The organism is Klebsiella planticola, assembly GCF_000783935.2.
In the GTDB taxonomy this organism is placed as follows: domain Bacteria; phylum Pseudomonadota; class Gammaproteobacteria; order Enterobacterales; family Enterobacteriaceae; genus Klebsiella; species Klebsiella planticola.
In genome coordinates, this window is the sequence record NZ_CP026047.1 from 3,451,015 (window position 1) to 3,681,700 (window position 230,686).

At 54.7% G+C, this 230,686-nt stretch carries 195 protein-coding genes, 2 tRNA genes and 3 pseudogenes (2 of these 200 running past the window's edge); 116 read left to right on the forward strand and 84 right to left on the reverse strand.

What is annotated here, in order from left to right:
* The 4 genes from MC50_RS16680 to MC50_RS16695 all read left to right on the forward strand — a co-directional run.
* Positions 1 to 912: the 3' portion of an anion transporter gene (locus MC50_RS16680; RefSeq protein ID WP_032688704.1), read on the forward strand. 201 nt of this gene lie to the left of the window's left edge; 912 of the gene's 1,113 nt are visible here — the last part of the coding sequence; the start codon falls outside the window, past its left edge; its stop codon occupies positions 910 to 912.
* A 107-nt stretch (positions 913 to 1,019) separates the two neighbouring features.
* The gene (locus MC50_RS16685) at positions 1,020 to 2,060 is read left to right on the forward strand and encodes an aldo/keto reductase (RefSeq protein WP_032688703.1); all 1,041 of its coding nucleotides are present in this window, start codon (positions 1,020 to 1,022) and stop codon (positions 2,058 to 2,060) included.
* Between the two features lie 156 nt (positions 2,061 to 2,216).
* On the forward strand, positions 2,217 to 3,593 hold the full coding sequence (locus MC50_RS16690) for a glycoside hydrolase family 1 protein (RefSeq protein WP_032688701.1): 1,377 nt from the start codon (positions 2,217 to 2,219) through the stop codon (positions 3,591 to 3,593).
* Between the two features lie 95 nt (positions 3,594 to 3,688).
* Positions 3,689 to 4,405, forward strand: coding sequence for a GntR family transcriptional regulator (locus MC50_RS16695; protein ID WP_032700526.1), 717 nt, complete (start codon positions 3,689 to 3,691; stop codon positions 4,403 to 4,405).
* Positions 4,406 to 4,454: 49 nt separating this feature from the next.
* Here MC50_RS16695 and ldtB read toward each other — a convergent pair whose 3' ends face one another.
* Entirely contained in the window at positions 4,455 to 5,378 is a 924-nt protein-coding gene (ldtB, locus tag MC50_RS16700) for a L,D-transpeptidase (RefSeq protein WP_160873486.1), read from the reverse strand.
* 191 nt (positions 5,379 to 5,569) lie between these two features.
* Entirely contained in the window at positions 5,570 to 6,352 is a 783-nt protein-coding gene (locus MC50_RS16705; protein WP_047664436.1) for a tyrosine-protein phosphatase, read from the reverse strand.
* A gap of 178 nt (positions 6,353 to 6,530) precedes the next feature.
* Here MC50_RS16705 and MC50_RS16710 point away from each other — a divergent pair, with 178 nt between their 5' ends.
* Positions 6,531 to 8,126: an ABC-F family ATPase gene (locus MC50_RS16710; protein ID WP_004859854.1), complete on the forward strand. Its 1,596-nt coding sequence runs from the start codon at positions 6,531 to 6,533 to the stop codon at positions 8,124 to 8,126.
* Between the two features lie 407 nt (positions 8,127 to 8,533).
* Here MC50_RS16710 and MC50_RS16715 read toward each other — a convergent pair whose 3' ends face one another.
* The 3 genes from MC50_RS16715 to MC50_RS16725 form a co-directional block, all read right to left on the reverse strand.
* A complete protein-coding gene (locus tag MC50_RS16715) occupies positions 8,534 to 8,782 on the reverse strand; it encodes a hypothetical protein (protein ID WP_032697677.1) in 249 nt (82 codons plus the stop codon).
* A 144-nt stretch (positions 8,783 to 8,926) separates the two neighbouring features.
* On the reverse strand, positions 8,927 to 11,293 hold the full coding sequence (locus tag MC50_RS16720; RefSeq protein ID WP_047664438.1) for a glycoside hydrolase family 31 protein: 2,367 nt from the start codon (positions 11,291 to 11,293) through the stop codon (positions 8,927 to 8,929).
* Between the two features lie 14 nt (positions 11,294 to 11,307).
* A complete protein-coding gene (locus tag MC50_RS16725; RefSeq protein WP_047664441.1) occupies positions 11,308 to 12,609 on the reverse strand; it encodes an MFS transporter in 1,302 nt (433 codons plus the stop codon).
* Positions 12,610 to 12,909: 300 nt separating this feature from the next.
* On the opposite strand from MC50_RS16725, the gene MC50_RS16730 reads away from it, so the two are divergent.
* On the forward strand, positions 12,910 to 13,983 hold the full coding sequence (locus MC50_RS16730) for a LacI family DNA-binding transcriptional regulator (protein WP_032688696.1): 1,074 nt from the start codon (positions 12,910 to 12,912) through the stop codon (positions 13,981 to 13,983).
* On the opposite strand, the gene MC50_RS16735 is transcribed toward MC50_RS16730, so the two are convergent.
* From MC50_RS16735 to moeA, 6 genes are all read right to left on the reverse strand, one after another.
* Entirely contained in the window at positions 13,980 to 15,245 is a 1,266-nt protein-coding gene (locus MC50_RS16735; protein WP_032700523.1) for a DUF1479 domain-containing protein, read from the reverse strand. The two genes, MC50_RS16730 and MC50_RS16735, sit on opposite strands and share 4 nt — an antisense overlap.
* A gap of 146 nt (positions 15,246 to 15,391) precedes the next feature.
* Positions 15,392 to 16,207 (reverse strand): Cof-type HAD-IIB family hydrolase, encoded by an 816-nt coding sequence (locus tag MC50_RS16740; RefSeq protein WP_032688694.1) that lies wholly within the window; start codon positions 16,205 to 16,207, stop codon positions 15,392 to 15,394.
* Positions 16,208 to 16,947: 740 nt separating this feature from the next.
* Positions 16,948 to 19,380, reverse strand: coding sequence for a formate C-acetyltransferase/glycerol dehydratase family glycyl radical enzyme (locus tag MC50_RS16745; RefSeq protein WP_032688693.1), 2,433 nt, complete (start codon positions 19,378 to 19,380; stop codon positions 16,948 to 16,950).
* Between the two features lie 4 nt (positions 19,381 to 19,384).
* Positions 19,385 to 20,284 carry a glycyl-radical enzyme activating protein gene (locus MC50_RS16750; RefSeq protein ID WP_032688692.1) on the reverse strand — a complete coding sequence of 300 codons (900 nt, stop codon included), beginning with the start codon at positions 20,282 to 20,284 and terminating at the stop codon, positions 19,385 to 19,387.
* Positions 20,285 to 20,437: 153 nt separating this feature from the next.
* Positions 20,438 to 21,193: a molybdopterin-synthase adenylyltransferase MoeB gene (gene moeB, locus MC50_RS16755; RefSeq protein WP_032688691.1), complete on the reverse strand. Its 756-nt coding sequence runs from the start codon at positions 21,191 to 21,193 to the stop codon at positions 20,438 to 20,440.
* Positions 21,193 to 22,428 (reverse strand): molybdopterin molybdotransferase MoeA, encoded by a 1,236-nt coding sequence (moeA, locus tag MC50_RS16760; RefSeq protein ID WP_032688690.1) that lies wholly within the window; start codon positions 22,426 to 22,428, stop codon positions 21,193 to 21,195. The genes moeB and moeA overlap by 1 nt, the downstream gene beginning before the upstream one ends.
* A gap of 279 nt (positions 22,429 to 22,707) precedes the next feature.
* Here moeA and iaaA point away from each other — a divergent pair.
* The 5 genes and pseudogenes from iaaA (at position 22,708) to gsiD (ending at position 29,021) form a co-directional block, all read left to right on the forward strand.
* Positions 22,708 to 23,692, forward strand: a pseudogene (gene iaaA, locus MC50_RS16765) (beta-aspartyl-peptidase).
* A complete protein-coding gene (gene gsiA / locus MC50_RS16770; RefSeq protein ID WP_032688688.1) occupies positions 23,661 to 25,517 on the forward strand; it encodes a glutathione ABC transporter ATP-binding protein GsiA in 1,857 nt (618 codons plus the stop codon). The pseudogene iaaA and the gene gsiA overlap by 32 nt, the downstream one beginning before the upstream one ends.
* Positions 25,518 to 25,554: 37 nt before the next feature.
* Positions 25,555 to 27,096, forward strand: a complete 1,542-nt coding sequence (gsiB, locus tag MC50_RS16775; RefSeq protein WP_047664446.1) for a glutathione ABC transporter substrate-binding protein GsiB — start codon at positions 25,555 to 25,557, stop codon at positions 27,094 to 27,096.
* A 91-nt stretch (positions 27,097 to 27,187) separates the two neighbouring features.
* Positions 27,188 to 28,108, forward strand: coding sequence for a glutathione ABC transporter permease GsiC (gene gsiC / locus MC50_RS16780; protein ID WP_015584828.1), 921 nt, complete (start codon positions 27,188 to 27,190; stop codon positions 28,106 to 28,108).
* 1 nt (position 28,109) lies between these two features.
* Positions 28,110 to 29,021, forward strand: a complete 912-nt coding sequence (gsiD, locus tag MC50_RS16785) for a glutathione ABC transporter permease GsiD (RefSeq protein WP_032688684.1) — start codon at positions 28,110 to 28,112, stop codon at positions 29,019 to 29,021.
* Between the two features lie 111 nt (positions 29,022 to 29,132).
* Here gsiD and rimO read toward each other — a convergent pair whose 3' ends face one another.
* Complete coding sequence (gene rimO / locus MC50_RS16790) at positions 29,133 to 30,440, reverse strand: 30S ribosomal protein S12 methylthiotransferase RimO (protein ID WP_047664447.1); 1,308 nt, start codon at positions 30,438 to 30,440, stop codon at positions 29,133 to 29,135.
* 43 nt (positions 30,441 to 30,483) lie between these two features.
* Here rimO and MC50_RS16795 point away from each other — a divergent pair, with 43 nt between their 5' ends.
* The 5 genes from MC50_RS16795 to MC50_RS16810 all read left to right on the forward strand — a co-directional run bounded on the left by MC50_RS16795 (position 30,484) and on the right by MC50_RS16810 (position 36,348).
* A complete protein-coding gene (locus MC50_RS16795; protein ID WP_072025002.1) occupies positions 30,484 to 32,373 on the forward strand; it encodes a recombinase family protein in 1,890 nt (629 codons plus the stop codon).
* 344 nt (positions 32,374 to 32,717) lie between these two features.
* Positions 32,718 to 33,092 (forward strand): hypothetical protein, encoded by a 375-nt coding sequence (locus MC50_RS16800; protein ID WP_047664448.1) that lies wholly within the window; start codon positions 32,718 to 32,720, stop codon positions 33,090 to 33,092.
* Between the two features lie 31 nt (positions 33,093 to 33,123).
* Positions 33,124 to 34,680, forward strand: a complete 1,557-nt coding sequence (locus MC50_RS16805) for a type III restriction endonuclease subunit R (protein ID WP_223306615.1) — start codon at positions 33,124 to 33,126, stop codon at positions 34,678 to 34,680.
* 728 nt (positions 34,681 to 35,408) lie between these two features.
* On the forward strand, positions 35,409 to 35,969 hold the full coding sequence (locus MC50_RS28515) for a hypothetical protein (RefSeq protein WP_127913546.1): 561 nt from the start codon (positions 35,409 to 35,411) through the stop codon (positions 35,967 to 35,969).
* Positions 35,970 to 35,991: 22 nt separating this feature from the next.
* The gene (locus MC50_RS16810; protein ID WP_047664449.1) at positions 35,992 to 36,348 is read left to right on the forward strand and encodes a hypothetical protein; all 357 of its coding nucleotides are present in this window, start codon (positions 35,992 to 35,994) and stop codon (positions 36,346 to 36,348) included.
* A gap of 398 nt (positions 36,349 to 36,746) precedes the next feature.
* Here the strand turns inward: MC50_RS16810 and MC50_RS16815 are convergent, their stop codons facing one another.
* The 3 genes from MC50_RS16815 to MC50_RS16825 are packed head-to-tail and all read right to left on the reverse strand — an operon-like array spanning position 36,747 to position 40,155.
* Positions 36,747 to 38,498: an AAA family ATPase gene (locus tag MC50_RS16815; protein WP_047664450.1), complete on the reverse strand. Its 1,752-nt coding sequence runs from the start codon at positions 38,496 to 38,498 to the stop codon at positions 36,747 to 36,749.
* Positions 38,495 to 38,974: a hypothetical protein gene (locus MC50_RS16820; protein WP_047664452.1), complete on the reverse strand. Its 480-nt coding sequence runs from the start codon at positions 38,972 to 38,974 to the stop codon at positions 38,495 to 38,497. The genes MC50_RS16815 and MC50_RS16820 overlap by 4 nt, the downstream gene beginning before the upstream one ends.
* On the reverse strand, positions 38,971 to 40,155 hold the full coding sequence (locus tag MC50_RS16825; protein ID WP_047664453.1) for a dsDNA nuclease domain-containing protein: 1,185 nt from the start codon (positions 40,153 to 40,155) through the stop codon (positions 38,971 to 38,973). Before MC50_RS16825 ends, MC50_RS16820 begins: the two co-directional genes overlap by 4 nt.
* Positions 40,156 to 40,542: 387 nt before the next feature.
* Here MC50_RS16825 and MC50_RS16830 point away from each other — a divergent pair, with 387 nt between their 5' ends.
* On the forward strand, positions 40,543 to 41,118 hold the full coding sequence (locus MC50_RS16830; protein ID WP_047664456.1) for a recombinase family protein: 576 nt from the start codon (positions 40,543 to 40,545) through the stop codon (positions 41,116 to 41,118).
* 730 nt (positions 41,119 to 41,848) lie between these two features.
* On the opposite strand, the gene MC50_RS16835 is transcribed toward MC50_RS16830, so the two are convergent.
* Positions 41,849 to 42,772: a phospholipase D-like domain-containing protein gene (locus MC50_RS16835; RefSeq protein WP_052135786.1), complete on the reverse strand. Its 924-nt coding sequence runs from the start codon at positions 42,770 to 42,772 to the stop codon at positions 41,849 to 41,851.
* A gap of 221 nt (positions 42,773 to 42,993) precedes the next feature.
* Between MC50_RS16835 and MC50_RS16840 the strand changes: the two genes are divergently transcribed.
* Complete coding sequence (locus MC50_RS16840; protein ID WP_047664458.1) at positions 42,994 to 43,260, forward strand: hypothetical protein; 267 nt, start codon at positions 42,994 to 42,996, stop codon at positions 43,258 to 43,260.
* 11 nt (positions 43,261 to 43,271) lie between these two features.
* Here the strand turns inward: MC50_RS16840 and MC50_RS28520 are convergent, their stop codons facing one another.
* The gene (locus MC50_RS28520) at positions 43,272 to 43,748 is read right to left on the reverse strand and encodes an APC family permease (RefSeq protein WP_127913545.1); all 477 of its coding nucleotides are present in this window, start codon (positions 43,746 to 43,748) and stop codon (positions 43,272 to 43,274) included.
* 897 nt (positions 43,749 to 44,645) lie between these two features.
* Positions 44,646 to 45,884 (reverse strand): oligosaccharide MFS transporter, encoded by a 1,239-nt coding sequence (locus MC50_RS16850; RefSeq protein ID WP_162180119.1) that lies wholly within the window; start codon positions 45,882 to 45,884, stop codon positions 44,646 to 44,648.
* A 399-nt stretch (positions 45,885 to 46,283) separates the two neighbouring features.
* Here MC50_RS16850 and bssR point away from each other — a divergent pair, with 399 nt between their 5' ends.
* Positions 46,284 to 46,667: a biofilm formation regulator BssR gene (gene bssR / locus MC50_RS16855; protein ID WP_047665492.1), complete on the forward strand. Its 384-nt coding sequence runs from the start codon at positions 46,284 to 46,286 to the stop codon at positions 46,665 to 46,667.
* A gap of 140 nt (positions 46,668 to 46,807) precedes the next feature.
* Entirely contained in the window at positions 46,808 to 47,896 is a 1,089-nt protein-coding gene (locus tag MC50_RS16860) for a PQQ-dependent sugar dehydrogenase (protein ID WP_406628497.1), read from the forward strand.
* Positions 47,897 to 47,898: 2 nt separating this feature from the next.
* On the opposite strand, the gene MC50_RS16865 is transcribed toward MC50_RS16860, so the two are convergent.
* Positions 47,899 to 48,525: a glutathione S-transferase family protein gene (locus tag MC50_RS16865; RefSeq protein WP_032697669.1), complete on the reverse strand. Its 627-nt coding sequence runs from the start codon at positions 48,523 to 48,525 to the stop codon at positions 47,899 to 47,901.
* A gap of 256 nt (positions 48,526 to 48,781) precedes the next feature.
* Here MC50_RS16865 and dacC point away from each other — a divergent pair, with 256 nt between their 5' ends.
* Complete coding sequence (gene dacC / locus MC50_RS16870; RefSeq protein WP_015584824.1) at positions 48,782 to 49,984, forward strand: serine-type D-Ala-D-Ala carboxypeptidase; 1,203 nt, start codon at positions 48,782 to 48,784, stop codon at positions 49,982 to 49,984.
* Between the two features lie 28 nt (positions 49,985 to 50,012).
* Here dacC and deoR read toward each other — a convergent pair whose 3' ends face one another.
* Both deoR and ybjG read right to left on the reverse strand, forming a co-directional pair.
* A complete protein-coding gene (gene deoR, locus MC50_RS16875; RefSeq protein WP_032688678.1) occupies positions 50,013 to 50,771 on the reverse strand; it encodes a DNA-binding transcriptional repressor DeoR in 759 nt (252 codons plus the stop codon).
* Positions 50,772 to 50,841: 70 nt separating this feature from the next.
* Entirely contained in the window at positions 50,842 to 51,435 is a 594-nt protein-coding gene (gene ybjG, locus MC50_RS16880) for an undecaprenyl-diphosphate phosphatase (RefSeq protein ID WP_032688677.1), read from the reverse strand.
* A 325-nt stretch (positions 51,436 to 51,760) separates the two neighbouring features.
* Between ybjG and MC50_RS16885 the strand changes: the two genes are divergently transcribed.
* A complete protein-coding gene (locus MC50_RS16885) occupies positions 51,761 to 52,999 on the forward strand; it encodes an MFS transporter (RefSeq protein WP_032697667.1) in 1,239 nt (412 codons plus the stop codon).
* A gap of 47 nt (positions 53,000 to 53,046) precedes the next feature.
* On the opposite strand, the gene MC50_RS16890 is transcribed toward MC50_RS16885, so the two are convergent.
* Both MC50_RS16890 and MC50_RS16895 read right to left on the reverse strand, forming a co-directional pair.
* Positions 53,047 to 53,859 (reverse strand): Cof-type HAD-IIB family hydrolase, encoded by an 813-nt coding sequence (locus MC50_RS16890; RefSeq protein WP_032700498.1) that lies wholly within the window; start codon positions 53,857 to 53,859, stop codon positions 53,047 to 53,049.
* Positions 53,859 to 55,061, reverse strand: coding sequence for an MFS transporter (locus MC50_RS16895; RefSeq protein ID WP_032688673.1), 1,203 nt, complete (start codon positions 55,059 to 55,061; stop codon positions 53,859 to 53,861). The genes MC50_RS16890 and MC50_RS16895 overlap by 1 nt, the downstream gene beginning before the upstream one ends.
* Before the next feature lie 158 nt (positions 55,062 to 55,219).
* On the opposite strand from MC50_RS16895, the gene MC50_RS16900 reads away from it, so the two are divergent.
* Complete coding sequence (locus MC50_RS16900; RefSeq protein WP_032697664.1) at positions 55,220 to 55,768, forward strand: TetR/AcrR family transcriptional regulator; 549 nt, start codon at positions 55,220 to 55,222, stop codon at positions 55,766 to 55,768.
* 43 nt (positions 55,769 to 55,811) lie between these two features.
* On the opposite strand, the gene MC50_RS16905 is transcribed toward MC50_RS16900, so the two are convergent.
* The 3 genes from MC50_RS16905 to MC50_RS16915 form a co-directional block, all read right to left on the reverse strand.
* Positions 55,812 to 56,612 (reverse strand): SDR family NAD(P)-dependent oxidoreductase, encoded by an 801-nt coding sequence (locus tag MC50_RS16905; RefSeq protein WP_032700497.1) that lies wholly within the window; start codon positions 56,610 to 56,612, stop codon positions 55,812 to 55,814.
* 79 nt (positions 56,613 to 56,691) lie between these two features.
* The gene (locus tag MC50_RS16910; RefSeq protein ID WP_032700496.1) at positions 56,692 to 57,507 is read right to left on the reverse strand and encodes a DUF6216 family protein; all 816 of its coding nucleotides are present in this window, start codon (positions 57,505 to 57,507) and stop codon (positions 56,692 to 56,694) included.
* A 461-nt stretch (positions 57,508 to 57,968) separates the two neighbouring features.
* Positions 57,969 to 59,654 (reverse strand): aspartate:alanine antiporter, encoded by a 1,686-nt coding sequence (locus MC50_RS16915; protein ID WP_004859941.1) that lies wholly within the window; start codon positions 59,652 to 59,654, stop codon positions 57,969 to 57,971.
* A gap of 268 nt (positions 59,655 to 59,922) precedes the next feature.
* On the opposite strand from MC50_RS16915, the gene MC50_RS16920 reads away from it, so the two are divergent.
* Positions 59,923 to 60,306 (forward strand): inner membrane protein YbjM, encoded by a 384-nt coding sequence (locus tag MC50_RS16920; RefSeq protein WP_032688671.1) that lies wholly within the window; start codon positions 59,923 to 59,925, stop codon positions 60,304 to 60,306.
* 6 nt (positions 60,307 to 60,312) lie between these two features.
* On the opposite strand, the gene MC50_RS16925 is transcribed toward MC50_RS16920, so the two are convergent.
* Positions 60,313 to 60,576: a GrxA family glutaredoxin gene (locus MC50_RS16925; RefSeq protein WP_004859945.1), complete on the reverse strand. Its 264-nt coding sequence runs from the start codon at positions 60,574 to 60,576 to the stop codon at positions 60,313 to 60,315.
* Positions 60,577 to 60,785: 209 nt separating this feature from the next.
* Between MC50_RS16925 and MC50_RS16930 the strand changes: the two genes are divergently transcribed.
* The 12 genes from MC50_RS16930 (at position 60,786) to MC50_RS16985 (ending at position 71,942) form a co-directional block, all read left to right on the forward strand.
* Positions 60,786 to 61,073, forward strand: coding sequence for a YbjC family protein (locus MC50_RS16930; RefSeq protein WP_032688670.1), 288 nt, complete (start codon positions 60,786 to 60,788; stop codon positions 61,071 to 61,073).
* Positions 61,057 to 61,779 (forward strand): oxygen-insensitive NADPH nitroreductase, encoded by a 723-nt coding sequence (gene nfsA, locus MC50_RS16935; RefSeq protein WP_047664462.1) that lies wholly within the window; start codon positions 61,057 to 61,059, stop codon positions 61,777 to 61,779. The genes MC50_RS16930 and nfsA overlap by 17 nt, the downstream gene beginning before the upstream one ends.
* Before the next feature lie 113 nt (positions 61,780 to 61,892).
* Complete coding sequence (rimK, locus tag MC50_RS16940) at positions 61,893 to 62,795, forward strand: 30S ribosomal protein S6--L-glutamate ligase (protein WP_004859950.1); 903 nt, start codon at positions 61,893 to 61,895, stop codon at positions 62,793 to 62,795.
* An 88-nt stretch (positions 62,796 to 62,883) separates the two neighbouring features.
* Positions 62,884 to 63,363 (forward strand): type III secretion system chaperone family protein, encoded by a 480-nt coding sequence (locus MC50_RS16945; RefSeq protein WP_004859952.1) that lies wholly within the window; start codon positions 62,884 to 62,886, stop codon positions 63,361 to 63,363.
* 348 nt (positions 63,364 to 63,711) lie between these two features.
* Positions 63,712 to 64,824, forward strand: a complete 1,113-nt coding sequence (gene potF, locus MC50_RS16950; protein ID WP_004859954.1) for a spermidine/putrescine ABC transporter substrate-binding protein PotF — start codon at positions 63,712 to 63,714, stop codon at positions 64,822 to 64,824.
* A 186-nt stretch (positions 64,825 to 65,010) separates the two neighbouring features.
* The gene (gene potG, locus MC50_RS16955) at positions 65,011 to 66,144 is read left to right on the forward strand and encodes a putrescine ABC transporter ATP-binding subunit PotG (RefSeq protein WP_032688668.1); all 1,134 of its coding nucleotides are present in this window, start codon (positions 65,011 to 65,013) and stop codon (positions 66,142 to 66,144) included.
* Positions 66,145 to 66,154: 10 nt separating this feature from the next.
* Positions 66,155 to 67,108, forward strand: coding sequence for a putrescine ABC transporter permease PotH (gene potH / locus MC50_RS16960; protein WP_032688667.1), 954 nt, complete (start codon positions 66,155 to 66,157; stop codon positions 67,106 to 67,108).
* Positions 67,105 to 67,950, forward strand: coding sequence for a putrescine ABC transporter permease PotI (potI, locus tag MC50_RS16965; protein ID WP_004859959.1), 846 nt, complete (start codon positions 67,105 to 67,107; stop codon positions 67,948 to 67,950). Before potH ends, potI begins: the two co-directional genes overlap by 4 nt.
* A 75-nt stretch (positions 67,951 to 68,025) precedes the next feature.
* Positions 68,026 to 68,499 carry a YbjO family protein gene (locus MC50_RS16970; RefSeq protein WP_032688666.1) on the forward strand — a complete coding sequence of 158 codons (474 nt, stop codon included), beginning with the start codon at positions 68,026 to 68,028 and terminating at the stop codon, positions 68,497 to 68,499.
* 42 nt (positions 68,500 to 68,541) lie between these two features.
* Positions 68,542 to 69,672, forward strand: coding sequence for a 23S rRNA (uracil(747)-C(5))-methyltransferase RlmC (rlmC, locus tag MC50_RS16975; protein ID WP_047664465.1), 1,131 nt, complete (start codon positions 68,542 to 68,544; stop codon positions 69,670 to 69,672).
* Positions 69,673 to 69,750: 78 nt separating this feature from the next.
* On the forward strand, positions 69,751 to 70,467 hold the full coding sequence (locus tag MC50_RS16980; RefSeq protein ID WP_047664467.1) for a response regulator transcription factor: 717 nt from the start codon (positions 69,751 to 69,753) through the stop codon (positions 70,465 to 70,467).
* Positions 70,464 to 71,942: a sensor histidine kinase gene (locus MC50_RS16985; RefSeq protein WP_047664470.1), complete on the forward strand. Its 1,479-nt coding sequence runs from the start codon at positions 70,464 to 70,466 to the stop codon at positions 71,940 to 71,942. Before MC50_RS16980 ends, MC50_RS16985 begins: the two co-directional genes overlap by 4 nt.
* 80 nt (positions 71,943 to 72,022) lie before the next feature.
* Here MC50_RS16985 and artJ read toward each other — a convergent pair whose 3' ends face one another.
* Both artJ and MC50_RS16995 read right to left on the reverse strand, forming a co-directional pair.
* Positions 72,023 to 72,754 carry an arginine ABC transporter substrate-binding protein ArtJ gene (gene artJ / locus MC50_RS16990; RefSeq protein ID WP_032688661.1) on the reverse strand — a complete coding sequence of 244 codons (732 nt, stop codon included), beginning with the start codon at positions 72,752 to 72,754 and terminating at the stop codon, positions 72,023 to 72,025.
* Positions 72,755 to 72,857: 103 nt separating this feature from the next.
* Complete coding sequence (locus MC50_RS16995; protein ID WP_047664473.1) at positions 72,858 to 73,859, reverse strand: KpsF/GutQ family sugar-phosphate isomerase; 1,002 nt, start codon at positions 73,857 to 73,859, stop codon at positions 72,858 to 72,860.
* A 171-nt stretch (positions 73,860 to 74,030) separates the two neighbouring features.
* Between MC50_RS16995 and MC50_RS17000 the strand changes: the two genes are divergently transcribed.
* Genes MC50_RS17000 through MC50_RS17015 form a run of 4 tightly spaced genes read left to right on the forward strand, consistent with a single transcriptional unit; the run spans position 74,031 to position 78,643 of the window.
* The gene (locus MC50_RS17000) at positions 74,031 to 74,750 is read left to right on the forward strand and encodes a DeoR/GlpR family DNA-binding transcription regulator (RefSeq protein WP_047664475.1); all 720 of its coding nucleotides are present in this window, start codon (positions 74,031 to 74,033) and stop codon (positions 74,748 to 74,750) included.
* A 29-nt stretch (positions 74,751 to 74,779) separates the two neighbouring features.
* Entirely contained in the window at positions 74,780 to 76,084 is a 1,305-nt protein-coding gene (locus MC50_RS17005) for a four-carbon acid sugar kinase family protein (protein ID WP_032688659.1), read from the forward strand.
* Positions 76,085 to 76,102: 18 nt separating this feature from the next.
* Positions 76,103 to 77,098 carry a 4-hydroxythreonine-4-phosphate dehydrogenase PdxA gene (pdxA, locus tag MC50_RS17010; RefSeq protein ID WP_047664478.1) on the forward strand — a complete coding sequence of 332 codons (996 nt, stop codon included), beginning with the start codon at positions 76,103 to 76,105 and terminating at the stop codon, positions 77,096 to 77,098.
* 48 nt (positions 77,099 to 77,146) lie between these two features.
* Positions 77,147 to 78,643 carry a GntP family permease gene (locus MC50_RS17015; RefSeq protein ID WP_080748446.1) on the forward strand — a complete coding sequence of 499 codons (1,497 nt, stop codon included), beginning with the start codon at positions 77,147 to 77,149 and terminating at the stop codon, positions 78,641 to 78,643.
* A gap of 39 nt (positions 78,644 to 78,682) precedes the next feature.
* Here MC50_RS17015 and artM read toward each other — a convergent pair whose 3' ends face one another.
* The 5 genes from artM to MC50_RS17040 all read right to left on the reverse strand — a co-directional run bounded on the left by artM (position 78,683) and on the right by MC50_RS17040 (position 82,295).
* The gene (artM, locus tag MC50_RS17020; RefSeq protein ID WP_032688655.1) at positions 78,683 to 79,351 is read right to left on the reverse strand and encodes an arginine ABC transporter permease ArtM; all 669 of its coding nucleotides are present in this window, start codon (positions 79,349 to 79,351) and stop codon (positions 78,683 to 78,685) included.
* Entirely contained in the window at positions 79,351 to 80,067 is a 717-nt protein-coding gene (gene artQ, locus MC50_RS17025; protein WP_032688654.1) for an arginine ABC transporter permease ArtQ, read from the reverse strand. The genes artM and artQ overlap by 1 nt, the downstream gene beginning before the upstream one ends.
* Positions 80,068 to 80,073: 6 nt before the next feature.
* The gene (gene artI, locus MC50_RS17030) at positions 80,074 to 80,805 is read right to left on the reverse strand and encodes an arginine ABC transporter substrate-binding protein ArtI (RefSeq protein ID WP_032688653.1); all 732 of its coding nucleotides are present in this window, start codon (positions 80,803 to 80,805) and stop codon (positions 80,074 to 80,076) included.
* A 19-nt stretch (positions 80,806 to 80,824) separates the two neighbouring features.
* On the reverse strand, positions 80,825 to 81,553 hold the full coding sequence (gene artP, locus MC50_RS17035; protein WP_004859977.1) for an arginine ABC transporter ATP-binding protein ArtP: 729 nt from the start codon (positions 81,551 to 81,553) through the stop codon (positions 80,825 to 80,827).
* Positions 81,554 to 81,776: 223 nt separating this feature from the next.
* A complete protein-coding gene (locus tag MC50_RS17040) occupies positions 81,777 to 82,295 on the reverse strand; it encodes a lipoprotein (protein ID WP_032688652.1) in 519 nt (172 codons plus the stop codon).
* A gap of 505 nt (positions 82,296 to 82,800) precedes the next feature.
* On the opposite strand from MC50_RS17040, the gene MC50_RS28670 reads away from it, so the two are divergent.
* A complete protein-coding gene (locus tag MC50_RS28670; protein ID WP_052135787.1) occupies positions 82,801 to 83,262 on the forward strand; it encodes a hypothetical protein in 462 nt (153 codons plus the stop codon).
* A 451-nt stretch (positions 83,263 to 83,713) separates the two neighbouring features.
* On the opposite strand, the gene yahO is transcribed toward MC50_RS28670, so the two are convergent.
* Positions 83,714 to 83,986 (reverse strand): DUF1471 family periplasmic protein YahO, encoded by a 273-nt coding sequence (gene yahO, locus MC50_RS17050; protein WP_032688756.1) that lies wholly within the window; start codon positions 83,984 to 83,986, stop codon positions 83,714 to 83,716.
* 403 nt (positions 83,987 to 84,389) lie between these two features.
* Between yahO and MC50_RS17055 the strand changes: the two genes are divergently transcribed.
* Positions 84,390 to 85,217, forward strand: a complete 828-nt coding sequence (locus MC50_RS17055; RefSeq protein ID WP_046852926.1) for an N-acetylmuramoyl-L-alanine amidase — start codon at positions 84,390 to 84,392, stop codon at positions 85,215 to 85,217.
* A 7-nt stretch (positions 85,218 to 85,224) separates the two neighbouring features.
* On the opposite strand, the gene MC50_RS17060 is transcribed toward MC50_RS17055, so the two are convergent.
* The 4 genes from MC50_RS17060 to poxB all read right to left on the reverse strand — a co-directional run bounded on the left by MC50_RS17060 (position 85,225) and on the right by poxB (position 90,648).
* Complete coding sequence (locus MC50_RS17060; RefSeq protein WP_032695647.1) at positions 85,225 to 86,238, reverse strand: NAD-dependent epimerase/dehydratase family protein; 1,014 nt, start codon at positions 86,236 to 86,238, stop codon at positions 85,225 to 85,227.
* Between the two features lie 96 nt (positions 86,239 to 86,334).
* Positions 86,335 to 87,768, reverse strand: coding sequence for a DUF2867 domain-containing protein (locus tag MC50_RS17065; protein ID WP_047664481.1), 1,434 nt, complete (start codon positions 87,766 to 87,768; stop codon positions 86,335 to 86,337).
* 10 nt (positions 87,769 to 87,778) lie between these two features.
* A complete protein-coding gene (gene ltaE, locus MC50_RS17070; protein WP_047664483.1) occupies positions 87,779 to 88,780 on the reverse strand; it encodes a low-specificity L-threonine aldolase in 1,002 nt (333 codons plus the stop codon).
* Positions 88,781 to 88,929: 149 nt separating this feature from the next.
* Positions 88,930 to 90,648, reverse strand: a complete 1,719-nt coding sequence (gene poxB, locus MC50_RS17075; RefSeq protein ID WP_032688647.1) for a ubiquinone-dependent pyruvate dehydrogenase — start codon at positions 90,646 to 90,648, stop codon at positions 88,930 to 88,932.
* Between the two features lie 152 nt (positions 90,649 to 90,800).
* On the opposite strand from poxB, the gene MC50_RS17080 reads away from it, so the two are divergent.
* Positions 90,801 to 91,235 (forward strand): DoxX family protein, encoded by a 435-nt coding sequence (locus MC50_RS17080; RefSeq protein WP_032695650.1) that lies wholly within the window; start codon positions 90,801 to 90,803, stop codon positions 91,233 to 91,235.
* Between the two features lie 152 nt (positions 91,236 to 91,387).
* On the opposite strand, the gene hcr is transcribed toward MC50_RS17080, so the two are convergent.
* The 4 genes from hcr to aqpZ form a co-directional block, all read right to left on the reverse strand.
* The gene (gene hcr / locus MC50_RS17085; protein WP_047664486.1) at positions 91,388 to 92,356 is read right to left on the reverse strand and encodes an NADH oxidoreductase; all 969 of its coding nucleotides are present in this window, start codon (positions 92,354 to 92,356) and stop codon (positions 91,388 to 91,390) included.
* A gap of 11 nt (positions 92,357 to 92,367) precedes the next feature.
* On the reverse strand, positions 92,368 to 94,020 hold the full coding sequence (gene hcp, locus MC50_RS17090; protein ID WP_047665498.1) for a hydroxylamine reductase: 1,653 nt from the start codon (positions 94,018 to 94,020) through the stop codon (positions 92,368 to 92,370).
* 222 nt (positions 94,021 to 94,242) lie between these two features.
* A complete protein-coding gene (locus MC50_RS17095) occupies positions 94,243 to 95,142 on the reverse strand; it encodes a lysine exporter LysO family protein (RefSeq protein ID WP_032688644.1) in 900 nt (299 codons plus the stop codon).
* Between the two features lie 127 nt (positions 95,143 to 95,269).
* Entirely contained in the window at positions 95,270 to 95,965 is a 696-nt protein-coding gene (gene aqpZ, locus MC50_RS17100) for an aquaporin Z (RefSeq protein WP_047664489.1), read from the reverse strand.
* A gap of 394 nt (positions 95,966 to 96,359) precedes the next feature.
* Between aqpZ and MC50_RS17105 the strand changes: the two genes are divergently transcribed.
* The 3 genes from MC50_RS17105 to macB all read left to right on the forward strand — a co-directional run bounded on the left by MC50_RS17105 (position 96,360) and on the right by macB (position 101,178).
* Entirely contained in the window at positions 96,360 to 98,018 is a 1,659-nt protein-coding gene (locus MC50_RS17105; RefSeq protein ID WP_032688641.1) for an ATP-dependent endonuclease, read from the forward strand.
* A gap of 101 nt (positions 98,019 to 98,119) precedes the next feature.
* A complete protein-coding gene (gene macA / locus MC50_RS17110; protein ID WP_032688640.1) occupies positions 98,120 to 99,235 on the forward strand; it encodes a macrolide transporter subunit MacA in 1,116 nt (371 codons plus the stop codon).
* A complete protein-coding gene (gene macB, locus MC50_RS17115; protein ID WP_032700453.1) occupies positions 99,232 to 101,178 on the forward strand; it encodes a macrolide ABC transporter ATP-binding protein/permease MacB in 1,947 nt (648 codons plus the stop codon). The genes macA and macB overlap by 4 nt, the downstream gene beginning before the upstream one ends.
* Positions 101,179 to 101,246: 68 nt before the next feature.
* On the opposite strand, the gene cspD is transcribed toward macB, so the two are convergent.
* Positions 101,247 to 101,468: a cold shock-like protein CspD gene (cspD, locus tag MC50_RS17120; RefSeq protein WP_004860015.1), complete on the reverse strand. Its 222-nt coding sequence runs from the start codon at positions 101,466 to 101,468 to the stop codon at positions 101,247 to 101,249.
* A gap of 325 nt (positions 101,469 to 101,793) precedes the next feature.
* On the opposite strand from cspD, the gene clpS reads away from it, so the two are divergent.
* A complete protein-coding gene (clpS, locus tag MC50_RS17125) occupies positions 101,794 to 102,111 on the forward strand; it encodes an ATP-dependent Clp protease adapter ClpS (RefSeq protein WP_004860017.1) in 318 nt (105 codons plus the stop codon).
* 30 nt (positions 102,112 to 102,141) lie between these two features.
* Positions 102,142 to 104,421, forward strand: coding sequence for an ATP-dependent Clp protease ATP-binding subunit ClpA (clpA, locus tag MC50_RS17130; RefSeq protein WP_032688638.1), 2,280 nt, complete (start codon positions 102,142 to 102,144; stop codon positions 104,419 to 104,421).
* A 130-nt stretch (positions 104,422 to 104,551) separates the two neighbouring features.
* On the opposite strand, the gene infA is transcribed toward clpA, so the two are convergent.
* The 5 genes from infA to trxB form a co-directional block, all read right to left on the reverse strand.
* Entirely contained in the window at positions 104,552 to 104,770 is a 219-nt protein-coding gene (infA, locus tag MC50_RS17135) for a translation initiation factor IF-1 (protein WP_002211347.1), read from the reverse strand.
* A 384-nt stretch (positions 104,771 to 105,154) separates the two neighbouring features.
* A complete protein-coding gene (gene aat, locus MC50_RS17140) occupies positions 105,155 to 105,859 on the reverse strand; it encodes a leucyl/phenylalanyl-tRNA--protein transferase (RefSeq protein ID WP_032700452.1) in 705 nt (234 codons plus the stop codon).
* A gap of 159 nt (positions 105,860 to 106,018) precedes the next feature.
* On the reverse strand, positions 106,019 to 107,740 hold the full coding sequence (gene cydC / locus MC50_RS17145; RefSeq protein WP_032700451.1) for a heme ABC transporter ATP-binding protein/permease CydC: 1,722 nt from the start codon (positions 107,738 to 107,740) through the stop codon (positions 106,019 to 106,021).
* Positions 107,741 to 109,507, reverse strand: coding sequence for a heme ABC transporter permease/ATP-binding protein CydD (cydD, locus tag MC50_RS17150; protein WP_047664493.1), 1,767 nt, complete (start codon positions 109,505 to 109,507; stop codon positions 107,741 to 107,743). It abuts the gene before it with no gap.
* A 114-nt stretch (positions 109,508 to 109,621) separates the two neighbouring features.
* A complete protein-coding gene (gene trxB, locus MC50_RS17155) occupies positions 109,622 to 110,590 on the reverse strand; it encodes a thioredoxin-disulfide reductase (protein WP_004860029.1) in 969 nt (322 codons plus the stop codon).
* 535 nt (positions 110,591 to 111,125) lie between these two features.
* On the opposite strand from trxB, the gene lrp reads away from it, so the two are divergent.
* From lrp to MC50_RS17200, 9 genes are all read left to right on the forward strand, one after another.
* Entirely contained in the window at positions 111,126 to 111,620 is a 495-nt protein-coding gene (gene lrp, locus MC50_RS17160; protein ID WP_000228469.1) for a leucine-responsive transcriptional regulator Lrp, read from the forward strand.
* Between the two features lie 135 nt (positions 111,621 to 111,755).
* Positions 111,756 to 115,826: a DNA translocase FtsK gene (ftsK, locus tag MC50_RS17165; RefSeq protein WP_047664496.1), complete on the forward strand. Its 4,071-nt coding sequence runs from the start codon at positions 111,756 to 111,758 to the stop codon at positions 115,824 to 115,826.
* A 123-nt stretch (positions 115,827 to 115,949) separates the two neighbouring features.
* Positions 115,950 to 116,561, forward strand: a complete 612-nt coding sequence (gene lolA / locus MC50_RS17170; RefSeq protein ID WP_004860037.1) for an outer membrane lipoprotein chaperone LolA — start codon at positions 115,950 to 115,952, stop codon at positions 116,559 to 116,561.
* Positions 116,562 to 116,569: 8 nt separating this feature from the next.
* A complete protein-coding gene (rarA, locus tag MC50_RS17175; RefSeq protein ID WP_015584803.1) occupies positions 116,570 to 117,913 on the forward strand; it encodes a replication-associated recombination protein RarA in 1,344 nt (447 codons plus the stop codon).
* A 91-nt stretch (positions 117,914 to 118,004) separates the two neighbouring features.
* Positions 118,005 to 119,297: a serine--tRNA ligase gene (serS, locus tag MC50_RS17180; RefSeq protein ID WP_032688604.1), complete on the forward strand. Its 1,293-nt coding sequence runs from the start codon at positions 118,005 to 118,007 to the stop codon at positions 119,295 to 119,297.
* Between the two features lie 201 nt (positions 119,298 to 119,498).
* Positions 119,499 to 121,937 (forward strand): dimethylsulfoxide reductase subunit A, encoded by a 2,439-nt coding sequence (gene dmsA, locus MC50_RS17185; RefSeq protein ID WP_032688603.1) that lies wholly within the window; start codon positions 119,499 to 119,501, stop codon positions 121,935 to 121,937.
* 10 nt (positions 121,938 to 121,947) lie between these two features.
* Positions 121,948 to 122,565, forward strand: a complete 618-nt coding sequence (locus MC50_RS17190) for a DMSO/selenate family reductase complex B subunit (protein ID WP_015584801.1) — start codon at positions 121,948 to 121,950, stop codon at positions 122,563 to 122,565.
* Position 122,566: 1 nt separating this feature from the next.
* The gene (locus tag MC50_RS17195; RefSeq protein ID WP_047664500.1) at positions 122,567 to 123,430 is read left to right on the forward strand and encodes a dimethyl sulfoxide reductase anchor subunit family protein; all 864 of its coding nucleotides are present in this window, start codon (positions 122,567 to 122,569) and stop codon (positions 123,428 to 123,430) included.
* 271 nt (positions 123,431 to 123,701) lie between these two features.
* Complete coding sequence (locus tag MC50_RS17200) at positions 123,702 to 124,850, forward strand: MFS transporter (protein ID WP_047664502.1); 1,149 nt, start codon at positions 123,702 to 123,704, stop codon at positions 124,848 to 124,850.
* A gap of 112 nt (positions 124,851 to 124,962) precedes the next feature.
* Here MC50_RS17200 and pflA read toward each other — a convergent pair whose 3' ends face one another.
* From pflA to ycaO, 4 genes are all read right to left on the reverse strand, one after another.
* Positions 124,963 to 125,703, reverse strand: coding sequence for a pyruvate formate lyase 1-activating protein (gene pflA, locus MC50_RS17205; protein WP_032688600.1), 741 nt, complete (start codon positions 125,701 to 125,703; stop codon positions 124,963 to 124,965).
* Positions 125,704 to 125,904: 201 nt separating this feature from the next.
* Positions 125,905 to 128,187 (reverse strand): formate C-acetyltransferase, encoded by a 2,283-nt coding sequence (gene pflB, locus MC50_RS17210; RefSeq protein ID WP_047664505.1) that lies wholly within the window; start codon positions 128,185 to 128,187, stop codon positions 125,905 to 125,907.
* Positions 128,188 to 128,238: 51 nt separating this feature from the next.
* Positions 128,239 to 129,096, reverse strand: a complete 858-nt coding sequence (gene focA, locus MC50_RS17215; RefSeq protein ID WP_047664507.1) for a formate transporter FocA — start codon at positions 129,094 to 129,096, stop codon at positions 128,239 to 128,241.
* Between the two features lie 384 nt (positions 129,097 to 129,480).
* On the reverse strand, positions 129,481 to 131,241 hold the full coding sequence (ycaO, locus tag MC50_RS17220; RefSeq protein ID WP_004860065.1) for a 30S ribosomal protein S12 methylthiotransferase accessory factor YcaO: 1,761 nt from the start codon (positions 131,239 to 131,241) through the stop codon (positions 129,481 to 129,483).
* Positions 131,242 to 131,356: 115 nt separating this feature from the next.
* Here ycaO and MC50_RS17225 point away from each other — a divergent pair, with 115 nt between their 5' ends.
* The 13 genes from MC50_RS17225 to MC50_RS17285 all read left to right on the forward strand — a co-directional run bounded on the left by MC50_RS17225 (position 131,357) and on the right by MC50_RS17285 (position 146,402).
* Entirely contained in the window at positions 131,357 to 132,049 is a 693-nt protein-coding gene (locus tag MC50_RS17225) for a DUF421 domain-containing protein (RefSeq protein WP_032695659.1), read from the forward strand.
* Between the two features lie 187 nt (positions 132,050 to 132,236).
* A complete protein-coding gene (gene serC / locus MC50_RS17230; RefSeq protein WP_032695660.1) occupies positions 132,237 to 133,325 on the forward strand; it encodes a 3-phosphoserine/phosphohydroxythreonine transaminase in 1,089 nt (362 codons plus the stop codon).
* A 72-nt stretch (positions 133,326 to 133,397) separates the two neighbouring features.
* Positions 133,398 to 134,681 carry a 3-phosphoshikimate 1-carboxyvinyltransferase gene (aroA, locus tag MC50_RS17235; protein ID WP_032688595.1) on the forward strand — a complete coding sequence of 428 codons (1,284 nt, stop codon included), beginning with the start codon at positions 133,398 to 133,400 and terminating at the stop codon, positions 134,679 to 134,681.
* A gap of 204 nt (positions 134,682 to 134,885) precedes the next feature.
* The gene (gene cmk / locus MC50_RS17240; protein WP_032688594.1) at positions 134,886 to 135,569 is read left to right on the forward strand and encodes a (d)CMP kinase; all 684 of its coding nucleotides are present in this window, start codon (positions 134,886 to 134,888) and stop codon (positions 135,567 to 135,569) included.
* A 136-nt stretch (positions 135,570 to 135,705) separates the two neighbouring features.
* Entirely contained in the window at positions 135,706 to 137,379 is a 1,674-nt protein-coding gene (gene rpsA / locus MC50_RS17245) for a 30S ribosomal protein S1 (protein ID WP_004860074.1), read from the forward strand.
* 151 nt (positions 137,380 to 137,530) lie between these two features.
* Positions 137,531 to 137,818, forward strand: coding sequence for an integration host factor subunit beta (gene ihfB / locus MC50_RS17250; protein WP_004100704.1), 288 nt, complete (start codon positions 137,531 to 137,533; stop codon positions 137,816 to 137,818).
* Positions 137,819 to 138,027: 209 nt separating this feature from the next.
* Positions 138,028 to 140,292, forward strand: coding sequence for a ComEC family protein (locus tag MC50_RS17255; protein WP_047664511.1), 2,265 nt, complete (start codon positions 138,028 to 138,030; stop codon positions 140,290 to 140,292).
* A gap of 36 nt (positions 140,293 to 140,328) precedes the next feature.
* Entirely contained in the window at positions 140,329 to 142,077 is a 1,749-nt protein-coding gene (gene msbA / locus MC50_RS17260; protein WP_032688592.1) for a lipid A ABC transporter ATP-binding protein/permease MsbA, read from the forward strand.
* Positions 142,074 to 143,054 carry a tetraacyldisaccharide 4'-kinase gene (gene lpxK, locus MC50_RS17265; RefSeq protein WP_032688590.1) on the forward strand — a complete coding sequence of 327 codons (981 nt, stop codon included), beginning with the start codon at positions 142,074 to 142,076 and terminating at the stop codon, positions 143,052 to 143,054. The genes msbA and lpxK overlap by 4 nt, the downstream gene beginning before the upstream one ends.
* 55 nt (positions 143,055 to 143,109) lie before the next feature.
* A complete protein-coding gene (locus MC50_RS17270; RefSeq protein WP_032695664.1) occupies positions 143,110 to 144,339 on the forward strand; it encodes a winged helix-turn-helix domain-containing protein in 1,230 nt (409 codons plus the stop codon).
* A 101-nt stretch (positions 144,340 to 144,440) separates the two neighbouring features.
* Positions 144,441 to 144,623, forward strand: a complete 183-nt coding sequence (locus MC50_RS17275) for a Trm112 family protein (protein ID WP_004860086.1) — start codon at positions 144,441 to 144,443, stop codon at positions 144,621 to 144,623.
* On the forward strand, positions 144,620 to 145,366 hold the full coding sequence (gene kdsB / locus MC50_RS17280; RefSeq protein WP_032688588.1) for a 3-deoxy-manno-octulosonate cytidylyltransferase: 747 nt from the start codon (positions 144,620 to 144,622) through the stop codon (positions 145,364 to 145,366). The genes MC50_RS17275 and kdsB overlap by 4 nt, the downstream gene beginning before the upstream one ends.
* A gap of 142 nt (positions 145,367 to 145,508) precedes the next feature.
* Positions 145,509 to 146,402, forward strand: a complete 894-nt coding sequence (locus MC50_RS17285) for a YcbJ family phosphotransferase (RefSeq protein ID WP_047664514.1) — start codon at positions 145,509 to 145,511, stop codon at positions 146,400 to 146,402.
* Here the strand turns inward: MC50_RS17285 and elyC are convergent.
* Positions 146,379 to 147,158 (reverse strand): envelope biogenesis factor ElyC, encoded by a 780-nt coding sequence (gene elyC / locus MC50_RS17290; protein ID WP_032688586.1) that lies wholly within the window; start codon positions 147,156 to 147,158, stop codon positions 146,379 to 146,381. The genes MC50_RS17285 and elyC overlap by 24 nt on opposite strands.
* 121 nt (positions 147,159 to 147,279) lie before the next feature.
* Here elyC and cmoM point away from each other — a divergent pair, with 121 nt between their 5' ends.
* The 7 genes from cmoM (at position 147,280) to MC50_RS17330 (ending at position 157,886) form a co-directional block, all read left to right on the forward strand.
* Positions 147,280 to 148,059 carry a tRNA uridine 5-oxyacetic acid(34) methyltransferase CmoM gene (gene cmoM, locus MC50_RS17295; protein ID WP_032695666.1) on the forward strand — a complete coding sequence of 260 codons (780 nt, stop codon included), beginning with the start codon at positions 147,280 to 147,282 and terminating at the stop codon, positions 148,057 to 148,059.
* 3 nt (positions 148,060 to 148,062) lie between these two features.
* Entirely contained in the window at positions 148,063 to 149,385 is a 1,323-nt protein-coding gene (gene mukF / locus MC50_RS17300) for a chromosome partition protein MukF (RefSeq protein WP_032688584.1), read from the forward strand.
* Positions 149,366 to 150,070, forward strand: a complete 705-nt coding sequence (gene mukE, locus MC50_RS17305; RefSeq protein ID WP_047664517.1) for a chromosome partition protein MukE — start codon at positions 149,366 to 149,368, stop codon at positions 150,068 to 150,070. The genes mukF and mukE overlap by 20 nt, the downstream gene beginning before the upstream one ends.
* On the forward strand, positions 150,070 to 154,518 hold the full coding sequence (mukB, locus tag MC50_RS17310; RefSeq protein ID WP_047664519.1) for a chromosome partition protein MukB: 4,449 nt from the start codon (positions 150,070 to 150,072) through the stop codon (positions 154,516 to 154,518). Before mukE ends, mukB begins: the two co-directional genes overlap by 1 nt.
* A 184-nt stretch (positions 154,519 to 154,702) precedes the next feature.
* Positions 154,703 to 156,493, forward strand: coding sequence for a L,D-transpeptidase (gene ldtD, locus MC50_RS17315; RefSeq protein WP_047664521.1), 1,791 nt, complete (start codon positions 154,703 to 154,705; stop codon positions 156,491 to 156,493).
* 180 nt (positions 156,494 to 156,673) lie between these two features.
* On the forward strand, positions 156,674 to 157,225 hold the full coding sequence (locus tag MC50_RS17325) for a DUF882 domain-containing protein (protein ID WP_015584788.1): 552 nt from the start codon (positions 156,674 to 156,676) through the stop codon (positions 157,223 to 157,225).
* A 13-nt stretch (positions 157,226 to 157,238) separates the two neighbouring features.
* Positions 157,239 to 157,886, forward strand: coding sequence for an MBL fold metallo-hydrolase (locus MC50_RS17330; RefSeq protein WP_032688580.1), 648 nt, complete (start codon positions 157,239 to 157,241; stop codon positions 157,884 to 157,886).
* Positions 157,887 to 157,945: 59 nt separating this feature from the next.
* On the opposite strand, the gene aspC is transcribed toward MC50_RS17330, so the two are convergent.
* The 4 genes from aspC to pncB form a co-directional block, all read right to left on the reverse strand.
* Positions 157,946 to 159,136 (reverse strand): aspartate transaminase, encoded by a 1,191-nt coding sequence (aspC, locus tag MC50_RS17335; protein ID WP_032695670.1) that lies wholly within the window; start codon positions 159,134 to 159,136, stop codon positions 157,946 to 157,948.
* 183 nt (positions 159,137 to 159,319) lie between these two features.
* Complete coding sequence (locus tag MC50_RS17340; RefSeq protein ID WP_032688579.1) at positions 159,320 to 160,402, reverse strand: porin; 1,083 nt, start codon at positions 160,400 to 160,402, stop codon at positions 159,320 to 159,322.
* 592 nt (positions 160,403 to 160,994) lie between these two features.
* Positions 160,995 to 162,395 (reverse strand): asparagine--tRNA ligase, encoded by a 1,401-nt coding sequence (gene asnS, locus MC50_RS17345; RefSeq protein ID WP_004860113.1) that lies wholly within the window; start codon positions 162,393 to 162,395, stop codon positions 160,995 to 160,997.
* A 177-nt stretch (positions 162,396 to 162,572) separates the two neighbouring features.
* Entirely contained in the window at positions 162,573 to 163,775 is a 1,203-nt protein-coding gene (pncB, locus tag MC50_RS17350; RefSeq protein WP_047664523.1) for a nicotinate phosphoribosyltransferase, read from the reverse strand.
* Between the two features lie 330 nt (positions 163,776 to 164,105).
* On the opposite strand from pncB, the gene pepN reads away from it, so the two are divergent.
* A complete protein-coding gene (pepN, locus tag MC50_RS17355) occupies positions 164,106 to 166,721 on the forward strand; it encodes an aminopeptidase N (RefSeq protein WP_047664527.1) in 2,616 nt (871 codons plus the stop codon).
* 110 nt (positions 166,722 to 166,831) lie between these two features.
* Here the strand turns inward: pepN and ssuB are convergent, their stop codons facing one another.
* From ssuB to ssuE, 5 genes are read right to left on the reverse strand one after another with little or no spacing between them, the layout of a single operon-like run.
* Positions 166,832 to 167,605: an aliphatic sulfonates ABC transporter ATP-binding protein gene (gene ssuB, locus MC50_RS17360; protein ID WP_032688507.1), complete on the reverse strand. Its 774-nt coding sequence runs from the start codon at positions 167,603 to 167,605 to the stop codon at positions 166,832 to 166,834.
* On the reverse strand, positions 167,602 to 168,393 hold the full coding sequence (gene ssuC / locus MC50_RS17365) for an aliphatic sulfonate ABC transporter permease SsuC (RefSeq protein WP_004860122.1): 792 nt from the start codon (positions 168,391 to 168,393) through the stop codon (positions 167,602 to 167,604). Before ssuC ends, ssuB begins: the two co-directional genes overlap by 4 nt.
* 10 nt (positions 168,394 to 168,403) lie before the next feature.
* Complete coding sequence (gene ssuD / locus MC50_RS17370; RefSeq protein ID WP_032688506.1) at positions 168,404 to 169,549, reverse strand: FMNH2-dependent alkanesulfonate monooxygenase; 1,146 nt, start codon at positions 169,547 to 169,549, stop codon at positions 168,404 to 168,406.
* The gene (locus MC50_RS17375; protein WP_032688505.1) at positions 169,546 to 170,508 is read right to left on the reverse strand and encodes a sulfonate ABC transporter substrate-binding protein; all 963 of its coding nucleotides are present in this window, start codon (positions 170,506 to 170,508) and stop codon (positions 169,546 to 169,548) included. Before MC50_RS17375 ends, ssuD begins: the two co-directional genes overlap by 4 nt.
* On the reverse strand, positions 170,501 to 171,076 hold the full coding sequence (ssuE, locus tag MC50_RS17380; protein WP_004860128.1) for an NADPH-dependent FMN reductase: 576 nt from the start codon (positions 171,074 to 171,076) through the stop codon (positions 170,501 to 170,503). The genes MC50_RS17375 and ssuE overlap by 8 nt, the downstream gene beginning before the upstream one ends.
* A 250-nt stretch (positions 171,077 to 171,326) precedes the next feature.
* Between ssuE and pyrD the strand changes: the two genes are divergently transcribed.
* Positions 171,327 to 172,337: a quinone-dependent dihydroorotate dehydrogenase gene (gene pyrD / locus MC50_RS17385; protein WP_004860131.1), complete on the forward strand. Its 1,011-nt coding sequence runs from the start codon at positions 171,327 to 171,329 to the stop codon at positions 172,335 to 172,337.
* A gap of 167 nt (positions 172,338 to 172,504) precedes the next feature.
* Positions 172,505 to 173,047, forward strand: coding sequence for a cell division protein ZapC (gene zapC, locus MC50_RS17390; protein ID WP_004860132.1), 543 nt, complete (start codon positions 172,505 to 172,507; stop codon positions 173,045 to 173,047).
* Between the two features lie 6 nt (positions 173,048 to 173,053).
* Here zapC and MC50_RS17395 read toward each other — a convergent pair whose 3' ends face one another.
* A complete protein-coding gene (locus tag MC50_RS17395) occupies positions 173,054 to 174,163 on the reverse strand; it encodes a YcbX family protein (RefSeq protein WP_032688504.1) in 1,110 nt (369 codons plus the stop codon).
* A 98-nt stretch (positions 174,164 to 174,261) separates the two neighbouring features.
* Here MC50_RS17395 and rlmKL point away from each other — a divergent pair, with 98 nt between their 5' ends.
* The 6 genes from rlmKL (at position 174,262) to rmf (ending at position 182,180) form a co-directional block, all read left to right on the forward strand.
* Complete coding sequence (rlmKL, locus tag MC50_RS17400) at positions 174,262 to 176,367, forward strand: bifunctional 23S rRNA (guanine(2069)-N(7))-methyltransferase RlmK/23S rRNA (guanine(2445)-N(2))-methyltransferase RlmL (protein ID WP_032688503.1); 2,106 nt, start codon at positions 174,262 to 174,264, stop codon at positions 176,365 to 176,367.
* Positions 176,368 to 176,379: 12 nt separating this feature from the next.
* Positions 176,380 to 178,287, forward strand: a complete 1,908-nt coding sequence (locus tag MC50_RS17405; RefSeq protein WP_032688502.1) for an ABC transporter ATP-binding protein — start codon at positions 176,380 to 176,382, stop codon at positions 178,285 to 178,287.
* 14 nt (positions 178,288 to 178,301) lie between these two features.
* Positions 178,302 to 179,570 carry a membrane integrity-associated transporter subunit PqiA gene (gene pqiA, locus MC50_RS17410; RefSeq protein WP_032688501.1) on the forward strand — a complete coding sequence of 423 codons (1,269 nt, stop codon included), beginning with the start codon at positions 178,302 to 178,304 and terminating at the stop codon, positions 179,568 to 179,570.
* Positions 179,560 to 181,197, forward strand: a complete 1,638-nt coding sequence (pqiB, locus tag MC50_RS17415) for an intermembrane transport protein PqiB (RefSeq protein ID WP_032688500.1) — start codon at positions 179,560 to 179,562, stop codon at positions 181,195 to 181,197. The genes pqiA and pqiB overlap by 11 nt, the downstream gene beginning before the upstream one ends.
* Complete coding sequence (pqiC, locus tag MC50_RS17420; RefSeq protein WP_047664555.1) at positions 181,197 to 181,757, forward strand: membrane integrity-associated transporter subunit PqiC; 561 nt, start codon at positions 181,197 to 181,199, stop codon at positions 181,755 to 181,757. The genes pqiB and pqiC overlap by 1 nt, the downstream gene beginning before the upstream one ends.
* Positions 181,758 to 182,012: 255 nt before the next feature.
* Entirely contained in the window at positions 182,013 to 182,180 is a 168-nt protein-coding gene (rmf, locus tag MC50_RS17430; protein WP_004871568.1) for a ribosome modulation factor, read from the forward strand.
* Between the two features lie 66 nt (positions 182,181 to 182,246).
* Here rmf and fabA read toward each other — a convergent pair whose 3' ends face one another.
* Positions 182,247 to 182,765, reverse strand: coding sequence for a bifunctional 3-hydroxydecanoyl-ACP dehydratase/trans-2-decenoyl-ACP isomerase (fabA, locus tag MC50_RS17435; RefSeq protein WP_004860150.1), 519 nt, complete (start codon positions 182,763 to 182,765; stop codon positions 182,247 to 182,249).
* A 69-nt stretch (positions 182,766 to 182,834) separates the two neighbouring features.
* The gene (locus MC50_RS17440; protein ID WP_032688497.1) at positions 182,835 to 184,592 is read right to left on the reverse strand and encodes an AAA family ATPase; all 1,758 of its coding nucleotides are present in this window, start codon (positions 184,590 to 184,592) and stop codon (positions 182,835 to 182,837) included.
* Between the two features lie 185 nt (positions 184,593 to 184,777).
* Between MC50_RS17440 and matP the strand changes: the two genes are divergently transcribed.
* A complete protein-coding gene (gene matP, locus MC50_RS17445) occupies positions 184,778 to 185,230 on the forward strand; it encodes a macrodomain Ter protein MatP (RefSeq protein WP_004860155.1) in 453 nt (150 codons plus the stop codon).
* Positions 185,231 to 185,335: 105 nt separating this feature from the next.
* Here matP and ompA read toward each other — a convergent pair whose 3' ends face one another.
* Together ompA and sulA are read right to left on the reverse strand one after the other, a co-directional pair.
* Positions 185,336 to 186,406 (reverse strand): porin OmpA, encoded by a 1,071-nt coding sequence (ompA, locus tag MC50_RS17450; protein WP_032688496.1) that lies wholly within the window; start codon positions 186,404 to 186,406, stop codon positions 185,336 to 185,338.
* A 352-nt stretch (positions 186,407 to 186,758) separates the two neighbouring features.
* Positions 186,759 to 187,268 (reverse strand): SOS-induced cell division inhibitor SulA, encoded by a 510-nt coding sequence (gene sulA, locus MC50_RS17455; protein WP_032688495.1) that lies wholly within the window; start codon positions 187,266 to 187,268, stop codon positions 186,759 to 186,761.
* 460 nt (positions 187,269 to 187,728) lie between these two features.
* Here sulA and MC50_RS17460 point away from each other — a divergent pair, with 460 nt between their 5' ends.
* On the forward strand, positions 187,729 to 188,352 hold the full coding sequence (locus tag MC50_RS17460; protein ID WP_032688494.1) for a TfoX/Sxy family DNA transformation protein: 624 nt from the start codon (positions 187,729 to 187,731) through the stop codon (positions 188,350 to 188,352).
* Here MC50_RS17460 and yccS read toward each other — a convergent pair.
* Together yccS and MC50_RS17470 are read right to left on the reverse strand one after the other, a co-directional pair.
* Positions 188,340 to 190,478, reverse strand: a complete 2,139-nt coding sequence (yccS, locus tag MC50_RS17465; RefSeq protein ID WP_047664558.1) for a YccS family putative transporter — start codon at positions 190,476 to 190,478, stop codon at positions 188,340 to 188,342. The genes MC50_RS17460 and yccS overlap by 13 nt on opposite strands.
* A 17-nt stretch (positions 190,479 to 190,495) precedes the next feature.
* Complete coding sequence (locus MC50_RS17470; protein ID WP_004860167.1) at positions 190,496 to 190,942, reverse strand: YccF domain-containing protein; 447 nt, start codon at positions 190,940 to 190,942, stop codon at positions 190,496 to 190,498.
* Between the two features lie 122 nt (positions 190,943 to 191,064).
* Between MC50_RS17470 and helD the strand changes: the two genes are divergently transcribed.
* The gene (helD, locus tag MC50_RS17475; RefSeq protein ID WP_047664560.1) at positions 191,065 to 193,119 is read left to right on the forward strand and encodes a DNA helicase IV; all 2,055 of its coding nucleotides are present in this window, start codon (positions 191,065 to 191,067) and stop codon (positions 193,117 to 193,119) included.
* 28 nt (positions 193,120 to 193,147) lie between these two features.
* Here the strand turns inward: helD and mgsA are convergent, their stop codons facing one another.
* A complete protein-coding gene (gene mgsA / locus MC50_RS17480) occupies positions 193,148 to 193,606 on the reverse strand; it encodes a methylglyoxal synthase (RefSeq protein ID WP_032688625.1) in 459 nt (152 codons plus the stop codon).
* 153 nt (positions 193,607 to 193,759) lie between these two features.
* Here mgsA and MC50_RS17485 point away from each other — a divergent pair, with 153 nt between their 5' ends.
* Complete coding sequence (locus MC50_RS17485; protein WP_032688491.1) at positions 193,760 to 194,173, forward strand: CoA-binding protein; 414 nt, start codon at positions 193,760 to 193,762, stop codon at positions 194,171 to 194,173.
* Positions 194,174 to 194,207: 34 nt separating this feature from the next.
* On the opposite strand, the gene hspQ is transcribed toward MC50_RS17485, so the two are convergent.
* Positions 194,208 to 194,525: a heat shock protein HspQ gene (gene hspQ / locus MC50_RS17490; RefSeq protein ID WP_004860177.1), complete on the reverse strand. Its 318-nt coding sequence runs from the start codon at positions 194,523 to 194,525 to the stop codon at positions 194,208 to 194,210.
* 59 nt (positions 194,526 to 194,584) lie between these two features.
* Complete coding sequence (gene rlmI, locus MC50_RS17495; protein WP_032688490.1) at positions 194,585 to 195,787, reverse strand: 23S rRNA (cytosine(1962)-C(5))-methyltransferase RlmI; 1,203 nt, start codon at positions 195,785 to 195,787, stop codon at positions 194,585 to 194,587.
* 189 nt (positions 195,788 to 195,976) lie between these two features.
* Between rlmI and MC50_RS17500 the strand changes: the two genes are divergently transcribed.
* Genes MC50_RS17500 through yccX form a run of 3 tightly spaced genes read left to right on the forward strand, consistent with a single transcriptional unit; the run spans position 195,977 to position 197,673 of the window.
* On the forward strand, positions 195,977 to 196,531 hold the full coding sequence (locus MC50_RS17500) for a kinase inhibitor (RefSeq protein WP_032695678.1): 555 nt from the start codon (positions 195,977 to 195,979) through the stop codon (positions 196,529 to 196,531).
* A gap of 20 nt (positions 196,532 to 196,551) precedes the next feature.
* A complete protein-coding gene (locus MC50_RS17505) occupies positions 196,552 to 197,340 on the forward strand; it encodes a helix-turn-helix domain-containing protein (protein ID WP_032700359.1) in 789 nt (262 codons plus the stop codon).
* Between the two features lie 51 nt (positions 197,341 to 197,391).
* Positions 197,392 to 197,673: an acylphosphatase gene (yccX, locus tag MC50_RS17510; protein ID WP_032695680.1), complete on the forward strand. Its 282-nt coding sequence runs from the start codon at positions 197,392 to 197,394 to the stop codon at positions 197,671 to 197,673.
* On the opposite strand, the gene tusE is transcribed toward yccX, so the two are convergent.
* Entirely contained in the window at positions 197,670 to 197,999 is a 330-nt protein-coding gene (gene tusE, locus MC50_RS17515; RefSeq protein ID WP_004860187.1) for a sulfurtransferase TusE, read from the reverse strand. The genes yccX and tusE overlap by 4 nt on opposite strands.
* Positions 198,000 to 198,087: 88 nt before the next feature.
* Complete coding sequence (yccA, locus tag MC50_RS17520) at positions 198,088 to 198,747, reverse strand: FtsH protease modulator YccA (protein WP_004860189.1); 660 nt, start codon at positions 198,745 to 198,747, stop codon at positions 198,088 to 198,090.
* Positions 198,748 to 199,014: 267 nt separating this feature from the next.
* On the opposite strand from yccA, the gene MC50_RS17525 reads away from it, so the two are divergent.
* A complete protein-coding gene (locus MC50_RS17525; protein ID WP_047664564.1) occupies positions 199,015 to 200,643 on the forward strand; it encodes an ABC transporter substrate-binding protein in 1,629 nt (542 codons plus the stop codon).
* Positions 200,644 to 200,787: 144 nt separating this feature from the next.
* Positions 200,788 to 200,875, forward strand: a tRNA-Ser gene (locus tag MC50_RS17530).
* Between the two features lie 49 nt (positions 200,876 to 200,924).
* On the opposite strand, the gene MC50_RS28860 is transcribed toward MC50_RS17530, so the two are convergent.
* Positions 200,925 to 202,103, reverse strand: a complete 1,179-nt coding sequence (locus MC50_RS28860) for a hypothetical protein (protein ID WP_223306616.1) — start codon at positions 202,101 to 202,103, stop codon at positions 200,925 to 200,927.
* 146 nt (positions 202,104 to 202,249) lie between these two features.
* On the opposite strand from MC50_RS28860, the gene MC50_RS17540 reads away from it, so the two are divergent.
* From MC50_RS17540 to MC50_RS17555, 4 genes are all read left to right on the forward strand, one after another.
* Positions 202,250 to 202,337 (forward strand) — tRNA-Ser (locus MC50_RS17540).
* 595 nt (positions 202,338 to 202,932) lie between these two features.
* The gene (locus MC50_RS17545; RefSeq protein WP_032695682.1) at positions 202,933 to 203,547 is read left to right on the forward strand and encodes a TetR/AcrR family transcriptional regulator; all 615 of its coding nucleotides are present in this window, start codon (positions 202,933 to 202,935) and stop codon (positions 203,545 to 203,547) included.
* 75 nt (positions 203,548 to 203,622) lie between these two features.
* Positions 203,623 to 204,732 (forward strand): efflux RND transporter periplasmic adaptor subunit, encoded by a 1,110-nt coding sequence (locus MC50_RS17550; protein ID WP_032695684.1) that lies wholly within the window; start codon positions 203,623 to 203,625, stop codon positions 204,730 to 204,732.
* Positions 204,729 to 207,815, forward strand: coding sequence for an efflux RND transporter permease subunit (locus MC50_RS17555; protein WP_032700357.1), 3,087 nt, complete (start codon positions 204,729 to 204,731; stop codon positions 207,813 to 207,815). Before MC50_RS17550 ends, MC50_RS17555 begins: the two co-directional genes overlap by 4 nt.
* A gap of 223 nt (positions 207,816 to 208,038) precedes the next feature.
* Here MC50_RS17555 and MC50_RS28530 read toward each other — a convergent pair whose 3' ends face one another.
* Positions 208,039 to 208,356: a hypothetical protein gene (locus MC50_RS28530; RefSeq protein WP_127913565.1), complete on the reverse strand. Its 318-nt coding sequence runs from the start codon at positions 208,354 to 208,356 to the stop codon at positions 208,039 to 208,041.
* 236 nt (positions 208,357 to 208,592) lie between these two features.
* On the opposite strand from MC50_RS28530, the pseudogene MC50_RS28865 reads away from it, so the two are divergent.
* The 4 genes and pseudogenes from MC50_RS28865 to MC50_RS17570 all read left to right on the forward strand — a co-directional run.
* A pseudogene (locus MC50_RS28865) lies at positions 208,593 to 208,706 on the forward strand (helix-turn-helix transcriptional regulator); the annotation flags it as partial.
* Positions 208,707 to 209,528: 822 nt separating this feature from the next.
* The gene (locus MC50_RS28875; protein WP_370297583.1) at positions 209,529 to 209,666 is read left to right on the forward strand and encodes a helix-turn-helix domain-containing protein; all 138 of its coding nucleotides are present in this window, start codon (positions 209,529 to 209,531) and stop codon (positions 209,664 to 209,666) included.
* Positions 209,667 to 210,083: 417 nt separating this feature from the next.
* Entirely contained in the window at positions 210,084 to 210,662 is a 579-nt protein-coding gene (locus MC50_RS17565) for a hypothetical protein (protein WP_047664567.1), read from the forward strand.
* Between the two features lie 44 nt (positions 210,663 to 210,706).
* Positions 210,707 to 211,777: a hypothetical protein gene (locus tag MC50_RS17570; RefSeq protein ID WP_223306617.1), complete on the forward strand. Its 1,071-nt coding sequence runs from the start codon at positions 210,707 to 210,709 to the stop codon at positions 211,775 to 211,777.
* 255 nt (positions 211,778 to 212,032) lie between these two features.
* Here MC50_RS17570 and MC50_RS17575 read toward each other — a convergent pair.
* A pseudogene (locus MC50_RS17575) lies at positions 212,033 to 212,473 on the reverse strand (GNAT family N-acetyltransferase).
* 468 nt (positions 212,474 to 212,941) lie between these two features.
* Between MC50_RS17575 and MC50_RS17580 the strand changes: the two are divergent.
* From MC50_RS17580 to MC50_RS17610, 7 genes are all read left to right on the forward strand, one after another.
* A complete protein-coding gene (locus tag MC50_RS17580; RefSeq protein ID WP_032688471.1) occupies positions 212,942 to 213,958 on the forward strand; it encodes an iron ABC transporter substrate-binding protein in 1,017 nt (338 codons plus the stop codon).
* Between the two features lie 24 nt (positions 213,959 to 213,982).
* The gene (locus MC50_RS17585) at positions 213,983 to 215,557 is read left to right on the forward strand and encodes an ABC transporter permease (protein ID WP_032688470.1); all 1,575 of its coding nucleotides are present in this window, start codon (positions 213,983 to 213,985) and stop codon (positions 215,555 to 215,557) included.
* Positions 215,558 to 216,580 (forward strand): ABC transporter ATP-binding protein, encoded by a 1,023-nt coding sequence (locus MC50_RS17590; protein ID WP_032695690.1) that lies wholly within the window; start codon positions 215,558 to 215,560, stop codon positions 216,578 to 216,580. It abuts the gene before it with no gap.
* A 360-nt stretch (positions 216,581 to 216,940) separates the two neighbouring features.
* Positions 216,941 to 217,996, forward strand: coding sequence for a DarT ssDNA thymidine ADP-ribosyltransferase family protein (locus tag MC50_RS17595; protein ID WP_032695691.1), 1,056 nt, complete (start codon positions 216,941 to 216,943; stop codon positions 217,994 to 217,996).
* Between the two features lie 4 nt (positions 217,997 to 218,000).
* Entirely contained in the window at positions 218,001 to 218,726 is a 726-nt protein-coding gene (locus tag MC50_RS17600) for a DarT1-associated NADAR antitoxin family protein (RefSeq protein ID WP_032688468.1), read from the forward strand.
* Positions 218,727 to 218,742: 16 nt separating this feature from the next.
* The gene (locus MC50_RS17605; RefSeq protein WP_032688467.1) at positions 218,743 to 218,985 is read left to right on the forward strand and encodes a hypothetical protein; all 243 of its coding nucleotides are present in this window, start codon (positions 218,743 to 218,745) and stop codon (positions 218,983 to 218,985) included.
* Positions 218,982 to 219,302 carry a hypothetical protein gene (locus tag MC50_RS17610; protein WP_032688466.1) on the forward strand — a complete coding sequence of 107 codons (321 nt, stop codon included), beginning with the start codon at positions 218,982 to 218,984 and terminating at the stop codon, positions 219,300 to 219,302. Before MC50_RS17605 ends, MC50_RS17610 begins: the two co-directional genes overlap by 4 nt.
* Positions 219,303 to 219,478: 176 nt before the next feature.
* Here MC50_RS17610 and MC50_RS17615 read toward each other — a convergent pair whose 3' ends face one another.
* From MC50_RS17615 to hpxD, 3 genes are all read right to left on the reverse strand, one after another.
* Positions 219,479 to 219,820 carry a hypothetical protein gene (locus MC50_RS17615; protein WP_032688465.1) on the reverse strand — a complete coding sequence of 114 codons (342 nt, stop codon included), beginning with the start codon at positions 219,818 to 219,820 and terminating at the stop codon, positions 219,479 to 219,481.
* Between the two features lie 222 nt (positions 219,821 to 220,042).
* The gene (locus tag MC50_RS17620) at positions 220,043 to 221,017 is read right to left on the reverse strand and encodes a PDR/VanB family oxidoreductase (RefSeq protein ID WP_047664573.1); all 975 of its coding nucleotides are present in this window, start codon (positions 221,015 to 221,017) and stop codon (positions 220,043 to 220,045) included.
* A gap of 13 nt (positions 221,018 to 221,030) precedes the next feature.
* On the reverse strand, positions 221,031 to 222,068 hold the full coding sequence (gene hpxD / locus MC50_RS17625; RefSeq protein WP_047664576.1) for a molybdenum cofactor-independent xanthine hydroxylase subunit HpxD: 1,038 nt from the start codon (positions 222,066 to 222,068) through the stop codon (positions 221,031 to 221,033).
* A gap of 126 nt (positions 222,069 to 222,194) precedes the next feature.
* Between hpxD and hpxR the strand changes: the two genes are divergently transcribed.
* A complete protein-coding gene (hpxR, locus tag MC50_RS17630; RefSeq protein WP_032688461.1) occupies positions 222,195 to 223,112 on the forward strand; it encodes a LysR family hpxDE operon transcriptional regulator HpxR in 918 nt (305 codons plus the stop codon).
* On the opposite strand, the gene hpxO is transcribed toward hpxR, so the two are convergent.
* On the reverse strand, positions 223,109 to 224,263 hold the full coding sequence (gene hpxO, locus MC50_RS17635; protein ID WP_032700349.1) for an FAD-dependent urate hydroxylase HpxO: 1,155 nt from the start codon (positions 224,261 to 224,263) through the stop codon (positions 223,109 to 223,111). The genes hpxR and hpxO overlap by 4 nt on opposite strands.
* A gap of 499 nt (positions 224,264 to 224,762) precedes the next feature.
* On the opposite strand from hpxO, the gene uraD reads away from it, so the two are divergent.
* Both uraD and uraH read left to right on the forward strand, forming a co-directional pair.
* Positions 224,763 to 225,263, forward strand: coding sequence for a 2-oxo-4-hydroxy-4-carboxy-5-ureidoimidazoline decarboxylase (uraD, locus tag MC50_RS17640; protein WP_046852837.1), 501 nt, complete (start codon positions 224,763 to 224,765; stop codon positions 225,261 to 225,263).
* On the forward strand, positions 225,260 to 225,586 hold the full coding sequence (gene uraH, locus MC50_RS17645) for a hydroxyisourate hydrolase (protein WP_046852836.1): 327 nt from the start codon (positions 225,260 to 225,262) through the stop codon (positions 225,584 to 225,586). The genes uraD and uraH overlap by 4 nt, the downstream gene beginning before the upstream one ends.
* Before the next feature lie 33 nt (positions 225,587 to 225,619).
* Here uraH and guaD read toward each other — a convergent pair whose 3' ends face one another.
* Both guaD and MC50_RS17655 read right to left on the reverse strand, forming a co-directional pair.
* Entirely contained in the window at positions 225,620 to 226,936 is a 1,317-nt protein-coding gene (gene guaD / locus MC50_RS17650) for a guanine deaminase (RefSeq protein ID WP_032688457.1), read from the reverse strand.
* Positions 226,937 to 227,043: 107 nt separating this feature from the next.
* A complete protein-coding gene (locus MC50_RS17655) occupies positions 227,044 to 228,537 on the reverse strand; it encodes an NCS1 family nucleobase:cation symporter-1 (RefSeq protein WP_032688456.1) in 1,494 nt (497 codons plus the stop codon).
* A 145-nt stretch (positions 228,538 to 228,682) separates the two neighbouring features.
* Here MC50_RS17655 and MC50_RS17660 point away from each other — a divergent pair, with 145 nt between their 5' ends.
* The 3 genes in view from MC50_RS17660 to puuE are tightly spaced (at most 10 nt apart) and all read left to right on the forward strand, a layout consistent with a single transcriptional unit that may run on beyond the window.
* Entirely contained in the window at positions 228,683 to 229,399 is a 717-nt protein-coding gene (locus MC50_RS17660) for a GntR family transcriptional regulator (protein WP_032688455.1), read from the forward strand.
* Positions 229,399 to 230,148: an allantoin racemase gene (gene hpxA, locus MC50_RS17665; protein ID WP_047664579.1), complete on the forward strand. Its 750-nt coding sequence runs from the start codon at positions 229,399 to 229,401 to the stop codon at positions 230,146 to 230,148. The genes MC50_RS17660 and hpxA overlap by 1 nt, the downstream gene beginning before the upstream one ends.
* 10 nt (positions 230,149 to 230,158) lie before the next feature.
* Positions 230,159 to 230,686: the 5' portion of an allantoinase PuuE gene (puuE, locus tag MC50_RS17670; RefSeq protein WP_032688451.1), read on the forward strand. 405 nt of this gene lie beyond the right edge of the window; the window shows 528 of its 933 coding nt (coding positions 1-528); its start codon is at positions 230,159 to 230,161; its stop codon lies beyond the right edge, outside the window.

Genomic DNA, 230,686 nt, shown 5'->3' on the forward strand with positions numbered 1-230,686 from the left:
GGCCGCAAAATGGCGCGTCGGTTTGCCACCGAGCGTCAGCTGGCCATTTTTATGGTCCTTGCGGCGGCGCTGCTCTCGACGTTTCTGACCAATGATGTGGCGCTGTTTATCGTCGTACCGCTCACGCTGACGTTGAAAAAATGGTGCGCGATACCGGTTAACCGGCTGATTATTTTCGAGGCGCTGGCGGTCAACGCCGGATCCTTGTTAACACCTATCGGTAATCCTCAAAATATCCTGCTGTGGGGGCGATCCGGCCTCAGCTTCCTTGGGTTTATCGGGCAAATGCTGCCGCTGGCGGCGGCGATGATGTTGACGCTGCTGGTACTGTGCTGGTGCTGTTTCTCCGCCACCCGTCTGCACTTTCAAAGCGCGGACCGGGCGCCATCGTGGCAGCCGAAGCTGGTGTGGGGCTGTCTGGCGTTTTATCTGATCTTCCTGACGGCTTTGGAAATGAAGCTTGAACTGTGGGGGCTGGGGCTGATTATTCTCGGCTTTCTGCTGCTGGCGCGGGCGGTGATTATCCATGTGGACTGGTCGCTGCTGCTGGTGTTTATGGTGATGTTTATTGACGTTCATCTGTTGACGCAACTTCCCGCGCTGCATCAGGTTTTAAGCGGGGTGGGCCAGCTTTCTGCCGGCGGCTTGTGGCTGTCGACGATTGGCCTGTCGCAGTTCATCAGTAACGTACCGGCCACCATTCTACTGCTCAACTATGTTCCTCCTTCGACGCTGCTGGCCTGGGCGGTCAACGTCGGCGGCTTTGGCCTGCTTCCCGGCTCGCTGGCTAATTTAATTGCCCTGCGTATGGCATCAGATCGCCGCATCTGGTGGCGCTTCCATCTTTACTCTCTGCCGCTGCTGCTGTGGGCGGCGCTGGTCGGCTACGCCTTGCTGCTATTCATCGCCTGATTTTCAGAGGATTGGGCAAGAAACAGACAGAATCACCCCATTCGCCGGTTCCGTCGCGGGCGTATAACGTTAACGCTGAGGTTTAATATCCTGATGAGGAGAGTCCAATGCGTTATCAAAAACTCGGAAACACCGGTCTGTTTGTCTCCCGACTGTGCCTGGGCACCATGACCTTTGGCGGCGAAGGCGGCATGTGGGGCAAAATTGGTCAGTTGCGCCAGGCTGAGGCCGAACAGCTGGTGGGCAGTGCGCTGGATGCTGGCATTAACTTTATCGACACCGCAGATGTCTATTCTGAAGGCCGTTCGGAAATGTTAACCGGCCAGGCGCTAAAAAACCTGAAGGTTCCGCGCGAGAACGTGGTGGTGGCTACCAAAGTCTTTGGCGAAACCGGTACGGCCGGCGTCAATTCCCGCGGCAGTTCGCGTTTTCATATCATGGAGAGCGTCAAAGAGAGTCTGCGACGGCTGCAGCTCGATCACATCGATCTTTATCAGCTCCACGGTTTCGATCCGGCAACGCCCATCGAGGAGACGCTCTACGCGCTGGATAATCTGGTGCAGCAGGGACATGTTCGCTACATCGGTGTGTCAAACTGGGCGGCCTGGCAAATCGTGAAAGCGCTGGGGATTTCCGCGCGTCTGGGGCTGTCGCGCTTCGCTTCCCTACAGGCTTACTACACGATCGCCGGGCGCGATCTGGAGCGTGAGCTGATTCCGATGATGCAGAGTGAAGGGGTCGGTTTGATGGTCTGGAGTCCGCTGGCCGGCGGTCTGCTGAGCGGGAAATACGATCGTGAGGGTCAGACTGCCGAGGGCGGACGCCGGCAGGCGTTTGATTTCCCGCCGGTAAATAAAGATCGCGCTTTCGACTGCATCGATGTCATGCGCGTCATTGCGGAGGCCAAAGGTGTTTCGGTCGCGCAGATTGCTCTTGCCTGGCTGCTGCATCAGTCTGCGGTCAGCAGCGTGATTATCGGCGCCAAACGTCCCGAGCAGCTGGCGGACAACCTCGCCGCCGTCGATATTCAACTGAGCGAGGTGGAGCTGGCCCAGCTGGATGCCGTCAGCGCACTGCCACGCGAATACCCCGGCTGGATGCTGGAGCGTCAGGGCGAATATCGCCGCGATCAGCTCGCACAGCAATAAATACAGGTCGCTCTGTCTGGCCGGATCGGTGCCCCAGATCCGGCTTTTTTTATTTGCAGCGCTCACAAAAAACGATCCTTTGTTTTGCCTGGGCGATGAATATCGTTTATATGACTAGTCATGAAATTTAAATGACTAGTCATATAGGGGCGTGAGATGAACAATAGACTACCGGCGGACTTTTTGTGGGGTAATTCGGTCTCCAGCATGCAAACGGAAGGGGCCTGGAATGAAGGGGGAAAGGGGATGTCGGTGTACGACATTCGCGAGCCTGCGGAATTCGCCTCCGACTGGAAAGTCGCCACGGACTCTTACCATCGTTACCGGGAAGATTTCGATCTGATGCAGGATCTGGGGATGAACTGCTATCGCTTCCAGATTGCCTGGAGTCGGGTGTGTCCGCTGGGCGACGGCGAATTTAATGAAGAGGGGATCGCCTTCTACCACCAGTTTATTGATGAACTGATCGCCCGCGGTATTGAGCCGATGATCTGCCTGTATCATTTCGATATGCCGCTTTCACTGGCGGAACGCTATAACGGTTTCACCGACCGTCGTGTGATGGAGGCCTTTATTCGTTACGGCCAGAAGATGATCGCCTGCTACGGCGATAAGGTGAAGTACTGGCTGACCTTCAACGAGCAGAATCTCTACCATATGCCGGAGGCGTTCCTCATTACGGGCTATCTGCGCGGTGAGAAAACCCTGCGCGAGCTGTACCAGATCCAGCACCACGTGATGATGGCCCATGTTCACCTGACCGACTATCTGCATCGGGAGAAACCGCACTGCCTGATGGGCGGCATGCTGGCGCACGCGCTGGTCTATCCGGCGACCTGTAAGCCGCGCGATATTCTCTGCGCCCAGCAGCTTGATGAGTTCTTTAACCAGAATCTGCTCCGCGCCTTTGCCGGTGAAGGCTACAGCCCGGAAGTCATGCACTTCGTGGCGCGGGAAGGTTTTAGCGAGATCTATCGGCAAGAGGATCTGGCGCTGATGGCGACGGTAAAAGTCGACTATCTGGCCTTCAGCTACTATGCCAGCCGGACTCTGGACAGCGATCCCGTTCCTCCCGGTACGCCGGTGAACAACTATATGCTGTTCGGTGATAAACCGAATAGCTGGCTGAAAGCGACGGAATGGAACTGGCAGATTGACCCGCTCGGTTTCCGCATGATCATCACGCGCTACTACAACGACTGGCGTTTGCCGGTATTCCCGATTGAAAACGGCATTGGCGTCATTGAGTCATGGGATGGTGAGACGCCGGTGGCCGATGATTACCGTATTGCCTATCATCGCGATCATATCAACGCCATGAAAGAGGCGATATTTGAAGATGGTGCGCAGGTGATGGGCTACCTCGGCTGGGGACTGATTGATATCCTCAGTTCTCAGGGCGATATGCGTAAGCGCTACGGCGTGGTGTATGTGAATCGCGAAAACCACGATCTGAAAGACCTTAAGCGCGTGCCGAAGAAAAGCTACGCCTGGTTAAAGCAGGCTATTCGCAGCAATGGCGCACAGATGTAGCGGAGCGAGCGGCGGGCGTTTGGTGTATTCTTAGGCCCGCCAGCACTGGTGCAACAGAGTACATCCAGAGACAACCATCATAAAAAGGACGGGGAATGACGGCGAAGTATCTTTCGATCGCGCGGGAAATAAAAAAACGCATTATCAGCCAGCAGTACCCCGCCAGCGCCCCGTTACCCGACCAGTTTGCGCTGGCGGCGGAATTTAACACCAGCAGGATGACCATCCAGCAGGCGATGCGCCAGCTTATTGTCGAGGGGCTTATCTATACCCGCAAAGGGCAGGGTACCTTCGTGCGTAAGAACTTTCTGCAGCTCTCGCAGTGGGAACTGCCGGGTAGCGATTACTTCGGCGCCACCAAAACCTGGGAGCATCTGGGGGAAGTGACCAGTCAGGTTATCCGCTTTGAACTGCGCTTTGCCACGGAAAAAGAGCAAACCTCGCTGCTTATCGACGCCGATGCCCCAGTCTATGATTTTGTCCGCCTGCGGGTGCTCAATGGCGAACCGGTCTCGCTGGATATGACGGTGATGCCCGTGGCGCTGGTGCCGGGGCTGAATAAAACGCATCTGGAAAGTTCGGTGTTTCGCTACGTGCAGGAGACGCTGGGGCTGAAGCTGATGGGCTCGTATCGCGTGGTGCGGGCGATGAAGCCGGATGCGCTGGACCAGCTGCACCTCAACTGCGGCGAGAGTGACCCGGTGCTGGAAGTCGAGCAGGTTATCTATCTGGAAGACGGGACGCCGCTGGAGTATGCCCGCTGCCACTATCGCTACGATCATGGCGGCATTATTCTGGTCAATAACGGATAAAAAAAGGCGGGCACCGGGCCCGCCTTTTTCATACTGTTACGTCAGAAGATTAGTTCAGACGAACCGGCATACCGGAACGGTTCTGGACAGCCTGCTCGACCACGGTCTGATCGACGTCGGACTGGCTGGTGACCGCCTGGACTTCTTTGGTCAGCGTAATCGGCACGATTTCACCGCCCTGGAACTGGGCTTCGGTGGTGGACAGCGGGTTATGTACTTCGACATAACGGCTACCGTCCGGCTCGGTGGTGGCTTTCACCGGCTCATCGATAAACTCGACGCGGGTGCCGACCGGCACATTCTCAAACAGGAATTTGATGTCTTCGTTACGCAGACGGACGCAGCCGTGGCTGACGCGCAGTCCGATACCGAAGTTAGCGTTGGTGCCGTGGATCGCGTACAGACGACCAATATACAGCGCATACAGACCCATCGGGTTGTCAGGACCCGCCGGTACGACGGCCGGCAGCGGGTTACCCGCTGCGATATATTCCGCGTGCATTTTCGCCGTCGGCGTCCAGGTCGGACCCGCTTTCTTACGTTCTACCTTAGTGACCCATTTGATCGGCGTATCTTTGCCCAGCTGGCCGATACCAATTGGCAGCACGATAACGGTGTTGGTGCCTTTCGGGTAGTAGTAAAGACGCATTTCCGCGCTATTGATAACGATACCTTCATGCACGGTGTCCGGCAGAATCAGCTGCTGCGGGATATTCAGCACGGTGCCGCTCTTCGGCAGATAGGTATCCACGCCCGGGTTGGCTTCCAGCATGTTGGACAACCCCATCTGGTATTTAGCTGCGAAATATTCCAGCGGTTGCTTGTTGTTATCAGGAACCGTAATCACCTGGTTCTGACCAATCAGTCGGCTACCGTCGGTCGGCAGCGGATAAGTGACAGCGGATGCAGTGTTGCAAAAGCCGACGAGGGCGAAGGCTGCCGCTAAGAGTGTCGATATTTTCATATTCTTCATGTCGTGTGCAGTGGCAAAGCCACAAAGGCCTTTGTCAGATGATTCAGCTAATAGATGGGAGCGCATTATATGTGCATTCCATCCAACAGGGAAATCAGATGTGTACGAAATCACACTTTTTTGCCAGTTGTTTCAAGTGTAGTTCGCCGTTTTTCATTTCTGCGGTAAATCGTGGCAGGAAAAAACGGCATTTACCCCTCGAGAAAGCGTGAGCGCAGCGCTTCACGCACGTCGGGCGTCAGCTGATATTCCTGTTCCAGCCATCCATCCACGCTGGTATAGCGCTCGTGAATTGCCGATAGCGCCGCCGCGAGGTACGACTCATGTACCGTCAGGATTTCTGCCAGATTCTGCCGTCCGCGGGGGGTCAGTTGATCGCCGAGCAGGCCAAGGAGCCCGCTTTCGACCTGGTTCAGCGTACCGTGGGTGAGGAGATACTCCTCCATCACCGTCGGCGTGTCGCAGCCAAGGGCGAACAGCGTCAGCGCGCAGCCCACGCCGGTACGATCTTTACCCACCGCACAGTGCTGCAACAGCGCACCGTCAGCAGGCTGTATCAACCAGCCGGCAAGCTGGCGATAGGCGGCGTTGTTAAAGGGTAACTGACGATAAAGCTGCAGCATAAATTTCTCGCCGTTCATGGCATTGAGCGTCGCGGCGTTAAGTTCCGTGACTTTGGCATCGACCTCTGGCGTCAGAGGATTGGCGGGCGCATTGAGATAACGCATCCGTCCATTCAACCTGTCGGGGCTGCGCTGGACCTCGTGCGGATCGCGGTAATCAATGACCCGGGTCACCGGCAGATTATCCAGGCGGCTCAGATCCTCGTCGGTCATCTGGTGTAACGAGCCGGAGCGCAGGAGTTTCCCCTGGCGCACGCGGCGGCCGTCGGCGGTGTGCAGGCCGCCGAGGTCACGAAAGTTGATGCCGCCCTGAAGCGATAAGAATGCCGGATGGCGGGAGTAGGTGGTCATAGGTTCCTTCCAGATTAAGGGAAAAAATCATGTATCGGTTAAATGAATCGCGCAATATGAGAGAGACCGTACCACAGGCGCTGCCTGCGATTTTATTGCAAACCGTGAAAAGTGATGGCTTTGCTGGCATAATGCCCGATGTATCACACTTCTCATTCTCTTTTTTCAGGATAACCCCGTGCTAGTATCCAGCAACGTCACCATGCAGTTTGGCAGTAAGCCGCTGTTCGAAAACATCTCCGTCAAATTTGGCGGCGGCAACCGTTACGGCCTGATTGGCGCCAACGGTAGCGGTAAATCCACCTTTATGAAGATCCTCGGCGGCGATCTTGAGCCGACGTTGGGTAACGTCTCTCTCGATCCGAACGAACGTATCGGTAAACTGCGTCAGGATCAGTTCGCCTTTGAAGAATTCACCGTGCTGGATACGGTCATTATGGGCCACGGCGAGCTGTGGGAAGTAAAACAGGAGCGCGATCGCATCTATTCCCTGGCGGAAATGAGCGAAGAAGACGGCTACAAAGTGGCCGACCTGGAAGTCACTTACGGTGAAATGGACGGCTATTCTGCCGAAGCGCGCGCCGGTGAACTGCTGCTCGGCGTCGGGATCCCGGTTGAACAGCATTACGGCCCGATGAGCGAAGTGGCGCCAGGCTGGAAGCTGCGTGTACTGCTGGCGCAGGCGCTGTTTTCGAACCCGGATATCCTGCTGCTCGATGAACCGACGAACAACCTGGACATCGACACCATTCGCTGGCTGGAGCAGGTGCTGAACGAACGTGACAGCACCATGATTATCATTTCGCACGACCGTCATTTCCTGAACATGGTCTGCACCCATATGGCCGATCTCGACTACGGCGAACTGCGCGTTTATGCCGGCAACTACGACGAGTATATGACCGCTGCGACCCAGGCTCGCGAACGCCTGCTGGCCGACAACGCCAAGAAAAAGGCGCAAATTGCCGACCTGCAATCCTTCGTCAGCCGCTTTAGCGCCAACGCCTCAAAATCTCGCCAGGCGACCTCCCGCGCCCGCCAGATTGACAAAATTAAGCTGGATGAAGTGAAAGCGTCCAGCCGTCAGAACCCGTTCATCCGTTTTGAACAGGATAAGAAGCTGTTCCGTAATGCGCTGGAAGTGGAAGCGCTGGCGAAAGGTTTTGACAATGGTCCGTTGTTCAAAGGGGTCAATCTTCTGCTGGAAGTCGGTGAGAAGCTCGCCGTGCTCGGGACCAACGGCGTGGGTAAATCCACGTTGCTGAAAACCCTGGTTGGTGAACTGGAACCGACCAGCGGCAGCGTGAAATGGTCTGAAAACGCGCAGATTGGCTACTACGCGCAGGATCACGAATACGAGTTTGAAAACGATCTGACCGTCTTCGACTGGATGAGCCAGTGGAAGCAGGACGGTGATGACGAGCAGGCGGTGCGCAGCATCCTCGGTCGTCTGCTGTTCAGCCAGGACGATATTAAAAAGCCGGCTAAAGTGCTGTCCGGTGGTGAAAAAGGTCGCATGCTGTTCGGTAAGCTGATGATGCAAAAGCCGAACATCCTGGTCATGGACGAACCGACTAACCACCTGGATATGGAATCGATCGAATCGCTGAACATGGCGCTGGAGATGTATCAGGGGACCCTGATCTTCGTTTCTCACGACCGCGAGTTCGTCAGCTCGCTGGCAACCCGCGTGATCGAAATTACGCCGGAGCGCGTGATCGACTTCAGCGGTAACTACGAAGATTACCTGCGTAGCAAAGGTATCGATAACTAAGTGCCTGCGATCCCGGCGCGCCTGCGTGCCGGGATAACCTTGTTCAGAGCAGCCCTGCTCTGAAGCTCTCTGCTACCATCCGCCATGCATTCAGCCCCCTTAATTTACTCATCTTTCCTGCACAATACTGTGAATAAATAGCCGCTGAATTATCTGTTGCAGGAGGGGGCCATGAGCGCGTTTTCGCTGAGTGATTGCGTGGCTGAACCCCGTCTTCTCTGAATCTGAACGGGGTAGCGTGCAATGATTATTGTTCTGACTTTACTGAGCCTGGTGCTGTACTGCGTGCTGATTGGTTTTCTGATCGCTGCGGTTTGAGGGAGCGCGGCCGCCCGACGGCACGGCCTGATGAGCCGGGCAGCTATGCGACAGCTGCCGCCCGGCACGAACCGAAGAGGCAGGGCAACTTAGTGGTGATGCGCGGCGGCGGCAGGGGCCGGGAAACCGCGGTAGGTTGGCGCGGCGCTGGTAAATGTCCCTGGGCTATAGGCCTGGGCGATCGCCGCATCGTTTTCATCAGCGGCAAAGCGGCTGATGGCCGTGGTTTTGGCCGCGGCGGAGGGCAGCGGCATTTCAGGAGAGGGTTTTTCCTGAAATGCCAGGGCGCTGGTGGAACATAACGTCAGCCAAACAATAAGAGCGCTCAGTACTTTCATCGTCAGAGGTCCGGATCCGGGGAAGGGGCACTCTTACGGTATAACCGGCGCATCGAAAACGCCACGCGTTCTTACCGTTGTAGCGTAGTTAGTTACAACTGGACATCAATTCGCTGCCCCTCCCGCCAGGGAAGGGCACCGGGACTACCTCAGACGCCATTCACCGGCTTCTTTACCATTGATCCGCAGCTTGCGCTTTTCACCGGCGGGTAAAGTCACTTTCAGCGTATCCCAGGCCGGGCAATAACGGCCGCGAGGGGTCAGTTGCAGGCTGATGGTGCTGGCGTCACAGACCATCTCCCACGTCAGCCACAGCGCATCATCCTCTTTATAGCCCCAGCTTTCGCCATCGTCCTCAAACAGCAGACCCTGCGACGACCCCACGCCTTTCAGCGGGAACAGCTTCAGCTCGCGCCGATCGTCTTTTGTCGCGCTGACATGGGTGATGCGTTCGCTGAGCGGCAGGCCGGCTCCGGCGCGGACCAGCAGCGGCAGATGTTCCAGCGGCGCATCTCGCGTTATCCACTGGCCAGCGGAGAACCACTCCCCGCTATAAAAATCGTACCAGCCGGAGCCGTTTTCCGGCAACCACACCCGGCGCTGACGCTGGTCTGGTTCGACGACGCTGGCGACCAGCAGATCGCGCCCCAGCAGGAAATCATCGCACTCTTCAAAGGTTTGCGGATCGTGTTCATGATCGAGGAACGTTGGTCGCAGCATCGGCTCATCGTCGGCGTGGGCCTGCCACAGGAGCGTATACAGATAGGGCAGCAGGCGATAGCGCAGTTCTATCGCGCTGCGAATCGCCGGGGTCACGCCCGGATACATCCACGCCTCGTTGACCGTCTGGTCATCGTTCCATGAATGGATGGTAAAGCGCGGGTGCATCACGCCATTCTGCACCCAACGTACGAACAGCTCGGCATCCGGTTTATCACCGGAAAAACCGCCGACGTCGTGGCCCACGTTATATAAGCCGGATAAACTCATCCCCAGCCCCATGCGGGTGTTATAGCGCAGGGTCTCCCAGCTGGTGCGGTTGTCGCCGCTCCAGGTCTGGACATAGCGCTGCATTCCGGCACAGCCGGAACGGGAGATCAGATACGGTCGCTGTTGTGGCGCGAAACGCTGCTGGGCTTCCATTGAGGCGCGCATCATCAGCAGCGGCATCACCGGGCGAATATGCTTGATGGCGATGCTCTGGCCAAAGCCGTGACAGCGGGCTTCGCCATCCCAGACTTCAAATTCGTTATTATCATTCCAGGTGGAATCGATGCCCATCTCCAGCAGTTGGTGGGTAACGCCGTCCTGCCACCAGGCGACGGTGTGGGGATTTGTGAAGTCAAGGTGCGACCCTTCGTCATCCCAGAAGCTGGAGCGTTCCGGCGCGTCGGTCTCCGAGTCGCGAATGAATAACCCTTTTTCCGCCACTTCGCTATAGCGCGGATGGTCCTGCAACAGACAGGGTTTAATATTGGCCGCCAGCTTAATGCCGGCGTCATGGAAGCGCTGAGTCATCACTTTTGGCTGCGGCACCTTGTCGTAGTTCCAGTTAAACACGTAGCGCTTACCGTTGATCGAGGTATAGCCGGAAGAGAGCTGGAAAGAGTCGCAGGGAATCGCATGCGCTTCACACAGACGGATAAAGTTCATCAGCTGATTTTGCGCATCCGGCGCGTCGGTGTAATGCATGGTGGAGCCGCTGTAGCCGAGACTCCATTTCGGCCCGAACAGCGTTTTACCGGTCAGGCGAACAAATGCTTTGGTGACATCCAGCGCCCGTCGGCCGGTGAACAGGTAGTAATCGATATCGCCCGCTTCCGCCTGCCAGCGGCGATAGGCGGTGTGGTAGTTATCAATTTCATTGCCCAGATCCAGCCAGCAGCTGCTCAGATTATCGTAGAACAGGCCATAGCTGATGTCGCTACGCTGGGTAAGGGTAAAGGGGATATGCTTGTACAGCGGGTCGGTACTGACGGCGTTATAGCCCATCGCGTCGAGATTACGCATTTCATAGCGTTTACCGTTGCGCTGAAGATCGCCGGCCTTCTCGCCAAGGCCATAAAATCGTTCGTCCTTGCGGCGGCTCAGATAGTGCGCCGCGCCGTCGCCGTGGGCGTTGAGCAGATAGGCGCTGGTGGGGCGGTCATTGACCAGCGGGAGCCATTCGCCGTCGTCATGACGATAGCTCCACTCCAGCCACAGCGGTTGGTGGACGGTGACACGCAGCTGCCCGGTGGCGACCGTCAGGCTCTCAGCATGTTGTTCAAGCGTCCACGCGGGCAGGCTAAAGCCGCTCAGATCCTCACGAGGGCGGCCTTCCCACGGCACGTCCTGCTGCGGTGCAATGCTCCAGGTACGGTCCAGCGCCAGCTGACCTTTGCGCTTAAGCAGGACGCGGAACAGGTTCTCTTCCAGTACATACAGGCACAGCGTGTGCTGCCCGTCGATAGTTAACTCAACGTGATGAGCCAAGCGTTGGTGCAATGTCCAGTGTTTCAGCGTTTTCATCTTTGTATCCACTCTCAGGCGCGTTTGGCGCGACGTTCAGCAATAAATGCCACCAGGAAGATGGCGCCAATCAGGTCAAAGAACCCCATGGCGATAAACAGCGGGTTGAAGCCAATTTTGTCGGCGGTCACCCCGATTAATAGCGAGAACAGGAAGCTGGCAATCCAGGCTGCGGAACCGCGCATCCCGTTGACCGTTGCCATCTGGCCTTTATCAAACGACTCCACCACCAGCGCGCTCAGCATGCAGGAGATGATCTGGTGGCCGAAGCCGCCGATGGAGATCAGCACGATGGTGATATAGGGGTCGCGGGTGATGGCAACGAGGGCCAGCGAAATCATCAAAAAGGCGCCGGTCACCGAACTGGCGACGACGGCGTTAACCCGGGTATAGCCGAACCAGCGGGTATACAGTCTGGTCAGATAGCCGCTGACGACGCTGCCGAGGTCGGCGGCAAGAAACGGCAGCCAGGCGAACATGGCAATTTGTTTCAGATCCATGCCGTGCTCTTTAGCGAGGTACAGCGGGACCCAAAAGCTCAGCACCGCCCAGGCCGGTTCAGCCATGAACGCCGGAATCGCGATACCGTAAAAGCGCTTGTTTTTCGAGACGGTTTTTAAGGCGGTGAAGAACGGCAGCTTAACGGCCGCCGGCTCGTTGTCCTGGCGAATGAACGCCAGCTCGCTTTTGTCGAGGTTCGGGTGTTTTTCAGGGTTGTGATAAAGCGCCCACCACAGCACGACCCACAGCAACGCCAGCACGCCGGTGAACATAAACGCGCCCTGCCAGCCGAAAGAGGCGTGGGCGAAGTAGATAATCGGCGGCGCCAGCATCGCGCCAATCGAGAAGCCGACGCCGGCCCAACCGGCGGCGATTGGACGTTCCGATTTCGGGAACCATTCACCGATGGTTTTGGCGTTTGCCGGCGTGGCGGCGGCTTCCGCACCGCCCATGAAGAAGCGCAGGATGGCCAGGTGCAGCCAGCTACCGGCACCGGCGTGAGCGATACAGGCAATGGCCCACAGCGTGGCGCAAATCATAAAGCCGAGCTTCAGGCCGATGACGTCGATAAGCCAGCCGCACAGCGGCTGGAAAAGGGTGTAGGCCAACTGAAAAGCGCCGACAATCCACGAATACTGTTCGGTGGTAATGCCGAGCGAGACCTTCAGCTCCGGGGCGATAATCCCCAGAGAGTTACGTGTGATGTAGTTGACGGTGACGCCGAGTAAAAAAAGGACCAGCATCCACCAGCGTAAATTCTTTATCACCCGCCGGGATTTGCTGGCGGCGATATCGTTGTTGAGGCCTTGACTCATAGAACTCTCCACAAGATTTTTAATGTAGGGTAATGACCGGCTCGCACCACGAGTTGTCATACCGGTTCCTGTAATGGTTTGAATAATATTGTTTTATTTGTTCTTATATCCGGGTAACTAGTATGGAAGTTATCGGACCAATTCAGGTTAGGCGAGAAAAACGGCGGGCAGTAGCGTTATTTATGAAAGTTTTTTCATAAGATGACGAAATGCTCACTGAAGAGGCAAACATTTACTTGATAATCTGGCTTTGTCGGTGATGAAAATTCTTTCATTTTGAAGGTGGAGCTGGATCACAAAATGGACAAAAAGCTCAAAATAGCCGAGATCGCCAGCCGGACGGGGATGTCGGCGAGCACGGTTTCCAGAGTGCTGGCAGGAAAAGCGAACACCAGTGAGAAGGCCCGGCGGGCCGTGCTGACGTGTGCGCGCGACATGGGGGTGCTGGAGGGCATCGCCGCCGGGCGTATGCTGCTCAACAGCCTGGTCGTCTTTGCGCCGCAGCGGGCGTTTGATGAGCGTTCTGATATCTATTACTACCGGGTTATTCAAAGTATCCACCATGCGCTGGCCGCTCATGAGGTGCGCCTGCGAACCTGCGCGCTGGAAGAGAATGACAGCGATGCCAATCAGTTCCTGGCCCGCATGAACGAACCGGAAACCGAAGCGGCGATCCTGCTGGGAATTGACGATCCGCATATTCACGATCTGGCGGTAGATCTGGCGAAACCCTGCGTGCTGATCAACTGCCGCGACGAAGCGATGCGCCTCTCCTCCATTGCGCCGGATCACCGGCTGATTGGCCAGTTTGCCGCGCAGTATCTGTTTGATATGGGGCATCGGGCGGTGCTGAATGTGATGTGCCTGCGGCGTTACACGATGGACCTGCGGCTGGCCGGTATCAAAGAGGCCTGGCGGATGCGCAACCTGCATTTTACCGATGGGCGTGATCTGCTTACGGTCGCCAGCTTTAGCGCCAGGGACAGCGAAGAGCGGGTGGGCGAATGGCTTGACGCGCGGGCGGGTAAATCGCTGCCAACGGCATTTTTGGTCGGCGGAGATTTTATGGTCGCCGGGACGGTGAGCGCGCTGCAAAAGCGCGGGCTGCGGGTGCCGCAGGATATTTCGGTGATGAGTATCGACGGTTTCAACCTCGCCGCCATTCAGGATGTGCCGCTGACCGCTGTCCACGTCCCGCGCGACGAGCTGGGCACGGAAGCGGTACATCTGCTTCAGCAGCGGTTGATTCGCCCGGATGCGCCGCGCGGCTCGCTGCTGCTGCACGGTACGCTGGTGGTACGGGATTCGGTAAGGCGGATCCGTTCCGGTAACCGCCTTACCACGGTTGTGCAGGCAGGGCTCTACGACGACTAGACGGCGATACCCAGCGCCCGTTTACCATGAATATTGAGATCGTCCAGGGTAAAGCGCTCCTGCCAGTCGGCCTCATAGTCTTCACGGGGGAAGTCCCCCGGCGAAGCGCCGTTTTCCAACGCCAGCTTGACCTTCTGCGCGTAGGCGAGGTTTTTCTCGCACATTGGCGCAGCGGGAATGTACATCACATTGCCCCAGCCCTGCTGGTTTTCCACCGGCGCCACCGAATGAATCACATCGCAGTGCCACCACACCGAATCGCCGGCATTGAGCGCCGGGATTGAACTGAGCGCTTTGATCAGCAGCGGATGCCATTTCTCGGAAACCGGCAGCACTTTCCCCGGCGCCACGCCGCACAGCTCATCGTCCGGCACATCGTCCAGCAGCGGGCGCAGCAGGATATACGCCATCGCCTCCGGAATCGGCACCACGTGCAGCAGCCCCTGATCGGGAATCATATCCGAGAGCGCGGTCCAGCCCTGGAAAGTACGGAAGACCGAGCACTTGGTCGTGTTGTCGACGGTGTACTCTTCGACTTCGGTACGGTGCGCGGCATTCCACGGGTCATAGGCATCAATATTGCCGTTGAAGACGTTGGCGAAGACGCGCTGATAGGCCGGCAGCAGCCAGCGCTCCAGCGCGCCGGAATCGGTATGCGCTCCCAACCCTTTCGAGGTGGTTCCCGGCGGGCGACGGCGGATGCGATCCGGATAGATAACGCTCACGTCCGGGTCGAACCACTGCTTGCCGTCATGGTTAAAGGTCCACAGGCGGTTGAGGAAGGACTGCACGGCCGCCATCTCATCGCTCTGACGCGCCTGCATCTGCGCCTGTGACCAGTAAATCGGGTAAATCTCCGGGCGCGAAGCGTCAAGTGAGCCGAAGAAGGTGTCGCCAGGGCCTTTGTAGACATCGTCGAAATGGTTACGGTCGAGATATTCAAGCATCGCGTTATCCCAGGCCAGCGCCCGTTCGCGCGAGAAGTGACCTTTGATTACCGCGCAGCCGCGGCGCTTAATGGCCTCGCGCTGGGCCTCGCTGACTTTCCCTTGCGCGATATCGTTGAACGGGATCACCGGCCAGACATCCTCGCCGCGGGCTTTCAGCGCCTCAATCTCTTCCAGGCGAGCGGTAATCTTTGCAGTGAGGCGATCGAATACCGCCTGCACATCGCCGATTTGTGCACGCAGATGCTGTTTCATTTGGCGGATCGCCGCTTTGTGGTCGGCGGGTAATGTTTCGTGGGTGTAGATAGCAGCCATGGTGACCTCACTCAGCTTTTAGCTTTCATTCGAAAGTATTAAATCTTACAAACGTTAATTTAAGTTAAATTTAAGTTAATGCAAGTTTAAAACTTAGAGGAGGCGCACAAAATGGAAAAACCGGGGCAGGGCGCCCCGGTCAGCGGTCAGCAGGAGAAGGGCGGCGTCTTATCGAGAACGGCCTGAATGACCTTCAGCGCGCCGTGATGGTTGTTGTCGTCAGTCGTGTAATCGGCGATAGCTTTGATGCTTTCGGCGGCGTTACCCATGGCGAAGGCGTATTTCACCAGCTTCAGCATTTCTGCATCGTTGCCGCTGTCGCCGATGGCGACGCACTCCTGCGGCGAGAGCTGCCAGCGTTTGAGCAGGCGGCTGATGCCGTTCGCTTTATGCAGGCCGGGAATGATTAAATCAACGAAGCCGAAACCGCTGGTCACCGGCTTCATGATGCCATCGAGTGAAACGTGCAGTTTATCGATAAGCTGCGGGATATCGCTATCCGGCAGATTTAGCGAGAATTTGAACAGGGTGTCGTTAATGTTCTGATAATCGCTGATTCGCTGCAGGCGATGATAGTGTTTTGCCATCAGGGCGACGAAAGCGTCGGGTGCGTTGTCGCTGACGTAGGCGCTCTCCAGGCCACAGGCGACGAAGTTCAGCTGGCTGTCTTTCAGCAGCTCGCCAATCACCACCTGGGATTCATGACGGGTCAGCTCGCCGTGGAACAGCTGTTGGCCGTGTTCGTACACCAGCGCACCGTTCTCGGCGACAAAAGAGATCTGCTCGCGAATTTCCGGGAAAAAAGAGATCAGCTGATAGTACTGGTTGCCGCTGGCGACAACAAATTCAATACCCTGCTGCTGAAGTTGCGCGAACTGCGCGAGAAAACGCGGGCGATCGTACTGCTTGGCGTCATTGAGAAAAGTTCCGTCCATATCGGTGACGATAACTTTAACGGTCATAACAAATGCTCCTGGCTAACTTCGACCAGTAACATTCTAATTACAATGTGACCTGAAGCACAAATTTATTTCGAATGAAAGTTTGCGTTCCCTTATGTGCAGGAGAAAATCCCCGGGTGGCGGCGTAAACGCCTTACCCGGGCTACCGTCACACAGCGAGCTGTGAGCCCGTAGCCCGGCTAAGCGCAGCGCCAGCCGGGGGTTTTACTTACAGCGTATGCCCGGTACGGGCGATGCTCTCGTCCCCGGGTGGCGGCGTAAACGCCTTACCCGGGCTACCGTCACACAGAGAGCTGTGAACCCGTAGCCCGGCTAAGCGCAGCGTCAGCCGGGGGTTTTACTTACAGCGTATGCCCGGTACGGGTGATGCTCTCGTCCCCGGGTGGCGGCGTAAACGCCTTACCCGGGCTAGCGTCACACAGCGAGCTGTGAGCCCGTAGCCCGGCTAAGCGCAGCGCCAGCCGGGGGGGTTACTTGCGGCGTATGCCCGGTACGGGCGATGCTCTCGTCCCCGGGTCGCGGCGTAAACGCCTTACCCGGGATACCGTCACACAGCGAGCTGTGAACCCGTAGCCCGGCTAAGCGCAGCGCCAGCCGGGGGGGTTACTTGCGGCGTATGCCCGGTACGGGCGATGCTCTCATCCCCGGGTGGCGGCGTAAACGCCTTACCCGGGCTACCGTCACACAGCGAGCGGTGAATCCGTAGCCCGGCTAAGCGCAGCGCCAGCCGGGGGTTTTACTTACAGCGTATGCTCGGTACGGGCGATGATATCGTCCTGGGCATCCGGCGACAGGGCGGTAAAGAACGCCGAGTATCCCGCCACGCGGACCACTAAATCACGATACTGGTCAGGGTGCTTTTTCGCTTCCAGCAGCGTCTCCCGCGACACGATGTTGTACTGGATATGCCAGCCTTTATGCACTTCGAAGAAGGTACGCAGTAGCACCATCAGTTTCTGTTTATCGGACTCGTTCTCCAGCGTCGCCGGGTTGAGCTTCTGGTTAAGCAGCACCCCCCCGAGAATCGAACCGGTCGGCAGTTTGCCGACGGAGCTGATGACCGCCGTCGGCCCCAGATGGTCAGTCCCGGAAGCCGGGCTGGCGCCTTCCGCCAGCGGCGAATGCGCCTTACGTCCGTCCGGCGTGGCCATCGTCTGGGCGCCAAACGGCACGTTAGCAGAGATGGACGACGTGCCGGCGTAGTAGTTGCCGCCGATTGGACCGCGGCCATAGCGCGGGTTGTGGTACTGCTTCAGCTCATCGATATAGGTCTGGTACGCGCGCGCCAGCAGGGTATCCACGCTGTCATCATCATTACCGTACTTCGGCGCGCCGTTGATTAAGCGCTGACGCAGCTGCTCGTGGGTCAGGCCAGCAAAGTCTTCCGCTAGCGCTTTTGCCAGCTGCTGCTGACCGATTGCCCCCTGCTCAAACACCAGCTTTTTCACGGCGACCAGGCTGTTGCCGAGGTTGGCAATACCGACCTGCAGTCCGGAAACCCAATCGTATTTGGCGCCGCCTTGTTTGATGCTCTTCGCCCGCTCGATGCAATCATCCACCAGCGCCGAGCACAGAATGTCGTGGACGTTCTCTTCCAGCATGGTATCGACGACGTACTCAATCTCTATCGATTTGCGCGTGTAGTAGCGAATCTGGGTATCCCAGTCTTCCAGCACCTGCTCGAAGCGGGTGAAATTGCCTTTCGACAGCGCATGTTCTTGCGGCAGGAACACCTGACCGCTGGTAGCATCGCGACCGCCTTCCAGGGCGGCGAGCATCACGCGGGCGAAGTTGATAAAGCTCATCCCGGTGCAGCGATAGCCCCACTTGCCGCCGACGGCGGTTTCGATGCAGCCGATGGCCGCGTAGTCGTAGGCATCCTGTGGTTCGATGCCGAGTTTGATGAATTCCGGAATAACGATTTCGTCGTTATTGAACGCCGGCATCCCGAAGCCGCAGCGAATGACCTGTACGCAGGCGTCAAGGAAGTCATTACTCATGCCGGCGTGGTAGCGCACGCTGAGGTTCGGCTGGGTGGAGCGCAGACGGCCGCAGGATTCGAGAATCGCATAGGAGAGCGGGTTCACCGCATCCTGCGCGTGGCCGTCGACCAGGTTCTGGCCGCCGATGGTCACGTTCTGGTACAGCGGGCTGCCCGCGGAGGCTTTCGAGTGCGAGCCGGAGCGGATTTTGTTCACTTCCAGCAGCTTCAGCCAGCAGCTGTGCAGCAGCTCAATCGCTTGTTCGCGCGCCAGCGATTGCTGCAGCTCGACGTCGCGACGGTAGTAGGGATAGAGGTACTGATCCATACGCCCGAAGGAAACCGAGTGGCCGTTGGATTCAATTTGCAAAATCAACTGGATGAAGTAGCACAGCTGCAGCGCCTGCCAGAACGTTTTTGGCGGTTCATGGGCGATGAGGTCGCAGTTTTCGGCGATGGCCAGCAGTTCGTCGCGGCGCGTTTCGCGTGTCTCGGCGGCAGCCATGGTACGGGCCAGTTCGGCAAAGCGTTGGCAGTGTGCGCTCACCGCTTCCAGCACGATATCAATGGCTTTCAGGAACTGCTCGCCGTGCAAATCTTCCAGCACCGTAAGGTTGATGCGTGAACGGCGCTCGGCCACTTTGGCGCGCATGCCGTCGAGCCCTTTTTCCAGCAGCAGCGGATAGTTGACCGCAAGGTGGGCGTCGCCGGAGGTCATATTGCCTTCCGCTTTAATAATGCCGGTGGCCAGCAGCGCTTTTTGTTCATCGGTAAACATCCCGTAGCAGCGATCCTGAACGGTCTGTCCACGCCACCACGGGCAGATCTCGTGCAGCACCCGCTTGTTCTCTTCGCTGACGGCGAAACCGGCCCCCGGACGATCGGCCAGATCATCGATCTCTTTTTCAATCCAGCTGACGGTATATTCCGGGAAGATCGGCGCGGCGCGGACTTCGCTTGCCTGGTTGCCGACGATCAGCTCGTCGTGTTTGATCCAGATAGTCCGCTCCGCCAGGTGATGGGCCAGCGCCAGCGCGCGACGTACCGGGATCGGCTTATCCAGATGCTGCTGATAAGCTGCGGTATAATGCTGCGCGCGCTCGGTGCATACCGGCGGCTTAACGATATGTACCAGCGCCATTTTATGCGCCTGAATGCGAGCGCTCAGCGTATCCAGTTTCAGGGTAGTCATGAGTTTATCCTCGTAAAGTAGCCGTTAAACCTTTGCTCTGAGCATAGTGCTGCGCGAAGGCGAGCAGCTCGGGTGCAGCAAGCGGTTTGTCCGGAGCGGTATAGGGCTGACTGAGTAACTGATATTTGTTCATTCCCAGCGTGTGGTACGGCAGGAAGTGAATCTCCTCGACCTTCAGACGGTCGGCGGCAAAATCGGTGATGGCGGTAATGGCGGCTTCATCGGCATTAAATCCCTGAATCAGCGGGACGCGGATGATGATTTTTTTGCCGGCCTGCGCAACGCGTTGCAGGTTATCCAGCACCCGGCGGGCGCTGCCATCCGTCCACTGGTTGAAAATCGCTTCGTTCACATGCTTAAGATCGGCGAGAAACAGATCTACCCACGGCAGCGAAGGCGCCACGTATTTCCACGGCACGTGCAGACAGGTTTCGACGGCGGTGTGAATACCGGCTTCATGACAGGCCTGAAACAGCTGCTGCGCCAGCTCAGGATTCATAAACGGCTCACCGCCTGAGAGGGTAACCCCGCCGCCGCTGCGCTCGTAGAACGGTTTATCGCGCAGTACCGTCGCCATAATCTCCTCCACGGGCTGCTCTTCGCCGCAGACGGTGAGTGCGGTGGTCGGGCAGCATTCGCGCAGCCGCGCATAGTGGTCATCGGTGAGCTTTTCACGATGGATAATCAGGCCATCCAGCTTGCGGGTTATCACCTCCGGCGCCGCCTGCTGACACAGATCGCAGCCGTCGAGACACAGCCGGGCGTCATACAGCAGATCCGCCGTGCGGGAGCGACTTTCCGGATTCTGACACCAGCGGCAACCCAGTGAGCAGCCTTTAAGGAATACGACGGTGCGAATCCCCGGGCCGTCGTGGGTTGAATAGCGCTGAATGTTGAAGATCATGTTGAGCCCTCTTTTTGCATATGAAGATTAAATTACTTTCGAATGAAGGTTGCCTTGATGCAAATCAACAAGCAGAACGGATACGCCCGGGGAGAGGAGGGAAAGGTGTAGCGGGTCACAGATTAGCCGGCGACGGTCGCCGCCGGTGGGGGGTTAGCGGCTGGCGCACACCTCGCACTGCGGATTACGCGGCAGCTTCATTTCACGAAACTGACAGGTCATCGCGTCGTACATGACGATTTTGCCTGCCGCCGGCGCGCCGTAGCGGCTGAGTACTTTAATCGCTTCCATCGCCTGTAACGCGCCGATGACACCCACCAGCGGCGCCATCACGCCCGCCTCCACGCAGGTGAGGGCGTTGTCGCCGAACAGACGGCTCAGACAGCGATAGCATGGCTCACCCTCCTGCCAGGTAAAAACGCTGATCTGGCCTTCCATGCGAATTGCCGCACCGGAAACCAGCGGCGTTTTATGCCGGAAACAGCCCGCGTTAAGCTGGTTGCGGATTGCGACGTTATCGGTGCAGTCGAGCACCAGATCGTGGGCGGCGATCTGCGCCCACAAGGCCTGCTCTTCCAGCAAAGCATTCAGCGTCGCGAGCTGCACGTGCGGGTTGATACGCGCCAGCGCGTCGCGCGCGGAGTCGACCTTCGGTTGGCCGAGGGTCGCATCGCTGTGCAGCGTCTGACGCTGCAGATTGGAGAGCGACACGGTGTCAAAATCCAGCAGCGTGAGCTGACCGACGCCCGCCGCCGCCAGATACTGCGCAGCCGCGCAGCCGAGCCCACCCAGGCCAACCACCAGCACCCGCGAGGCTTTCAGCTGCTCCTGACCATCAAAGTCGAAACCGCGCAGGATGATTTGCCGGTTGTAGCGCAGCATCTCCTCATCGCTGAGTTCAACCGCCATTACAGCCCCCCGAACAGATGGTTAAAGGGCTCGACTTCAACCCATTCACCCGCTTCAACGGCGCCGCGTTCACGTTCGAGGACGATAAAACAGTTGCCGAGACTGAACGAACTGAAGATGTGCGACCCCTGATGACCGGTCGATTCAACCACCAGCTCACCGTCCGGATTGCGTCGCAGCACGCCGCGCTGGAAGTCGAGACGGCCCGGTGATTTCTTCAGCCGCGTCGCGGCGCGAACGCGCAGGCGCATCGGCTGCGCCTGGCCGCCGTTGCCCCCCAGTTTTGCCAGCAGCGGCTGCACCAGCTGATAGAAGGTGAGGGTGGCGGAAACCGGATTACCCGGCAGGCCGCAGAACCAGCTGTTAGTCAGTTTTCCGAAGGCAAAAGGTTTGCCCGGCTTGATGGCCAGCTTCCAGAAGCCGATTTCGCCCAGCTCTTCGAGTATCTCTTTGGTGTAGTCCGCTTCCCCGACGGAGACGCCGCCGGAGCTGATGACCACGTCGGCCTGCCGGTCGGCCTCGATAAACGCCTCGCGCAGTCGATCCGGATCGTCAGGAATAATGCCAAGGTTAATCACCTCGCAGCCCAGTTGCTCAAGCATCAGGTGAACGGCGAGGCGGTTGGTATCGTAAATTTGCCCGTCGCCCAGCGGCTGGCCCGGCAGCTGCAGTTCATCCCCGGTCGAGAAGACCGCGACGCGCACTTTGCGCACCACTGCCACCTGGGCAATCCCCAGCGAGGCGAGCACCGGTAGTTCGGCGACGGTCAGCGGGGTGCCTGCCGGAAAGACGACGGCGCCATCGGCGATATCTTCCCCACGGCGGCGAATGTTCTGCCCGGCGTTGACCGGCGCGACGAAGCGGATGCCCTCTGCGGTCTGCTCGGTCTCTTCCTGCATCACTACCGCGTCGCAGCCTGGCGGAACTGGCGCTCCGGTCATGATGCGAATACAGCTTCCCGCAGGCCAGGCATCGTGGAACGGCTGTCCGGCGAACGCTTTACCCGCAACCGGCAGCGCCGCGCCGTCGGCGAGGTCGGCCAGACGTACGGCATAACCGTCCATCGCCGAGTTATCAAAACCCGGGACGTCCAGCGGTGAAATGAGATCATGGGCGGTTACGCGCGAAAAGGCCTGCAACAGCGGGACGGTTTCCACCGCGCTGAGCGGTGTAATTCGATTGAGCATCTGAGTCAGGGCTGTGTCGAGCGGCATCAGTCCGGCGGTAAAATCCATGAGGTTCTCCTGCGGGCAAAACATCGAAAACACCTATTATGACAGAAAAGCGCTGACGGCTATATGCCTCCACGGTACAGGGTTTACACCGCACTCCGCGCTTTCTATATTCAAAAATTGTATAGGACAGTCAGCACGATAATGATATTTATACATAAAATCATCCTGAATACATCGAAGCCGCAGGGCAATACACCTGGAAAAGAGCGGGTTATCCGTCGCCAGTCAGGAGCGGTTTGCAGGATGTATCAAGACACTTTATCGGTAAAGGATCGCTGAATGGGCAAGGCGGTGATAGCAATTCATGGCGGGGCGGGGGCGATTACGCGCTCTGCCCTGACGCCGGAACGTGAACGACAGTACGTGGCGGCGCTTTCGGCGATCGTCGATAGCGGGCAAAAAATGCTGGCGGCAGGCGCCAGCGCGCTGGATACGGTGACGGAAGCGGTGCGACTGCTCGAGGAGTGCCCGCTGTTTAACGCGGGGATCGGATCGGTCTTTACCCGCGATGCAACCCATGAACTGGATGCCTGCGTCATGGACGGCAACCGGCTGCAGGCCGGGGCGGTTGCCGGGGTCAAACATGTACGTAATCCGGTATTGGCCGCGCGCCTGGTGCTGGAACAAAGCCCACACGTGCTGCTGATCGGCGAGGGGGCCGAAGCGTTTGTCGTCTCCCATGGTATGGAACGGGTCGAGAACCATCTGTTTTCGACCACTGAACGTTTACTTCAGCTCCAACAGGCCCAGGCCGACAATGAGATTGTGCTCGATCATCGCGCCGCGCCGCTCGATGAGCGCCATAAGATGGGGACCGTCGGGGCGGTGGCGCTGGATTTGGCCGGTAATCTGGCGGCGGCGACCTCGACCGGCGGCATGACCAATAAGCTCCCCGGGCGCGTCGGCGACAGCCCGTTACCGGGGGCCGGCTGCTATGCCAATAACGCCAGCGTCGCGGTCTCCTGCACCGGAACCGGCGAAGTGTTTATGCGCACGCTCGCGGCCTACGATATTGCGGCGTTGATGGAGTATGGCAATCTCAGCCTGTATGAGGCCTGTGAGCGGGTGGTGATGGAAAAACTGCCGGCGCTCGGCGGCAGCGGCGGCCTGATCGCCATTGACAGAGAAGGCAACGTGGTTCTGCCGTTTAACAGCGAAGGCATGTATCGGGCCTGGTGTTACGCCGGGGATACGCCGACGATTGGTATTTATCGGGAATAAGGGGAAGCAGGTTGCCGCAGAGTCAAGAAATCGACGCCGATGATGTTCTGGTGGTACGCGATCTGAACGTGGCGTTTCGCCAGGAGCAGGAGACGTTTTCCGCGGTGCGGCAGCTGTCGTTTACCCTGCGACGGGGCGAAACGTTAGCCATCGTCGGTGAATCGGGTTCGGGAAAATCCGTGACCGCGCTGGCGCTGATGCGCCTGCTCGATCGGGCGGTAAGCGAGGTCAGCAGCGAAGCGCTGTGGCTGCGCCGCCGCAACCGTCAGGTGGTCTCCCTGAGTGAACAGTCAGCAGCGGGGATGCGCAGCGTACGCGGGGCGGACATGGCGATGATTTTCCAGGAGCCGATGACCTCGCTAAACCCGGTGTTTACTATCGGAGAGCAGATTGCCGAATCTATTCGTTTGCACCAGGGGCTGGGGCATGATGCGGCGCTGCGCGAAGCGAAGAAAATGCTCGATCAGGTCAGGATCCCCGAGGCGGAAACGATGCTTTCGCGCTATCCCCATCAGCTCTCCGGCGGGATGCGTCAGCGGGTAATGATCGCGATGGCGCTGTCCTGCCGTCCTGCGGTGCTGATTGCCGATGAGCCCACCACGGCGCTGGATGTGACGATTCAGGCTCAGATTCTTCAGCTCATTGCCGTGCTGCAAAAAGAGATGGCGATGGGGGTGATTTTTATTACTCACGATATGGGGGTGGTCGCCGATATCGCCGATCGGGTACTGGTGATGTACCGCGGAGAAGCGGTGGAAAGCGGCACGGTGGAGGAGATCTTCCGTGCGCCGCAGCATCCCTATACCCGGGCGCTGCTGGCCGCGGTTCCGCGGCTCGGGTCGATGCGCGGCAGCGATCTGCCGCGCCATTTTCCGTTACCAGAGCAAGCTGTCCCCGATGAGGAGGAACAGAAGACCGTCATCGCCGGTGAGCCGATTCTTAAAGTGCGTGACCTGGTGGCGCGCTTCCCGCTGCGCAGCGGCATTCTGAATCGCGTCACCCGTGAAGTCCATGCGGTGGAGAAGGTGAGCTTCGATCTGTGGCCAGGGGAGACGCTCTCTTTGGTCGGCGAATCCGGTTGCGGGAAGTCAACGACCGGCCGGGCCTTGCTCCGGCTGGTGGCGACGCAGGGCGGAACCATCGTTTTTAACGGCGAGCGGATTGATACGCTGGCAAACAGCAAACTCCAGGCGCTGCGCCGCGATATTCAGTTTATTTTCCAGGATCCGTTTGCGTCGCTCGACCCGCGACAAACCGTGGGCTATTCGATTATGGAGCCGCTGCGCGTACACGGCATGCCGGAGGGCGATGCCGCCCGCGCGCGCGTCGCCTGGCTGCTGGAGAGGGTCGGTTTGCAACCGGAGCATGCCTGGCGCTATCCGCACGAGTTTTCCGGCGGCCAGCGCCAGCGTATTTGTATCGCCCGCGCGCTGGCGCTCAATCCGAAAGTGGTGATTGCCGACGAGGCCGTGTCAGCGCTGGATGTTTCAATCCGCGCGCAGATTATTAATCTGCTGCTCGATTTACAGCGCGAAATGGGCATCGCATTCCTGTTTATTTCACACGATATGGCGGTGGTTGAACGCATCAGCCATCGCGTGGCGGTGATGTATCGTGGGCGAATTGTCGAGATAGGCCCGCGGCGCGCCGTGTTTGAAAACCCGCAGCACCCTTATACCCGCAAATTGATGGCCGCCGTACCGGTTGCCGACCCGACGCATCGTCATCCGCAGCGCGTACTGCTCTCTGACGAACTGCCGGGCAATATCTATAAGCGGGGCGCCGAGGTTAGCAGCATGCCGTTACAACAGGTGGGGCCGGGCCATTTTGTCGCCAGGGAACCCGTCGCCGACGTGCTGGGAAGATAACAACGACACCAACAATACAGCCTTTCAGGAGAACAACATGACACAACGTGTATTACGCAAAGGGTTGCTGGCGCTGGTCGTCACGTCAGCGCTGGCGGCAAGCCCGGCTTTTGCCGCGAAAGATGTGGTCGTGGCGGTCGGTTCTAACTTTACGACCCTCGACCCGTATGATGCCAATGACACCCTGTCCCAGGCCGTCGCCAAATCGTTCTATCAAGGGCTGTTTGGCCTGGATAAAGAGATGAAGCTGCAAAACGTGCTGGCGGAGAGCTATACCATTTCGCCGGACGGACTGGTTTACACCATCAAACTCCATTCCGGGGTGAAGTTCCAGGACGGCAGCGACTTTAACGCCGAGGCGGTGAAGGTCAACCTCGACCGCGCCAGCAATCCTGATAATCATCTCAAGCGCTACAACCTGTATAAAAATATCGCCAGTACCGAAGCGCTCGATCCGACGACGGTCAAAATTACTCTGAAGCAGCCGTTCTCCGCGTTCATCAATATCCTGGCCCACCCGGCCACGGCGATGATCTCTCCGGCGGCGCTGAAAAAGTACGGCAAAGAGATTGGCTTCCATCCTGTGGGAACCGGGCCGTATAAGCTGGACACCTGGAATCAAACCGATTTCGTGAAGGTGACGAAGTTTGCCGGTTACTGGCAGCCGGGTCTACCGAAGCTGGACTCGATCACCTGGCGTCCGGTGGTGGATAACAACACTCGTGCGGCGATGCTGCAAACCGGAGAAGCGCAGTTCGCTTTCCCCATCCCGTATGAGCAGGCGCCGCTGCTGGAGAAAAACAGCAAGCTGGAGCTGGTGGCCAGCCCGTCTATCATGCAGCGTTACATCAGCATGAACGTGACGCAAAAACCGTTCGATAACCCGAAAGTACGTGAAGCGATCAACTACGCGATCAACCGCCAGGCGCTGGTCAAAGTGGCGTTCGCTGGCTATGCGACACCGGCCACCGGCGTCGTACCGCCGTCTATTGCCTATGCCGAAAGCTTTAAACCGTGGCCGTATGACCCGGCGAAAGCCCGCGAGCTGCTGAAAGAGGCCGGTTTCCCTAACGGTTTCAGCACCACGCTGTGGTCGTCGCATAACCACAGTACCGCGCAGAAAGTGCTGCAGTTCACCCAGCAGCAGCTGGCGCAGGTGGGGATTAAGGCCCAGCTGACGGCCATGGATGCCGGGCAGCGTGCGGCGGAAGTCGAGGGTAAAGGACAGAAAGAGAGCGGGGTGCGGATGTTCTACACCGGCTGGTCGGCTTCAACCGGCGAAGCTGACTGGGCGCTGTCACCGCTGTTTGCTTCGCAAAACTGGCCGCCGACCCTGTTCAACACCGCGTTTTATGGTAATCCGCAGGTGGATAAAGATCTGACGGATGCGCTGAAAACCACCGACGTGAAGGAAAAAACGCGGCTCTATAAAGAGGCGCAGGAGACTATCTGGAAAGAGTCCCCGTGGGTGCCGCTGGTGGTGGAAAAACTGGTCTCGGCGCACAGCAAAAATCTGACCGGTTTCTATATCCAGCCGGATACCGGGTTCAGCTTCGACCAGGCGGATTTAACCCAGTGATGGAGGATACTCTGCTCCTCTCCCGCAGCGGGAGAGGAAGATGGCGCGAGCGGCTCCGCTTTTCATTCGCGCCTCCGGGCGAGGGGGGACGATGCTCAATTATGTGATTAAGCGTCTGCTGGGGCTGATTCCCACGCTGCTGATTGTGGCCGTGCTGGTGTTCCTGTTCGTGCATATGTTGCCTGGCGATCCGGCGCGGCTGATTGCCGGGCCAGAGGCCGATGCGCAGGTGGTGGCGATGGTGCGCCAGCAACTGGGGCTCGACCAGCCGCTGCATGTGCAGTTCTGGCACTATATCACCAGCGTATTGCAGGGCGATTTCGGCACCTCGATGGCGTCGCGCCGTCCGGTCAGCAGCGAAATAGCCAGCCGCTTTATGCCGACGTTGTGGCTGACCCTCGCCAGCATGAGCTGGGCGGTGATCTTCGGCATGGCGGCGGGCATTGTGGCGGCCGTGTGGCGCAATCGCTGGCCTGACCGCCTGGGGATGGCGCTGGCGGTGACCGGTATTTCGTTTCCGGCTTTCGCGCTCGGTATGCTGCTGATGCAGGTCTTCTCGGTGGAACTGGGCTGGCTGCCGACGGTGGGTGCCGACAGCTGGCGGCACTATATTTTGCCCTCCCTGACGCTGGGGGCCGCCGTTGCCGCGGTGATGGCTCGTTTTACCCGCGCCTCATTTGTTGATGTTCTGCACGAAGATTATATGCGCACGGCGCGCGCCAAAGGGGTCAGTGAGACCCGGGTGGTGCTGAAACACGGTCTGCGCAACGCCATGATCCCGGTGGTGACCATGATGGGACTGCAGTTCGGTTTTTTGCTCGGTGGGTCGATCGTGGTCGAGAAGGTCTTTAACTGGCCAGGTCTTGGACGGCTGCTGGTGGATTCGGTGGAGATGCGCGACTATCCGGTTATTCAGGCGGAAGTCCTCCTCTTTTCGCTGGAATTTATTCTTATCAATTTAGTGGTGGATGTTCTGTACGCCGCCATTAACCCGGCTATCAGGTACAAGTAAGGTGCGATTGCTCAACTGGAGAAGAGAGGCGGTTATTAACGCCATGCCGGGAGTTAAGCCCGGACAAATACGCACGCCGTGGCGTGAGTTCTGGCGGCGATTTCGTCGTCAGCCGGTGGCGATGGGCGCCGGTGTATTTGTCCTGCTGCTGATTGCAGTTGCTCTCGCGGCACCGTGGATAGCGCCGTTCGATGCGGAAAACTATTTTGATTATGACCGGCTCAACGACGGCCCGTCGATGATGCACTGGTTTGGGGTGGATTCGCTCGGGCGCGATATTTTTAGCCGGGTGTTGGTGGGAGCGCAGATTTCGCTGGCCGCCGGCGTGCTGGCGGTGCTGATCGGCGCGGCGATCGGTACCGTGCTCGGTCTGCTGGCCGGGTATTATGAAGGCTGGTGGGATCGCATCATTATGCGCATCTGCGATGTGCTGTTCGCCTTCCCGGGGATCCTGCTGGCGATTGCCGTGGTGGCGGTGATGGGCAGCGGCATGTCGAATGTGATCATTGCGGTGGCGATCTTTTCGATCCCGGCGTTTGCCCGCCTGGTGCGCGGTAACACCCTGGTGCTCAAGCAGCAGACCTTTATTGAATCGGCGCGCAGCATCGGCGCCAGCGATATGACGATCCTGTTCAGTCATATTTTGCCCGGTACGGTATCGTCGATCGTGGTCTATTTCACCATGCGTATCGGGGTGTCGATTATCTCCGCCGCCAGTCTCTCTTTCCTGGGGCTCGGGGCGCAGCCGCCGACTCCGGAATGGGGAGCAATGCTCAATGAAGCGCGGGCGGATATGGTGATGGCCCCGCACGTGGCGCTGTTCCCGGCGATTGCGATTTTCCTGACGGTGCTGGCGTTTAACCTGCTGGGAGACGGTCTGCGTGATGCGCTGGATCCGAAGCTAAAGGGATAACGTGCTATTCCCCGGTGGCGCTGTCGCTTACCGGGGCTACGGATTAGTGCGGTTTTGTCGCCCGGACTGGTGCGTTAGCGCCGCCGTCCGGGATACGATCAGAGGGTGGAATTAAACCCGGCTGCCCCACAGATCGTATTCGTCGGCGTGTTCGACTTTCACACGGACTACGTCGCCAGGTTTGACCTTCGTTTCGCCGTTCAGGTAGACCGCACCGTCGATTTCCGGAGCATCGGCCATACTGCGGCCAATGGCGCCTTCTTCGTCCACTTCATCGATCAGCACCGTGATCTCGCGGCCGACCTTCTCCTGCAGGCGTTCGGCGGAGATCTGCTGCTGCAGCTGCATAAAGCGGTTCCAGCGCTCTTCTTTCACCTCTTCAGGCACCTGATCCGCCAGCTCGTTAGCGGTCGCCCCTTCGACCGGGCTGTACTTAAAGCAGCCAACGCGGTCAAGGCGAGCCTCTTTCAGGAAGTCGAGCAGCATCTGGAAATCTTCTTCCGTTTCGCCCGGGAAGCCAACGATAAAGGTTGAACGCAGGGTCAGGTCAGGGCAGATTTCACGCCACTGCTTAATGCGCGCCAGCTGACGGTCGGCAGAACCCGGGCGTTTCATCAGTTTCAGAATGCGCGGGCTGGCATGCTGCAGCGGGATATCCAGATACGGCAGAATTTTACCTTCCGCCATCAGTGGAATGACGTCATCGACGTGCGGGTACGGGTAGACGTAGTGCAGACGGACCCAGATACCCAGTTTAGCCAGCTCTTCGCACAGGCTGACCATGCTGGTTTTAACCGGCGCGCCGTCGTGGAAGCCGGTACGGTGCTTCACATCGACACCGTAGGCGGAGGTATCCTGAGAGATGACCAGCAGCTCTTTGACGCCGGCATCGGCCAGGCGTTTGGCCTCGGACAGCACTTCACCAATTGGACGGCTGACGAGATCGCCACGCATCGACGGGATAATGCAGAAGGTGCAGCGATGGTTACAGCCTTCGGAAATTTTCAGGTAGGCGTAATGACGCGGCGTGAGCTTCACGCCCTGTTCCGGCACCAGGCTCAGGAACGGGTTGTGTTTAGGCTTCGGCGTATAGTGGTGGACATGCTGCAGAACCTGTTCATAGCTGTGCGGCCCGGTTATCTCCAGTACTTTCGGATGCACTTCGCGAATCTGGTCTTCTTTCGCGCCCAGGCAGCCGGTCACAATTACTTTGCCATTTTCTTTTAACGCTTCGCCAATGGCTTCCAGAGACTCCTGAACGGCGCTGTCGATAAAGCCGCAGGTGTTGACGATAACCATATCGGCATTGTCGTAGGTGGGGACCACGTCATAACCTTCGGTACGCAGTTCGGTCAGGATGCGTTCTGAGTCCACGAGGTTTTTCGGGCACCCTAATGATATAAATCCAATCTTAGACATTTTTTTGTACAATCAGTTGCTCACAATGCCGGGGATTATATAGATGCCGCAACTTTATAGCTATATCAGGTGGTCAAGTGATCGCCAGGATAAAGGTACAACTAGAAACAGGCAGGTAGCGGCAGCGAAAGCCTATGCCGAGGAAGCTGGCCTTGAAATGGTTGAAATTTTAGAGCCTGGCGTAAGTGCTTTTCGCGGAAAGAACAGGGCGGGGAAGTTGGGCGACTTCATAGACGCCGTTAAAAACAATGCTATACCTTCTGACTCCTGGCTTTACTGCGAGAACCTTGACCGCCTTTCACGTGATCAGGTAGATGAAGCACTGCGTTTATTCCTTGAGTTGATAGGTTTAGGGTTAACGATTGTCACAGGAATGGATCGGAAGGTTTATAACAGTAAATCCATCAAGCAAAACCCTATTGATCTGATGATTTCTATTCTGATGTTCATCCGTGGCAATGAAGAGTCAGAAACGAAATCTAACAGGACTGTAGGCAATGTTGTTGCTTTGGTCGAACGTCATAAAGAAGGATTGCCAGTAAACATTAAGTCCGTTGGCCGCCATCCGTTTTGGATAGATGATTCTGGTTCGCAATATGAAGCTGTCAAAAAACATCCTGTTTACTGGAGCATCGCACGTGAAGCTATAGAAATGTTTTTGGCAGGTGATGGCATATACACAGTAAAGCGACATCTAGATGATAAGTATCCAAATGGTTTGAAGGGTAAGGAGTGGGATTATCAGGTATTAAAGAAAATGCGTGATAACCATGCCTTGATTGGGGAAAGAACTATCAATGTCGCTGGTGCAACTTACAAATTGGATAACTACTACCCGTGGTTATGTAAAGATGAAGCAGAGTTTTTAACCCTGGCTGAACGTAAGCAGCAAAACAACTACAAGGCTAAGAAAGACAAAACAGAAGAAATCAAGTTGTTGTCAGGGCTACAGGTGTTGCGGTGTAGTAAGTGTGGTGGGACTATGCATTCATTTATGAATCATGGTAGTGCTCGCTACATTTGTACGAATGGGGTTCACTTACAAAAAAACTGTTCTGGCTGGTCTATATCAGCACAATTGGTTGAACACTGTACCATGATTTCACTACTGATAGGTTACATGGACAAGAGTCGCAAGGATGGTATTGACACTACTGCTATAGAAGAAGAAATCAGTAGAAAAGCAACATTGATAACTGATCTGGAATCACGCATATCAAACATGGCGAAAGCAATAGCTATTGCTCCTGAGGTAAGTGAGTTAGCAGTTCAACTAAATGCGTTTGATTTAGAACGTAAAAAGGCTGTTCTGGAAGTTGATAAATTGAAAGAACGCTTACATTCATTGAAAGGTAAAGGATCTTTAGAAGTAGATATTACTGATTTCCTGATGCTTATTCAGTGGTCGGTGTTTACAAATATGGAGGATGCTGACAGAAACAAAATAAGGAAAATTATTAGCTCGATTATCGAAAGTATTATTATTGACAAGACGGATGGATGTATAACTATAAAGATAAAGTGTCATAATAAAGATGAATGGCTAGTGTTTGGTGGAGTCAACAGAAAACCTTTTTGGGCTTTTACTATCGAGTATTCCACTAATGATTCAAAAGACATTGAAGGTGAAGACTCTTCAAATTTTGTTAGTAATCCGCTATTTCAGAAGGCAGTAGAGCAACTGGATAGTATCAAACAGAGTTATCTAAATCTTTTCGAGACTGCCAACACTATGTTAGGAGTCGTTGGTTATAGTGATATTCGAGGGGCATCATTCTGGCCTAATACTGGACAGTATGAACGTGCGAATGTTGAGTATGAGGGGATAACTTATAGCATTGCGATGAATGGTCGAGTTTCGAAGGCAATAACCACAGCATTGGAAGCGACAGGATTGTCGCGTAAAGCCTTCATAGAGCGTTATAAGGTATGAAGCCAAAGAGCTTGTAGTGTTGCAGGCTCATCAAAGGATGCTTTTTTAAGTCGGCAATGGCCGCATCAAAACTGAGAACTCTCGAAATTTTTAATAAATGTACTACTAAGAAAGTACAAAGATACTAGTGAAACCATCGAAGAATGTATCAGTTAGAAAGTACAAAGATAGTGCCTAAATGATATGTGATTTTTTGACTTGAATAGTAATGAGATTGTCAAGAAAAAGTTGCAACTATTTCTTGATTGGGGCAATTTTGCCCGTTAACATATAGCCAATCGAACATAAACAGCAGCCGCAGGAGGTTAATCATGAGATGACTTTTAATTTAGAGGAGTAACGAAATGTCAAAGAAAAACAGTAAGATACCTTCCGTGATTGTCAATGAAATCAATCATCTATTCAATGATTTAGCTGCTTTTGGCGTTATAGTTCAACGTAAGCAAAGTAGTACAAAAGCCTACATCCAGGTTTTGGATGAATATCAGGGGAATGAGAGGATTCACACCATTTACCTAAAGGACGATAAAATACGTTATCGTGGCCTAAATTTAGAAAGCGGCAATATAACAGAAGTCGATATAGAAGATAACGAAGTAAAATTTGCGATGTATTCAACATTAATTATGAAACTTCCTGTAGCTTTTGAGGCGATGAAGCAGCTTCTTTCACTTGTTGATAAGCATGATCTTGTAGTTGTCGCAACTCCTAAATACTAATAACTAAAACGACGAAAGGCCAGACACTGGAATGGCTGACCTTTCTAAATTAATCAATATGGAGCGTGTACAAATGATTAATTCCACACCTATTTATAATAAATTTAAGTACGTATCTGCTGAGTGTGGTTCAGGTAAAACATATCAATTATGTGAGAATATCAATAAAGTACTTAAGACGAAAGGCATTACTGAAAAGTTTATTATCGTACAAAATACACAGAAACTCGCTACAAAAACAGCTAAAAAACTTAACAACTGCAAATTACTGATTAGCGATTTAATGCCTAGGAGTAAAAATGTCATTAATACAGTACTGGAATTTTTAAAATCACCTACCGAGCGAGTGCTAATAATTAGCGACAAAACTTTTTTTAGAATTCCCATTGAGTTACTACAGGGGTGGCAAATATGGCTTGATGATGTGACTAATTTCCATTCATTCAAAAACGTTAATGATGATAATCAGAGAATCAAAGATATGATTTATCATGAACTGATGCAGGAGCATGAGATTGTCGACGAGGAAAAGGAACGATATTTAACAGCTAAAAAGAAAGCAGTAAAAGGGGATTTAATGAACAAAATCGCCCAAGAGCTTTCTGTTATAGCTGAGAATGATATTTTCATCATGAACAACGATTACTTTGTCGATCCAGAGAAAGTGCAATTGAGCATTCTTGGATGGAAAGATCTCAGTAAGTATCTCGGATTACCTGTTACTTTCATGGGGGCGAACTTCGAGAATTCATTGATTTATAAGGCAAATCAAGGGATGTTTGAAGAAATCAGTCTGGATAATCTGCGACAACGAAAAGTACCTTTAACTGAACGCCTCAAAGTATACTATTTCTCAGAAAATATCAAGTTATCAAAGACATGGAAGGAAAGGAATCCCGACCAACTCCAGCGTGTTTATGATTACCTCTCTGAAGTACTCGACGGTCAGAAGTACTACTGGACGAACAACAATACCGATAAACAGAAGCTGCATGAGGCTTACAGAATCAGCCCTGATGCGAGGGGGCATAACGACTACAAAGATCGACATACATGCGTCTGGTTAGCCTGTATGCGTTCTGACGACACAGAAGCGAAGCTGTGTGAGTTGCTATTAAAGATTACAGGTGAAGATATCCATCAGGCTAGAGAATACGAGAGCCTTCATCAGTTCGCTTTGAGAGGGATATCACGTGATTTCGACAATGATGCAACACAGATTGTCTATGTGTTCGATAAATGGCAGGCTGAATCATTGAGTACAAATATTGAACATATTCCTGAAGTACTAGAAAACGTTGAACCAGGTGTACCGGGAAGGCCAAAGGGAGCCACAAACGCTAAGAGATTGCCTGCATTGAGTGATACAAAATCAAAGCGTTTCAGTCGCTGGAAAAAGGATAATCCGAGGCTTGAGTTAGAGGCATTCAAAGCGTTTCTTGCAAGTACTGTCAACTCGGATCTCAGTCCTGACGATATTACGGCTATGTGGGGCAGATACCAGAAAGCAGTACAAAAAAGAGACACAAACTCAGTCCGATACACCGACATACAAAGCAACAGTATGTCCAAAAATAATCCCTTATAATATATACTTAAGGGAAAAACGGACAACAATCAAAGAGCGAAAGCGAATTAACTATCTGAAAGCAGGAGCGGCGAAGCAAGCGAACTGTTTCGGATAGTTAGTGAGAGTACTCACGCAGTGAGTACTTGATGGCAATCCCATTGTTTATATAGATAAAATGATTAAACAGCACCCGCTTTGCGTGTACTGTTCGCTGGATTCGGTTCTACTACTGCGTTCCCTTCGGTCACTGGCAGAGCGAACCTAATCGCGTTTTTTGTTCTGTCAGTAAGTACATAATTTGCTGTTATTTCAGTACTTATTATACAAAAATTCATTTTGTACTTCGTGGGGTATCTGCTGTTTCAGTTGCTGGAAAAAGCCCTGTCAGTACTGCTCAGAGCGAAGCGAACCCGATCCGATTAATCCCCCTCCATGATGGTGTTTCGGACAAAACGCACAGAAAGCCCCGGAACGAAATTTTAACTAAATGCAGATACTCCCAATCCATAAGCAATCAAACAGCCTTAGCGGCTTTCTGAGGGCGTTTAAATGTCAAGCCCAAGTACTTCAGATGCTTTCGAAGTACTGACCAACGTCTGATCGTTTTTACCTATTGATTTGCCTGCGATTAATAGATTTTGATAGTTTTTATCGATCGAAAACTGATTTATTGATCGTTTTTATCGATCGATTTGTTGTGAAGTGATATTCTGATTACCTTTGATACACAACCTTTGAGGGATTTTATGGCCGGGCTTGTTGTTTTCATCATTTGTGTGATCCTTGCAGTACTTACTTTCAGGAAAGTTTCAAACTATTCCAGAAATAAAGGTCGGGGAAAGTTCCGTACTTTAACTACGTCGTTAGGTATGAGTTTTATTGTCTTTGTCGTTTCGATAGGCATCGGTTCTGGGGTTGTTTCACAAGATAAAAGTACTGATGCGAAGGCTTCAACGTCTGCCAGTACTGAAAAGGCCAAAACCAGTGTTTATAAATGTGATAAGTTCGATGCAATAACACAAACTCGACAAGGAACCAAACGCGATTCTGGTTACTATTCAGATAAAGGAATTTCAATTTATTATACTATCTCCGATAAAGAACTAATCAGTCGAATGCCAATCCCCGGCGATAAAGATAGTGTGTATACTGCTAAATTCAACAAGATTGCAGCAGATGGTTCAAGGAAGTACGGAAATTCGTCAAGTAATTATTTTGTATCTGTACTTAATGATAATACTATAAAAGTAATTGATGTTGAATTTAACCATAATGCAACCATTACACAAATTTGTTCTAAACAATGATTATATTCAAGGGGAAGAACAGATGAAAAGAGCATTATCAGTACTGTTGTCGATAGTTCCATTAACCACAATTGCGGCTGCTATTCCTGACGGTAAAACTGAAAAACCGTTCGTAATTGATGGGGAAGTTATTTGTTTGAAAGAAATTCAGAAGCAAATCACCCCTTATCTCAAATCTTTTGAAGAAGAAAGCGGGGTTAAGTACAAGTACAATGTTAAATCTGGTTTATTGTATAAGGATACTGTAGGACTTCGACTACAGATCAACCGTGTGGATTCTGGGCTAGATGTGCGTATAGCAGAGCTGGACTACTACTGGCTGCATGAACGTGGAAGCATATGCCAACCAGTGTACATGGTACTTGATCGTTCTCAATAACTGCCTGTACAGGTATAAGGTCGCATCCGCGACCTTATACACTAGAAATACGACTGTGCCAAAGGTACTTGTCTTTAGAGTAAGAAATATTCCATACTCTGACAAAACATTTTTTAAGGATAAAAGTGAAGGGATTGTTTACTGAGATAAAAGCGAATGCTGTTTTTTTCTCTATGATTTAAATATTGAAAAGTCTAGGCATAAAAAATTGATTGTCGTTTTTTTCGAAAAGCATAACAATTTTTTTCACGAAGTATGTATTTTTCGTAATATAATTAATAACGTAGGGGAAGAATGTTTTTGCTTGATACTATATTGTGATTGGTGTTTTGAATTATGCATGATTTTGGATGTAAAACAGCCCATGCTTATAAGAATAAACATGGGCAAAATATTAACTAATATCTCATTAAAAACATGTTATGCTGCTCTCCAGGATATTTAGGAGTTAATAAGACATCATCTGCATCACCTTCATATTTGTATTCAGTTGATGAAAAAATAAACTGGAAGTTGTATCTCTTAGAAAGAGTTTTCAAATTCATGATAAAATTGTCGATGTCTTCATAATGTATTTCATGTTGCTTTGGTGTATCAAATATCGCAAACATGAAGGACTTACAATCCAGTTCAAGCATACTTTCTATCAATGCTGTTCTATATGCAAGTATAGCTCTAACTTTAGTACTTCCTTTTAATTGTTCCAATGTTTCATAGCCCATGATAGGGCTGAAGTCATTTTCAAATGTAACATTGAAATCAATATTTGGAGTTTTTAAAACCTTCAACCAGTTGATGAATTTATCTCTAAGAGTCGTTTTTATTTTTGCCAGTCTCGGTATTGATTGCCTATTTTTCTCGAGTCCAGCTAATTCATCTAAAGCATATTCACGCTTATTAAGCATTTCAATATATTTGTCTTCTAATATTGTTATTTTATTTAACTCATTTTTTTCTAATTGCAACTTAAATAGCATGGATGATATTTCGGAAATCGCATCAATTACTGATGATATGTCTTCCTCTTCAATGATGTTATTTCTCATAGTACTAAGATCTTCAATGGTCTTACTGGTGTATATGATTTCTTGTTCTATCTTGTCATGGCGATCACTATCTAAATTTAAACTTCTTTCAATGTCTTTAATTTGATCTTTTAGATATAACAGATGTTTTGCGTAGCTTTCAGAGCTGCGGGAGAACATTTTGCAATCAAGAGATGGGCAAATTTCCTCGAAAGAACGGAATATTCTCTTGGCTTCTTCATTAAGGTTTAGAGTTTCTATTTCAGTATTGATCTCCTTCATTATCTGTAACAATGAAGACTCTCTCCTTTCCATGAAGTTTAGTTTGGATTTCAGATCATTTAAATTTTCTTTTTGTTTTTTTATTACCGCCTCTATGCTAAACAGAGAATCATTTTTTAATGATTTACTATTTTTTAATTCAGAAAGTTCATTTTTTAAATTATCAATAGAGCTATCAATTGCCTCAATATTTTTATCTTTGTGAGTTTCTTTAGCTATTTCAATATTTCTCCTTTGTACTGCTAATGAGTTATCAAGATATTTTATCTCTTCTGTAATATTAATTGTTTTCTTTTTAGCGTCAAAAGAGTGTTTTTCAGGCAACGAAAATACGATTCTGAGCATTTCAGAAAATTGATCTCTTATGAAGTTACCTGGTGAATAATAAAATTTTGAGTAACCTAAATCTTGATCAAGATAGAATATAGGAAGAATAGTCGATAAATAGGGGTAAGACTGTTTATTCTGCGTTGTAAGAAGCGATGGATAACTGAGTGATAACAATTCAAAGATATGTTTTGAATAATCAGCTTGGTTGTAAAATCTTAATGTCTCTTCATTTTGTTCTAAGGTTAAAATGAAGTCGGTATTTTCAAAGTCCCTTGTAGCACGAAAAGTATTATTAGCTATAGTGAACGTAAGAGTGGCAGATTTACATAGTTTATAAATATCATCCCTAAATTTGCACGGGTATCCTAGGCAATAAGAGATTGATTGTAATAATGGTGTTTTTCCACACCCATTGGGGCCATAAAATTCAGTTATGTTTGTCCCAAAGATTAGCTCTTCGGATTCAAGGCCGACTATATCTCTACCTTTAATTTTTATACTTATCAGCTTCATAATAATTCACCGTCCAATTTTGAATCAACACAGTAATTTCTATATGACCTTTCTATTAATGCGAGATTATAAGATAAATCGCTTTCATATAAAAATGCTTTATCGATAACTTTCTTCCCTAACTTGGTAATATTTAACTTTTTACTACTCTCATCTAATATAACTAGTTGTACAGATTCAAGAAATTGTAATGCAGTAACTGTACGTATTCTAAGATTAGCTGACCAACCTAATAGTTGTGATGATCCTTTAAACCCCAGCATCACATCTTCTAAAAGAATACCTATTAAGCTACCGACTTCGCTAGCACGAGGTTTAACACGATTTTTAGATAAAAGAAGTATAATCAGAGCTATTAAAGGCAATTGAAATAGAGCTTCATTGTTTAGTCCTGTGCTCTCTTGCTTATCAATGTATTTTATATCAATTCTAATCTCTTTATGGGATATAGTGTCAAAAAATTCATCATAGTTCATTTTGAACGCTCTACTAATCTGGAAAAAAGACTTCCTATTAAAGTCTCTTTATCTAAAGAATGAAGTAAGTTATGCTTATGTAATGAATCATATAATTCATCTATGAATGTTCTCAAGTTTGAAATAAATAAACTTCCATGCATGAAGGTTAGTTTATCCAAAGTTGAATTAATTTCTCTTTCAAGTGTGATGTAATCTAATTCAGATATAATGTGTCTGTTATTCCTTAGCCACTGATCCCATTTGATCTTACATCTGGTAAAAAAATCCACTTCGATGTCGCTAGCTCCTGCTTTTCTCAGTAATCGTTCAATTACTGATGCTGATTTTAAAGCATGTTCATCACCATTCTCTAAGAAATCATAATAAGCACGTTTAGAGATGCTTAAAACTTCTAGAAGGTCATTAATATCAACTCCTGCGAGTTTTTCTATATTTTCTTTTGAACAGTCATTGATTTTTACACTAGACTTAGAATTTACAAGAGCTAAGAGGGAAAAAAGTATTTCTTTAGCTTCACTATGCGATAGCTCTATTTCGCTAAATTTAAAAATCTTCTCTTTTGCAAGTATCTCAAATGTTTCATGTTTGCTCTTTATATATTCTACATCAGTTTCGAATCTTAATTTCTTAAGCTTGAGTTTTATTGCGTCAATTCCTAACTCTTTTTGTTTATTCTGAATTGAGATAAAGCAGTTATTAAATGAGTCAATAATTAGCTTGCAATGTGTGTTTGAAAAAGTTTCAGATGATATGTCATTAATAATGTTCTCTATATCTTCGTCAACATGCGTATTTGTAAGGAAAACAACCTCTTTGCAGGAATCTTCAAAATTAGTCGTGTGCTGCAATAATTTCCCAACAAAACTATCTCTGATCATTTCATTGGTTTGAGGGTTTTTTACACTTTTCCTTTTTAAGATTCCAAAAACATCTCGAAGTTTCCATATTTCACGAAGCTTCTCCTTGGTTTTGACTTGCACAAATGTGTAATGAATATCATTAGCGACAACTTTTTCAATCACAAAATCATCGTGAAATTCGCAAAAAACACGTTTAACGTCTTTGCCCTCTAAGATTGACAAACATGCGATACTCGCCGCTCTAATCTGAGCATTATACCGTTCTAAGGTATCTCTTCCTGCTTGTTCTCTTGGTTTTACTTCATGTAACTCGGCCATAACATTCCACATTGTCTTAAAGAAACATAGAGATAATGTAAATGCAGTCACCTTTTTTGAAAACAAGAAAGGCTTTAAAAGTGAACATTTGTATCATAACTAAGCACTGTTTTTTTATCCAGTATTTTGTTGGCTTTTTGACTTAAAAGCGAGGAGTCGTGCTGAGCAACATCCCAACACTCCTTAGTCAGTATGGCTATAGAGCTCTTCAAGAGGAAAGTTAAGCAGGATAGTAATGGCTGGATTCATTTAATCTCAATAAGGTAGTCCCTAGCGATACCCTGTTTCATTGCCTCGGTTAGTATCATTTACCCGTTGTTTGTACTTAAAAGATACTGTATCATTGAGTTAATTCAAATGATACTTAAAGGTAGTGAGGGCAGGAAAATGATTTTTGGTTACGCGAGAGTCTCGACAAAGGATCAAAATCTTGAGCGTCAGTTGGCAGCACTGGAACCTGTTTGCGATAAAATCATTTCTGAGAAAGAATCAGCTAAGTCCACCAGCGAAAGACCTGAACTATTGAATCTGCTTTCACACCTCCGTGAAGGTGATGTTCTCATTACTCATTCAATTGATCGCCTTGCTCGTAATACTCGTGATTTACTTGAAATGATCGATAACCTCGTTGAACGTGGGATCACTGTTAAGTTTCTTGCAAACTCAATGAGCTTCAACAACTCCCCACAATCCCGCCTAATCCTAACAATGATGGGAGCCGTTGCAGAATTTGAGCGAAGCATGATCGCATCACGCCGCAACGAAGGGATTGCTCTTGCCAAAGAAGCCCGGAAGTACAAGGGCAAGCAAAAGAACAAGGAACTTCATAGCAAAATTATCGATATGTTACAGGCTGGGAAAAACACTCCCGACGAGATCGCGAAGTTGTGTGATTGCGGTCGGGCTACAGTGTTCCGCGTGAAGAAAGAAATGCTTGCCAGTACTGTCAGTATAGGAGACTGATATAGCGGAAGAGAGGTTAAAACACATACTTTCCGACCGGAACTCGTTGAATCCTTTCGATATCAATATGTTGTTTTATAGCGAGTTTTAAATTAAAACAGAATTATACTCATGGCAATATTAAGAAATTTAAGAAAATGACAAAAAAATTACTATTCCATCTGAAAGAAGTTTGTATCCTAATCCTGTTATTCATTTCACGAATGATAATGATATCCTATTGAATATTATTAAAAAAGAGTTTTTACTTAAGAACTACTCCGTGGATGCAATTGGTGCTTTTTTCACTTCCGAAATGCTATCATGGGATTTAATCATTAATGCAGGATGTACAGGACGTTGCATTGAACTTTGTGCGGGAATTGGGCTGCTATCATTCGAACAGTACCAAATTACGACCAGAACAAATTACATGTGTAGAACTGAATCCCGAATACGTCATGATTGTGTAAGGGGTACTTCCAGACACTGAATGGATCTTTGGTGATGCTCTCCAATACTCCACCAATGAACGATACGATGTCGTCTATGCACATACCACCATTCGGTAATATCAATACCTCAGAGGCCATTACAGGTCGTTATAGGGTAGGGAATTTGAGTATAAGGTGATTGAACATGCAAGTACCATTGGGCCAATTACTACAAGTTCTATTGATTATGGCTGATGGAAACTTAAAAAGCCCCAACTGGGGCTTTTTAATTAACCTATATAATGAACTCTATGATACTACAAGTAAATTTCATGCCATAAGTTTTCAAAATCACCTTCAGCATCAAAAGAAGATGGCAGAACTTTTTTGAGTCGCATATCGATCCAATTTAAATAGATCTCACGCTCAGGTGGTTCACCATATTCAATATGTTCATCTGAGTTAGATATTATCGCTGTACCAATTGCATGTACTGGCGTTTGGAAAGAATCGAATAATGTTTGAAGTTTTTCTATTTGCAATCTCTCCATATTATACATATCAACTTCACGCTCTTTAACATCCATAGTGTAATGAAGAGAATCATCAATTTCCATTATTGTGAAAAAGTGTGGAATGTCAATTTCACCTAACCTTCCATATGTAGTATTAGATAGATCTATTTCCCATAATTGCAAGGTTGCAGTTTCTAAAATCCCACGAGGGGTACTATATGTACCTAAAACAAATTTAGATGTTCTTTGAGTCACACGAATAGAACGGAAATTGCGTAGAGATAATGATCCCATATATTCAAGATCTGCGAATTCATGTTTGAATTGTCTTGCTATATTGAAATCGTTTTTTAATATAACAATGTTTTCATAATGGAATGCGGCACGCTTAGACCAGTTATAGCTACCAGTTATAACTGTAGCGTCATCTATAATGCAAAACTTATGGTGCATAAAAAAACGTGAAATTGGATTCTTAATTACTATAATATGCTCTAAAAACTCTTCCGATAATTCATTTAAATGCCTGTTATTGAAGATATCATCATTACATAAAATTTTAACGCTAACACCACTACGACTTTTTTGGAGGAGTAAATCCTCAAATGACTTTAAGTTAATCCATGCTACACAGATCCTTATACTTTCCTTGGCTGAGTGTAACTCTTTTCTAATTTGATATTCTATATCCTTAAAGTAACACTTGTTCTCTATTTTGTAATACATGATTCCCTCCTTTTAAAAGTCGAACATATAATAAATAGTAATAAATAGCAACTTGAAAATTCGTGAGATAAAAATGACCAAACTCTATCAGTGGATCCGTGAGAATGTTATGGACGCACTACGCAACATAGACGTTAAAAAAAAGAGATAAAAATCGGCTTGAAAATATCATAGAAGAAACTGCATTAACTGAAATTGAACTAGCAGAGGAAGAAGAAACTGTGATCAGTACTGAATGCGATGAGATAGTGCTCACTGTATATATTCAGCAAACAAAACATCAATGTGTTCTATTTAAAATAGAATCTATCTTGGATTTTTTCGCAATGACTAATACTAAAGAACTATGCGATAGTAATAAAATGAAAGATAAAAACTATATGATTTGGGTAAAATTGTTTTTGAATAACTATATTGGAATCGTCGTGATCCAAGTACCTATGGGGCAACCGCTACAGATACTTTTGATTATGGTTGGTGGAGGCTAATAGAAAGACCCTTATGGGGCTTTTTTTATTGTTGTAATTATTGTAATTGTTTCATTATTTTCGTTAAATATCGAATGGCTTTCTTTTTCTATTCTTCTTACTTTAGATTTTGTTCCATGCTTATGCTTCAAGTAAGCAGATGCAATCATTCCTAATACAAGTAAAATTAAAGTTCCAATAATAGTCACTTGTTCTCGTAGCTCTAAACTACTTTCATCTACTTTACATACTAATGATATAATTGATGTGATTGCTACAGCAACGCTGAATACTAATAATAAATCTACAGGTGGCTTATTGGGCCTTTCAAAAGATGTGATATTTCTAATAAAATCAAAACCAGAAAGAATTGTAAGTATTAAAGCTATTACTGTTAGTGATATGTTTACATTGAATTGGTTTGCCGCAAAAAAGTAAAGTAAAGCAAAAATAATTGATAATAATAAAGTTGCAATGAATGGAAGGTTTTTTAAAGGAGACTTTTTCATAAATACCCCAAAATTTTTAAAAGGGGTATTTTATTGCAAGAGTTACAAAAAATGAATCTACGAATCATAATAGGGTGATGGAGTTAGTGCATTCTGATAAGCAGTCAACACGGGATGATAAGGAATTTTTTTTCAAAAATTACAAAGTTGATGGTATCGGAAGACTCACCTACTACCAGTACTTAAGGAACAAACCCACTCACATCACGTGTGTTGAGCTAAATCCAGAGTATGTACTTATAGGGAGAGGGGATTACCAGAGGCAGAATGGATTACAGGTGATGCACTTCAGTACACTCAAGACAGTTTCTATCGTGTTGCATATGGTAATACACCATCAGCAAGATCAACACATCACAGGGGTATACAGGTCGTTATTCGGGGTCAGAATTTGAGTACAAGGTGATAGATCACGCGGGTAAGTCTGCATCTATGTGGGTCTGGGTTGTACCCCAAAGTTCAGCGGGATTTGTGTACTCAGGTGCTCAGTACTACGACCGTAGAGAAACGCAAAAGTACGTTAAGTTTCACAACCAGGCCGGGTACACACTTCAACCCGGTGTTGGTATTGATACATCGATCTATAGGGATGATTGGGACTGAACAAAGGTCATCTGTGAGTATGTGATTGTCTATTATGACTGTACAACTTTATTAATTAGTGTGTTCTGATTCTGTTTTAGGACGGAGTTCATTAGTTTATTTCTTGATTCTTCGGGCAGCCCAGAGAGACAAAGCCGATCTTCGGCTGATGCGTTACATTGCTCATAGTTTAAAAAGTGTTCGATTATTGGAATGGTCAGGGCAGGAATTTTACAGATCTTTATGAAAAAGAGTATAGCCACGGTGTGACAGATGATGAAAAAGCCCGGGAGATCCTCCCGGGCGGCTGGTTCGTTATGGCTGCGCGACGCCTCCTGCCGGTGCCGCGCCAGGTGCGGTGGGTTCTCGCTTATCGCGTAGGGTGAAAATCGATATCAGGGTGAAGAGTCCGGCGATGCCGCCGAGAATATAATAAGTATGCGCGAAACCGATGGTGTCATACAGGTAGCCGGCCAGCGGCGAGTAAATCGCAGTGGCGATGGAGGCTACAAACAGCACCAGCAAATAGACCGTTGATGACAACTTATGGTCGAAGTTGGCGGCGATGAATTTAAATACTGAAACCAGGATGAGTGGTTTTTCCAGCGCGTGCATCATTTTCACCGCGCCAATCCACACCGGACCAAGCGGGATGGCGGAACCCACGATGCGTACCGACATAATCAATCCGGCAATAATCAGCGCCCACTTGGCCCCGGTACGGTTAACAAACCACGGCATCAGGCACAGAAAGAGCGTTTCACCGCAGACCTGGATGGAGGCCAGAATTCCGTACCAGCGGTTGCCTTCTTCCGGAGTAGGGAACTGCAATGAGAAGTACTGCGCAAACTGCTGATCGTAGGTGTCATAAATCTGCGTAACGAATAAGGTAAAGATCAGCAGCATCCAGAACTGCCCGTTTTTCGCCAGCTCCAGCGCATGGGAGACCTTCAGCGCGCTGGTTTTTTCCATCTCGGCTTCGGTGAGTTCAATTTTAGTCAGCATGAAGCAGAAGGCGGCAATCACAATGGCAATACTGGCCAGCCAGAAGGCAAGATTGGGGTTGCTGTCGATGTATTTTCCCACAATCCACGCGGCGGCGGCCCAACCTAACGAGCCCCACATCCGCACCCGACCATACTCAAAGTGATAGCGACGCGAAATTTTGTCGATATACGAATCGATCACTCCGCAGCCGGAGTTAAAAATCATCCCCAGGTAGATACCGCCCAACAAGGCACCCAGCCAGAAGCTGTGGACCAGCAGCGGGGCATAGAGATAAATAAAGAACGGACCGACCGGCAGCAGCATGGCCAGCAGGATCCAGATAAGCCGTTTTTTCAGACCAAATTTATCGGCAATGAAGCCAAAAAAGGGCTGCATCAACAGCGCAATGAAGGCGTTGACGGAGTACAGCAGACCGGTTTTGGTGGCGCTGATGCCGAGATGCTGAGTCGTCCAGATGACAAAGAACGCCATGGTGGATGACCAGGCGAATAGATAGAGGAAATCGAAAAGACTCAACAATATGTAGTTTCTTTTGCCGGGCGTAATCATTTCAGTTCCTTCAGGCGGATCGGAGTTAGTGCTGCGGGCAATGGCCGCAGATTGTGTTTTTATTAAATGTTATACGTATTACATTGATGTCGATGATATGACACCCGCTGGAAATTTTGATCAATTGAAATGATGGTTATTTGTGATCTTAGCGACAAAAAAGAGTTATTTATCGACATTCACACGTTCATGTTGACGGGTTATTTTGTGAGAGCGTATAACATTTTCTTTGGTTTTGTTCATGGGCATGAAAGAGAGGGGCGGTCGCGAGTTTGAACATAAATGTAACATTGTAAATGATGTTAATTAACCAGAAATTATTGACCTCGCGCATCCTTTTGTACGAAAAATAACCATATTCTAATAATGGTAATGGATGACAGAGGAGGAACCATGATGAGCGTTGACAGACTGTATCGTAACCTTCTGAATAAGCTGATTAATGCCAATATTGATCTCGACGCTTATTTGCAGTTACGCAAAGCGAAAGGCTATATGTCAGTCAGCGAAAATGAGCATCTGCGTGATAACTTGTTCGAACTGTGTGGTGAAATGCGTGAGTACGGGCTGCAGTTGCAGCACGTTCTTGCACAGGAAGAAAAGGACGCTCTCCGTCTTGCAGGTGGAGCCATCGCGTCTGCGGCGGTTTGCCTGATGAGCGGGCATCATGATTGCCCGTCGTATATTGCGGTTAACGTAGAGACGCTAGAACGCTGTCTGGCAGAGCTGACGATGAATATTCATAAACTGAATAAACAGGCGTCAGTGACCCACGTCTGAATTCAGGGGGAGGCGAGCTCCCCCTGCTTAATGTTATGTAAAAATCCCCTCCTGATGTTCCCCGCTGGCTACCCTTAGCGCATTGCCGAAAGTATTGCCGATGAAAGGAGAATGCTATGCGCCAGGTTGCCATTTCGCTAATGCTCGCCACCCTGCTGTTTCCCGCCGTGACCCTCGCCGGGAAGGTGCGCGTTGAGGTATTACAAAATCAGCTTGCCCATCCGTGGGCGCTGGCCTTTCTGCCCAATGACCAGGGAATCCTGATTACCCTGCGTTCGGGCGAACTGAAGCGCTGGCGGCAGGGGGAAGGTCTTTCGGCCGTGATAACCGGCGTCCCGCCGGTCTGGGCCAGCGGCCAGGGAGGATTGCTTGACGTGGCGCTGGCGCCGGATTTCGCCCACTCCCGCCGGGTCTGGCTGAGTTTTGCTGAAGTCGGCGATGACGGCAAAGCCGGTACCGCCGTAGGTTATGGCCGCCTGAGCGACAACCTTCAGCAGCTGGAACATTTTCAGGTTGTCTTCCGCCAACAGCCGAAGCTCTCCACCGGCAACCATTTCGGCGGGCGCCTGGTTTTTGATGGCAAAGGATATTTATTCATCGGCCTGGGCGAAAATAACCAACGTCCCACGGCGCAGGATCTGGATAAACTGCAGGGAAAAGTGGTGCGTCTGACCCAGGACGGCAAAGTGCCTGCCGATAATCCTTTTGTTCATCGCGCGGGGGCGAGGCCGGAGATCTGGTCTTATGGCATCCGCAATCCGCAGGGAATGGCGATGAATCCGTGGACCGATACGCTGTGGCTCAACGAACACGGGCCGCGCGGCGGCGACGAGATCAATATTCCGCAGAAGGGCAAGAACTACGGCTGGCCGCTGGCGACCCATGGCGTCAACTACAGCGGTCTGGCGATTCCCGAAGCGCAGGGCACGGCGGTCGCCGGAACTGAAGCGCCGCTTTTCGTCTGGAAGCGGTCTCCGGCGGTAAGCGGGATGGCTTTCTACGCAGCGCCGACCTTCCCGCAGTGGCAGCACAAGCTGTTTATCGGGGCGCTGAAGGACCAGTCGCTGATTGTTCTGAAGGTGGATGGCGATAAGGTGAGCGAAGAGGCGCGCATTCTGGGCGATCGCGGCAAGCGGATCCGCGATGTGCGCGTCGGACCCGACGGCTATCTGTATGTGTTAACCGACGAGTCCAACGGTGAACTGCTGAAGGTCAGTCCGGCCGACTAGCATCAGGTGACCGGAATCATCACCACATCGCGCCACGCCTGGCGTTGGTTAAGCTGCTGGTACCAACGCTGCAGGTGCGGGCGCGGCTGCCAGTTGTCAACAATCGTCATCAGGTTATAAACGAACGGTGCTACGGCGATGTCGCCAAGGCCAAAGGCCTCTCCGGATAGCCAGGGAGAGGTTGCCAGCTCATCATCAAGAATCGCCAAAAGCGCTTCACAGGCGGCAATACCGGCGGCGATGGACGCCGGGTCGCGCTTATCCGCCGGCGTTCTGACCAGCCCCATTAATACCGGACGGTGGGCGGGAGACAGCGAACCGTTTGCCCAGTCCATCCATTTATCGCTCTGCGCGCGTTTGCGCGGCGAAGTGACCCATAAACGATCCTGGCCATACTCGGCGGCCAGATAGCGAATAATGGCATTCGATTCCCAAAGGACGAGATCACTGGCATCATCTTTCAACAGCGGCACCAGACCATTCGGGTTCATCGCCAGATACTCCGGGTCATGATTTAAGCCAAACTCCAGCCCTGCCATAATATGCTGATAGGGAAGACCCAGCTCCGCCAGCACCCAGCGTACTTTCTTCACATTCGTCGAGTTATTTCTGCCCCATAGCGTAATCATATTGGTTCCTGCCTGTTATTGAGCCGCCGTTGCAGCATGGTGAGCAATCATGTTGGAATAAAGATAATATTTAGGCAATCATGATCAAAAAAATTGCTCTGTTTTCAGCAGGGGGCGAGGTTATTGCGTAAACTTTAAAAACTTTACCAACTCGCTGTTTCTTTAAGGTCATTTGTACGCTTTACTCACCGGCTGCTGTTGCGCCGATAGAGTGCTGCGGCATATTTTGTTTGGAAAGGATACTTGGGTGGCTCTTATGACGCATGACGCTTTTTCCCTTCGCGGCCTCGTGGCAGGCTGCGCTCTTCTCGTTCTTGTGGCACCTGCGGTGCAGGCTGCGGAACAACTCCCCGATGCCCCATCGATCGATGCCCGAGCCTGGATCCTGATGGATTACGCCAGCGGTAAAGTGCTGAGCGAGGGCAACGCCGATGAAAAACTTGACCCGGCAAGTCTGACCAAGATCATGACCAGCTATGTCGTCGGGCAGGCGCTGAAGGCGGGCAAGATTAAGTCCACCGATATGGTCACCGTCGGTCGCGATGCCTGGGCTACCGGTAACCCGGCGCTGCGCGGGTCATCGGTGATGTTCCTTAAACCGGGGATGCAGGTTTCGGTCGAAGACCTGAATAAAGGCGTGATTATCCAGTCCGGCAACGATGCCAGTATCGCGATCGCCGACTACGTGGCGGGGAGCCAGGATGCATTCGTCAGCCTGATGAACGGCTATGCGCAAAAAATGGGGCTGACCAATACCACCTTTATGACCGTGCACGGCCTGGATGCGCCAGGCCAGTTTAGTACCGCGCGTGACATGGCGCTGCTGACCAAAGCGATGATTCATGACGTCCCTGAAGAGTACGCCATTCATAAAGAGAAAGAGTTCACCTTCAATAAGATTCGTCAGCCGAACCGTAACCGCCTGCTGTGGAGCTCAAACCTGAACGCAGATGGCGTCAAAACAGGGACCACCGCCGGCGCTGGCTACAACCTGGTCTCCTCGGCTACCCAGGGAGACATGCGTCTGATTGCCGTGGTGCTCGGTACCAAGACCGACCGTATTCGTTTTAATGAATCCGAAAAGCTGCTGACCTGGGGCTTCCGTTTCTATGAGACCGTGACGCCGATTAAGCCGGATGCCACCTTTATCACCCAGCGCGTCTGGTTTGGCGACAGCAACGAAGCCAAACTCGGGGCCGGCGAAGCCGGTTCGATTACCCTGCCGCGCGGGCAGCTGAAAAACCTGAAAGCCAGCTATACCCTGACGGATACGCAGCTGACCGCGCCGCTTAGCAAAGGACAGGTGGTCGGCACCATCGACTTTAAGCTCAATGATAAAACCATCGAGCAGCGCCCGCTTATCGTCATGGAAGCGGTCAATGAAGGCGGTTTCTTTAGCCGGATGATGGACTTCGTGCTGATGAAACTGCACGGCTGGTTCGGTAGCTGGTTCTCGTAACCGACAGGCCGCGCCCTGCGGGGCGCGGTCAGTAGAGCAGTGAAATCTGCTTTTCTTTCGCCAGCGCAAGCAGATCCTCATCCGGACAGACATCGCTGGCAATCACATCAAAACGCGATAAATCGCCCATCCGCGCCGGTCTGACTTTGCCAAATTTACTGTGATCGACAACCAGCACGTGATAGCGCGCGCTGCTCATCGCCCAGTGTTTAACCGGCAGCTCCTCGAGGTTATAGCAGGTGGCGCCCTGCGCACAGTCGATGCCGGCCGCTGAATAAAAGGCGATGTCCGGGCACAGATGGCTGAGCGTATCCTGCAGACTGAGCGGTTTAAAAATGGCATTACTGGCATGGAACTCGCCGCCGCAGAGAATGGCCCGACACTGGGGTTTTTCCTGCAGCGCCAGAAAGGTGTTCAGCGAATAACAGACGCCGGTAAAGGGCAGGGCGTTATCGATCGCGTCAATGATCCAGGGCGTGGTTGTCCCACAGTCGAAAAAAGCCATCTGATGGGCTTCAAGCAGCGCGGCAGCGTGACGAGCGGCACGGCGTTTTTCATCCACCAGACGGGTTTTCTGGTCGCTGAGCAGGTAATGGGTTGCGCTGCGCGGTTCGAGAACGATATAACCGCCTAACAACACCACCGGGCCATTATGGCCGTTCAGGTCGCGACGAATGGTCATTTCTGATACGCCAAGGAGCGCGGCGGCCTCTTTTAAATGAAGCTTATCGCTGCGCTTGAGCGCCTGAATGAGCTGGCTGATACGTTCATCACGACGTGTTTCCATATTCCCTCTACGCTGAAATCGCCCTGCATTGGCAGGGCGTCAGTGGGCAATTTTACCTGCCGGAAGAGGGTTAGTCACGCACCCAGCCTTTGCGAATCGGCAGGGAAAAGCAAACCCGATACAGCTGCTGCAGGTATCGATACAGCGGTTGACCGCCGGCCTGCCACAGTAATCCGGCGGCCAGGCAGCCGCACATCCCTGTCAGCAGGCCGCCCAGCATATCCAGCGGCCAGTGAACGCCAAGATAGACCCGGGACCAGGCGATCGCCACGGCAGTTGCCAGCAGCGCGATCCCGGACCACAGGCGATGCCAGAACAAGAAAGCCAGCGCAAAGGTAAAGCTGATGGTGCCGTGATTGCTGGGGAAGGAGTTATTCGGCGCGTGATGCAGGAACTGATAGCCGATGCCTGCGGCAAACGGCCGCTCATGGGGGAAGAGCAGGCCAAAAATCCATGACAGACTCAGGCTAATCGCCAGCGCCAGGAGTACTTTAAACACCAGCTGCCGCTGGTTTGGTCCCCAGAGCCACAGCGCCGCGGCCAGCAGAGGCACAATCAGAATCACGTCTTTGGCAATGAATGTCGCCAGTGCGATGACCCATGAGGGCGAGGCGGGGGTGGCGTTGATGAAGGCAAACAGCGCGTCGTTGATATTTTCCAGCATAGATTCAGGCTCTTGGTATCCGATAGCAATCAGCCGCCCACCTTAAAAAACGGTGGCGATAAGGTAAAGCAGTATTGTCTTAATTATCAGCTTGTTAAGAAGCCGTAGCGCGGCATGTGGTGGTGAATATGCCGCAGAGGATGAGTATATCGCCTGTAACCTAATTGAAATATAAACGAAATATAGACAGATTTAATTAAAATGGCGGCGATATCCGCCGGCTGAGGGCGGATTGCGCTATTTTTAATTGTCACTCACAATTCACTATCTCCTCCGCAAGACTTTCATTAAACTTTGCGCGATTTTTGTTTAACTAAGAGATTGCATGCAGAACTATTCGCTTTCAGGCAAACGCCTCGGACGGCAGGCGCTTCTTTTCCCGCTCTGCCTGGTGTTATACGAATTTTCCACTTATATCGGCAACGACATGATCCAGCCGGGAATGCTCTCGGTGGTGGAAGAGTTTCAGGTCGGTAATGAATGGGTACCGACCTCGATGACCGCCTATCTCGCCGGCGGTATGTTTTTGCAGTGGCTGCTGGGGCCGCTGTCGGATCGTATCGGCCGTCGACCGGTGATGCTCACCGGGGTGGTGTGGTTTATCGTCACCTGTCTGGCCACGCTGCTGGCGCAGACGATTGAGCAGTTCACGCTGCTGCGCTTTTTGCAGGGGATTAGTCTGTGCTTCATCGGCGCGGTGGGATATGCCGCCATTCAGGAGTCGTTTGAGGAGGCGATGTGCATCAAAATCACCGCCCTGATGGCGAACGTTGCGCTGATTGCCCCGCTGCTGGGGCCGCTGGTGGGGGCGGCCTGGGTCCACATCCTGCCGTGGGAAATGATGTTCGTGCTGTTTGCCGTGCTGGCCGCTATTGCCTTTGTGGGCCTGCAGCGCGCGATGCCGGAAACCGCGACGCGGATGGGCGAGAAGCTGTCGATGAAAGAGCTGGGCCGCGATTACGGCCTGGTGCTGAAGAATCTGCGCTTCGTCGCCGGCGCGCTGGCGACCGGTTTTGTCAGCCTGCCGCTGCTGGCGTGGATTGCCCAGTCGCCGGTGATTATCATCAGTGGCGAAAAGGCCACCAGCTATGAGTATGGCCTGCTGCAGGTGCCGATTTTCGGCGCGCTGATTGCCGGTAACCTGGTGCTGGCGCGACTGACCTCGCGGCGGACGGTGCGCTCGCTGATTATTCTCGGCGGCTGGCCGATTATGTTCGGGCTGCTGCTCTCTGCGGTGGCGACGGTGGTATCGACCCATGCTTATTTGTGGATGACCGCCGGGCTGAGCGTCTACGCCTTCGGGATTGGTCTGGCGAACGCCGGGTTAGTCCGCCTGACGCTGTTTGCCAGTGACATGAGTAAAGGCACGGTTTCGGCCGCGATGGGGATGCTGCAGATGCTGATATTTACCGTCGGCATAGAGGTCAGTAAGCATGCCTATGAGCTGGGTGGTAGCGGGGTATTCAGCCTGTTTAACTTGCTCAGCGGCGTGATGTGGCTGGCGATGATTGTCTATTTCCTCAAAGACAAGAGCGTCGGCAATTCCAACGACCCGCAGGCTTAGCGGCGAAGCGTTCCGGGTGGGGCACGGCTGCCGCACCCGGACAACGATCAGGCGAACGGCGCTTCGCGATTCAGCACTTTGTCGATGATGTGCAGCACACCTTCTTCATTGTTATGCGGCGCATCGAAGCCGGCGACGGCTTTCACCGGTGCTGCCGCGTTGGCCATCGCAAAGCCAAATCCGGCATGTTGCAGCATTTCAATATCGTTTCCGCTGTCGCCAAAAGCGACGACTTCATGATTATCAATGCCCCAGCGCTGTTGCAAAATACGCAGACCGTTGGCTTTGTGCACGCCGGGAATAATCAGATCGATGCTGCCGTAGCCGGTTGCCACGGCGGTCACCATATCGCCCAACGCCGCGTGTAGCTGCGGCTGGATTTGTGGAATCAGCTGGTCAGGCACGTTGAGGCCGAATTTCAGTATCACGTCATCGATATGGTTGAAGTCATCCACCAACTGCAGGCGATGGTAATATTTCGCGGCGACCGTCTTTAACTCATCGTTATAGCTATTCAGGGTATACGCGCTGCGTTTACCGCAGGCGATAATTTCAATATCGGACAGCGTCTGCAGATAGTCGATGACGGTGTGGAAATGATCTTTTGGCAACTGACAGTTAAAAACGTCATCGCCGGCGCTGACCACCCAGCCGCCGTTTTCAGCAACAAAGGCTATCTCGTGGGCGATGTCCGGGAAAAATGAAATCAGCTGGTAATACTGGTTGCCGCTGGCGACGACAAAGCGAATATTCTGTTCGCGCATACGCTGATACTGGTTCAGGAAACGCGGGCGATTGTAGGTTTTGGCATCGCTTAAAAAGGTGCCATCCATGTCTACCGCAATCAGTTTGATGCTCATTAACTGTTCTCCATGACAGGTTCATTGTGTGGTTTTGCCACCGCTCTGGCGACCAACGCCGCTACCATGACCAGACCCAGCACCACCATCATGGCGCTGCGCAGGCCGAAGTGTTCGCCAAGGAAGCCCAGCAGCGGCGGCCCGACCAGGAAGGCAAGATAGCCGGTTATCGCCACCACGCTGACGCGCTTCGGCGCATCGGGGCCGGTGTCGCTGGCGGCGGAAATGGTCAGCGGGAAACCGAGCGATGCGCCAAGGCCCCACAGCAGTACCGAGACGCCTGCCACCCACGGGTTGTCGACGAAGATGATCAGGCCGATGCCCAGCGCGCCCATAAGGGCGCTGGCGCGTACTACCGTGACCCGGCTGTAGCGATCGATAAACCAGCCGCCGGTAAAGCGACCGATTGTCATCCCGAGGGTGAAGCCGGCGTAAATCAAGGAGCCAGAGGTGGGGCTGAAGCCGTGACCGTCCACCATCAGCAGCGGCAGCCAGTCGTTGGCAGACCCTTCAGCAAAGGCCATCGCCAGCACCACGACGCCAATCAGCAACAGCTGAACATCACGCCATACCGGCAGACCTTTTTCTTCATGATGCGCGCTTTCTGCCGCATTTTTTCCGGTCCCGTCCGGGATGGCGCGAATCGCAATGGCAATCGGGGCAATCGCCACCAGCGCAGCCAGCAGAATATGCGGTGCGGCGGGCAGACCAAAACCGGTCACCGCCATCCCCACGCCGGCGCCGAACAGCGTACCGAAGCTGTAAAATCCATGCATCATCGGCAGGACGGTTTTATTCATTTCGCGCTCGACGGCGGCGCCTTCGACGTTAATAGCCACCTCCGCCGAACCGAAGCTAGCGCCGAAAATGGCCAGCCCGATGGCAAACAGGACCGCCGAGGTGAGCCACAGCGCCACGCTGAGCACTATCATGCCGACCACGGCGCACGACATGGTGGTGCGAATCACCTTGCGGGTGCCAAACCGTTTGACCAGCCACGCCGAGCAGAGAATCCCGCTCATCGAACCAATCGACAGGCCAAATAAAACGATGCCCATTTCCGCCGTTGACAGCGTCAGCAGGTCACGGATCGCCGGAGTACGGGTAGCCCATGAGGCCATCAGCAATCCAGGGATAAAGAAGAACATGAAGAGGGCCCAGAGTCGGAGCTGTAAGGCCCGGCGGGAGGTTTGCGCTGTCATCCGTAAACGCCTGTGAATGAGAAGATGGAGACAACAGTAGCAAGACTGTGTACATTTGTACATATTCTTCAGAATGCGTATTCGGACAAGAACCGGGCGCCTGGGAGCGCGACATTGCTGCCGATAGCATGCGCATGACAGCGACTAAGAGGAAAGATATGGCCCGTCGACCGAACGATCCGCAGCGCCGGGAGCGCATTTTACAGGCCACGCTGGATACCATTGCCACCCACGGGATTCACGCGGTCACCCATCGTAAAATTGCCAGCTGCGCGGAGGTTCCGCTAGGCTCGCTGACCTACTATTTCAGCGGTATTGAAGCGTTGATAGAAGAGGCGTTTCGCATTTTTACCCGCGATATGTCCGTACAGTACCAGCAGTTTTTTACCTCGGTCAGCAGCCGTGAAGAGGCCTGCGATGCGATTGCCGAGCTGATCTTCAGCGCCCAGGTGACGACCGCGCGAAATATGGAGTTGATGTATCAGCTGTATGCGTTTTGCAGCAGCCAGCCGGCGCTGAAGGCGGTGATGCAGCACTGGATGCGGCGCAGTCAGCAAACGCTGGAGCAGTGGTTTGAGCCGGCTACGGCTCGCGGGCTGGATGCGTTTATCGAGGGAATGACCCTGCATTTTGTCACCGATAGCGCGCCGCTCTCAAAGCAGGCTATCCGCCTGATGGTCGGACGCCTGGCCGGAGAGGGGGAGTAGCCCGCTAAAGCGCTGCGCGCAGAGATATTGCCCTGCCTGAGGATTATCCGCCGGTCGTGGCGCCGGCCGTCATATTAACCACCGTTGCCGTCATGGCGTCGGCACGATCGGATGCCAGAAAGGTGATGACATCGGCCACCTGCGTCAGCGTCGGCAAGCGTTTGAGCATAGTGCTGTGTGCTGCGCCGCCAACCCACTGTTCGACCGTTAATCCCATCGCCTGCGCTTTTGCAGCAAAGACTTCCGCAGTGTAAGAGCCGGCCTCCACCGCGCCGGTAATGGCGTGCGAGCGTACGCCGAGGACGCGGATATTCTTCGGCCCCAGTTCGCTGGCGAGCGCTTTGATAAAAGCTTCGCTACCCGCACAGCCGACGATATGGCCCAGGTGGCCCGGCATGGCCATTGTTGCCGCCGGAGCAACGACGGTGATAATGGCGCCCGGGCGAGCGCCGCCCATATAGGGGGTAACGGCTTTCGCCAGGTTGAACTGGGCCGCCAGGAACGGGGTGATGCCCTGCATAAACTCGGCGAGGGATAGCGTCGTGATTTCCTTGCCCTGATTATGGACGAAGCCGGTGGCATTGACGACGATGTCGAGCCCGTCGCTCTGCTGCGTCAGCTGCGCTATCCGATCGGCGGTCGATCGTTCGTCGAGGAGATCAACGATAAAGGTTTCGGCCCTGCCGCCCGCCGCCCGAATTTCGCCCGCCACCCGATCCAGCTTCTGCCGATCACGCGCGCCGAGGTAGACTCGCGCCCCCTCGCGCGCCATAGCATGCGCCACGGCGGAGCCTATCGCACCGCTGCCGCCGAAGATGGCGGCAACTTTATCTTTTACCAGCATCGCCTTTCCCTCTCACCGGACTGAACTCGTCAAAGTATGCGCAATAACCGGGAGGATGCCAATGCGACGGAGAATGCCGTTACCGCCGGGGCCTGCGAGCGTCCCTCTCCGCCAGCTCCTGATAGATGGCGTAAATACCTGTCGGTGCGAAGTTGCCCTGGACGCAATGAATCGCTTTTTGTTGTTCAAGCAAAATAAAGCGCCTGACTTTATTGGTGTAGTGAATCATTAACCAGAATCCCGACATCAGCCATAGCAGCATAAATTCAATAATAAAAATGAATGAGTAAGTGATCATTATTTCTTTATTGAAGTTTTTTATTGATTCTTCTAAATACTCCTTGCCTTCGGCTGTTGTCAGCAAGCGGCAAAGATCATGACGGTATTCGCGGTCCAGGACGCTGGCGGTGTTTTTCGGCGGGGCTGTATTGGCTTGACAGTCGTTTGCTGAGACGGTCCATCGAGGTGCCGCCAGCACCGTGGCCTCCGTTGCGGTTGTTTTAGAAACATAAAAGCGATCGCCTGACTTTTTCCAAATCAACAGTGCCGTGTCTGGCGGGGCGGTAATCGTTTGTATAAGCGGTGGGACAAAATACCACAAAGACCATCCAAAAATAGCTGAGAACAAGAGGGTGATTAATTTCTCGGGCCTGCCTGTCGAGGGCAGTTTTTTCAATGGGATGGAGATGGCAAAGAAGTTCAAAATGAAGGGGGGCACCCCTGCATTCTTTAACACGATGCTGTGGCCTTTTTTATATTTGAAAATCCCATTGACTGCTTTTCGCACTGGCTGGAACAGAAAGGCGAGAACGGTCAGGGCAGCGACAGTCGTGCTCAGCGGTGCGCCGGAGAACTCAGAAACAAACATCGTAAAGTCAGAGGGGAAAGCGGGCATCAACATCTCCTGTGGTAAACATTCCTTATTGGTATGATTTGACCTGTGGGGCAAGCGGGAGGAGTCGCGAACGGATCGCCCTGTTCCTGGCTGATGACGCGTGCAACTCTGGCGCTTCACCCGGCGTACCAGTGTACATCACCTGGTGGTTAAGGGGAGGGCAACGCATTCGTGAGGACTGGTACAGCAGAAATGGTGGGGTGAGGAGCACGGTCCCGGGAGGATGTCCGGCTGATGTGGCGGTGGTCGCCGTGCTATCGCCAATGGCAGCACCCGGCGGTTGTCACTGAATAATTTTAAAGATGATAAAATTCAGGCAACAAAAAACCCATCAACCTTGAACCAAAATGGCGGGGTTGATGGGCTCCACAAAATGGGGACATCAAAGAAAAGCAGTGGCACTACTTATGACTGATGCCCAAGAGAAAAGTTCTGCCTCTATCCATTTTTTTCTTAAATATTTACTGTAGCCCTGGCCAGATGATGACAATCAGCGTCCCTGCCAGGGTCAGCAGCACATTGGCAATCGCATAGGTGCCCGCGTAGCCCAGCGCCGGAATGTTGCTGCGCGCGGTGTCGCTGATAATTTCCATCGCCGGAGCGCAGGTGCGCGCCCCCATCATGGCGCCAAACAACATCGCGCGGTTCATACGCAGTACATAGGCGCCAAACAAGAAGCAAATTACCACCGGCACCAGGCTGACGATAAGACCCGCCGCCAGCATCTGGCCACCGATGGCGCCCAGGCCGTGACCAATCCCGGCGCCGGCGCTCAGACCGACCCCGGCCATAAAGACCATCAGGCCGAACTCTTTCACCATATTCAGCGCGCCCTGCGGAATATAGCCGAAGGTCGGGTGGTTGGCGCGCAGGAAACCGAGCATAATCCCGGCAAACAGCAGCCCCGCCGCGTTACCGATGCCAAAGCTGAAAGAGCTGAACTGGAAGGTGATCATGCCGATCATCAGCCCGACGATAAAGAAGGCGCAGAAGGCAAGCAGGTCGGTCACCTGGCTGTGAATGGAGATAAAGCCGATGCGGTCGGCAACGGTTTTGACGCGTCGCGCATCGCCGCTGACCTGTAACACATCGCCTTTGTTGAGCACCACGTTATCGTCGATCGGCATTTCAATCTGGCTGCGGATGACGCGGTTTAAGAAGCAGCCGTGATCGGTCAGCTTCAGCTGCGCCAGACGGCGGCCTACGGCGTTGTGGTTTTTCACCACGATCTCTTCGGTGACGATGCGCATATCCAGCAGATCGCGGTCGAAGACCTCTTTGCCGTTACGGAAGCTGGGATCAAGGCGGGCATGGGCGTCCGGGTAACCCACCAGCGCGATATCATCGCCCATCTGCAGGACGGCATCGCCATCCGGGTTCGCCAGAATACCGTTACGGCGAATACGCTCAATGTAGCAGCCGGTTTGCCGGTAAATCCCCAGCTCGCGCAGATTTTTACCGTCAGCCCAGGCGACCAGCTCCGGGCCGACGCGATAGGCCCGGATCACCGGCAGGTAGACTTTACGTTTGGAGTCGGTATCGAGCCCGCGTTCACGCGCAATCTGCTGGGCGCTGGTTTGCAGATCCTGATGCTGCAGCTTCGGCATATAGCGCGCGCCGACGATCAGACTGACGAGACCAATCAGATAGGTCAGGGCGTAGCCCAGACTCAGGTGGTCGAGGGAGAGCGCCAGCCGATCGCTGGGCAGGCCAAAGTGCCGTAGCGTATCCCCCGCACCGACCAGCACCGGCGTTGATGTCATCGCACCTGCGAGCATCCCGGCGGTCAGACCGATGTCCCAGCCGAACAGTTTTCCCAGCCCCATCGCCAGCAACATCGCGCTGCCGACCATCACCAGGGCGAGCATCAGATAGTTTTTTCCGTCGCGGAAAAAAATAGAAAAAAAGTTGGGACCCGCTTCCACGCCAACGCAAAAAATAAACAGCATAAAGCCCAGATTTAGCGCATCAGTGTTAATACTGAAATGCTGCTGACCTAATAATAATGAAACCACTAAAACGCCAATAGAATTACCAAGTTGTACTGACCCGAGACGAAGTTTCCCGAGACAAAGCCCCAGGGCAAGTACAACGAATAATAACAGGATGTAATTCCCGTTTAACAAATCTGCGACGTTTATATTCACGAAAGCCAACTTCTCATTTACTAGTAAGTTGTTGAAGGAAATGGTTATTTGGTCTAAGGTTGGTCCAGTGTTCGCGTTGTCCCGAACCCTGTTCTGGCATCCCGTTATAACCAGTAAAAACAGAGCCGGTAGTTTAATCCTTCCTGGATGCTGCGGCTAGTCACAATCGTTTTTACGCCGATGGGGAGCTAAATTGGCATGGATTGCCGGAATGCTTTATCTGACTGGACGAAGTGAAGTGGGTTAGAAGCAGAATCAGGAGGATATTGTGAAATCTGAGCGTGCCTGGGTGGGTATTACCTGTGGGTTCTTTCTGTTTATCGTAGTGTGTTTATTGTTGTTACTGCATATGAAAGGCGTCTTTCGGGCTACCGGTAATCCTGAGGTTGGACTGCTCTACTTTTTGCTGCCCGGTGCGGCCGCCAGCTGCCTCTCTCCGGGGCGACGCGTCATCCAGCCGCTGGTGGGGGCGATTCTGGCGACTCCCGTCTGTCTGCTGATCATGCGGATTTTTTTTGCGGCTCAGCGTACCTTCTGGCAACAACTGGCGTGGCTGTTTAGCGCGGTATTCTGGTGTGCGCTGGGTGCGCTGTGCTTTCTGTTTATCTGCGCCTGGCTGGATACCAGACGCAATCATTCGTCAGAGGAATGAGTCGGCTCAGGCAAACAGACCGAGATTCTCTTTCGCCCAGGCTTCAAAATCGGTGCAGCCGCCGATATGTTTTTGATCGACAAAAATCTGCGGAACGGTCTCAACCGGTTTGCCTACGGTCTTTTCCAGGTCGCTCTTGCTGATGCCTTCGGCGTGAATATCAACGTAGCGGTAGTTGAAGTCATCGCGTTCATTGGTCAGTTTCTCTGCCAGTTCTTTAGCGCGAACACAATACGGGCAACCAGGGCGACCAAAAATAACGGTAAACATACTTTCTCTCCTTAAATCTCAGCCGGATGGCGAATGGCAGCTATGATGACGCGTTATGCCGGCGAGGAAAAGAAGGTTCTGCCTTTTTCTTCGATGGTTTAAGGCTATGTTTGATAAATGTCTTCGTGGTTAAATCATTATACTGTGTCGGCCGCGCGCGATTAGCCTGCGGAGCGCGCGAATAATATTGACTGGAGGAGAGCAGAGCTATGCGATCGCCTGCCGTTTTGCCAAAAAGCGTTCTGCTGGTAGAGATCATCGGGATTGTGCTGTTGACCCTCGCCTGGCTCTCGCTCAATCAGTACCTGCAGCTGCCGGCGCCGTTTTCCAGCCCGACGGCGGCGATGCTGATGATTTTTTCCGGGATCCTGCTGATGCTCCCGGCAGCGATAGCATTAATGTGGCGAATGGCCAGGATCGTCGCGCCACAGCTGACTCACACTCCAAAACCAACTTCTTCACCAGACAGAGAAAAACAAGATGACGCCGACCATTGATCTGCTGCGTAGCCACCGTTCCATCCGCCACTTTACCGATGCGCCGATCGGCGACGAACAGCGCGAAGCTATCATCGCCAGTGCGCAGGGGGCCTCAAGCTCGAGCTTTTTACAATGCAGCTCCATTATTCGCGTCACCGATCCTCAGCTTCGTGCGCAGCTGGTCACGATGAGCGGCGGCCAGCAGCACGTTGCGCGCGCGGCGGAGTTCTGGGTATTTTGCGCCGACTTTAACCGCCTCCTGCAAATCTGTCCGGACGCCCAGCTGGGGCTGGCCGAACAGCTGCTGCTGGGGTCGGTGGATACCGCAATGATGGCGCAAAATGCGCTGGTTGCCGCCGAATCCCTGGGCCTCGGCGGCGTCTATATCGGCGGGATCCGCAATAGTATTGAAGGGGTGACCGAACTGCTGAAGCTGCCGCAGCACGTCCTGCCGCTGTTTGGCTTGTGCCTGGGATGGCCCGCCGATAACCCGGGGGTGAAGCCGCGCATGCCTGCGGCGCTGCTGGTGCATGAAAATGCGTACCAGCCGGTGGATGAGGCGGTGCTGGCACAATATGATGAGCAGATGGCGCAGTACTACCTGTCGCGCGGCAGCAACACCCGCCGTGATACCTGGAGCGACCATATTCGGCGCACTATCATTAAAGAAAGTCGCCCGTTTATTCTCGACTATCTGCATAAGCAGGGGTGGGCAACGCGCTGATTGCGTGTACACTGCTGCCTGCTTTCCGCCCCGCCATTTGGTGCACCGGGCGGTCGTGGCGCAATTAACATATTGCAGGCCCGCCGGAGCGGGCCTTGTTGCAGAGGTGCAGGGTGAAAATTGCTATATTATCCCGGGATGGAACGCTTTATTCATGTCGTCGCCTGCGCGAAGCCGCGCAAAAACGCGGCCACCAGGTGGAAATTCTCGATCCGCTTTCCTGCTATATGAACGTGAGTCCGGTGGCCTCATCGATTCACTATAAGGGACGCCAGCTCCCGCATTTCGATGCCGTGATCCCACGCATTGGTTCCGCAATTACCTATTACGGGACCGCCGCCCTTCGTCAGTTTGAACTGCTCGGCAGCTATCCGCTCAATGAATCGGTGGCGATAACCCGCGCCCGTGACAAGCTGCGCTCGTTGCAGCTGCTGGCGCGGCAGGGGATCGATCTGCCGCTGACCGGTATTGCGCACTCTCCGGACGATACCAGCGACCTGATTGCCATGGTCGGCGGCGCGCCGCTGGTGGTCAAACTGGTGGAAGGGACGCAGGGCATCGGCGTGGTGCTGGCGGAGACCCGCCAGGCGGCAGAGAGCGTGATCGACGCTTTCCGCGGCCTGAACGCGCATATTCTGGTTCAGGAGTATATCGCCGAGGCGAAAGGGCGGGATGTACGCTGCCTGGTCGTGGGTAATGAAGTGGTGGCGGCGATCGAGCGGCGGGCGAAAGAGGGCGATTTCCGCTCTAACCTGCACCGCGGCGGTGTGGCGACGGTGGCCACGATCAGCGATCAGGAACGTGAGATGGCCATCAGGGCGGCGCAAACCCTGGGGCTGGATGTCGCCGGGGTGGATATCCTTCGCGCGACCCGTGGACCGCTGGTCATGGAGGTGAACGCCTCTCCGGGTCTGGAAGGCATTGAAACGACCACCGGAATTGATATTGCCGGGCGTATGATCGCCTGGATTGAGCGTCAGGCCACGCCAGAATTTTGTCTGAAAATGGGCGGATAACCGGCGCGGGCGACACTTTCATGGTATGCGCGGCGTTTTTTGCGTAAGCTATGGCGTCGTTTTTCTACAGTAAGAGGTCACAGGTCATATGGATTCACTGGTCGTTCCGGGTCTGGATACGCTACGTCACTGGCTCGATGAGTTAGGTATCAACTTCTTTGAGTGTGATTCCTGCCAGGCCTTGCATCTGCCGCATATGCAGAATTTCGACGGCATTTTTGATGCGAAGCTCGATCTGGTGGATAACGTCGTGCTCTTTTCCGCCCTGGCTGAAGTGAAGCCTTCGGCGCTGCTCGGACTTTCCGCGGATCTTTCGGCAATTAACGCCAGTTCGTTGACCGTCAAAGCCTTCCTCGATATTCAGGATGACAATCTGCCCAAACTGGTGGTGTGTCAGGCGCTTTCCGTCGGCGTCGGCATTACCGTCGAACAGTTTGGCTGGTTCTTCCGCCAGAGCGAAGAGCAGATTTCTATGGTTATCCTCGAAGCGGCAGCCAACCAGGTGCTCTATAAAGCCGAAGAAGAAGAGTACGTCGCTGAAGATATTCAGCACCATTTTCTTCACTAAACCTGCCGATGAATAGCGCAGCCACTGCCATAGCGGCTGCGTATTACGTGCTTTTATTCTGCATTTAACCTTTCCTTCAAGAATTTTTCACCGCCATTCAGCCGCTTTTGGCTTATCACGTAGACCGTTATTGCATAAAAAATTGATAAAAGGCGTTATTTTACCTGGGCTATAGCCTCTTATTCTGGCTACAGTTATTCTGACGATGCTTCCAGTTGCGGGCAACCATTCCGGGAGAGGTCCTCTCTCCTTTTCTTAGGCAATGAGAAAATATGCATGATTATTGCATGCAGACAAGTGCGTATATTAAGCCCGCTTGTTAACGGGCATTGAGAAGGAAAAAGAGATATGACCGCCTTTGGTAAAAAATGGTTAACAGGTCTGGTTACGGGTGCGTTGATGGCCGTCTCTGCCGGTTCACTCGCCGCTGAACAAAAAACCCTGCATGTTTATAACTGGTCTGATTATATTGCGCCGGATACGGTGGCAAATTTTGAAAAAGAGACCGGTATTAAAGTGGTGTACGACGTTTTTGACTCCAACGAAGTACTGGAAGGCAAATTAATGGCGGGCAGCACCGGCTTTGACCTGGTGGTCCCGTCCGCCAGCTTCCTCGAACGTCAGCTGGCGGCAGGCGTCTTCCAGCCGCTGGACAAAAGCAAGCTGCCAAACTGGAAGAATCTTGACCCGGAAGTCCTCAAGCTGGTCGCCAAACACGACCCGGATAACAAGTACGCGATGCCGTACCTGTGGGCGACCACCGGCATTGGCTATAACGTCGATAAAGTGAAAGCCGTGCTCGGTAAAGATGCGCCGCTGAATAGCTGGGATCTGGTGCTTAAGCCGGAGAACCTTGAAAAACTGAAAAGCTGCGGCGTCTCCTTCCTCGATGCGCCGGAAGAGATTTTTGCCACCGTCCTGAACTATCTGGGCAAAGATCCGAACAGTACAAAAGCCGATGATTACACCGGTCCGGCGACCGACCTGCTGCTGAAACTGCGGCCGAATATCCGCTACTTCCACTCCTCGCAATATATTAACGATCTTGCTAACGGCGATATCTGCGTCGCCATCGGCTGGGCTGGCGATGTCTGGCAGGCGGCGAACCGGGCAAAAGAAGCGAAGAACGGCGTGAACGTCTCCTACTTCATTCCCAAAGAGGGGGCGCTGGCGTTCTTTGATGTCTTCGCGATGCCGGCGGATGCGAAAAACAAAGATGAGGCTTATCAGTTCCTTAACTATCTGATGCGCCCGGAAGTGATCGCCAAAATCAGCGATCAGGTGTACTACGCTAACGGCAACAAAGCCTCTACGCCGCTGGTGAGCGAAACCATCCGTAATAACCCGGCTATCTACCCGCCGGCCGATGTGTTCGCCAAACTGTTCACCCTGAAGGTGCAGGATCCGAAAATCGACCGCGTACGTACGCGGGCGTGGACGAAAGTCAAAAGCGGGAAATAAAACCTGATGGCCCGGTTCACCGGGCCTGAAAGGTCTGACCCGGCCGGGTGGTTTCTCCGCGTGGTCGGGCAACAAACGGATTAAAGTGCAGCGAATACATGCACCAGGATGGTGCACCTGCACTGTAAAGTTCAATGTATGGCAACCGGGCCATACGGTGGTAGTTTTTTGCCGGAGAGCACCTGAGTGAACGACGCAATTCCCCGCCCACAAGCGAAAACCCCCAAAGCGCTGACCCCGCTGCTGGAAATCCGTAATCTGACGAAGTCTTTCGACGGGCAGCACGCCGTCGATGACGTCAACCTCACGATTTATAAAGGTGAAATCTTCGCCCTGCTGGGCGCATCCGGCTGTGGAAAATCGACGCTGCTGCGTATGCTGGCCGGCTTTGAGGAGCCGACGGCCGGGCAAATTATGCTCGATGGCGTTGACCTGTCGCGCGTGCCGCCCTACCAGCGGCCGATCAATATGATGTTTCAGTCCTACGCCCTGTTCCCCCATATGACGGTGGAGCAGAACATTGCCTTTGGTCTGAAGCAGGACAAGCTGCCGAAAGCCGAAATCGCCAGCCGGGTGCAGGAGATGCTGGCGCTGGTGCATATGCAGGAGTTCGCTAAACGCAAACCGCATCAGCTTTCCGGCGGTCAGCGGCAGCGCGTGGCGCTGGCCCGTAGCCTGGCGAAACGACCAAAGCTGCTGCTGCTTGATGAGCCGATGGGCGCGCTGGATAAAAAGCTCCGCGATCGTATGCAGCTGGAAGTGGTGGATATCCTCGAGCGCGTGGGGGCGACCTGCGTCATGGTGACCCACGATCAGGAAGAGGCGATGACCATGGCGGGACGTATCGCCATTATGAACCGCGGGAAGTTCGTGCAAATCGGCGAGCCGGAGGAGATCTACGAGCATCCGACAACCCGCTACAGTGCGGAATTTATCGGCTCGGTCAACGTGTTTGAAGGGGTAGTAAAAGATCGTCTGGAAGATGGTCTGGTGCTGAGTTCACCGGGGCTGACGCACCCGCTGAAGGTCGATCCTGATGCCTCCGTGATTGACAATGTGCCGGTGTGGGTCGCTCTGCGCCCGGAAAAAATTATGCTCTGCGATGAGCCGCCGGCGGATGGCTACAACTTTGCGGTAGGAGAGGTGATCTATATCGCCTACCTCGGCGACCTGTCTATCTACCACGTGCGGCTGCAAAGCGGGCAGATGATCAGCGCCCAGCTACAGAACGAACACCGCCACCGTAAGGGCACGCCAACCTGGGGTGATGAAGTGCGTTTGTGCTGGGATGCCGACAGCTGCGTTGTTCTGACGGTGTAAGGAGAGGGCGATGAGTGCATTAGAACCACCGGCCGGGGTGAAAAAAACCGGCGGTTTTGCCCAATGGCTCACCCGGTTGCAGATGGCGCATGGCCGCAAGCTGGTAATCGCGCTGCCGTATTTGTGGCTGATCTTGCTGTTTCTGCTGCCGTTCCTGATCGTGTTTAAAATCAGCCTCGCGGAGATGGCGCGGGCGATCCCGCCCTACACCGATCTGTGGGAGTGGGCGGACGGCCAGCTCACGCTCACCTTGAATCTCGGCAACTTCCTGCAGCTGACCGACGATCCGCTCTATTTTGAAGCCTATCTGCAGTCGCTGCAGGTGGCGGGGATCTCAACCTTCTGCTGCCTGCTGCTGGGCTATCCGCTGGCATGGGCGGTGGCGCACAGTAAACCGTCAACGCGAAATATCCTGCTGCTGCTGGTGATCCTGCCATCGTGGACCTCATTCCTGATCCGCGTCTATGCGTGGATGGGGCTGTTGAAAAGCAATGGCGTGCTGAATAACTTCCTGATCTGGCTCGGGGTTATCGATCAGCCGCTGGAGATCCTGCATACCAATCTGGCGGTCTATATCGGTATTGTGTACGCCTATCTGCCGTTTATGGTGCTGCCGATCTATACCGCGCTGACGCGTATCGACTACTCGCTGGTCGAGGCCTCTTTAGATCTGGGCGCCCGGCCGCTGAAAACCTTCTTCCAGGTGATCGTCCCGTTGACCAAAGGCGGGATTATCGCCGGTTCAATGCTGGTTTTCATCCCGGCGGTTGGGGAGTTCGTGATCCCGGAACTGCTGGGCGGTCCGGACAGCATTATGATCGGGCGGGTCCTGTGGCAGGAGTTCTTTAATAACCGCGACTGGCCGGTCGCTTCAGCGGTGGCCATCGTGATGCTGCTCCTGCTGATCGTGCCGATTATGTGGTTCCATAAACATCAGCAAAAACAGATGGGGGATCATGGATGAACGATTTGCCGGTAGTCCGTTCGCCGTGGCGAATTTTAATCCTCGTGCTCGGCTTTACCTTTTTATATGCGCCGATGCTAATGCTGGTGATTTACTCATTCAACAGCTCGAAGCTGGTGACGGTATGGGCGGGTTGGTCGACACGCTGGTACAGCGAGTTGTTCCATGATGATGCGATGATGAGCGCCGTCGGGCTGAGTCTGACCATCGCCACCTGTGCGGCGACGGCGGCGGCGATTCTGGGGACGATTGCCGCGGTGGTGATGGTGCGCTTTGGTCGCTTTCGGGGATCAAACGGCTTTGCCTTTATGATTACGGCGCCGCTGGTAATGCCGGATGTCATTACCGGGCTATCGCTGCTGCTGCTGTTTGTCGCGCTCGGGCACGCCATCGGCTGGCCGTCGGATCGCGGCATGTTGACCATCTGGCTGGCGCACGTGACTTTCTGTACCGCCTACGTGGCGGTGGTGATCTCGTCGCGACTGCGTGAACTGGACCACTCTATTGAGGAGGCGGCGATGGATTTAGGCGCGCCGCCGCTGAAGGTCTTTTTCATCATTACGCTGCCGATGATCATGCCGGCGGTGATCTCCGGCTGGCTGCTGGCGTTTACCTTATCACTGGACGATCTGGTCATCGCCAGCTTTGTTTCCGGCCCGGGAGCCACCACCTTGCCGATGCTGGTCTTCTCCAGCGTGCGTATGGGGGTCAACCCGGAAATCAACGCCCTGGCAACCTTAATCCTCGGCGTCGTGGGGATTGTTGGTTTTATCGCCTGGTATTTGATGGCGCGCGCAGAAAAGCAGCGGGTGCGCGATATCCAGCGTGCAAGACGGAGCTGAAGCCCCTAAAATCTACGGTAAAACTGGTATCGGCGTCGCGATGGTGCGACGCCGTTTTCATGGAAGACGTTTCCGTTGGGACTGTTTACAAAAACTCGTTCATCGCATGCGCGTCTTAACGTCCCTGCACTGGTGCAGGTGGCGGCGTTCGCCATTATTTTGATTCGTGCCGTGGATCTGCTGATGATCCTCAATCAGCTGGGTATCGGTGGGATAGAGGCGTTTATTCAGCGTAGCGTGCAGACATGGACCTTGACGCTGGTGTTTCTCTCCAGTCTGCTGCTGGTCTTTATTGAGATCTGGTGCGCATTTTCACTGGTGAAAGGGCGTAATCTGGCGCGCTGGATCTTTCTCCTGACGCAAATTATCGTCACCGCTTATCTCTGGGCGGCCTCGCTGGGGTATGGCTATCCGGAGCTGTTCAGTATTGCCGGCGAGTCAAAACGTGAAATTCTGCGTTCTCTGGTGATGCAAAAACTGCCCGATTTTCTGGTGCTGGCGCTGCTGTTTGTTCCGGCGTCGTGTCGACGGTTTTTCCGACTGCAATAACGGTGATACAATCCCCGCCCCTGATTTCTGGAAGGTCTTTTTATGCACTGCGCACTCTATGACGCGGGTCGCTGTCGCTCTTGTCAGTGGCTGGAACGGCCGTTAACACAACAGCTCGCCAGTAAAATGGCCGATCTCGAAACGCTGTTGGCCGACAGCCCGGTGGCGACATGGTTAGCGCCGGTTTCCGGCCCGCAAGCCGGTTTTCGCAACAAAGCTAAAATGGTGGTCAGCGGCAGCGTTGAACGCCCGCTGCTGGGGATGTTGCACCGCGATGGCAGTCCGGAAGACCTGACCGAATGTCCGCTCTATCCGGCCAGTTTTGCGCCGGTTTTTGCCGTGCTGAAACCGTTTATCGCCCGCGCCGGATTAACGCCCTATCACGTCGCCCGCAGGCGCGGCGAGCTGAAGTATCTGCTGCTGACGGAAAGCCAGCTCGACGGCGGCATGATGCTGCGTTTTGTGCTGCGTTCCCCGACAAAACTTACGCAGCTGCGCGCCGCGCTGCCGTGGCTGCAGGCGCAGCTGCCGCAGCTGAAGGTGATTACCGCCAATATTCAGCCGGTGCATATGGCCATTATGGAAGGCGAAGAGGAGATTCTCCTCAGCGAGCAGGCGGCGCTGGCGGAAAACTTTAACGACGTACCGCTGTGGATCCGCCCGCAGAGCTTTTTTCAAACGAATCCTGCCGTTGCCAGTCAGCTGTATGCGACCGCCCGCGATTGGGTACGCCAGCTGCCGGTCAATCATATGTGGGACCTGTTCTGCGGAGTGGGGGGCTTTGGCCTGCACTGCGCCACGCCGGAAATGCGCCTGACCGGGATTGAGATTGCGCCGGAGGCGATCGCCAGCGCGAAGCAGTCTGCCGCCGAACTGGGCCTGACCAACCTCCATTTTCAGGCGCTGGACTCGACGCAGTTTGCCACCGCTGAGGGAGAGATTCCTGACCTGGTGCTGGTCAACCCGCCACGCCGCGGTATCGGCCGCGAGCTGTGCGACTATTTAAGTCGTATGGCGCCGCCCTTTATTATCTACTCCAGCTGTAACGCGCAGACGATGGCGAAAGATATTGCGCGGCTGCCGGGCTATCGGGTTGAGCGGGTGCAGCTGTTTGATATGTTCCCCCACACCGCCCACTACGAAGTGCTGACGCTGCTGGTTCGCGAAGTTTAAACAAAATGTGAACTCTTCTGCCGACGTAAATCGGGTAAGCTTGGCTAATAACAGCGTGATATTAGCGGAGCAATACCCATGGCAAAGAAAATCCTGTTGGTCGAAGATGACGACGATATTGCCGCATTGCTGCGTTTAAATCTGCAGGATGAGGGATATCAGATTGTGCATGAAGCGGACGGCGCGCAGGCGCTGGTGCAGCTGGAAAAGGGCGGCTGGGATGCGGCGATTCTCGACCTGATGCTGCCCAACGTCGATGGGCTGGAGATTTGCCGGCGCATTCGCCAGATGACCCGCTATCTGCCGGTGATTATTATCAGCGCCCGTTCCAGCGAGACGCACCGCGTGCTGGGACTGGAAATGGGGGCGGACGACTACCTGGCCAAACCGTTTTCGGTTATCGAACTGGTGGCGCGAGTCAAAGCGCTCTTTCGTCGCCAGGAGGCGATGGGGCTCAATTTGCTGATGGATTCCGGGCGTATCAATTGCCACGGCCTGAGCATCGACCCGCTTGCGCGTGAAATCAGACTGCGCGGTGAGCCGGTGGATTTAACGCCGCGCGAATTTGACCTGCTGTACTACTTTGCCCGCCATCCCGGCGAGGTCTTCTCCCGCCTGGCCTTACTTGACCGCGTCTGGGGCTACCAGCACGAGGGCTATGAGCACACGGTCAATACCCATATCAACCGCCTGCGCAGTAAAATTGAACGCGACCCGGCGGAGCCGGAAATCATTCTGACGGTCTGGGGCAAGGGCTATAAATTCGCGCCTGTGCGTAAAGGAGCGGAGCAATGATGCGGCGATTAAGCCTGAGCCAGCGCCTGGCGCTGGTCTTCACTTCGCTGCTACTGCTTTGTGCGGTGGCGGTGTGTGTGGTTCAGCTGTATAGCAGCGCGCAATACGGTAATGCGATGGTCCAGCGTCTTTCGGTCGGGCTGGCACAGCAGATTGTTGCCCGTGAACCGCTGCTCGATGCGCGGGGCCATGTCAATCGCGAGGCGCTGAAACCGCTTTTCGATCGCCTGATGGTCTTCAACCCCAGCGTCGAGCTCTACTTGATCTCACCTGACGGCGAGCTGCTGGCCGATGCTGCGCCGCCGGGCCATATCAAACGCCAGCGCGTTGACATCGTGCCGATACAGACGTTTCTCTCCGGCGGCACCTGGCCGGTGTACGGTGACGATCCGCGTAGCGAGGATCAGCGCAAGGTCTTCAGCGTGGCGCCGTTGAATGTCGACGGCCAGCTGCGCGGCTATCTCTATATTATCCTGCAAGGGGAAACCTTTAATGAGCTGGCGGCCAGCGCCTGGCAGAAGACGTTGGGAAGCTTGCTTATCTGGACGCTGCTGCTGGTGGCCCTGTTTGGGCTGCTGGCCGGCGGTCTTGCCTGGTATTGGGTGACGCGCCCGGTACGCCAGCTGACCGCACAGGTGGGGGTGCCCGGAGAAGACAGCATGGGAGCGATTAAACTGCTGGCGGCGCAAGCGCCGGATCCGCATCCCGGCAATGAAGTGGCGATCCTGCATAACCGGTTTATCGACCTGGCCCGGCAGATCGCCGGGCAGTGGGATCGACTGGCCGATAGCGATCGCCAGCGGCGTGAATTTATCGCCAATATTTCTCACGATCTGCGGACTCCGCTGACTTCGCTGCTCGGTTATCTGGAGACGCTGACGCTGAAAGCCGATCGGCTGAGTGCGGAAGAGAGCAAGCGCTATCTCAATATTGCGCTGCGCCAGGGGAATAAAGTCCGCTCTCTTTCCCAGCAGCTGTTTGAGCTGGCGCGCCTGGAACATGGCGGGATCAAGCTGCAGCCGGAGAAATTTGTGCTGGCGGAGCTGGTCCAGGACGTGGCGCAGAAGTTCGACCTGGCGATTGCCACCCGCCACATCCGTTTACAGCTCTCCCTGGCCGGGGGATTGCCGCCGGTGGTGGCGGATTTATCGATGATGGAGCGGGTGTTGACCAATTTACTGGATAACGCGATTCGCCATACGCCGGATGGCGGCAGTATCAGCCTGACGGCCCGTCAGCAGGGGGCGGAGATGGTGGTTGAGGTAGCCGATAGCGGTCCTGGGGTTAGCGGTGAGCTGCGGGCGACACTGTTTGAGCGGCCTTCGGTGCTTGAACCCGGTCAGAGCCCGGAATCGCGAGGCGGGTTGGGACTGATGATTGTGCGGCGAATGCTGCAGCTGCACGGCGGTGATATTCAGCTGGTGGATGTGCCGGCAGGAGCCAGCTTCCGCTTTACCCTGCCGTTGCGTTCGTAGCGATGGTTCCCCGGCCAGGCGGTGCTGGCCGGGGAACCGCCCGGGCAAGGCATTTCGCCGCGACCCGGGTCAGCCGGGGATTATTCCGGGAACCACTGGTGGCTGATTTTCTGATACGTGCCGTCCGCTTTAATCGCCTTCAGCGCGGTATTGAGTTTTTCCAGCAGCGCCTTGTTGTCCGGACGTACCGCGATGCCGAGGCCGGTGCCGAAGTATTGCGGATCGGTCACTTTCGGAGTGGCGACGCCCAGCTGCGGGTTGGTCTTCAGCCACTCATTCACCACGGCAGTATCGCCAAACACCCCGTCAATACGGCCATTTTTCAGGTCGATAATCGCATTCTGATAGCTGTCATAGGCGACGGTTTTAACTTCCGGATGTTTGTCCTGCAGGTATTTCTGGTGGGTGGTGCCGTTTTCCATACCAATACGTTTGCCTTTCAGATCGGCAAAGGAGTGGAAGGCGTCTTTTTTAGCGATAACCAGCGCCGAGTTAGCGTAGTACGGATCGGTAAATGCGACCTGTTTGCTGCGCTCCGGAGTAATGTCCATCCCGGAAATCACCGCGTCATATTTTTTAAATTTCAGCGCCGGGATCAGGCTATCGAAAGCGTGGTTGGTAAAGGTACAGTCAGCCTGCATCTGTTTGCACAGCGCTTTCGCCAGATCCAGATCGAAACCAACGATCTGATTGTTAGCATCCATGGATTCAAAAGGGGGGTAGGTTGCCGAAACGCCGAAGCTGATTTTCTCTGCCGCGGCCGCGTTAAATGCGGTAGCGGCGAACATTGCGGCTAACAGTAACTTCTTCATGCGTGTTGCTCCCGTCTGTCAATATTGTGGTCGTTCGTCGTTTCCTGACGTGGAATAACCATGCCAAAAAATGAATTTATATTCAATATAAATGTATTTTTATTTATTTTTCCGGCGGAAATATGCGCAGGAGATCGGTTAAATGGAGTAATCCGACAACCTGTTTGTCGTCGTTAATCACCGGTAGCACGGTAATGGGGGCCGGCTGGTGCTGCTCCATGATTCTGATCGCCTCATCAATCAACTGATGCTGACCAATGCAGGTCGCGAAAGGGTTCATCAGTTCCCTCACCGGAGTCTGTAAGAAGAGGTTGTTGTACATGATATAGCGGCGGATATCGCCGTCGGTAATGATGCCTTCCAGTTCATTGCGGCCATTAACAACCAGCGCTGCCCCCGAAAGATAGCGGGTCATGATGAACAGCGCATCCAGAATCGTCGACTCCCGACCGATCAGGCAGGCTTTTTCGCCGCTGCGCATCGCTTTCCCGACCGTTAATAGCCGCCTCCTGCCGAGTGAACCGCCGGGATGATAGAGGGCAAACTCCTCTTTGCTGAAGTTTCGTTCTTGCATCAGGGTTACGGCAAGGGCGTCTCCGATGGCCAACGCCAGCGTGGTGCTGGTTGTCGGGGCAAGATCCAGAGGGCAGCATTCATGCTCAACCTGTGAAGAAATAACAACGTCACTGTATTTTGCCAGCGGGGAATCAGGGGCGCCACATATCGCAATAATGGGCACGCCTGTTCGCTTGAGCGCGGGGAGCATATTGATGACTTCTGTCGTCTCGCCGCTGTTGGAGATGAGGATCACCACATCTTCGCGGCTGACTCTTCCCAGATCGCCATGCAACGCTTCGGCCGGGTGCAGATAAAATGAGGGCGTGCCGGTGCTGGCGAGGGTGGCCGAAATTTTATGCGCGATATAGCCGGGTTTGCCCATGGCGCTTAGCACCACCTTGCCTGGCGCATTTAATATAATATTTATCGCTTGTGCAAAATTATCATTAATATTAGAGGTTGCGCTAATAATTGCTTTGGCCTCTTCATGCAATACGTTACGGCCTCGATTAATTATTTCCGATGTATTTCTTGTTTTATTATTCATAACGAGTTCCTTTAGGCGTTTATCGTTATTATGGTAGGTCCGATCACAGTACTCTTTTTATTCTGTGATTGAGTGAATGAGCTGTGAATTTGTGATTTTATTCACATCTCCATATTTAAAAAACGGTTAGCTTAAAAATCGAGTGAAGCTAACACTCAGCGAGATAATGTCATGACACGCTATTCAAAAACGCAAAGGGTGCGTCGTATTATTGAGATGCTTGACGTTAATCATTCCACTACTATTAACCAGTTAGCTGAATACTTTACAGTTTCACATATGACCATTCGCCGTGATATTGAGGAACTCCAGAAGAACGGGCAGGTCAAGGTTATATTCGGTGGTCAAGTTATTAAGGGATTCATTAATGAAAGTCCAGAATATAAAGATAAAGCGCAACACCATATTGCATGGAAAAAGGAGATAGCGCTCCAGGCCTATAAACTCTTGCGTCCTGGAGAGATCGTCTTTATGGACGGTGGCACCACGGTGAAACAGCTGGCCTGGCTAATAGATATTCCACTGACGGTGATCACTAATGATATTTCTACTGCTTATATTCTGAATGACCGCCCCAACATTAAATTGCTTATTTGTCCAGGTGAGTTAGTCAGAGAAAGTCGCTCAGCCTATTGTACTGAGACGCTGCGTTACCTGAGCGAACATTATACCGACCTCGCTTTTATCGGCGCGGATGGTTTTGATGAGAATTATGGCGCAATGACCACCACGCAAAGTAAAGCGGACTGTAAGTGGATGGCAATGAGCCGCGCCGCAAAGTCAGTTCTGCTGGTGGATAAGAGTAAACACAATGTCTTCTGCCATTACAAAATAACCGATTTGGCGGAATTCAGTCAGGTCATCGTCAATAGCGATTCGCTGATGAGGTGACATCAACCCGATACGGAGAGGGAAGCACTGTGAAAATTGCAATAATTGCGGACGATTTAACCGGCGCAAATGCGACCGCCGCGCTGTTAAGTACCAAAGGGTTTACGACCATGACCTGTCTGGATAACGACGCGAAAGAGGCGGAGCGCTTTGACGTGGTTTCATTTTCTACAGATTCCCGCTCAGTTTCTTCTGCCGAAGCCTACAGGCGGGTAGCGGAATGCGTCGCGCGGATTAACCCGGAGCAGACGCTGATCAGTAAGCGCATTGATTCAACGCTGCGCGGTAATTTAGGCGCTGAAGTTGATGCGGTCATCGATAGCTTTCCCCATCTGATGGCTATCGTCGTCCCCGTTTATCCCTCCAGCGGGCGTATTTGCGTGGGAGGATCGCTGCTGGTGGACGGCATTCCGCTACAGAATACCGCAATGCGCAACGATCCTAAAAACCCAATGCTGGAATCGTCGGTGGTGGAGTTGTTCCGCCAGCAGACCAATAAAAATGTCAGTTATATTTGTCTGCGCGATGTGCTGCGTGGCGAAATCACGCTGACTAAAAAACTGAAGGAGTTGTATTGTGGCAACGTCCGGATTGTCATCATTGATGCGACAACCGGTGATGATATTCAGCAGATAGCGCAGGCGGTACAGAAAGCAAAAATTCCCTGTTTTTGCGTCGACCCCGGTGTGTTCACCGCGCAGCTGGCATGGTTAAAATTTTCATCCGGGCGCAGACGGACCAATAAAGTTTTTCTGGCCATTGGCAGTGTTTCTGATTTAACCCAGCGGCAAATAAAGAAATTACGCTACGAGCGCGAAGTCTATATTGAGACGCTGTCGGCAGAGGAGTTAATCAATTTTTCCCTTAACCCGGAAAGTGCCGCCCAGGTCGTTGATCGGTTAATTGATAAAACCCGGACCTTTGATGTTATAGGCATTGATTCTGTCGAGGCTCCTGAGCATATTTTCAGGCTGGATACTCTCGCTAAAAAATTCGCAGTCGACAATCATCAGGTCAGCTGCATGATTAATAGTGGTATCGCCGAAGTCGTCGCTCAGGTGTTGAAAAAAGAAAAATCGCCGATCAGCGGACTCTACGGCAGCGGCGGCGATGTGATGGTCAGTATTACCAGACGATTAAAAGGTAGCGGCGTAGTATTAAAAGACGAAGTTGAACCGCTGGCCGTCTATGGAAAGTTAGTCGGGGGATTGGCTGATGGGCTGCCGTTAATTACCAAAGGTGGATTTATCGGTAATGATAACACCCTGGTGCACTGTATTGATTATTTAGTGACTAAAGTATCGGGCAATACCGCCATTACCGAAACTGTGTAAATATAAAAGGAGTTAATTATGAGACCGTTGGTGGTTATTCCAATGGGGGATGCTGCTGGCATCGGCCCGGAGATTACCGTAAAAACCCTGGCCTCTGAGCACGCGCAACAATATGCCAGAATGGTCGTTGTCGGAAATATACATATTCTTGAACAGGCGCTGAAGTTTTCCGGCGTGTCGTTAGCTATTAACGTCATTACTGGTGTGAATGAGTATCTCGATCGGCCGGGATTAATGAATCTCATTGAGTGCGGGGATCTTAATATTGATGTGTTCCAACCGGGTGAGATTCAGGGGCAGTGCGGCAGGGCGGCCTATGACTGTATTGAGAAAGCGGTAAAGATGACGCTACGCGGCGACGTTGACGCGGTGGCGACGACCCCGATTAATAAGGAGTCACTGAGGGCCGGAGGCGTTGATTTTATTGGCCACACCGAGATATTTGCTCATCTCACGGATACCCGCGATCCGCTGACTTTGTTTCAGGTGCGCACGCTGCGGGTTTTCTTCCTGACGCGTCATCTCTCTCTGGTGGAGGCGATCCGCAGCCTGACGCCGGAGAAAGTGTGCGATTACGCGGTGCGCTGTACCCGCGCGCTGCAGCAGCTTGGCGTGCCGCAGCCCAAACTGGTGGTGGCTGCGATTAATCCCCACGGCGGCGAACACGGTCTGTTTGGCCATGAGGATGATGAAGTCCTGTTGCCGGGTATTGAGCTTGCGCGCGAACAAGGTATCGCGATTGAGGGGCCAAAACCGGCCGACAGCGTGTTCCATTTTGCTCTGCTGGGGGCATGGGATGCCGTACTGTCGCCGTACCATGACCAGGGGCATATCGCCACCAAAATGGTGGACTTCCACCGCACCATTTCTATCACCAGCGGCATGCCTGTCCTGCGAACCTCCGTTGATCACGGTACGGCAAATGATATTGCGGGTAAGGGGATTGCCGATCCGGTTAGCCTGATTGAAGCGGTCAGGCTGGCTGCACTCTACGCGCCCTATTACAAAAAATAATAACCTGAGGCGGGCGTGACGCCCGCCGCTCAATAATCCGAGGTGAGTATGTCTGATAAACCAGTGGAAGCCGCCGCGGCGGGAATGAGTCCGGCATTGAAGGGGGTATTAGTTCTTGGCATTGGGTTAATCATTTTTAATCCTGGAAGTACCAGCGGGGAGGAGCTCGACAGTTTCCGCGTGATTGGTGGGCTGCTGGTCGCAATAGCGGCACTGCTCTTTATGATCCTTAAAACGCGCATTCCGGCATTTCCCGCCTTGATCATTGCCGCGGTGATTACCGGTTCGTTAGGCGGGATGAAAAGCGAAATGATGATCGCTTCTGTTACCCGGGGCTTTGGTGGGACGCTAGGGAATATCGGTATCGTGATTGGCTTTGGCGTGATGATGGGATCGCTGTTGCAGATGAGCGGGGCCTCAAAGCGCATGGCGATTTCGTTTATCAACCTGCTGGGCAAGGGGCGCGAGGAGCTGGCGCTGGTGATGATCGGTCTAATCGTCTCAATGGCCGTATTCTGTGATTCGGCATTTATCGTTCTGGTACCGTTGGTTAAGGCGATCTCCCGTTCAACGGGGAAATCGGTGGTAGGGTTAGGGGCAACGCTTGCGGCCGGACTGGTGATCAGTCATAGCATGATCCCGCCCGCCGTTGGTCCGTTTGGCGTGGTATCACAGTTCAATATGCCTATTGGCCGCTTTATGCTCTGGAGTATGGTCGTGGCGGTACCGGTAGCGATAGCCGGATTCCTGTATACCCGACGACTTGGCAACGCTATTTTCCTGATCCCGACGGAAGACGGCAGTGGATTTACCCGTGAACGCCCCGTTTCCGCAAAGGAAAGTGTGCAGCAGGAGGAATCTCTGCCGGGCACAGTGATTTCGTTTGCTCCGCTGATGGTGCCGATTGTGCTTATTCTGCTGGCCACCTTCTTCAAGGAGTTCGGCTATATTGAGCCCGAGAGTCATGCGTGGCAGCAGTCGTTAGTGCAGATGGTCATCGCAATCGGTCATCCGGTGACGGCGGTGGGGACCGGGTTACTGATCGCCATTATTGGGCTGGGCAGCCGTTACGAGCGTAAAGAAGTGACCCAAAACATGGAAAATGCGATTCGTTCGGCGGGGATCATTTTTCTGGTTATCGGCGGGGGAGGGGCGCTGGGGATGGTGCTGCGTGATTCTGGTGCCGGTAATATGATCGCCGATTACATTATCCAGACAGGCGTGCCGGGCGTCTTGCTGCCGCTGACCATTTCGACGCTGGTGCGCTTAATTCAGGGGTCTGGTACGGTGGCGATGATTACCGCTGCAAGTATTACCGCCCCGATGATCGGGACGTTAGGCGTGGATCCTGTTATTGCTGGCCTGGGCTGTACGGTTGGCTCCTTCATGTTTTCCTACTTTAACGACGCCTATTTTTGGGTCGTCAACCGCTCGCTTGGCGTGACTGAAGTTCAGGAACAGATCAAGGTGTGGAGTATCACCTCAACTATCCTCTGGGCGACCGGGTCGGTCACCTTACTGCTGATTAACGCGCTGTTCTTTTAAGGAATAAAAAAAGGGATCCCAACGGGATCCCTTTTGGGGTTAGTTCCGTCGTTCAAACGCCAGCGCTTTACGCTCCACTAACCGCATCAGCAGCGTCAGAAGACCGTTGACGATGAGATAGACAATACCGGCCGCGCCAAACACCATCACGTCGTAGGTACGTCCGTACAGCAGCTGGCCGTGCCCCATGACTTCCATCAGCGTAATGGTGTAAGCCAGAGAGGTACTTTTGAACACCAGCACCACCTCGTTGGAATAAGAAGAGAGGGCGCGTTTAAAGGCGTACGGCAGCAGAATCGCCAGCGTGTCTTTCTTGCTCATGCCCAGCGCGCTGCAGGATTGCCACTGGCCGTCAGGGATGGCGCGGATCGCACCATAAAACAGCTGGGTGGTGTAGGCTGCGCTGTTGAGGGACAGGGCTATCATGGCGCACAGCCAGGGTTCAGAAATCAGATGCCACAGCACCGGGTAGTTCTGCAAAGAGGGGAACTGACCTGGACCATAGTAAATCAGGAAGATCTGCACCAGCAGCGGCGTACCGGTAAATAAGGTGATGTAAGCGCGAACAATCCACACCAGTACCGGCGTTTTCAGCGTCAGGACGATGGTGAAAACCAGCGCCAGAATCAGCGCCACGACGATCGAAGCCGCCGTCAGCGTCAGGCTGGTATGCAGCCCTTTCAGCAGTTCGGGTAAATAATCGAGCATCAGCCTGGTCTCCGTTCGAAGCGCGTCGCACGCTGGTCAATACGTTTGAGGATGTACTGACTGAGCAGGGTGATGACCAGATAGATCGCCGCCGCGATGATGTACCAGTTAAACGGCTCCTGGGTGCGCGTGGCGATGCTTTTGGTTTGCAGCATCAGATCGTTGACGCTGATTAAACTGACCAGCGCGGTATCTTTCAGCAGAACCAGCCACTGGTTGCCGAGGCCCGGCAACGCATGACGCCACATTTGCGGCATCACCAGACGGAAGAAGATCGCCCCTTTCGATAGCCCCAGCGCCTGGCCGGACTCCCACTGTCCCTGAGGTACCGCCTTAAGCGCTCCGCGCAGAGTTTGCGAGGCGTAAGCGGCGTAAAGCAGGGACAACGCGATGGCGCCGCACAGGAACGGACTGACGTCGAAGTTTTCAATCTGCATCTGTACCGGAATCTGCACAAAGCCAAGATTGATCGTAAAACCGTCGGAGAGCGTAAGCAGCAGCTGTGAGGAGCCGAAATAGATAAACAGGACCACCAGAATCTCCGGTAGTCCACGCAGAACCGTGACCACGCCGGTTGCGAGCCATGCCAGCGGGCGCCATTTCACTGACTCCAGCACGGCAAACAGCATCGCCAGCACAAGGCCGATGATGAGCGCGCAAACGGCAAGGCCGACGGTCATCCCGGCGGCACTTGCTAATGGAAAAATTTCATTCATTTAGCGTTACTTCTGAAACCATTTGCTATAGATGGTCTGGTAAGTCCCATCTTTTTTCACTTTTTCCAGCGCAGCATTAAATTTCTGCTGCAGTTCGGTATTGCCCTGACGAAGCGCAATGCCCAGACCGGTACCGAAGTAGTCTTTATCGGTGACTTTATCGCCCACCGCGGCCAGCTTCGGATTGCTTTTCAGCCACTCGGTGACGACGGCATTATCGCCAAACACGGCATCAATACGGCCATTTTGCAGATCCAGCTTCGCATTCTGGTAGCTGTCGTATGGCACGGTGGTGATTTCAGGGTGTTTGTCGTTAATAAATTTCTGGTGCGTGGTCCCGTTCTGGACGCCGACTTTTTTGCCTTTCAGCTGTTCGAGGCTGGTGTATTTACCCTGCTGGCCGACAAACAGCGCCGAGTTTTCGTAGTAAGGGGTCGTGAACAGCACCTGTTTTTCACGCTCAGGCGTGATATCCATCCCGGCCATCACCGCATCGACGCGGCGGAATTTGAGGCTGGGGATCAGGCTGTCGAAGGCCTGGTTGGTAAAGGTGCAGGTGGCATCAATTTCTTTACACAGCGCGTTGGCCAGATCGACATCAAAACCGACAATTTTATTGTTGGCATCAATCGATTCAAACGGAGGGTAGGAGGCCTCAGTGGCGAAACGAATGGTCTGGGCGGCAGTAGCTGACAGGCTCATGCTGGCCAGGATCGCGGCAATCAGTACTTTTTTCATCGTCATTTCCCCGAAAACATCAATGTGAAAGATAGTTTTTAAACGCGTCGGTCTGAGGATGCGTAAAGCAGCTGGCATCCCCTTGTTCAATGATGTGACCATTTTCCATATACACCACCCGGCTTGCCGTTTTACGCGCCACTTCCACTTCGTGGGTGACGATAACCTGCGTAATGCCGGTACCGGCCAGTTCGCGGATAATGCTGACGATCTGAGCGGTGATTTCCGGGTCGAGTGCGGCGGTAGGTTCATCAAACAGCAGAACCTGAGGTTCCATCATCAGCGCCCGCGCAATGGCGACGCGCTGCTGCTGGCCACCGGAAAGATGCAGCGGATAGCGATCGCTGTAGGGCTTGAGACGAAGACGTTCCAGCAGTTTTTCGGCGCGAGCGAGCGCCATGTCTTTACTTAACCCCAGCACGCGGCAGGGGGCTTCAATCAGGTTTTGCTGCACCGTCAGGTGCGGCCACAGATTATACTGTTGGAAAACCATACCCACGTTCTGGCGCAGCTCACGAATGGCTTTGTCAGAAGGCGCTTTGGTAAAGTCGAAGTGGTTACCGGCGATATGTAATGTCCCGGAACGCGGCATTTCCAGCAGGTTGAGTACGCGAAGCAGCGAGCTTTTCCCGGCGCCACTGGGGCCGAGCAGCACCAGCGTTTCCCCCTGCGGGCAATCCAGCGTGATGTCGAACAGCGCCTGATGCGCGCCGTAGAAGCAGTTAATGCCGTTTAGTTTAATACTCATCTGGGCTGTCTGATACGAATAGCTATTGAGGCCGCAAATACTACCTTTGACAGAATAGTTATGCAATATTTATGCGTTAAAAGTTAAATGTAAACCACATTTACCTCTAAACTTAGCACAAAATATGGGTTCGTGGGGTGGGGAGGCACAAATGTCGGCATAACCTGGAGAAATACCGACATTTTACCGGGGTTATCGTTTCAGCGGCGTGGGTTCCACGCCCTTATCCGCGTTTTTCAAGACTCTGTTGCAGGGAACCGGCCGGGGCATGGGAGTTAATGCCAAGATAACGCACGTCGTCGACGGCCCAGCACTGGCCTTCCTGAATCATCAGCACTTCATCCTGCCAGCTTTGACTGCCCTGTTTTAAATCGACGCGCAGAGGGATATTGCGGGCATCGCGGTTTGGAATGGTCGAGGCGCTGGCCACGCTGGCGCTATCGGCCGGGGTTGTCGAGCTGGAGAAGAGGTTCGATTGCAGCAGCGAGCTGCGTGACGGATCCTGGCGGGCATCGTTTAACAGTTTGGCCAGATCGTCGCTGAGATAAGGACGCAGGGCCGTCAGGTCGTTGTTCCGATGCTGGACCTGATAATCGTAAAATTTCTGCGCCACCTCATCCGGCCCACCTTCGATGCAGGCCCCGCTGCGGGTGCCATTATCTTTATAGGCGGGTGTGACGGTGGTACAGGCACTCAGCGCGAGCGCGCACGGGATAATAAAAGCAACGAGTTTGTAGCGCATGATGATTTCCTTATAAGCTCACTACGTTATTAGTTTCTGTTCAAGCATAGCGTACTGGCTCCGGAATGTGCTTGACTCTTAGAGCTCAGGCAATACATTTTTCCCCAAGTGTATTTTGGCCCATGCGTTGTCAGCGATCGCGCTATTTTTTATCAGCGATCACACGCTATTTATTTTCGCCAATACAATCTGTTTTCCGTAAAATGAAAACTATATATCTGCTTAAATATTCAATAATCAGGCGCGATAGGATTTATATTTAAAATAGAGCTCCTGTCTCCTCAGGCTATGGTATTTGCCATTTCAGAACCAGGCAGTGCTCACCCTCCTCACGTACTCCCTGTCGGTGTCCGGACGGGCGGCAACAATTACACCTGCCGGGATAAGCTCTAAGCACAGCCCGCCGCTGCAATGGTATTATTATTTAATAGCAAATAATAAACTCCAGTGCGGGCGAAATTATTACCTCGCTTTGTGAAAAAAAACGACCGGACGGTGAACCGGGATGATGATTATGCGGTATATTTTTCCGATGCCGGCAGGCAGCACTATTGGTTCGACGGGTTTAAGGGGCATGACGTCCATGTTGAGAGTCTGGCCGTATCGGTGTCTGATAATATGCAAACGGGAAAATTCCTCGTTTCCCGCCGGCTCGGGATGGAAAGCCAAACTGTGCACTATAAAAATATGGCAAGATCATATCAGAATCGATTTCTTTAACGCCATTAACGATTCGCTGCATATTATTGATGGCAATACTTTGCCCTTAAAGGGAAATTGCGCTCATATTTCCCCATTCCAGGCGCGTGAACTCACCAGTCAGGAGCGTGTATTCCTATTGCGTTTAATTGTGTATGAGTTCGTAAGGCGGCGCCCGTCAAATCCTGTGGCAGGCATCACGCTGGATGAAGCGCTTGCACTTCTCTACGGCAGGCTGGCGATCCCCGCAGCGCTGGGGCGAGAGTAAAGGCATCTTGCGCCCGCGCCGTCTGGCAGACTCCCGCCAGATCGACATCTTCCGTACCGATTTCATAAAACCGAGTGCACTCGTGTGCGCACCACTGCTACAGACCAACCCAGAGAAGCTCGATATGACTTTTTTCCTTGGCCGCCTGCCAGCTGCAGGGTTGTAAATTTTAGTCTCGTTTTTATGTCCGCAAAGTATAGCCAACTCGCCGGCGCCAGAATGAACTTCGGTTGTTAAACATCATTTCGTGGCGTGGTACCACAATCATTTCGGCGGAATTTAAAATGTGTGGATCTGAATTTGAGTATGCTGGTCTTGCGCGGGGCGCTATCTGATAATGATATGCAGGGGCTGTAAATATTAAATGCTATCTAAAAATAAACCTTGTCAGGAATACACAAGGGGGATTATCGCCATTTGGCGATAATCCCCCTTCAGAAAGAAAAGTTAATTATTTTTTCTTATAAATATTGGCAGAAACATGAAGTTTCTTGTCGGTGTTGCCGGAAGACAGAACGACAACATCAGCACCTTTTTCTTCAGCTTTTTTCAGCAACTCTGCACGCGCATCGCCAGGAGCGGTCTGGCCTGTAGAGGAAATGGTACCCACTTTTTGATACTGGGTCTGCACTTTGGCGAAATCTTCTTTGGACAAAATTTCCGCTGAGAATGCGTTTGCGGTTAAAAACAATGCTGCACCTGCCACTAAAGCTGCATATTTCATATTTTTAATCTCCATTGTTTAACTTGCTATCATCATGCCCTTGTTTTAACTAACCAATGAGCGGCTCCAGATTGAATCAAGTGAATTTTTTTTCAAGCTAAATACTACAAAACTATGATCGCTAACTCGTGTACTGATAAGGAAAAGATGACTCCGGGTTTATGATTTGTGGCGTCTTTTTTCAAAAGAGTAGTTAAGACTCTACTTAATCTCATTTTAAACAGTGGTTAGTATAAATTTACCTTATGTATTAAGGCTGTGAAATTTGCAAAATGGCACCGGCAGACAGCGTTGAGTTCATGGTTTATCATGAGTCAAGCCGCTATCGACATTGGCGGAAGGTGGTTTATATAAGGATCTGACTGATGGCCCGACTCACCGTATGTTGCGGGATGACCTCCCGATGAAACGTTCTGGACTTATCGCGCTCTTACTGCTGCTGGCCGGTTGTAGCGCAGAAAAAGGGATTATTGACCGCGACGGTTACCAGCTCGATACCCGCCATCCGGCGCAGGCAGCCTACCCGAGAGTGAAAGTCTTAGTCATTCACTATACCGCCGATGACTTTGACGTTTCCCTGGCGACCCTGACGGACAATCAGGTCAGCTCCCACTATCTGATCCCCGAGCAGCCGCCGCTGTATCAGGGCAAACCGCGGATCTGGCAACTGGTGCCGGAACAAGATTTGGCCTGGCATGCCGGGATTAGCTTCTGGCGCGGCAGTACACGCATTAACGATACGTCTATTGGCATTGAACTGGAGAACCGCGGCTGGCAGAAGAGCGTGGGGGGGAAAAGCTTTACACCGTTCAACCCGGCACAGATTAACGCACTGATTCCGTTGGCAAAAGATATTATTTCCCGCTACCACATTGCGCCGCAAAACGTGGTTGCCCACGCCGATATTGCCCCGCAGCGTAAGGACGACCCCGGGCCGTTATTCCCATGGCGGCAGCTGGCCGGGCAAGGTATTGGCGCATGGCCGGATGCCAGTCGGGTGGCGTTTTATCTCAACGGTCGGCCATCGTATCAACCGGTTGATAGCGCTGAACTGCTGGATACGCTCTCCCGCTATGGCTATCAGGTCACGCCAGAGATGACCCCGGCGCAACAGAAACGAGTCATTATGGCCTTTCAGATGCACTTCCGCCCGGCGCGCTGGGATGGCGTCGCCGATGCTGAAACCCAGGCCATCGCCGATGCGCTGCTGGAAAAGTATGGCCAGGGATAACCTGAGGCTAGCGGTGTAATTTCCCGTGGTCCTTCAGCCAGGCGGCGGTGCGAATAATGCCGTCATCCAGCGTGACCACGGGTTGATAGCCCAGCTCTTGCTGAGCGCGGGAGATATCGAGGGTAAAATCAAAGTTCAGCTTGGAGACGCCGTAGTGGGTAAAGGCGGGTTCCCTGGCGGACTTGTTGCCAAAATGCTCCATACTGCGGGCGATAATATCCAGCATCGGGTAGGGCACTGAGCGGATCCGGCATTTAATGCCCAGTTCATCAATCAGCTTCTGCACGATGCTGTGCAGCGTGCGCGGTTCGCCGTTGGTGATATTCCAGGCGCGGCCAGAGGGCAAATGATCGCACTGTGGCTGGCTGGCGAGCCACATCGCATGTACCGCATTTTCATAATAGGTCATATCAACCAGCGCGCTGCCGCCGCGCGGAAGCAGGACGCTACCGTAGTGCTGCATCATTTGCGCCAGGCGAGGAATAAACACTTTATCATGGGGGCCGAACAGGCTTTGCGGACGCAGAATGGTAAAGCGGGTGTTGGGGTTCGCCTGGGCCAGCAGATGAATGACCTCTTCGCTGGCCGCCTTGCTGCGGGCAAATTCATTGGCGAAACGCTGCGGACGGAAATCTTCCTGCACATCGCGATGATGGTGATAATCAAAGTAGAGCGACGGGGAGGAGATATGAACGAAATTACGCACGCCCCAGGCAACGGCCCACTCTCCGAGACGGCGGGTAGCCCGCACGTTAGCGAGATCAAAAGCCTGCTGTGTACCCCAGGGAGAGGTAAAGCTTGAACAGTGCCACAGGGTATCGATACCGGCGAGCATCACTTTGGCCTGCGAAGAAACCAGTTCGGTTAAATCAGCAGGCACAAACTCGGCGCCCATTTTGCTCAGAAGCTTGCCCATCGCTTCATTACGCCCGGTGGCTCTGACGCTGATGCCTTGATGACGCAGATATTCCACCGCGTTGCGGCCTAATCCGCTGGTCGCACCGGTAACCAGTACCTTCATATCAACCTACTGTCCCAGAAAAGAATTTCGTGCGCATTTTTCCGTGATTCTCCTCATGATGCAATGAGAATGATGAAAGAATGCCACACATACTGCCTATTTGCCTGTGATTTGTTCGGCCAGCCGGGCAATGCGTCGCGCCATACCGCGAAAGATAAACAGATGCGCCGGGATCATCAGCAGCCAATAGAACAGCCCGGGCATGCCGTGAGGATGCCACCAGGCGCGGACATCCAGTTCGCGGCGATCGCCTTTGTCGCTCAGCGTAAAACTCAGGCGTCCAAGACCCGGCGCTTTCATGCCGAATAATAAGGTTAGCTGCTTTTGCGGTTCGACGATAATGACCTTCCAGCTGTCCACCGTATCACCGGTCCGTAGGTTGGCACGATCGGGACGACCTTTCGCCAGCCGGTGGCCGACCAACAGGTCCATCGCCCCGCGGATCCGCCACAGAATATTGCCAAAGAAGTAACCCTCTTTGCCGCCGATTTGATTGACCACCTGCCACAGCGCCGCCGCGCTGGCGTGGGTGCTCACCGTACAACCGGCCTGTTTAGGATAGTAGCCATACTCCGGCCGCCAGCGGGCAAACGCCTGGGCGTCATAGCCCCAGTCGCTGGAGTTGGCGAGCTGCTCTTCCTCTTTTAGCGTGCGGCGCACCGCTTCATCAAAGGAGATCAGCGTCTGGGGGATCAGCGCGCGCAGGGCGCGATCGTCGGCGATCAGATCGTGCTTTAACCCCTGAATCAATGCCCGGGCGATAGTCGGAGGGACCGACGTAATCACGTTGAGAAACCACACCGAAATCCAGCGGGTGGGGAAGGGGATCGGGATTAACAGGCGATGTTTGCCGCTCACTGCCATAAAGCGAGTGAACTGCTGCTGGTAGCTTAATATTTCTGGTCCGGCGGCCTCCAGTACGCGATGAGCGCTGGCCGGATGGTGAAGCAGCTGCACCAGATAATAGAGCAGGTTTTCCAGAGCGACAGGCGTCGTTCGCGAGCGAACCCAGCGCGGTGGCGTCAGGATCGGCAGGTTGTAGACCATATCGCGCATCACTTCGAAAGCGGCGGAGCCGGCGCCGATGATAATTCCCGCCCGCAGTTCGGTGACCGGTACGGCGGATTCCCGCAGAATGTCGGCGGTGATTTGCCTGGCGCGCAGATGATCCGATTGTTCAGCTTCCGGCGCCTGCAGGGAGCTGAGAAAAATCAGCTGCCGGACCGGCGTGACGCGCAGGGCATCGCGAACGTTGACCGCGACCCGACGTTCGTGCGCAATAAAATCGCCTCCTTCGCCCATTCCGTGCACCAGATAATAAACGGTATCCACCTGCGCCAGCAGGGCGGAAAGCCCCTGCGGCTGGTTAAGATCGAGCGGATGGCTGCTTACGCCCGGAAGATTGAGTTTTTGCAGCCTGTCGACATGACGTGCCGCCGCCAGCACCGGGTAACCCTGCTCGCTTAATGCCTGCACCAGATGCTGGCCGATATAGCCGCTGGCGCCGAGCACCAGAATTCGTTGCGACACGCCGGGCTCCTTAGCGCTGCAAAAATGCCTGCCAGTGGCCGACGACGTCCGCAAGCTGCTGGCGGCTGACATCCAGATGGGTGACCAGGCGCACGATCGGCGAGGCATTGATCAGCACGCCGCGCTGCTGCATAAATGCGCCCAGCGCTTCGGCGTGTTCTTCTCCCACGCGGACAAACACCATGTTGGTATCATGCCGGGTCACGTCGGCGCCCATTGCGCTGAGCTGCCCGGCCATCCACGCCGCATTGTCGTGGTCCTCTTTTAACCGTTGGACGTTGTTTTGCAGGGCATAGAGGCCTGCCGCCGCCAGAATACCGGCCTGGCGCATGCCGCCGCCGACCATTTTCCGCCAGCGGGTGGCGCGGCGAATGTACTCGTGGCTACCGATCAGCAGCGAGCCGACCGGCGTGCCCAATCCTTTAGAAAGACAGATAGTAAAAGAGTCGCAATATTGGGCGATATCCCGCAGCTCACAATCGTATTCCACGACCGCATTGAAGATACGCGCGCCGTCAACGTGCAGCGCCAGATTGCGCTCGCGGGTAAATTGCCAGGCTTCTTTTAGATAGTCACGCGGCAGAACCTTACCGTTATGGGTATTTTCGAGGCTCAGCAGGCGAGTTGGGGCAAAGTGGATATCGTCAGGTTTAATCTTCGCGGCGACTTTATCCAGCGGCAGAGTGCCGTCTGCGGCGGCGTCTATCGGCTGCGGCTGAATGCTACCCAGTACCGCCGCACCGCCCGCTTCATACAGATAGTTATGCGCGCCCTGGCCGACGATATACTCTTCGCCGCGCTGGCAGTGGCTCAGCAGGCCGACCAGATTAGCCTGGGTACCGGTGGGCAGGAACAGCGCGGCTTCTTTACCGGCCAGCTGGGCGGCGTAGCGCTGAAGTTCATTTACCGTTGGATCGTCACCATACACGTCGTCTCCGACCGGGGCGGCCATCATCGCCTCCAGCATGGCGGGTGCTGGGCGGGTTACGGTATCACTGCGTAAATCTATCACGGCATTTCCTTCTGGGTGGCTCATCCCGCAGGCGGCTGTGGCGCGCCTTTTTTGACCCCGGCGACAGGCGTGGTGCTGTCGTCGGGGATTCTCGGGCGCGCCGCATCACGGCATCGGGCATGATTTCAGGTATTAACTAAAAGAATGTTTTACCTGAGCCAGTTGGTTTTCGCCAGTTCGATTACCTCATCGCCGCGTCCGCTGATAATGGCGCGCAGCATGTACAGACTAAACCCTTTGGCCTGCTCCAGTTTGATCTGTGGCGGAATGGCCAGCTCCTCTTTGGCGACGACAACATCCACCAGTACCGGACCATCGGTACTAAACGCGGTCTGTAACGCGCTATCGACCTCGCTGGCTTTTTCGACGCGGATCCCTGTGATCCCGCAGGCTTCAGCAATGCGGGCGAAATTCGTGTCGTGCAATTCGGTGCCGTCGGTCAGATAGCCTCCGGCTTTCATTTCCATTGCCACGAAGCCGAGGACGCTATTGTTAAAAATGATAATTTTTACCGGCAGCTTCATTTGCGCCAGCGAGAGGAAGTCGCCCATTAACATGCTGAAACCGCCGTCGCCGCACATCGCCACCACCTGGCGATCCGGCGCTGTCGCCTTGGCGCCAATCGCCTGCGGCATGGCGTTAGCCATCGAACCGTGGTTAAACGACCCGATCAGGCGGCGTCGGCCGTTCATTTTCAGATAGCGGGCGGCCCAGACGGTTGGCGTCCCGACGTCGCAGGTGAAAATTGCGTCGTCGGCGGCAAAATGGCCGATCTGCTGCGCCAGATACTGCGGGTGAATCGCTTTGTCGCTTGGTTTCGCCAGGTCATCGAGTCCTTTACGCGCTTCGCGGTAGTGCTCAAGGGCTTTATCCAGAAACGCGCGGTCGGTTTTCTCTTCCAGATGCGGCAGCAGCGCGCCGAGCGTGGATTTAATATCGCCGACCAGCGCCATATCGACTTTGCTGTGGGCGCCGATGCTGCCGGGGTTGATATCAATCTGGATGATTTTGGCGTCGGTGGGGTAGAAGGCCCGGTAGGGGAACTGGGTTCCAAGCAGCACCAGGGTATCGGCATTCATCATGGTATGGAAACCTGAGGAGAAGCCAATCAGTCCGGTCATCCCGACATCATAGGGGTTGTCATACTCAACGTGCTCTTTGCCACGCAGGGCATGAACGACAGGGGCTTTTAATTTCGCGGCAAATTGGACCAGCTCGGCGTGCGCGCCGGCGCAGCCGCTGCCGCACAGCAGGGCGATATTGCTGGAATAGCGCAGTACCTGCGCCAGCTTTTTGATCTCCTCTTCCGGCGGCGTGACCGTCGGCAGCGGCGCAGCGTACCAGTGAGTGCTGGCGTTCTCCGGCGCGGCTTTCAGCGCCACGTCGCCGGGCAGCACGACCACCGATACGCCACGGTTAATCACCGCTTTGCGCATCGCTATTGCCAGCACCTGCGGGATTTGCTCTGGCGTGGAGACCAGCTCGCAATAGTGGCTGCATTCGCGGAACAGCTCCTGCGGATGGGTTTCCTGAAAATAGCCGCTGCCGATTTCACTGGAGGGAATATGGGCGGCGATGGCCACCACGGGAACGTGGTTGCGATGGCAGTCAAAAAGACCGTTAATCAGATGGAGGTTACCCGGGCCGCACGAACCTGCGCAAACCGCCAGTTCACCGGTTAACTGCGCTTCGGCGCCTGCCGCAAAGGCGGCGACCTCTTCATGTCGGGTGGGCATCCAGGCAATGGTGCCCATCCGGTTCAGGCTATCGCTCAGTCCATTGAGGGAGTCGCCGGTGACGCCCCATATGCGTTTTACGCCGGCCTGTTCAAGTGTTTTTGCTATGTATGCCGCCACAGTTTGCTTCATGGTTCTCCATCTCCTTTTTGTGATAACGCTTACAAGCTTAGATGAAACTGACCGTTCCGCCCGCCGGTCCCCCTCATTTTCCGCTGGTTTTATTGTTCGCAAATCCCGCATATTGTGTCGACACACCAGACGGTAAACAGGAATCATTTCAAATGGTTAAATCGCTGTTAAATGCTGTTAATAAAATGTTTTCACATGATGATGTCGGCAAACTCTTGTTACGACTTGCAGTGGGTGGGCTGATGCTGTTTCACGGATTGCATAAGCTTGTTGCTGGCGTGGACGGCATTAGCGGTATGCTGGTGGCCAAAGGATTGCCCGGTTTTATCGCCTATGGCGTACTGGTGGGGGAGGTGGTTGCGCCTTGTCTGCTGATTCTGGGGATCCTTACTCGTCCGGCGGCGCTGGTACTGGCGTTTACGATGATCGTGGCGTGGCTGATGGTGGGAATGGGCGAAACCGGATCGCTGGATAAAACCGGGGCCTGGGCAATTGAGAGTCTGGTCTATTTCTTTATTGGCGCGCTGGCGATTGCCTGTCTTGGGGCGGGGCGTTTCTCGGTGGTGGGAAATTCGGTCTGGCGATGAGGAATTGCCGGATGGCGCTGCGCTTATCCGGTCTACAGCGACTCTCGTAGGCCCGGTAAGCGTTAGCGCCACCGGGCATTTGTGTCGGGTGGCGCGGTGTTGACCCGACCGACAAAACGACAACGGCTCTCGTAGGTCGGACAACTCTACGATCAGGCGAGAACCAAATCCCCCTGCGGATGGCAGGAGCAGGCCAGCACGTAACCCTCAGCGATTTCCGAATCGGTTAACGTCATGGTACTGCTGACGGTATATTCACCAGAAACCACTTTGGTTTTGCAGCAGCCGCACACCCCCGCGCGGCAGGCGACGGTCACCGGCACCTGGTTGCTTTCCAGCGCCTCCAGCAGCGTGGTGCCGACCGGTGCATAAAACGCCTTCGCTGGCTGCAGTTTGGTGAACTTCAGTCCGGCGGTGGCCGCTTGTGCAACCGGCGTAAAGAACTTTTCTTTAAAGAAGCGCGTTACGCCAAGGGCGGTCACTTCCTGCTCGACCCAATCCATATAGGGCGCAGGTCCGCAGGTCATTACCGTACGGGTTGCGAGGTCCGGCACGCTTTTCAGTAACTCCGTGGTCAGACGCCCGGCGACAAAACCGTGGGTAGCGTTATTTTCCGCCACCAGCGTCACCGGGTACTGTCGCCACTCATCGGCGAAAATCACATCCTGAGGCGAGCGAACATTGTAAATCACCTGCACATCGGCCTGTGGACGATATTTTGCCAACCAGCGGCGCATCGACATAATCGGGGTCACGCCGCAGCCGGCGGCCAGCATCAGGAACTTGTCTTCCGCTTTATCTTCACAGGTGAACTCACCCATCGCGTCGGACAGCCAGAGATAATCACCGCGTTTGAGCTGACGGGTCAGCCACTGTGAGCCGGCTCCCTCGTCAATCCGGCGAACGGTCAGCGTAATGTATTCGCTGACCCCCGGCGTCGACGAAAGGGTATAAGCGCGCAGCGTCTCTGCCGAATTGCGCACGCTCACCAGCGCGTACTGCCCGGCACGGTACGGATAATAGTCGTGGCAGAGCAACGAAATCGTCCAGACATCCGGCGTCTCCTGATGGATGTGATGAACCTGCATCCGCCACGGGCACTGATGGGTTGGCATGGTCATTCTCTCGCTCCTTACGCGCTTAGCAGCTGCTGCATGTCTTCTTCTACGGTGGTCACTGAACGCAGGCCAAACTTCTCATTGAGAATCGCCAGCAGGTCCGGCGTGAAGAAGCCCGGCGCGGTTGGACCGGTCACGATGTTCTTCACCCCCAGCGAAAGCAGGGTCAGCAGAATAACAATCGCTTTTTGCTCAAACCAGGAGAGCACCAGCGAGAGCGGGAGATCGTTGACGCCGCAGCCCAGTTTCTCCGCGAGGGTGACCGCCAGAATAATCGCCGAGTAGGCGTCGTTGCACTGACCGGCATCGACCAGACGCGGCAGACCTTCGATATCGCCGAAGTCCAGTTTGTTAAAGCGGTATTTACCGCAGGCCAGGGTCAGGATCAGGCAGTCATCCGGGACGCTGGTGGCGAAATCGGTGAAGTAGTTACGTTCACCGCGCGCGCCGTCGCAGCCGCCGACCAGGAAGATATGGCGCAGTTTTTCACGGCTCACCAGGTCGATAAGGGTATCCGCGGCGCCGAGCAGCGTCTGGCGACCGAAGCCGACGGTGATCAGGTGTGGAATTTCGCTGTACGGGAAGCCCGCCATCTGCTGTGCCTGAGCGATAACCGGAGCAAAATCATCCCCCTCGAGGTGATTGACGCCCGGCCAGCCGACAATGCTGCGGGTCCAGATACGGTCATCATAGGCGCCAACGGTCGGGTCGATAATGCAGTTCGAGGTCATCACGATAGGGCCAGGGAAGCGGGCAAATTCTACCTGCTGATTTTGCCAGCCGCTACCGTAGTTACCGATCAGATGTTTGAATTTACGCAGCTCCGGATAGCCGTGCGCCGGCAGCATTTCACCGTGGGTATAGACATTGACGCCGGTGCCTTCGGTTTGTTGCAGCAGATTGTAGAGATCTTTCAGGTCGTGGCCAGAGATCAGGATGCACTTGCCTTCGGTCGCTTTGACGTTGACCTGAGTCGGGGTCGGATGGCCATATTGAGTGGTTTCACCGGCATCCAGAATGCTCATTACTTTGAAGTTCATCTGGCCGATTTCCATTGAGCACTCCAGCAGAGCGTTCAGATCGGCGGGCCAGGTGCCTAACCAGGCCATGATTTTGTGGTACTGCGCATAAATGTCATTGTCGTACTGACCGAGAACGTGCGCGTGCTCCATATAGGCCGCTGCGCCTTTCAGGCCGTACAGGCACAGCAGACGCAGGCCGAGAATGTTCTCGCCAATAGCCGCTTTGTCTTTGTTGGGGGTAAATTCCGCCGCCTGGCGCTGCAGGTCGCCGAGATCGTCGCTCGCCAGCTGCAGATCGGCTATCGGGTTATCGACGCTGGCGGTCGCATCAACGCTCAGGCATTGTGCTTTCAGCGCATCGCGCATGGCAATCGCCTCACGCGCGTAGCCAACAATACGCGGGGAATCGAAGTTAACGTTGGTCAGCGTGGAGAAAAATGCGCGCGGGGCAAAATTATCAACATCATGATTGATGATGCCATATTCACGGGCCTTTACCGCCCATGCGGACAGACCTTGTAGGGAAGCAATCAGCAGATCCTGGAGATCGGACGTTTCTGCCGTTTTACCGCACATACCCTGCGCGTAAGAGCAGCCGTTCCCTGCCGGGGTACGGATGGTTTGTTCACATTGCACACAAAACATGGTCACACCTTTTTTAAAGTTATATTTGAGATACATGTTTAAGGTTATGCCGGTAAAAGAAGGGAGAAAAGGTATTTCTGATACAATTTAAAGGGAGATTGATTTAGCGCAAATTTGGCCGCGGTGGGCTACCGCCACGGAGGTACAGATCAAGACCAGGGCGATGTGCCCCCGGGCGCGGCGAATACCATCGCCGGGGGCAGAGTGAGGGCGCTGAATGCTTCAGGCCGAGAAGAGGGCGATCAGCACCGGCACCAGCAGGCTCAGAACAAAACCGTGGACGATGGCGGCAGGGACAATCTCGACGCCGCCGGAACGCTGTAAAACCGGCAGGGTAAAGTCCATTGAGGTGGCGCCGCATAGCCCTAATGCCGTGGAGCGACTGCGGCGAACCAGGCCCGGGATCAGCATGATGGCCAGCAGCTCGCGGGAAAGGTCATTGAAGAATGCGGCGCTGCCGATGACCGGTCCAAAGGATTCAGTCATCAGGATCCCGGAGAGCGAATACCAGCCGAACCCGGAGGCCATGGCCAGGCCGGTCTTCAGCGGCAGGTCGAGAATAAAGGCGTTAATCACCCCGCCGGCTAATGAACTCGCCGTGACGACCACTGCCACAATCATGCCGCGACGATTAAGTACTATTTGCCGTAAAGTCATTCCATTATTTCGCAGCTGAATACCAATCAGGAACAGCAGGAAGATCAGCGTATATTCGCTCGCCTCGGTGGCATGCTGTAAAAATGACAAACCGCTCAGACCAATCAGGAAACCAATAAGCACCACGCCGCACAGCTGCAGAGATTCCATGGCCATTGCGACGCGCGAAGGTAATTTCTCCTGCCGGTGCTGGTGACGCCACGGCATTTTCTGCTCGAGCCACATTAATGCGGCAATATTACACAGCAGAATAACCACCACGCTGACCACCGCATAATGAAGAATGGACAGCAGGTTGCTGGAAAGATTGTCGAGGAAGGCGAGACTAATCCCCATGAAAAAGAGGATCACGTAGACAATCCAGCTCAACAGTCGCGTAATAAGTTTTAGTACTGAAGGGTGACGCAGAGGAATAAGGTAGCCGGCAACCAATGGCAGCAGAATGATTAATAATCCCGAAAACATGAACGATCTGGTCCTTGCAGAATGAGGTGAGCGCCACTGACACTACCCAAATCAGAGAACCGAGTAAAGCTGTGCCTGAAAAGAAAGGCCCGGCATTGCCGGGCCTTGCGTGAAACCAGATAAAGGGTTAATTGCGTTTTTCCAGCAGAGTACGGTACAACACGCCGCCGAGGATACCGCCGATAACAGGCATCACCCAGAATAACCACAGCTGCTGCAGCGCCCAACCCCCCTGGAAAATCGCCACGGCGGTGCTGCGCGCCGGGTTAACCGAGGTATTGGTGACCGGGATGCTGATCAGGTGGATTAAGGTTAGCGCCAGGCCAATCGCGATGGGCGCGAAGCCGGCCGGTGCGTTTTTATCCGTTGCGCCATGAATGACCAGCAGGAAGCCGCAGGTCAGGACAATTTCAATCACAATGGCGGACAGCATGGAGTAGCCGCCAGGCGAATGTTCTCCGAAGCCGTTGGAAGCAAAGCCGCTGGCTGCGGCATCAAAACCGGCTTTACCGCTGGCCACCACATACAGAACGGCAGCGGCAATAATACCGCCAACCACCTGGGCAATAATATAGCCAATCACGTCCTTCGCCGGGAAACGACCGCCGGCCCACAGACCTAAAGTGACCGCCGGGTTGAAGTGCCCACCGGAAATATGACCGACGGCAAATGCCATGGTTAATACAGTTAAACCGAAGGCTAAAGCCACCCCGGCAAACCCAATTCCCAGCTCCGGGAAGGCTGCGGCGAGCACGGCGCTACCGCACCCACCAAACACAAGCCAGAATGTACCAAAGCATTCCGCTGCTAATTTTCTGAACATAACCACCTCAAAAGAATAATGTAAACGGGCACGGATTGTGTGCCGATCTTTATTTATCGACATAAAGGATAACGATAAAAATAAAGCGACGCTATTTTATGGACGATCGTCATCCTGCGGCTAGCTAAATAACTAGATTTAATTTGATTTAGGGCAATGTGATCTTAATCCTTGCACCATTGGTGATTGCACAAAAGTGTAGAACAAAAATAATAAAGATAACCACTTTGGCGAATGAATTATTTTCAGAATAAATAGCACGGTTAATAATCATAACCAGGGCAATGTCACTCGTCGGCTCGGGGCCGCGTTTAGGCCGGTAGTGTCATGTTTACGCATGTCTCGCTATACTGCTGATTATTGAAGGAGAAAGTGGTGACTGAGCGGAGGAGATATGCATCTTGAGCGGGTAGAAATCGTCGGTTTTCGCGGCATCAATCGTTTATCGCTGATGCTGGAGCAAAATAACGTTCTGATCGGCGAGAATGCATGGGGTAAATCCAGCCTGCTGGATGCGCTGACGCTACTGCTTTCGCCGGAATTTGAGCTCTATCACTTCGTCCGCGATGATTTCTGGTTTCCGCCGGGCGATGTTCAGGGACGTGAACATCATCTGCATATCATTTTGACCTTCCGCGAGAATGAGCCAGGCCACCATCGGGTGCGCCGTTTTCGTCCGCTGAGCGACTGCTGGGTGCCCTGCGAGGATGGCTATCAGCGTATTTTTTATCGCCTGGAAGGCGAACTGACCGATGACAACAGCGTCATGACGCTGCGCAGCTTTATCAACAGCAGAGGCGAGGCGCTGGCGCTGGACGATATTGACGAAATGGTGCGCCACCTGGTGCGGCTGATGCCGGTTCTGCGTCTGCGCGATGCGCGCTTTATGCGGCGCATTCATAATGATGCCGTTCCGCACTCGCCGCAGATTGAGATAACCGCTCGCCAGCTGGATTTTCTCTCTCGTGAGCTGGTGAATCACCCGCAAAATTTAACCGATAGTCAGATACGCCAGGGGCTATCGGCTATGGTGCAACTGCTGGAGCACTATTTTGCCGAGCAGAGTAGCGCGCAATCTCGTCACCGCCTGATGCGTCGTCACTCGCATGACGAACAGCGTAGCTGGCGTTACCTGGATATTATTAACCGAATGATTGATAAGCCCGGCGGCCGTAGCCATCGGGTGATCCTGCTTGGCCTGTTTTCAACCCTGCTACAGGCCAAAGGGACGGTAAGGCTCGACCGCGACGCGCGGCCTCTGCTGTTGATTGAAGATCCGGAAACGCGTCTGCATCCCATTATGCTGTCGGTAGCCTGGCATTTACTGAATTTGCTGCCGCTGCAGCGCGTCACGACCACCAACTCCGGCGAACTCCTGTCGTTGACGCCGGTGGAACACGTCTGCCGACTGGTGCGCGAATCCTCGCGCGTATCGGCCTGGCGGCTTGGGCCTGGGGGAATGAATGCGGAAGACAGCCGGCGCATCGCTTTTCACATTCGCTTTAACCGCTCCTCCTCACTGTTTGCCCGCTGCTGGCTGCTGGTTGAAGGGGAGACCGAGACCTGGGTTATCAACGAACTGGCCCGGCAGTGCGGGCATCATTTTGATGCTGAAGGGGTCAAGGTCATTGAATTTGCTCAGTCGGGGCTGAAGCCGCTGATCAAGTTTGCCCGTCGGATGGGAATTCAATGGCACGTGCTGGTCGACGGCGATGAGGCGGGGAAAAAATATGCGGCGACGGTTCGTGGCCTGCTCAACGATGATCGCGATCTTGAACGCGAGCACCTGACCACGCTTCCGGCGCTGGACATGGAGCACTTTATGTATCGCCAGGGCTTTAACGATGTTTATCATCGGGTGGCGCAGCTACCGGCGAATGTGCCGATGAATATGCGACGGGTGATTACCAAGGCGATTCACCGCTCGTCAAAACCGGATCTGGCCATTGAGGTGGCGATGGAGGCCGGTCGCCGCGGCGTGGAGTCGGTGCCGACGCTGCTGAAAAAAATGTTCTCCCGCGTGCTGTGGCTGGCGCGCGGTCGGGCAGACTAAGCGTGGTGACAATAAGAATGATTCAAATTTAGCGTTATGTTTTTACCCTCTGCGGATAGAATCACCACCTGGCTCTGCGAGTGAAAACATCAGGAATTTTTATGAAGCTCAATGGAAAACGCAGGAAAGTCTGGTGGCTGCTGGTCGTTATCGTGCTGGCGCTGGCCTTCTGGGGATGGCGGATACTCAATGCGCCGCTGCCGCAGTATCAGACATTAGTGGTGCGTAAAGGCGATTTACAGCAGAGCGTGCTGGCCACCGGCAAACTGGACGCCCTGCGCAAAGTCGATGTCGGGGCGCAGGTCAGCGGACAGTTAAAAACGCTGCGCGTGAATATCGGCGACAAGGTTCAGAAGGATCAGCTGCTGGGGGTGATTGACCCTGAGCAGGCGCAAAACCAGATCAAAGAAGTCGACGCGACGTTGATGGAACTGCGCGCCCAGCTGAATCAGGCGCGCGCCGAACGTAAGCTTGCCGCGGTCACCCTGGCTCGCCAGCAGCAGCTGGCCCAACGCCAGCTGGTTTCCCGCCAGGAGCTGGATACGGCGGCGACGGATTTGGCGGTGAAAGAGGCGCAGATTGGTACCATTGAAGCGCAGATAAAGCGTAATCAGGCGACATTGGATACCGCCAAAACCAACCTCGACTACACGCGGATTCTGGCGCCGATGTCCGGGGAAGTGACGCAAATTACCACCCTGCAGGGGCAAACGGTGATTGCCGCCCAGCAGGCGCCCAATATCCTGACCCTGGCCGATCTCAGCACGATGCTGGTCAAAGCTCAGGTATCTGAGGCGGACGTGATCCACCTTCGCCCGGGGCAAAAAGCCTGGTTTACCGTGCTCGGCGACCCGCTGACCCGCTACGAGGGGAGCCTGAAGGATATTTTACCTACCCCGGAAAAAGTCAACGACGCCATTTTCTATTACGCTCGCTTTGAAGTGCCGAACCCGCAGGGGATCCTGCGCCTGGAGATGACGGCCCAGGTACATATCCAGATGGCGGAAGTCAAAAATGTCATCACCATCCCGCTCAGCGCGCTGGGCGATGCCATCGGCGATAACCGTTACCACGTGCGGCTGCTACGCACCGGCGAGGTGAAAGAGCGCGAAGTGACTATCGGCGCGCGCAACGATACCGATGTGGCGGTGGTGAAAGGGCTGGAAGAAGGCGATGAAGTGATCGTCGGCGAAAGTCGTAGCGGGACGGCAAAATGACGGCGTTGCTGGAACTGCGTGATATCCGCCGCAGCTACCTCTCCGGCGACGGCAGTGTTGACGTGCTCAAGGGCGTGACGCTGAGCATTGCCGCTGGTGAAATGGTGGCGATTGTCGGAGCATCGGGTTCAGGAAAATCGACGCTGATGAATATTCTTGGCTGTCTCGATAAGCCGACCAGCGGCAGCTACCGCGTTGCCGGAACCGATGTCTCCTCGCTCAGCGGTGATGCGCTGGCCCGCCTGCGACGGGAACATTTTGGTTTTATTTTCCAGCGTTACCATCTGCTCTCGCACCTGACGGCAGCGCAGAATGTTGAAGTCCCGGCGGTGTATGCCGGGGCCGAGCGACGAGAACGTCTGGCCCGGGCGCATGATTTGCTGGTGCGGCTTGGTCTGGGAGAGAGAGCGGAATATCAACCTTCGCAGCTCTCCGGCGGCCAGCAGCAGCGGGTCAGTATCGCCCGCGCGCTGATGAATGGCGGGGAGGTGATTCTGGCCGATGAGCCGACCGGCGCATTGGACAGCCGCTCGGGTGAAGAGGTCATGGCGATTCTGCACCAGCTGAAATCGCAGGGGCATACGGTGATTATCGTCACCCATGATCCGCAGGTGGCGGCGCAGGCCGAACGGATCATTGAGATCCACGATGGGGAAATTGTGCGTAACCCGCCGGCGAAAGGTCCGGTCAGCGGCGGGGTAGCCCGGCCGTTGGGCGGTGAAGAGCCTTCCGCATGGCGCCAGTTTACCAGCGGTTTTCGTGAAGCGCTGGTGATGGCCTGGCGGGCGATGGCGGCGAATAAAATGCGCACGCTGTTGACCATGCTCGGCATCATTATTGGCATCGCGTCGGTGGTGTCGATCGTGGTGGTCGGCGATGCGGCGAAGCAGATGGTGCTGGCGGATATTCGTGCGATTGGCACCAACACGATCGATGTTTATCCCGGTAAAGATTTTGGCGATGACGACCCCCGCTATCAGCAGGCGCTGAAATATGACGATCTGCTGGCCATTCAGAAGCAGCCGTGGGTGAGTTCGGCGACGCCCGCGGTGTCGAAAAGCCTGCGTCTGCGTGCCGACAACATCGATGTTGCCGCCAGCGCGGAAGGGGTCGGGCCACAGTATTTTAATGTCTACGGCATGACCTTTAGCGAAGGCAATACGTTTAACGAGCTGCAGCTCAACAGTCGGGCGCAGGTGGTGGTGCTGGATAGCAATACGCGTCGCCAGCTGTTTCCGCACAAAACGCGAGTTGTCGGGGAGATAATCCTCGTCGGCAATATGCCGGCGACCATCGTCGGGGTAGCGGATGAGAAGCAGTCGATGTTCGGCAGCAGTAAAATCCTCCGTGTCTGGCTGCCGTACACCACCATGGCCGGGAGAGTGATGGGGCAATCGTGGCTCAATTCGATTACCGTTCGCGTGAGGGAAGGGTATGACAGCGCCGCCGCCGAACAGCAGCTGCTGCGTTTGCTTGAGTTGCGCCATGGCAAAAAAGATGTTTTTACCTGGAATATGGACAGCATCTTGAAAACGGCGGAACGGACCACACATACATTACAGCTGTTTCTGACGCTGGTTGCGGTGATTGCGCTGGTGGTGGGCGGTATCGGCGTTATGAATATCATGCTGGTGTCGGTGACCGAACGAACGCGTGAAATTGGGATTCGGATGGCGGTCGGGGCGCGGGCCAGCGACGTACTGCAGCAGTTTCTGATTGAGGCTGTTTTAGTCTGTCTGGTCGGCGGCGCGCTCGGCGTGACCTTATCGCTGATGATCGCGGTGGTTCTGCAGCTGTTTTTACCCGGCTGGGAGATCGGTTTTTCTCCGCTGGCGCTGCTGACGGCGTTTTTGTGCTCGACGCTAACCGGCGTGCTGTTTGGTTGGCTGCCGGCGCGAAATGCCGCGCGCCTCGATCCGGTGGATGCGCTGGCCCGCGAGTAGAAACAAAAAAATGCCAGTCAGAAGGACTGGCATTTTACTGGCAGGATGTACACAATGAAGCAAAAGAGTTATGCAGCCGCTTCTGCTTCCACAGGAACAATCACGCTGGCGTGATTGCCTTTCGGCCCCTGGTGAACATCAAACCGAACGGCTTGTCCGGCTTTAAGCGTTCTGTAACCATCCATCTGGATGGTGGAGTAATGGGCGAAAATGTCTTCGCCGCCGCCCTCAGGGCAAATAAAGCCGAACCCTTTGGCATTGTTGAACCACTTAACAGTACCCATTTCCATACTTCGACATCCTTCGTAAATCTTTATAAGTAAGATGGAATGAACCGGTGGTGGAGTGACGAGTTGTTCAAATGCTCGCCAACTCTCGCTAGTACAATTTAGAGAAATACGGAAATGCGTCAAGCAATTGACGGTAGTGGGAGGCGAAAAATGCGTCAAAATTTGAAGCAGTTAACGCTATTGCCGGGGAATGTGACAGACATCGCGGATGGAAGTAATAGATGATAGTTATCTATGATCTATTGTAGATTTGCGTTGTGCATAGCCTCTGGTCATCGACAGGCCGCCGCCTGTTGGCAACAGCAACCGATGATGAATACTGACGATGAGTAAGAGAGATTGGCTGGACTTCGATCAGCTGGTAGAAGACGAAGTTCGTAATGAGCTTAAACCACCATCTATGTATAAAGTGATATTGCTCAATGATGACTACACTCCAATGGAGTTTGTTATTGACGTGTTACAAAAATTCTTTTCTTATGATGTAGAACGTGCAACGCAACTGATGCTGACGGTTCACTATCAAGGTAAAGCGATTTGTGGTGTATTTACCGCAGAAGTGGCGGAGACCAAAGTCGCGATGGTGAATGAATACGCGAAGGAGAACGAGCATCCATTGCTGTGTACGCTAGAGAAAGCCTGAAGACAGGCGTGAAAATTGGGGGAGGTGCCTATGCTCAATCAAGAACTGGAACTCAGTTTAAACATGGCTTTCGCCAGAGCGCGCGAGCACCGTCATGAGTTCATGACCGTCGAGCACTTGCTGCTGGCGCTGCTCAGCAACCCCTCGGCCCGCGAGGCGCTTGAAGCGTGTTCCGTGGACCTGGTGGCGCTGCGTCAGGAACTTGAAGCCTTCATCGAACAGACCACACCCGTTCTGCCCGCCACGGAAGAAGAGCGTGACACCCAGCCGACGCTGAGTTTTCAGCGTGTGCTGCAGCGTGCCGTCTTCCACGTACAATCCTCCGGCCGCAGCGAAGTGACCGGCGCTAACGTTCTGGTCGCGATTTTCAGCGAGCAGGAATCACAGGCGGCCTATCTGCTGCGTAAACACGAAGTGAGCCGTCTTGACGTCGTCAACTTCATCTCTCACGGTACACGCAAAGACGAGCCGAGCCAGTCTTCCGATAACAGCGGAAGCCAGCCCAGCAATGAAGAGCAAGCAGGCGGGGAGGAACGTATGGAAAACTTCACCACCAATCTTAATCAGCTTGCTCGCGTCGGCGGAATTGATCCGCTGATCGGCCGCGACAAAGAGCTGGAGCGCGCGATTCAGGTGCTGTGCCGCCGCCGTAAAAATAACCCGCTGCTGGTGGGTGAGTCCGGCGTGGGTAAGACCGCGATTGCCGAGGGTCTGGCCTGGCGGATCGTTCAGGGCGACGTGCCGGAAATCATGGCCGATTGCACCATCTACTCGCTGGATATAGGCTCCCTGCTGGCGGGCACGAAATATCGCGGCGATTTTGAAAAACGTTTCAAAGCGCTGCTTAAACAGCTTGAGCAGGATACCAACAGCATTCTGTTTATTGATGAAATCCACACCATTATCGGTGCGGGCGCGGCATCAGGCGGCCAGGTCGATGCCGCTAATCTGATTAAACCGCTGCTCTCCAGCGGCAAGATTCGGGTGATGGGTTCCACAACCTATCAGGAATTCAGCAACATCTTCGAAAAAGACCGGGCGCTGGCTCGTCGCTTCCAGAAGATAGATATTACCGAACCTTCCGTGGAAGAGACGGTGCAGATTATCAACGGCCTGAAGCCGAAGTACGAAGCGCACCACGATGTGCGCTATACCGCGAAAGCGGTGCGTGCGGCGGTGGAGCTGGCGGTGAAATACATTAACGATCGCCATCTGCCGGATAAGGCTATTGACGTCATTGATGAAGCCGGTGCGCGGGCGCGGTTAATGCCGGCCAGCAAACGGAAGAAAACCGTCAACGTTGCGGATATCGAGTCCGTGGTGGCGCGTATTGCCCGTATTCCTGAGAAGAGCGTCTCTCAGAGCGATCGCGATACGCTGAAAAATCTCGGCGACCGCCTGAAAATGCTGGTCTTCGGCCAGGGCAAAGCGATCGAAGCGTTAACCGAAGCGATTAAGATGGCGCGCGCGGGCCTCGGTCACGAGCACAAGCCCGTCGGCTCTTTCCTCTTCGCCGGGCCGACCGGAGTCGGGAAAACCGAGGTTACCGTGCAGCTGGCGAAAGCGCTGGGCATTGAGCTGCTGCGTTTTGATATGTCTGAATACATGGAACGTCATACCGTCAGCCGCTTAATTGGCGCGCCTCCGGGCTACGTTGGTTTCGATCAGGGCGGGCTGCTGACCGATGCGGTGATTAAACATCCGCATGCGGTACTGCTTCTTGATGAGATCGAAAAAGCGCATCCGGACGTCTTTAACCTGCTGCTGCAGGTGATGGATAACGGTACGCTGACCGACAATAACGGCCGCAAGGCGGACTTCCGCAACGTGGTGCTGGTGATGACGACCAACGCCGGCGTACGTGAGACCGAGCGTAAATCGATTGGTCTTATCCAGCAGGATAACAGTCCGGATGCGATGGATGAGATCAAGAAGATCTTTACCCCGGAATTCCGCAACCGTCTCGACAACATTATCTGGTTCGATCATCTGTCCACGACGGTGATCCATCAGGTGGTGGATAAGTTTATCGTCGAGCTGCAGGTTCAGCTGGATCAGAAAGGCGTCTCGCTGGAAGTGAGCCAGGAAGCGCGTGACTGGCTGGCAGAAAAAGGCTACGACCGGGCAATGGGCGCACGTCCGATGGCGCGCGTGATTCAGGATAACCTGAAGAAACCGCTGGCTAACGAACTGCTGTTCGGCTCACTGGTGGACGGCGGACAGGTCACCGTTGCGTTGGATAAAGAGAAGGGCGCGTTGACTTATGACTTCCAGAGCGCGCAGAAGCACAAACCAGAAACGGCACATTAATGCCGCTCCGTGATAGCAAAAACCGGCCTGCGGGCCGGTTTTTTTATGTCGCTTTTAGCCGGCTGCAGATATGAAAAGACCGGGAATTATCCCGGCCTTCAGCATCTGACGCCACGAGGGCGGAAAACTATCAGCGACTACGGAAGACAATGCGGCCTTTGCTCAGGTCGTACGGGGTCAGCTCAACAGTCACTTTGTCGCCCGTCAGAATGCGGATGTAGTTTTTACGCATTTTACCGGAAATATGCGCAGTTACCACGTGACCGTTTTCCAGTTCTACGCGGAACATTGTGTTAGGCAACGTGTCAAGTACGGTGCCCTGCATTTCAATATTGTCTTCTTTGGCCATCTAGTCCTCTGGGGTATCACTACCGTAGTTTTGAACCGGCAAGATAATGCCGAAGTTCAGCGAGTAAGTAAAGGTTTACGTTTGTGCACTTTATCTTTCAGGCTGCCTTCGCTCACTCGGTTACATAGTTATTGACGCAGACAGGCGCTTTGCGGTGCCACCTGACGCATCCAAAATTATTAAGGGTAAAATCATTGAAGTAGTTTTGGCGCATTGCCCGGAATTCACACGGATAAGCCGCATGACAGGCGCAAACGTAAAGGGGAGCGACAGAACGATGGGCGTTATCTGACTCTTATTATTCCCAAACGGCGGCGGGGCAACAGGCAGAAGCTACTCTACTGCGCAATTATACCATCACGGTAAAAAATGTGCTGAAAACATTTACACATCGCCGGTAAATAGCACCCGGGGCACCCAGAATCTTTCCGGCAGGCGACGGGCGCGCAATACCGACAGCGCATCAAGATAATCGCGGCGGGGGATTTCGATGGCGCCCAGCGATGCCGTGTGCTTATTCAGGACCTGGCAATCGATTAATTTCCCACCGTCGCGGATAAACGCCTGGCAGAATATCAGCAAGGCCGTTTTCGACGCATTTTCCGCGCGGCTGAACATTGACTCGCCGCAAAACAGCGCGCCTTGCGCTACGCCGTACATTCCTCCCACCAGCGTCTCGCCTTGCCACACTTCAATCGAGTGCGCATGGCCAAGCTCATGCAGCTGGTGATAGGCCTTGACGATGCTGGAGGTGATCCATGTCCCTTCATCGCGATTGTCGGCACAACCTTCAATCACCTGGCCAAACGCGTGGTTCAGCGTCACGCGATAGGGCGATCGCTGGTGAAAACGCTTCATGCTGCGGCTGAGATGGAACTGATCGGGCCACAGCACCGCCCGCGGATCGGGGGACCACCATAAAATCGGGTCGCCCGGCGAAAACCAGGGGAAAATCCCGTGCTGATAGGCCATAAGCAGACGCGACGGACTGAGATCGCCGCCGAGCGCCAGCAGGCCATTGGGTTCGCGTAACGCTCCCTCCGGGGAAGGGAAGGCAATGGACTGACGGGAGAGCTGAACCAGACGCATTTTAACCTCAATACGCACCAGGCAATTGTTCAATATATTCGCTGTGGTTCAAGCGGACGGTCCGTCGCCATACCGGCAACGCCAGGACGCAGCGGACCGCTCTTTCAGCACGCCTGAAACTCATAGAGTATATACGCAAAACGGCGTGAAACAGCCGGACTACAGACGCTGCTTAAACTGGTAGTAACGCCCTTGTTCAGCCAGCAGTTCCGCGTGACTACCTTGCTCAATAATCTTGCCGTTGTCCATGACAATTATCCGATTAAACCGCGCCAGTCCGCGCAGGCGGTGAGTTACCATCAGCACGGTTTTTTCACGCATCACTTCAGCCAGTAAATCCAGAATCTGGCTCTCCGTCGTCGCATCAAGGCCTTCGGTCGGCTCATCGAGTAACATCAGCGGCGCATCGTGCAGCAGCGCACGGGCAATGGCCAGTCTGCGCAGTTCACCGCCGGAAAGCTGGCGGCCGCCTTCGCCCAGCCAGGCGTTGAGACCGCTATCTTCCAGTAGTTTTTCCAGTCCGACACGCTCCAGAGCTTTCATCAGCTGGATATCGCTGGCGCCGGGAGCGGCCAGCAACAGGTTATCGCGCAGCGTGGCGCTAAACAGATGCACGCGCTGTGGAACCACGCTCATCGCCTGACGCAAAGTGGCCTCGTTAAGCCGGGTTAACGGCTGGTCGTTGAGTAAAATCTCGCCATCAGCCGGATCCCAGGCGCGGGTCAGAAGCTGCAGCAGCGTAGATTTACCGCAGCCGGTGCGGCCAAGAATGGCAATATGCTCCCCTGCGCCGACCTGCAATGAGATATTTTCCAGCGCCGGAGAAGGCTGCTGTGGATAGCTGAAGGTAACCTGGTTCAACGTCAATGAGACCTGCCCGAACGCCTGCCCGTTGCCGGCGGTGAAAGTGACCTCCGGCTGTTGCGCGGTAATCTGCGTAATTCGGCGGGCGGAAGCAATCACCTGCCCGAGATGCTGAAAGGCGCCGGTTACCGGCGCCAGCGCTTCAAATGCCGCCAGCGCGCAGAAGACAAAAAGGGCGATCAGCGCGCCGGGTTGGCTGTTGCCGCCTACCCCAGCAGAGGTGAGCCACAGCATCGCAACCACGGCAACGCCACCGATCAGCAGCATCAGCGCCTGCGACAGCGCCGTCAGCTCCGCCTGACGACGCTGGGCATCCTGCCAGCGCTGCTCGGTTTTTTCCAGCTGCTTGCGGTAGCGGTCGCTGGCGCTGAACAGCATCAGTTCAGCCTGTCCTTGCAGCCAGGCGGTTAGCTGTTGACGGTATTGCCCGCGCATTTGCGTGATACTCTCACCGGCGGGTTTCCCGGCGCGATAAAACAGCGGCGGCAGGACCAGTAGAGTCACCAGCATAATACCGCCTAGCGTCAGCGCCAACGTGACATCGAGAATGCTTAAGCCTGCGGTGACCACCACAATGACAACCAGTGCGCCGATCAGCGGCGAGATGACCCGCAGATAGAGATGGTCAAGGGTGTCGACGTCGGCGACCACCCGGTTGAGGAGTTCACCTTGACGAAAACGCGCCAGCCCGGCAGGGGAGAGGGGGAGCAGTTTACTGAAGGTAAACACCCGCAGATGCTGTAACACGCGGAAGGTGGCATCGTGGCTGACCAGACGTTCGAAATAGCGACCGGCGGTACGGATAATCGCCGCACCGCGAACGCCGGCTGCCGGCAGCATATAGTTGAAACTGTAAATACCGGCGACGCCAACGACGGCAGAAGCGGATAAGAACCAGCCTGATAGCGTCAGCAGGCCGATACTGGCCAGCAGGGTGACGATAGCCAGTACCACGCCGAGAGTCAGCAGCCAGATATGGCGTTTATACAACGCCAGATAAGGTAATAGTGCGCGCATTTAAATCTCCTCCTGACGGTGGGCTAACAGGGCGGCAAAAGGCCCGTTTGCCATCGCCAACTGGCTATACGTCCCTTGTTCGACTATCTTCCCATCCTGCATCACCCAGATGGCATCCCAGTCGGCGATACCTTCCAGCTGGTGGGTCACCATCAGCGTTGTTTGCTGCGAAGAGGCATTAAAGAGCGCCTGCATGACCCGCTGTTCGCTATGCGCATCAAGGCTGGCGGCCGGCTCATCCAGCAATAACAGTCGGCACGGTACCAGCAGCGCCCGCGCCACGGCGATACGCTGCGCCTGCCCGACGGACAGACGACCCGCCTGATCGCCGACCGGCGTATTAATCCCTTGCGGCAGTTGCGAGATGAATTCGCTCACCCAGGCTTTATCCAGCGCAAGCTGAAGCTGTGCTTCGCTGGCTTCCGGCCAGGCCAGCAGAACGTTTTCGCGAAGCGTGGCGGCGGGTAGCTGCGGGTTCTGCCCCACCCAACTGAGCAGACGATGCCAGCGGCTGGCGTCAAGATCGCGCAGTTCAACGCCGTTGACCAACAGCGAGCCGTCGTAAGGGAGAAAACCGGTCAATGCATTCAAAAGCGAACTTTTGCCGGAGCCGCTCTGACCGACCAGCACGACGCGTTTACCGGCAGGGAGCGTAAAGTTCAGCGGCCCCGCCAGGATGTTGCCTTCCGGCGATTTGACGATCGCATCGCGCGCTTCGAGACCGATCGGTTCGTTGTCGCTGAGGAGCTTCTCGCCGCGAGTTTCCTGCGCCAGCGGCTTTTCCATAAACGTTTTCAGACTATCCGCGGCACCGATGGCCTGTGCTTTGGCATGGTAAAAAGTACCTAAATCACGCAGCGGCTGGAAAAACTCCGGCGCCAGGATCAGGGCCAGGAAACCTGACATCAGGGTGACGCCTACGCCATAGTGGCCAAAGTTGAGCTCTCCGAGATAGGAGAAACCGAAGTAAACCGCAACCAGAGCAATGGAAAGCGAGGTGAAAAACTCCAGTACGCCGGAGGAGAGAAAGGCGAGGCGTAACACTTCCATCGTCCGCTGGCGGAAATCCTGGGAAGCATGGCGAATATTGTCCGTCTCCGCTTCGCCACGGTGAAAGAGACGCAGCGTTTCCATCCCGCGCAGACGGTCGAGAAAGTGGCCGCTCAGGCGAGCGAGCGCCAGAAAGTTGCGGCGATTAGCCTCCGCCGCGCCCATGCCGACCAGCGCCATAAACAGCGGGATCAGCGGGGCGGTGCCGAGAAGAATCAGCGCCGCCGCCCAGTTTATCGGGAAAATGGTGATGACAATCAGCAGCGGGACGCTGGCGGCGAGGGTCATCTGCGGGAGATAGCGCGCGTAGTAGTCGTGCATATCGTCAATTTGCTCAAGCACCAGCGTCGCCCAGCTTCCGGCGGGTTTCCCCTGAATCCACGCGGGACCGGCCTGCTGCAGGCGATCGAGCACCTGGCGGCGTATTTCATAGCGAATATGCTGCCCGGCATAGAAACCTACCCGCTCGCGCAGCCATACCACCCAGGCCCGCAGAACAAAAATCAGCACCAGGACGATAAACGGCAATACCAGCGCCGTCGCCGGAATATTCTCCATAATCATGCGATGAAGGATCCGCGCCAGCAGCCAGGCCTGACCGACGATCAGCAGGCCGCTAATGACGCCCAGCGCGCGGGAAATCATCAACCAGCGACGGGAGAGAATGCTTTGCTCTTTTAACCAGCGTGTTAACTCTTGTTGACGGGTTTTATTCATTGCGCACTTAGCAGGTGTAGTTATGAGGTTTTTAGGCCACGCAATGTTACAACGAGGAAAAAATAAAGGCGACTTTTCGTCGCCTTCTTTACCTTTGTTACTGACTTGTAAAGATTATTTGCACGCGTCAGCTAAACCATCAAGATAACGTTCAGCATCCAGCGCCGCCATACAGCCGGTACCGGCAGAGGTGATGGCCTGGCGATAGATATGGTCCATCACATCACCTGCGGCGAATACGCCCGGAATGCTGGTCTGGGTGGCATTGCCGTGGATCCCGGACTGCACTTTGATATAGCCGTTTTCCAGCGCCAGCTGGCCTTCGAAAATGGCCGTGTTGGGGCTGTGGCCAATCGCCACAAACAGACCCGCGACCTCCAGAGACTCGACATTGTCGGCATTCTGCGTATCACGCAGGCGCAGACCGCTGACGCCCATCTGGTCGCCCGTCACTTCTTCCAGCGTGCGATGGGTATGCAGCACGATATTTCCGTTGGCCACTTTATCCATCAGACGATTAATCAGGATTTTTTCGGCACGGAAGGTATCACGGCGGTGAATCAGGTGGACTTCGGAGGCGATGTTAGAAAGGTACAGGGCTTCTTCCACCGCGGTATTGCCGCCGCCGATGACGGCCACTTTCTGGTTGCGATAGAAGAATCCGTCGCAGGTCGCACAGGCGGAAACGCCGCGTCCTTTGAAGGCTTCTTCTGACGGGAGCCCCAGATAGCGTGCTGAAGCGCCGGTGGCGATAATCAGCGCGTCACAGGTGTACTCGCCGCTGTCGCCGACCAGGCGGAAAGGACGGTTTTGCAGATCGACGCTATTGATATGGTCGAAAATAATTTCGGTATCGAATTTCGTCGCATGTTCGTGCATCCGTTCCATCAGCAGCGGCCCGGTCAGATCGTTGGGATCGCCCGGCCAGTTTTCCACTTCCGTGGTGGTGGTCAGCTGACCGCCTTTTTCCATGCCGGTTATCAGTACCGGCTGCAGGTTTGCGCGCGCGGCGTAGACTGCAGCGGTATATCCCGCAGGTCCAGAACCAAGAATAAGCAGTTTACTGTGTTTGGTCGTGCCCATGAGATCCCCATAATTTATTGGCATACATTGGGCTGGATTGTAGGGAATTTGTTGACGTAAAAAAAGAGCGCAGCAGTTTTGTTAACGATATGTGCAATAGAGGCCGCCAATGAACTGGCGATTTTACGTGCGAAGAATATAACTAATTCTACTGTCGTCGGGACAATTATAAGAGGAAAACATGAGAATCACCGGGGGCGGATAATGAATATCTGGCATCTTGTACTAAAAATCGATGTTTTGCTTTGACAATCCCCTGTGCTTTTGCGAAAACATTCATGGAAGACAAAAAGCAGTGTTTCGCGTGCGGCGAATTTTCATGCACGCAAATGCCATTTTTATCCGGGTTAGCGAAATCTACGCATGGTGTGGACAGACGCCATGCGTGATGTCGGTGGCTGCCGTCAGGCAACGGGCTTCTCACGTACCCCTGGGGTTACTCAATGTCGTATACGGGTAAGAACAGGATGGACTCGGGCAGTGAAGGCTCTGAGTCGGAACAGGAGTAGGGAAGGAATACAGAGAGACAATAATAATGGTAGATAGCAAGAAGCGCCCTGGCAAAGATCTCGACCGCATCGATCGTAATATTTTGAATGAGCTGCAAAAAGACGGGCGTATTTCAAACGTCGAACTTTCTAAACGGGTGGGACTTTCCCCGACGCCTTGCCTTGAGCGCGTGCGTCGACTGGAAAGACAGGGTTTTATTCAGGGCTATACGGCGCTGCTCAACCCACACTATCTGGATGCATCACTTCTGGTATTTGTTGAGATTACTCTGAATCGTGGCGCGCCGGATGTGTTTGAGCAATTTAACGCCGCTGTGCAAAAACTTGAAGAAATTCAAGAGTGTCATCTGGTATCCGGTGATTTCGACTATCTGTTGAAAACCCGCGTACCGGATATGTCAGCGTATCGCAAATTACTGGGCGAGACCCTGCTACGTCTGCCGGGCGTGAACGACACCCGTACCTACGTGGTAATGGAAGAAGTCAAGCAAAGTAATCGTCTGGTAATTAAGACGCGCTAACACGGAACAGGTGCAAAATCGATGTAGTTTGATTACACTCCTGTTAATCCATACAGCAACAGTGCCGGGGTGACCCGGCACTGTTGTCCGTTTTAGCAGCAGGCAGGAAACAGCCTGATACCTGGAGAGCCTTTTTTGAGCCAGGAATACACCGAAGACAAAGAAGTCAAACTGACCAAGTTAAGCAGCGGGCGCCGACTCCTTGAGGCGTTACTCATCCTTTGCTCCCTGTTTGCCATCTGGCTGATGGCGGCATTACTGAGCTTTAATCCCTCGGATCCTAGCTGGTCGCAAACGGCCTGGCATGAACCTATTCATAACATAGGTGGCATTCCGGGAGCCTGGCTTGCCGATACGCTATTTTTCATTTTTGGCGTAATGGCTTACACCATTCCCGTGATTATTATCGGCGGTTGTTGGTTCGCCTGGCGTAATCAGGCCAGCGACGAGTACATCGACTACTTCGCTGTTTCGCTACGCTTAATTGGCGCACTAGCGCTGATTCTGACCTCCTGCGGCCTGGCCGCGATTAACGCTGATGATATCTGGTATTTTGCCTCCGGCGGCGTGATCGGCAGTTTACTGAGTACCACTCTGCAACCGTTGCTGCACAGCAGCGGCGGCACTATTGCGTTGCTCTGCATCTGGGCGGCCGGTTTAACGCTGTTTACCGGTTGGTCATGGGTCAGCATTGCCGAAAAACTCGGCGGTGCGATTTTGTCTGTGTTGACCTTCGCCAGCAATCGTACCCGACGGGACGATACCTGGGTGGATGAGGACGAATACGAAGACGATGAAGACGACTACGACGACGCAGTCAAACCGCAGGAATCTCGTCGTGCGCGCATTTTACGCAGCGCGCTCGCTCGCCGTCAGCGTCTGGCGGAGAAATTCTCCAATCCGATGGGGCGTAAAACCGATGCCGCGCTGTTCTCTGGCAAGCGTATGGATGATGCCGAAGAGGATGTACAGTTCAGCGCCAACGGCGCGCCCGTAGCGGCGGACGATGTACTCTTTTCGGGCTCCAGCGCCGCACGTCCTGGCGATGCTGACGATGTGTTATTCTCTGGCGCCAGCGCCGCGCGGCCGGGGGATTTTGACCCTTACGATCCGCTATTAAATGGTCACAGCATTGCCGATCCGCTGGCAGCAGCAGCTGCTGCAACCGCAGCGCCACAGGCATGGGCTGAACCGGTAGCTGAGCACGCGCCGCAGCCGGTTTACCAGCCGGAGCCGTCCTACCCGCAGCATCAGGCGTATCAGCCTGAGCAGGCGCCGGTACAGCAGCCGGTTTACCAGCCGGAGCCGTCCTACCCGCAGCATCAGGCGTACCAGCCTGAGCAGGCGCCGGTACAGCAGCCGGTTTATCAGCCGGAGCCGTCCTACCCGCAGCATCAGGCGTATCAGCCTGAGCAGGCGACGGTGCAGCAGCCGGTTTACCAGCCGGAGCCGTCCTACCCGCAGCACCAGGCGTATCAGCCTGAGCAGGCGCCGGTGCAGCAGCCGGTTTACCAGCCGGAGCCGTCCTACCCGCAGCACCAGGCATACCAGCCTGAGCAGGTGCCGGTGCAGCAGCCGGTTTACCAGCCGGAGCCGTCTTACCCGCAGCATCAGGCGTATCAGCCTGATCAGGCCCCGGTACAGCAGCCGGTTTACCAACCGGAGCCGCCGGCAGCGGCCCCTGCCGTAGCGCCTGAAGCGCCGCAGGAAGAGGTGAAGCCGCAGCGTCCGCCGATGTATTATTTTGAAGAAGTCGAAGAAAAACGTGCGCGCGAACGTGAGCAGCTGGCCGCCTGGTATCAGCCGATCCCTGAGCCGGCAAGCCCGCTCGCCACACGGCCTGTTACACCACCGCCAGCCTCTCCGGTCGAAGCCGCCGCGGTGACCACCCTTGCCGCCGGTGTACACCAGGCGACGAGCGCTGGTGCAACGGCGGCGACGGTTGCTTCCGCCGCATCATCTGCTGCGCCGCTATTCAGTCCGGCATCCGGTGGGACGCGTGCGCAGGTGAAAGAGGGGATTGGTCCAAAACTGCCGCGTCCTAATCATGTCCGCGTCCCTACGCGCCGTGAGCTGGCATCGTATGGTATTAAACTGCCGTCGCAACGTATGGCTGAAGAGCGGGCGCGTAAAGCGGAGCTGAATCAGGCCTATGACGACGAGCCGTTAACGGATGAAGAAGCGGACGCGCTGGAACAGGACGAACTGGCGCGCCAGTTTGCCGCCACCCAGCAGCAGCGTTACGGCGAAGTCTACGCGCAGGATGAAGAGGATGACTCCGCAGCTGAAGCTGAACTGGCCCGTCAGTTTGCGGCGTCGCAGCAGCAGCGCTACAGCAGCGAACAGCCGCAGGGCGCAACGCCGTTCTCTCCTGCGGATTATGATTTCTCGCCGATGAAAGCGCTGGTCGATGACGGTCCGAGCGAACCGCTGTTCACGCCGATGCCGGAGACTCAGCCGCCGGTGCAGCAGTACCAGCAGCCCGTCCAACGGTATCAACAACCGGCGCAATCGTCGCCGGTACAACAACCGTATCAACAACCTGTGCAGCCGGTTCAACCTCCGCAGATGGCGCAGCAGCCTCAGCCTGCCGCACAGAGCTATCAGCCGCAGCAAGCCCATCAGGGCCACATGCCGCAGCAGGCAGCCGCAGTGCCGCCGCAGGATAGCCTGATTCACCCGCTGCTGATGCGTAACGGCAACAGCCAGCCGATGCAACGGCCGACGACGCCGCTGCCGTCGTTGGATCTGCTGACCCCGCCGCCGAGCGAGGTCGAGCCGGTGGATACCTTCGCGCTGGAGCAAATGGCGCGCCTGGTTGAGGCCCGTCTGGCTGACTTCCGTATTAAAGCCGATGTGGTGAACTACTCGCCAGGCCCGGTTATCACTCGCTTCGAACTGAATCTGGCGCCGGGCGTGAAGGCCGCGCGGATTTCAAACCTTTCGCGTGACCTGGCCCGCTCCTTGTCCACCATTGCGGTGCGCGTCGTGGAAGTGATTCCGGGTAAACCGTACGTGGGTCTGGAACTGCCGAATAAAAAACGTCAGACCGTTTATCTGCGTGAAGTGCTGGATAACACCAAATTCCGCGATAACCCATCGCCGCTCACCGTGGTGCTGGGTAAAGACATCGCCGGCGATCCGGTCGTTGCCGATCTGGCAAAAATGCCGCACCTGCTGGTTGCCGGTACCACCGGTTCCGGTAAATCGGTTGGGGTGAATGCCATGATCCTCAGCATGCTTTATAAAGCGCAGCCGGAAGATGTGCGCTTCATTATGATCGACCCGAAAATGCTTGAACTGTCGGTCTATGAAGGGATCCCGCATCTGCTGACCGAAGTCGTCACCGATATGAAAGACGCCGCTAACGCACTGCGCTGGAGCGTGAACGAAATGGAGCGTCGCTACAAGCTGATGTCGGCGCTGGGTGTGCGTAACCTGGCGGGTTACAACGAGAAAATCGCCGAAGCGGCGCGTATGGGCCGTCCGATTCCGGATCCGTACTGGAAACCGGGCGACAGTATGGACGCCGTCCATCCGGTGCTGGAAAAACTGCCGTATATCGTCGTTCTGGTGGATGAATTCGCCGACCTGATGATGACCGTCGGCAAGAAGGTCGAAGAGCTGATTGCTCGTCTGGCGCAGAAAGCGCGTGCGGCGGGTATTCACCTCGTGCTGGCAACCCAGCGTCCGTCGGTTGACGTGATTACCGGTCTTATTAAAGCGAACATTCCGACGCGTATCGCCTTCACCGTCTCGAGCAAAATTGACTCGCGTACCATCCTCGATCAGGGCGGTGCGGAATCACTGCTGGGGATGGGGGATATGCTTTATTCCGGGCCGAACTCGACCATGCCGGTTCGTGTCCACGGCGCGTTTGTTCGCGACCAGGAAGTCCACGCCGTGGTTCAGGACTGGAAAGCGCGCGGGCGTCCGCAGTATGTTGACGGCATTACGTCAGATAGTGAAAGCGAAGGCGGCAGCGGCGGCTTTGACGGTGGTGAAGAGCTGGATCCGTTGTTCGATCAGGCCGTAAACTTCGTCACTGAAAAACGTAAAGCCTCGATTTCCGGCGTTCAGCGTCAGTTCCGCATCGGATATAACCGTGCGGCACGTATTATCGAACAGATGGAAGCACAGGGTATCGTCAGCGAGCAGGGCCATAATGGTAACCGTGAAGTGCTGGCGCCGCCGCCCTTCGAGTAAGTGCAAAGTTGGGTAAATAAGCGCAAAATCAGCCTGTTCTGCTGTTCCGCCGTGCCAGGCGGCCCTAAATTAGGAGGCAGAAGAGGCTCCCGCGTCGGGAGTGACGCACATTAAGGAATAACAATGAAAAAACTCGCAATCACCTGTGCATTACTGTCTGGATTTGTCGTGAGCCAGGTTTGGGCGGATGCCGCCAGTGATTTGAAAAGCCGCCTCGATAAAGTGAGCAGCTTCCATGCCAGCTTCACCCAAAAAGTGACCGATGGCAGCGGTAACGCCGTACAGGACGGACAGGGCGACCTGTGGGTTAAACGTCCGAATCTGTTTAACTGGCATATGACCCAGCCGGATGAAAGCATTCTGGTTTCTGACGGGAAGACCCTGTGGTTCTACAACCCGTTTGTGGAGCAGGCAACCGTCACCTGGCTGAAAGACGCCACTAGCAACACGCCGTTTATGCTGATTGCCCGCAACCAGTCCAACGACTGGCAGCAGTACAACATCAAGCAAAACGGCGATGATTTTGTCCTGACGCCAAAAAGCGGCGGCGGCAACCTGAAGCAGTTTACGATTAACGTGGGCCGCGACGGGACCATCCATCAGTTCAGCGCGGTAGAGCAGGATGACCAGCGCAGCAGCTACCAGCTGAAGTCTCAGCAAAACGGTGCGGTCGATGCATCGAAGTTCACCTTTACACCGCCGAAAGGGGTGACGGTGGACGATCAACGTAAGTAGAGGCGAATGTGAGCAATCTGTCGCTCGATTTTTCCGACAATGCGTTTCAACCTCTGGCCGCCCGCATGCGGCCAGAAAATTTAGCGCAGTACATCGGCCAGCAGCATCTGCTGGCGCCGGGGAAACCTTTGCCGCGGGCGATTGAGGCCGGGCATCTGCATTCGATGATCTTATGGGGGCCGCCTGGCACCGGCAAAACTACGCTGGCTGAAGTGATTGCTCGCTATGCCAGCGCCGATGTTGAACGGATCTCGGCGGTGACCTCCGGCGTAAAAGAGATCCGCGAAGCGATCGAGCGCGCCAGACAGAACCGCAATGCCGGACGCCGCACCATTCTGTTCGTTGATGAAGTCCATCGTTTCAATAAAAGCCAGCAGGATGCGTTTTTACCGCATATTGAAGACGGCACCATCACCTTCATCGGCGCGACGACGGAAAACCCCTCTTTTGAACTCAATTCCGCACTGCTATCCCGGGCGCGCGTATATCTGCTGAAATCGTTGTCCAGCGAGGATATTGAGCATGTGCTCACGCAGGCGATGAACGATAAAGATCGTGGCTATGGCGGGCAAAATATCGTGCTGCCGGATGATACCCGCCAGGCTATCGCCGGGCTGGTTAACGGCGATGCGCGTCGGGCGCTGAATACGCTGGAAATGATGGCCGATATGGCAGAGACGGATGCCTCCGGCAACCGGGTGCTGAAAGCGGAACTGCTGACCGAAATTGCCGGTGAACGCAGCGCGCGGTTTGATAATAAAGGCGACCGTTTCTACGATTTGATTTCCGCGCTGCACAAGTCCGTGCGCGGCAGCGCGCCGGATGCGGCGCTGTACTGGTACGCACGTATCATCACCGCCGGCGGCGATCCGCTGTATGTGGCCCGACGCTGCCTGGCGATCGCTTCAGAAGATGTCGGAAATGCTGACCCGCGAGCTATGCAGGTCGCGCTCTCTGCCTGGGACTGTTTTACCCGAGTCGGGCCCGCGGAGGGCGAGCGCGCTATTGCGCAGGCCATCGTTTATCTCGCCTGCGCGCCGAAGAGCAACGCGGTCTACACGGCATTTAAAGCCGCCATGGCCGATGCCCGCGAGCGTCCGGATTATGATGTGCCGGTGCATCTGCGCAACGCGCCAACCCGCTTGATGAAAGAGATGGGCTATGGGCAGGAGTATCGCTATGCCCATGATGAGCCAAACGCCTATGCTGCCGGGGAAGCCTATTTCCCGCAGGAAATGGCTCAAACTCGTTATTATCGGCCAACAAATCGGGGACTCGAGGGGAAAATTGGCGAAAAGCTCGCCTGGCTTACCGAACAGGATCAAAATAGCCCCATAAAACGCTACCGCTAACAGAGACGTTGCGGTAAGGTTATCAAGATATCCCGGTGGTCGTAGTCTGCGGCCACTTTTCTTTTATTTATTCGATAAGCACAGGATAAGCATGCTCGATCCCAATCTGCTGCGTACCGAGCCAGACGCAGTCGCTGAAAAACTGGCACGCCGGGGCTTTAAGCTGGATGTAGATAAACTGCGCGCTCTGGAAGAGCGTCGTAAAGTTCTGCAGGTTGAAACGGAAAACCTGCAGGCGGAGCGTAACTCCCGATCGAAATCCATTGGCCAGGCGAAAGCGCGCGGGGAAGATATCGAGCCATTACGCCAGGAAGTCAACAAACTTGGCGAACAGCTGGATGCGGCGAAAGCCGAACTGGACGTGTTACTGGCAGAGATCCGCGATATCGCGCTGACTATCCCGAACATTCCGCACGACGACGTTCCGGCCGGTCGCGACGAAAACGACAACGTTGAAGTCAGCCGCTGGGGTACGCCGCGCGAGTTCGATTTTGACGTCCGCGATCACGTGACGCTGGGCGAAATGCACGGCGGGCTGGACTTTGCCGCAGCCGTTAAGCTGACCGGCTCCCGTTTTGTGGTGATGAAAGGGCAACTGGCCCGTCTGCATCGTGCGCTGGCGCAGTTCATGCTGGATCTGCATACCGAACAGCACGGCTACAGTGAAAACTATGTGCCGTACCTGGTGAACCAGGAGACGCTGTACGGTACCGGTCAGCTGCCGAAATTTGCCGGCGATCTGTTCCATACGCGCCCGCTGGAAGAAGAAGCGGATAGCAGCAACTATGCGCTGATTCCCACTGCGGAAGTACCGCTGACCAACCTCGTTCGCGATGAGATCATCGACGAAGACGATCTGCCGATCAAAATGACCGCTCACACGCCGTGTTTCCGTTCTGAGGCGGGATCGTACGGCCGTGATACCCGCGGTCTGATTCGCATGCATCAGTTCGACAAAGTGGAAATGGTGCAGATCGTGCGTCCGGAAGATTCGATGGCGGCGCTGGAAGAGATGACCGGCCATGCGGAAAAAGTTCTGCAGCTGCTGGGGCTGCCATACCGCAAAGTGGCGCTCTGCACCGGCGATATGGGCTTCAGCGCATGCAAAACGTATGATCTGGAAGTCTGGGTTCCGGCACAGAACACCTATCGTGAAATCTCCTCCTGCTCTAACGTCTGGGACTTCCAGGCGCGTCGTATGCAGGCACGCTGCCGCAGCAAGTCCGACAAGAAAACCCGTCTGGTGCATACGCTGAACGGTTCCGGGCTGGCGGTAGGTCGTACCCTGGTCGCGCTGATGGAAAACTATCAGCAGGCGGATGGTCGTATCGAAATCCCGGAAATTCTGCGCCCCTATATGCGCGGCCTCGAATTTATCGGCTGATTTTTTTACCTGTTTCTCAAAAGCGCCTTCGGGCGCTTTTTTTTTATCCCCTTATTGATGCCGGGCAATAATCCCTCTGGCGATTCCCCCCATACTCCCTTGGTGTTAGCGCAGCATAAAAAACTATAAAAGATTAAATTCGTTATATATGTATCTATATAACGATTGTCAGTGAATTGTGAGCAACCAAAGCGAGTATCCATGAAAATTAAAGCCCCCGATGCTTTACTGGCTGCCGAAGTAAGCCGGCGTGGTTTAATGAAAACCACGGCAATTGGCGGTCTGGCGATGGCCAGCAGCGCATTTACCCTACCGTTTACACGCATTGCCCATGCTGCAGACGCTCTGGCGCCGGTGAATGAAACGGTCACCTGGAGTGCCTGTACCGTGAACTGCGGCAGCCGTTGTCCGCTGCGTATGCATGTGGTTGATGGCGAAATTAAATACGTTGAAACAGATAATACCGGCGACGACAACTATGACGGCCTGCATCAGGTACGCGCCTGTTTGCGCGGGCGTTCCATGCGTCGCCGTGTCTACAACCCCGATCGTCTGAAGTATCCCATGAAGCGCGTTGGCAAACGCGGGGAAGGAAAATTTGAGCGCATCAGCTGGGAAGAAGCATTCGATACTATCGCCAGCAATATGCAGCGCCTGATTAAAGATTACGGTAACGAATCTATCTATCTGAATTACGGTACCGGTACTCTTGGCGGCACCATGACCCGCTCCTGGCCACCGGGAAAAACGCTCATCGCACGTCTGATGAACTGCTGCGGCGGTTACCTTAACCACTATGGCGATTATTCATCGGCGCAAATTGCCGCGGGCCTGAATTACACCTACGGCGGCTGGGCCGACGGTAACAGCCCATCGGATATCGAAAACAGCCAACTGGTGGTGCTGTTCGGCAACAACCCCGGCGAAACGCGGATGAGCGGCGGCGGGGTAACGTACTACCTGGAGCAAGCGCGACAAAAATCCAATGCCCGGATGATCATCGTCGATCCGCGCTATACCGATACCGGCGCCGGTCGTGAAGATGAGTGGATACCGATTCGACCAGGCACCGACGCCGCGCTGGTTTCCGCGCTCGCCTGGGTGATGATCACCGAAAACCTGGTCGATCAGCCGTTCCTCGATAAATACTGCGTCGGCTATGACGAGAAAACGTTGCCTGCCGATGCGCCGGCCAACGGCCACTACAAGGCTTACATCCTCGGTCAGGGTAGCGACGGTACTGCCAAAACGCCGCAGTGGGCATCGACGATTACCGGGATTCCGGTCGAGCGTATTGTGCAGCTGGCACGCGAAATTGCGACAGCCAAACCTGCCTTTATCAGCCAGGGCTGGGGGCCGCAGCGCCATGCGAATGGGGAAATCGCCACCCGCGCTATCTCGATGCTGTCGATTCTGACCGGTAATGTTGGCATCAACGGAGGTAATACCGGCGCGCGTGAAGGTTCGTACGACCTGCCTTTTGAGCGTATGCCGACGCTGGAGAACCCCGTAGAGACCAGCATCTCGATGTTTATGTGGACCGACGCGATTGAACGTGGTCCACAGATGACGGCGCTGCGTGACGGCGTGCGCGGTAAAGATAAACTGGACGTCCCGATTAAAATGATCTGGAACTATGCCGGTAACTGTCTGATTAACCAGCACTCTGATATCAACCGCACCCATGAAATCCTGCAGGATGATAAGAAGTGCGAAATGATCGTGGTGATCGACTGCCACATGACATCGTCGGCAAAATATGCCGATATCCTGCTGCCGGACTGCACCGCTTCCGAACAGATGGACTTCGCGCTGGATGCTTCCTGCGGCAACATGTCCTACGTCATCTTCACCGACCAGGTGATTAAACCGCGTTTTGAGTGCAAAACGATTTATGACATGACCACGGAACTGGCAAAACGCATGGGCGTGGAGCAGAAGTTTACCGAAGGCCGCACTCAGGAAGGCTGGATGCGCTATCTGCACGAGCTTTCCCGCAAGGCTATTCCCGATTTGCCTGACTTCGATACCTTCCGTCAGCAGGGGATTTACAAGCAGCGCGACCCGGAAGGGCATCATGTCGCCTATAAGGCATTCCGTGACAATCCGCAGGCTAATCCGCTGGAGACCCCGTCGGGCAAAATTGAGATCTATTCCCAGGCGCTGGCGAAAATTGCCGCCACCTGGGAACTCCCCGATGGCGATGTGATCGATCCGCTGCCGATTTATACGCCAGGTTTTGAAAACTATAACGATCCGCTGACGGCGAAATTCCCGCTGCAGCTGACCGGTTTTCACTACAAGTCGCGCGTTCACTCCACCTACGGCAACGTCGATGTGCTGAAGGCCGCCTGTCGTCAGGAGATGTGGATTAACCCGCTCGACGCGAAACAACGCGGCATTGCCAACGGCGATCGCATCCGTATTTACAACGATCGCGGCGAAGTGCATATCGAAGCCAAAGTGACGCCGCGGATGATGCCTGGCGTTGTCGCGCTGGGTGAGGGCGCCTGGTATAACCCGGACGCAGGACGCGTGGATCAGGCGGGGAGCATCAACGTGCTCACCACCCAACGCCCGTCGCCTTTGGCGAAAGGTAACCCATCGCACACCAACCTGGTCCAGGTTGAGAAGCTGTAAGGAATAACCGATGACAACTCAATACGGATTTTTTATCGATTCTGCTCGTTGCACCGGTTGTAAAACCTGCGAGCTGGCCTGTAAAGACTTCAAAAACTTAACGCCGGACGTCAGCTTCCGCCGCATTTATGAATATGCGGGCGGCGACTGGCAGGAGGACAACGGCGTCTGGCATCAGAACGTCTTTGCCTATTACTTATCCATCGCCTGTAACCATTGCGAAGACCCGGCCTGCACCAAAGTGTGCCCGAGCGGCGCTATGCATAAACGCGATGACGGTTTTGTCGTGGTTGATGAAGATGTGTGCATCGGCTGTCGCTATTGTCATATGGCCTGCCCGTACGGTGCGCCGCAGTACAATGCCGCGAAAGGGCATATGACCAAGTGTGATGGCTGCTACCAGCGCGTTGCCGAGGGTAAAAAACCCATTTGCGTCGAATCCTGCCCGCTGCGCGCGCTGGACTTTGGCCCTATCGAAGAGCTGCGCAAGAAACACGGCGAACTGGCTGCGGTTGCGCCGCTGCCATCCGCGCACTTTACAAAACCCAGCATTGTCATTAAACCGAACGCCAATAGTCGTCCGTGCGGTGATACAACCGGCTATCTGGCCAACCCGAAGGAGGTGTGAGATGGGAAGTGGATGGCATGAATGGCCGCTGATGATCTTCACGGTCTTTGGACAATGTGTGGCGGGCGGTTTTATCGTCCTGGCACTGGCGCTGATGAAAGGCGGTTTGTCGAATGAGCAGCAGCAGCGCGTGGTGCTGAGCATGTTTGGCTTGTGGGTGCTGATGGGGATTGGGTTTATCGCCTCCACGATGCACCTGGGATCGCCGATGCGGGCTTTTAACTCGCTTAACCGGATTGGTGCGTCGTCGTTGAGTAACGAAATTGCCAGCGGTGCCCTCTTTTTCGCCGTCGGCGGAATTGGCTGGCTGCTGGCGGTGATGAAGAGACTGCCGGCCGGGCTGCGCAGCCTCTGGCTGGTCGCGACGATGGCGCTGGGTATTATCTTCGTCTGGATGATGGTGCGGGTGTATAACACCATTGATACCGTACCGACCTGGTATACCGTCTGGACGCCGCTGAGCTTCTTCCTGACCCTGTTTCTCGGCGGCCCGCTGCTGGGCTATCTGCTGCTGCGCGTGGCGGGAGTTGACGGTTGGGCGATGCGTCTGTTGCCGGTGGTCACGCTGCTGGCGCTGGTGGCCAGCGTGATTGTGGCCCTGATGCAAGGCAGCGAGCTGCCGACGATTCACAGCTCTATTCAGCAAGCCTCCGCGCTGGTGCCGGATTATGGCTCACTGATGGCCTGGCGTGTGGTTGCGCTGGTACTGGCTCTGGGATGCTGGGTTGTTCCGCTGCTCAAAGGCTATCAGCCCGCCGTGCCGCTGTTAAGTCTGGCATTTGTGCTGGTACTGGTGGGCGAGATGGTAGGGCGTGGCATCTTCTACGGTCTGCATATGACGGTCGGCATGGCTATCGCCAGCTGATTATCCGTTGCGCCAGAACATCCGGTTCTGGCGCAACAAAAAAGTGCTGTTGATTCATGAAATTTTTCTACTGATATTCCCGCCGTTTTTTTTCAATAAATTAATAAAAACAATGGAATAATATAAAGAATAATTCTGTTGTCGCTCCGCTGGATGAAAAACTTCTATCGTTGCCCGTGAAACCGCGTCCCGCCTGATTTCTGGTGGATTGACAATGTTTTTAGCGGTGGCATGATGCGCACGAAATCTAAACTTCCTCACGGTTATATCCATGTCCATCTACACCCGGCCGGTGCAAATGTTGCTCTGCGGCCTGTTTCTGTTGACGCTGGCGATTGCGGTTTTAAATACCCTCGTCCCGCTTTGGCTCGCCCATGAAAATATGCCAACCTGGCAGGTCGGAATGGTGGGCTCGTCCTATTTCACCGGTAACCTGGTGGGGACGCTGCTGGCCGGATGGGTGATTAAGCGTCTGGGATTTAACCGCAGCTATTATCTTGCGTCGCTGATCTTTGCGGTGGGCTGCGTCGGACTGGGTATTACCCTCGGTTTCTGGACCTGGTTCAGCTGGCGCTTTCTCGCTGGCGTTGGCTGCGCGATGATTTGGGTCGTGGTCGAAAGCGCCCTGGTGTGCAGCGGAACGTCGCGTAGCCGCGGTCGTCTGCTGGCCGCCTATATGATGGTTTACTATGTGGGAACCGTGCTGGGTCAACTGATGGTCAGCAAACTGCCGACGGACCTGATGAGCGTGCTGCCGTGGGTGACTGCGCTGGCGCTGGCAGCGATTCTGCCTCTGCTGTTTACCCGCGTAGTGAATCAAAGTGATGAACAGCATGAGCCGGCGCGGATCTGGCCAATGCTCAGGCTGCGTCAGGCCCGCCATGGCGTGAACGGCTGCATTATCTCCGGAATTGTTCTCGGGTCGCTGTATGGATTGATGCCGCTGTGGTTGAACCATCAGGGCGTAAGTGACTCCGGCATCGGTTTCTGGATGGCGGTTATGGTCAGCGCAGGTATTCTGGGCCAGTGGCCGATCGGCCGTATGGCCGACCGCTATGGGCGCTTGCTGGTGTTGCGCGTTCAGGTTTTTGTGGTGATTTTAGGGTGCCTGGCTATGCTTAGCGGCGCGGCAATGGCTCCGGCGCTGTTTATCCTTGGCGCATCGGGCTTCACGCTGTACCCGGTGGCAATGGCCTGGGCCTGTGAGAAAGTCGAGCGCCATCAGCTGGTCGCCATGAACCAGGCGTTACTGATGAGCTATACCGTCGGCAGTCTGCTCGGGCCAACCTTCACCGCCATGCTGATGCAGAATTTCTCCGACAATCTGCTATTTATCATGATTGCCAGCGTGTCGTTTATTTATCTGCTGACGCTGCTGCGTAAAGCGGGGCACCATCCGACGCCGGTGGCGCACGCCTGATATTGTGATCATAAAAAGGGAGCGTCTACCGCTTCCCGTCCGCTGTTTTCTCCGACAGAAAGCAAAACGGCTGCCTGAAGCGGCAGCCGTAATGTAGGGGAAGGGGCGTGGATTAGTACATCACCTTATGGCCATACTGCTCCAGAATGCCTTTGACCCGCTCCATCGTCTCTTTCTTCGGCGGGTGTACGCCATCGAGCTTGTACTCTTCACCCATCGCCACCCATTTGTGCTTGCCTAACTCGTGATAGGGCAGCAGTTCGATTTTTTCGACATTGCCCATATCGCGGGTAAACTCGCCGAGGCGGTGCGCGGAATCATCATCGTCTGACCAACCGGGAACCACCACGTAACGAATCCAGACTTTGATGTTTTTATTCGATAAGTAGCGGGCAAACTCCAGCGTACGGTGGTTAGACACACCAACCAGATTCTGATGGATCTCATCATTCATCTGTTTGAGGTCGAGCATGACCAGATCGGTCACTTCAAGCAACTCGTCAATCACCGGGTCGTAGCGCCGGACAAAGCCGTTGGTATCAAGGCAAGTATGAATGCCTTCTTTGCGGCAGGCGCGGAACCAGTCGCGCACGAACTCGGCCTGCAAAATTGCCTCACCGCCCGATGCCGTCACGCCGCCGCCGGAAGCGTTCATAAAGTGGCGATAGGTCACAACCTCTTTCATCAGGCTTTCGACGGTGACTTCGGTGCCGCCATGGGTATCCCAGGTGTCACGGTTGTGGCAATACAGGCAGCGCATCAGGCAGCCCTGGAAAAAGGTGATAAAGCGGATCCCTGGGCCATCGACAGTGCCGCAGGATTCAAAGGAGTGAATACGACCAATAGTTGACATTGCGGTGATATCTCCAGATTCGGCCCGTCCGGGGCCTGTGTATGCACAGCTCAAACCGGCTGTGTTAAGTCTGTTTTGGCTGTTATCCATGCAGTATAGATAGCGGGCAAAAGAGACTGTAGTACGGGAGGTGCTAAAAAGGCCCCACTTGCGTGGAGCCTTTATTGTACGCTTTTTAAATCGCGATTTCAGTCACAACCATTACATGGTCTGAGTGAAAGTACGAGTGATAACGTCCTGCTGCTGTTCTTTAGTCAGGGAGTTAAAACGTACTGCATAGCCAGATACACGGATGGTCAGCTGCGGATATTTTTCCGGGTTTTCCATCGCGTCGAGCAGCATTTCGCGGTTCATCACGTTGACGTTCAGGTGCTGACCGCCTTCGATTGACGCTTCGTGGTGGAAGTAACCATCCATCAGGCCAGCAAGGTTGGTTTTACGCACTTCGTCGTCTTTACCCAGTGCGTTCGGCACGATAGAGAAGGTGTAAGAAATACCATCTTTAGCGTAAGCAAACGGCAGTTTAGCAACGGAGGTCAGAGAGGCAACAGCACCTTTCTGGTCACGGCCGTGCATTGGGTTAGCACCTGGTCCGAACGGCGCGCCAGCACGACGACCGTCAGGGGTGTTACCGGTTTTCTTACCATAAACCACGTTAGAGGTGATGGTCAGAACGGACTGAGTCGGGATAGCGTTACGATAGGTAGTGAGTTTCTGAATTTTCTTCATGAAACGTTCTACCAGGTCAACCGCCATGTCATCAACGCGAGAGTCGTTGTTACCGAACTGCGGATATTCACCTTCGATTTCGAAGTCAACGGCCAGACCGTCTTCGTCACGAATCGGTTTAACTTTCGCATATTTGATAGCAGACAGGGAGTCAGCCGCAACGGACAGGCCAGCAATACCGCATGCCATGGTACGAATGACGTCACGGTCGTGCAGCGCCATCAGAGAGGCTTCGTAGCTGTACTTGTCGTGCATGTAATGGATAATGTTCAGGGCGGTGACATACTGCTTAGCCAGCCAGTCCATGAAGTGATCCATACGCTCCATAACTTCGTCGAAGTTCAGAACGTCGCCTTTGATTGGTTCAGATTTCGGACCAACCTGCATTTTCAGTTTTTCATCAACGCCGCCGTTGATAGCGTACAGCATGGTTTTCGCGAGGTTAGCGCGAGCACCGAAGAACTGCATTTGCTTACCAACAACCATCGGGCTTACGCAGCATGCGATAGCATAGTCGTCGTTGTTGAAGTCCGGACGCATCAGGTCATCGTTCTCGTACTGCAGAGAAGAGGTATCGATAGACACTTTAGCGGCGAATTTCTTGAAGTTCAGCGGCAGTTTTTCAGACCACAGAACGGTGATGTTCGGCTCCGGAGAAGGACCCATGGTGTACAGGGTGTTCAGGAAGCGGAAGCTGTTTTTGGTGACCAGAGTACGGCCGTCAACGCCCATACCACCGATGGATTCCGTTGCCCAAATCGGGTCGCCGGAGAACAGTTCATCATATTCCGGAGTACGCAGGAAGCGAACCATACGCAGTTTCATGACCAGGTGGTCAATCATTTCCTGAGCGTCTTGTTCAGTGATTTTGCCTGCTTTGATATCACGTTCGATGTAGGCATCCAGGAAGGTGGATACGCGACCGAAGGACATTGCTGCACCGTTCTGAGACTTAACGGCGGCCAGGTAGCCGAAGTAGGTCCACTGGATAGCTTCCTGTGCGTTGGTTGCCGGACCAGAGATATCGCAGCCGTATTTCGCTGCCATTTCTTTGATCTGACCCAGTGCACGGTGCTGTTCAGAGATCTCTTCACGCAGACGGATAGTCGCTTCCAGGTTTACGCCGTTTTCCAGGTCAGACTGCAGAGACAGGAACTGTGCGTATTTGTCTTTCATCAGGAAGTCGATACCGTACAGCGCAACGCGACGGTAGTCACCGATGATACGGCCACGGCCATACGCATCCGGCAGACCAGTCAGAATGCCAGACTTACGGCAGTTCAGAATGTCTTTGGTGTAGACATCGAATACACCCTGGTTATGGGTTTTACGGTATTCGGTGAAGATTTTTTTCAGCATCGGGTCCAGTTCGCGATCGTACGCTTTGCAGGAACCTTCAACCATTTTGATGCCGCCGAACGGGATAATCGCACGTTTCAGAGGCTTTTCAGTTTGCAGACCAACGATTTTCTCAAGAGCTTTGTTGATGTAGCCCGCGTCATGAGAAGTGATGGTGGATGCGAGGGAAGTGTCGAAGTCAACAGGCGCGTGAGTGCGGTTTTCCTGTTTAACACCTTCCATAACGTTGTCCCACAGCTTGGTTGTCGCTTCAGTTGCGCCAGCCAGGAAGGACTCGTCGCCTTCATACGGGGTATAGTTTTTCTGGATAAAGTCACGTACGTTGACTTCTTTCTGCCAGTCACCTTTCGCGAAACCTTCCCAGGCTGTGGCTAACTTTTCATTAAGCTCGGACATGTAACACCTACCTTCTTAAGTGGATTTTTTATTTACTGCCTGAAACGGCCCTTAGTGAGGGTCGTCGCCACGCAGGTAAATGACCCAGTATGTCAACCCAACCAGCAGACCACCGCCGATAATGTTCCCGATAGTTACCGGAATCAGGTTATCAGTAATGAAGTTCATCACGGTCAGGTGAGAGAAATTTTCCGGAGCAGAACCAATAGCGGTCCAGAATTCCGGGCTTGCAAAGTCGCGGATTACGATACCCAGCGGGATCATAAACATGTTAGCGATACTGTGCTCAAAGCCGCTGGCAACAAACATAGCCACGGGTAAAACCATTATCATGGCTTTATCCATCAGGCTGCGGCCGGAGTAGCTCATCCACACTGCCAGACAGACCATCAGGTTAGCCAGGATCCCCAGACACACGGCTTCAATAAATGTATGGTGCATTTTGTGGTCGGCGGTTTGCAGGACGTTAAGGCCCCAGGCACCGTTGGCGGTCATATACTCGCCAGATAACCACATCAGCAATACAAACAGCAGTGCGCCTATCAGGTTACCAACATAGACGTTGAGCCAGTTTCTTGCCAGTTGACCCCAGGTAATTCGTCCGCTGGCTTTCGCCACGACGATAAGAACGGTGGAGGTAAACAGGTCGGCACCGCAAATGACGCAAAGAATCAGGCCGAGTGAAAAGCAGATCCCCCCGATCAGTTTAGCAATCCCGAAAGGCATCGCGGCAGTGCCGGTTGTCGCCGTAATATAGAAGACAAAAGCAATGGAAATGAAAACACCAGCGGTAATCGCCAGATAAAACGTCTTCATCGGGTGCTTTGTCGCTTTGTAGACACCTGCTTCTTCGGCGACTTTCGCCATGGCTGCAGGGAGTAAAAGATCAAAAGGGTTGTCAGCTTTCACACTAACTCTCTCTTTATAAAAGTTGGCGGTGAGATACTAACAAAGCATTATAGAAGGGAAATTGATGTAGATCATATCCCACCGGAACTATAAGCCCTGAATATGTGTGGTTTTGACTTATTATGGAAATAAATGATTGTTTTAGATGAAAAAAATAAATTTTAAAATTTACAACTTATGTTGATTTTTTTCATTTTGGGCCGCTCCGGACGGTTAATTAAAATGGGGTATTTTTTATTAAAATTAACAATCCCAAGCTGATGCGTAAAAAAAGTTTACTGTAAATTAACGTTGCAACCACAAATTAGCGCGGGTCTACTTAGCGATGAAAAACGGGGTCTTTATCGACCCCGTAAATAATGTGGCTGGCAGTAAAATGAAGCCTTATTTAGCCCAGAATGCCGCTTTTGCCCGCTGCAGTTTTTCATAGGCTTTCAGTAAAGACTGATGGGCCGGGAAAGCCTGGAGATCGCTATCTACCGCCTGCAGGCCATAGAACGGCGCTTCACCGCTCATCGCCGCGCTGGCGGCTTCAACCGCATCAGCGCCGTACATACGGATAAAGGCATTCAGGTACTGCAGAGGCTGGCGCTCTTCTTCCTGACTGAGCAGCAGCAGCGTCTGCAGGCAGCGGTAGTAATTTGCGCGTTCCGCACTGAAGATAGACGCATTGAATTCAATGGTCCATTCCGTCCAGATCAACGCCTGCTCCAGATCGCCGCCGGCCAGCGCCAGCATGGCTTTCAGTTCGCCAATACGCAGCGTATACCAACCGTTGTCTTTGCCCGTCGCCAGGCCCAGCAGCTCGCGTACGCGGGTGAAGTCATCATTCCCTTCATCGTCCAGTTGCTCGATCAGCGCCAGATAATCTTCTTTTTCCCATTCACTGCCCGGCAGGGAGAGCAGGGTTTCGCGCAGATGGCTGCCCATGCTGTTATTGGCCAGCCACAGATCTTCCGCCGGATAAATGTCTGACATTCCCGGAACGATGATGCGGCAGGCGTAGACGCTCAGGTGCTCATAATCGGCGATGTAAACTTCTTTATCTTCTTCTTTAAAGATAGCCATCAGGGTGGCGAACTCTTCTTCCGTCGTGCCGGAGAAGCTCCAGTCGACGAACGGGTAGTCGGCATCCTGTTTGAACATATCCCAGGAGATAAGACCGCTGGAATCAATAAAGTGGGTTTCAAGATTGGCGTGTTCGGCCACTTCTTCGTCATCGAAGGTAGGGGGGGTAAAGACATCAAGGTCTTTCAGGCTACGGCCTTGCAGCAGTTCGGTGACGGTACGTTCCAGGGCGACGCCGAAGTCCGGATGTGCGCCGAAAGAGGCGAAGCAGGTTCCGTTCGTCGGGTTAAACAACACCACGCAGATAACCGGATATTTGCCGCCCAGCGAGCCATCGTAAGCAAAAATCGGGAAACCTTCGGCTTCCAGCTTATTGATGGACTCCACCACACCAGGATAACGCGCCATGACCTCTGCCGGAATTTCTGGCAGGCTGATGCTCTCCGCGATGATGCGGTTTTTAATATGACGCTCGAAGACTTCCGACAGCGCCTGAACGCGCGCTTCGTTCGCCGTGTTGCCCGCTGACATACCGTTAGAGACATACAGGTTGCCGACGATATTCATCGGGATATAGACGGTTTCGCCATCGGACTGGCGGGTGAACGGCAGGCCGCAAACGCCGCGTTCGTCGTTGCCCGACTGCAGGTCGACCAGCATGCTGGCGGTCAACTGATCGTCAGGATCGTAAAATGCGCGCAGACGAGGATCCAACAGACCTTCCGGCACCTCATCGTCTTCAGTCAGCGGGAACCATTTCTCATTGGGATAGTGGACGAACGGTCCGTTAGCGATGGTTTCGCCCAGCCAAAAGTCAGCAAAAAAGTAGTTGGTGGACAGACGCTCGAAATATTCGCCAAGAGCCGAAGCCAGCGCCGCTTTTTTGGTCGCCCCTTTGCCGTTGGTGAAACACAGCGAGCACTCTTTATCACGGATATGTACTGACCACACGTGCGGTACGGGATTCAGCCATGAGGCCTCTTCAATATCAAATCCGAGGTCGAGCAATTTCTGCTGGAAGCGAGCGATGGAATCTTCCAGGGCGGCATCTTTGCCGGGAATAAACGTTTGAGTCATGGCGATCACTTTTATCGTACGTAAAGCGCGCAATGATACGGCTTTTAGATGACCGGCGCTATCTCCATCGTCTGGCTATCCTTACTGACACCCGATAACTGTACAGGCGTTAACCATGAAGGCATTTGATTGGCATCGTATGGCGTTGGATAAAGTGCCAGTGGATTTTTTGGCTGAGGTGGCGCTCAGGAGCGTATACACCTTTGTCCTGGTATTTATCTTTCTCAAAATCACCGGCCGACGCGGCGTGCGGCAGATGTCGCTGTTTGAAGTCCTCATTATCCTGACCCTCGGTTCCGCGGCGGGGGATGTCGCTTTCTATGACGATGTCCCGATGCTGCCGGTGCTGGTGGTTTTTGTCACTCTGGCGCTGCTTTACCGGCTGATTATGTGGCTGATGGGCAAAAGCGAGACGCTGGAGAACCTGCTTGAGGGTAAACCGATCCCGGTCATCGAACAGGGGGAACTGGCCTGGAAGAATTTACAGGCGGAAAACATGACCGAATTCGAGTTTTTTATGGAACTGCGGATCAACGGCGTCGAACAGCTGGGACAGGTCCGGTTGGCTATTCTGGAAACGAACGGGCAAATTAGTCTCTACTACTATGCGGATCGGGACGTCAAAGCCGGTCTGTCTATTTTACCTCCGCCCCATAATGCAAGCTTCGCCACCATTCCGCGCGACGATGAATATGCCTGCGTACGTTGTAGCGCAGTTCTTAAGCTCCGCGCCGGGGATAAACAATTATGTCCGCGCTGCGCAAATGCAGAATGGTCGCGGGCCAGCAGGGCGAAAAGAGTCACCTGACAGCAATTATGTCGGTTTTATGACGTCAAGCCGGCAGATTCTTTTGTGTGACGGCAGCCACATTTCGTGGCTGCTTAGTTTTACTCGTTGCGGTGCGTGTCACTGAATGATAAAACCGATAGCCACAGGAATAACTTATGCCCGCGATGGTTCGCGGACAGACAACATAGCAACGTGGTGAGGGGAAATGGCTCAGGTCTATAACTTTAGTTCGGGCCCGGCAATGCTGCCGGCGGAAGTTCTCAAACTGGCACAGCAGGAGCTGTGTGACTGGCATGGTCTGGGTACGTCGGTCATGGAAATCAGTCACCGTGGTAAAGAGTTTATCCAGGTGGCCGAGGCGGCAGAACAGGATTTTCGCGATCTGCTCAATATCCCTTCCAACTACAAAGTATTATTCTGCCACGGCGGCGGTCGCGGTCAGTTCGCCGGCGTTCCGCTGAACCTGCTGGGTGATAAAACCACCGCTGACTATGTCGATGCCGGTTACTGGGCGGCAAGCGCGATTAAAGAAGCGAAAAAATATTGTTCGCCGAATGCCATTGACGCGAAAATCACGGTTGACGGCCTGCGCGGAGTTAAGCCGATGAGCGAATGGCAGCTGACGCCAGGCGCGGCCTATCTGCACTACTGTCCGAATGAAACCATCGACGGCATCGCGATTGATGAAACGCCGAATTTTGCTGACGACGTCGTGGTTGCGGCGGATTTCTCCTCCACGATTCTCTCTGCCCCGATTGATGTCAGCCGTTACGGCGTTATCTATGCGGGCGCACAGAAAAATATCGGTCCGGCGGGCCTGACGCTGGTGATTGTACGTGAAGACCTGCTGGGTAAAGCCAGCATCGCCTGTCCGTCAATCCTCGACTACACCGTACTGGATGCCAACGACTCCATGTTTAACACCCCGCCGACGTTTGCCTGGTACCTGGCCGGTCTGGTGTTCAAGTGGCTGAAAGAGCAGGGCGGCGTGGCGGCTATGGACAAAATCAACCAGCAAAAAGCCGATTTGCTCTATGGTACGATCGACCGCAGCAGCTTCTATCGTAACGATGTGGCAGCGGCTAACCGTTCCCGTATGAACGTCCCGTTCCAGCTGGCCGACAGTGCGCTGGATAAACTGTTCCTTGAAGAGTCCTTTGCCGCAGGTCTGCATGCACTGAAAGGCCACCGCGTAGTGGGCGGCATGCGTGCCTCTATCTATAACGCGATGCCGCTGGCGGGCGTGAAGGCACTGACCGACTTTATGCAGGATTTTGAACGCCGCCACGGCTAATCATCCTCCTGTTTTTCATCCCCGCGGCTGGTCTGCGGGGTTTTTATTCTGTTTGTTTGAGAGTTAAGTTTGATGGAATCCCTGACGTTACAACCCATTGCGCGAGTCGATGGCACCGTGAACCTGCCCGGGTCAAAAAGTGTCTCTAACCGTGCTTTGCTGCTGGCGGCTTTGGCCCGTGGCACCACGGTGCTGACCAACCTGCTGGACAGCGACGATGTACGCCATATGCTGAATGCCCTGAGCGCCCTGGGAGTTCATTATGTTCTGTCTTCTGACCGTACCCGCTGTGAAGTGACCGGCAACGGTGGGCCGCTGCAGGCCGGCAGTGCGCTGGAGCTGTTCCTCGGTAACGCAGGTACCGCCATGCGTCCGCTGGCCGCCGCGCTGTGTCTGGGCAGCAACGATATCGTGTTGACCGGCGAGCCGCGCATGAAAGAGCGCCCGATTGGCCATCTGGTTGACGCTCTGCGCCAGGGCGGCGCGCAGATTGATTATCTGGAGCAGGAAAACTATCCGCCTCTGCGCCTGCGCGGCGGCTTTACCGGCGGCGACGTTGAAGTGGACGGCAGCGTATCCAGCCAGTTCCTGACCGCGCTGCTGATGGCTGCGCCACTGGCGCCGCAGGATACCGTCATCGCGATTAAAGGCGAGCTGGTTTCCAGACCGTATATCGACATCACGCTGCATCTGATGAAAACATTCGGCGTTGAGGTCGAAAATCAGGCCTATCAGCGCTTTATTGTCCGCGGCAATCAGCAGTACCAGTCGCCGGGTGATTACCTGGTCGAAGGGGATGCCTCGTCGGCATCTTATTTCCTTGCTGCCGGCGCCATCAAAGGTGGAACGGTAAAAGTTACCGGTATCGGCCGCAACAGCGTGCAGGGCGATATTCGTTTTGCCGATGTCCTGGAAAAAATGGGGGCGACCGTCACCTGGGGTGAGGATTATATTGCCTGTACCCGCGGCGAGCTGAATGCTATCGATATGGATATGAACCATATTCCGGATGCGGCGATGACTATCGCCACCGCGGCGCTGTTTGCCAGGGGCACCACCACGCTACGCAACATCTATAACTGGCGCGTCAAAGAGACCGACCGTCTGTTTGCGATGGCCACCGAACTGCGTAAAGTGGGCGCCGAAGTGGAAGAGGGAGAGGATTACATTCGCATTACGCCTCCGCTGACGCTGCAGTTTGCCGAGATTGGCACCTATAACGATCACCGTATGGCAATGTGTTTCTCGCTGGTGGCGTTGTCTGATACGCCGGTGACTATTCTTGACCCGAAATGCACGGCGAAAACCTTCCCGGATTACTTCGGGCAGCTGGCGCGGATCAGCACGCTGGCGTAACGTTCGCCTTCGCAAAAGCAAAACGAAAAAGTAAAATATTGTCATCTTCCGGGCTGGCGCTCCGTCAGCCCGCTATAATTGCGCAATTCTTCTGCGTTTCATTTCTGGTAGTCCGTAATTTGCAAGCAATGCTCACTTTCCGGCGTAGAGATGCGTATAATGCGCGGCGTTTATATTCTATGCGCCTTGCTGAAGGAGAAAAAGATGACGGCAAATATTCCGGTAATCACCATTGATGGGCCTGGCGGTGCAGGTAAAGGCACATTGTGCAAGGCAATGGCGGAAGCGCTGGGCTGGCATCTGCTGGATTCCGGGGCCATCTATCGTGTTCTGGCCCTCGCGGCGCTGCATCACCATGTTGATGTCGAATCTGAAGAGGCGCTGGTACCGTTAGCGGCGCACCTGGATGTGCGGTTTATCTCCACCGACGGCAGTCTGGAAGTGATTCTTGAAGGCGAAGACGTCAGCGCCGCCATTCGTACTCAGGAAGTGGCCAATACCGCATCGAAAGTTGCCGCTTTTCCCCGCGTGCGCGAAGCGTTGCTTCGTCGTCAGCGCGCATTTCGTGAACTGCCCGGCCTGATTGCCGACGGACGCGATATGGGAACCGTCGTGTTTCCCGATGCGCCAGTGAAAATTTTCCTTGATGCATCCGCACAAGAGCGCGCCCATCGGCGTATGCTGCAGTTGCAGGAAAAGGGCTTTAGTGTTAACTTTGAACGTCTTTTGTCCGAGATAAAAGAGCGCGACGATCGCGATCGTAATCGCAGCGTAGCGCCGCTTGTCCCGGCCGCTGATGCTTTAGTTCTCGATTCTACTGAACTAAACATTGAGCAAGTTATTGAAAAAGCGCTACACTATGCGCGCGAAAAACTGGCAGTCGCCTGACCGCTAAGCGGTGAAGCGAAACGGCCTCAGAATTATAGCAGTACCCCCGCAGCAATGGAGTGTTAGCGGGTATGTTAAACAACCCCATCCGGCACGGAGCCAGGTGGACGTTAAATATGAAACCTGAAGATTAAACATGACTGAATCTTTTGCTCAACTATTTGAAGAATCCTTAAAAACAATCGAAACCCGTCCGGGTTCCATCGTTCGTGGTGTTGTTGTTGCTATCGACAAAGATATCGTACTGGTTGACGCCGGTCTGAAATCTGAGTCTGCCATTCCGGCAGAGCAGTTCAAAAACGCCCAGGGCGAGCTGGAAATCCAGGTCGGTGACGAAGTTGACGTTGCTCTGGATGCAGTAGAAGACGGCTTCGGTGAAACCCTGCTGTCCCGTGAGAAAGCTAAACGTCACGAAGCTTGGATCACGCTGGAAAAAGCTTACGAAGAAGCTGAAACTGTAGTCGGTGTTATCAACGGCAAAGTTAAAGGTGGCTTCACTGTTGAGCTGAATGGTATTCGCGCGTTCCTGCCGGGTTCCCTGGTTGACGTTCGTCCGGTTCGCGACACCCTGCACCTGGAAGGCAAAGAGCTTGAGTTCAAAGTCATCAAGCTTGACCAGAAGCGTAACAACGTTGTTGTTTCCCGTCGTGCCGTTATCGAATCCGAAAACAGCGCAGAACGCGATCAGCTGCTGGAAAACCTGCAGGAAGGCATGGAAGTCAAAGGTATCGTTAAGAACCTCACTGACTACGGCGCATTCGTTGATCTGGGCGGCGTTGACGGCCTGCTGCACATCACCGACATGGCGTGGAAACGCGTTAAGCACCCGAGCGAAATCGTAAATGTTGGCGACGAAATCACTGTTAAAGTGCTGAAGTTCGACCGCGAGCGTACTCGTGTATCTCTGGGCCTGAAACAGCTGGGCGAAGATCCGTGGGTAGCTATCGCTAAGCGTTATCCGGAAGGTACCAAACTGACCGGTCGCGTGACCAACCTGACCGACTACGGCTGCTTCGTTGAAATCGAAGAAGGCGTTGAAGGCCTGGTTCACGTTTCCGAAATGGATTGGACCAACAAAAACATCCACCCGTCCAAAGTTGTTAACGTTGGCGACGTAGTGGAAGTTATGGTTCTGGATATCGACGAAGAACGTCGTCGTATCTCCCTGGGTCTGAAGCAGTGCAAAAACAACCCGTGGCAGCAGTTTGCGGAAACCCACAACAAGGGCGACCGTGTTGAAGGTAAAATCAAGTCTATCACTGACTTCGGTATCTTCATCGGCCTGGACGGCGGCATCGACGGCCTGGTTCACCTGTCTGACATCTCCTGGAACGTTGCAGGCGAAGAAGCAGTTCGTGAATACAAAAAAGGCGACGAAATCGCAGCAGTTGTTCTGCAGGTTGACGCAGAGCGTGAGCGTATCTCTCTGGGCGTTAAACAGCTCGCAGAAGATCCGTTCAACAACTGGGTTGCACTGAACAAGAAAGGCGCAATCGTCAACGGTAAAGTCACTGCAGTTGACGCTAAAGGCGCAACCGTAGAACTGGCTGACGGCGTTGAAGGTTACCTGCGCGCTTCTGAAGCTTCCCGTGACCGCGTTGAAGATGCAACTCTGGTTCTGAGCGTTGGCGACGACGTTGAAGCTAAATTCACCGGCGTTGATCGTAAAAACCGTGCAATCAGCCTGTCTGTTCGTGCTAAAGACGAAGCTGATGAGAAAGATGCCATCGCAACTGTTAACAAACAGGAAGATGCAAACTTCTCTAACAACGCAATGGCTGAAGCTTTCAAAGCAGCTAAAGGCGAGTAATCTTAGTCATTCAGGTTACAACAACCTGAATTACGACGAGTTTACTTGACAGATTGCAGGATTCGTCCTGTAATCAAGCACAAAGGGCGGCTACGGCCGCCCTTGTTTAAAGCAGTTAGCTAATTTTGCCTTGAAGGAAACCGGAGGAATAATGACCAAGTCAGAATTGATAGAAAGACTTGCCAGCCAGCAATCTCACATTCCTGCGAAAGCGGTCGAAGATGCTGTTAAAGAAATGCTGGAACATATGGCCTCAACGCTTGCTCAAGGTGAGCGCATTGAAATCCGCGGTTTCGGCAGTTTCTCTTTGCATTATCGAGCACCTCGCACCGGGCGTAACCCGAAGACCGGCGATAAAGTTGAACTGGAAGGTAAGTACGTTCCGCACTTTAAGCCAGGGAAAGAATTACGCGACCGCGCCAATATTTACGAAGAGTAAGTTTCGCAGAGCCGCGACAACGTACTCCGATGATAAAAAAAGCACCTCTGCGGTGCTTTTTTTATGTCTCTGGTTTGCCCCGCCTCACGGCAGCATCTTCGTTTTGCTGCAACCCCGTAGGTTTTTCGGAAGCCGAAATCCATACCCGCCCGCCGACCGCTGACGACCTTTAGCTTTCACGCGATACTCTCCGTCAACAGGGAGGGGACATGCGTTTATCACAGCTTGCCGGGTGCGTGGTTGTCGGGATCTGCCCACTGTTGTTCTTGCCAGAACTGCCCACACCGCTCACCGTTCAGGTTATTATCGGTGGTGCTATCCTGATAGCGTTTTACCGCTGGGGGCCAGCACGTTACCTGGCTTTGACCATGCTGTTTTTTGCCTGGGGCGTGCTGAGCGCACGTCAGGTGCTGTGGCCGATGCAGGTGCTACCTGGTGGCAACCGGCAGGTTGAGATTAAGCTAACGGCAGTCGAAGGGGAGACCACCTACCAGGGAAATATTCTCCGTTTCAACGGGCAGAGGCTATGGCCAGCGCCAGGGGTGACTCTTTATGGTAACGCGCTGCCTGGCCTGCCATGTGCCGGGCAGCGCTGGAAGATGACCGTTCGTCTTCGCCCCATCCATAGCCAGCTCAACGAAGGGGGCTTTGACGGCCAGCGTTTTGCCCTGGCGCAACATCGTTCGCTAATCGGGCGCTTTACGTCGGCTGAAGCATCAGATCCGACGTGCAGCTACCGCGCACGCTATCTGGCATCGCTGGAACGCACTCTGGACGCTTTTCCCTGGCAGTCGGTGATACTCGGGCTCGGCATGGGGGAGAGACTGGTTGTACCGGGGGATATCAAACGTCTGATGCAGGAGACCGGTACATCGCACCTGATGGCGATCTCGGGTTTGCATATTGCGCTAGGCGCCATACTCGGCGGACTGGTGGTTCGGGGCCTGCAATTCTTTTTCCCGTGCCGATGGATTGGCTGGAGAATGCCGCTACTTGTCGGTCTGGCCTGCGCGCTATTTTATGCCTGGCTGACCGGTATGCAGCCGCCTGCGCTGCGGACCTGCGTAGCCCTGAGCTGCGTGGTGGGCCTACGGCTATCTGCTAAACGCTGGTCGTCCTGGCAGGTCTGGCTCTGTTGTATTGGCGCGATCTTATTTGCCGATCCGCTGGCGGTGTTGTCTGATAGTTTGTGGCTGTCCATCTTCGCCGTCGCAACGCTGATTTTCTGGTATCAGCTGGTGCCGCTGCAGCTGCATGCGTGGCGCTGGCCATGGCGCGAAGTGCTCGCTATAGGCCATCTGCAGCTTGGGCTGATGTTTCTGCTATTGCCGATTCAGATTCTCCTTTTCCACGGCATCAGCCTGACTTCCTGGGCGGCAAATCTGATAGCCGTACCCTTGGTCACCTTTGCGGTTGTTCCCGCTATTCTGCTGGCGATGCTGCTGCATCTCAGCGGGCCTGTCGGGGTTGAAATGACGGTGTGGTGGTTGGCAGACCGACTGCTGGCAGCATTATTCTGGTTTTTGCGTCTGTTGCCGCAGGGCTGGCTCAGTCTGGATTTTCGCTGGGCGGGGCTCAGCGCATTGCCCTGGCTGATGCTGCTGGTATGGCGTTTTCATGCCTGGCGTTCGCTACCGGCGCTTTGTCTTAGCAGTACGCTGCTGCTGAGCTGGCCTTTTTGGCGTCACGGAGTGAAAGATGAATGGCGGGTTACGATGCTGGACGTCGGGCAGGGGCTGGCCATGGTCATTGAGCGGGAGGGGGCGGCAATTCTGTATGATACCGGACTGGCCTGGCCCGATGGCGACAGCGGTCAGCAGATTATTATTCCCTGGCTACGCTGGCATAACCTGCGTCCGGAGGGCGTTTTGTTGAGCCATGAACACCTTGACCACCGCGGTGGTCTCAATTCGCTGCTGAAGGCCTGGCCTGAGCTCTGGATCCGCAGTCCGCTGGGCTGGCAGGGACATCTTCCCTGTCGGCGAGGCGAAAGCTGGCGATGGCGTGGATTAACTTTTCGCGTGCTGTGGCCGCTGCCGGATTCCGGCATGACGGGCAATAACCGCTCCTGCGTGGTCCGTATTGATGACGGAAAGCAGAGCATTCTGCTGACCGGGGATATTGAAATTCCGGCGGAACGGGCAATGATGAGCCACTACTGGCAGCATCTTGCGTCTACACTTATCCAGGTTCCGCATCATGGCAGCAATACCTCTTCTTCGCTGGCACTGTTGCAGCGAACCGGAGGTGCGGCGGCGCTGGCGTCGGCCTCGCGATATAATACCTGGCGTATGCCTGCGGCCAAAGTGGTACAGCGCTACCGTCAGCAGGGCTATCGATGGCTCGATACGCCGCATCAGGGACAAATTACGGTTATTTTTTCTACAGAAGGTTGGCAAATCCAAAGCTTACGAGATCAACTTTTACCGCGTTGGTATCATCAGTGGTTTGGCGAGACCGTGGATAACGGGTAGAATATGCGGCTATTTCAACATAAGCTGGTTTATTGAATGCAGAATGATAAAGATCTCTCCACGTGGCAGACCTTCCGCCGCCTCTGGCCACTTATTGCGCCATTTAAAACCGGACTGATCGTCGCGGCAGTTGCGTTAGTCTTTAACGCCGCTAGTGATACCTTCATGCTATCGCTTCTTAAACCGTTACTGGATGATGGTTTTGGTAAAACGGATCGCTCAGTGCTGCTATGGATGCCGCTGGTCGTGATTGGGCTGATGTTACTGCGTGGCGTCACCAGCTATATTTCGAGCTACTGTATCTCGTGGGTTTCAGGCAAAGTCGTCATGACGATGCGCCGCCGTCTGTTCAGCCACATGATGGGGATGCCCGTCTCCTTCTTTGATAAACAGTCCACGGGTACCTTGCTGTCTCGTATCACCTATGACTCCGAACAGGTTGCGTCATCCTCTTCCAGCGCCTTGATTACCGTCGTGCGTGAAGGCGCCTCGATCATCGGCCTGTTTGTGATGATGTTCTACTACAGCTGGCAGCTGTCGCTGATTCTGATCGTCCTGGCCCCCATCGTCTCCATGGCGATTCGCGTGGTATCGAAGCGTTTTCGTAATATCAGCAAGAATATGCAGAACACCATGGGTCAGGTCACCACCAGCGCAGAGCAGATGCTGAAAGGGCATAAAGAAGTGCTGATGTTTGGCGGTCAGGCGGTAGAAACCAAACGTTTTGATAAGGTCAGCAACAAAATGCGCTTGCAGGGGATGAAAATGGTCTCTGCGTCGTCTATTTCTGACCCGGTTATTCAGCTGATTGCGTCACTGGCGCTGGCATTTGTCCTCTATGCCGCCAGCTTCCCGAGCGTCATGGAAACGTTAACTGCCGGTACCATCACCGTCGTCTTCTCCTCAATGATTGCGTTGATGCGCCCGCTGAAATCGCTGACGAACGTCAATGCTCAGTTCCAGCGCGGGATGGCCGCCTGCCAGACGCTGTTTGCGATTCTTGATTCCGAACAGGAAAAAGACGAAGGCAAGCTGGTTATCGAGCGTGCGAAGGGCAACCTGGAATTCAAAGACGTCACCTTTACCTATCCGGGCCGTGAAACGCCGGCGCTGCGAAATATCGACCTCAACATCCAGGAAGGTAAAACGGTCGCCCTGGTCGGGCGTTCGGGGTCGGGTAAATCGACCATCGCCAGCCTGATTACGCGTTTTTATGATATCGATAACGGTCAGATTCTGCTGGATGGCCACGATCTGCGTGAATACACTCTGGCATCCCTGCGCGACCAGGTGGCGCTGGTGTCGCAAAACGTGCATCTGTTCAACGATACCGTGGCCAACAACATTGCCTATGCGCGCACGGAAGAGTACAGCCGCGAGCAGATCGAAGAAGCGGCGCGTATGGCCTACGCGATGGACTTTATCAGCAAAATGGATAATGGCCTCGATACCGTTATCGGGGAGAACGGCGTACTGCTCTCCGGCGGTCAACGCCAGCGTATTGCCATCGCGCGTGCGCTGCTGCGTAACAGCCCGATTCTGATTCTGGACGAAGCGACATCGGCGCTGGATACCGAGTCTGAACGCGCGATTCAGGCTGCCCTCGATGAACTGCAAAAAAACCGCACTTCGCTGGTCATTGCCCACCGTCTTTCCACCATTGAACAAGCCGATGAAATTGTGGTTGTGGAAGATGGCCGCATTGTCGAGCGCGGTAGCCATGCCGATCTGCTGGAACATCGCGGCGTGTATGCTCAGCTACATAAGATGCAGTTTGGCCAATGATTGCGCGTATCTGGTCCGGTGAGTCGCCCGTATGGCGACTTTTGCTGCCGCTCTCCTGGCTCTATGGCCTGGTGAGCGGGCTGATTCGTCTCAGCTATCGGCTGGGGCTGAAGAAAGCCTGGCGAGCACCGGTTCCGGTGGCGGTGGTGGGGAATCTCACCGCCGGAGGCAACGGCAAAACGCCGGTGGTCATCTGGCTGGTGGAACAGCTCCAGCAGCGCGGTATTCGCGTTGGCGTCGTTTCCCGTGGCTATGGCGGGAAAGCAGCGAGCTATCCATTATTGCTCAGCAATGACACCAGTACCGCGGAAGCCGGCGATGAACCGGTACTCATTTTTCAACGCACCGGCGCGCCGGTTGCGGTCTCACCAGAGCGTCGTGAGGCGGTACAGGCGCTGCTTCATGCACATGATTTGCAGCTCATCATCACCGATGATGGCCTGCAGCACTACAAACTGGCACGGGACAAAGAAATTGTCGTGATTGATGGCGAGCGCCGTTTTGGCAATGGCTGGTGGCTACCGGCCGGGCCGATGCGTGAACGCGCGTCACGTTTACGTAGCGTCGACGCCATCATTGTTAACGGCGGCGTCGCGCAGGCGGGGGAGATCCCCATGCAGCTGCGACCCGGACTGGCGGTGAATTTACGCAGCGGCGAACGGCGTGACGTGGCTTCTTTCGAGAATGTCGTTGCCATGGCCGGGATCGGCCATCCCCCGCGCTTTTTCGCCACGCTGGAAAGCTGCGGCGTCCTGCCGGTAAAAACCGTCGCGCTTGCCGATCACCAGGCATTGACTCAGGCGAGCGTTTCCGCCCTTGTGAACCCACAGCAAACGCTGCTGATGACCGAGAAAGATGCGGTGAAATGTCGCGGGTTTGCCGAATCAAACTGGTGGTATTTACCTGTCGACGCCATAATGACGGATGAACGCGCACAGCAGCTGCTGACGGAACTGGTGACGCTGGCGCAACGTTAGTTCTGCCACGCTCGCTTCAATAACGCTGTGCCGGAGTCCTTTACGGAGAACCTGCATGTCGGTATTACAACTGTCGCTTAAAGAAGCCCGTCATCTCCACCTTGCGGCGCAGGGCTTGCTGAAGAAGCCCCGGCGACGTGCCCGCGCCAGCGATATTCTGCAAACTGTTCAGCAGATGTCCTTGCTGCAAATCGATACCATCAACGTCGTTGCCCGCAGCCCCTATCTTGTGCTTTTTAGTCGTCTTGGTCGCTATCCGCAAAGCTGGCTGGAGGACGCCCTGCGCAGCGGGGAGCTGATGGAATACTGGGCTCATGAAGCCTGTTTCCTGCCCCGTAGCGACTTTGCCCTGGTGCGCCACCGCATGCTGACGCCCGATAATATGGGCTGGAAGTATCACAAGGCATGGATGACGGAACATGCGGACGATATTCAGCTGCTGCTGGAGCATATCGCGCAGAATGGTCCGGTTCGTTCGGCTGACTTTGAACATCCGCGCAAAGGCGCCAGCGGCTGGTGGGAATGGAAACCGCACAAGCGCCATCTGGAAGGCCTGTTTACCGCAGGTAAAGTGATGGTCGTGGAGCGGCGTAACTTTCAGCGGGTGTATGACCTGACGCATCGCGTGATGCCGCACTGGGACGATGAGCGCGATGCGCTGACGCAGCCGCAGGCGGAGGCGTTAATGCTGCGCAACAGTGCCCGGAGCCTCGGCATTTTTCGCCCCCAGTGGCTGGCTGATTACTATCGGCTCCGCCAGCCCGCTTTATCGACGCTGCTGGCGAACTGGCAGGAGGAAGGCATGGTGGTCCCGGTGAAGGTCGAGGAACTGGGCGACATGTGGCTCCACCACGAAGCGCTCGGGCAGCTGGAATCGGCGCCCGGCGGTAAACTCGCCGCCAGCCATAGCGCGGTGCTCTCGCCATTTGACCCGGTAGTCTGGGACCGTAAACGCGCTGAGCAACTCTTCAATTTTAGCTATCGCCTCGAGTGCTACACGCCGGCGCCGAAGCGTCAGTATGGCTACTTTGTTCTGCCGCTGCTGCACCAGGGAAAACTGGTGGGCAGAATGGACAGCAAGGTGCATCGGAAAACCGGAGTTCTGGAGGTTTTTTCGCTGTGGCTGGAAGAAGGGGTCAGGGTCACCTCGGGGCTGGAGAAAGGGTTGCACCGGGCGATTGAAGAGTTTGCTCTCTGGCAGTCGGCTCAACGTATAACCTTCGGTCGTCTGCCGCCGGGGCTTTTCTCTGACCGTCAGCAGGGCTGGGAGATTTCCCCGGCCTGAACAAGGCCAGACCCCGCTCAGCCTTTGCCGCAAACGGATCCCTGAGTTTGCCATCATGTGATATGCTGCTGCGGAATCTATTCGGTCCATCAGGAGGAATCATGGATCACCGTTTACTAGAAATCATCGCCTGTCCTGTCTGCAACGGTAAACTCTACTACAGCCAGGATAAGCAAGAGCTGATCTGCAAAATTGACAGCCTGGCCTTTCCTTTCCGTGAAGGCATTCCCGTCTTGCTGGAAACCGAAGCCCGCGCACTAGCCGTGGGAGAGAGCCATTCATGAGTTTCGTGGTCATCATTCCTGCGCGTTTTGCCTCCACGCGTCTGCCGGGCAAGCCTCTACAGGATATCAACGGTAAGCCGATGATCGTTCATGTTCTGGAGCGCGCGCGCGAATCCGGGGCCGATCGTATTATCGTCGCGACGGATCATGACGATGTTGCGCGTGCGGTCGAAGCTGCCGGCGGCGAAGTGTGCATGACCCGTGCGGACCATCAATCCGGGACCGAGCGTCTGGCCGAAGTTGTTGAAAAGTGCGGCTTCAGTGATGACACGATCATCGTGAATATCCAGGGCGATGAGCCGATGATCCCGCCGGCGATCGTACGCCAGGTGGCTGAGAATCTGGCGGCCAATACCTGCGGCATGGCAACGCTCGCCGTTCCGATTCACGACGCAGAGGAAGCATTTAATCCGAATGCTGTGAAAGTGGTGATGGATGCGCAGGGCTATGCGCTCTACTTCTCCCGCGCCACCATTCCGTGGGATCGCGATCGCTTTGCGCAATCACGCGAGACTATCGGTGATTCTCTGCTGCGTCATATCGGTATTTACGGTTATCGTGCCGGCTTTATCCGTCGCTACGTCAGCTGGGCGCCGAGTCCACTGGAACAGATCGAAATGCTGGAGCAGCTGCGGGTGTTGTGGTACGGCGAAAAAATCCATGTCGCGGTGGCCGAAGTTGTCCCGGGGACCGGTGTCGATACGCCAGAAGATCTGGAGCGCGTGCGCGCAGAGCTGCGTTAATCCGTTCATCCCCTCCGTCGTGAGGGGATATCCTCAAGCTATTTTTCCATACTTTTTCCCCAAATTTTTTGATCTCACCTGATGACATCCCTGCGGCTGGCGCTCATTATAAAACCAGTAGTATTCACAGGGGTAATCAGAGATGGAACAGCTGCGAACCGAACTTAGCCACCTGCTGGGAGAAAAACTGAGCCGCGTGGAGTGTATCAGCGAGAAACCCTCCTCGGCGCTGTGGTCGTTGTATGACGCGCAGGGAAACCCGCTGCCGCTGTTGGCGAGAAGCTTTACCACGCCCGGGGTTGCCCGCCAGCTGGCGTGGAAAATCTCCATGCTGGCGCGCAGCGGTACCGCGCGCATGCCGGTGGTCTATGGGGTGTTGACGCATGAAGAGCATCCAGGCCCGGACGTGTTGCTGATTGAGCGGCTGCGGGGAGTCTCTGCGGAAGCGCCGGCCCGTACGCCTGAGCGTTGGGAACAGCTGCAGGAGCAGATCGTGGAAGCTCTTCTGGCCTGGCACCGGCACGATAGCGGCGGCTGCGTCGGCATGGTGGACAGCACCCAGGAAAACCTGTGGCCGCACTGGTACCGCCAGCGGGTAGAGATGCTGTGGAGTACCCTTAATTTGTATCAGGATACCGGCCTGACGATGCAGGATAAACGGATTCTGTTCCGCGCCCGCGAGTGCCTTCCGGATTTATTGAAAGACTTTAATGATAACTGTGTGCTGGTCCACGGCAGCTTCACGCTGCGCAGTATGCTGAAAGATGCGCGTAGCGATCAGCTGCTGGCGATGGTCGGGCCGGGCATGATGTTGTGGGCGCCGCGAGAATATGAACTGTTTCGCCTGTCCGACGGTGGGCAGGCGGAGCAGCTGCTGTGGCACTATCTGCGCCGTGCGCCGGTGGCTGAATCTTTCCTGTGGCGACGCTGGCTCTATCTGCTGTGGGATGAGGTGGATAATCTCGTCAATACCGGGCGCTTTGACCGCGCCCGGTTTGACCTGGCCGCTAAATCAATCCTCCCCTGGCTCGCCTGAGCTGCCTTTTAACCATTGCCAGAGGCGTCCCAGCGTTTCGTAGCCGACGCGATCGCTGTGCATCAGCCAGACGGGAGAAGGGATCGCCTGTTCCCACGGATTGAGAGGTGACGCGATCGCCAGCTGATTGGCGGGCGCCGGCAGCGGGTTTAGCCCGACATGTTGGAAGAAAATCATCGCCCGGGGTAAATGCGATGCGGAAGTTACCAGCAGGAACGGCGCATCGCCGATGGCCTGTTTCACCGCCTCGGCTTCCTCTTCGGTATCTTTGGGTTTATCCAGAACGATAATTTCGCTGCGCGGTATCCCCAGACTCTCCGCAACTCTGGCGCCGGCTTCTGCCGTGCTGACGGGATTCGTCTTCGCCGCTGCGCCGGTAAAGATGAGTTTCGCGCCCGGATTCTCATACCACAGGCGGATTCCCTCCGTCAGCCGCGGCAGGCTGTTGTTGATGAGATTTGAACTGGGCGCCCACTCCGGATTCCAGGTGTAGCCCCCGCCAAGTACGACGACGTACTGCACGCGCTCTGCATTGCGCCACGTCGGGTATTTATCTTCGATTGGTTTGAGCAAACTATCGGCTACCGGTTGCAGGCTCAACAGCAGCAACAGCAGCCAGCTGAGGCTGACGCAGAGCTTGCCGGTACGCTGGAAACGGCTAAACCACAGTAACGCGATGCCGACCGCCATCAGCAACAGCAGCAGGGGAAGCGGCAGCATCATGCCGCCTAAATACTTTTTCAGTGTAAAAAGCATGCCAGATGGGTCCTTTTTTAACCATATAACCAAAGTTATGTCCGGATCTTATAACAGATCGCTTCATTCTCAGCGTGGGTATGACAAAATAGCGGCTTTGTGTTGGCAGGTGGATCCGTCCGTGAAAGATCGTAATTTCGATGACATGGCTGAAAAGTTTTCGCGCAATATTTACGGCACCACCAAGGGCGAACTGCGTCAGGCCATTCTGTGGCAGGATCTGCAACCGCTGTTGAGCCAGCTGGGGCCTGGGCCGCTTCGGGTTCTTGACGCGGGCGGCGGCGAAGGGCAAACGGCGGTAAAAGTCGCGGAAATGGGCCACCATGTGACGTTATGCGATCTTTCGGCTGAAATGGTGGCGCGCGCCCGGCAGGCTGCTGCCGATAAAGGTGTGATCGACAACATGCATTTTGTACAATGCGCCGCTCAGGATATTGCGCAGCATTTGGAAAGCCCGGTCGATCTGATACTGTTTCATGCGGTGCTGGAGTGGGTGGCCGAGCCGCAGGAGATGCTGCGTACGCTGTGGTCGGTTTTACGACCCGGCGGTGCGTTATCGTTAATGTTCTACAATGCTAACGGTCTGTTGATGCATAACATGGTCGTCGGGAACTTCGACTACGTACAACTCGGCATGCCGAAAAAGAAAAAACGTACGCTGTCGCCGGACTATCCGCGTTCCCCGCAGCAGGTTTATGGCTGGCTGGAAGAGCAGGGCTGGCACATTACCGGTAAGACCGGCGTGCGGGTGTTTCATGATTATCTGCGTGAAAAACGCAAACAGCGCGACAATTTTGCGGCGCTGCTGGAGCTGGAGACGCGCTACTGTCGCCAGGAGCCGTATATCAGCCTGGGTCGCTACATTCATGTCACAGCGCTTAAGCCGCAGATGCAAGGATAAACTATGAGTGAATTTTCCCAGACAGTCCCCGAACTGGTTGCCTGGGCCAGAAAAAATGATTTTTCTATTTCGCTGCCGGTAGACAGACTCTCGTTTCTGCTGGCGGTTGCTACGCTGAACGGCGAGCGGCTCGAAGGGGAAATGACCGAGGGAGAACTGGTGGATGCGTTCCGCCACGTCAGTGATGCGTTTGAGCAGACCAGCGAAACCATCAGCCAGCGCGCCAATAATGCGATCAATGATATGGTGCGCCAACGTCTGCTGAACCGCTTTACCAGCGAAATCACGGAAGGCAACGCGATTTATCGCCTGACGCCGTTGGGTATCGGTATTACCGACTACTATATTCGGCAACGCGAATTTTCCACTCTGCGTCTGTCGATGCAGCTGTCGATCGTCGCCGGCGAGCTCAAGCGCGCAGCCGACTCGGCAGAAGAGGGCGGCGATGAGTTTCACTGGCATCGCAACGTCTTTGCGCCGCTGAAATATTCGGTTGCGGAGATTTTCGACAGTATCGATCTGACGCAGCGCATCATGGATGAGCAGCAGCAGCTGGTCAAAGATGATATCGCTCAGCTGCTGAACAAAGACTGGCGCGCGGCGATCTCCAGCTGTGAGCTGCTGCTGTCAGAAACCTCCGGCACCCTGCGCGAGCTGCAGGATACGCTGGATGCCGCAGGTGATAAACTGCAGGCTAACCTGCTGAGAATTCAGGATGCGACAATTGCGCGCGACGACCTGCATTTTGTCGACCGCTTAGTCTTCGATCTGCAAAGTAAACTGGACCGTATCGTCAGCTGGGGGCAGCAGGCTATCGACCTGTGGATCGGTTACGATCGCCATGTGCACAAATTTATCCGTACCGCTATCGATATGGATAAAAACCGTGTCTTCGCCCAGCGTCTGCGTCAGTCGATCCAGACCTACTTTGACGCCCCGTGGGCGTTGACTCACGCCAGCGCCGATCGTCTGCTGGATATGCGCGATGAAGAGATGGCGCTGCGTGACGAAGAGGTCACCGGGGAGCTCCCGGCGGATCTGGAATACGAAGAGTTTAACGAAATTCGCGAGCAGCTCGCCGCGCTAATTGAAGCGCAGCTGGTGGTTTACAAAGACAAAGGCGTCCCGCTGGACCTTGGTCTGGTGGTGCGCGAATATCTGGCGCAGTATCCGCGAGCTCGCCATTTTGATGTGGCGCGAATCGTCGTCGATCAGGCGGTACGCCTGGGCGTCGCACAAGCAGATTTCACCGGACTGCCGGCAAAATGGCAGCCGATTAATGATTACGGAGCCAAGGTACAGGCGCATGTCATCGACAAATATTGAACAAGTGATGCCAGTTAAACTGGCGCTGGCGTTGGGCAATCCGTTATTTCCGGCGCTGGATAGCGCCCTGCGAGCAGGCCGTCATATCGGCCTGGACGAACTGGATAATCACGCATTTTTGATGGATTTCCAGGATTACCTGGAAGAGTTTTACGCGCGTTATAACGTTGAGCTGATTCGCGCGCCGGAAGGGTTTTTCTATCTGCGCCCGCGCTCCACGACGCTGATTCCGCGCTCGGTGCTCTCCGAGCTGGATATGATGGTCGGCAAAATTCTTTGCTACCTCTATCTCAGCCCGGAACGGCTGGCCAACGAAGAGATCTTTACCCAGCAGGAGCTTTACGACGAGCTTCTGACCCTGGCGGACGAGGCTAAACTGCTGAAGCTGGTGAATAACCGTTCTACCGGGTCCGATCTCGACCGCCAGAAGCTGCAGGAAAAAATGCGCGCGTCGCTCAACCGTCTGCGCCGCCTGGGCATGGTCTGGTTTATGGGCCATGACAGCAGCAAATTTCGTATCACCGAGTCGGTCTTCCGCTTCGGTGCTGACGTTCGCGTCGGCGACGATCCGCGTGAGGCGCAGCTGCGCATGATTCGCGACGGCGAAGCGATGGCGCTGGAAAACCATCTGCGGCTCCATGACGAGAATGAAGAGAATCAGCCGGATAGCGGGGAGGAAGAGTAATGATTGAACGCGGTAAATTTCGCTCGCTGACGCTGGTTAACTGGAACGGTTTTTTTGCCCGCACCTTTGATCTGGATGAGCTGGTCACCACCCTCTCCGGCGGCAACGGCGCCGGGAAATCGACCACCATGGCGGCTTTCGTCACGGCGCTGATTCCGGATCTGACCCTGCTGCACTTCCGTAACACCACCGAAGCGGGCGCCACCAGCGGTTCGCGCGATAAAGGTCTGCACGGGAAGCTGCGGGCCGGGGTGTGTTATTCGGTACTGGACGTGGTCAACTCGCACCACCAGCGCGTGGTCGTGGGCGTGCGCCTGCAGCAGATCGCCGGTCGCGATCGTAAAGTGGATATCAAGCCGTTTGCTATCCAGGGACTGCCGATGTCCATTCAGCCGACCCAGCTGTTGACGGAAACCCTTAACGAGCGCCAGGCGCGCGTGCTGAGCCTCAACGAGCTGAAAGACAAGCTTGAAGAGATGGAAGGGGTGCAGTTCAAGCAGTTCAACTCGATAACCGATTATCACTCGCTGATGTTCGATCTGGGCGTTGTCGCGCGTCGTCTGCGTTCGGCCTCCGACCGCAGCAAATACTATCGCCTGATTGAAGCCTCGCTGTACGGCGGGATCTCCAACACCATTACCCGCTCGCTGCGCGACTACCTGCTGCCGGAAAACAGCGGCGTGCGTAAAGCGTTCCAGGATATGGAAGCCGCGCTGCGCGAAAACCGCATGACGCTCGAAGCCATTCGCGTCACCCAGTCCGATCGCGACCTGTTTAAACACCTGATCAGCGAAGCGACGAACTATGTTGCGGCGGACTATATGCGTCACGCCAACGAACGTCGCGTGCATCTGGACAAAGCGCTGGAGTATCGTCGCGATCTCTTTACCTCGCGGGCGCAGCTGGCGGCAGAGCAGTATAAGCACGTCGATATGGCCCGTGAACTGCAGGAACATAACGGCGCTGAAGGCGATTTGGAAGCCGATTATCAGGCGGCCAGCGACCACCTGAATCTGGTTCAAACCGCGCTGCGCCAGCAGGAAAAAATCGAGCGCTATGAAGCGGATCTCGATGAACTGCAGATTCGTCTTGAAGAGCAGAATGAAGTCGTCGCCGAAGCGACCGATTTGCAGGAAGAGAACGAAGCCCGCGCAGAGGCCGCTGAACTGGAAGTGGATGAGCTGAAAAGCCAGCTCGCCGACTACCAGCAGGCGCTGGATGTGCAGCAGACCCGTGCCATTCAGTACAACCAGGCGCTGCAGGCGCTGGAACGTGCGAAGGCGCTGTGTCATTTACCGGATTTAACGCCGGAAAGCGCCGACGAATGGCTGGAAACATTCCAGGCCAAAGAGCAAGAAGCGACGGAAAAAATGCTGTCGCTGGAACAAAAAATGAGCGTGGCGCAGACCGCCCACGGTCAGTTTGAGCAGGCTTACCAGCTGGTGGCGGCCATCAACGGCCCGCTGGCGCGTAATGAGGCCTGGGACGTGGCGCGCGAGCTGCTGCGCGATGGCGTCAATCAGCGTCACCTCGCCGGGCAGGCACAAGGGTTGCGCAGCCGTCTGACCGAGCTGGAACAACGTCTGCGCGAGCAGCAGGATGCCGAACGCCAGCTGAGTGAATTCTGCAAGCGTCAGGGTAAACGCTACGAGATCGACGATCTGGAAGCGCTGCATCAGGAGCTGGAAGCGCGCATCGCCTCCTTGTCCGACAGCGTCTCTTCTGCCAGTGAACAGCGCATGAACCTGCGTCAGGAACTGGAGCAGCTGCAGTCGCGCACTCAGTCTCTGCTGCGTCGGGCGCCGATCTGGCTGGCCGCGCAAAATAGCCTCAACCAGCTCTGCGAGCAGAGCGGTGAGCAGTTTGAATCAAGCCAGGATGTCACTGAATATCTCCAGCAGCTGCTGGAGCGCGAGCGCGAAGCCATCGTCGAACGTGACGAAGTGGGCGCCCGTAAACGCGCCATCGACGAAGAGATCGAGCGCCTCAGCCAGCCGGGAGGGTCTGAAGATCCCCGTCTGAACGCCTTGGCTGAACGTTTTGGTGGCGTACTGCTGTCGGAAATTTATGACGATGTCAGCCTTGAAGACGCCCCGTACTTTTCCGCGCTGTATGGCCCGTCGCGTCACGCGATCGTGGTACCCAATCTGGCGCAGATCGCCGAACAGCTGGAAGGGCTGGAAGATTGCCCGGAAGATCTCTATCTGATCGAGGGCGATCCGCAATCCTTCGATGACAGCGTATTCAGCGTCGATGAGCTGGAAAAAGCGGTTGTCGTTAAGGTAGCCGATCGCCAGTGGCGCTACTCGCGTTTCCCGACCCTGCCGCTGTTTGGCCGCGCCGCGCGTGAAAGCCGCATCGAGAGTCTGCATGCCGAGCGTGAGGATCTGTCAGAGCGTTTTGCGACCCTCTCTTTTGACGTGCAGAAAACGCAGCGTCAGCACCAGGCCTTCAGCCGCTTTATCGGCAGCCATCTGGCCGTCGCGTTTGAAGACGATCCGGAAGAAGAGATCCGTAAGCTCAACAGCCGCCGCGGCGAGCTGGAGCGCGCGCTCAACGCGCACGAAAGCGACAACCAGCAGAACCGGGTGCAGTTTGAGCAGGCGAAAGAGGGGGTTTCTGCCCTTAACCGCCTGCTGCCGCGCCTTAACCTGCTGGCGGACGATACGCTGGCCGACCGCGTTGACGAAATTCAGGAACGGCTGGATGAAGCCCAGGAAGCGGCGCGCTTTATTCAACAGTATGGCAATCAGCTGGCGAAACTGGAGCCGATCGTTTCCGTCCTGCAGAGCGACCCGGAACAGTTTGAACAGCTGAAAGAAGACTATGCCTATGCGCAGCAGATGCAGCGCGATGCACGTCAGCAGGCGTTTGCGCTGAGCGAAGTGGTTCAGCGTCGTGCCCACTTCAGCTATTCCGATTCGGCGGAAATGCTGAACGGCAACAGCGATCTCAATGAAAAACTGCGTCAGCGCCTGGAGCAGGCGGAGGCTGAACGCAGCCGCGCCCGCGACGCGATGCGTACCCATTCCGCGCAGCTGAACCAGTACAATCAGGTGCTGGCGTCGCTGAAAAGCTCCTTTGATACCAAAAAAGAGCTGCTGAGCGATCTGTACAAAGAGCTGCAGGATATCGGCGTACGCGCCGACAGCGGTGCGGAAGAGCGTGCGCGTGCGCGCCGCGATCAGCTGCATACGCAGTTAAGCAACAACCGCTCACGCCGGAATCAGCTGGAAAAAGCGCTGACTTTCTGTGAAGCCGAAATGGACAACCTGACCCGCAGGCTGCGTAAACTTGAGCGCGACTACTGCGAAATGCGTGAGCAGGTAGTGAGCGCCAAGGCGGGCTGGTGTGCGGTTATGCGGCTGGTGAAAGATAACGGGGTCCAACGTCGTCTGCATCGCCGCGAGCTGGCCTACCTCTCCGCTGACGAGCTACGCTCGATGTCGGATAAAGCGCTGGGTGCGCTGCGTCTGGCCGTATCGGATAACGAACATCTGCGCGATGTGCTGCGTGTTTCCGAGGATCCGAAACGTCCTGAACGTAAAATTCAGTTCTTTGTCGCTGTCTACCAGCATCTGCGCGAGCGTATCCGTCAGGATATTATCCGCACCGACGACCCGGTAGAAGCGATTGAGCAGATGGAAATCGAACTGAGCCGTCTGACGGAAGAGTTGACCAACCGCGAGCAGAAGCTGGCCATCAGCTCCCGCAGCGTGGCCAACATTATTCGCAAAACGATCCAGCGTGAGCAGAACCGCATCCGGATGCTCAACCAGGGGCTGCAAAGCGTCTCCTTCGGCCAGGTCAACAGCGTGCGCTTGAATGTCAACGTGCGGGAAACCCACTCGACGCTGCTTGATGTGCTGTCCGAACAGCACGAGCAGCATCAGGATCTGTTTAACAGCAACCGCCTGAGCTTCTCGGAAGCGCTGGCGAAGCTGTATCAGCGTCTGAACCCGCAGATCGATATGGGGCAACGCACGCCGCAGACCATCGGCGAAGAGCTGCTCGACTACCGCAACTATCTGGAGATGGAAGTGGAAGTCAACCGCGGCTCCGACGGCTGGCTGCGCGCAGAATCCGGCGCGCTGTCCACCGGGGAAGCTATCGGTACCGGGATGTCGATTCTGGTGATGGTAGTACAGAGCTGGGAAGATGAGTCTCGTCGCCTGCGCGGCAAAGACCTGTCGCCGTGCCGTCTGCTGTTCCTTGATGAAGCGGCGCGTCTCGATGCCCGCTCTATCGCCACGCTGTTCGAGCTGTGCGAACGTCTGGAGATGCAGCTGATTATCGCGGCGCCGGAAAACATTAGCCCGGAAAAAGGCACCACCTATAAGCTAGTGCGTAAAGTGTTTAATAATCACGAACACGTCCACGTTGTCGGGCTGCGCGGTTTTGCCGCACAGTTGCCGGAAACGCTGCCTGGAACGGCGGATGCCTCTTAGCGGTCATCGATCGATAGATAAAAGGGCGACTTGATGTCGCCCTTTTTGTTATCGGATTCGCTAAGTTAACGCTTTATAATCTTTAAACTTCTTTACATTTGGGGAGGCAAAAGCTTTTGCGCCTCTATATACTGAGAGTAAAACCCGTTTTTACGGGCGGCAATGTGACAACAGGGGGCAAGGGATGTTGCTAAAAAAACGCTATGGTCGTCAATTGTCAGCGCTGAGTTTGAGCCTGGCATTTGCATTTGCTCCACTGTTTAATGCCCAGGCCGAAGAGCCTGAAATCGTACCCACAGACAGTTCTGCGACGATGGGGGAGCTGTCGTCTGCGCTTACCCAGAGCGATGGTCAGTCCGCGACGGTCGCGAAAATGGCCGGGGAACAGCCGCTGGCTGCCGGCGCCGCAGAAAAAAGTCGCGCCGCGATAACGGCACAGCTGCCGGCCGGCTATCAGCCCGTGTTTATGAACCCGCTGGTGTCGCTCTATGCGGCCAGAGATATGAAGCCGATGTGGGAGAACCGCGGGGCGGTTCAGGCTTTTCAGCAGCAGCTGGCTGAGGTCGCCATCGCCGGTTTTCAGCCGCAATTTACCACTTGGGTAAGTCTGCTGACCGATCCGGCGGTGAGCGGTATGGCTCGCGACATCGTGCTCTCCGACGCCATGATGGGATACCTGCATTTTATCAGCGGTATTCCGGTGCAGGGGAACCGTTGGCTGTACGGAACGAAGCCGTACACCATGGCGACCCCGCCGCTGTCGGTGATTAACCAGTGGCAGCTGGCGCTGGATAATGGCTCTCTGGTGCCGTTTATTGCCGGACTGGCGCCGAAGCATCCGCAGTATGAGGCGATGCATCGGGCGCTGCTGGCGCTGGTGGCCGATTCCCGTCCGTGGCCGCAGCTGACCAGCAACGCGTCGCTACGTCCGGGAGAGTGGAGTAACGACATTGGCGCGCTGCGCGAAATTTTACAGCGCAACGGTATGCTTGATGATTCTGCGAAAATTGCTCTGCCGGGGGATGTTGTCAGTCCTTCTGCCGGGAAGAAGAGTAAAACCGCGACGCGCGGCGTCTACGATCGCCAGCTTGTTGAGGGCGTTAAGCGCTTCCAGGCCTGGCAGGGGCTGGGCGCCGATGGCGTGATTGGTCAATCCACCCGTGACTGGCTCAACGTTTCCGCGGCCCAGCGCGCCGGCGTGCTGGCGCTGAACATTCAGCGCTTGCGTCTGCTGCCGGGAAAACTGTCTACCGGCATCATGGTCAATATTCCGGCCTTCTCGCTGGTCTATTACCAGGATGGTAGCCAGGTGCTGGCATCGCGAGTGATTGTCGGGCGGCCGGATCGTAAAACGCCGATGATGAGCAGCGCGCTAAACAACGTGGTGGTTAACCCGCCGTGGAACGTACCGCCGACGCTGGCGCGCAAAGATATCCTGCCGAAGGTGCGTAACGATCCGGGCTATCTTGAGCAGCATGGTTACACCGTGATGCGCGGCTGGAACAGCAAAGAGGCTATCGACCCGTATCGGGTTGACTGGTCGACGATCACCGAAAACAATCTGCCGTTCCGTTTTCAGCAGGCGCCTGGCGCGCGTAACTCATTGGGGCGCTATAAGTTTAATATGCCCAGCTCCGATGCTATCTATCTGCACGATACGCCGAACCACAATCTGTTCCAGAAAGACGTGCGGGCCTTAAGCTCCGGCTGCGTGCGGGTCAACAAAGCCTCGGAGCTGGCGAATATGCTGCTGCAGGATGCCGGCTGGAACGACACGCGGATTTCCGATGCGCTCAAGCAGGGCGATACCCGCTATGTCAATATCCGCCAGAATATCCCGGTCAATCTCTATTACTTGACCGCCTTCGTCGATGCGGATGGCGGCATGCAATATCGCACAGATATTTACAATTACGATCTCACCGCGCGATCTGGCGCACAAATTCTGGCGAAAGCAGAACAATTAATCAGGTAAATGAAGTAGTTCAACGAATTTCGTTGTCCTAACTCTCAGTGAAAACAGGCCCTGTTCCTCTACAGGGCCCGTATTTACTGGGGTTAGGCTACCTTGACGTTGGCAATAATGCCCGGTAAGGTGCCTTTCGTGCGCCAGAAGTGCATATATTCGATTCATTTACTTGTAGACCTGATTATCATGGACAAATTTGACGCTAATCGCCGCAAATTGCTGGCGTTAGGTGGGGCTGCGCTCGGTGCTGCCGCCATTCTGCCTGCGCCGGCATTTGCTACCCTCTCGACCCCCCGACCGCGTATTCTGACGTTGAATAACCTGCATACTGGTGAATCACTCAAGGCGGAGTTTTTCGATGGCAGAGGCTATATTCAGGATGAATTAGCAAGGCTTAACCATTTTTTCCGTGATTTTCGCGCGAATAAAATTAAGCCAATCGATCCGAGTTTGTTTGATCAACTCTATCGTCTGCAGGGATTACTTGGTACCAATAAACCTGTTCAGCTTATCTCAGGCTATCGTTCCCTTGATACCAATGACGAGCTCCGTGCACGAAGCCGTGGTGTGGCGAAACATAGCTATCACACCAAGGGACAGGCAATGGATTTCCACATAGAAGGCATTTCGTTAAGCAATGTTCGCAAAGCGGCGTTATCTATGGGCGCAGGTGGTGTAGGATACTACCCACGTAGCAACTTTGTGCATATTGATACCGGTCCGGTCAGGCACTGGTAACGAAAGGAGCATCATGAACTATCGTATTATTCCGGTTACCGCGTTCGCTCAGAACTGTTCTTTAATCTGGTGCGAGCAAACCCGGCTCGCCGCGTTGGTCGATCCCGGCGGTGACGCTGAGCGAATCAAACAGGAAGTTGCGGCAGCAGGCGTCAGCCTGATGCAGATTTTGCTCACCCACGGTCATCTCGATCACGTTGGTGCGGCGGCCGAACTGGCACAACACTATGGCGTGCCGATTATCGGACCGGAAAAAGAAGATGAGTTCTGGCTGGAAGGTCTGCCGGCGCAAAGCCGGATGTTTGGTCTGGAGGATTGCCAGCCCTTGCAGCCGGACCGCTGGCTCAATGAAGGCGACGTCGTCAGCGTGGGGAACATTTCTCTGCAGGTGCTGCACTGTCCCGGGCATACGCCAGGACACGTGGTCTTTTTTGATGATGCTTCCCGGCTGCTGATTTCCGGCGATGTGATTTTTAAAGGTGGCGTTGGGCGCAGCGATTTCCCGCGCGGCGATCACGGTCAGCTGATTGATGCGATTAAACGTAAGTTATTGCCTTTGGGTGATGACGTGACGTTTATTCCCGGTCACGGGCCGATGTCGACGCTGGGCTATGAGCGTCTGCACAATCCTTTCCTGCAGGATGAAATGCCCGTCTGGTAATCACCGTGACGGGATATAAAAAAGGCCGCGGAAGCGGCCTTTTTTTGTCGGCTGCGAGATTACAGCACGGCGACAATCGCTTCACACAGTGGCGCCATATTATCTGGCGTCATGCCCGCAACGTTAATACGTCCGGAAGCCACGGCGTAAACCGCGAACTCTTCACGCAGACGCAGCACCTGCTCTTTGGTCAGGCCGCTGAACGAGAACATGCCGTTTTGCTTGATGATGAAAGAGAAGTCGCGGCTGGCCCCTTTTTCCTGCAGGGTATTGACGAACAGCAGACGCATACGCTGAATACGCTGGCGCATATCGGTCAGCTCTTGTTCCCAGATAGCACGCAGTGCATCGTTGCTGAGAATCGTCGCCACCACCGACGCACCGTGCGCAGGCGGGTTGGAGTAGTTCGCACGAATTGCCGACTTCATCTGAGTGAAGGCGCGGTCAACGGTCTCGGCATCTGCCGCAACCAGCGTGCAGGCACCCACGCGTTCGTTGTACAGGCCAAAGTTCTTCGAGTAGGAGCTCGCAACCAGCAGCTCTTTATGCAGCGCAACGAACGCGCGCAGACCTTCGGCATCTTCTTCCAGACCACGGGCAAAGCCCTGGTAGGCGAAGTCGAACAGCGGCAGCCAGCCTTTTTCAACGGACAGCTGCGCCAGCTGCTGCCACTGCTCCAGCGTAGGATCGATACCGGTTGGGTTATGGCAGCAGCCATGGAACAGAACCACGTCACCCGCCTGGGCTTCATTGAGGCTTGCCAGCATACCGTCGAAGTCGAGGGTATGGTTGGCCGCATCGTAATAGGCATATTCGCGAACTTCCAGGCCTGCGGAATTAAAGACGCTTTTGTGGTTCGGCCAGCTCGGGTTGCTTACCCAGACGCGTTTTACTGCGGTGTTCTTCGCCAGGAAGTCAGCGGCAACGCGCAGGGCGCCGGTGCCGCCAGGGGTTTGGGCGGTACGTGCGCGCTTATCGCTGATGATGGCGCTTCCTTTACCGAACAGCAGTTCCTGGGTGCAGCGACCAAATTCCGCAATACCGTCGATACCCAGATAGTTTTTTGTGGTTTCATTTTCCAGCAGATACTGTTCTGCTTTTTTAACGCTGGTCAGGACCGGGGTTTTACCCGTTTCATCTTTGTAAACACCAATCCCGAGGTTAATTTTAGTCGGGCGGTCATCGGCACGAAACAGATCGGCCAGTCCTAAAATGGGGTCGGCAGGGGCGGCAGTAATGTTCTCAAACATGACGAGGTTCCATTGTGATTACTGAGGGGATTTCGCTATCAGGGTAACGGGAGATTTACAAATTGCCAACCGTTTGCGACAAAAAGCGAGAAGGTTTTCGAAAGTTACGATCTTTATCTTAGTAATGTAGAAAAGCAGGACCGAAGTCCTGCTTTTTAGGCATATCACGAAGGGGTGTACTGATTAGAACTGGTAAACGATACCGACTGCAGCCTGGTCATCGGTGGCCACTTTAGCAGTTTCGGTATAGCTGTTGTCGTCCAGCAGGTTGAATTTGTATGCTGCGTAGACGTTCATGTTCTTGTTGAAGTAGTACCAGGTACCCACTTCGATGTATTTAACCAGGTCAGCATCGCCGCCGGAGAAACCGGTACGACCCTGCAGGTTTTTACCTTTAGTCTGAACGTAGCCGATGGACGGACGCAGACCGAAGTCGAACTGATACTGAGCAACGGCTTCGAAGTTCTGAGTTTTGCCAGCGAAGTAGTTCGCCTGGTTTTCCGGGGTCATGTTGTAGGTCTGAGAGTACATGACTGCTGCGTAGATGTTGTTGGCATCGTACTTAGCGGAGGTTGCCCATGCTTCAGCTTTGTCGCCGTTACCGTCAGCTTTCTGTGCGACGCTGCGGTTAGAAGAGGCGTAACCTGCAGACAGCGCGACACCGTTGTCAAATGCATAGGTCGCAGAGGTGCTGACGCCGTCGCCGTTTTGTTTCTGGATAGCACGGCTGCTGTCGTTTTTACCCTGGTACTGCAGCGCGAAGCTCAGACCGTCAACCAGACCAAAGAAGTCAGAGTTACGGTAGGTCGCTACGCCGTTGGTACGACCGGTCATGAAGTTGTCGGTGTAGTTCCAGCCGTCGCCGCCCCACTCAACCAGCATATCGGTTGCGGATTCAACGTCGTAGATAGCACCGTAGTTACGGCCGTAGTCGAATGAACCGTATTCACCCGCTTTCAGACCCGCGAAGGCCAGACGAGTTTTGGTACCCTGGGAACCTTCAACGTTGGACGCATCCATGTTGTATTCCCACTGGCCGTAACCGGTCAGCTGATCGTTGATCTGGGTTTCGCCTTTCAGGCCGATACGTGCATAGGTGGTGTCGCTGCTGTTGGTGTCACCATTGGTGGTCCAGACGTGCTCACCAACCATTTTCCCGTAGAAGTCCAGTTTGTTGCCGTTTTTGTTATAGATTTCTGCAGCGTTAGCTGCGCCGGCTACCAGCAGGGCAGGGATTACCACTGCCAGAATATTGCGCTTCATCATTATTTATTACCCTCATTAATATTTTTTATATGAACACTTGCCACTGCCGCCAATAAATTCCGTCAATAAAAATTTACAGAACTATTGATGATAGTTTGGTGTCTGAAGGCATCTTTCCATCCGCGCCAGCGTTTCGCTAGCCGGAAAATGCTACCAATGTCGCATATGAGTAACAATAAGAAAAAGTATGTAACTAAATGTGTATTTTCTGGAACTTTGTGAACTCAATCAAAATTCCGTTCCACTTTGCTCGTAAAACAAACAGACTATATATATCTATATGAATTAATTATGATTAATTTAGATAAAGACCCGTTTGTGCATTTTATGTCTGCATTTCGCTTTTTTTTCGCTCAGCATTTGTCTTTACATCTTGTGCTGCGTGAGGTTAAAAAATGAACAAAATTATCAGGCATTTCGTCGATGAATGAACATAAGGTGCGGTTTGCGGGATGAGAAGAAGTCGTAATAGTGAGTAACATAAATGTGAACTGGAAGGGTTGATGTTTAAATTTCTTGATATTCATTAACAGAGCCTGACATAAAAAAAGGCCAGCTTACGCTGGCCTTCGGCAATGATAAGAAAAATTAATCAGAATGTGGCGTTGCGTGGAGTCCGCGGGAACGGGATCACATCACGCACGTTTTGTACGCCGGTGACATAGGCGATCAGACGCTCAAAGCCCAGGCCAAAGCCGGAGTGCGGTACGGTGCCGTAACGACGCAGGTCGCGGTACCACCAGTAGTCTTCTTTATTAAGACCCATCTCCGCCATACGCGCGTCAAGCACATCCAGGCGCTCTTCACGCTGGGAACCCCCGATGATTTCACCGATGCCAGGCGCCAGAACGTCCATGGCGGCGACGGTTTTACCGTCTTCATTAAGGCGCATATAGAACGCCTTAATGTCTTTCGGATAGTTTTTCACGACGACCGGCGCTTTGAAGTGTTCTTCAGCCAGGTAGCGCTCGTGCTCGGAAGAGAGGTCCACGCCCCAGTAAACCGGGTTTTCAAACTGCTTACCGCAGTTTTCCAGAATGGTGACGGCGTCGGTGTAATCGACCTGAGCGAAGTCGGCATCAATAAAGCGCTCCAGGCGGGAAACGGCTTCTTTGTCCACGCGCTCGGCAAAGAACTTCATATCGTCCGCGCGTTCTTCCAGTACCGCCTTGAAGACGTATTTCAGCATGGCTTCCGCCAGGCCTGCGACGTCGTTCAGGTTGGCAAACGCGACTTCCGGTTCCAGCATCCAGAACTCCGCGAGGTGGCGGCTGGTGTTGGAGTTTTCGGCGCGGAAGGTTGGGCCAAAGGTGTAGATTTTAGACAGCGCACAGGCATAGGTCTCACCGTTCAACTGGCCGGATACGGTCAGGAACGACTCTTTACCAAAGAAGTCTTTATCGAAATCTACTTTGCCCTGATCGTTACGCGGCAGGTTTTCCAGATCCAGCGTAGAGACACGGAACATTTCACCCGCGCCCTCGGTATCGGAGGCGGTAATCAGCGGCGTGGAAACCCAGAAGAAGCCCTGCTCATCAAAGAAGCGATGCAGCGCTTGTGCCAGGGTATGACGCACGCGGGCGACCGCGCCAATCAGGTTGGTACGCGGACGCAGGTGCGCAACTTCACGCAGATACTCGATGCTGTGACGCTTAGCGGCCATCGGATAGGTATCCGGATCTTCTACCCAACCTGTCACTTCAACGTGGCTGGCCTGGATTTCAAAACTTTGACCCTGGCCTTGAGATGCCACGATTTTACCCGTAATGACGACCGAGCAGCCGGTGGTCAGGCGCAGCACTTCCTGATTGTAATTGGGCAGAGAATTATTAATAACGGCCTGTACAGGATCAAAGCAGGAACCGTCATAGACGGCCAGGAAGGAAAAGCCAGCTTTTGAATCTCGGCGGGTACGTACCCATCCGCGCACGGTGACTTCGCTGTCAACGGCAACACGGCCCTGGAGTACGTCGGCTACAGGCACAACGCTCATAATAGTCTCTCTATTCGTAGTCCAATAAAAAAATCTGTTTCCCCCGATAATGGGGGATATCTATGTTACCTGTCATCTTCCATCAGACAAGCAGATTTCGCACCATCAAGGGGAGTTTTCGGAAATAAATAAAGAACAAGGAGCCAGAGCGGCTCCTTGCGATGATGAATGTGGTGATTAACTGGCCTTTTTCACCGGCGGAAGGTCAAAGGCTTTACGCAGTGCCCGGACAAACGCCTTGTCGTGGCAGATAGTTTTCCCCGGGCTGTCGGAGAGTTTCGCGACCGGCTTACCGTTACATTCCACCAGCTTTATCACGATGTTTAGCGGTTTAACCTGTGGAATGTCGCAGGTTAAACGCGTACCAATGCCGAAGCTCAGATTGACCCGCGAAGAGAAGTGGCGATAGAGATCGACGGCTTTTGCCAGATCGAGGTTATCGGAAAAGACCAGCACTTTACTCATGGGGTCGATCTCCAGCTTCTGGTAATGCGCGATGGCTTTTTCGCCCCACTCGACAGGGTCGCCGGAATCGTGGCGCAGCCCCTGGTAGCGGCTGGCAAACTCCGGGCCGAAATCGCGCAGGAAAGCGTCCATGGTAATGCAGTCGGTGAGGGCGATGCCGAGTTTGTCAGGATACTCTTCCAGCCAGGCTGCCAGCGCCGCGCGCTGGCTGTTGGCTAAACTGGGGCTGATTTGCTGATGCGCCTGGAACCATTCATGCGCCTGAGTGCCCATTGGCGTCAGATGAAGACGGCGAGCCAGATCGTAGTTGCTGGTACCGATAAACCACGGCTCCTGCTGCAGACGTTCGACGATGGCCTGCTGCACTTCACGCGAGAAGCGACGGCGGGTGCCGAAGTCCATCAGACGGAAGTGGCTGAGATCGAGGTCGGCGGTGAGTTGCGCAAAATCAGCCAGCTTGTGTTCGAGGGTTTCCAGCGCTAAATCGACGCTGATTTCCGGCGAGCGATAATGATGGACCAGCTCGCTAATCACCGCCAGCAGCGGAACTTCCCACATGATGACTTCACGCCATGGACCGGACAGGCGAATATTCAGCTTGCCGTTTTCATTGTTGACGGTGACCTGGCCCGGGTCATAACGGAAGTCGCGTAGCCAGTCGAGATAATCCTGGGAAAAGAACGGCAGGGTAGACAACCAGTGATATTCATCGTCCTGCAGCTTCAGGTCGCGCATGGTTTCAACCTGCTCGCGAATTGCGTCGGCGTAGATCCCGAGCAGATCGTCCCCGCGGCAGCGGAACTCCGCCGCAACGTGTACATCGCCGTAGCGGTGGAAGACAGCCTGCTGCATGTGCAGCTTGTAGGCGTCCGTATCGAGCAGCGAGTGCAGTACAGGAGAAGTGAATTGTGTCATGGTGCGCAGTAGCGTCCTCTCACTGGAGCGTTTCCATCAAAAACCGAAGCAGAAAAAAGGAGGCGGAGTATACCTTTATTACCCGACTCTGTCCCGCAGTGACGGTCGATGGCGACGCTGACGGTCATTTGCGAGGCCTAGTTTAATATATTGAACAGGGATCACACCACAAGCTTTGCACCGGGTCGAGCGCATTTCGTGCCTCTTGTGTTATCAATATGTAGCAATTTTCGTGTTTAGCGTTGAAAAGATGAAGATTCTGCATAGCGCGATCTACGCAACAGGAATAGACTGGGTTTGACACTTTATGGAACATGCTAAAGGTTTTTTATGACACAACAGCCCCAAGCCAAATACCGCCACGACTACCGTGTGCCGGATTATCTGATTAGCGATATCGATTTGACCTTTGACCTGGATGCCGAGAAAACCGTGGTTACGGCTGAGAGCAAAGTCTCCCGTCACGCGGCGGCGTCCGATGCGCCGTTGCGTCTGGATGGCGAAGACCTGACGTTGGTCTCCCTGCAGGTGGATGGCCAGCCGTGGAGCAACTATAAAGAAGAAAATAACCAGCTGGCGATCGGCGGATTACCGGAACATTTCACCCTGACCATCGTCAATGAAATCAGCCCGGCGGCGAATACGGCCCTGGAAGGTCTCTATCAGTCTGGCGAAGCCCTGTGCACCCAGTGCGAGGCGGAAGGTTTCCGTCACATTACCTGGTACCTGGATCGTCCGGATGTGCTGGCCCGCTTCACAACCAAAATTATCGCCGACAAAACGAAATACCCGTTCCTGCTCTCCAACGGCAACCGCGTGGCGCAGGGCGAGCTGGATAACGGTCGTCACTGGATCCAGTGGCAGGATCCGTTCCCGAAACCGTGCTATCTCTTTGCGCTGGTGGCCGGCGACTTCGACGTATTGCGCGATACCTTCAAAACCCGTTCCGGACGTGAAGTGGCGCTGGAGCTGTTCGTTGACCGCGGCAATCTCGACCGCGCGCCGTGGGCGATGACCTCGCTGAAGAACTCGATGAAATGGGACGAAACCCGTTTTGGTCTCGAGTACGACCTCGACATCTATATGATTGTCGCCGTCGACTTCTTTAATATGGGGGCGATGGAGAACAAAGGGCTAAACGTCTTTAACTCCAAATACGTACTGGCCCGTACCGATACCGCAACCGATAAAGATTATCTCGATATTGAACGCGTCATCGGCCACGAATACTTCCATAACTGGACCGGTAACCGCGTGACCTGCCGCGACTGGTTCCAGCTGAGCCTGAAAGAAGGGCTGACCGTGTTCCGCGATCAGGAGTTCAGCTCCGATCTCGGTTCGCGCGCGGTGAACAGGATTAACAACGTGCGCACCATGCGCGGTCTGCAGTTCGCTGAGGATGCCAGCCCGATGGCCCATCCGATACGCCCGGATAGCGTTATCGAGATGAATAACTTCTATACCCTGACGGTGTATGAGAAGGGCGCCGAAGTGATCCGCATGCTCCATACGCTGCTGGGCGAAGAGAATTTCCAGAAAGGGATGCAGCTGTACTTCGAGCGCCACGACGGCAGCGCCGCCACCTGCGACGATTTTGTCCAGGCGATGGAGGATGCCTCTAACGTCGACCTGTCGCATTTCCGTCGTTGGTACAGCCAGTCCGGCACGCCGGTGGTGAGCGTCCATGACGACTACAATCCGGAAACCGAGCAGTATACGTTGACCATCAGCCAGCGTACGCCGCCGACCGCGGAACAGCCGGAGAAACAGCCGCTGCACATTCCTTTCGATATCGAACTGTATGATAACGAAGGGAAGGTGATCCCGCTGCAGAAAGGGGGCCATCCGGTGCATCACGTGCTGAATGTGACCCAGAGCGAGCAGACTTTTGTGTTCGACAACGTCTACTTCCAGCCGGTACCGGCGCTGCTGTGTGAGTTTTCCGCCCCGGTGAAGCTGGAATATAAATGGAGCGACCAGCAGCTCACCTTCCTGATGCGCCACGCGCGCAATGACTTCTCCCGCTGGGATGCCGCGCAGAGCCTGCTGGCAACCTACATCAAGCTGAACGTCAACCGCCATCAGCAGGGCCAGCCGCTGTCGCTGCCGGTTCACGTCGCCGATGCGTTCCGTGCGATTTTGCTGGATGAGAAGATCGATCCGGCGCTGGCGGCTGAAATTCTGACGTTGCCTTCCGCCAATGAAATCGCTGAGCTGTTTGCGATAATCGACCCGATCGCCATTGCGGCGGTTCGCGAAGCGTTGACCCGCACGCTTGCAAAAGAGCTGGCGGACGAGTTCCTCGCGGTTTACAACGTCAACAAGCTGGCGAGCTATCGCGTGGAACACGCCGATATCGGCAAGCGTTCACTGCGCAATACCTGCCTGCGCTATCTGGCGTTTGGTGAAGTTGCGCTGGCGGATAAGCTGGTCGTCGCCCAGTATCATCAGGCCGACAACATGACCGACGCGCTGGCTGCACTGTCGGCCGCGGTCGCCGCGCAGCTGCCTTGCCGCGATACCCTGATGCAGGAGTATGACGACAAATGGCACCAGGACGGCCTGGTCATGGATAAATGGTTTATCCTGCAGTCCACCAGCCCGGCGGACAATGTTCTTGAGACGGTTCGCGGCCTGCTGAATCACCGCTCGTTTAGTATGAGCAACCCGAACCGCGTACGCTCGCTGATTGGCGCGTTTGCCGGCAGTAACCCGGCGGCATTCCACGCCGAAGATGGCAGCGGCTATCAGTTCATGGTGGAGATGCTGACCGAACTCAACAGCCGCAACCCGCAGGTGGCGTCCCGGTTGATTGAGCCGTTGATTCGACTGAAACGCTACGATGCTAAACGCCAGGCGCTGATGCGCGCGGCGCTGGAGCAGTTGAAAGGTCTGGAGAATCTCTCCGGGGATCTGTTCGAGAAAATCAGTAAGGCGCTGGCGTAACGGGGCAGGACTCCCGGATAACGGCGCGGATGCGCCTTATCCGGGTTATTCACAACCTCGGGCCGTCGCCCCGGCAGGCACCGCCCCGCCGGGGAGATCTCCGGGCTGGCTTAACCGTGGCTCAATAAGCGCGGCGCCGATTCGCTCTTACCGCGTTTCATCACTCTGTTCAGCACCTCGGCTTCCAGTTCAGCCAGTCTGGCCGATCCGGTCCGCCGCGGTCGTGGAATATCGACGGCGACATCGAGGCCAATTTTCCCTTCTTCAATCAACAGCACCCGGTCAGCCATGGCCACCGCCTCACTCACATCATGCGTCACCAGTAGTACGGTAAAACCGTATTCCTCCCACAGCGAGACGATCAGATCCTGCATCTCCAGCCGGGTTAACGCATCCAGCGCACCCAGCGGTTCATCGAGAAGCAGCAGGCGAGGACGATGAATCAGCGCGCGGGCCAGCGCAACGCGCTGTTTTTGTCCGCCGGAGAGCGCAGCCGGCCAGTCGCCGGCGCGGTTTTCCAGGCCAACGCTGGCCAGCGCCTGCAGGGCGGCATCACGCCATTGGCCCTTCAGTCCAAGACCGACATTGTCTATCACCGATTTCCACGGCAGCAGCCGCGAGTCCTGGAACATCATGCGACTGTCTTCCTGGACCTGTGCCAGCGGCGTTGAGCCGGCCAGCAGCTCGCCAGCGTTGGGTTTTTCGAGCCCGGCCAGCAGACGCAGCAGGGTACTTTTGCCGCCGCCGCTGCGCCCGACCACCGCGACAAACTGCCCGGTCGGAATATGTAAATCCAGTGCGTTAAGAATGGTATTTTCGCCGTAGCGTTTGGTCACGCCGTTAAGCAACAGCGGGATCCCTGGGTTCAGACGGGCAGTAGTCATGCGTTGGCCTCCTGAAGATGATAAGCCGGGTTCCAGCGTAGCCAGACGCGTTCCAGCAGCTGCGCGCTGAAGTCGGCCAGTTTGCCAAGAATGGCATACAGAATAATGGCGACCACCACCACATCCGTTTGTAAAAACTCCCGCGCATTCATCGCCAGATAGCCAATGCCGGCGTTAGCGGAGATGGTTTCGGCCACAATCAGCGTTAACCACATCAGCCCGAGGGCAAAGCGGATGCCGACCATTATCGAGGGCAGGGCCCCCGGCAGAATCACATGGCGGAACAGGGCGAAGCCGGACAGGCCATAGCTACGCGCCATTTCCACCAGTCCGCGATCGATATTGCGAATGCCGTGCCAGGTGTTGATGTAGATTGGGAACATGGTCCCCAGCGCGACGAGGAAGATTTTGGCGCTTTCATCAATGCCGAACCATAAAATAACCAGCGGAATCAACGCCAGATGCGGGACGTTACGCAGCATCTGAATCGAGGTATCCAGCAGACGCTCTCCCCAACGCGACAATCCGCTTATCAGGCCCAGCACCAGCCCGATGGAACCGCCGATGGCGAAGCCCAGCAGAGCACGCCATGAACTGATGGCCAGGTGTTGCCACAGTTCGCCGCTGGCGGAAAGCGTCCAGAAGGCCTTGAGCACCCCCTCCGGAGAGGGGAGGATGCGGGTGGATAACCAGCCGACGGAAGAGGCGAGCTGCCAGATAATGACGGTCCCCACCGGCAGCAGCCAGGGGGCAACCCGCAGCAGCAGTTTTTGCGCAGACGTAGCCATGATGTGCTCCTTAGCTTTGTGCGACTTTGCGCGGGATAAATTCGTTGGCCACCGCCTCGCCCTGCAGGTGCAGAGGTTGCGGCTGCGGAATCGACGGGATATTGACATCCAGCAGCGGGAACAACAGTTCGCCGACGCGATAAGCTTCTTCAAGGTGCGGATAGCCGGAGAAGATAAAGCTATCGATACCCAGTGCCGCATATTCATTGATGCGTTCGGCTACGGTAGCCGCATCGCCGACCAGAGCGGTTCCCGCACCTCCGCGTGCCAGCCCGACGCCGGCCCACAGGTTAGGGCTGATTTCAAGCTTGTCGCGCCGTCCGTTGTGCAACGCGGCCATCCGCTGCTGTCCGACGGAGTCGGTTTTGGCAAAGGCGGCCTGCGCCCGGGCAATGGTGTCGTCATCCAGATGCGAGATGAGGCTTTCGGCCGCTTCCCAGGCTTCTTCATTGGTTTCCCGGACAATGACATGCAGACGAATACCGAAACGGACCGTACGACCGTGACGAGCGGCTTTTTCACGCACCTGGGCGATTTTTTCCGTCACCTGCTCCGGGGGCTCTCCCCAGGTGAGATAGAGATCGACCTGTTCGGCGGCGAGATCCTGCGCCACGTCGGACGAGCCGCCAAAGTAGAGCGGCGGGCGCGGCTGCTGCAGGGGCGGAAACAGCAGCTTCGCACCGCGTACCCGCTGGTGTTTTCCATTGAAGGTCACGGTTTCGCCTTCCATCAGGCGGCGCCAGATATGAGTAAATTCAGAAGAGGCTTCGTAACGTTCGGTATGGTCGAGGAAAACTCCGTCACCGGCGAGCTCCTGCGGATCGCTGCCGGTCACCAGGTTAAACAACGCCCGACCGTTGGACAGGCGGTCGAGCGTAGCGGCCTGGCGGGCGGCGACAGTCGGAGAGGTCACGCTCGGGCGCAGGGCAACAAGAAATTTCAGGCGCTGGGTGACGGGAATCATTGAAGCGGCAACCAGCCACGCATCTTCGCAGGAGCGCCCGGTCGGGATCAGGACGCCGGTAAAACCGAGGCGGTCCGCGGTTTGCGCAATTTGCTGCAGATAGCCGTAATCCACCGGGCGGGCACCCTCTTCAGTCCCCAGGTAGCGACCATCACCGTGGGTCGGTAAAAACCAGAACATATTCAGACTCATGATTTCGCTCCTTGTGCGGTTGCGGGTTGCCAGATGCGGGTACGGATGTCGACTTTTTTCGGCACCAGTTTGTTCTCGTAGAACAGATCGGCCGTTTGCTGCTGCCGGGCGGCGGTTTCGGCACTGACGGGAGTGATGGTGGTCGGCGGCCGATGGTCCAGATAGCTGGCGATCACCGTTTCAGGGAGGCCCATCGTTTTGGCCAGCAGGGTAATACTTTGCGGGCGTTGGCTCAGCGTCAGGGCATCCGCCTGGCTGAAGGTGTCGAGCACGCCGCTAATAAAGGCGCCGTTCTTTTCTGCATAGGGGCGCGAAGCCAGATAGAAAGAGCCGGTTTGTTTCAGATCGGTTCCGTCTTTGAGCACCCGGGCGCTCGCTTGTTGCAGAGCGGCTGAATAGTAGGGATCCCAGATAGCCCATGCATCAACATTGCCCTGTTGAAACGCCGCGCGGGCGTCCGCGGGGGCAAGATAAACGGGCTGAATATCGCTGAATTTTAGTCCTGCCTGCTGTAATGCCCTTAGCAGCAGGTTGTGGGAGCTGGAGCCTTTCTGAAACGCGACCTTACGGCCCTTCAGTTCAGCGACGGTTTTGATCGGGCTGTTTTCCGCGACCAGAATCACTTCCGCTTTTGGCTTCGGGGGTTCCGCGCCGACGTAAACCAGATCGGCACCGGCGGCCTGGGCGAAAATCGGTGGGATATCGCCGGTACTGCCCAGATCGATGCTGCCGACGTTTAGCGCTTCAAGCATCTGGGGACCGGCGGGAAATTCTACCCAGGTGATTTTGCTGTTCGGGTAGCGTTTTTCCAGCAGTTGATGGCTTTTGGCCAGCACCATACTGACGCTGCCTTTTTGGTAGCCGATGCGCAGCGCGTCCGGCGCGGATTGTGCCGCATGGCTCAGGGCCGATAGCGTCAGCAACCCGCTCAGCGCGAGGGTCCTGAAAAGGTTAGGCATGTTCCACCCCGCGGAGGGTCTTGAGCGCGGGAGCGCGGCTGGTCGGGCGGTGCAGCGCCTGCCAGAAGGTCTCCAGCGCCAGGTCGAGGCGTCCCTGCAGATTAGGCGTAAACTGCGGCTTATGTTGATAGTCGGTGACCTGGCTATCGTCGGCGAATACTCCGTGCAGAATCTCCTGCGCTTTCAGGGCGTTGAGCACCGGTTTCAGCGCATAATCCACCGCCAGCATGTGGGCGATCGTGCCGCCGGTGGCCAGCGGCAGGACGATTTTCCCCTCCAGCGCCCGTTCCGGGAGCAGGTCGAGCAGCGTCTTCAGCGCGCCGGAAAAAGAGGCCTTATAGACCGGGGTAGCGATGATAAGCCCATCGGCGCCTGCCAGCTGTTCATTCAGCGTATGTAATGCCGGGTTATCGAAGCGGGCATACAGCAGGTCTTCCGGAGCAAAATTTTGCAAATGCCAGTGGCAGACTTCAACATCTGCCGCGGAGAGCGTCTCTCTGGCATATTCCAGAAGCGCGCTGGAACGGGAAGGGTAACGCGGACTGCCCGCAAGTGTAATGACACGCATCTTCTCTCTCCTTATAACCAAATGTTTGCATTTATCTATAATTGATAACATTTTCTGGCAGTGTGACAGAGCCGATTTATTTCCCTAAATGATTTTTCCACCCTTGTTTTGTCAGAAATTGCATAACGCGGGGGCGAAAAGTAAACGTTTGCGTTGGATGCGAGATTTTTTGTCGTAGGTCAATTCCCTTTCAGGCGTCAATCGAACATAATACGCCCCCGGTTTGCACACCGGGAATCCAGGAGAGTTCATGTACTACCCCTTCGTTCGTAAAGCCCTTTTTCAGCTCGATCCTGAGCGCGCTCATGAAGTTACTTTTCAACAATTACGTCGCGTATCAGGTACGCCGCTGGAAATGCTGGTCCGTCAGAAGGTGCCGTCCAAACCGGTCACCTGCATGGGTCTCACGTTTAAAAATCCGCTGGGTCTGGCCGCTGGGCTGGACAAGAACGGCGAGTGCATTGATGCGCTCGGCGCCATGGGTTTTGGCTCCATTGAAATTGGTACCGTAACGCCGCGTCCGCAGCCGGGGAACGATAAGCCGAGGATCTTCCGTCTGGTGGATGCCGAAGGTTTGATCAACCGCATGGGCTTTAATAACCACGGCGTTGATAACCTGGTTGAGAACGTTAAAAAGGCGCATTTTGACGGTATTCTCGGTATTAATATCGGTAAGAATAAAGATACGCCGGTTGAGCAGGGTAAAGATGATTATCTGATTTGTATGGAAAAAGTCTATCCGTATGCCGGCTATATCGCCATTAATATCTCTTCACCGAATACCCCAGGGCTGCGTACCTTACAATACGGCGATGCCCTGGATGATTTACTCTCTGGTATTAAAAATAAGCAGCTTGAGCTGCAGCAAAAGCATCAGAAATATGTCCCAGTCGCTGTGAAGATCGCCCCGGATCTTTCTCTTGAGGAATTGATCCAGGTGGCCGATAGTTTAGTTCGTCATAATATTGATGGGGTCATTGCCACCAATACTACTCTCGATCGTTCGCTGGTCCAGGGAATGAAATTCTGTGATGAAACCGGTGGCCTCAGCGGTCGTCCATTACAATTAAAGAGTACGGAAATTATCCGTATGCTGGCGACAGAATTAAACGGTCGTTTGCCGATTATCGGAGTCGGAGGGATTGACTCGGTGATCGCCGCACGGGAAAAAATCGCCGCCGGTGCAAGCCTTGTCCAGATTTATTCCGGATTTATTTTTAAAGGCCCTCCGCTGATTAAAGAAATTGTTACCCATATCTAATCTTTTCCTCCTCTGATCCCCCCCAGGGCTTTATTTCCGGCCCTGGTTGTTTTATATTCCTTCATTGTTGCTTATTTAGACATTTTAGTCTTTTCTTAATTTTGGAAATTATTCTGTTGCAGGATGCTATTGCATAAGAGATGCACGGGAAAGAGGACGGGGGAACGATGCGAATTAAACCTGACGATAACTGGCGTTGGTATTACGATGAAGAGCACGATCGTATGATGCTCGATTTGGCCAATGGTATGTTGTTCCGTTCGCGGTTTGCGCGTCGGATGTTGACGCCCGATGCCTTCTCACCTTCCGGATTCTGTGTCGACGATGCCGCACTGTATTTCTCTTTTGAAGAAAAATGTCGCGATATCGAGTTATCGAAAGAGCAGCGCGCGGAATTAGTTCTCAATGCGCTGGTCGCCATTCGCTTCCTGAAACCGCAGATGCCAAAGAGCTGGCACTTCACAACACATGAAGTCTCCTGGCAGCCTGCCACCGGCGATGCCGCCAGCGCCTGGCTCAGCGATAGCGGACAGCAGGTTAATCTGCTGGTGGTTGAGCCGGGTGAAAATGCCGCGCTCTGTCTGTTGGCTCAGCCGGGCGTGACGGTCGCCGGGCGAGTCATGCAGCTGGGGGATGTGATTAAAATCATGAACGACAGGCTGCAACCGGCACAGGGTATGACCAGCTACAGCCTGGGTCAGGCGGTTTAAAGCGCGCTAAGGCGCCAGCCGTAAGGCCGTTTTCGGTATACAGCTACAGCACAGAATCGTGCCATCGTCAGCGACCGCGTTTTTCTTCAACGGGCTGACCTCGCCTTCTTCCAGTCTGATGCGGCAGCTGCCGCAAATCCCCGCCCGACAAGAGTAGGGGATTCGAATGCCTTTTTGCTCCAGCTGCTCCAGCAATACCTGCTGATTATTGCCGCTAAACCGCTGCCCCTGCCATTCAATTTCAATGACGGCATCCGGCTGTGCGACAACCGCGGGCGTATCGTCGCTCTCGCCTGCGCCATAGGCTTTTGCCGGGCCGCGAGTCAGCACTTCCACTTCATCGCCCACGCGCACTACGCCGCTGTTGCGGGCAATCAGGTTTTGTCCAAAATCGACATCGCCGCTATCCAGCGCGGTGCGGAACCGCTGCAGCGTGGCCAGCGGTTCACCGGAAGGATGCTTTTGCCCCCGTTCCGGACTGACGGTAGTCAGCACGCAGCGGCTGCAGGGTTTTGCTACGTCAAAAACCACGTCACCGATGCGAATCACTTTCCAGGTATCCTCTTCCCAGGCCGCCGCACCGGTCACCACCAGGTTAGGGCGAAACTGTTCCATTCGCACGCTGGCCGGACAGCGTTTTTGCAGATCGCGCAGTGAGGCTTCGTTAGCCAGCAGATAGGGGAAACCATCGGCGAAGGTGAGTGGGACGGCATCGTGGCGCTTCACCCGCCGGGTGAGGCGGGGTCCTAACCAGCGGAGCTGAACATCGCGGTTAAAGAAACCGCTGAGCCACTGGTTGACCGATGGTGGAGCGATCAGCGCGGTGAAGTGATTCCCCCATACCTCGGTAGGCTCCTCCTGCGCCGAAAAATCGCTGAAGCGCACCACCGCGCTGCTGCCGTCTACCGCCGTCAGATGAATACCGTCGTACAGCGGAGATGGCGTAAACTTCACCATCTGCGGAAACTGGCGGGCGGTAATAAAGGTGCCATCGGTTTCCGTCACCATAAAGGCGCGATCGAAGGCCAGGCCGCTGATATCGGCAAACGCGTGCGTCAGACCAATTCCACGCATGGATTTGACGGGATGAATAAAAAGTCGCGATAGCGTTAGCATGCGCTGCCTCTGGGCTTAAAAATAAGCCTTTAACTTTATGACATGAGGCGCATATTGGCTATAATGCGCAACAATTTTCTTTTAGTAAAAGTGACGATATGAATTCTCTGTTTGCCAGTACGGCTCGTGGCCTTGAAGAGCTGTTAAAAACTGAACTGGAAGCACTTGGCGCGGTGGACTGCCAGGTAGTCCAGGGCGGGGTCCATTTTCAGGGAGATACGCGCCTGCTGTATCAAAGCCTGATGTGGAGCCGACTGGCTTCGCGCATCATGCTGCCGCTGGGCCAGTGTAGCGTGTATAGCGACCTGGATCTGTACCTCGGTGTGCAGGCCATTCCGTGGACGGAGATTTTCACCCCTGACGCCACCTTCGCCGTCCATTTTAGCGGGCTGAACGATGAGATTCGCAACAGTCAGTACGGGGCGTTAAAGGTTAAAGATGCGATCGTCGATAGCTTCACGCGTAAAAATCTGCCGCGACCCAACGTCGATCGTGAAAACCCCGATCTGCGGATTAATGTCTGGCTGAATAAAGAAACGGCGCACATTTCACTCGATCTTAGCGGCGAAGGTCTGCATCTGCGCGGCTACCGCGACGGCACCGGCATGGCGCCGATCAAAGAGACGCTCGCTTCGGCGATCGTCATGCGCTCTGGCTGGGTTCCGGGGACGCCGCTGCTCGATCCAATGTGCGGTTCCGGTACGCTGCTGATTGAAGCCGCCATGCTGGCGACCGATCGTGCGCCGGGCCTGCATCGCGGTCACTGGGGCTTCAACGGCTGGCTGCAGCATGATGACGCGGTCTGGAAAGAGGTGAAGGCCGAAGCGCAGACCCGAGCACGTAAAGGGCTGGCGGCCTATGAGTCGCGTTTCTATGGTTCTGACGTCGATGCCCGCGTCATTGAACGCGCGCGCAGCAACGCCCGTCGCGCGGGCGTCGGCGAACTGATCGCATTTGAAGCGAAAGATGTCGCCCAACTCAGCAATCCGCTGCCAAAAGGCCCGTACGGAACCGTTATCAGCAACCCGCCGTACGGCGAACGTCTTGAAAGCGAGCCGGCGCTGATTGCCCTGCATAGCCTGCTTGGGCGGACGATGAAAACCCAGTTTGGCGGCTGGAACCTGTCGCTGTTCAGCGCTTCGCCGGAGCTTCTGAGCTGCCTGCAATTGCGCGCAGACAAGCAGTTTAAAGCCAAGAATGGCCCGCTGGACTGCGTACAGAAGAACTACCATCTGGCGGAAAACGACGGCAGCGGCGCGGTCTCCCTGGCGGAAGATTTCGCTAACCGTCTGCGCAAAAATCTGAAGAAATACGAGAAATGGGCGCGTCAGGAAGGGATTGAGTGTTACCGCCTGTATGATGCCGATTTGCCGGAGTATAACGTCGCGATCGACCGCTACGGCGAGTGGGTTGTGGTACAGGAGTATGCGCCGCCGAAGACGGTTGATGCGCATAAAGCGCGTCAGCGTCTGTTCGATATTATCGCGGCAACGATCTCCGTGCTTGGCATTGCGCCGAATAAGCTGGTGTTGAAAACCCGCGAGCGGCAGAAAGGGAAAAACCAGTATCAGAAAATGGCCGAGAAGGGCGATTTCCTCGAGGTTCAGGAGTATAACGCGCGTCTGTGGGTCAACCTGACCGACTATCTGGATACCGGTCTGTTCCTTGACCACCGTATTGCGCGTCGCATGCTGGGCCAGATGAGTAAAGGCAAGGACTTCCTCAACCTCTTCGCCTACACCGGCAGCGCCAGCGTTCATGCCGGCCTTGGCGGGGCGCGTTCGACGACCACCGTCGATATGTCGCGTACTTATCTCGAATGGGCCGAACGTAACCTGCGCCTCAACGGCTTAACCGGACGCGCGCATCGTCTGATGCAGGCTGACGTGCTGGGCTGGCTGCGCGAGAGCGATGAACAGTTCGATCTGATCTTTATCGATCCGCCGACGTTCTCTAACTCAAAACGCATGGAAGATGCCTTCGACGTGCAGCGCGACCATCTGCGTCTGATGACCGATCTCAAACGTCTGCTGCGCAAAGGCGGCACGATTATGTTCTCGAATAACAAACGCGGTTTCCGTATGGATCATGACGGGCTGGCGCAACTGGGGCTGAAAGCGCAAGAAATTACCCAAAAAACGCTGTCTCAGGATTTCGCCCGTAACCGTCAGATCCACAACTGCTGGCTGATTACTGCAGCCTGAAAGGAATAAAGAATGTCATTAATTAGTATGCATGGTGCCTGGCTCTCCTTCAGCGACTCTCCGCTGCTGGATAATGCCGAGTTGCATATCGAAGATAACGAGCGCGTCTGTCTGGTCGGGCGTAACGGCGCGGGCAAATCCACCCTGATGAAAATCCTTAACCGGGAGCAGGGGCTGGATGACGGGCGCATTATTTATGAGCAGGATCTGGTGGTCGCGCGACTGCAGCAGGATCCGCCGCGCAATGTGACCGGAACCGTCTATGATTTCGTTGCGGAAGGTATCGCCGAGCAGGCGGCCTACCTCAAAGGCTATCACGATGTTTCGCAGTTGGTAATGACCGACCCGAGCGACAAGAACCTGAATGAACTGGCGCGTCTGCAGGAGCAACTGGATAATTTAGGGCTGTGGCAGCTCGATAGCCGTATTAACGAAGTGCTGGAGCAGCTTAATCTCGATCCCAACGCCGAGCTCTCCTCGCTTTCCGGCGGCTGGCTGCGTAAAGCGGCTCTCGGCCGTGCCCTGGTCAGCGGGCCGCGCGTGCTGCTGCTCGATGAACCGACCAACCACCTGGATATTGAAACCATTGACTGGCTGGAAGGTTTCCTCAAGACCTTCAAAGGGACCATTATTTTCATCTCGCACGACCGTTCCTTTATTCGCAACATGGCGACGCGGATTGTCGATCTCGATCGCGGCAAGCTGGTGACCTACCCGGGGAACTACGATCAGTATCTGCTGGATAAAGAAGAAGCGCTGCGCGTCGAAGAGCTCCAGAATGCGGAATTCGATCGTAAACTGGCGCAGGAAGAGGTGTGGATCCGTCAGGGGATCAAAGCGCGTCGTACCCGTAACGAAGGGCGCGTGCGGGCACTGAAAGCCATGCGCCGCGAACGTGGCGAGCGCCGTGAAGTGATGGGCAGCGCGAAGATGCAGGTCGAAGAGGCTGCTCGCTCGGGTAAGATTGTCTTCGAAATGGAGAACGTCAACTACCAGGTTGATGGCAAGGTCCTGATTAAAGATTTCAGCGCCCAGATCCAGCGCGGTGACAAAATCGCTCTGATTGGTCCAAACGGCTGTGGGAAAACCACGCTGCTGAAATTGATGCTTGGTCAGCTGAAGGCGGATAGCGGGCGTATTCACGTCGGGACCAAGCTGGAAGTGGCCTACTTCGACCAGCACCGCGCGGAGCTTGACCCGGATAAAACGGTGATGGACAACCTTGCGGAAGGCAAGCAGGAAGTGATGGTCAACGGCAAGCCGCGTCACGTTCTGGGCTACCTGCAGGACTTCATGTTCCATCCGAAACGCGCGATGACACCGGTGCGCGCGCTGTCCGGCGGTGAGCGTAACCGCCTGCTGCTGGCGCGTCTGTTCCTGAAGCCGAGCAACCTGCTGATCCTCGATGAACCGACAAACGATCTGGATGTCGAGACCCTCGAGCTGCTGGAAGAGCTGGTCGACGGTTATCAGGGTACCGTGATGCTGGTCAGCCACGACCGTCAATTCGTCGATAATACCGTTACCGAGTGCTGGATCTTCGAAGGGGAAGGGCGCATCGGGCAATACGTCGGCGGCTATCACGACGCCCGCGGTCAGCAAGCGCAGTATCTGGCGCAAAAGCAGCAGATTAGCAAAAAAGCGGTAGAAGCTGCTCAACCGAAAGCAGAAAGTGTCAAACGAGCGTCAGGCAAACTAAGCTATAACCTGCAGCGCGAACTGGAACAGTTGCCGCAACGGCTCGAAGAACTGGAAACCCAACTGCAAACGCTGCAGGAACAGGTTGCCGATCCTTCTTTCTTTGGCCAGTCCCATGATCATACGCAGCAGGTGCTGGCACAGCTGGCCGAGGCGGAACAGGCGCTGGAAACAGCCTTTGAACGCTGGGAATATCTCGAAGGATTAAAAAACGGCGCATAAGCTGAGGAGTTTTCATGTGCGATCATCATCATGCTGCGCGGCATATTCTGTGCCCACAATGTGATTTGCTGGTGGCTTTGCCGCAGCTGGAGCATCGCCAGAAAGCCGTATGCCCGCGCTGTGGCACGACGCTGACAACTTCGTGGGACGCGCCCCGGCAGCGTCCTACAGCCTATGCGCTGGTGGCGTTGTTTATGCTGCTGTTGGCCAACCTGTTTCCCTTCGTGGATATGCAGGTGAGCGGTCTCAGCAGCGAAATCAAGCTGCTGGAAATCCCCGGGGTGCTGTTTAGCGAAGATTACGCCAGCCTCGGCACCTTCTTTTTACTCTTCGTACAGCTGGTGCCCGCTTTTTGTCTGGTCACCATTCTGCTACTGGTCAACCGCATCCATATGCCGCGCGCGTTAAAGGCGTTTCTGGCGCGCATTCTGTTTCACCTCAAAACCTGGGGAATGGCGGAGATTTTCCTCGCCGGGGTGCTGGTGAGCTTCGTCAAGCTGATGGCATACGGTGATATCGGCGTCGGCTTAAGCTTCGCTCCCTGGTGTCTGTTCTGCATGCTGCAGCTGCGAGCGCTGCAGTGCGTAGACCGACGCTGGTTGTGGGACGATATTGCCCCGATGCCGGCGGTGACGCAGCCGCTGAAGATCGGCGTGACGGGGATCCGCCAGGGACTCCGTTCATGTTCGTGCTGTACCGCGGTTTTGCCCGCTGATGAAGCCGTTTGTCCCCGCTGTCAGACAAAAGGTACCGCGCGACGCAAACATAGCCTGCAGTGGACGCTGGCCCTGCTGCTGACCTCATGCGTCCTTTATCTGCCGGCTAATATCATGCCGATCATGATTACCGATTTACTGGGCGATAAATTGCCGTCAACGATCATGGCAGGGGTGATCCTGCTGTGGAGTGAAGGTTCATACCCGGTGGCGCTGGTGATATTTATTGCCAGTATTATGGTACCGACGCTGAAAATGCTCGCCATTGCCTGGCTGTGCTGGAACGCTAACGGTAACGGGCAGCGTGATTCGGAGCGCATGCACCTGATTTACGAAATTGTGGAGTTTGTTGGCCGCTGGTCAATGATTGATGTTTTTGTCATCGCTGTGCTCTCGGCGCTGGTGCGCATGGGAGGGTTGATGAGTATCTATCCTGCGATCGGGGCGGTGATGTTTGCGCTCGTTGTTGTCATGACAATGTTCTCAGCTATGACCTTTGACCCTCGTTTGTTGTGGGACCGTGAACCAGATTCAAGCCATGAGGAAATGCAGCAGCATGGAAAATAAGAGCGGAGAAGCGAAAGTGCAAAAGGTGAAGAACTGGTCACCCGTGTGGATCTTCCCCATCGTCACTGTGCTAATCGGCGCGTGGATTCTTTTTTATCACTACAGCCATCAAGGGCCGGAGGTGACGCTGATCACCACCAACGCTGAAGGGATTGAAGGGGGGAAAACCCGGATTAAAAGCCGCAGCGTGGATGTGGGGGTAGTCGAGAGCGCCACGTTGACCGACGATCTGACGCACGTAGAGATTAAAGCCCGGCTGAACGCCGGCATGAAGAAACTGTTGCATGAAGATTCCGTTTTTTGGGTCGTCAAACCGCAGGTAGGACGTGAAGGGATCAGTGGACTCGGCACGCTGCTGTCAGGAGCGTATATTGAACTGCAGCCGGGGACGAAAGGTGGGGAACCCGCCCGTTTCCCGCTGCTGGATTCTCCGCCGCTGGCTTCGCCGGATGCCAAAGGGATCCGTATCCTGCTGGAGAGTAATAAAGCGGGTCAGCTGTCGCCTGGCGATCCGGTACTTTTCCGTGGCTATCGCGTTGGATCGGTGGAAACCAGTTCCTTTGATGCCCAAAAGCGCAGGATCACCTATCAGCTGTTTATCAATGCGCCCAACGATCGTCTGGTCACAACCAACGTCCGCTTCTGGAAAGACAGCGGTATTGCGGTCGATCTTTCTTCATCCGGGATGCGCGTGGAGATGGGATCGCTGGCGACCCTGTTCGGCGGCGGCGTCAGCTTTGATATCCCGGAAGGTCTGGATATGGGCGAGCCGGTGGCGAACAAAACGGGCTACCATCTCTTTGACGATCAGAAGAGCATTCAGGATTCAGTCTTTACCCAGCATATTGACTACGTCATGTTCTTTAAAGACTCAGTGCGCGGGCTGCAGCCGGGAGCTCCGGTCGAGTTCCGTGGAATTCGCCTGGGTACCGTCGGGAAAGTGCCGTTCTTTATTCCAGGACTGTATCAGCACCTGAATGAAGACTACCGCATCCCGGTGGAAGTCCGTATTGAACCAGAACGGCTGATCAGTCAGCTCGGCGGCGATCCAAATATCCGTACGCATATTGATGATCTGATTAATCGCGGCTTGCGGGGATCGCTGAAAACAGGGAACCTGGTGACCGGTGCGCTGTATATCGATCTCGACTTCTATCCGAAGGCGCCTCCGCGCGGCAAGATTCAGGAGTTTGGAAGCTATCCGATCATTCCAACAATCAGCGGTGGTCTGGCGCAGATCCAGCAGCGTCTGATGGAAGCGCTGGATAAGATTAACAACCTGCCGATAAACCCGCTGCTGGAACAAGCGACCACCACGCTGGCGCAAAGTGAAAAAACGATGCAGCACGTTCAGACCACGCTGGATAGCCTGAACAAGATAGCGGCAAGCCCGTCAATGCAGCAGCTTCCTGGCGATATGCAGAATACGCTGCGCGAACTGAACCGCAGTATGCAGGGCTTCCAGCCTGGCTCGGCGGCATACAATAAAATGGTGGCCGATATGCAGCGACTGGATCAGGTTCTTCGCGAACTGCAGCCGGTACTGAAAACGCTCAATGATAAGAGCAATGCGCTGGTATTCGAGGCCAAGGATAAGAAAGATCCTCAGCCGAAGGGAGCAAAATAATGAAAAAATGGCTAATTGTGGCTGCGGCCTGCGCGTTGGCGGCCTGCAGCAGTGGGGAAAATAAAACCTACTATCAGCTTCCGGTTGCACAAAGCGGCGCACAAAGCGCCGCCCACCAAAGCAAAAACCTGTTGTGGGTTGAACAGGTCAGCATCCCGGATTATCTGGCGGGCAACGGGGTGGTCTATCAGACCAGTGACGTGCAGTATGTCATTGCCAATAACAATCTGTGGGCCAGCCCGCTCGATCAGCAGCTGCGTACCACGCTGGTGGCGAATCTGAGTGCTCAGCTTCCGGGCTGGGTGGTTGCTTCGCAGCCTCTGGGCAGCGAACAGGATACGCTCAATGTGGCGGTTAATGGCTTCCATGGCCGTTACGATGGCCGGGTCATCGTTAGCGGTGAGTGGTTGCTGAAGCACCAGGGTCAGCTGATCAAGCGCCCGTTCAATATTGAGCTTAAGCAGCAGCAGGATGGCTATGATGCGATGGTGAAGACTCTGGCTCAGGCCTGGTCTCAGGAAGCCACGGCAATTGCCAGCGAATTGAATCGCCTGCCATAAGTAAAATGAATGAAAATGAAGCGCCGCGGTGGACTGAAAAACCCCCGCGGTTTTTTATTTGTCTCGTCAGATCGTTACTTGTGCCGGTTCACATTTTTTGTACAAATGAATTTTCATGTAGCTCACAATTATGACAATGGCGTGAATTTTGCGCATTGACGTTGCCTCTGATTCGCGGTATTCGTTAACCGTGGTTGCATATTTAGTGACCACTGTTTTCTTTTCCACCAGATCAAATAATGAGGGAAACGAGGCATGAAGAGACAAAAACGAGATCGCCTGGAACGGGCACATCAACGTGGATACCAGGCCGGGATAACCGGAAGATCGAAAGAAATGTGTCCCTACCAGACCTTGAACCAAAGGTCCTACTGGCTAGGAGGCTGGCGAGAAGCCATGGAGGACAGGGTACAAACTGCCTGACTGTCTCTTTAAAAAAAGAAGCCTCCGCAGAGCGGGGGCTTCGCCTTTTTCAAGCATTGCTGCTTATCAGAATGCGGACGTATCCTGGAACAGACCCACTTTCAGATCGTTTGCGGTGTAGATCAGACGATCGTCAACCAGCACTTCACCATCCGCCAGGCCCATAATCAGACGACGGTTAACAACGCGTTTGAAGTGAATACGGTAAGTGACTTTCTTTGCCGTCGGCAGTACCTGGCCGGTGAATTTCACCTCGCCAACTCCCAGCGCGCGGCCTTTGCCTTCGCCACCGAGCCAGCCCAGATAGAAGCCTACCAGCTGCCACATGGCATCCAGCCCCAGACAGCCAGGCATAACCGGATCGCCGATAAAGTGGCAACCGAAGAACCACAGGTCCGGGTTAATATCGAGTTCTGCTTCAACATAACCTTTATCGTAGTTACCACCCGTCTCAGTCATTTTGATGACGCGGTCCATCATCAGCATATTCGGCGCGGGTAACTGTGGGCCTTTTGCGCCAAACAGTTCACCACGGCCAGAGGCAAGAAGGTCTTCTTTCGTATAGGATTCGCGTTTATCTACCATGTTTTCAGTAAGCCTTATTTTGAGTTCGGGACGCAGGATAGCTAACACGTGTAAGCTGAACAAGTCCGATCAGTTAGAACCTGAACCACCTAACCAGCGTAGCGGCCACGGAAAACGATGACGACTCTCTTGCTGCGTCGCCTGCGCGATCCGTTCCTGGATGGTTTGCCGTAAAGTTTGCCCTTCGCCATCCCATAGCAGCTGGGTCAGAACCGGCAGCGCTTCCGTGACATCTTCCACCGCCCAGATGAAAAACTGCTCGTCAGCGACGGCCTGCCGGAGTTCTGCTGCCAGACTCAGGTGGCGGATATTTGCCGCAGGAATAATGACCCCTTGCTTACCGGTTAATCCGCGCTGCTGGCAAATGGTGAAAAAGCCTTCGATCTTCTCATTAAGGCCGCCTACCGGCTGCACGCGACCAAACTGATCGACGGAACCGGTAATGGCAATGCTCTGATTAATCGGTACGCCGGCGAGAGCACTGATTAGCGCACATAGCTCGGCCATCGAGGCGCTGTCGCCGTCGACTTCACTGTAGGATTGTTCGAAGGTCAGCGAAGCCGTGAAGGGGAGCTGCTGTTCGAGCTCCAGCTCGGACATCAGGAACGCCTGCATGATCATCATGCCTTTGGCATGGATGTTGCCACCCAGCTCCGCCTTACGTTCAACGTCGATGAACTCACCGTCACCGATGTGTACGACGCAGCTGATGCGAGACGGTTCGCCAAACGGACGCGGATGTCCGGGGAATTCGATGACCGACAAGGCGTTAATCTGGCCGATGCATTCGCCTTCGGTTTCAATCATTATCTGCTCTTGCAGGATTTCATCCTGAATCCGCTCGGCGAGATAGCCTTCACGCCACTCGCGCCGGGCCAGCATGGTTTGCATCTCTTCCGCGGTGATCTGCCCACCTTCGCAGAACGCCGCTGCTTCTCGCAGCTGACGGGCTATCCAGAGCGGGCACAGCGGTAATGTCTCCTGATCGCCGGTATAACGCGCGGCTTCCTGAATCAACAGGGGCCAGGCGTCAGCGGCCAGTTCCGGTAGTCCGAGCTGCTGCGCGTTTTTCCCGACCCACTGACACCACAGTTTGAGCGTATCCGCATCGGCAATCTGTAGATTCTCTTCGTATTCGCTGTAAATCGCCTGAGCGGAGAGTTCGGGCTCCATCTCCTGGAAATCGGCCAATGAATCACGCTCCCCAACCAGAATCACCTTCAGGCTGAGCGGCATAGAGGGAATCGCGACCGGCAGAGGACGAGACTCATCAATGGACAGCCAGTCAAAGCGCTGGCGGGTGACCATGCTTTTCAGGCGCATCCAGAGCAGCGGTTGAGCGAGTAACGCGCGCAGAGAGATAATCAGTACGCCGCCGTTGGCCCGGTGCACCAGACCTGGCTGGAGAGTGATTTCGCCGTTAAATTGCCGTACGCAGCCAAAGAGCTGCTCTGCTTCTATCCAGTCGGCAGATTCAACCGGTGCGGAGCTGGCAAAATTATCGTCGGCATCTTTAGCCGGGGTGAGGGTGACGTTGCCGCCATTGACCTGATAGCGCACACCGTAGAGCGGTGCGGCAGGCTCATGTAAGGTTCGCGTTTCCGTCGCCAGCCACTGCAGGTACTCCGGTTCTTCCGGGGCTTTCACCAGCATGAATGGCGAGATGGTCGGAGTCACCAGAAGCTGCTCCAGACCATAGAATAAACGGGGCTGCAGTTCGCCGGAGAGGCCATCTTCTGCCTGAGCTAAATCGGCTTGTGCAAACAGCGCCTGATAACTTTCCGTATCAGGAGCAAGGTCGTTTCGGGTAAGTTTCGTAATGGTCAAAGTCGCTGTTTTTTAGTCAGATGTAAAACGCGCGATTATACCTGATGCTGCGTCTGAGCACACGGGGGATTGCGTTTGCCGTGATGATTACCGGGTTACCTGCATCACGAATGATGATTTATTCTCAGCACATTGGGAAAAAACTGATATCCTGAAATGAGTTACACGGTCACATTGAGATCGCAATGAAATATCAACAACTGGAAAATCTTGAAAGCGGCTGGAAATGGAAATATCTGGTAAAAAAGCACCGGGAAGGTGAGCTGATTACCCGCTACATTGAAGCCAGCGCAGCGAAAGCCGCGGTCGATGTCTTACTGACGCTCGAAAATGAACCTGTTCTGGTGCATACCTGGATTGAGCAGCATATGAATCCGGAGTTAATGAACCGGATGAAGCAGACAATCCGCGCGCGTCGGAAACGGCACTTCAACGCTGAGCATCTGCACACGCGTAAAAAATCGATCGATCTGGAGTTTATCGTCTGGCAGCGCCTGGCGGGACTCGCGCAGCGGCGTGGAAAAACCCTGTCTGAAACCATCGTACAGTTGATTGAAGACGCCGAGCATAAAGAGAAGTACGCCAGTAAAATGTCCAGCCTGAAGCATGATTTACAGGTGCTGTTGGGGAAAGAGTAGCTGCAGAGGACAGGGCGAGACAGTATCGGGCAGGCTATGTGTTGATGCCAGAAATAAGTCCAAAAAAAACCCCGCAAAAGCGGGGTTTTTTATCGGTAGTAAAACTTAAGCCTGCGGCTGAGTTACTACGTCTTTGTAACCTTTAACTTCGATCTCTACGCGACGATCTGGGCCCAGGCAGTCGATCAGTGCAGCGCGAGCTTTCACGTTGTCACAGGTATTGCCGGTAACCGGGTTGGATTCACCCATACCACGTGCGGAGATTTTGCCAGCCGGGATACCTTTAGATACCAGGTAATCAACAACGGACTGAGCACGTTTCTCAGACAGCTGCTGGTTGTAAGCGTCAGAACCGATACGGTCGGTGTAGCCCAGAACCACTGCAGAACCGTCTTTCGGATCCATGTTGCTCAGCTGAGTGTACAGCTGATCCAGTGCCTGCTGACCTTCCGGTTTCAGGGTAGATTTGTTGAAGTTGAACAGAACGTCAGACTTCAGAGTGAAGTGCTTAGTCGTCACTTCCGGAGCCGGTGCCGGTGCCGGAGCAACAACCGGAGCTGCTTCTTCCTGACCGAAACGGTAAGAAACACCCAGGCTCAGCATGCCGTTGTCAGGACGCGCGCCAACGGTACCTGCGTCACCGATGTTGTTAACCCACTGGTATTCCAGACGGGTAGCGATGTCACGAGTAACAGCCCACTCTAAACCACCAGCAAATACCGGGGATACGCCAGTGTCGTGTTCGCTGCGGGATACGCCGGTAGAACCGTAGTTGCCGTCAGCATCTGCACGCCAGACCATACCACCCAGACGGGTATAGATATCCAGATCGTCAGTGATCGGGTAACCCAGTTTAGCAGTCAGCTGAACGCCCTGAGCTTTGAAAGCGCCGTTGTCTACGCTGCCTTTATAAGCCATACGGCCCAGCCAGTCGTAACCCATTTCAAAACCGAGGTACGGGTTAACCTGATAACCACCGAACGCACCAGCACCCAGCTGATCGTTACGGGTCGGGCCGTTGTTGTTCTGGAAACCGTTACCGTAGAAACCGGTATCGTGATACTGGGACCAGCCCAGTTTACCACCTGCATACCAGGTGTTATCTTTCGGTGCGGCCTGCGCTACGGTAGCGAAGCCAGCCAGTGCCACTGCAATCGCGATAGCTGTCTTTTTCATTTTTTGCGCCTCATTATCATCCAAAATTCGCCATGAAGTTACAAAAGACCTCACGGTTAAATCCTTCACCCGGGGCGTGACTTGTTGTTAACTATGCTGATACATGCAGCGTAAGCCGATCACCCCTGGCGATGTAAAGTCTACAACTTAGTTCGAAACTTACAAGTGTGAACTCCGTCAGGCATATGAAAAAAAAGGGTTGTGTACACAAGATTTAACAAATATGGTTAATTTTTATTCACCAAATAAAGCCGCGAAACCGCATCAGACAGGCATTCCGCTACAAATCACCCTGTTTTAAAAAGGGTATTGTTGTAAGCAAAAAAAATTCCAGGATTAATCCTAATTTGGCTTAATGATACAAATTCGAGTGAATTTTTAGCCCGCTGAGTTGTCTCCCAGCCTGGTTCGTATTTCCAACCGGCCGCATGATAAACCCCATTGCATTACCCTCTTGTGCGGCAATGGCCAGGCGTTCATGCTCTTCTGCCGCCAGCTCATCTGCCAGCCAGCCAATCACCACACTGTAATTCCCAGTGCGCAGCGCGCGGATCATCGACTCGACGGTGTTGAAAGGGGAGAGCTGATTAATCTGCATAACCTTCGACAGCGGTAATCCGGAAGACTGAACCCATTCGCGACTCAATTTCTGCTTCGGCGTCAGCCAGAGCTGCCAGCGAGACTGCTGGCCGAGCTGCTGTAATAAAGGTAGCAGGAGTAATTGTGTCATCATCGGTTGATCTTCACGGTAGACAATTTCACTGATCAGCCCGCTGGCCGGTTGTTCGACAACGTCATGTGAAGGGCGACGTACTGAAGCAGAAGTCAGTGATGAACGATTTGCGTAAGCTGAAGTAAACATAGTCTATCCCGCCTGTGGGTTACTGTATGAATATACAGTATATCCAGCAGGGGAAAAGATCAACCTCATTTATCGCTTCATTGGTTGAAAATTGTACATGATTTTTGTCGATTCCGCGCCTGACCGTTCTGGTGGGGAGAGCGGAGAGCGCGATTCTTATCACCAATCGTCGTGGCGCAAGCCAAGCGCCTGGCCCATCGCTATATGCACATTGCCCAGGTTTACCATGCGGCTTGACAAACTATTCACCGGCATTTCAGTGAGCAGGGCTGGCGTATTTATTACTTATATATCGGGTATTCCCGCCAGACTGTTTTCTGAAAGCCCCTCGCAAAATGATGATTAAATGTTGAACAGTGTAAAAATCATCTTGCTGCAATATACGAAGTCACTTATTTTCTATATTAACGGATCCGTTAACAAATAATCTTCTATTTACATGATTAACAAAGGAATAATCATGAAGAAAATGTCATCTTTACGGTTCCATCAACTCCAGGAATGTTTATCTCCACTCGGCAAAATAAGCTGTCGCCCGCTCTTTGGCGGCTATAGCCTTGCCATAGACGATACCGTTTTTGCCATGGTCGCCGAGGGCGAAATCTATCTTAAAATTTGTGAGCAGAGCGCGGAATATCGCGTTGTGCATGCCACTCCACTCTTGACGATGCGGAAAAATGGTCGCCCGGTCTTACTGAAATATTATCAGGTTGACGAGACCCTCTGGGGTGATAGTAAAACGCTTTTCAATCTGTCGGCGTCCTCATTACAAAGTGCACGCAATGAAAAGCGTCTACAGCATGCGTCCGGAAGATTAAAAGATCTCCCGAATATCAGTTTTCATATGGAGCTGCTGTTGATTAACGCAGGCGTGAGCGATGAAAAAATGCTCCGTCAGTTTGGTGCGGAGAAAGTCTGGTTGAAATTGCGGGAATCAAACAAAGCACTTACGTTGAATGTTCTCTATGCGCTGGAAGGGGCTATTGCCGGGGTGCATTCCGCAGCGCTCCCGACGCAGCGGCGTCAGGAGCTTAAGGTATGGGCCGGCAGCCAGCACAAAAATATCGATCTTTACTCGGGTTGAACCGCAACCTGCTTTTGCAACCTGCAGATTTCCGGCAACAGCGCCAGCAGCAGACCAATTTGCTGCAGCACCAGCGGCTCTTTGCTGTCAGCCCGGGGCTCAAGATGTTGGATCCGGGTCTGCAAACTATTAAGCGCCTGCTGCACCCGCTGTTCGTCGGCAGGCGTGTGGTGCAGCGCATCATCAACGTAGCAGACGGCATCATCAAGCAGGGCGAGAATTTCCGTAGTCGTGAGTTTTTCCCGGTGCGCACCGAGTGCGGAAATATAGCTGGTAAAGGTATGGTTCAGGCAAAGTAAACGGAATGCCGTTTCGCGCATGGCTGAGTTAGCCCGCGGTTCCGTCGACAGGTTTGATACCACAGATGCCAGTTCACCATCCCGGCTATGGGCATCGCGACGGGCAACGCGATAGGCCAGGCGGTTATCGCGTCCCTGGTGATATTGCTCGAGGATGGCATCGAGGTAGCGGCAGTTGGCGTTGATAGCCTGATCCAGCGCCCGTGGCAGATTGCGGAACTTCCAGTCTGGCCAGATAAAGCTCACCGCCGCCCAGGCGATAGCACAGCCAATCAGCGTATCGAAAATACGCGGCAGCGCGACCTCGAAACCTTCGCCTAGCAGGTTAAAGCACAGCAGAACCAGCAGGGTGATGAACATCGTCGCGTGGGCATACTGCACGTTGCGAAAAGCAAAGAACAGCACGCCGGTCAGAACAATGAGCAGCAGTTGGCCTTCAACCGATGGCACGAGCAGTAATATCGGCAGGCCTATGGCCACCCCGATCAGGGTACCGATAATCCTCAGCGCGAGTCGATGACGGGTGGCGTTATAGTTCGGCTGGCAGACAAACAGGCTGGTCAGGAGTATCCAGTAACCGTGGTTTAAGCCGGTGAACTGGATAAACGCATAGCCGGTACAGAGGACCAATGACATCCTGACCGCATGACGGAACAGAGCCGATTCTGGCGACATGTTGCGGCGCAGCCGCAGCCAAATATCGCTGAAACTGTTAAGTCCGTCGTCTGCGAGCAGGTTTTCGGTTGCGCTGTTCGCCGGGGCACTGCTGCTTTGCGCCGACTCAATGGTTGCCAGCTGAGCGTCGATAGCGCGGAGATTGTTAAGCAGAAAGCCCAGCGCTTTCATCTGTTCAGCCGGAGCGCCGCTGGCCTGCACGCGGTCGAGGGCGGCATCAAGGTGCATAAATGCCCGCTCGAAATGGGCATCGTGCTGGTAGGGCTCGCGTAAAAGAATCGCGCGGGACAGTTTCTGGCATGCCTGCGCCTGCATCGACAGCATGCGCTGGAAGCGGAACATCACATCGCTATAGCGAAAATGATCGCGCAGCGTTTGGTACTGAATGTGCGATGAACTGGCGCGCTCGTGAATATCCTGAGCAACAAAGTAGTATTGCAATGTGCGACGGGTGCCGCGCTGGCCGCGGTCGCCGCGCAGACGCGTCAGCAGAGAGACCTTGGTCTGATTGAGCGTCGTCACCAGTTGACCATTGGCAATGGCTAAATCATATAGCGGCGCCTGGCTCTCATCCTCAATATCCGGGTCAAACAGACGGGATTTAAGATCCAGGTAATGCGCCAGCTGTTCATAGCTGCGCGCAAGATTATCCTGAAGAGGGCGAATCGGGAAAATCAGGTGTCCGCAGAGGGTCAGCAGGTTGTACCAGACTGCACCGGTCAGCAGAAAGAACGGCTGCAGATACCAGCGATCGTAGAGCGTTACCCCCAGCATGGTATAAATGGCGATCAGCAAGGCGCCAAATGCGATGGTGGCGTAACGCTGCCCCAGACCGCCGAGCAAGATAAATCCGGTGGTCGATACGGTTAACCCAAGCGCAAACAGCCAGGGCCAGGGGAACAGTAGCTCCACCGAAGCGGAAGCAATAAAGAAACACACTAGCGTGATGGCCAGATTGCGCAACCGGCCGGCCAGACGATCGTCGAGGTCGGTCAATGCCGCGGCCACCACGCCCAGCGTCAGGGGAATGGTCAGTTTGACTTCGCCAAGCCACCATGGAACGGCGGTTGTGCCGCAGAGTGCGATAAAAATCCTGGCGTTATATAGCCAGGCACTGTTCCATGTATAACGGCGTAGCAAGGGGCTAAGCATGGTCGTGTTCCGTCCGGTTACTGAAAGCGACGACGCGCATTCGCTTCACGCGCGGCGCGAGCTGTTTCGACGGAAACCACTCGACGTCCCACCGGCCATAATGCAATGGCGGCAATTTTAAAATTGGCAATACCGACCGGGATGCCAATGATGGTCAGGCATTGGGCGATGCCGCTGAAAATATGCATCAGGCACAGCCACCAGCCAAAAAAGATAAACCACAAAATATTCAGAATCGTGCCACCGGCATTCAGCAGGCTATTTTTGCCTTGCGGTTCAAGTTCATCGACATGAATGGCTTCATTACCGTAAGGCAGCAAGGAGAGTCGGGTAATCTCCCAGCATGAGCGGGTTAATGGCAGGGTGAAGATCAGGATGATGCTGACCAGAGTTGCCAGCAGCCAGCCCAGCGTGGTGGCGAAACCGCCAAGGATAAAGTTCAAAATATTCAGAATGGTACGCATAAACCCTCAGTTCAGTCCTGGAGATAATAAGTCCTGACCATTGTAACGTTTTTTACGCTGGAGCACCTGGTCGCTGGCGGTTAAACTTAAAAACATCCAACCTGATTGAAATTCGGCATGATATGGAACTTAAAGCGACAACATTGGGCAAACGTATGGCACAGCATCCCTACGACCGGGTGCAACTGCTAAACGCGGGAGTAAAAGTCTCGGGTGATAACCATGAGTATCTTATCCCTTTCAATCAGTTATTGTCAGTTCAATGTAAGCGCGGCCTGGTCTGGGGCGAACTGGAGTTCGTTTTACCGGACAGCAAAGTCGTGCGTTTACACGGCACCGAGTGGAATGAAACGCAGCGTTTTTATCATCATCTGAATACACTGTGGCAGCAGTGGAGCGCGGAAATGAGCTGTATTGCCGCCGGTGTTCTCCAGCAGCAGCTGGAGGAGGTTGCCCGCGCCAGCGCCGAAGGCAAGTGGCTGACCCGTCAGCAGGTTACTGACATTCAGGTGAAGATTCGTCGTGCGTTGACCGGTCTGCCAATGCCGACCAGCCGTCTTGAGGCTTTCGAGAACTGTCGTGAGCTGTGGCGGCAGTGCCAAAGCTGGCTGGCCGATACCGAAGAGGCCCGGCTGGCTCATAATCAGGCTTTTACGGAATCGATGCTGGAGCAGTATCGCGGATTTTTTACCAGCGTCGAAACCTCTCCGCTGAATCCTGCGCAGGCGCGGGCGGTGGTCAACGGCGAGCGCGCTTTATTGGTGCTTGCCGGGGCCGGAAGCGGCAAAACGTCCGTGCTAGTGGCGCGAGCCGGATGGTTATTAACGCGGGGAGAAGCCGCCGCCGACCAGATTCTGCTGCTGGCATTTGGCCGCCAGGCGGCGCAGGAAATGGATGAGCGTATTCGTGAACGGCTGGGTTCAGAAGAAATTACGGCGCGTACCTTTCACTCTCTGGCACTGCATATTATTCAGCAGGGCAGCAAAAAAGTGCCGAACATCAGCAAGCTGGAGAGCGACAGCACGGCCCGCCAGACCTTGCTGCTGAAAAACTGGCGCCAGCAGTGTCAGGAGAAAAAAGCGCAGGCCAAGGGGTGGCGGCAGTGGCTGGAAGAAGAGATGGGCTGGCAGGTGCCGGACGGCGAATTCTGGCAGGATAAAAAAATTCAGCGACGGATGGCCAGTCGCCTCGATCGCTGGGTTAGTCTGATGCGAATGCACGGGGGATCGCAGGCGGAGATGATCGCCGGCGCGCCGGAAGAGGTGCGCGACCTGTTCAGTAAGCGCGTTAAGCTGATGGCGCCGTTGTTAAAAGCGTGGAAAACGGCGCTGAAAGACGAAGGCGCGGTCGATTTTTCCGGGTTGATACATCAGGCGATTAATATTCTGGATAAAGGACGCTTCGTCAGCCCGTGGAAACATATCCTGGTCGACGAGTTCCAGGATATCTCGCCGCAGCGCGCCGCCTTGCTTGCTGCGCTGCGTCGGCAGAACACGCAGGCGACGTTATTTGCCGTTGGCGATGACTGGCAGGCTATCTATCGCTTTAGCGGGGCACAACTCTCTTTGACCACCGCATTTAATCACTATTTTGGCGAAGGCGATTGCTGCGCGCTGGATACCACCTACCGGTTTAACGGGCGTATTGGGGAGGTGGCGAACGGCTTTATACAACAAAACCCGCATCAGTTGAGTAAACCATTGAACAGCCTGACGGCCGGAGACAAGAAAGCCGTAACGTTGCTGGCGGACGATAAGCTCGACGATCTCCTCGATAAGCTCAGCGGCTACGCGAAACCGGAGCAGCGGATTTTATTGCTGGCGCGCTACCATCATTTGAAACCTGAGGCGCTGGAAAAAGCGGCGACGCGCTGGCCGCATCTGCAGCTCGATTTTATGACCATCCATGCCAGTAAAGGTCAGCAGGCGGATTATGTCATTGTCCTGGGACTTCAGGATGGTGATGATGCGTTTCCGGCCCCGGCGCGTGAATCCATTATGGAGCAGGCGCTGCTGCCGCAGCCGGAGGATTTTCCGGATGCGGAAGAGCGACGTTTGCTCTATGTCGCTATCACGCGTGCCCGGCTTCGCGTCTGGCTATTGTTCAACAAAGCGCGGCCTTCGCCATTTGTCGAAATGTTAGAAGATCTGGATGTGCCGGTGGCGAGAAAACCGTAAGTGCCGGCGGGCGGGCCGCCGGCCGGGATTACTTCAGCCGGTCGGCGAGGTAACGTTGATAATCCGGGATCAGAATATCGAGAGGTTCAGCGAAGTTCGGCGACAGAATAATAAAGTCGGCCGTTGAGGCATTGGTGGCTACAGGGATGTTCCACACCGTAGCCAGGCGCAGCAGTGCCTTGACATCCGGGTCGTGCGGCACGGCGTTGAGCGGATCCCAGAAGAAAATCAGCACATCGATTTTACCTTCCGAAATTAGCGCGCCGACCTGCTGATCGCCACCCATCGGTCCGCTCAGCATCGCGTTAACCTCCAGCCCGGTTGCGCGGGAGATAAGGTTACCGGTGGTGCCGGTTGCATAGAGTTCGTGCTGGGCCAGCAGCGGCTGGTGGCGCTCAACCCATTTCATCAGCATATCTTTACAGTGATCGTGAGCAACCAGCGCGATATGTTTGCGTGCGGGTAACGTACGTGTCGTCAGTTCCATATTTTTATTCCACATTTTGACCTGCAGACAGATTACTGGAAGTGACTGTTGCTGCAAGCATCCGGGTGAAAATTTTTGACGTATCCGTAAGTCAGGATGCATGGCCCGTTCAGTCGGATAAGCATACACTTGGGCTAAAGAGTGGAGGATTAAATGAAAGAGAACGATATCGCAGGCATTCTCACCTCAACCCAGACGATTGCGCTGGTGGGGGCGAGTGACAAACCGGATCGCCCAAGTTATCGGGTGATGAAATACCTTCTTGAACAGGGCTATCACGTTATCCCTGTTGCGCCGAAAGTCGCTGGTACCACGCTGATGGGGCAGAAAGGCTACGCCACCCTTGGCGATGTGCCGGAAAAAGTGGATATGGTCGATGTCTTTCGCAACTCCGATGCGGCGCTGGCCGTTGCTCAGGAGGCCATCGCCATTGGTGCGAAAACGCTGTGGCTGCAGCTGGGCGTGATTAACGAACAGGCGGCGGTACTGGCGCGCGAGGCTGGGCTGAATGTGGTGATGGATCGCTGCCCGGCGATTGAAATACCGCGTTTAGGGCTGGCGAAGTAAATAACAAACCCCGCGATAGCGGGGTTTTTTTACATCAGTTACGTAGCCGCGGGGCCTGCAGCTGTCGGCGAATCGTTCTGGCCAGCTCGTCCATCGACGGCTGTTCCGGATGTTCGTCGCTGGCTTCACCGCTCAACTGCGCTTCCGCAAGATAAGTGTGGATCGGCTGGCCGTCCTCATCTTCCATGACCACATGATACCAGGGCGACGCGCGCAGTTCGTCATTGGCTGCAATTTCATCCTCTTCCGGCTCGGCGAGCGAGTATACGGGATCGATATCAACAACCACGCCGAGGTAGCCCAATAGCGTATGGCGAACCTGCTGGCCGATACCGAATTTGCTGGCAATCATAGGCACCTCCTGGGAAACGTTATTACCTGCTATATGCGGGCAATGTTCCGCTTTTCAAGTTACATGATGCGACAGGCAAACCCTTTCAGATACAGCCCTTCCGGGTAGGTTGCAATCACCGGGTGATCGGCAGCCTGACGGAACTGTTCTATAAATTGTACATCACGTCCGGCATCAATTGCGGCATCGGCAATGATTTTCTGAAATAAATCGGTCGCCATCAAACCCGAGCAGGAGAAGGTCAGCAGGATACCGCCGGGATTCAAGAGCTGAATCGCCAGCATGTTGATATCTTTATAGCCGCGGCAGGCGCCCATCAACTGGTTTTTATTCTCGACGAACTTCGGCGGATCCATGACGATAACGTCAAACTTCTCCCCCTGATCGCGATATTTACGCAGCAGTTTAAAGACGTCGTCGCGAACAAATTCCGCTCTGGAAAGGTCCAGCTTGTTCAGCTCTACGTTTTGTTTCGCAACGTCCAGCGCCTCCTGGGAGGTATCCACGCTAATAACCTGGCGGCAGCCGCCCATCAGAGCGGAAACAGCGAAACCACCGGTGTAGGAAAAGCAGTTAAGAACGCGCTTGTCGGTGACATAGCGGCGGGTCGCCAGACGGCTATCGCGCTGGTCGAGGTAGTAACCGGTTTTGTGGCCGCCCTGAATATCTACCAGCAGCTGCATACCGTGCTCGGTAATCGGCAGCAGGGCCGGCGGCAGTTCGCCGACGACGGGACCCTGAGCCAGCTCCAGTCCCTCTTTTTTACGCACCGCGACGTCGCTCCGATCGTAGATAGAGCAGTCCGGAAACAGCGTTTGCAACGCGCTGATGATGGCGGCACGCTGGTATTCAGCACCGGCGCTCAGCAGCTGTAGTACGAAGAAGTTACCAAAACGATCGATGGTCACGCCCGGCAGGCCGTCGGATTCTCCGGCGATCAGACGATAGCTATCAAGGCCATCGCGGGCCGCCAGCCATTCGCGCCAGGTCTGAGCCTGCTGCAGACGACGCTCGAAAAAAGCGTTATCGATAGCTTCATTGCGATCGAAGCTCCAGACGCGAGCGCGGATCTGCGAAGAGGGCGAATACGCGCCGCGGGCCAGCCATTTTCCCTGCGAATCAACGATATCGATGGTCTCACCGGAACGAGCTTTACCTTCCATCCGGGCGACGGCGCCGGAGAAAATCCACGGATGGCGACGCAGCAGGGATTTCTCGCGTCCTTTGGTTAACACTAAGCGGGGGAAAATGGAATCTGTCATGGAGCTACCTTTAAGCAACGGGAATGTCGCACCGTAAAATGGCGCGTAGGTTAGCACAAGTGACCGGCGCAAGCATCATTCCACCTGCGCCGACAGGTGAGCGTTTCGGCACAAAATGCCGGCGCTTTGGCACAATAAAAACCTTCCCGGGATCTTACAGTGATTCCTCACCCAACGGAGGAAAACACGATGAAAACAGGATCCCGGTTAGCGACAATCTTGATTGCGGTTATCAGTACCAGCGCGGCAGCAGCGCCATTTCGCGTCACCAGCAGCGATATGCGCGAAGGCGACAGCCTGGCGACATCCCAACAGTTTAATGGTTTTGGCTGTCGCGGGGGGAATGTCTCGCCCCAGTTGACCTGGGAACATGCGCCGACGGGTACCCGCAGTTTTGCGGTGACCGCCTACGACCCGGATGCACCCAGCGGGAGCGGGTGGTGGCACTGGACGGTGGTGAATATACCGCCGACGGTTTCCAGTCTGGCGACTGGTGCCGGAGATAAAAACAACGCTAAACTGCCAGCAGGCGCCGTGCAGGGGCGGAATGACTTCGGCTATGCGGGCTTTGGCGGAGCGTGTCCTCCGCCCGGGGATAAGCCTCATCGTTACCACTTTACGGTATGGGCGCTGAATACGGCGACATTACCGATTGATGCACAGGCCAGCGGCGCGTTGGTGGGCTTTATGCTGCGCAGCCATGCTATCGCCAGCGCCCAGCTGACGGCCATGTCAGGACGCTAAACGACAGACAGAGAGCTCAAATGCGGAATATTCACTTTCAGCATAACGCGTTATCGGCGGCGGAAATCACCTCCCGGCGATTATATAAACTGCATCGCGTCAGGCTTTTTTCGCCTGCGCTGTGTCGGGTCAATCGAGGAAGTAAAATCATCGTGCAGGGGGCCAGTCAGATGCAGGCCACCCCGCAGCAGCTGATTATTTTGCCCGCCGACGTTGAGCTCGAGGTCATTAATCAGCCGGACAATGGGCTATTTTGTTCTGACCTGCTCTCATTGACCGTCGACCTGCTCGCGGATTTTAAAGCACGTTACATGAGCGAGCCGCCGCCCGGCCGGCTGACATCACTCTGCGCGCCGATGACTCCTGAGCTGTCGTTTATGTGGCAGAACGTGTTGCAAGCAGTGCGTGGGGGACTATCGACGGAACTGCAGCATCACCAGACGATGGGGCTGCTGCTGGCGTTGCAGCAGGCGGGATATGCCGGACCGCTGTTAAACGAAAGACAGCAGGATCTGACCGGCCAGGTACGGCAAATTATCATGCTGTCGCCGGCGGAGGCGTGGAGCGTTCCCCGGGTGGCAAAGATGTTGTTTTTGGGGGAATCGACGCTGCGCCGCCGTTTACAGCTGGAATCGCAAAGCTTTCGTCTGATCGTTGAAGAGGTTCGCATGGCGTACGCCTTAGGCCAGCTGCAGTCAACGTCGCTACCCATAGGCGAGATCGCGCTCAACAGCGGCTATCAGTCCGGGTCACGCTTTACCGCGCGTTTTCGTCAGCACTATGGCCTGTTGCCGAAGCATGTACGCTGACGAGAATTTGCTATTCTGTGCATCAGGGCAGGCCAAAAAAGGAGCGTAACGATGGCGACAATCTGCACAATGGCATGGGTTTATGGCTCGGTTCAGGGCGTGGGGTTTCGCTACTCGACGCAGCGGGAGGCGCTACGCCTGGGGCTGACGGGCTATGCTCGTAATCTTGATGATGGCAGCGTGGAGGTGCTGGCCTGCGGGGAGGAAGACCAGGTTGCGGCACTTATCGCCTGGCTAAAAGCCGGCGGGCCGCGCAGTGCGCGGGTTGACAGAGTCAATACCGAGCCTCATCAACCCACCAGAGAGTGGCAAAAATTTGCCATCCTCTATTAAATGCACTTCACCGGTTTAGGCAGGCCGGCAATTTTGGTGGCCTGTTTGGCCGGCCCTTTCGGGAACAGACGGTAGAGATAGCGGCTGTTGCCTTTCTCTTCGCCAAACTTATTCGCCATCGCCTTCACTAACATGCGAATGGCGGGCGAGGTGTTGAACTCCAGATAAAATTCGCGCACAAAGCGCACCACTTCCCAGTGTTCAACGGAGAGCGTAATGCCTTCCTGCCCGGCGATAACTTCCGCCATGGCTTCGTTCCACTGTGTCGTCTCTTTCAGATAGCCTTCGCTATCGGTCTCAATTTCGTTGCCTTCAAAGATAAACATAATTCTTCACATACCGTTCAGACTGGCCGCAGTGTAGCAAAAAATAAGGCCCCGCATAAGCGGGGCCTGAGCACAGCGTCGACAGAGGTTAGTCCCGGCTTGCGAAGCCAAGGATGCTCAGCAGGCTGACGAAGATGTTGTACAGCGACACGTACAGGCTGACGGTAGCGCGGATATAGTTGGTCTCACCGCCGCGGATAATATTGCTGGTTTCAAACAGGATTGCGCCTGAAGAAATCAGGATAAACACTGCGCTGATGGCCAGGTGCAGAGCCGGCAGCTGCAGGAAGATGTTAGCCACCATACCGATCAGAACCACCACTACGCCTGCCATCAGCATCCCGCCGAGGAAGGACATGTCTTTACGGGTGGTCAGCACATAGGCCGAGCAGCAGAAGAACACCAGAGCGGTACCGCCCAGCGCCAGACCAATCAGGTCACCCATGCCCGCAGACAGATAGGCGTTGAGCATTGGCCCAAGGATATACCCCAGGAAGCCGGTAAAGGCGAAGGCCGCCAGAATACCTGTCGGCTTATTGGCCAGTTTATAGGTCAGGAACATCAGACCATACATACCCACCAGCGTCAGAATCAGCCCTGGAGAAGGCAGCATCAGCACCGTGCTGGCCGTTGCCGTAATGGCGGAAAATGCCAGCGTCAGACTGAGAAGGAAATAGGTGTTCCGCAGAACTTTATGCGTACTGAGCAGCGATGAACGGTCACGCGACGACGTAATAATACGATCCATGAGTCACTCTCTTATGACAGATGTAATTAATAATGAAGCATAAAAAAACCGCGACGGAAGCCATAGTGCTTTTACCCATCTTTACTTAGACCCCAACGCAATCACGCAGCATATTATTCTAATAAATAATGGAAAGGTGGTGTGTTTGTGCGTTTGGCTTCAGGAACCCGATCGGAATCTGATAGGTTACTGAAAAATATTGCGTTATTGCCGTTCTGTGGCTAAGTGTGGAGAGGGTACAAACGAAGCGTAATAAAGGCAAGGGATATGAAATCACAAAAATACAATCACATCACGCAAGCATTGCTGGCTCTCGGTTTACTCTGCACGACGGCCACGATATTTGCCGCTCAGGTTCCCCCGGGGACGGTGCTGGCAGAGAAGCAGGAGCTGGTGAGAAATAACGGCAGCGAGCCGGCATCACTGGATCCGCATAAGGTCGAGAGTGACGTTGAGTTTAATATCATCAGCGATCTTTTCGAGGGGCTGGTCAGCGTCTCGCCGGCGGGTGAAATAGAGCCGCGGCTGGCGGAAAAGTGGGAAAATAAAGATAACACCGTCTGGACCTTCCATTTACGTCCGGGCGTTACCTGGTCTGACGGGACCGCCATCACCGCGCAGGATATTGTCTGGAGCTGGCAGCGTCTGGTCTCTCCTCTGACGGCATCTCCTTATTCCAGCTACCCGGGCAATATGCATATTGCGAACGCGCAGGAAATTGCCGAGGGGAAAAAAGCGCCGGAGACGCTGGGCGTGAAGGCGGTTGATGATGCGACGCTTGAAGTCACATTAACGCAGCCGAACGCGGCGTTATTAGCGATGCTGGCGCATCCTTCGCTGGTGCCGATTGATAAAGTGCTGGTAAACCGCTTTGGCGAGCAGTGGACCAAACCGGAGCATATCGTGACCAGCGGTCCGTATAAGCTGTCCGCGTGGGTAGTTAACGAGCGCATCGTGGCCGAACGTAACCCGCGCTATTGGGACAATGAGCATACGGTAATTAATAAAGTGACCTGGCTGCCGATTCATTCAGAGGCGGCGGACGTTAACCGCTATAAAGCGGGTGAAATCGATATTGTTTATACGGTACCGATTAACCAGTTCGCGCAGCTTAAAAAGACCATGGGCGATCAGCTGAACGTGTCGCCGCAGCTGGCGACCTACTATTATGAGTTCAACACCACCCGGCCGCCATTTAACGATCCGCGAGTCCGGCTGGCGCTGAACATGGCGCTGGATAAAGACATCATTGCTGAAAAAGTACTGGGGCAGGGACAACGCCCGGCCTGGCTGATTAGCCAGCCTGATATCGGCGGCGTAAAACTGCAAAATCCAGATTACGCCAGCTGGCCACGCGATAAGCGCCTTGCCGAAGCCAAAAAACTGCTGAGCGAAGCGGGGTACTCGGATAGTCACCCGCTGGTGTTTAATCTGCTGTACAACACTTCGGAATCACACCAGCGCGTGGCGATTGCCGCCAGTTCGATGTGGAAGAAAAACCTTGGTGTGGAGGCGAAGCTGCAAAACCAGGAGTGGAAGACGATGCTCGACACCATGCACACGCACAATTTTGACGCCGTGCGCTATGCGTGGATTGCCGATTATGACGATGCCGCCACTTTCCTGAACAATTTCCGCACCGGCGACAGTGAGAATACCAGCCAGTACAGTAATCCTGCCTATGATGAAGCCTTAAAGAACGCCGCCAAAGCGTCGGATGGGGTGGCGCGCGGTAAGTACTACCAGCAGGCAGAGGATCTTCTGGCGAAAGATGTGCCGGCGGTTCCGGTTTATCACTATGTCCGTACGCACCTGGTGAAACCGTGGGTAGGGGGATTTACGCCTGATAAGCTGGGATACTACTTCACCAAAGATATGTACATCAAAAAGCACTAACGCCCAGGGGCAGATTTCGTGCTGAAAAAATGGTCAATCTGCTGTTGGTTCAATCGATTAACAGCATTTTGGCTATTTTTGAAGCAAGTGAACGGCTCCTGACTTTACACGGCGCAAGTAGCTGTTTATAGTGCGCCTCATTACGGAAGTGTGGCCGAGTGGTTGAAGGCACCGGTCTTGAAAACCGGCGACCCGAAAGGGTTCTAGAGTTCGAATCTCTACGCTTCCGCCAGATACAGAAAAATCCCGCGATAGAAGTATCGCGGGATTTTTTTTGTGTATTATCTGGAGTCTTCCTGTCCGGCCTGGGCTTTGTCGCTGAGCCAGCCCATCATATATTCGGCGTAATGTGTGCTATCCAGCAGAGGCTTTGCTTGCACCCAGCCATCATTGACTTCTTTTTGCCAGGAGTCTCCCCAGCTGTTGATAACCTTCAGAACATCCAGACACTGATTTTTTTTGTCACAGAGCGTTTTGCTACCGCTAATGACAACGGTATGCAGCACCAGACATTTTTTGCCTTTTGTATTTTTATCAAGGCAAATACCTTCTAACACCAGCGGCCTGCCGCTGTTGAGTACCGTTTTAATGACCGCGATGGCTTCTTTATAGTTACCGTGTCCTGGTTTTTTATTCTGTCCGGTCTCTTTTCCCGAACTGCCAGGTGTTGTCGTGTCACCTCCCGCTGGCGGATAAACCGCGACATCCACCTTTCCGGCGTTCTCAAGCCACACTTTATTCGCGACCCGGTGGCATTTTATCGGCACGGTAAGTTTAACGACGAAGTCGCGATAAGTGGGTTCCCGCATGAGCCTGAGAAAACTGACCGACTGCTCTTTTATATTGGGGAATATTTTCTTTAATGTTGAGAATTCTGTTTGGTGAGTATTAAAAAAATCCTCAATGCACGCCTGACAATTAAAGTCTGTTTTTTGAGCGGTATTTGTGAGGTTTTTGTAAATGTTATAAACCTGATTCCACATCGTATATTCCCGAATGCCACCATCATCGCTAGTGGCGAAATCAGGCATCGTTTTATCTTTTGACGAGCACTCAAGTGATGGGTTACCGAACGCGTCATAGGCTGCATAATTTAAAGCATTTATTGCACTCCCGCCTTCATCTGCAAGAGGCTCATGACTTCTTGAATCCTCTTCGCCAAAAGGTTTTACCAGCCCGTAAGGTGAAAAGATTTTGTCTGGCGTATAGCGAGTACAATCCTCATGTAATTTGAGGCAGCTTTCCGCAGTAAGCACCACTGCCGCAGAGGCGGCGTAGCAGATCCCCCGACCTCCCTGTGCAGGTACTTTGGGTAAGTTAGTGACTTCAATCAGATCGCTTTGCACCACATATTCTTTCGACGGTGGGGTGAATGCCGCAAATGAAGGATATTGAGCCGATGCTTCAGGCGGGATCAATAAAATAAACGCCAGAATAGCTAAGGTGTTGACCCTTTTCATATCGCCGAACCTTCTCTATGAGCACCGCTGTAAATAACGATGTTAGCGTATTGCTCGTTTTTTGCGCCATTGAGAGAGAAACCTTCGCGTTCGATAAATTCCTGCTTTACATGGCGCTAAGAGATGTTTATAGTGCGCGTCATTCTGGAAGCGTGGCCGAGCGGTTGAAGGCACCGGTCTTGAAAACCGGCGACCCGAAAGGGTTCTAGAGTTCGAATCTCTACGCTTCCGCCAAATAAAAAAAGGGGTTACCGAAAGGTAACCCCTTTTTGCTTTGGGGTCGTTTACCCTATCAGTCACATCGCCTACATTGTGAGGCGCGTATGACGCCATTCTCTTTACCCTGCTGCGCCGGGGCCGCGAACTGAGTTCCGGCGTTGTCTATTCGCCGTTTCACCGCATCACCTGTTGAGCAAGCCTGACAGCAGGCGATAAAAGCAGACCGTCTGCTCAGCGATAGTGAATATCTTGCCTGGTCGCAATGACCCTCCCTGGGAACTATCTGTTATGGATAGATTGCAACGCAGCGCCGTACTGCTTGTACACATTGATTAAAAGCAGAGGCCATTCCCGTGGTGGCATTCACTTCTGCCATTGAGATAAGCTTTCATATAGGGCTTTTATTGGCAAAGGTATTTGTCTGGTACAATTTCGGTACTGGAGCATCCGAACCGATCCGCCGGCACCTCCCGCAGTAAACAGATGCACTGCCCTGGTGCCGTCGCCGGTGAGGATAACATTGCGCGACCTTGAAACTAGCCGGAATTGTGACTAAATTCTAATTTGGTCATGAGTTGTCAATCAATGGCTATCACGCTAAGCTGAAAAAATGACTAAGAATATGAACGTCCCACCATCACGTGGTCCACTTGATCACAGCGTCCGAGAGCAAATTGTCGAAGCGGCTTTTGAGCATTTCGGCCATTACGGCTACGAAAAAACCACCGTGGCAGAGCTTGCTAAATCTATCGGTTTTTCAAAGTCCTATATCTATAAGTTTTTTGATTCCAAACAGGCTATCGGCGAGGTGATCTGCGCTAACCGCCTGTCGTTGATCATGGAGGCGGTCGATGCCGCAATTGCCGATGCGCCGTCAGCCAGCGAGAAACTCCGTCGTCTTTTCGGGGCGCTCACCGAAGCGGGGAGCGAACTGTTTTTCCACGATCGCAAGCTTTACGATATTGCCGCCGTCGCCGCGCGGGATAAGTGGCCTTCTACGGAAAAGTATGCAGAACATCTGATCAAGCTGATTGAGGGTATTCTGGTTGAAGGCAGGAAGAACGGGGAGTTTGAAAGGAAAACGCCGCTGGACGAAGCCACGCACGCGGTATATCTGGTGATGTGTCCTTTCGTTAACCCCGTTCAGCTGCAGTTTAATCTCGAAGCGGCTCCCAAAGCAGCGGTGCTGCTTTCCTCACTGATTTTAAGAAGCCTCGCCCCCTGACTAGTGACCATTGACTTTATTGGTCACTAGTCTGAGAATGCGGAAACTGTCCTGTTATTTTATTAAGGGTTTCCCATGCTCAGGCTTAATTCAGCCCGTTTTGCCGTTTGCCTCCTGCCGTTCATCCTGGGGGCCTGCGGCGACAATTCCGCTAATGACGATCCGCGCACGCGGCCGCCGCTTGTCAGAGCCGCGTCCGTTGAACTCGCGAACAATACTTCCCGGACCTTTACTGGCGTGGTGGTAGCAAGAACGCAAAGCGATCTTGGTTTCAGGGTGCAGGGTAAGATCCTCGAACGCTTTGTGGATACAGGCCAGACCGTTAAACGGGGTCAGCCGCTGATGCGACTGGACCCTGTCGACCTGAAGCTGCAGGCGCTGGCGCAGCAACAGGCCGTTGATGCCGCCAGGGCACGCGCAAGAAAAGCAATCAGTGATGAGGCGCGCTATCGTGGCCTCGTTGCCTCTGGCGCCGTCTCCGCGTCAGAGTATGACCAGATTAAAGCGGCGGCCGATTCTGCTAAAGCGGAGCTCAGCGCCGCCCAGGCTCAGGCAAACGTGGCGCAAAACGCGACGGGCTATGCCGTGCTGCTGGCCGATTCCGACGGCGTGGTGATGGAGACGCTCGGCGAACCCGGTCAGGTCGTCAGCGCCGGACAGGCGGTGATTCGGCTGGCGAGAGCGGGGCAGCGTGAGGCGCTGGTGCAGCTCCCGGAGACGTTGCGTCCCGCCATCGGCAGCGAAGCTCAGGCTACGCGCTATGGCAACGAAACCGAGCCTGTTATCGCCAGACTGCGGCTGCTTTCGGATTCGGCTGATACTGCGACCCGCACATTCGAGGCGCGGTACGTGCTGGAAGGCCCGCTGGCGAACGCTCCGCTGGGGTCGACCGTGACGCTGCAAATTCAAAAAAATAGCGGGGAACGCCCGGTGATGCAGGTTCCGCTGGCTTCTCTGTACGATTCGGGTAAAGGGCCCGGTATCTGGCGGATTTCTACACCGCCAACCAAGGTCGTCTGGCAGCCCGTAACGGTGCTAAGCGTAGGTGCGGAAGCTGTGCAGGTGACTGGCGATGTGCGGCCGGGCGAGAAGATTGTGGCGCTAGGGGCGCATCTTCTGCACGAAGGCGAGGCTGTGCGACTTGCTGAACAACGCGATGCTGCCCATGCGGGGAGCAAACCATGAGCGCAAAACGCTTCAATCTGTCCGCGCTGGCGGTGCGCGAGCGCTCGATCACCCTGTTTTTGATTATTCTGATTACGATTGCCGGTATTTATTCGTTTTTTGGCCTTGGACGAGCGGAAGATCCGCCCTTTACGGTCAAGCAGATGACCATTATCAGCGTCTGGCCCGGGGCGACCGCGCAGGAAATCCAGGATCAGGTTGCCGAGCCGCTGGAAAAACGTCTGCAGGAGCTCAAATGGTATGACCGTACGGAAACCTATACCCGCCCCGGCATGGCCTTTATCACGCTCTCATTACAGGACAGTACGCCGCCATCCCAGGTGCAGGAAGAGTTCTATCAGGCGCGAAAAAAGCTGGGGGATGAAGCCAAAAATCTCCCCGCCGGCGTGATAGGGCCGATGATCAATGATGAATTCTCCGACGTCACTTTCGCGCTTTTTGCGCTGAAAGCGAAAGGGGAGCCGCAGCGCCTGTTGGTTCGTGATGCCGAAACATTACGCCAGCAGCTCCTGCACGTCCCTGGCGTGAAGAAAGTCAATATTATCGGCGAGCAGGCGGAACGCATTTATATCTCCTTCTCGCATGCGCGTTTGGCTACGATAGGGCTCTCTCCGCAGGATATTTTCAATGCGCTTAACAGCCAGAACGTCTTAACCCCGGCGGGTTCAATTGAGACTCGCGGCGCGCAGATCTTTATCCGCCTCGATGGCGCTTTCGATGAATTGCAGAAGATCCGCGATACGCCATTTATCGCTCAGGGCAAAACGCTCAAGCTGTCCGACGTGGCAACGGTTGAACGCGGTTATGAAGACCCTCCCACTCTGCAGATTCGTAACCAGTCTGAACCGGCGCTGCTGCTCGGTATTGTCATGCGCGAAGGCTGGAATGGCCTGGCGTTAGGTAAAGCGCTGGATGCCGAAGCGGCAAAAATCAATGCGGCTATGCCGCTGGGGATGACCCTGACGAAAGTCACCGATCAGTCGGTGAATATCAGTGCGTCGGTCGACGAGTTCATGCTCAAATTCTTCGCCGCCCTGCTGGTCGTGATGATGGTCTGTTTTGTCAGCATGGGGTGGCGCGTGGGCGTGGTGGTCGCGGCGGCGGTCCCCCTGACGCTGGCGATTGTTTTTGTGGTGATGGAAGCCTCCGGTATCAACTTTGACCGCGTCACCCTGGGCTCGCTTATTCTTGCTCTCGGCCTGCTGGTCGATGATGCCATTATCGCCATCGAAATGATGGTGGTGAAAATGGAGGAGGGTTACGACAGAATTAAAGCTTCGGCCTACGCCTGGAGCCATACCGCCGCGCCAATGCTGGCAGGAACTCTGGTGACCGCCATTGGTTTTATGCCTAATGGTTTTGCGCAGTCTACCGCTGGAGAATACACCAGCAATATGTTCTGGATTGTCGGTCTTGCCCTGATCGCCTCGTGGTTGGTTGCGGTTGTTTTCACGCCGTATCTGGGCGTGAAGATGCTGCCGGATATTGCAAAAGTGGCAGGCGGCCATGCCGCTATCTATAACACGCCGCGCTATAACCGCTTCCGCCGTATGCTGGCCCGCGTTATCGCAAGCAAATGGGGTGTGGCCGGGTCCGTCGTCGCGATTTTCGTTCTGGCCGTTCTCGGAATGGGGCTGGTGAAAAAACAATTTTTCCCCACCTCTGACCGGCCGGAAGTTCTGGTCGAAGTGCAGATGCCCTATGGCACCTCTATTGGGCTGACCAGCGCAGCGGCGGCCAAAATAGAGGCGTGGTTGCAAAAACAGCCGGAAGCGAAAATGGTGACCGCCTACATTGGCCAGGGCTCACCGCGTTTTTATCTGGCGATGGCCCCCGAGCTACCCGACCCGTCGTTTGCCAGGATAGTGGTGTTGACGGACAGCCAGCAATCACGCGATGCGCTCAAACTCCGGCTGCGGGAAGCCGTCGCCAGCGGACTGGCGCCTGAAGCGCGCGTTCGCGTAACGCAACTGGTGTTTGGCCCGTATTCACCTTTCCCCGTGGCATGGCGGGTAATGGGGCCAGATAGCGATAAATTGCGCGACATCGCAGATAAGGTTGAGAGCGTGCTGCAGGCCAGCCCGATGATGAGGACCGTTAATACCGACTGGGGGCCGAAGGTACCCGCCTTACATTTCACCCTCGATCAGGACCGTCTGCAGGCAACCGGTTTAACGTCGAATGCCGTGGCCCAACAGCTCCAGTTCCTGTTATCGGGAATTCCCATTACCTCGGTACGGGAAGATATTCGCTCGGTGCAGGTCACGGGGCGCGCCGCCGGTGATATACGCCTGGACCCGGCGAAAATTGAGGGGTTTACCCTGGTGGGCAATGCGGGGCAGCGCATTCCTCTCGCACAAATCGGAAAGGTTGAGGTCAGAATGGAAGACCCGCTACTGCGTCGTCGCGATCGAACGCCGACCATTACCGTGCGCGGTGACATTGCCGACAACCTTCAGCCGCCGGACGTTTCTGCCGCCATCATGAAACAGCTACAGCCGATTGTTGATTCGCTCCCCCCTGGATACCGTATCGATATGGCGGGCTCGATTGAGGAATCGGGCAAAGCCACTCGGGCGATGGCGCCTTTATTCCCCATTATGATCGCCCTGACGCTGCTGGTCATCATTCTGCAGGTACGCTCCATGTCGGCCATGGTGATGGTGTTTCTTACCGCTCCGCTGGGGCTGGTCGGCGTGGTCCCTGCGCTGCTGCTTTTCAATCAGCCGTTTGGCATCAATGCCCTGGTCGGGTTGATCGCGCTTTCGGGCATTCTTATGCGTAATACGCTGATTCTTATCGGTCAAATTCATCATAACGAGAGGGAAGGCCTCGATCCGTACCATGCGGTGATAGAAGCTACGGTACAGCGGGCGAGGCCCGTGCTACTGACGGCAATGGCCGCTGTGCTAGCGTTTATTCCCCTGACCCATTCGGTGTTCTGGGGAACCCTCGCTTATACGCTGATTGGCGGAACGTTAGGGGGCACCATCATGACGCTGGTCTTCTTGCCGGCGATGTATGCTATCTGGTTCCGGATCCGTCCTGAGGTTCCGCCCCATTCGGCACGACAACAGGCGTAAACGGTAGTGCTTCGCATCGCGAGCGCCACGGCCAAAGAGGGGGAGGTGAGACGTCAGGCGCCCCCCCCGAACAGGGGGTGATATTTTTGTGATGCAAGTCATAAAATAACGTCCGGTTATTGTGATGTTACTTGCACGCAATGGATTTGAATTTGAATCAACCCGCGCTATCTCTGCGGGTTTTTTTTCTTCCCGCGCTTGCTGACCGGCGATCGGCTACGGGTCAGACGGAATCAAGGGCAGAAAACCGCACCGACTCCATACCCATTTCAGCCAAAGCGCTCATGCCGCTTGCGGCGGGGAGTGACTCACCCATCGCTGGGCTATCGCTGGGGTATCGCTGGGCTATCGCTGGCTGAGCAGAGAGAACATTTGTCTGGCGCAGACTATTTGCCGTTGCCGGATAATGTGACCGCCCAGATGTCTTGCGCCATAGCTGGCTGCGTAAAACCCATTGGGCTTTCACTCCACGTCCTGCGATGGCGGGTTTATTCCCCGCTTTTTTCAGTGGCAGGACGTTGAAGGCAGCAAAATTTTTCACCTTCCTGTCATCCGTTGCTATATGTAGTGCGGTTTGCGGCCACTAAAGAGTTGTTTCTCTTCCCGGCTGTCTTCGACATCAGGAATGACCTTTGCCTGGCCCTCTCTATCATGTTACGAATTTCCCTGCCAACTTGTTGCGCCGGGTTTGCCACGATTTATCTTCCGGGTCTATGATGACTATGCAGGCATCATGTGCCGTCCAGGCAGGTTAAACACTGAGTAACAGGTGTTGTTATGGCCACCGATCCGGAACGAATTTATCTTGAGATCCTGGAAACTATCCTGATGGCCACGCTGGATCCCCAGCTGTGGAAACTCGCGCTGCAGAAGCTGTCGTTCCTCACCGGTCATCAGTACGCGGCATTACTTTTTTATGATAAAGGTAATGCGCATCTGATGACGGATTCATTCCTACTTGAAGAAAAGGTAGTTACGGCCTACCGGGATGTCTTTCTGGCCATTGACCCTGCCGAGAAAATACTGACGGGATTGCCTGTCGGACAGATGTACCGGGACAGGGAGTTTTTAGGCGATAAATTTATTGCGAACAGCATTTATTACAATGAATTTCATCACCCGAATGACCTGAATTATCTGACCAGTGTCAAGCTGTGTACCGTCAATGGTTATTCCACCTATTTATCGCTGATGACAGCCAACGATGCCGTCTATCCGCAGTCTGCACAATTTGACCTGTTTCAGCGCCTCATCCCGGCCTTAATGACCGCCAGCCAGCTTCACGCCAGATTTGAGCAACTTCGTGACACGATTAAGTATCAAACTGCCATTATGGACAACGGTATTTACCCGGTCTGGCTTGTGGATCGTAGTGGGAAAATTCTTTACGCCAGTGCCCATGCCGAAAGTTACCAACGTGCGAACGTCCGGTTAGCCTGGTCTGCCGGCGCTGATACACTCAGTCTGGATACCGACAACAAAAAACTGAAACATGCCATCGAACAGGCCACGCGAACCGCGGAGCCACCCCGGGCAGGATTATGCTACACCGCCAGACGCCCGGCAAAACCGATTCTGGTTCTTCCGGCTTCCCGTATTCCCGGGGTAGCCTGCATTATCATTCCCGAGCCTTTCTTCAGCGGTAGCGCATTGATGGCGGTGTTTAATGTCAAACCCGCCGAAAATGCGGTGGCTGAACTGCTGGTCAGGGGGATGACCCCTGCTGAATGCGCCCTACATCTGGGCGTATCCATCACTACCATCAGAACTCATCTCAGTGCGCTGTACCGGAAAACGCATACCCGAAATCAGTCCGAATTGCTGCTTATTATCCGGGCCATTCACGGCTGATTTATTTCACTTACTCCTTCATATGAATGAGTGAGAATTGCATTATCGCCATTATACTCATGCTTATACGGCCGGGCAGATTTTACTTATCTTCATTAATGCCAGCGGCATATCGGTGTCTGTTTACGGGATGCGGTAATGATGTTTTAGCTTAGTCCGACAGTCCTGCTGTTTTTAGAATGCCAGGGTATATTTTTTTGTCTGGAATTGCATGAAAAATATCCTGAAACTTCTTTCGTTCATCATTCTGACATTACTGCTCTCGGCGTGTGGTTCTGAATAGGTCGCGAAGCACGGAACAGCGGCATGGCAAAAATAAGCGAGATAACATCCTGTTGCAAAGGATGTATCTATATGAATGACTTTGTCTTCGCATGTCAATAATAAATGAAAGTGATATTGATGAGGAGTGTATTTATGTTTTCTCTCAAAACATACTGGTCAGCACATGCAATATTCTTACTCTTTTTTTCTGCTGCCGTGCTGGCCGGGGAACCCTCAGTGCAGGGGCAGCATCTGTGTGGCGAGAATTACAGACTTATTTTCTCATCTATAATACTTTTTATTGTCATCTTTGGGACGCTGATTTCTATTTTAGTGATCCGCAACGCTCTTCCTGAAGAATGGTCTTTGGCCGATGCGCTTTCTGAAGATGTGGCGTTATCTGCCGTCACGGAAGTTAAGGAAACAAAAAATGGCATTGATAGCGTGACAAAAACACCGCTTTACGACGCAGCAGGTAAACCTGTTCTGGAAACAGTCATGAAAGCCAGTTCGAGTCGGTTGATTGCGCTGATAGGGATGCTGGTTATTTTGTTTATGTTTGTTGGTTTTGGGTCCTTAATATTACTTGATTATGGTATGACTGGTGAAATATCAAGTCCTGAATCCGTTGGTGAGATTATTAAATTCCTGTCTGCCGGGATGACATTATTTGCACCATACCTGGTAAATAAGTTCTCTTCTCTGTTTCAGAGCTTATCCTCAAATAAATAGAGGCAAAACAGCGTCTCTGCAGTAATAAACCCATGAAGGAGAATATGATGGAGACTATGAACAAACGTATATTCATCACGACCCGCTATCCTGTCAGCGCGCAACATGGTCGCCCGCCCAGTGAGTTTCTGCAACAACTGGTCGAGACTCTGGATGCTTTACCCGATGATGTTTTTGCCGAAAATGAGCTTCATGATATCTATGCCGTCATGAAAGGGGTGCTTGGGCCTTACACCAGTCTTCAACACCGAAAAGCAGTGATGTGTGAAGTGCTTCGCGTGCAGGCGGGGTTTGAATCGGACTGGCGCTGGGAAGCTGGCGTCGATTTGAGAAATCATCATTCCCGGACTCACATTGAAAGCGAAGAGACCGGAGCCTTCCAGGTCTCATTTGACAGTATTGGCACCAGGCAATCGGCACTGCTGGATTTTGCCAAACGGCATGGGATAGACACGGCTGAAACGTTCATTACTAAAATGAAAACCGACCACAGCCTGGCCGTGGAATATTGTGCCCGACTATTGCGTATCAGCACCGCCTGGTGCGGTACGATAAAAGACCCGGGTAAGGTTATCTCCCATGTGCGACGCGATGCCGTAGAGGAATTTCAGACATTTCTCTCGCCGCGAATAGCTTCCCAGACGCTATTCGCGGCAGGTATCGGGCCGCTCAGCGACAAAGAGAAAATGATCGAGGTGATGAATATTGCCAGAACGCCAGCTCGTTATGAAAAAGTACAGGAGGTCGCCGCGCGTGAGCTATTTAAGCTAACCCATGAGAGCTGGCCACATGATGGCTGTGCGCTAAATCTGGCTAATCTATTGCAGGAAGGTGGGATTGCCGTTCCCGATATTACGCAAGCATTAGCGTTGGGCAACTATCTTCACGATGAAAGAAAATGGGAAAAAATTCCTGTTGGTCAACAGCAAGCGGGAGATGTCGGTTCTACCTGCGGCCCGACGGCTCATCATGGTTATGATCATATTTATCTGGTGCTGGAACGTCAAGATAGCGACAAAATGGTGATTGTCGATAATCAAAAACCCCAGCCTCATGAACGACTCGCCAGCGGAAAGGGTAAAACACCCACGAAATTCTTTTTGCGCCCGGTATGAAGCAGCAAAACAAAGATCGACCCGATTAGCGCGTCGCGCCTCTCCCGGTGTGGCCGGGGAACCGTCAACGCCAGCGGAAGCACAAGTTGGCAACTGCATTATTTCAGCCGTTGCCGCACGGGAGCCACGCGATATTTGGCGGTGGGTTCTCTACGCATCATTCGATGCTCAGCTTTCAGGGCATCTGCTCTACCTTGCTCGCCAGCAGCGTGCAGGGCGCGCGACCCCGATATATTATCGGGGTCGCGAGAGCGGTTATTTATTTAACATCTTATTATAGACGTAGAAATCCGTGTCGCGTACGAAGCCATTTTTCTCATACAGCGCTTGCGTATTATCCGTTGCGGTACTGAGCATAATAAACGCCGGGTCGGACTCTTTGGCTAATTGCCCGGCGCGGGCGATAAGCGCTTCAGCAACTCCTTGTTTACGGGAAGAAGGATCAACAAAAAAGTCATACAGTAACCAGATACGCTTCATTTCTAATGAGCAAAACAGCGGATACAGCTGCGTCAATCCCACGACTTTGTCAGCCATTTGAGCAAAGAAAATAGTCGATTCATTAAGCTGTAAGCGCTGCAGAATAAAATCACGCGCCTGTTCGCGCTATGTCGCGACATCATAAAATTCGCGATATGCCAGAAACAGGGGCAGGATTTTATCCCCATCCTTGGGTTGCGCCTGATAAATATTCATATTAACCCTCGTGACAAAGATCCATTATGGGATGCTGAATTACGCCACCGTAAATGCCAGCCCGGTGGCAAAACAAAATGCTGGCCATTTCACGCGCCGCGCTCGTTGTCTGTCCGGGGGAGCATGCCGTCAGTGGAAAGACCTGCCGCTTTCGTGGCGCACATTCGCGCTCGCTGGCGTCGGCTAAACGGATGGTGTAGGATTTTTGTTCGCGGCAGAAATGCAACTGAGATCATATTTTTCATATTCTCTGCGAAAAAACGAACCTTTCTTAAGGTTGTTTTAATCTTTCATTTTTCATTGTTTTAAATAAAGCATTTTCAGATAAGAAAGCTATGCAGGGCAGTATTTTTAACTATTTTTATTTTATGGGAATTGTTTTCATTATCATTCCTATTTCTCTGTGTTTTAATCCTTTCCGGCCAGGCTATCGGCGGCCATTTGTCCATCAATACTAAGGATTAGCACATGAATTTTCGCCTGTCGTCTTATTGCTCCGCCGCGCTCGTCGCTGCTTCGGTGTTTCTTGCCCCTCAGGTCCTGGCGGCCGAAAGCGGTGAAGGCATTGTTGTCTATAACGCGCAGCATGAAAATCTGGTCAAGTCGTGGGTGGATGGCTTTACCAAAGAAACCGGTATTAAAGTGACTCTGCGTAACGGCGGCGATAGCGAGCTGGGAAATCAGCTGGTGCAGGAAGGCACGGCTTCACCGGCTGACGTTTTCCTGACGGAAAACTCCCCGTCTATGGTGCTGGTCGACAATGCAAAATTATTCGCGCCGCTGAATGCCGACACCTTAAGCCAGGTCGCGCCGGAATTCCGCCCTGAGCATGGCCGCTGGATCGGCATTGCCGCGCGTAGCACCGTTTTTGTCTATAACCCGGAAAAAATCAGTGAATCTCAGCTGCCGCATTCTCTGATGGATCTGGCGAAACCGGAATGGAAAGGGCGCTGGGCCGCTTCGCCATCGGGTGCTGATTTCCAGGCCATTGTCAGCGCGATGCTGGCGCTGAAGGGCGAGAAAGCCACGCTGGACTGGCTCAAAGCGATGAAAACCAACTTCGTGGCCTATAAAGGCAACAGCACCGTGATGAAGGCTGTCAATGCCGGGCAAATTGATGGCGGGGTGATTTACCACTACTACCGCTTTGTCGATCAGGCCAAAACGGGTGAGAACAGCAAAAACACCAAACTGTACTACTTCAAACATCAGGATCCGGGTGCTTTCGTGAGTATCTCCGGCGGTGGCGTGCTGGCCTCCAGCAAACACAAAGAGCAGGCCCAGGCCTTCATCAAATGGATCACCGGCAAGCAGGGCCAGGAGCAGCTGAGAACCAATAATGCATTTGAATATGCCGTGGGCGTTGATGCCGCCTCTAACCCGAAACTGACGCCGCTGAAAGCGCTGGATGCACCAAAGGTCGAGCCTTCTTCGCTGAACAGCAAAAAAGTTATCGAACTGATGACGCAAGCTGGCCTGCTGTGATCCCTCCGGTGAAGTGAATACCTTATGTCTGGTCTGAGTATTACACTCGGAAAAAAAGTACGACGCCTGCCCGAGCGCAGGCGTCCTGCATTTCCGATGGTTGCATTAGCGGTACTGTTTTCATTATTAGCCCTCCTCCCGCCGGGTTTTGTCGTTGCCGTGGGTATTGATACCGGCTGGGAGACCATTAAGGCGCTGGTGTTCCGTCCGCGCGTCGGGGAGCTGCTCAGCAATACGCTGTGGCTCAGCGCCCTGACCGTACCGGCGTGCATTGCGCTCGGTGTGACGGTCGCGTGGTTGACTGAACGCACGACCCTGGCGGGGCGGCAGGTCTGGTCGGCGCTGGCGGTTGCCCCGCTGGCGATACCGGCGTTTGTTCAGAGCTATGCCTGGGTCAGCGCGGTGCCATCGATGCACGGCCTCTCCTCCGGCGTGTTCCTCTCGGTGCTTGCCTACTATCCCTTTATCTATATGCCAGTAGCGGCGGTGCTTCGCCGCCTGGATCCGACGCTGGAAGACGTTGCTGCCTCGCTGGGTACGCCGCCGTGGCTGGTTTTTTTCCGCGTGGTGTTGCCGCAGCTGAAGCTGGCCATTTGCGGCGGCGCACTGCTGGTGGCGCTGCACCTGCTGGCGGAATACGGCCTGTATGCGATGATCCGTTTCGACACCTTTACGACCGCGATCTATGACCAGTTCCAGTCCACGTTCAGCGGCCCGGCGGCAAATATGCTGGCCGGCGTGCTGGCGCTATGCTGCCTGGCGTTCCTGCTGCTGGAGAGCGTCACCCGGGGCAAAGCGCGCTATGCCCGTATTGGCGCCGGGGCCGCTCGGGAGCAGAAACGCAAACAGATGAACGTGATGGCGACCCTCGCGGCGCAGTCGTTGCTGTGTGCGCTGGTGCTGCTGGCGCTAGGGGTACCGCTGATGGTGCTGTGCCGCTGGCTGTGGTTGGGAGGCCTTGAAAACTGGATGAACGCCGACCTGTGGCTCTCTCTTCGCCAGACGCTCATGCTGGGGGCCAGCGGGGCGCTGCTGACGACCGCCTGCGGCATCCCCATCGCCTGGCTGGGGATTCGCTATCCGCATCGTCTGTTTCGTCTGCTTGAAGGGTGCAATTACATGACCAGTTCGCTGCCGGGTATCGTGACCGCGCTGGCGCTGGTTACGGTGACCATTCACTACGCCCGGCCCATCTATCAGACCGAAGTGACGCTGTTTCTGGCCTACCTGCTGATGTTTATGCCTCGTGCGCTGATCAATCTTCGCGCGGGAATCGCCCAGGCGCCGGTGGAGCTGGAAAACGTCGCGCGGAGTCTGGGAAGAAGCCCGGGGCGGGCGCTGTGGAGCATCACACTGCGTCTCGCCGCGCCGGGGGCGACGGCCGGGGCCGCTCTGGTCTTTCTCGGCGTCAGCAACGAACTGACCGCGACGCTGCTGCTTTCACCGCTGGGAACCCGTACGCTGGCCACCGGCTTTTGGGCATTAACCAGCGAGATAGATTATGTCGCTGCAGCGCCTTACGCGATGCTGATGATCGCGATTTCTCTACCGTTGACCGGTGTGCTCTATCACCAGTCGAAAAAAATTGCAGGTCTGTAAATGCTGGAATTAACCGCTATCTCAAAATCTTTTGCCGATGTGCAGGTGCTGGATAACCTTTTTCTGTCGGTGGCCCCCGGCAGCCGGACGGCCATCGTCGGGCCGTCCGGCTCCGGGAAAACAACGCTGCTGCGTATTCTCGCCGGCTTTGAAACGCCGGATGCCGGGCGCATCGTGATGCAGGGCCGGACGCTGTTTGATGAGGGGGTTTTTATTCCCGCCCATCAGCGCGGCATCGGTTTCGTTCCGCAGGAGGGAGCTTTGTTCCCGCACCTTAACGTCGCCGACAATATTGCCTGGGGCTTAGATTGCTCCCGGCAGGAGAAGCGCCGTCGGGTCGCGGCATTGATGGAGATGGTGTCGCTGGATGGGCAGCTGGCCACGCACTGGCCGCATGAAATTTCCGGCGGCCAGCAGCAGCGCGTGGCCCTCGCCCGGGCACTGGCGCAGCGGCCATCGCTGATGCTGCTGGATGAACCTTTTTCCGCCCTCGATACCGGGCTTCGTGCCACCACGCGAAAGGCGACGGCAGACCTGCTTGCCCAGGCCGGCGTCGCCTCGATTCTGGTGACCCATGACCAGAATGAAGCGCTGTCGTTTGCCAGCCAGGTCGCGGTCATGCGTCAGGGGCGCTTTACCCAGGTGGGCACCCCGTTTGAGGTCTATTCGCGGCCCGCCGATGAAGCCACGGCGCTGTTTCTGGGCGATGCGCTGGTGCTGCCTGCCGAGCTTCATGGCGGGCGGGCGCAGTGCGCGATTGGCGCGCTGCTTACCGATAATGACGACGCGACGGGGCAGGGGCGGGTGATGCTGCGTCCGGAACAGCTGATGATTACGCCTTGCCAGAATGAGGAGAGTGCCGTCACCATCCTCGACGTTGATTTTTCCGGCCATCTGTCGACCTTAACGCTGGCGATCGCCCAGCAGACGCTGACCCTGAAAACCGTTAGCCGGGCGGACTGGGTACCGGGCCGCCGGGTACATATTGAGGTCAGCGGGAAAGGGCGGGTATTTATTCCTTAATAAATAAAGATCGCGCCAGGCTATTTCTGGCGTCATTTATTCTACCGGCGACCGTGACGTGGATGAATAATATCGACACGCACGGTTTGGCGGCTAAAAATGCTGCGTCCGGATCTCTGTCCGCTATCCACGCCGCATTTCCGCGCCCGTCATGCCGGCGTACAGGCAACCGTTAACCCTTGAGTTAACTGAATGAATCGATTAATGTGAGTCGTCCTTCATCCTTTGCACGTGCCGTGGGCCCTCTGAATAACTAAAAATACGAATAAGATAACACGCACTTCCTCTTTGCTATCGGTGAAGCGTAACGGCGTGCGCGGTAATGCAAAATAATAGAATAATGATTGTGCTGGAGTTCATATGTGGACTGTGATTGGCATTTTTTTCGTTCTGGTTGTTATCGGCAATTTAATAAAGAAAAAAGAAACGCCCCCTACTAAAACAGGTAGTCGGGTAGCCGAACCGTTGGTTGACGTTGAAAAACGGAAAGCCTGTACCCGGCAGGTTGATCCGCTCAAGCCGCTGACGAAGCCGCGAATGCTTTTGGGTGACATACCGACGGATGACAAAGCGCCGCGCCCGTTAATGGTCGATGTAAATAATACTGCGCCCGGTATTACGATGGCGGAAGCGCTGAATCTTATTATGTATATCGACGGCTTTAAAGAATATATGTTAACGCGCTATGCAATTACGGGGTTAACTCACCTGGCACCGGCTTATATGTCCGATGTCCACGATGATTTCATGCGCTTAATTGCGAATAAACCCTTCTATGCGATTCAGCAATTTAACTGGGCACGAGTCATTGATTTTTCCTCCACCCGGCGGCGAAATATTTCGTCGCTGTATCACTTTAGTCATTTGTCAAATCTGAGAAGCATATTTAAATCTGGGATTATTAGCCGCCAAAGACTCGAAGAGGGCGGGCACAGTTTTCACTATAATGACGAACTGCGGCTGGAAGGGGTGCGAGATGCTATTTCCCTCTCGTTAGGTGAGGTGAATAAAAAAATGCTCTACAAATATTCCAACGGGCTGCGCGATCGCGACTGGGTAATCCTCAAAATAAAAAAAGAGTTGATTAGCGGACCCACCCAACCATCATTCGATCATCGGGCTTTGCTCAAGCGGGCCATTTTTTGCCACCGCAACGCGGCGTCTTCGTCCGTCAGAGCTATCAGCGTGGAGCAGCGGCAAAAACATCAGGCTTTCCAGGCGATGTTTTGCGGTGATAATCATGAAGATTCCGGCGATCGTCCGTATGATATCCAGGCCGAAATTTTATATTCTGGCGAGATTCCCGCCTGGTTTATTAGTGACGTTGTTTTTTATTCCGCGGATAAGATCCCGCCGTGGTTACGCGACTATGCGGTGAACATCGTGGTTGATCCTTCACATTTTTCTTTCAGGTGAGTTTATGGCCGTTCGTCCCGTCTTTATCCCGACCCGAGAAGGGGAGGCGCTGGTGGACATCGTTAACGTGGATTTCAGCTGGTCACCGGGTCTGGCGGTCAGTCAGAAACAAAAGTCGATTGCCGCGCTGCATGACGGTTACGCGCAGATGTCGCCGGGAGCAAAGATTCTTGAAGTATCCAGTAAATCTCCGGATGCACTGGGCGTTCAGCTCAGCGCCTTTAACATGGGCGTCGGTAGCCTCGGCGGACAATTTATCAGCGTAGAATCGCTGTTCCAGTCTTCGAAAGTGTTTACCGATAGCGGAACGTTACGCGGGCCCTTTCGCGAGCTGATGCGCAAGGCGCCAAAAGAGGCCAGGCGCGCAGAACTGCTCAAAACGTCGGGTCGCTTAGCCCACTTTTCCTTTCAGCCCACTGAGGCGCGTGAACCGGTTATCTGGCCGCTGGAGCCGAAAACCGCCTTCTATGACTGGCTGTATCTCAATGCGCTGTACCACTCGCCTTGTAAAGAACAGGTGCTGAACTATTCGGCCTTTACCGACATCGAGTTTAATCCCATGAAATCGGTCAACTGCCAGGCCTACTCCGTGGCGCTGTGGTGTGCGCTACGCCAGCGGCAATTGTTAACAGCGGCAATTCCCCCGCGAGATGCGTTCATCGCACTGATCGAACGCTTCACCATTCACAACACCAGCGATGGCGATCTCCGCAATATGTCTCTTTTCTAAGTAATCAGGAGCGATGATGGCAAGTCAACTACCCAATGGCGATATCCCTGTGCCGACCGCTTCTGCGGCAGAGACCTTTGACGATATACCGCAGGCGCGTAAGCAGGCGATTCGCGAAGCGGTGATGGGCGACTATTACGCCCGCCTCCAGGCGGTGAAAAAAGCGGTGGATGCGATGACCATTACCCAGCGCGAAATGTTTCACCGTAGCCTGACGGAGACGCTGGCATTGCTGTCGGTCGGGGAGACGAAAAAATGAACGAGAACAAAATCCTGGCCGCCGTTGCCGAATCCCTTAATAAAACCCACGACGCCATCAACCAGGCCAATAATGCGCTCGGAACGCTGGCACGCGAGTATTTGTATCGCTCAATGCTGGAAAGCGCCCTCTCCGGAGAGCTGATTGCTATGGAAGCCGCATTGAAATCGGTGCAGGAGCGTATCCAGCGTCAGGAAAAACAGGAGGCGATGCTGGCGGGAATGGATCCCCAAAATCGGCAGACGTTTAACGCGCTGTATGAAGAAAACAGGGCCAGATACGCCCGGCTGCTGAATGAAAAACGTCCCGGAAAGTAAGCCGCCATGGTCGCATTCAGGCGGTGAAAAAAAGCCAGCCAGGAGCTGGCTGGCGAAGACTCGGATACAACTCCATATTATGATTGGTGTTTCGGGGGTTCCTGAACACCTGTCTGGAAACGGCGGCACAGGCTGCAATACCCAGAAAGCTGGTCAGCTATCGTTGGAGCCCGGGGTTATTCTCCGGCCAGCAGCTTTTTGCAGCGGTAGATAAACGCGCTGGAACGCCGCGTTAACCCTTCAATCTCCCTCGGCTTCATGCCGTTACGCAGATGCGTCATAATCCATTCCCGATCGGCGTCGATATGGGATCGGCAGTGATATTTCGCTGCCTCTTTCTCTACTTTTTGCTGCGTCAGCAGCGCGGCGATCTCCTGTTGTTTGTGGCGGGCTATCGGCGTCAGTTCGCTGTCGCCGTGTCGCGCGATTTCGTTCCACAGCGCTAAGGCACGCCGCAATAATCCCCGCTCCTGTAGACTTTGCGCCTGAACCTGTTTCTCTTGCAGTGTCGTTACCATGATATCAGCGCGGCCCGTTTCGCTGTGGAGTTATTTGTCATACAAATATGGCGGTGATTGATTCAGAAAGGAAATGAATAATTTTTATCTTAATTATGAATGAATGGCATGATTTTATATGTCGCTGATTTAAATGAATTTTATTTTACCGGCGGGAGAGGGGCAGGCCCGGCGTCTGAGATCCTGTGGTGCGCTATCATCAGACCCCGGAGAGGGCAAAAATTACAAATCAATGACTAAGTTTGCCGAGCGGCTGCGCGAGCAGCACAGGGCTATCTGCTGCGCGGCGGCAGATTTCTCGGCCTCTGACTGTACCGTATCACGATGATCGGCCTCACCGGCCATCAGCGGCGTCAGGCAGGCGCCGCACATCCCCATTTCGCAGGAGAGCGGCACGGCGACGCCATGTTCCTGAAGCACCTGGGCAATGGTCTTATCGCCCGGAACCGGCCACGTCTCGCCCGACGACGCCAGGGTGACGGTAAACGTATCCTGATCATCGCTCGTCGCGGCGGCCTTCAGCGGCTGGAAGGCTTCGCTGTGAACCTGCGCCTCGGGCCAGTTTTTCTCCGCCGCAATTCGCCGGGCGGTATCCATAAAACCCGACGGGCCGCAGAGATACAGATGGTGGTCGGCGCGCGCATCGCCCAGCGTATCAGCCAACGACGAGCGCGGACTTTGCCCTTCATCTGAACAATGGACCACGCAGGTGCCATGGCTGATGATTTTTGCCATTTCGCCGACAAAGGCCGCATTTTCCCGACGCTTAACGTAGTAGTGCAGCTCAAACGGCGTGCCCGCCGCGTCGAGATGCAGGGCCATGGTATACAGCGGCGTGATGCCAATGCCGGCGGCCAGCAGCGTAACCTGTCGCGCAGGCTGCAGCGCAAACAGATTGCGCGGCGGAGAGATAAGCAGCGTCTGGCCCGGGCGCAGCGTCTCATGAATATAGCGTGACCCGCCGCGGGAGGCGCCCTCCCGACTCACGCAGATCAGGTAAGCGTCGGCGCCCGCTTCGGCGTGGCGGCCGGTAAGCGAATACTGGCGAATTATCCCGCAGGGCAGGTGAACGTCAATATGTGCCCCCGGCAGCCAGCCGGGAAGCGGTCTACCGTCCGGTGCTAACAATTTGATGGCGAGGCTTTTGTCCCCCTCGCGCCACAGGCCATCGACAACGACCTTCAGTACATCACTCATCACTCTTCTCCCTTTACACCAGGAAAAACTCACCAAAACCCATTTTCTTCAGGCTACGACGATAGGCGATTGAACTGCGATCGGCGGGAATGTGCGCCTCAAGCGTTAAGTCCAGCGGCAGCCGTTCCGGACGTTGAGTCTCCACCATCAGACGGTCCTCTTCGAACACGCGCAGGTTGAACGCATGTACCTCTTCCACCGGCACATGCAGGTCAAAATTGCGCGCAATGGGGGCAAACATTCGGGTCACCCGCGATGATACCGGTGAGGCGGCATTCATGATCACCAGTCGGGCCTCGCCAGGGAAATGGATGGTCAGGGTTGCCGTAAAGGGCAGGTGCAACTCAAAATGACGCAGCCACTGGAAGCCGTCCGGGGCCCGAAATTCAGAACTGGCCGGGTAATTGCCGACCGAACTCCAGTAATCGGCTGTGAAGCCAAAGGGGGTTTCCTGCGGGGTATAGTCGGGAACCACTTGATTATCGGGATCCGCGAAGGTCTCGGTATGGATCCAGGCGAAGTGGGCAACATCGAGAAATCCCTCGACCTGGCGACCGGCAAAGCCGTTGACTTCAAAGGCCGGGCAGTTGATCTGCTGGAAGCCCTCATCGTCCCAGTGGGGAAGGGTGGGCAACGGCATCGGGTTTTCCGCATCGAAAGCCAGGCAGGTCCAGATGAGCCCGTAGCGCTCCTCGACCGCGTAGCAGGTGAGATTAAGTTTCGCCGGTACCGGCCGATCGGGGCTTGAGGGAATGCGGTTGCAGAGGCCATCTTCCCCGAAGCGCAGGCCGTGATAGGGACAAACGATCCCCTCTTCATCATGGAAGCCCAGCGTCAGCGGCACGCCGCGGTGCGGGCAGACGTCGCGCGCGACCACGACCTGGCCCTTAATGCGATAGATAACCAGCTGTTCATCCAGCAGCACCGCTTTCACCGGCGCGGCGCCAATATCTTCGGCACGGGCGACCGGATGCCAGCAGCGGGCCAGGCGTAGCCAGTCTTCAGGATCGAAAGTGCAATGGGCGGGGGGCGTTGGCGCGGCTCTGTTCATGATTTTCCTTCCTGCTCACAGAATACATTTGTTTAATTGTTGTGAGTTTATTGTTGTCATATTAGGGTGTTGACATCCATCAGCATTAATTCACTAACCCGTTGCAAAAAAGAGGACAGGGTAGACATGAGTCCGTTTTCGCGTTTTGCGCTCTATTTTGCTGAAGTCGCCCGCAGCGGCAGCCTGCGTCGGGCCGCTGAAAAGCTGCATATTTCGGCTTCGGCGATCAATCGCCAGATCCTGCAGGCCGAAGAGGCATTTGGTACGCCGCTGTTTGAACGTCTGCCGGAAGGGCTGCGAATGACGACCGCCGGCGAGCTGCTGTATGACAATCTGTTGCGCTGGCAAAAAGAGTTTCGCCTGACCCGGCAAAAGTTTGATGAGCTGCAGGGGCTGAAGCGTGGAACGGTCAGCGTGGGGATGGTGCAGGCGCTGGCGGAGGGAAGCTTTGCCGCGGCGCTGGCCGATATTATCGGCACCTGGGACTGGCTGGAACTGGTTTTGCAGGTGGCCGACAGCCATACGGTCAGCGAAAAAGTTCGTCAGGCCGATCTCGATTTCGGCCTGATTCTTGATCCGGAAGGCCAGGTGGGGCTGAGCGTACTGGCGTTTGTGGAACTGGAAATGGGCGTTGTCATGCGCCCGGATAACCCCCTGGCGGATGCGGCCGCGCTCTCCCTGGGGGAGCTCAGCCAGCAGCGCCATATTGTCCCTGGCGCTCCGTTGATTGTGCACGAACGCGTCGGCTTGCTCTATCGCCATTATGATTTTAGCCCGGCCAACAGCATCAGCTGTAACGATATCCGGCTGATTAAATCGCTGGTGCTGAAAGGCAGCGGCGTGACCGTTCTGAGCCTGCTGGATGTTCTGGATGAGGTGAAAAGCGGCCAGCTGGCGTTTGTTCCGCTGCGCAATAAGCTGCTGCGGCCGCTGACGCTGGCGCTGTGTACGGCGCCATCGCGCCAGCTGTCTCGCCCGGCGCAAATGGCGATTCAAAAATTGACGGCGGTGATGGAGGAGATGCAAACCGTCGGCGGAGGTTAGCCCAGCGGGCCGCCCTGGATGGTTTCGCACAGGCCATTGATAATTCGCTCCCCGGTCTCCTCTTTGAGCTCCTGATACCACGCCTGGGTCAGGGCCATATCTTTCCCGTGCGTGATGTCGCAGCGCTTGCGCGCCTTGAGTATCAGGTCGCGTACGCGCGCGCAGCGCAGCGCTTCGTACTGCCGCAGCGCGGAAACAATCTCACGATTTTCCAGGAAAATATTGCCCAGCACCACCGCATCCTCCATCGCCGCGCAGCCGCCCTGTCCGATGTCCGGGGTCGTGCTGTGACCGGCATCGCCGAGCAGCGCGACCTTGCCGCGAACCAGGGTATCCAGGGGTTCAATGTCATGGATTTCAACACGGTTGGTTGTCTGCGGATCCAGGGCGGCAATCAGTTTTTGCACCGCTGGCGCCCAGCCGCTGAAGTAGCGGCTGAGATCGTCGCGCAGGGTGCGCCGATCTTCGGCCAGACCGGCAGGCAGCGGAACATCAAAGAAGAAATAGAAACGGCCATGCGCCACCGGCATCAGCGAGACACGTTTGCCTTCGCCGACAAAGGTGGTCCACTGATCCGCCGGCGCAATGCTCTCATCGATATCCACCAGTCCGTTCCAGTTGACGTAACCCGCATAGCGGCGTTCGGGCTGATGGCCAAGTACATAGGGGCGCAGCGCCGAGTGGCTACCGTCGGCGGCGATCAGAAAATCACCGTGGGCCGTGCTCCCGTCGCTAAACCAGACGGTGACACCGTCAGCGTTTTCTTCCGCGCGAGTCACCCGTTTACCAAACTGCACCGCCTCGCGTCCCCAAAAATCGAGCATCTCTCTTTGCAGTTCGCTGCGTGACACCGGGCAGGGGCGGCCACCGGTGCGTTCAACCAGCGGAGCGAGGCTAAAGCGGGTCAGGGTTTCTCCGCCCTGATACTCTTTATAGGCTAAAAAGTGCATCGGGCCGCCGTAGGTTTCGATGATCTCGCCCATGCCGAGGTTGTTCATGCACTTCACGCCGTTTGGCCAGATGGAGATCGCCGCGCCGACCGGCTTTATCTCTTTCACCGCCTCAAACACCTCGCAGGTAATTCCCGCATTCTTCAGGGCTACCGCCGCGCTCAGGCCGCCGATACCGGCACCAATCACTAATGCTTTCATGCTGTTCTCCTTATATTGCGTCATCAGGGAGGTGAGCAATTTGCGTACCAGCTTGCGCAAAGCACTAAAATCGGCCTTGTGGCGACAATACGGCGAGGTTTTGCACTTATCTGGTGCGTCAGAGGGTGGCAATTGCCATTTTCTGAACTAAAAATTTCTTAATGATAATGATGGAATCGAAAGTTTCATCAACGGCGCACGACAGATGAGCGGGCAGGTAACAGCGATATCGAGTAATTATCATTAATAAACAACTAGTTATTGATCTTCGCTATTGACGGGCGGCCCGCGGCGCCACTCTGGCCTGCTTTGTGCACTGTGCAGACAACGTTGAGGTGAAACGGGGGAATGGAGATGTTGCAAAACAACAACAGCGGTCAGTTGACGGCCTGGGCAATGGACAATGGCGCGGGGCCCTGTCCGCGTGGCCAACGACGGGCGACGCCCCTGCATGGGTTGTTATCACGCGGACAACGCGCGGCGGCGGCAAGGAGGGACAATGATCCCGCTTACTGACTTTAACCAACTGCCAGCCGACGAGGCCGCGCATCTGCTGGAGCCGTGCGTGGCGATTGACGCCTGGGTGACGGCGCTGGTGCAGGCCCGGCCATACCCGAACCTGGCGACGCTGCACGCCGTGGCGCAGCAGAAGTCGCTGGCGTGGGGCGAACCGGAGCTGGATCTGGCGCTAAGCGCGCATCCGCGCATTGGCGAAAAACCCGCCGCCCGGCACGGACATGCCGCGCTGTCGCGACAGGAACAGGCGGCGGTCAACGATCGGGATGCGTCGCTCATCCAGGCGTTAACGGAGGGCAACGCCCGCTATGAAGCGCGCTTTGGCCGGGTGTTCCTGATTCGTGCCAAAGGTCGCAGCGGGGAGGAGATACTGCAGGCGCTGACGCAACGGCTGACCCACAACGCGGCGCAAGAGGTTGCGTGCGCGCTGGCGCAGCTACGTGAAATTACGTTATTACGACTAACGGGAGTCATTGGCGAATGAATACGTTGAGTACCCATATTCTGGATATTTCCACCGGCAAGCCTGCACAGGGGGTGGTGGTCAACCTGCTGCGGGGAGGGCAATCTATCGCCAGCGGCATCACGGATGCGAATGGTCGCATCGCGTCGCTGGCGCCGGGCAAGCTGGTCGCCGGCCGCTATCGGCTGGTGGCGGATATTGGCGACTGGTTCACCCGCGGCGGTCTTGAGACGCTGTATCTGTGCGCGCAGATTGATTTTGCGATTGCCGAAGAGGCGGATGAGCATTTCCATCTGCCGTTCTTGATTGCCCCCGGCGGCTGGTCAACCTATCGCGGGAGCTGAGCGTGCCAACGCCCGGCAGCGAGCCGGGCTTACTTATTCCGCCTCTGTGTGCCAGACGCACTCGCCATTGACCCAGGTCTGGTGAATATTGCGTTCGTCGCCCAGCGTCATCAGGACAAACAGCTGTTCGTAAATATCCTGACAGCGGGAGAGGCGCAGCCGCTGCAACGGCGTCACCCCAGGGGTGATGGCGACAAAGTCGGCCTCTTTTCCCGGCTGGAAGTTGCCAATCTTCTCATCGAGAGACAGCGCCCGGGCTCCTCCCAGCGTGGCATGGTAAAAGGCTTCACTGGCGCGTAGACGATAGCTTTGCAACTGCGCCACTTTATAGGCTTCGCCCAGAGTGCGTAGCATACTGAAAGTCGTCCCCGCGCCGACGTCGCTGCCGATGCCGATACGCACCTTCTGCTGCCAACTGGTGGGCAAGCGGAACAGACCGCTGCCGAGAAACAGATTTGAGGTCGGGCAGAAGGCGAGCGCCGAGCCGGTCTCGTGCAAGCATCGCCACTCCGCATCGGCGAGGTGAACTCCGTGGGCAAATACGCTGCGTTGGCCGGTTAAGCGATAGTGGTGATACACATCAAGATAGTGCTCATGCTCCGGCCACAGGCTTTTTACCCACGCTATCTCATTGAGATTTTCGCTCAGGTGGGTATGCAGCCAGGTATCCGGGAACTCTTCCCGCAGGCGTTGAACCGCGGTCAGCAGCTCCGGCGTCGACGTGGGGGCAAAACGCGGCGTGATGGCGTAGCCGAGGCGGCCCCGATGGTGCCAGCGCTGAATGAGCTCGCGGGTTTGCCGGTAGCTCTGCTCCGCCGTTTCACTCAGATAGTCCGGGGTGTGGCGGTCCATCATCACTTTACCGGCCAGCAGGCGCATATTCAGCCGCAGGGCTTCGCTGAACAGCGCATCGACGGATTCGGGATGCAGGGTACAAAACACCAGCGCGGTGGTGGTGCCGTGGCTCAGCAGCTGGTTGATAAAGAACTGCGCGATCTCTGCGGCATACTCTTCATCACAAAACTGACTCTCCACCGGAAATGTGTAGGTGGTCAGCCACTCCAGCAGCTGCTCGCCGAAGGCGCCAATCATCTCAGTTTGCGGATAATGCACGTGCGCATCGACAAAACCGGGGAGTAACAGCTGTCCGCGCAAATCGAGATAGCCTGTTTGCGGATGCAGGTACTGTTCGCCCTCCTGCCACGGTAGCAGCGCCTGAATTTTTCCCTGCTGGATAAACAGCACGCCATCATCAAGGTAGCGCGCATGGCGAGCGATATCGTCGGCGCTGTCGGCGATGTGGGCGATATCGAAAAAGGCGCCGCGAACGGCGGTGTGGTACTCAATCATCAGGACAACCTTCTTTGTTCCAGATAGGGGCAAGGGTATTGAGCAAAAATAATGCCAGTTTGTCGGAAGGGAGATGCCGCGGCGCGGTGCCGCGGCAAAGAGGGGCGTTACTCTTTCTGGGCAAGCGGGCGGGAGGTAAAGCGCGATGCGGCGGGGGCGCGATCGTCGCGGGCGATCCAACGATAGGCCGCGCCGCTCAGGAAGACGCCGATAAACCAGCTAAAGTTCGCCACTTCATGCAGGGCCGGAATAAAGCTAATCACCAGCCCGAAAGCCACCGACGGGATCAACGCCGCGATGGCTTTCGGGTTAAAGCCGTTGCGATACCAGTACTGGCCCTGCGGCGTGGCATCAAACAAGTCGTCAACGGACACCTGGCCGCGCTTAATCAGGTAGAAGTCGACAATCAGAATACCAAACAGCGGGCCGATAAAGGCACCCAGAACATCCAGCGTATAGTGGATCAGCTCCGGTGAGTTAAACAGGTTCCACGGCGTGAGCAGAATGGAGCCGACCGCGGCGATCATGCCGCCGGTACGGAAGCTGATTTTCTGCGGTGAGCAGTTGGAGAAATCAAATGCCGGTGAGACAAAGTTGGCGACGATATTGATCCCGATGGTGGCCGTGATCATCGTCAGCAGACCAATGGCGACCGCCAGATCGTTCCCCACGCGGCTGACGGTTTCAATCGGGTCGGTGATCATCCGGCCGAACAGCGACTGGGTGCCGGAGACAATCACCACGGTAACGATCGAAAACAGCAGGAAGTTAAACGGCAGACCCCAGCGATTGCCGCGCCGGATTTCGCCCATGCTTTTGCCGTAGCGCGAGAAGTCGCCGAAGTTCAGCAGCGGGCCAGAGAAGTAGGAGACCACCAGCGCGGTGGCGGTGATCATCTGCCAGGTCTGCTCGCCGGCGGTCAGCGATTTGCTGGCCAGGGTAAAGGAAATACCGTCAAAGCCGGTTTTGTATACGATCCAGCCCGCCAGTGCCAGCATCACCACGTAGACCGCCGGTCCGGCAATATCAATAAAGCGCTTAATGGCGCTCATTCCGTGCCAGAAGACCATCGCCTGCAGCAGCCACATGGTGGCGAAACAGAGCCATCCGAGGTGCGACAGACCCAGGAAAGTGGCTTCGGTTAATGTCGCCAGCGAAGGCCAGAACTTGAGCAGCACCAGCATCAGCGCGTTGGCCGCCAGATAGGTCTGGATGCCGTACCAGGCGAAGGCGATAAGCCCGCGGATCACCGCCGGGATATTGGCGCCAAAGACGCCAAACGCCTGACGACAGATGACCGCATAGGGCACGCCCGCCATCTGGCTCGGCTTCGCCACCAGGTTGGCGCACAGCTGGACGATACAAATTCCTACCAGCAGGCAGAGAAGCACCTGCCAGCTGGCCAGCCCGAGCGTGAAGAAGCTCGCCGCCACCACGTAGCCTCCCATGCTATGGACGTCGGACATCCAGAAAGAAAAGATGTTGTACCAGCTCCAGTTCTGGTCGCGCGTCGGCGCCAGATCCTCATTACACAGCCGTGGGCTGTAGCCGACGGTGGAGTCAGCGGCCTTAACCTGATGGGTATGTTGTCTGTTTGGCATGAAACCTGCTCCTCTGAATGAAAACCCTTTTACGTTACTGGTTGAGGCTGTTGCAGGATTCAGGCCAGAATCGTTAATCTTGTATACAAGAAATTTATTTTATGTATACGATTGGCTATCGAAAAGTAAAATCCGGAGTGGGTGAATGCGTAATGAAAACCGTCAGCAGGCCGCGCCAGCGCTGCATGACAAGGATGAATCCATCTATCAGGCCCTGCTGACCGCCATCGTGGAGCATCAGCTGCCGCCGGGCAGCAAGTTGCCGGAGGAGGCGCTGGCCGAGGTCTTCGGCGTGAGCCGGACCGGGATCCGCAAGGTGCTGCAACGACTCAATGCTGTGCAAATGGTGACATTAACGCCCAAACGTGGTGCACAGGTGGCCAGCCCAACGGTGGAAGAGGCGCGGGAGATCTTCCGCACCCGCGCGCTGCTGGAGGTGGCGAACCTGCCCGAGGTGATCGCCCGCTGCCAGCCGCCGCACCTGGCGGCGCTGGAGGCGATTATCCGCCAGGAGCAGCAGGCGCATGAAGCTTACGATGGCCCGGCGGCGATTCGCTTTTCCGCCGAATTTCATATTCAGCTGCAGGCCATTTCCGGCAATCAGGTCCTCACCGAAATGGTGACCCGCCTGAGTCAGCGCTCTTCATTAGTGATTGCGGCATGGGGAGCGCCGTGGCGTCAGGGCTGCCGCTGCGACGATCACGAGCAGCTTGTCCAGCTGCTGCGGCAAAAAGCGCTGCCGCCCCTGAGCGCGGCGTTAACGCACCATTTTGAACATATCGTTGCCAGCCTCTGCTTTGAGCGGGCTGGTGAATGCCTGCCTGATTTTGCCCGGCTGTTTGCCGGCGACAAGGAGTCCTGATGGCCGCTATTTGTATACAAGTGATTAATCCCAACACCAACCCCGGGATGACCGACACCATCGCCACCGCCGCCCGCATGGCGGCGACGCCGGGGACCGAGATTATGGCGGTCTCGGCACGGGAAGGGGTGCCGTCCATCGAAGGCCATTTTGATGAGGCCATTGCCGCCGTCGGCGTGCTGGAGCAGATTCAGGCCGGCCGCCAGCAGGGCGTTTCGGGCCACGTGATCGCCTGTTTCGGCGATCCGGGATTGCTGGCGGCCCGCGAGCTGGCGCAGGGGCCGGTGATCGGCATTGCCGAAGCGGCGATGCATCTGGCCACGCTGGTCGCCACGCGCTTTTCCATTGTTACCACGCTGCCGCGTACGCTGATTATCGCCCGTCATCTGCTGCACCAATATGGCTTCTACGACCGTTGTTCCGGTCTGCACGCCATTGATCTGCCGGTGCTGGCGCTGGAAGACGGCAGCGGCGTGGCGCAGGAGAAGGTGCGCGCGCGCTGTATCCAGGCATTAAAAGAGGATGGCTGCGGCGCCATCGTGCTGGGCTGCGGCGGAATGGCCACCCTGGCCCAGGAGCTGACCCGCGAACTGCAGGTGCCGGTCATTGATGGCGTCAGCGCGGCGGTGAAGATGGTGGAGTCGCTGGTGGCGCTGGGTCTGTCGACCAGCAAACGCGGGGACTTAGCGTTCCCGGAAGCCAAAACCCTGAGCGGTAAATTTCAGGTATTCAATACATTTTCAATTTAAGGGGTGGGAGATGACGTCAGCAGCACAGAATTACCCTCGCGACCTGCGAGGATACGCCGGTCAACCGCCGCACGCGCAGTGGCCGAACCAGGCGCGCATTGCCGTGCAGTTTGTCCTCAATTATGAAGAGGGGGCGGAAAACCATGTTCTGCATGGCGACGCCGGTTCCGAGCAGTTTCTCTCCGATATAATCGGCGCCGCCAGCTACCCGGACAGGCACATGTCGATGGACTCGCTGTATGAGTACGGCAGCCGCGCCGGGTTCTGGCGCATCCATCAGGAGTTCAGCCGACGCGGGTTGCCGCTGACGGTGTTCGGGGTGGCGATGGCCCTCGCGCGTCACCCCGATATCGTCGCGGCGATCAAAGCCGCCGACTACGACGTGGTTAGCCACGGCTGGCGTTGGATCCACTATCAGCATATGGATAGCGACATGGAGCGCGAGCATTTGCATAAGGCAGTGCACGTCTTAACCGACCTGTTCGGCAAGCCGCCAACCGGCTGGTACACCGGGCGGGATAGCCCCAACACGCGACGG

Coding starts and splice junctions, on each gene's coding strand:
- MC50_RS16685 (WP_032688703.1), top strand. CDS start 1,020: ATGCGTTATCAAAAACTCGGAAACACCGGTCTGTTTGTCTCCCGACTG.
- MC50_RS16690 (WP_032688701.1), top strand. CDS start 2,217: ATGAACAATAGACTACCGGCGGACTTTTTGTGGGGTAATTCGGTCTCC.
- MC50_RS16695 (WP_032700526.1), top strand. CDS start 3,689: ATGACGGCGAAGTATCTTTCGATCGCGCGGGAAATAAAAAAACGCATT.
- ldtB (WP_160873486.1), bottom strand. CDS start 5,378: ATGAAGAATATGAAAATATCGACACTCTTAGCGGCAGCCTTCGCCCTC.
- MC50_RS16705 (WP_047664436.1), bottom strand. CDS start 6,352: ATGACCACCTACTCCCGCCATCCGGCATTCTTATCGCTTCAGGGCGGC.
- MC50_RS16715 (WP_032697677.1), bottom strand. CDS start 8,782: ATGAAAGTACTGAGCGCTCTTATTGTTTGGCTGACGTTATGTTCCACC.
- MC50_RS16720 (WP_047664438.1), bottom strand. CDS start 11,293: ATGAAAACGCTGAAACACTGGACATTGCACCAACGCTTGGCTCATCAC.
- MC50_RS16725 (WP_047664441.1), bottom strand. CDS start 12,609: ATGAGTCAAGGCCTCAACAACGATATCGCCGCCAGCAAATCCCGGCGG.
- MC50_RS16730 (WP_032688696.1), top strand. CDS start 12,910: ATGGACAAAAAGCTCAAAATAGCCGAGATCGCCAGCCGGACGGGGATG.
- MC50_RS16735 (WP_032700523.1), bottom strand. CDS start 15,245: ATGGCTGCTATCTACACCCACGAAACATTACCCGCCGACCACAAAGCG.
- MC50_RS16740 (WP_032688694.1), bottom strand. CDS start 16,207: ATGACCGTTAAAGTTATCGTCACCGATATGGACGGAACTTTTCTCAAT.
- MC50_RS16745 (WP_032688693.1), bottom strand. CDS start 19,380: ATGACTACCCTGAAACTGGATACGCTGAGCGCTCGCATTCAGGCGCAT.
- MC50_RS16750 (WP_032688692.1), bottom strand. CDS start 20,284: ATGATCTTCAACATTCAGCGCTATTCAACCCACGACGGCCCGGGGATT.
- moeB (WP_032688691.1), bottom strand. CDS start 21,193: ATGGCGGTTGAACTCAGCGATGAGGAGATGCTGCGCTACAACCGGCAA.
- moeA (WP_032688690.1), bottom strand. CDS start 22,428: ATGGATTTTACCGCCGGACTGATGCCGCTCGACACAGCCCTGACTCAG.
- gsiB (WP_047664446.1), top strand. CDS start 25,555: ATGACACAACGTGTATTACGCAAAGGGTTGCTGGCGCTGGTCGTCACG.
- gsiC (WP_015584828.1), top strand. CDS start 27,188: ATGCTCAATTATGTGATTAAGCGTCTGCTGGGGCTGATTCCCACGCTG.
- rimO (WP_047664447.1), bottom strand. CDS start 30,440: ATGTCTAAGATTGGATTTATATCATTAGGGTGCCCGAAAAACCTCGTG.
- MC50_RS16795 (WP_072025002.1), top strand. CDS start 30,484: ATGCCGCAACTTTATAGCTATATCAGGTGGTCAAGTGATCGCCAGGAT.
- MC50_RS16800 (WP_047664448.1), top strand. CDS start 32,718: ATGTCAAAGAAAAACAGTAAGATACCTTCCGTGATTGTCAATGAAATC.
- MC50_RS16805 (WP_223306615.1), top strand. CDS start 33,124: ATGGCTGACCTTTCTAAATTAATCAATATGGAGCGTGTACAAATGATT.
- MC50_RS28515 (WP_127913546.1), top strand. CDS start 35,409: ATGGCCGGGCTTGTTGTTTTCATCATTTGTGTGATCCTTGCAGTACTT.
- MC50_RS16810 (WP_047664449.1), top strand. CDS start 35,992: ATGAAAAGAGCATTATCAGTACTGTTGTCGATAGTTCCATTAACCACA.
- MC50_RS16815 (WP_047664450.1), bottom strand. CDS start 38,498: ATGAAGCTGATAAGTATAAAAATTAAAGGTAGAGATATAGTCGGCCTT.
- MC50_RS16820 (WP_047664452.1), bottom strand. CDS start 38,974: ATGAACTATGATGAATTTTTTGACACTATATCCCATAAAGAGATTAGA.
- MC50_RS16825 (WP_047664453.1), bottom strand. CDS start 40,155: ATGGCCGAGTTACATGAAGTAAAACCAAGAGAACAAGCAGGAAGAGAT.
- MC50_RS16830 (WP_047664456.1), top strand. CDS start 40,543: ATGATTTTTGGTTACGCGAGAGTCTCGACAAAGGATCAAAATCTTGAG.
- MC50_RS16835 (WP_052135786.1), bottom strand. CDS start 42,772: ATGTATTACAAAATAGAGAACAAGTGTTACTTTAAGGATATAGAATAT.
- MC50_RS28520 (WP_127913545.1), bottom strand. CDS start 43,748: ATGAAAAAGTCTCCTTTAAAAAACCTTCCATTCATTGCAACTTTATTA.
- bssR (WP_047665492.1), top strand. CDS start 46,284: ATGAGCGTTGACAGACTGTATCGTAACCTTCTGAATAAGCTGATTAAT.
- MC50_RS16860 (WP_406628497.1), top strand. CDS start 46,808: ATGCTCGCCACCCTGCTGTTTCCCGCCGTGACCCTCGCCGGGAAGGTG.
- MC50_RS16865 (WP_032697669.1), bottom strand. CDS start 48,525: ATGATTACGCTATGGGGCAGAAATAACTCGACGAATGTGAAGAAAGTA.
- dacC (WP_015584824.1), top strand. CDS start 48,782: ATGACGCATGACGCTTTTTCCCTTCGCGGCCTCGTGGCAGGCTGCGCT.
- deoR (WP_032688678.1), bottom strand. CDS start 50,771: ATGGAAACACGTCGTGATGAACGTATCAGCCAGCTCATTCAGGCGCTC.
- ybjG (WP_032688677.1), bottom strand. CDS start 51,435: ATGCTGGAAAATATCAACGACGCGCTGTTTGCCTTCATCAACGCCACC.
- MC50_RS16885 (WP_032697667.1), top strand. CDS start 51,761: ATGCAGAACTATTCGCTTTCAGGCAAACGCCTCGGACGGCAGGCGCTT.
- MC50_RS16890 (WP_032700498.1), bottom strand. CDS start 53,859: ATGAGCATCAAACTGATTGCGGTAGACATGGATGGCACCTTTTTAAGC.
- MC50_RS16895 (WP_032688673.1), bottom strand. CDS start 55,061: ATGACAGCGCAAACCTCCCGCCGGGCCTTACAGCTCCGACTCTGGGCC.
- MC50_RS16900 (WP_032697664.1), top strand. CDS start 55,220: ATGGCCCGTCGACCGAACGATCCGCAGCGCCGGGAGCGCATTTTACAG.
- MC50_RS16905 (WP_032700497.1), bottom strand. CDS start 56,612: ATGCTGGTAAAAGATAAAGTTGCCGCCATCTTCGGCGGCAGCGGTGCG.
- MC50_RS16910 (WP_032700496.1), bottom strand. CDS start 57,507: ATGCCCGCTTTCCCCTCTGACTTTACGATGTTTGTTTCTGAGTTCTCC.
- MC50_RS16925 (WP_004859945.1), bottom strand. CDS start 60,576: ATGTTTACCGTTATTTTTGGTCGCCCTGGTTGCCCGTATTGTGTTCGC.
- MC50_RS16930 (WP_032688670.1), top strand. CDS start 60,786: ATGCGATCGCCTGCCGTTTTGCCAAAAAGCGTTCTGCTGGTAGAGATC.
- nfsA (WP_047664462.1), top strand. CDS start 61,057: ATGACGCCGACCATTGATCTGCTGCGTAGCCACCGTTCCATCCGCCAC.
- MC50_RS16945 (WP_004859952.1), top strand. CDS start 62,884: ATGGATTCACTGGTCGTTCCGGGTCTGGATACGCTACGTCACTGGCTC.
- potF (WP_004859954.1), top strand. CDS start 63,712: ATGACCGCCTTTGGTAAAAAATGGTTAACAGGTCTGGTTACGGGTGCG.
- potH (WP_032688667.1), top strand. CDS start 66,155: ATGAGTGCATTAGAACCACCGGCCGGGGTGAAAAAAACCGGCGGTTTT.
- potI (WP_004859959.1), top strand. CDS start 67,105: ATGAACGATTTGCCGGTAGTCCGTTCGCCGTGGCGAATTTTAATCCTC.
- rlmC (WP_047664465.1), top strand. CDS start 68,542: ATGCACTGCGCACTCTATGACGCGGGTCGCTGTCGCTCTTGTCAGTGG.
- MC50_RS16980 (WP_047664467.1), top strand. CDS start 69,751: ATGGCAAAGAAAATCCTGTTGGTCGAAGATGACGACGATATTGCCGCA.
- MC50_RS16985 (WP_047664470.1), top strand. CDS start 70,464: ATGATGCGGCGATTAAGCCTGAGCCAGCGCCTGGCGCTGGTCTTCACT.
- artJ (WP_032688661.1), bottom strand. CDS start 72,754: ATGAAGAAGTTACTGTTAGCCGCAATGTTCGCCGCTACCGCATTTAAC.
- MC50_RS16995 (WP_047664473.1), bottom strand. CDS start 73,859: ATGAATAATAAAACAAGAAATACATCGGAAATAATTAATCGAGGCCGT.
- MC50_RS17000 (WP_047664475.1), top strand. CDS start 74,031: ATGACACGCTATTCAAAAACGCAAAGGGTGCGTCGTATTATTGAGATG.
- pdxA (WP_047664478.1), top strand. CDS start 76,103: ATGAGACCGTTGGTGGTTATTCCAATGGGGGATGCTGCTGGCATCGGC.
- MC50_RS17015 (WP_080748446.1), top strand. CDS start 77,147: ATGTCTGATAAACCAGTGGAAGCCGCCGCGGCGGGAATGAGTCCGGCA.
- artM (WP_032688655.1), bottom strand. CDS start 79,351: ATGCTCGATTATTTACCCGAACTGCTGAAAGGGCTGCATACCAGCCTG.
- artQ (WP_032688654.1), bottom strand. CDS start 80,067: ATGAATGAAATTTTTCCATTAGCAAGTGCCGCCGGGATGACCGTCGGC.
- artI (WP_032688653.1), bottom strand. CDS start 80,805: ATGAAAAAAGTACTGATTGCCGCGATCCTGGCCAGCATGAGCCTGTCA.
- artP (WP_004859977.1), bottom strand. CDS start 81,553: ATGAGTATTAAACTAAACGGCATTAACTGCTTCTACGGCGCGCATCAG.
- MC50_RS17040 (WP_032688652.1), bottom strand. CDS start 82,295: ATGCGCTACAAACTCGTTGCTTTTATTATCCCGTGCGCGCTCGCGCTG.
- MC50_RS28670 (WP_052135787.1), top strand. CDS start 82,801: ATGATGATTATGCGGTATATTTTTCCGATGCCGGCAGGCAGCACTATT.
- yahO (WP_032688756.1), bottom strand. CDS start 83,986: ATGAAATATGCAGCTTTAGTGGCAGGTGCAGCATTGTTTTTAACCGCA.
- MC50_RS17055 (WP_046852926.1), top strand. CDS start 84,390: ATGAAACGTTCTGGACTTATCGCGCTCTTACTGCTGCTGGCCGGTTGT.
- MC50_RS17060 (WP_032695647.1), bottom strand. CDS start 86,238: ATGAAGGTACTGGTTACCGGTGCGACCAGCGGATTAGGCCGCAACGCG.
- poxB (WP_032688647.1), bottom strand. CDS start 90,648: ATGAAGCAAACTGTGGCGGCATACATAGCAAAAACACTTGAACAGGCC.
- MC50_RS17080 (WP_032695650.1), top strand. CDS start 90,801: ATGGTTAAATCGCTGTTAAATGCTGTTAATAAAATGTTTTCACATGAT.
- hcr (WP_047664486.1), bottom strand. CDS start 92,356: ATGACCATGCCAACCCATCAGTGCCCGTGGCGGATGCAGGTTCATCAC.
- hcp (WP_047665498.1), bottom strand. CDS start 94,020: ATGTTTTGTGTGCAATGTGAACAAACCATCCGTACCCCGGCAGGGAAC.
- MC50_RS17095 (WP_032688644.1), bottom strand. CDS start 95,142: ATGTTTTCGGGATTATTAATCATTCTGCTGCCATTGGTTGCCGGCTAC.
- aqpZ (WP_047664489.1), bottom strand. CDS start 95,965: ATGTTCAGAAAATTAGCAGCGGAATGCTTTGGTACATTCTGGCTTGTG.
- MC50_RS17105 (WP_032688641.1), top strand. CDS start 96,360: ATGCATCTTGAGCGGGTAGAAATCGTCGGTTTTCGCGGCATCAATCGT.
- macA (WP_032688640.1), top strand. CDS start 98,120: ATGAAGCTCAATGGAAAACGCAGGAAAGTCTGGTGGCTGCTGGTCGTT.
- macB (WP_032700453.1), top strand. CDS start 99,232: ATGACGGCGTTGCTGGAACTGCGTGATATCCGCCGCAGCTACCTCTCC.
- cspD (WP_004860015.1), bottom strand. CDS start 101,468: ATGGAAATGGGTACTGTTAAGTGGTTCAACAATGCCAAAGGGTTCGGC.
- clpS (WP_004860017.1), top strand. CDS start 101,794: ATGAGTAAGAGAGATTGGCTGGACTTCGATCAGCTGGTAGAAGACGAA.
- clpA (WP_032688638.1), top strand. CDS start 102,142: ATGCTCAATCAAGAACTGGAACTCAGTTTAAACATGGCTTTCGCCAGA.
- infA (WP_002211347.1), bottom strand. CDS start 104,770: ATGGCCAAAGAAGACAATATTGAAATGCAGGGCACCGTACTTGACACG.
- aat (WP_032700452.1), bottom strand. CDS start 105,859: ATGCGTCTGGTTCAGCTCTCCCGTCAGTCCATTGCCTTCCCTTCCCCG.
- cydC (WP_032700451.1), bottom strand. CDS start 107,740: ATGCGCGCACTATTACCTTATCTGGCGTTGTATAAACGCCATATCTGG.
- cydD (WP_047664493.1), bottom strand. CDS start 109,507: ATGAATAAAACCCGTCAACAAGAGTTAACACGCTGGTTAAAAGAGCAA.
- trxB (WP_004860029.1), bottom strand. CDS start 110,590: ATGGGCACGACCAAACACAGTAAACTGCTTATTCTTGGTTCTGGACCT.
- lrp (WP_000228469.1), top strand. CDS start 111,126: ATGGTAGATAGCAAGAAGCGCCCTGGCAAAGATCTCGACCGCATCGAT.
- lolA (WP_004860037.1), top strand. CDS start 115,950: ATGAAAAAACTCGCAATCACCTGTGCATTACTGTCTGGATTTGTCGTG.
- serS (WP_032688604.1), top strand. CDS start 118,005: ATGCTCGATCCCAATCTGCTGCGTACCGAGCCAGACGCAGTCGCTGAA.
- dmsA (WP_032688603.1), top strand. CDS start 119,499: ATGAAAATTAAAGCCCCCGATGCTTTACTGGCTGCCGAAGTAAGCCGG.
- MC50_RS17190 (WP_015584801.1), top strand. CDS start 121,948: ATGACAACTCAATACGGATTTTTTATCGATTCTGCTCGTTGCACCGGT.
- MC50_RS17195 (WP_047664500.1), top strand. CDS start 122,567: ATGGGAAGTGGATGGCATGAATGGCCGCTGATGATCTTCACGGTCTTT.
- MC50_RS17200 (WP_047664502.1), top strand. CDS start 123,702: ATGTCCATCTACACCCGGCCGGTGCAAATGTTGCTCTGCGGCCTGTTT.
- pflA (WP_032688600.1), bottom strand. CDS start 125,703: ATGTCAACTATTGGTCGTATTCACTCCTTTGAATCCTGCGGCACTGTC.
- pflB (WP_047664505.1), bottom strand. CDS start 128,187: ATGTCCGAGCTTAATGAAAAGTTAGCCACAGCCTGGGAAGGTTTCGCG.
- ycaO (WP_004860065.1), bottom strand. CDS start 131,241: ATGACTCAAACGTTTATTCCCGGCAAAGATGCCGCCCTGGAAGATTCC.
- MC50_RS17225 (WP_032695659.1), top strand. CDS start 131,357: ATGAAGGCATTTGATTGGCATCGTATGGCGTTGGATAAAGTGCCAGTG.
- serC (WP_032695660.1), top strand. CDS start 132,237: ATGGCTCAGGTCTATAACTTTAGTTCGGGCCCGGCAATGCTGCCGGCG.
- aroA (WP_032688595.1), top strand. CDS start 133,398: ATGGAATCCCTGACGTTACAACCCATTGCGCGAGTCGATGGCACCGTG.
- cmk (WP_032688594.1), top strand. CDS start 134,886: ATGACGGCAAATATTCCGGTAATCACCATTGATGGGCCTGGCGGTGCA.
- rpsA (WP_004860074.1), top strand. CDS start 135,706: ATGACTGAATCTTTTGCTCAACTATTTGAAGAATCCTTAAAAACAATC.
- ihfB (WP_004100704.1), top strand. CDS start 137,531: ATGACCAAGTCAGAATTGATAGAAAGACTTGCCAGCCAGCAATCTCAC.
- MC50_RS17255 (WP_047664511.1), top strand. CDS start 138,028: ATGCGTTTATCACAGCTTGCCGGGTGCGTGGTTGTCGGGATCTGCCCA.
- msbA (WP_032688592.1), top strand. CDS start 140,329: ATGCAGAATGATAAAGATCTCTCCACGTGGCAGACCTTCCGCCGCCTC.
- lpxK (WP_032688590.1), top strand. CDS start 142,074: ATGATTGCGCGTATCTGGTCCGGTGAGTCGCCCGTATGGCGACTTTTG.
- MC50_RS17270 (WP_032695664.1), top strand. CDS start 143,110: ATGTCGGTATTACAACTGTCGCTTAAAGAAGCCCGTCATCTCCACCTT.
- MC50_RS17275 (WP_004860086.1), top strand. CDS start 144,441: ATGGATCACCGTTTACTAGAAATCATCGCCTGTCCTGTCTGCAACGGT.
- kdsB (WP_032688588.1), top strand. CDS start 144,620: ATGAGTTTCGTGGTCATCATTCCTGCGCGTTTTGCCTCCACGCGTCTG.
- MC50_RS17285 (WP_047664514.1), top strand. CDS start 145,509: ATGGAACAGCTGCGAACCGAACTTAGCCACCTGCTGGGAGAAAAACTG.
- elyC (WP_032688586.1), bottom strand. CDS start 147,158: ATGCTTTTTACACTGAAAAAGTATTTAGGCGGCATGATGCTGCCGCTT.
- mukF (WP_032688584.1), top strand. CDS start 148,063: ATGAGTGAATTTTCCCAGACAGTCCCCGAACTGGTTGCCTGGGCCAGA.
- mukE (WP_047664517.1), top strand. CDS start 149,366: ATGTCATCGACAAATATTGAACAAGTGATGCCAGTTAAACTGGCGCTG.
- mukB (WP_047664519.1), top strand. CDS start 150,070: ATGATTGAACGCGGTAAATTTCGCTCGCTGACGCTGGTTAACTGGAAC.
- ldtD (WP_047664521.1), top strand. CDS start 154,703: ATGTTGCTAAAAAAACGCTATGGTCGTCAATTGTCAGCGCTGAGTTTG.
- MC50_RS17325 (WP_015584788.1), top strand. CDS start 156,674: ATGGACAAATTTGACGCTAATCGCCGCAAATTGCTGGCGTTAGGTGGG.
- MC50_RS17330 (WP_032688580.1), top strand. CDS start 157,239: ATGAACTATCGTATTATTCCGGTTACCGCGTTCGCTCAGAACTGTTCT.
- aspC (WP_032695670.1), bottom strand. CDS start 159,136: ATGTTTGAGAACATTACTGCCGCCCCTGCCGACCCCATTTTAGGACTG.
- MC50_RS17340 (WP_032688579.1), bottom strand. CDS start 160,402: ATGATGAAGCGCAATATTCTGGCAGTGGTAATCCCTGCCCTGCTGGTA.
- asnS (WP_004860113.1), bottom strand. CDS start 162,395: ATGAGCGTTGTGCCTGTAGCCGACGTACTCCAGGGCCGTGTTGCCGTT.
- pncB (WP_047664523.1), bottom strand. CDS start 163,775: ATGACACAATTCACTTCTCCTGTACTGCACTCGCTGCTCGATACGGAC.
- pepN (WP_047664527.1), top strand. CDS start 164,106: ATGACACAACAGCCCCAAGCCAAATACCGCCACGACTACCGTGTGCCG.
- ssuB (WP_032688507.1), bottom strand. CDS start 167,605: ATGACTACTGCCCGTCTGAACCCAGGGATCCCGCTGTTGCTTAACGGC.
- ssuC (WP_004860122.1), bottom strand. CDS start 168,393: ATGGCTACGTCTGCGCAAAAACTGCTGCTGCGGGTTGCCCCCTGGCTG.
- ssuD (WP_032688506.1), bottom strand. CDS start 169,549: ATGAGTCTGAATATGTTCTGGTTTTTACCGACCCACGGTGATGGTCGC.
- MC50_RS17375 (WP_032688505.1), bottom strand. CDS start 170,508: ATGCCTAACCTTTTCAGGACCCTCGCGCTGAGCGGGTTGCTGACGCTA.
- ssuE (WP_004860128.1), bottom strand. CDS start 171,076: ATGCGTGTCATTACACTTGCGGGCAGTCCGCGTTACCCTTCCCGTTCC.
- pyrD (WP_004860131.1), top strand. CDS start 171,327: ATGTACTACCCCTTCGTTCGTAAAGCCCTTTTTCAGCTCGATCCTGAG.
- zapC (WP_004860132.1), top strand. CDS start 172,505: ATGCGAATTAAACCTGACGATAACTGGCGTTGGTATTACGATGAAGAG.
- MC50_RS17395 (WP_032688504.1), bottom strand. CDS start 174,163: ATGCTAACGCTATCGCGACTTTTTATTCATCCCGTCAAATCCATGCGT.
- rlmKL (WP_032688503.1), top strand. CDS start 174,262: ATGAATTCTCTGTTTGCCAGTACGGCTCGTGGCCTTGAAGAGCTGTTA.
- MC50_RS17405 (WP_032688502.1), top strand. CDS start 176,380: ATGTCATTAATTAGTATGCATGGTGCCTGGCTCTCCTTCAGCGACTCT.
- pqiA (WP_032688501.1), top strand. CDS start 178,302: ATGTGCGATCATCATCATGCTGCGCGGCATATTCTGTGCCCACAATGT.
- pqiB (WP_032688500.1), top strand. CDS start 179,560: ATGGAAAATAAGAGCGGAGAAGCGAAAGTGCAAAAGGTGAAGAACTGG.
- pqiC (WP_047664555.1), top strand. CDS start 181,197: ATGAAAAAATGGCTAATTGTGGCTGCGGCCTGCGCGTTGGCGGCCTGC.
- rmf (WP_004871568.1), top strand. CDS start 182,013: ATGAAGAGACAAAAACGAGATCGCCTGGAACGGGCACATCAACGTGGA.
- fabA (WP_004860150.1), bottom strand. CDS start 182,765: ATGGTAGATAAACGCGAATCCTATACGAAAGAAGACCTTCTTGCCTCT.
- matP (WP_004860155.1), top strand. CDS start 184,778: ATGAAATATCAACAACTGGAAAATCTTGAAAGCGGCTGGAAATGGAAA.
- ompA (WP_032688496.1), bottom strand. CDS start 186,406: ATGAAAAAGACAGCTATCGCGATTGCAGTGGCACTGGCTGGCTTCGCT.
- sulA (WP_032688495.1), bottom strand. CDS start 187,268: ATGTTTACTTCAGCTTACGCAAATCGTTCATCACTGACTTCTGCTTCA.
- MC50_RS17460 (WP_032688494.1), top strand. CDS start 187,729: ATGAAGAAAATGTCATCTTTACGGTTCCATCAACTCCAGGAATGTTTA.
- yccS (WP_047664558.1), bottom strand. CDS start 190,478: ATGCTTAGCCCCTTGCTACGCCGTTATACATGGAACAGTGCCTGGCTA.
- MC50_RS17470 (WP_004860167.1), bottom strand. CDS start 190,942: ATGCGTACCATTCTGAATATTTTGAACTTTATCCTTGGCGGTTTCGCC.
- helD (WP_047664560.1), top strand. CDS start 191,065: ATGGAACTTAAAGCGACAACATTGGGCAAACGTATGGCACAGCATCCC.
- mgsA (WP_032688625.1), bottom strand. CDS start 193,606: ATGGAACTGACGACACGTACGTTACCCGCACGCAAACATATCGCGCTG.
- MC50_RS17485 (WP_032688491.1), top strand. CDS start 193,760: ATGAAAGAGAACGATATCGCAGGCATTCTCACCTCAACCCAGACGATT.
- hspQ (WP_004860177.1), bottom strand. CDS start 194,525: ATGATTGCCAGCAAATTCGGTATCGGCCAGCAGGTTCGCCATACGCTA.
- rlmI (WP_032688490.1), bottom strand. CDS start 195,787: ATGACAGATTCCATTTTCCCCCGCTTAGTGTTAACCAAAGGACGCGAG.
- MC50_RS17500 (WP_032695678.1), top strand. CDS start 195,977: ATGAAAACAGGATCCCGGTTAGCGACAATCTTGATTGCGGTTATCAGT.
- MC50_RS17505 (WP_032700359.1), top strand. CDS start 196,552: ATGCGGAATATTCACTTTCAGCATAACGCGTTATCGGCGGCGGAAATC.
- yccX (WP_032695680.1), top strand. CDS start 197,392: ATGGCGACAATCTGCACAATGGCATGGGTTTATGGCTCGGTTCAGGGC.
- tusE (WP_004860187.1), bottom strand. CDS start 197,999: ATGTTTATCTTTGAAGGCAACGAAATTGAGACCGATAGCGAAGGCTAT.
- yccA (WP_004860189.1), bottom strand. CDS start 198,747: ATGGATCGTATTATTACGTCGTCGCGTGACCGTTCATCGCTGCTCAGT.
- MC50_RS17525 (WP_047664564.1), top strand. CDS start 199,015: ATGAAATCACAAAAATACAATCACATCACGCAAGCATTGCTGGCTCTC.
- MC50_RS28860 (WP_223306616.1), bottom strand. CDS start 202,103: ATGAAAAGGGTCAACACCTTAGCTATTCTGGCGTTTATTTTATTGATC.
- MC50_RS17545 (WP_032695682.1), top strand. CDS start 202,933: ATGACTAAGAATATGAACGTCCCACCATCACGTGGTCCACTTGATCAC.
- MC50_RS17550 (WP_032695684.1), top strand. CDS start 203,623: ATGCTCAGGCTTAATTCAGCCCGTTTTGCCGTTTGCCTCCTGCCGTTC.
- MC50_RS17555 (WP_032700357.1), top strand. CDS start 204,729: ATGAGCGCAAAACGCTTCAATCTGTCCGCGCTGGCGGTGCGCGAGCGC.
- MC50_RS28875 (WP_370297583.1), top strand. CDS start 209,529: ATGACCCCTGCTGAATGCGCCCTACATCTGGGCGTATCCATCACTACC.
- MC50_RS17565 (WP_047664567.1), top strand. CDS start 210,084: ATGTTTTCTCTCAAAACATACTGGTCAGCACATGCAATATTCTTACTC.
- MC50_RS17570 (WP_223306617.1), top strand. CDS start 210,707: ATGATGGAGACTATGAACAAACGTATATTCATCACGACCCGCTATCCT.
- MC50_RS17580 (WP_032688471.1), top strand. CDS start 212,942: ATGAATTTTCGCCTGTCGTCTTATTGCTCCGCCGCGCTCGTCGCTGCT.
- MC50_RS17585 (WP_032688470.1), top strand. CDS start 213,983: ATGTCTGGTCTGAGTATTACACTCGGAAAAAAAGTACGACGCCTGCCC.
- MC50_RS17590 (WP_032695690.1), top strand. CDS start 215,558: ATGCTGGAATTAACCGCTATCTCAAAATCTTTTGCCGATGTGCAGGTG.
- MC50_RS17595 (WP_032695691.1), top strand. CDS start 216,941: ATGTGGACTGTGATTGGCATTTTTTTCGTTCTGGTTGTTATCGGCAAT.
- MC50_RS17600 (WP_032688468.1), top strand. CDS start 218,001: ATGGCCGTTCGTCCCGTCTTTATCCCGACCCGAGAAGGGGAGGCGCTG.
- MC50_RS17605 (WP_032688467.1), top strand. CDS start 218,743: ATGGCAAGTCAACTACCCAATGGCGATATCCCTGTGCCGACCGCTTCT.
- MC50_RS17610 (WP_032688466.1), top strand. CDS start 218,982: ATGAACGAGAACAAAATCCTGGCCGCCGTTGCCGAATCCCTTAATAAA.
- MC50_RS17615 (WP_032688465.1), bottom strand. CDS start 219,820: ATGGTAACGACACTGCAAGAGAAACAGGTTCAGGCGCAAAGTCTACAG.
- MC50_RS17620 (WP_047664573.1), bottom strand. CDS start 221,017: ATGAGTGATGTACTGAAGGTCGTTGTCGATGGCCTGTGGCGCGAGGGG.
- hpxD (WP_047664576.1), bottom strand. CDS start 222,068: ATGAACAGAGCCGCGCCAACGCCCCCCGCCCATTGCACTTTCGATCCT.
- hpxR (WP_032688461.1), top strand. CDS start 222,195: ATGAGTCCGTTTTCGCGTTTTGCGCTCTATTTTGCTGAAGTCGCCCGC.
- hpxO (WP_032700349.1), bottom strand. CDS start 224,263: ATGAAAGCATTAGTGATTGGTGCCGGTATCGGCGGCCTGAGCGCGGCG.
- uraD (WP_046852837.1), top strand. CDS start 224,763: ATGATCCCGCTTACTGACTTTAACCAACTGCCAGCCGACGAGGCCGCG.
- uraH (WP_046852836.1), top strand. CDS start 225,260: ATGAATACGTTGAGTACCCATATTCTGGATATTTCCACCGGCAAGCCT.
- guaD (WP_032688457.1), bottom strand. CDS start 226,936: ATGATTGAGTACCACACCGCCGTTCGCGGCGCCTTTTTCGATATCGCC.
- MC50_RS17655 (WP_032688456.1), bottom strand. CDS start 228,537: ATGCCAAACAGACAACATACCCATCAGGTTAAGGCCGCTGACTCCACC.
- MC50_RS17660 (WP_032688455.1), top strand. CDS start 228,683: ATGCGTAATGAAAACCGTCAGCAGGCCGCGCCAGCGCTGCATGACAAG.
- hpxA (WP_047664579.1), top strand. CDS start 229,399: ATGGCCGCTATTTGTATACAAGTGATTAATCCCAACACCAACCCCGGG.